Origin of the sequence: Pseudomonas sp. SLFW, from assembly GCF_009905615.1 — a bacterium.
Taxonomy (GTDB): domain Bacteria; phylum Pseudomonadota; class Gammaproteobacteria; order Pseudomonadales; family Pseudomonadaceae; genus Aquipseudomonas; species Aquipseudomonas bambusae.
The window spans coordinates 1-227,198 of record NZ_JAAAKW010000008.1; the positions used below are offsets into that span (position 1 = coordinate 1).

Annotated in this window: 212 protein-coding genes, 4 tRNA genes, 7 pseudogenes and 1 riboswitch (1 of these 224 running past the window's edge); of the genes and pseudogenes, 104 read left to right on the forward strand and 119 right to left on the reverse strand. The window is 57.7% G+C overall.

Annotated features, from left to right (window positions below; all coding sequences use genetic code 11):
* The first annotated feature begins 229 nt into the window (after positions 1-229).
* Positions 230-466 carry a DUF2188 domain-containing protein gene (locus tag GVN17_RS15485; protein WP_166596151.1) on the forward strand — a complete coding sequence of 79 codons (237 nt, stop codon included), beginning with the start codon at positions 230-232 and terminating at the stop codon, positions 464-466.
* Positions 467-519: 53 nt separating this feature from the next.
* Here the strand turns inward: GVN17_RS15485 and GVN17_RS29690 are convergent.
* Positions 520-639, reverse strand: a pseudogene (locus tag GVN17_RS29690) (transcriptional regulator); the annotation flags it as partial.
* On the opposite strand from GVN17_RS29690, the gene GVN17_RS15490 reads away from it, so the two are divergent.
* Together GVN17_RS15490 and GVN17_RS15495 are read left to right on the forward strand one after the other, a co-directional pair.
* Positions 605-1,732 (forward strand): TonB-dependent siderophore receptor, encoded by a 1,128-nt coding sequence (locus GVN17_RS15490; RefSeq protein ID WP_166596152.1) that lies wholly within the window; start codon positions 605-607, stop codon positions 1,730-1,732. The pseudogene GVN17_RS29690 and the gene GVN17_RS15490 overlap by 35 nt on opposite strands.
* 151 nt (positions 1,733-1,883) lie before the next feature.
* Positions 1,884-2,783, forward strand: coding sequence for a LysR family transcriptional regulator (locus tag GVN17_RS15495; protein ID WP_166596153.1), 900 nt, complete (start codon positions 1,884-1,886; stop codon positions 2,781-2,783).
* Between the two features lie 3 nt (positions 2,784-2,786).
* On the opposite strand, the gene GVN17_RS15500 is transcribed toward GVN17_RS15495, so the two are convergent.
* The 4 genes from GVN17_RS15500 to GVN17_RS15515 form a co-directional block, all read right to left on the reverse strand.
* Positions 2,787-4,004, reverse strand: a complete 1,218-nt coding sequence (locus GVN17_RS15500; protein ID WP_166596154.1) for a YbfB/YjiJ family MFS transporter — start codon at positions 4,002-4,004, stop codon at positions 2,787-2,789.
* A 126-nt stretch (positions 4,005-4,130) separates the two neighbouring features.
* Positions 4,131-5,309, reverse strand: coding sequence for an MFS transporter (locus GVN17_RS15505; RefSeq protein ID WP_166596155.1), 1,179 nt, complete (start codon positions 5,307-5,309; stop codon positions 4,131-4,133).
* A gap of 823 nt (positions 5,310-6,132) precedes the next feature.
* A complete protein-coding gene (locus GVN17_RS15510) occupies positions 6,133-6,981 on the reverse strand; it encodes a DUF2971 domain-containing protein (protein ID WP_166596156.1) in 849 nt (282 codons plus the stop codon).
* A gap of 1,147 nt (positions 6,982-8,128) precedes the next feature.
* Positions 8,129-9,163 (reverse strand): hypothetical protein, encoded by a 1,035-nt coding sequence (locus GVN17_RS15515; protein ID WP_166596157.1) that lies wholly within the window; start codon positions 9,161-9,163, stop codon positions 8,129-8,131.
* 649 nt (positions 9,164-9,812) lie between these two features.
* On the opposite strand from GVN17_RS15515, the pseudogene GVN17_RS15520 reads away from it, so the two are divergent.
* Positions 9,813-10,159: pseudogene (locus GVN17_RS15520) on the forward strand (AAA family ATPase); the annotation flags it as partial.
* 161 nt (positions 10,160-10,320) lie between these two features.
* On the opposite strand, the gene GVN17_RS15525 reads toward GVN17_RS15520, so the two are convergent.
* The gene (locus GVN17_RS15525; RefSeq protein WP_256665240.1) at positions 10,321-10,785 is read right to left on the reverse strand and encodes a hypothetical protein; all 465 of its coding nucleotides are present in this window, start codon (positions 10,783-10,785) and stop codon (positions 10,321-10,323) included.
* A gap of 169 nt (positions 10,786-10,954) precedes the next feature.
* Between GVN17_RS15525 and GVN17_RS15530 the strand changes: the two genes are divergently transcribed.
* A complete protein-coding gene (locus GVN17_RS15530) occupies positions 10,955-11,410 on the forward strand; it encodes a response regulator (RefSeq protein ID WP_166596158.1) in 456 nt (151 codons plus the stop codon).
* A 381-nt stretch (positions 11,411-11,791) separates the two neighbouring features.
* On the opposite strand, the gene arsH is transcribed toward GVN17_RS15530, so the two are convergent.
* From arsH to GVN17_RS15585, 11 genes and pseudogenes are all read right to left on the reverse strand, one after another.
* Positions 11,792-12,526: an arsenical resistance protein ArsH gene (gene arsH / locus GVN17_RS15535; protein WP_166596159.1), complete on the reverse strand. Its 735-nt coding sequence runs from the start codon at positions 12,524-12,526 to the stop codon at positions 11,792-11,794.
* Positions 12,526-12,996 carry an arsenate reductase ArsC gene (locus GVN17_RS15540; protein ID WP_166596160.1) on the reverse strand — a complete coding sequence of 157 codons (471 nt, stop codon included), beginning with the start codon at positions 12,994-12,996 and terminating at the stop codon, positions 12,526-12,528. The genes arsH and GVN17_RS15540 overlap by 1 nt, the downstream gene beginning before the upstream one ends.
* Before the next feature lie 10 nt (positions 12,997-13,006).
* A complete protein-coding gene (locus GVN17_RS15545) occupies positions 13,007-14,296 on the reverse strand; it encodes an arsenic transporter (protein WP_166596161.1) in 1,290 nt (429 codons plus the stop codon).
* A 19-nt stretch (positions 14,297-14,315) separates the two neighbouring features.
* Positions 14,316-14,666 carry a metalloregulator ArsR/SmtB family transcription factor gene (locus GVN17_RS15550; RefSeq protein WP_166596162.1) on the reverse strand — a complete coding sequence of 117 codons (351 nt, stop codon included), beginning with the start codon at positions 14,664-14,666 and terminating at the stop codon, positions 14,316-14,318.
* A gap of 76 nt (positions 14,667-14,742) precedes the next feature.
* Positions 14,743-15,392 (reverse strand): annotated as a pseudogene (locus GVN17_RS15555) (IS66 family transposase); the annotation flags it as partial.
* Positions 15,393-15,516: 124 nt separating this feature from the next.
* Positions 15,517-16,581: a toll/interleukin-1 receptor domain-containing protein gene (locus GVN17_RS15560; protein WP_166596163.1), complete on the reverse strand. Its 1,065-nt coding sequence runs from the start codon at positions 16,579-16,581 to the stop codon at positions 15,517-15,519.
* A gap of 422 nt (positions 16,582-17,003) precedes the next feature.
* The gene (locus GVN17_RS15565; protein ID WP_166596164.1) at positions 17,004-18,947 is read right to left on the reverse strand and encodes a hypothetical protein; all 1,944 of its coding nucleotides are present in this window, start codon (positions 18,945-18,947) and stop codon (positions 17,004-17,006) included.
* Between the two features lie 97 nt (positions 18,948-19,044).
* Complete coding sequence (locus GVN17_RS15570; protein ID WP_166596366.1) at positions 19,045-19,416, reverse strand: hypothetical protein; 372 nt, start codon at positions 19,414-19,416, stop codon at positions 19,045-19,047.
* A 109-nt stretch (positions 19,417-19,525) separates the two neighbouring features.
* Positions 19,526-20,125, reverse strand: coding sequence for a hypothetical protein (locus GVN17_RS15575; protein ID WP_218576247.1), 600 nt, complete (start codon positions 20,123-20,125; stop codon positions 19,526-19,528).
* Between the two features lie 39 nt (positions 20,126-20,164).
* Positions 20,165-23,545 (reverse strand): site-specific integrase, encoded by a 3,381-nt coding sequence (locus tag GVN17_RS15580; protein ID WP_166596165.1) that lies wholly within the window; start codon positions 23,543-23,545, stop codon positions 20,165-20,167.
* Positions 23,542-24,996 carry a site-specific integrase gene (locus tag GVN17_RS15585; protein WP_166596166.1) on the reverse strand — a complete coding sequence of 485 codons (1,455 nt, stop codon included), beginning with the start codon at positions 24,994-24,996 and terminating at the stop codon, positions 23,542-23,544. The genes GVN17_RS15580 and GVN17_RS15585 overlap by 4 nt, the downstream gene beginning before the upstream one ends.
* Positions 24,997-25,498: 502 nt before the next feature.
* Between GVN17_RS15585 and GVN17_RS15590 the strand changes: the two genes are divergently transcribed.
* Genes GVN17_RS15590 through GVN17_RS15600 form a run of 3 tightly spaced genes read left to right on the forward strand, consistent with a single transcriptional unit; the run spans position 25,499 to position 28,396 of the window.
* Entirely contained in the window at positions 25,499-26,542 is a 1,044-nt protein-coding gene (locus GVN17_RS15590) for a hypothetical protein (protein ID WP_166596167.1), read from the forward strand.
* Between the two features lies 1 nt (position 26,543).
* Positions 26,544-27,713: a hypothetical protein gene (locus GVN17_RS15595; protein WP_256665241.1), complete on the forward strand. Its 1,170-nt coding sequence runs from the start codon at positions 26,544-26,546 to the stop codon at positions 27,711-27,713.
* Entirely contained in the window at positions 27,710-28,396 is a 687-nt protein-coding gene (locus tag GVN17_RS15600) for a hypothetical protein (protein WP_166596168.1), read from the forward strand. Before GVN17_RS15595 ends, GVN17_RS15600 begins: the two co-directional genes overlap by 4 nt.
* A 92-nt stretch (positions 28,397-28,488) precedes the next feature.
* Here the strand turns inward: GVN17_RS15600 and GVN17_RS15605 are convergent, their stop codons facing one another.
* Positions 28,489-28,971 (reverse strand): helix-turn-helix domain-containing protein, encoded by a 483-nt coding sequence (locus GVN17_RS15605; RefSeq protein WP_166596169.1) that lies wholly within the window; start codon positions 28,969-28,971, stop codon positions 28,489-28,491.
* Between the two features lie 203 nt (positions 28,972-29,174).
* On the opposite strand from GVN17_RS15605, the gene GVN17_RS15610 reads away from it, so the two are divergent.
* The 7 genes from GVN17_RS15610 (at position 29,175) to GVN17_RS15640 (ending at position 37,617) form a co-directional block, all read left to right on the forward strand.
* Positions 29,175-29,903 carry a metallophosphoesterase gene (locus tag GVN17_RS15610; protein ID WP_166596170.1) on the forward strand — a complete coding sequence of 243 codons (729 nt, stop codon included), beginning with the start codon at positions 29,175-29,177 and terminating at the stop codon, positions 29,901-29,903.
* Between the two features lies 1 nt (position 29,904).
* Positions 29,905-30,222, forward strand: a complete 318-nt coding sequence (locus GVN17_RS15615) for a hypothetical protein (RefSeq protein ID WP_371928559.1) — start codon at positions 29,905-29,907, stop codon at positions 30,220-30,222.
* Positions 30,223-30,709: 487 nt separating this feature from the next.
* Positions 30,710-31,123: a hypothetical protein gene (locus tag GVN17_RS15620; protein WP_166596171.1), complete on the forward strand. Its 414-nt coding sequence runs from the start codon at positions 30,710-30,712 to the stop codon at positions 31,121-31,123.
* Positions 31,124-31,157: 34 nt separating this feature from the next.
* A complete protein-coding gene (locus GVN17_RS15625; protein WP_166596172.1) occupies positions 31,158-31,811 on the forward strand; it encodes an HAD family hydrolase in 654 nt (217 codons plus the stop codon).
* Positions 31,812-32,676: 865 nt separating this feature from the next.
* On the forward strand, positions 32,677-33,471 hold the full coding sequence (locus GVN17_RS15630; RefSeq protein ID WP_122754751.1) for a Hachiman antiphage defense system protein HamA: 795 nt from the start codon (positions 32,677-32,679) through the stop codon (positions 33,469-33,471).
* A 40-nt stretch (positions 33,472-33,511) separates the two neighbouring features.
* On the forward strand, positions 33,512-36,457 hold the full coding sequence (locus GVN17_RS15635) for a DEAD/DEAH box helicase (RefSeq protein ID WP_256665242.1): 2,946 nt from the start codon (positions 33,512-33,514) through the stop codon (positions 36,455-36,457).
* 191 nt (positions 36,458-36,648) lie between these two features.
* Positions 36,649-37,617 carry a toll/interleukin-1 receptor domain-containing protein gene (locus GVN17_RS15640; protein ID WP_166596370.1) on the forward strand — a complete coding sequence of 323 codons (969 nt, stop codon included), beginning with the start codon at positions 36,649-36,651 and terminating at the stop codon, positions 37,615-37,617.
* Between the two features lie 58 nt (positions 37,618-37,675).
* Here the strand turns inward: GVN17_RS15640 and GVN17_RS15645 are convergent, their stop codons facing one another.
* The 6 genes from GVN17_RS15645 to GVN17_RS15670 all read right to left on the reverse strand — a co-directional run bounded on the left by GVN17_RS15645 (position 37,676) and on the right by GVN17_RS15670 (position 43,296).
* Positions 37,676-38,791 carry a reverse transcriptase family protein gene (locus GVN17_RS15645; protein WP_241150535.1) on the reverse strand — a complete coding sequence of 372 codons (1,116 nt, stop codon included), beginning with the start codon at positions 38,789-38,791 and terminating at the stop codon, positions 37,676-37,678.
* A gap of 212 nt (positions 38,792-39,003) precedes the next feature.
* Entirely contained in the window at positions 39,004-40,266 is a 1,263-nt protein-coding gene (locus GVN17_RS15650; protein ID WP_256665244.1) for a hypothetical protein, read from the reverse strand.
* Positions 40,267-40,373: 107 nt separating this feature from the next.
* Entirely contained in the window at positions 40,374-40,835 is a 462-nt protein-coding gene (locus GVN17_RS15655; protein ID WP_166596174.1) for a hypothetical protein, read from the reverse strand.
* Positions 40,836-41,009: 174 nt separating this feature from the next.
* On the reverse strand, positions 41,010-41,645 hold the full coding sequence (locus GVN17_RS15660) for an HAD family hydrolase (protein ID WP_166596175.1): 636 nt from the start codon (positions 41,643-41,645) through the stop codon (positions 41,010-41,012).
* Between the two features lie 190 nt (positions 41,646-41,835).
* A complete protein-coding gene (locus tag GVN17_RS15665; protein WP_020312916.1) occupies positions 41,836-42,048 on the reverse strand; it encodes a hypothetical protein in 213 nt (70 codons plus the stop codon).
* 186 nt (positions 42,049-42,234) lie between these two features.
* Complete coding sequence (locus GVN17_RS15670; RefSeq protein ID WP_166596176.1) at positions 42,235-43,296, reverse strand: tyrosine-type recombinase/integrase; 1,062 nt, start codon at positions 43,294-43,296, stop codon at positions 42,235-42,237.
* A gap of 317 nt (positions 43,297-43,613) precedes the next feature.
* Between GVN17_RS15670 and GVN17_RS15675 the strand changes: the two genes are divergently transcribed.
* Positions 43,614-45,761, forward strand: a complete 2,148-nt coding sequence (locus tag GVN17_RS15675; protein ID WP_166596177.1) for an AAA family ATPase — start codon at positions 43,614-43,616, stop codon at positions 45,759-45,761.
* A gap of 350 nt (positions 45,762-46,111) precedes the next feature.
* Here the strand turns inward: GVN17_RS15675 and GVN17_RS15680 are convergent, their stop codons facing one another.
* The 10 genes and pseudogenes from GVN17_RS15680 to GVN17_RS15720 all read right to left on the reverse strand — a co-directional run.
* Positions 46,112-46,384 (reverse strand): EamA family transporter, encoded by a 273-nt coding sequence (locus GVN17_RS15680; RefSeq protein ID WP_371928560.1) that lies wholly within the window; start codon positions 46,382-46,384, stop codon positions 46,112-46,114.
* 251 nt (positions 46,385-46,635) lie between these two features.
* Complete coding sequence (gene ppa, locus GVN17_RS15685; protein ID WP_166596178.1) at positions 46,636-47,166, reverse strand: inorganic diphosphatase; 531 nt, start codon at positions 47,164-47,166, stop codon at positions 46,636-46,638.
* Between the two features lie 356 nt (positions 47,167-47,522).
* Positions 47,523-48,806, reverse strand: coding sequence for a phosphopyruvate hydratase (eno, locus tag GVN17_RS15690; RefSeq protein ID WP_166596179.1), 1,284 nt, complete (start codon positions 48,804-48,806; stop codon positions 47,523-47,525).
* A gap of 72 nt (positions 48,807-48,878) precedes the next feature.
* Positions 48,879-49,220, reverse strand: a complete 342-nt coding sequence (locus tag GVN17_RS15695) for a hypothetical protein (RefSeq protein ID WP_120126852.1) — start codon at positions 49,218-49,220, stop codon at positions 48,879-48,881.
* 104 nt (positions 49,221-49,324) lie between these two features.
* Positions 49,325-49,591 (reverse strand): hypothetical protein, encoded by a 267-nt coding sequence (locus GVN17_RS29820; RefSeq protein ID WP_120126763.1) that lies wholly within the window; start codon positions 49,589-49,591, stop codon positions 49,325-49,327.
* 38 nt (positions 49,592-49,629) lie between these two features.
* Positions 49,630-49,953 carry a DUF190 domain-containing protein gene (locus GVN17_RS15700; protein WP_120126764.1) on the reverse strand — a complete coding sequence of 108 codons (324 nt, stop codon included), beginning with the start codon at positions 49,951-49,953 and terminating at the stop codon, positions 49,630-49,632.
* Positions 49,954-50,038: 85 nt separating this feature from the next.
* Complete coding sequence (locus GVN17_RS15705; RefSeq protein WP_166596180.1) at positions 50,039-50,404, reverse strand: hypothetical protein; 366 nt, start codon at positions 50,402-50,404, stop codon at positions 50,039-50,041.
* The gene (locus tag GVN17_RS15710) at positions 50,401-51,747 is read right to left on the reverse strand and encodes a voltage-gated chloride channel family protein (RefSeq protein WP_166596181.1); all 1,347 of its coding nucleotides are present in this window, start codon (positions 51,745-51,747) and stop codon (positions 50,401-50,403) included. The genes GVN17_RS15705 and GVN17_RS15710 overlap by 4 nt, the downstream gene beginning before the upstream one ends.
* Positions 51,748-51,828: 81 nt before the next feature.
* A riboswitch (Fluoride riboswitch) is annotated at positions 51,829-51,901 on the reverse strand.
* Positions 51,902-51,998: 97 nt separating this feature from the next.
* Positions 51,999-52,352 (reverse strand): DUF190 domain-containing protein, encoded by a 354-nt coding sequence (locus GVN17_RS15715; RefSeq protein ID WP_166596182.1) that lies wholly within the window; start codon positions 52,350-52,352, stop codon positions 51,999-52,001.
* Between the two features lie 10 nt (positions 52,353-52,362).
* Positions 52,363-52,581, reverse strand: a pseudogene (locus GVN17_RS15720) (CrcB family protein); the annotation flags it as partial.
* A 105-nt stretch (positions 52,582-52,686) separates the two neighbouring features.
* On the opposite strand from GVN17_RS15720, the gene GVN17_RS15725 reads away from it, so the two are divergent.
* From GVN17_RS15725 to GVN17_RS15740, 4 genes are all read left to right on the forward strand, one after another.
* Positions 52,687-53,007: a transposase gene (locus GVN17_RS15725; protein ID WP_166596184.1), complete on the forward strand. Its 321-nt coding sequence runs from the start codon at positions 52,687-52,689 to the stop codon at positions 53,005-53,007.
* Positions 53,004-53,339 carry an IS66 family insertion sequence element accessory protein TnpB gene (tnpB, locus tag GVN17_RS29695; RefSeq protein WP_166596185.1) on the forward strand — a complete coding sequence of 112 codons (336 nt, stop codon included), beginning with the start codon at positions 53,004-53,006 and terminating at the stop codon, positions 53,337-53,339. Before GVN17_RS15725 ends, tnpB begins: the two co-directional genes overlap by 4 nt.
* Positions 53,340-53,402: 63 nt before the next feature.
* Positions 53,403-54,944 carry an IS66 family transposase gene (locus GVN17_RS15735; protein WP_166596186.1) on the forward strand — a complete coding sequence of 514 codons (1,542 nt, stop codon included), beginning with the start codon at positions 53,403-53,405 and terminating at the stop codon, positions 54,942-54,944.
* Between the two features lie 108 nt (positions 54,945-55,052).
* Positions 55,053-55,625, forward strand: coding sequence for a uracil-DNA glycosylase (locus tag GVN17_RS15740; RefSeq protein WP_166596187.1), 573 nt, complete (start codon positions 55,053-55,055; stop codon positions 55,623-55,625).
* A gap of 3 nt (positions 55,626-55,628) precedes the next feature.
* On the opposite strand, the gene GVN17_RS15745 is transcribed toward GVN17_RS15740, so the two are convergent.
* Positions 55,629-56,774, reverse strand: a complete 1,146-nt coding sequence (locus tag GVN17_RS15745; protein WP_371928565.1) for a TDT family transporter — start codon at positions 56,772-56,774, stop codon at positions 55,629-55,631.
* Between the two features lie 135 nt (positions 56,775-56,909).
* Between GVN17_RS15745 and GVN17_RS15750 the strand changes: the two genes are divergently transcribed.
* Entirely contained in the window at positions 56,910-57,803 is an 894-nt protein-coding gene (locus GVN17_RS15750) for a LysR family transcriptional regulator (protein ID WP_120126783.1), read from the forward strand.
* A 247-nt stretch (positions 57,804-58,050) separates the two neighbouring features.
* On the opposite strand, the gene GVN17_RS15755 is transcribed toward GVN17_RS15750, so the two are convergent.
* Entirely contained in the window at positions 58,051-58,944 is an 894-nt protein-coding gene (locus GVN17_RS15755; RefSeq protein ID WP_166596189.1) for a viroplasmin family protein, read from the reverse strand.
* Between the two features lie 396 nt (positions 58,945-59,340).
* On the opposite strand from GVN17_RS15755, the gene GVN17_RS15760 reads away from it, so the two are divergent.
* Both GVN17_RS15760 and GVN17_RS15765 read left to right on the forward strand, forming a co-directional pair.
* Positions 59,341-60,606, forward strand: coding sequence for an RES family NAD+ phosphorylase (locus tag GVN17_RS15760; RefSeq protein WP_166596190.1), 1,266 nt, complete (start codon positions 59,341-59,343; stop codon positions 60,604-60,606).
* A gap of 162 nt (positions 60,607-60,768) precedes the next feature.
* The gene (locus tag GVN17_RS15765) at positions 60,769-60,999 is read left to right on the forward strand and encodes a DUF2188 domain-containing protein (protein WP_020312921.1); all 231 of its coding nucleotides are present in this window, start codon (positions 60,769-60,771) and stop codon (positions 60,997-60,999) included.
* Between the two features lie 225 nt (positions 61,000-61,224).
* Here GVN17_RS15765 and GVN17_RS15770 read toward each other — a convergent pair whose 3' ends face one another.
* Positions 61,225-61,872: a TetR/AcrR family transcriptional regulator gene (locus GVN17_RS15770; protein WP_020312922.1), complete on the reverse strand. Its 648-nt coding sequence runs from the start codon at positions 61,870-61,872 to the stop codon at positions 61,225-61,227.
* Positions 61,873-62,179: 307 nt separating this feature from the next.
* Between GVN17_RS15770 and GVN17_RS15775 the strand changes: the two genes are divergently transcribed.
* Positions 62,180-63,007 carry a hypothetical protein gene (locus tag GVN17_RS15775; RefSeq protein ID WP_017710334.1) on the forward strand — a complete coding sequence of 276 codons (828 nt, stop codon included), beginning with the start codon at positions 62,180-62,182 and terminating at the stop codon, positions 63,005-63,007.
* A gap of 378 nt (positions 63,008-63,385) precedes the next feature.
* Here the strand turns inward: GVN17_RS15775 and GVN17_RS15780 are convergent.
* The 5 genes from GVN17_RS15780 to GVN17_RS15800 all read right to left on the reverse strand — a co-directional run bounded on the left by GVN17_RS15780 (position 63,386) and on the right by GVN17_RS15800 (position 67,501).
* Positions 63,386-63,459, reverse strand: a tRNA-Gly gene (locus GVN17_RS15780).
* 357 nt (positions 63,460-63,816) lie between these two features.
* Positions 63,817-64,701 carry an alpha/beta fold hydrolase gene (locus tag GVN17_RS15785; protein ID WP_166596191.1) on the reverse strand — a complete coding sequence of 295 codons (885 nt, stop codon included), beginning with the start codon at positions 64,699-64,701 and terminating at the stop codon, positions 63,817-63,819.
* A gap of 309 nt (positions 64,702-65,010) precedes the next feature.
* Complete coding sequence (locus GVN17_RS15790; RefSeq protein WP_166596192.1) at positions 65,011-65,703, reverse strand: pseudouridine synthase; 693 nt, start codon at positions 65,701-65,703, stop codon at positions 65,011-65,013.
* A 104-nt stretch (positions 65,704-65,807) separates the two neighbouring features.
* On the reverse strand, positions 65,808-66,023 hold the full coding sequence (locus tag GVN17_RS15795) for a cysteine-rich CWC family protein (protein WP_166596193.1): 216 nt from the start codon (positions 66,021-66,023) through the stop codon (positions 65,808-65,810).
* Complete coding sequence (locus tag GVN17_RS15800; protein WP_166596194.1) at positions 66,020-67,501, reverse strand: sensor domain-containing diguanylate cyclase; 1,482 nt, start codon at positions 67,499-67,501, stop codon at positions 66,020-66,022. The genes GVN17_RS15795 and GVN17_RS15800 overlap by 4 nt, the downstream gene beginning before the upstream one ends.
* A gap of 288 nt (positions 67,502-67,789) precedes the next feature.
* On the opposite strand from GVN17_RS15800, the gene GVN17_RS15805 reads away from it, so the two are divergent.
* Positions 67,790-68,308, forward strand: a complete 519-nt coding sequence (locus GVN17_RS15805; protein WP_166596195.1) for a hypothetical protein — start codon at positions 67,790-67,792, stop codon at positions 68,306-68,308.
* 89 nt (positions 68,309-68,397) lie between these two features.
* Here GVN17_RS15805 and GVN17_RS15810 read toward each other — a convergent pair whose 3' ends face one another.
* Positions 68,398-69,510, reverse strand: coding sequence for an enoyl-CoA hydratase/isomerase family protein (locus GVN17_RS15810; protein WP_166596196.1), 1,113 nt, complete (start codon positions 69,508-69,510; stop codon positions 68,398-68,400).
* Positions 69,511-69,679: 169 nt separating this feature from the next.
* On the opposite strand from GVN17_RS15810, the gene ung reads away from it, so the two are divergent.
* Positions 69,680-70,375 (forward strand): uracil-DNA glycosylase, encoded by a 696-nt coding sequence (gene ung, locus GVN17_RS15815; protein WP_166596197.1) that lies wholly within the window; start codon positions 69,680-69,682, stop codon positions 70,373-70,375.
* Between the two features lie 8 nt (positions 70,376-70,383).
* Here ung and GVN17_RS15820 read toward each other — a convergent pair whose 3' ends face one another.
* From GVN17_RS15820 to GVN17_RS15845, 6 genes are all read right to left on the reverse strand, one after another.
* The gene (locus GVN17_RS15820) at positions 70,384-71,250 is read right to left on the reverse strand and encodes a hypothetical protein (RefSeq protein WP_166596198.1); all 867 of its coding nucleotides are present in this window, start codon (positions 71,248-71,250) and stop codon (positions 70,384-70,386) included.
* A complete protein-coding gene (locus GVN17_RS15825; RefSeq protein WP_166596199.1) occupies positions 71,247-72,608 on the reverse strand; it encodes an AAA family ATPase in 1,362 nt (453 codons plus the stop codon). The genes GVN17_RS15820 and GVN17_RS15825 overlap by 4 nt, the downstream gene beginning before the upstream one ends.
* A gap of 59 nt (positions 72,609-72,667) precedes the next feature.
* Positions 72,668-73,702 carry an AbrB family transcriptional regulator gene (locus GVN17_RS15830; protein ID WP_166596200.1) on the reverse strand — a complete coding sequence of 345 codons (1,035 nt, stop codon included), beginning with the start codon at positions 73,700-73,702 and terminating at the stop codon, positions 72,668-72,670.
* A complete protein-coding gene (locus GVN17_RS15835) occupies positions 73,695-75,209 on the reverse strand; it encodes a tripartite tricarboxylate transporter permease (RefSeq protein WP_166596201.1) in 1,515 nt (504 codons plus the stop codon). Before GVN17_RS15835 ends, GVN17_RS15830 begins: the two co-directional genes overlap by 8 nt.
* Before the next feature lies 1 nt (position 75,210).
* The gene (locus GVN17_RS15840) at positions 75,211-75,669 is read right to left on the reverse strand and encodes a tripartite tricarboxylate transporter TctB family protein (RefSeq protein WP_166596202.1); all 459 of its coding nucleotides are present in this window, start codon (positions 75,667-75,669) and stop codon (positions 75,211-75,213) included.
* Between the two features lie 78 nt (positions 75,670-75,747).
* The gene (locus tag GVN17_RS15845; RefSeq protein WP_166596371.1) at positions 75,748-76,734 is read right to left on the reverse strand and encodes a tripartite tricarboxylate transporter substrate binding protein; all 987 of its coding nucleotides are present in this window, start codon (positions 76,732-76,734) and stop codon (positions 75,748-75,750) included.
* A gap of 454 nt (positions 76,735-77,188) precedes the next feature.
* Here GVN17_RS15845 and GVN17_RS15850 point away from each other — a divergent pair, with 454 nt between their 5' ends.
* Positions 77,189-77,860, forward strand: coding sequence for a response regulator (locus GVN17_RS15850; protein WP_166596203.1), 672 nt, complete (start codon positions 77,189-77,191; stop codon positions 77,858-77,860).
* Positions 77,853-79,268 (forward strand): sensor histidine kinase, encoded by a 1,416-nt coding sequence (locus tag GVN17_RS15855; RefSeq protein ID WP_166596204.1) that lies wholly within the window; start codon positions 77,853-77,855, stop codon positions 79,266-79,268. The genes GVN17_RS15850 and GVN17_RS15855 overlap by 8 nt, the downstream gene beginning before the upstream one ends.
* 77 nt (positions 79,269-79,345) lie before the next feature.
* Here the strand turns inward: GVN17_RS15855 and GVN17_RS15860 are convergent, their stop codons facing one another.
* Together GVN17_RS15860 and GVN17_RS15865 are read right to left on the reverse strand one after the other, a co-directional pair.
* Positions 79,346-80,167, reverse strand: a complete 822-nt coding sequence (locus tag GVN17_RS15860; RefSeq protein WP_166596205.1) for an HDOD domain-containing protein — start codon at positions 80,165-80,167, stop codon at positions 79,346-79,348.
* 71 nt (positions 80,168-80,238) lie between these two features.
* A complete protein-coding gene (locus GVN17_RS15865; RefSeq protein WP_166596206.1) occupies positions 80,239-81,180 on the reverse strand; it encodes a folate-binding protein YgfZ in 942 nt (313 codons plus the stop codon).
* A gap of 143 nt (positions 81,181-81,323) precedes the next feature.
* On the opposite strand from GVN17_RS15865, the gene GVN17_RS15870 reads away from it, so the two are divergent.
* On the forward strand, positions 81,324-81,578 hold the full coding sequence (locus GVN17_RS15870; RefSeq protein ID WP_110950141.1) for a succinate dehydrogenase assembly factor 2: 255 nt from the start codon (positions 81,324-81,326) through the stop codon (positions 81,576-81,578).
* Positions 81,562-82,029, forward strand: coding sequence for a protein YgfX (locus GVN17_RS29700; RefSeq protein WP_166596207.1), 468 nt, complete (start codon positions 81,562-81,564; stop codon positions 82,027-82,029). The genes GVN17_RS15870 and GVN17_RS29700 overlap by 17 nt, the downstream gene beginning before the upstream one ends.
* Here the strand turns inward: GVN17_RS29700 and nadB are convergent.
* Complete coding sequence (gene nadB, locus GVN17_RS15880; protein WP_166596208.1) at positions 81,998-83,614, reverse strand: L-aspartate oxidase; 1,617 nt, start codon at positions 83,612-83,614, stop codon at positions 81,998-82,000. The two genes, GVN17_RS29700 and nadB, sit on opposite strands and share 32 nt — an antisense overlap.
* Before the next feature lie 499 nt (positions 83,615-84,113).
* Between nadB and rpoE the strand changes: the two genes are divergently transcribed.
* From rpoE to pdxJ, 11 genes are all read left to right on the forward strand, one after another.
* Positions 84,114-84,695 carry an RNA polymerase sigma factor RpoE gene (gene rpoE / locus GVN17_RS15885; RefSeq protein WP_037014368.1) on the forward strand — a complete coding sequence of 194 codons (582 nt, stop codon included), beginning with the start codon at positions 84,114-84,116 and terminating at the stop codon, positions 84,693-84,695.
* Between the two features lie 33 nt (positions 84,696-84,728).
* On the forward strand, positions 84,729-85,319 hold the full coding sequence (locus GVN17_RS15890; protein WP_166596209.1) for an anti sigma-E factor RseA C-terminal domain-containing protein: 591 nt from the start codon (positions 84,729-84,731) through the stop codon (positions 85,317-85,319).
* 8 nt (positions 85,320-85,327) lie between these two features.
* Entirely contained in the window at positions 85,328-86,320 is a 993-nt protein-coding gene (locus GVN17_RS15895) for a MucB/RseB C-terminal domain-containing protein (RefSeq protein WP_166596210.1), read from the forward strand.
* A gap of 315 nt (positions 86,321-86,635) precedes the next feature.
* Positions 86,636-88,072 carry a DegQ family serine endoprotease gene (locus GVN17_RS15900; RefSeq protein WP_178115734.1) on the forward strand — a complete coding sequence of 479 codons (1,437 nt, stop codon included), beginning with the start codon at positions 86,636-86,638 and terminating at the stop codon, positions 88,070-88,072.
* A 169-nt stretch (positions 88,073-88,241) separates the two neighbouring features.
* Entirely contained in the window at positions 88,242-90,038 is a 1,797-nt protein-coding gene (gene lepA / locus GVN17_RS15905) for a translation elongation factor 4 (protein WP_166596212.1), read from the forward strand.
* Positions 90,039-90,047: 9 nt separating this feature from the next.
* Positions 90,048-90,902: a signal peptidase I gene (gene lepB / locus GVN17_RS15910; protein WP_166596213.1), complete on the forward strand. Its 855-nt coding sequence runs from the start codon at positions 90,048-90,050 to the stop codon at positions 90,900-90,902.
* 105 nt (positions 90,903-91,007) lie between these two features.
* Positions 91,008-91,385: a DUF4845 domain-containing protein gene (locus GVN17_RS15915; protein ID WP_166596214.1), complete on the forward strand. Its 378-nt coding sequence runs from the start codon at positions 91,008-91,010 to the stop codon at positions 91,383-91,385.
* Positions 91,382-92,071: a ribonuclease III gene (rnc, locus tag GVN17_RS15920; RefSeq protein WP_166596215.1), complete on the forward strand. Its 690-nt coding sequence runs from the start codon at positions 91,382-91,384 to the stop codon at positions 92,069-92,071. Before GVN17_RS15915 ends, rnc begins: the two co-directional genes overlap by 4 nt.
* The gene (gene era, locus GVN17_RS15925; RefSeq protein WP_166596216.1) at positions 92,064-92,966 is read left to right on the forward strand and encodes a GTPase Era; all 903 of its coding nucleotides are present in this window, start codon (positions 92,064-92,066) and stop codon (positions 92,964-92,966) included. Before rnc ends, era begins: the two co-directional genes overlap by 8 nt.
* 183 nt (positions 92,967-93,149) lie before the next feature.
* Positions 93,150-93,839: a DNA repair protein RecO gene (gene recO, locus GVN17_RS15930; protein WP_166596217.1), complete on the forward strand. Its 690-nt coding sequence runs from the start codon at positions 93,150-93,152 to the stop codon at positions 93,837-93,839.
* A 64-nt stretch (positions 93,840-93,903) separates the two neighbouring features.
* A complete protein-coding gene (gene pdxJ / locus GVN17_RS15935; RefSeq protein ID WP_166596218.1) occupies positions 93,904-94,653 on the forward strand; it encodes a pyridoxine 5'-phosphate synthase in 750 nt (249 codons plus the stop codon).
* A 132-nt stretch (positions 94,654-94,785) separates the two neighbouring features.
* Here the strand turns inward: pdxJ and cmoB are convergent, their stop codons facing one another.
* The 4 genes from cmoB to lon form a co-directional block, all read right to left on the reverse strand.
* Positions 94,786-95,745 carry a tRNA 5-methoxyuridine(34)/uridine 5-oxyacetic acid(34) synthase CmoB gene (gene cmoB, locus GVN17_RS15940; RefSeq protein WP_166596219.1) on the reverse strand — a complete coding sequence of 320 codons (960 nt, stop codon included), beginning with the start codon at positions 95,743-95,745 and terminating at the stop codon, positions 94,786-94,788.
* Entirely contained in the window at positions 95,742-96,485 is a 744-nt protein-coding gene (gene cmoA / locus GVN17_RS15945; protein ID WP_166596220.1) for a carboxy-S-adenosyl-L-methionine synthase CmoA, read from the reverse strand. The genes cmoB and cmoA overlap by 4 nt, the downstream gene beginning before the upstream one ends.
* 88 nt (positions 96,486-96,573) lie before the next feature.
* Positions 96,574-96,966, reverse strand: coding sequence for a protease inhibitor I42 family protein (locus GVN17_RS15950; RefSeq protein WP_166596221.1), 393 nt, complete (start codon positions 96,964-96,966; stop codon positions 96,574-96,576).
* 276 nt (positions 96,967-97,242) lie between these two features.
* Complete coding sequence (lon, locus tag GVN17_RS15955) at positions 97,243-99,657, reverse strand: endopeptidase La (protein ID WP_166596222.1); 2,415 nt, start codon at positions 99,655-99,657, stop codon at positions 97,243-97,245.
* 266 nt (positions 99,658-99,923) lie between these two features.
* Between lon and GVN17_RS15960 the strand changes: the two genes are divergently transcribed.
* The 4 genes from GVN17_RS15960 (at position 99,924) to GVN17_RS15975 (ending at position 104,282) form a co-directional block, all read left to right on the forward strand.
* The gene (locus GVN17_RS15960; RefSeq protein ID WP_166596223.1) at positions 99,924-100,595 is read left to right on the forward strand and encodes a methylamine utilization protein; all 672 of its coding nucleotides are present in this window, start codon (positions 99,924-99,926) and stop codon (positions 100,593-100,595) included.
* Positions 100,592-102,946, forward strand: a complete 2,355-nt coding sequence (locus GVN17_RS15965; protein ID WP_166596224.1) for a bifunctional diguanylate cyclase/phosphodiesterase — start codon at positions 100,592-100,594, stop codon at positions 102,944-102,946. Before GVN17_RS15960 ends, GVN17_RS15965 begins: the two co-directional genes overlap by 4 nt.
* An 83-nt stretch (positions 102,947-103,029) precedes the next feature.
* Positions 103,030-103,851 (forward strand): DUF3034 family protein, encoded by an 822-nt coding sequence (locus tag GVN17_RS15970; protein ID WP_371928566.1) that lies wholly within the window; start codon positions 103,030-103,032, stop codon positions 103,849-103,851.
* Positions 103,851-104,282, forward strand: coding sequence for a group 1 truncated hemoglobin (locus tag GVN17_RS15975; RefSeq protein WP_166596226.1), 432 nt, complete (start codon positions 103,851-103,853; stop codon positions 104,280-104,282). The genes GVN17_RS15970 and GVN17_RS15975 overlap by 1 nt, the downstream gene beginning before the upstream one ends.
* A 402-nt stretch (positions 104,283-104,684) precedes the next feature.
* Here GVN17_RS15975 and GVN17_RS15980 read toward each other — a convergent pair whose 3' ends face one another.
* The 3 genes from GVN17_RS15980 to GVN17_RS15990 all read right to left on the reverse strand — a co-directional run bounded on the left by GVN17_RS15980 (position 104,685) and on the right by GVN17_RS15990 (position 111,133).
* On the reverse strand, positions 104,685-107,105 hold the full coding sequence (locus GVN17_RS15980; RefSeq protein WP_166596227.1) for a glucose/quinate/shikimate family membrane-bound PQQ-dependent dehydrogenase: 2,421 nt from the start codon (positions 107,103-107,105) through the stop codon (positions 104,685-104,687).
* 128 nt (positions 107,106-107,233) lie between these two features.
* Positions 107,234-108,598, reverse strand: a complete 1,365-nt coding sequence (locus tag GVN17_RS15985) for a carbohydrate porin (protein ID WP_166596228.1) — start codon at positions 108,596-108,598, stop codon at positions 107,234-107,236.
* A gap of 504 nt (positions 108,599-109,102) precedes the next feature.
* Positions 109,103-111,133 carry a TonB-dependent receptor gene (locus GVN17_RS15990; RefSeq protein ID WP_166596229.1) on the reverse strand — a complete coding sequence of 677 codons (2,031 nt, stop codon included), beginning with the start codon at positions 111,131-111,133 and terminating at the stop codon, positions 109,103-109,105.
* 321 nt (positions 111,134-111,454) lie between these two features.
* Here GVN17_RS15990 and GVN17_RS15995 point away from each other — a divergent pair, with 321 nt between their 5' ends.
* On the forward strand, positions 111,455-111,682 hold the full coding sequence (locus GVN17_RS15995) for a VF530 family DNA-binding protein (RefSeq protein WP_166596230.1): 228 nt from the start codon (positions 111,455-111,457) through the stop codon (positions 111,680-111,682).
* A gap of 34 nt (positions 111,683-111,716) precedes the next feature.
* The gene (locus tag GVN17_RS16000; RefSeq protein ID WP_166596231.1) at positions 111,717-112,367 is read left to right on the forward strand and encodes a Pr6Pr family membrane protein; all 651 of its coding nucleotides are present in this window, start codon (positions 111,717-111,719) and stop codon (positions 112,365-112,367) included.
* Between the two features lie 47 nt (positions 112,368-112,414).
* On the opposite strand, the gene GVN17_RS16005 is transcribed toward GVN17_RS16000, so the two are convergent.
* From GVN17_RS16005 to GVN17_RS16020, 4 genes are all read right to left on the reverse strand, one after another.
* Complete coding sequence (locus GVN17_RS16005) at positions 112,415-113,188, reverse strand: siderophore-interacting protein (RefSeq protein ID WP_166596232.1); 774 nt, start codon at positions 113,186-113,188, stop codon at positions 112,415-112,417.
* Positions 113,185-113,778, reverse strand: a complete 594-nt coding sequence (locus tag GVN17_RS16010) for a PadR family transcriptional regulator (RefSeq protein ID WP_166596233.1) — start codon at positions 113,776-113,778, stop codon at positions 113,185-113,187. The genes GVN17_RS16005 and GVN17_RS16010 overlap by 4 nt, the downstream gene beginning before the upstream one ends.
* Positions 113,779-114,036: 258 nt before the next feature.
* Positions 114,037-117,159, reverse strand: a complete 3,123-nt coding sequence (locus GVN17_RS16015) for a transglycosylase domain-containing protein (protein WP_166596234.1) — start codon at positions 117,157-117,159, stop codon at positions 114,037-114,039.
* Positions 117,160-117,297: 138 nt separating this feature from the next.
* Positions 117,298-118,440: an OpgC domain-containing protein gene (locus GVN17_RS16020; RefSeq protein ID WP_166596235.1), complete on the reverse strand. Its 1,143-nt coding sequence runs from the start codon at positions 118,438-118,440 to the stop codon at positions 117,298-117,300.
* A gap of 313 nt (positions 118,441-118,753) precedes the next feature.
* Here GVN17_RS16020 and GVN17_RS16025 point away from each other — a divergent pair, with 313 nt between their 5' ends.
* The 3 genes from GVN17_RS16025 to GVN17_RS16035 all read left to right on the forward strand — a co-directional run bounded on the left by GVN17_RS16025 (position 118,754) and on the right by GVN17_RS16035 (position 121,114).
* The gene (locus GVN17_RS16025; protein WP_166596236.1) at positions 118,754-119,125 is read left to right on the forward strand and encodes a GtrA family protein; all 372 of its coding nucleotides are present in this window, start codon (positions 118,754-118,756) and stop codon (positions 119,123-119,125) included.
* A gap of 103 nt (positions 119,126-119,228) precedes the next feature.
* A complete protein-coding gene (locus tag GVN17_RS16030; protein WP_371928561.1) occupies positions 119,229-119,534 on the forward strand; it encodes a glycosyltransferase in 306 nt (101 codons plus the stop codon).
* A 125-nt stretch (positions 119,535-119,659) separates the two neighbouring features.
* A complete protein-coding gene (locus tag GVN17_RS16035) occupies positions 119,660-121,114 on the forward strand; it encodes a glucosyltransferase domain-containing protein (protein WP_166596237.1) in 1,455 nt (484 codons plus the stop codon).
* Between the two features lie 26 nt (positions 121,115-121,140).
* Here GVN17_RS16035 and GVN17_RS16040 read toward each other — a convergent pair whose 3' ends face one another.
* Positions 121,141-122,751, reverse strand: a complete 1,611-nt coding sequence (locus tag GVN17_RS16040; protein WP_166596238.1) for an FMN-binding glutamate synthase family protein — start codon at positions 122,749-122,751, stop codon at positions 121,141-121,143.
* A gap of 78 nt (positions 122,752-122,829) precedes the next feature.
* Complete coding sequence (locus GVN17_RS16045) at positions 122,830-123,642, reverse strand: helix-turn-helix transcriptional regulator (RefSeq protein WP_166596239.1); 813 nt, start codon at positions 123,640-123,642, stop codon at positions 122,830-122,832.
* Positions 123,643-123,776: 134 nt separating this feature from the next.
* Here GVN17_RS16045 and GVN17_RS16050 point away from each other — a divergent pair, with 134 nt between their 5' ends.
* A complete protein-coding gene (locus GVN17_RS16050) occupies positions 123,777-124,592 on the forward strand; it encodes a carbon-nitrogen hydrolase family protein (RefSeq protein WP_166596240.1) in 816 nt (271 codons plus the stop codon).
* Between the two features lie 129 nt (positions 124,593-124,721).
* Positions 124,722-126,047: an APC family permease gene (locus GVN17_RS16055; RefSeq protein ID WP_166596241.1), complete on the forward strand. Its 1,326-nt coding sequence runs from the start codon at positions 124,722-124,724 to the stop codon at positions 126,045-126,047.
* A 95-nt stretch (positions 126,048-126,142) separates the two neighbouring features.
* On the opposite strand, the gene GVN17_RS16060 is transcribed toward GVN17_RS16055, so the two are convergent.
* Positions 126,143-126,508 (reverse strand): hypothetical protein, encoded by a 366-nt coding sequence (locus tag GVN17_RS16060; protein WP_166596242.1) that lies wholly within the window; start codon positions 126,506-126,508, stop codon positions 126,143-126,145.
* 200 nt (positions 126,509-126,708) lie between these two features.
* On the opposite strand from GVN17_RS16060, the gene GVN17_RS16065 reads away from it, so the two are divergent.
* A complete protein-coding gene (locus GVN17_RS16065; protein ID WP_166596243.1) occupies positions 126,709-126,975 on the forward strand; it encodes a type B 50S ribosomal protein L31 in 267 nt (88 codons plus the stop codon).
* Between the two features lie 35 nt (positions 126,976-127,010).
* Here the strand turns inward: GVN17_RS16065 and GVN17_RS16070 are convergent, their stop codons facing one another.
* Together GVN17_RS16070 and rimO are read right to left on the reverse strand one after the other, a co-directional pair.
* Positions 127,011-127,484: a GNAT family N-acetyltransferase gene (locus GVN17_RS16070; RefSeq protein WP_166596244.1), complete on the reverse strand. Its 474-nt coding sequence runs from the start codon at positions 127,482-127,484 to the stop codon at positions 127,011-127,013.
* A gap of 114 nt (positions 127,485-127,598) precedes the next feature.
* Complete coding sequence (gene rimO, locus GVN17_RS16075) at positions 127,599-128,936, reverse strand: 30S ribosomal protein S12 methylthiotransferase RimO (protein ID WP_166596245.1); 1,338 nt, start codon at positions 128,934-128,936, stop codon at positions 127,599-127,601.
* A gap of 272 nt (positions 128,937-129,208) precedes the next feature.
* Here rimO and GVN17_RS16080 point away from each other — a divergent pair, with 272 nt between their 5' ends.
* A complete protein-coding gene (locus GVN17_RS16080) occupies positions 129,209-131,107 on the forward strand; it encodes a potassium transporter Kup (RefSeq protein WP_166596246.1) in 1,899 nt (632 codons plus the stop codon).
* Positions 131,108-131,356: 249 nt separating this feature from the next.
* Here GVN17_RS16080 and GVN17_RS16085 read toward each other — a convergent pair whose 3' ends face one another.
* From GVN17_RS16085 to GVN17_RS16100, 4 genes are all read right to left on the reverse strand, one after another.
* A complete protein-coding gene (locus GVN17_RS16085; protein ID WP_166596247.1) occupies positions 131,357-132,658 on the reverse strand; it encodes a virulence factor family protein in 1,302 nt (433 codons plus the stop codon).
* A complete protein-coding gene (gene mprF / locus GVN17_RS16090; protein ID WP_166596248.1) occupies positions 132,658-135,300 on the reverse strand; it encodes a bifunctional lysylphosphatidylglycerol flippase/synthetase MprF in 2,643 nt (880 codons plus the stop codon). The genes GVN17_RS16085 and mprF overlap by 1 nt, the downstream gene beginning before the upstream one ends.
* 331 nt (positions 135,301-135,631) lie before the next feature.
* A tRNA-Met gene (locus tag GVN17_RS16095) sits at positions 135,632-135,708 on the reverse strand.
* A 238-nt stretch (positions 135,709-135,946) separates the two neighbouring features.
* Positions 135,947-136,023, reverse strand: a tRNA-Met gene (locus GVN17_RS16100).
* 248 nt (positions 136,024-136,271) lie between these two features.
* Between GVN17_RS16100 and dinB the strand changes: the two genes are divergently transcribed.
* Positions 136,272-137,330 carry a DNA polymerase IV gene (gene dinB / locus GVN17_RS16105; protein ID WP_166596249.1) on the forward strand — a complete coding sequence of 353 codons (1,059 nt, stop codon included), beginning with the start codon at positions 136,272-136,274 and terminating at the stop codon, positions 137,328-137,330.
* Positions 137,331-137,338: 8 nt separating this feature from the next.
* Here the strand turns inward: dinB and GVN17_RS16110 are convergent, their stop codons facing one another.
* The 3 genes from GVN17_RS16110 to GVN17_RS16120 form a co-directional block, all read right to left on the reverse strand.
* Entirely contained in the window at positions 137,339-138,295 is a 957-nt protein-coding gene (locus GVN17_RS16110; RefSeq protein WP_166596250.1) for a hypothetical protein, read from the reverse strand.
* Positions 138,296-138,368: 73 nt separating this feature from the next.
* Entirely contained in the window at positions 138,369-140,084 is a 1,716-nt protein-coding gene (locus GVN17_RS16115) for a proline--tRNA ligase (RefSeq protein ID WP_166596251.1), read from the reverse strand.
* A 200-nt stretch (positions 140,085-140,284) separates the two neighbouring features.
* Positions 140,285-141,610, reverse strand: coding sequence for an OprD family porin (locus GVN17_RS16120; protein WP_166596252.1), 1,326 nt, complete (start codon positions 141,608-141,610; stop codon positions 140,285-140,287).
* Positions 141,611-142,608: 998 nt separating this feature from the next.
* Here GVN17_RS16120 and GVN17_RS16125 point away from each other — a divergent pair.
* Positions 142,609-143,046, forward strand: a complete 438-nt coding sequence (locus GVN17_RS16125; RefSeq protein ID WP_166596253.1) for an HIT domain-containing protein — start codon at positions 142,609-142,611, stop codon at positions 143,044-143,046.
* Positions 143,036-143,242: a SlyX family protein gene (locus GVN17_RS16130; protein ID WP_166596254.1), complete on the forward strand. Its 207-nt coding sequence runs from the start codon at positions 143,036-143,038 to the stop codon at positions 143,240-143,242. The genes GVN17_RS16125 and GVN17_RS16130 overlap by 11 nt, the downstream gene beginning before the upstream one ends.
* 48 nt (positions 143,243-143,290) lie before the next feature.
* Here GVN17_RS16130 and GVN17_RS29460 read toward each other — a convergent pair whose 3' ends face one another.
* Both GVN17_RS29460 and GVN17_RS29825 read right to left on the reverse strand, forming a co-directional pair.
* Complete coding sequence (locus GVN17_RS29460) at positions 143,291-143,488, reverse strand: cold shock domain-containing protein (protein ID WP_238591726.1); 198 nt, start codon at positions 143,486-143,488, stop codon at positions 143,291-143,293.
* Between the two features lie 132 nt (positions 143,489-143,620).
* Positions 143,621-143,896, reverse strand: a pseudogene (locus GVN17_RS29825) (cold shock domain-containing protein membrane protein); the annotation flags it as partial.
* 387 nt (positions 143,897-144,283) lie between these two features.
* Between GVN17_RS29825 and GVN17_RS16140 the strand changes: the two are divergent.
* The 17 genes from GVN17_RS16140 to GVN17_RS16220 all read left to right on the forward strand — a co-directional run bounded on the left by GVN17_RS16140 (position 144,284) and on the right by GVN17_RS16220 (position 158,058).
* On the forward strand, positions 144,284-144,757 hold the full coding sequence (locus tag GVN17_RS16140; RefSeq protein ID WP_166596256.1) for a Dps family protein: 474 nt from the start codon (positions 144,284-144,286) through the stop codon (positions 144,755-144,757).
* A 405-nt stretch (positions 144,758-145,162) separates the two neighbouring features.
* Positions 145,163-145,504, forward strand: coding sequence for a ribbon-helix-helix domain-containing protein (locus GVN17_RS16145; protein ID WP_166596257.1), 342 nt, complete (start codon positions 145,163-145,165; stop codon positions 145,502-145,504).
* A 280-nt stretch (positions 145,505-145,784) separates the two neighbouring features.
* Positions 145,785-147,560, forward strand: coding sequence for an aspartate--tRNA ligase (gene aspS, locus GVN17_RS16150; RefSeq protein WP_166596258.1), 1,776 nt, complete (start codon positions 145,785-145,787; stop codon positions 147,558-147,560).
* Between the two features lie 135 nt (positions 147,561-147,695).
* Complete coding sequence (locus tag GVN17_RS16155; protein ID WP_166596259.1) at positions 147,696-148,442, forward strand: YebC/PmpR family DNA-binding transcriptional regulator; 747 nt, start codon at positions 147,696-147,698, stop codon at positions 148,440-148,442.
* A 126-nt stretch (positions 148,443-148,568) separates the two neighbouring features.
* The gene (gene ruvC, locus GVN17_RS16160) at positions 148,569-149,093 is read left to right on the forward strand and encodes a crossover junction endodeoxyribonuclease RuvC (protein ID WP_166596260.1); all 525 of its coding nucleotides are present in this window, start codon (positions 148,569-148,571) and stop codon (positions 149,091-149,093) included.
* A 114-nt stretch (positions 149,094-149,207) separates the two neighbouring features.
* A complete protein-coding gene (ruvA, locus tag GVN17_RS16165) occupies positions 149,208-149,816 on the forward strand; it encodes a Holliday junction branch migration protein RuvA (RefSeq protein WP_166596261.1) in 609 nt (202 codons plus the stop codon).
* Positions 149,817-150,872, forward strand: coding sequence for a Holliday junction branch migration DNA helicase RuvB (gene ruvB, locus GVN17_RS16170; protein ID WP_166596262.1), 1,056 nt, complete (start codon positions 149,817-149,819; stop codon positions 150,870-150,872). It abuts the gene before it with no gap.
* A gap of 138 nt (positions 150,873-151,010) precedes the next feature.
* Positions 151,011-151,481, forward strand: coding sequence for a tol-pal system-associated acyl-CoA thioesterase (gene ybgC, locus GVN17_RS16175; protein WP_166596263.1), 471 nt, complete (start codon positions 151,011-151,013; stop codon positions 151,479-151,481).
* Positions 151,471-152,166, forward strand: coding sequence for a protein TolQ (gene tolQ, locus GVN17_RS16180; RefSeq protein WP_110947339.1), 696 nt, complete (start codon positions 151,471-151,473; stop codon positions 152,164-152,166). The genes ybgC and tolQ overlap by 11 nt, the downstream gene beginning before the upstream one ends.
* Positions 152,167-152,180: 14 nt before the next feature.
* A complete protein-coding gene (gene tolR, locus GVN17_RS16185) occupies positions 152,181-152,645 on the forward strand; it encodes a protein TolR (RefSeq protein ID WP_166596264.1) in 465 nt (154 codons plus the stop codon).
* Positions 152,645-153,715, forward strand: a complete 1,071-nt coding sequence (tolA, locus tag GVN17_RS16190; protein ID WP_166596265.1) for a cell envelope integrity protein TolA — start codon at positions 152,645-152,647, stop codon at positions 153,713-153,715. The genes tolR and tolA overlap by 1 nt, the downstream gene beginning before the upstream one ends.
* A complete protein-coding gene (tolB, locus tag GVN17_RS16195; RefSeq protein ID WP_166596266.1) occupies positions 153,712-155,013 on the forward strand; it encodes a Tol-Pal system beta propeller repeat protein TolB in 1,302 nt (433 codons plus the stop codon). Before tolA ends, tolB begins: the two co-directional genes overlap by 4 nt.
* A 52-nt stretch (positions 155,014-155,065) precedes the next feature.
* Positions 155,066-155,566, forward strand: a complete 501-nt coding sequence (pal, locus tag GVN17_RS16200) for a peptidoglycan-associated lipoprotein Pal (RefSeq protein ID WP_074752666.1) — start codon at positions 155,066-155,068, stop codon at positions 155,564-155,566.
* Positions 155,567-155,572: 6 nt separating this feature from the next.
* Entirely contained in the window at positions 155,573-156,403 is an 831-nt protein-coding gene (ybgF, locus tag GVN17_RS16205) for a tol-pal system protein YbgF (RefSeq protein WP_166596267.1), read from the forward strand.
* A 177-nt stretch (positions 156,404-156,580) separates the two neighbouring features.
* Positions 156,581-157,228 carry a 7-carboxy-7-deazaguanine synthase QueE gene (queE, locus tag GVN17_RS16210; protein WP_108120958.1) on the forward strand — a complete coding sequence of 216 codons (648 nt, stop codon included), beginning with the start codon at positions 156,581-156,583 and terminating at the stop codon, positions 157,226-157,228.
* 16 nt (positions 157,229-157,244) lie between these two features.
* Positions 157,245-157,919, forward strand: a complete 675-nt coding sequence (queC, locus tag GVN17_RS16215; RefSeq protein WP_166596268.1) for a 7-cyano-7-deazaguanine synthase QueC — start codon at positions 157,245-157,247, stop codon at positions 157,917-157,919.
* Between the two features lie 63 nt (positions 157,920-157,982).
* Positions 157,983-158,058, forward strand: a tRNA-Lys gene (locus tag GVN17_RS16220).
* A 628-nt stretch (positions 158,059-158,686) separates the two neighbouring features.
* Here the strand turns inward: GVN17_RS16220 and GVN17_RS16225 are convergent.
* Complete coding sequence (locus GVN17_RS16225) at positions 158,687-159,232, reverse strand: hypothetical protein (RefSeq protein ID WP_166596269.1); 546 nt, start codon at positions 159,230-159,232, stop codon at positions 158,687-158,689.
* 398 nt (positions 159,233-159,630) lie between these two features.
* On the opposite strand from GVN17_RS16225, the gene GVN17_RS16230 reads away from it, so the two are divergent.
* The 3 genes from GVN17_RS16230 (at position 159,631) to GVN17_RS16240 (ending at position 162,092) form a co-directional block, all read left to right on the forward strand.
* Positions 159,631-160,569 (forward strand): alpha/beta fold hydrolase, encoded by a 939-nt coding sequence (locus GVN17_RS16230; RefSeq protein WP_166596270.1) that lies wholly within the window; start codon positions 159,631-159,633, stop codon positions 160,567-160,569.
* Positions 160,570-161,044: 475 nt separating this feature from the next.
* A complete protein-coding gene (locus GVN17_RS16235; RefSeq protein ID WP_166596372.1) occupies positions 161,045-161,179 on the forward strand; it encodes a DUF2256 domain-containing protein in 135 nt (44 codons plus the stop codon).
* A 592-nt stretch (positions 161,180-161,771) separates the two neighbouring features.
* Complete coding sequence (locus tag GVN17_RS16240) at positions 161,772-162,092, forward strand: hypothetical protein (RefSeq protein WP_166596271.1); 321 nt, start codon at positions 161,772-161,774, stop codon at positions 162,090-162,092.
* A 238-nt stretch (positions 162,093-162,330) separates the two neighbouring features.
* Here the strand turns inward: GVN17_RS16240 and GVN17_RS16245 are convergent, their stop codons facing one another.
* Positions 162,331-163,245, reverse strand: a complete 915-nt coding sequence (locus GVN17_RS16245; RefSeq protein WP_166596272.1) for a LysR substrate-binding domain-containing protein — start codon at positions 163,243-163,245, stop codon at positions 162,331-162,333.
* Positions 163,246-163,356: 111 nt separating this feature from the next.
* Here GVN17_RS16245 and GVN17_RS16250 point away from each other — a divergent pair, with 111 nt between their 5' ends.
* The 7 genes from GVN17_RS16250 to GVN17_RS16280 all read left to right on the forward strand — a co-directional run bounded on the left by GVN17_RS16250 (position 163,357) and on the right by GVN17_RS16280 (position 169,185).
* Positions 163,357-164,508 carry a PLP-dependent aspartate aminotransferase family protein gene (locus GVN17_RS16250; protein ID WP_166596273.1) on the forward strand — a complete coding sequence of 384 codons (1,152 nt, stop codon included), beginning with the start codon at positions 163,357-163,359 and terminating at the stop codon, positions 164,506-164,508.
* Between the two features lie 103 nt (positions 164,509-164,611).
* Positions 164,612-165,436, forward strand: coding sequence for a transporter substrate-binding domain-containing protein (locus tag GVN17_RS16255; protein ID WP_166596274.1), 825 nt, complete (start codon positions 164,612-164,614; stop codon positions 165,434-165,436).
* 3 nt (positions 165,437-165,439) lie between these two features.
* Entirely contained in the window at positions 165,440-166,090 is a 651-nt protein-coding gene (locus GVN17_RS16260) for an amino acid ABC transporter permease (RefSeq protein ID WP_166596275.1), read from the forward strand.
* Positions 166,087-166,845, forward strand: coding sequence for an amino acid ABC transporter ATP-binding protein (locus GVN17_RS16265; RefSeq protein ID WP_166596276.1), 759 nt, complete (start codon positions 166,087-166,089; stop codon positions 166,843-166,845). The genes GVN17_RS16260 and GVN17_RS16265 overlap by 4 nt, the downstream gene beginning before the upstream one ends.
* A 214-nt stretch (positions 166,846-167,059) precedes the next feature.
* A complete protein-coding gene (locus tag GVN17_RS16270) occupies positions 167,060-167,752 on the forward strand; it encodes a type 1 glutamine amidotransferase domain-containing protein (RefSeq protein ID WP_166596277.1) in 693 nt (230 codons plus the stop codon).
* Positions 167,753-167,925: 173 nt separating this feature from the next.
* Positions 167,926-168,294 carry a histone-like nucleoid-structuring protein, MvaT/MvaU family gene (locus GVN17_RS16275; RefSeq protein WP_166596278.1) on the forward strand — a complete coding sequence of 123 codons (369 nt, stop codon included), beginning with the start codon at positions 167,926-167,928 and terminating at the stop codon, positions 168,292-168,294.
* A gap of 216 nt (positions 168,295-168,510) precedes the next feature.
* Positions 168,511-169,185, forward strand: coding sequence for an HAD family phosphatase (locus tag GVN17_RS16280; RefSeq protein ID WP_166596279.1), 675 nt, complete (start codon positions 168,511-168,513; stop codon positions 169,183-169,185).
* A 251-nt stretch (positions 169,186-169,436) separates the two neighbouring features.
* Here the strand turns inward: GVN17_RS16280 and GVN17_RS16285 are convergent, their stop codons facing one another.
* The 3 genes from GVN17_RS16285 to GVN17_RS29705 form a co-directional block, all read right to left on the reverse strand.
* Entirely contained in the window at positions 169,437-170,576 is a 1,140-nt protein-coding gene (locus GVN17_RS16285; protein WP_166596280.1) for a HAMP domain-containing sensor histidine kinase, read from the reverse strand.
* Between the two features lie 76 nt (positions 170,577-170,652).
* The gene (locus tag GVN17_RS16290; RefSeq protein ID WP_166596281.1) at positions 170,653-171,201 is read right to left on the reverse strand and encodes a carboxymuconolactone decarboxylase family protein; all 549 of its coding nucleotides are present in this window, start codon (positions 171,199-171,201) and stop codon (positions 170,653-170,655) included.
* Positions 171,202-171,549: 348 nt separating this feature from the next.
* Complete coding sequence (locus tag GVN17_RS29705) at positions 171,550-171,864, reverse strand: DUF6021 family protein (protein WP_256665248.1); 315 nt, start codon at positions 171,862-171,864, stop codon at positions 171,550-171,552.
* Positions 171,865-171,965: 101 nt separating this feature from the next.
* On the opposite strand from GVN17_RS29705, the pseudogene GVN17_RS29710 reads away from it, so the two are divergent.
* Positions 171,966-172,082, forward strand: a pseudogene (locus tag GVN17_RS29710) (termination factor Rho); the annotation flags it as partial.
* A gap of 244 nt (positions 172,083-172,326) precedes the next feature.
* Here GVN17_RS29710 and GVN17_RS16295 read toward each other — a convergent pair.
* On the reverse strand, positions 172,327-172,548 hold the full coding sequence (locus tag GVN17_RS16295; RefSeq protein WP_166596282.1) for a PLD nuclease N-terminal domain-containing protein: 222 nt from the start codon (positions 172,546-172,548) through the stop codon (positions 172,327-172,329).
* Between the two features lie 19 nt (positions 172,549-172,567).
* Complete coding sequence (locus GVN17_RS16300) at positions 172,568-173,800, reverse strand: zinc-dependent alcohol dehydrogenase (protein WP_166596283.1); 1,233 nt, start codon at positions 173,798-173,800, stop codon at positions 172,568-172,570.
* Between the two features lie 419 nt (positions 173,801-174,219).
* Between GVN17_RS16300 and GVN17_RS16305 the strand changes: the two genes are divergently transcribed.
* Entirely contained in the window at positions 174,220-174,873 is a 654-nt protein-coding gene (locus tag GVN17_RS16305) for a DUF72 domain-containing protein (RefSeq protein WP_306167758.1), read from the forward strand.
* Between the two features lie 181 nt (positions 174,874-175,054).
* Here the strand turns inward: GVN17_RS16305 and GVN17_RS16310 are convergent, their stop codons facing one another.
* Positions 175,055-175,570: a DUF4142 domain-containing protein gene (locus GVN17_RS16310; protein WP_166596374.1), complete on the reverse strand. Its 516-nt coding sequence runs from the start codon at positions 175,568-175,570 to the stop codon at positions 175,055-175,057.
* A gap of 756 nt (positions 175,571-176,326) precedes the next feature.
* Between GVN17_RS16310 and GVN17_RS16320 the strand changes: the two genes are divergently transcribed.
* Positions 176,327-177,229, forward strand: coding sequence for a manganese catalase family protein (locus GVN17_RS16320; protein ID WP_166596284.1), 903 nt, complete (start codon positions 176,327-176,329; stop codon positions 177,227-177,229).
* A gap of 66 nt (positions 177,230-177,295) precedes the next feature.
* The gene (locus GVN17_RS16325) at positions 177,296-177,472 is read left to right on the forward strand and encodes a hypothetical protein (RefSeq protein WP_166596285.1); all 177 of its coding nucleotides are present in this window, start codon (positions 177,296-177,298) and stop codon (positions 177,470-177,472) included.
* A 141-nt stretch (positions 177,473-177,613) separates the two neighbouring features.
* Here GVN17_RS16325 and GVN17_RS16330 read toward each other — a convergent pair whose 3' ends face one another.
* Complete coding sequence (locus GVN17_RS16330) at positions 177,614-177,913, reverse strand: RcnB family protein (protein ID WP_166596286.1); 300 nt, start codon at positions 177,911-177,913, stop codon at positions 177,614-177,616.
* 105 nt (positions 177,914-178,018) lie between these two features.
* Positions 178,019-178,159, reverse strand: coding sequence for a hypothetical protein (locus GVN17_RS16335; RefSeq protein ID WP_166596287.1), 141 nt, complete (start codon positions 178,157-178,159; stop codon positions 178,019-178,021).
* Between the two features lie 222 nt (positions 178,160-178,381).
* Here GVN17_RS16335 and GVN17_RS16340 point away from each other — a divergent pair, with 222 nt between their 5' ends.
* From GVN17_RS16340 to GVN17_RS16350, 3 genes are all read left to right on the forward strand, one after another.
* Positions 178,382-178,912, forward strand: a complete 531-nt coding sequence (locus tag GVN17_RS16340; protein WP_166596288.1) for a cytochrome b — start codon at positions 178,382-178,384, stop codon at positions 178,910-178,912.
* 120 nt (positions 178,913-179,032) lie between these two features.
* Complete coding sequence (locus GVN17_RS16345) at positions 179,033-180,130, forward strand: glycosyltransferase family 4 protein (protein WP_256665249.1); 1,098 nt, start codon at positions 179,033-179,035, stop codon at positions 180,128-180,130.
* Positions 180,123-181,163 carry a hypothetical protein gene (locus GVN17_RS16350; RefSeq protein WP_166596289.1) on the forward strand — a complete coding sequence of 347 codons (1,041 nt, stop codon included), beginning with the start codon at positions 180,123-180,125 and terminating at the stop codon, positions 181,161-181,163. The genes GVN17_RS16345 and GVN17_RS16350 overlap by 8 nt, the downstream gene beginning before the upstream one ends.
* Here GVN17_RS16350 and GVN17_RS16355 read toward each other — a convergent pair.
* From GVN17_RS16355 to GVN17_RS16375, 5 genes are all read right to left on the reverse strand, one after another.
* Positions 181,144-181,986 (reverse strand): glycosyltransferase family 2 protein, encoded by an 843-nt coding sequence (locus GVN17_RS16355; RefSeq protein ID WP_166596290.1) that lies wholly within the window; start codon positions 181,984-181,986, stop codon positions 181,144-181,146. The two genes, GVN17_RS16350 and GVN17_RS16355, sit on opposite strands and share 20 nt — an antisense overlap.
* A gap of 60 nt (positions 181,987-182,046) precedes the next feature.
* Positions 182,047-183,279: an MFS transporter gene (locus tag GVN17_RS16360; protein WP_166596291.1), complete on the reverse strand. Its 1,233-nt coding sequence runs from the start codon at positions 183,277-183,279 to the stop codon at positions 182,047-182,049.
* Positions 183,280-183,405: 126 nt separating this feature from the next.
* Positions 183,406-185,877, reverse strand: a complete 2,472-nt coding sequence (locus GVN17_RS16365) for a PAS domain-containing protein (RefSeq protein WP_166596292.1) — start codon at positions 185,875-185,877, stop codon at positions 183,406-183,408.
* Between the two features lie 100 nt (positions 185,878-185,977).
* A complete protein-coding gene (locus tag GVN17_RS16370) occupies positions 185,978-186,901 on the reverse strand; it encodes a DNA-3-methyladenine glycosylase (RefSeq protein ID WP_166596293.1) in 924 nt (307 codons plus the stop codon).
* A gap of 39 nt (positions 186,902-186,940) precedes the next feature.
* Positions 186,941-187,576 (reverse strand): LysE family translocator, encoded by a 636-nt coding sequence (locus GVN17_RS16375; RefSeq protein ID WP_166596294.1) that lies wholly within the window; start codon positions 187,574-187,576, stop codon positions 186,941-186,943.
* A 359-nt stretch (positions 187,577-187,935) separates the two neighbouring features.
* Between GVN17_RS16375 and GVN17_RS16380 the strand changes: the two genes are divergently transcribed.
* Positions 187,936-188,763: a hypothetical protein gene (locus tag GVN17_RS16380; RefSeq protein WP_166596295.1), complete on the forward strand. Its 828-nt coding sequence runs from the start codon at positions 187,936-187,938 to the stop codon at positions 188,761-188,763.
* A 141-nt stretch (positions 188,764-188,904) separates the two neighbouring features.
* Positions 188,905-189,060: a hypothetical protein gene (locus GVN17_RS16385; protein WP_166596296.1), complete on the forward strand. Its 156-nt coding sequence runs from the start codon at positions 188,905-188,907 to the stop codon at positions 189,058-189,060.
* Between the two features lie 128 nt (positions 189,061-189,188).
* Here GVN17_RS16385 and GVN17_RS16390 read toward each other — a convergent pair whose 3' ends face one another.
* Complete coding sequence (locus GVN17_RS16390; RefSeq protein WP_166596297.1) at positions 189,189-189,842, reverse strand: hydrolase; 654 nt, start codon at positions 189,840-189,842, stop codon at positions 189,189-189,191.
* Positions 189,843-189,994: 152 nt separating this feature from the next.
* Here GVN17_RS16390 and GVN17_RS16395 point away from each other — a divergent pair, with 152 nt between their 5' ends.
* Positions 189,995-190,891, forward strand: coding sequence for a LysR family transcriptional regulator (locus GVN17_RS16395; protein ID WP_166596298.1), 897 nt, complete (start codon positions 189,995-189,997; stop codon positions 190,889-190,891).
* Between the two features lie 118 nt (positions 190,892-191,009).
* Here GVN17_RS16395 and GVN17_RS16400 read toward each other — a convergent pair whose 3' ends face one another.
* On the reverse strand, positions 191,010-191,906 hold the full coding sequence (locus GVN17_RS16400; protein ID WP_166596376.1) for a LysR family transcriptional regulator: 897 nt from the start codon (positions 191,904-191,906) through the stop codon (positions 191,010-191,012).
* A 282-nt stretch (positions 191,907-192,188) separates the two neighbouring features.
* Here GVN17_RS16400 and GVN17_RS16405 point away from each other — a divergent pair, with 282 nt between their 5' ends.
* On the forward strand, positions 192,189-193,181 hold the full coding sequence (locus GVN17_RS16405) for a LysR family transcriptional regulator (RefSeq protein ID WP_306167757.1): 993 nt from the start codon (positions 192,189-192,191) through the stop codon (positions 193,179-193,181).
* Here GVN17_RS16405 and GVN17_RS16410 read toward each other — a convergent pair.
* The 7 genes from GVN17_RS16410 to GVN17_RS16440 form a co-directional block, all read right to left on the reverse strand.
* Positions 193,138-194,340 carry an amino acid ABC transporter substrate-binding protein gene (locus GVN17_RS16410; RefSeq protein ID WP_166596299.1) on the reverse strand — a complete coding sequence of 401 codons (1,203 nt, stop codon included), beginning with the start codon at positions 194,338-194,340 and terminating at the stop codon, positions 193,138-193,140. The genes GVN17_RS16405 and GVN17_RS16410 overlap by 44 nt on opposite strands.
* A 129-nt stretch (positions 194,341-194,469) precedes the next feature.
* Positions 194,470-195,198, reverse strand: a complete 729-nt coding sequence (locus GVN17_RS16415) for a nuclear transport factor 2 family protein (protein WP_166596300.1) — start codon at positions 195,196-195,198, stop codon at positions 194,470-194,472.
* A 253-nt stretch (positions 195,199-195,451) separates the two neighbouring features.
* The gene (locus tag GVN17_RS16420) at positions 195,452-196,636 is read right to left on the reverse strand and encodes a PAS domain-containing sensor histidine kinase (RefSeq protein ID WP_166596301.1); all 1,185 of its coding nucleotides are present in this window, start codon (positions 196,634-196,636) and stop codon (positions 195,452-195,454) included.
* A complete protein-coding gene (locus GVN17_RS16425; RefSeq protein WP_166596302.1) occupies positions 196,626-197,441 on the reverse strand; it encodes an alpha/beta fold hydrolase in 816 nt (271 codons plus the stop codon). The genes GVN17_RS16420 and GVN17_RS16425 overlap by 11 nt, the downstream gene beginning before the upstream one ends.
* 306 nt (positions 197,442-197,747) lie before the next feature.
* Positions 197,748-198,179, reverse strand: coding sequence for a nuclear transport factor 2 family protein (locus tag GVN17_RS16430; protein ID WP_166596303.1), 432 nt, complete (start codon positions 198,177-198,179; stop codon positions 197,748-197,750).
* 85 nt (positions 198,180-198,264) lie between these two features.
* Positions 198,265-199,680 carry an MFS transporter gene (locus GVN17_RS16435; RefSeq protein WP_166596304.1) on the reverse strand — a complete coding sequence of 472 codons (1,416 nt, stop codon included), beginning with the start codon at positions 199,678-199,680 and terminating at the stop codon, positions 198,265-198,267.
* A 500-nt stretch (positions 199,681-200,180) separates the two neighbouring features.
* Positions 200,181-200,777 carry a flavodoxin family protein gene (locus tag GVN17_RS16440; protein ID WP_166596305.1) on the reverse strand — a complete coding sequence of 199 codons (597 nt, stop codon included), beginning with the start codon at positions 200,775-200,777 and terminating at the stop codon, positions 200,181-200,183.
* 116 nt (positions 200,778-200,893) lie between these two features.
* On the opposite strand from GVN17_RS16440, the gene GVN17_RS16445 reads away from it, so the two are divergent.
* Positions 200,894-201,808, forward strand: a complete 915-nt coding sequence (locus GVN17_RS16445) for a LysR family transcriptional regulator (protein WP_166596306.1) — start codon at positions 200,894-200,896, stop codon at positions 201,806-201,808.
* 132 nt (positions 201,809-201,940) lie between these two features.
* Positions 201,941-202,501, forward strand: a complete 561-nt coding sequence (locus GVN17_RS16450; protein WP_166596307.1) for a carboxymuconolactone decarboxylase family protein — start codon at positions 201,941-201,943, stop codon at positions 202,499-202,501.
* A 74-nt stretch (positions 202,502-202,575) separates the two neighbouring features.
* Here GVN17_RS16450 and GVN17_RS16455 read toward each other — a convergent pair whose 3' ends face one another.
* Complete coding sequence (locus tag GVN17_RS16455; RefSeq protein WP_166596308.1) at positions 202,576-202,974, reverse strand: 4-oxalocrotonate tautomerase; 399 nt, start codon at positions 202,972-202,974, stop codon at positions 202,576-202,578.
* 106 nt (positions 202,975-203,080) lie between these two features.
* On the opposite strand from GVN17_RS16455, the gene GVN17_RS16460 reads away from it, so the two are divergent.
* Complete coding sequence (locus tag GVN17_RS16460) at positions 203,081-203,959, forward strand: LysR family transcriptional regulator (protein ID WP_166596309.1); 879 nt, start codon at positions 203,081-203,083, stop codon at positions 203,957-203,959.
* 84 nt (positions 203,960-204,043) lie between these two features.
* Here GVN17_RS16460 and GVN17_RS16465 read toward each other — a convergent pair whose 3' ends face one another.
* Entirely contained in the window at positions 204,044-204,850 is an 807-nt protein-coding gene (locus GVN17_RS16465; RefSeq protein ID WP_166596310.1) for an SDR family oxidoreductase, read from the reverse strand.
* Between GVN17_RS16465 and GVN17_RS16470 the strand changes: the two genes are divergently transcribed.
* The gene (locus GVN17_RS16470) at positions 204,819-205,493 is read left to right on the forward strand and encodes a MarR family winged helix-turn-helix transcriptional regulator (protein ID WP_218576254.1); all 675 of its coding nucleotides are present in this window, start codon (positions 204,819-204,821) and stop codon (positions 205,491-205,493) included. The genes GVN17_RS16465 and GVN17_RS16470 overlap by 32 nt on opposite strands.
* Positions 205,494-205,509: 16 nt before the next feature.
* On the opposite strand, the gene GVN17_RS16475 is transcribed toward GVN17_RS16470, so the two are convergent.
* Positions 205,510-206,451 carry a LysR family transcriptional regulator gene (locus tag GVN17_RS16475; RefSeq protein WP_166596311.1) on the reverse strand — a complete coding sequence of 314 codons (942 nt, stop codon included), beginning with the start codon at positions 206,449-206,451 and terminating at the stop codon, positions 205,510-205,512.
* 118 nt (positions 206,452-206,569) lie between these two features.
* Here GVN17_RS16475 and GVN17_RS16480 point away from each other — a divergent pair, with 118 nt between their 5' ends.
* Positions 206,570-207,019 (forward strand): DUF6196 family protein, encoded by a 450-nt coding sequence (locus GVN17_RS16480; protein WP_256665250.1) that lies wholly within the window; start codon positions 206,570-206,572, stop codon positions 207,017-207,019.
* Positions 207,020-207,231: 212 nt separating this feature from the next.
* On the opposite strand, the gene dctA is transcribed toward GVN17_RS16480, so the two are convergent.
* Positions 207,232-208,545 carry a C4-dicarboxylate transporter DctA gene (gene dctA / locus GVN17_RS16485; RefSeq protein ID WP_166596380.1) on the reverse strand — a complete coding sequence of 438 codons (1,314 nt, stop codon included), beginning with the start codon at positions 208,543-208,545 and terminating at the stop codon, positions 207,232-207,234.
* Positions 208,546-209,122: 577 nt separating this feature from the next.
* Positions 209,123-209,485, reverse strand: coding sequence for a helix-turn-helix domain-containing protein (locus GVN17_RS16490; protein ID WP_166596312.1), 363 nt, complete (start codon positions 209,483-209,485; stop codon positions 209,123-209,125).
* Between the two features lie 115 nt (positions 209,486-209,600).
* Between GVN17_RS16490 and GVN17_RS16495 the strand changes: the two genes are divergently transcribed.
* Positions 209,601-210,335 (forward strand): SDR family NAD(P)-dependent oxidoreductase, encoded by a 735-nt coding sequence (locus tag GVN17_RS16495; protein ID WP_166596313.1) that lies wholly within the window; start codon positions 209,601-209,603, stop codon positions 210,333-210,335.
* Between the two features lie 101 nt (positions 210,336-210,436).
* On the opposite strand, the gene GVN17_RS16500 is transcribed toward GVN17_RS16495, so the two are convergent.
* On the reverse strand, positions 210,437-211,354 hold the full coding sequence (locus tag GVN17_RS16500; protein WP_166596314.1) for a LysR family transcriptional regulator: 918 nt from the start codon (positions 211,352-211,354) through the stop codon (positions 210,437-210,439).
* Positions 211,355-211,442: 88 nt separating this feature from the next.
* Between GVN17_RS16500 and GVN17_RS16505 the strand changes: the two genes are divergently transcribed.
* Positions 211,443-212,453: an NAD(P)-dependent alcohol dehydrogenase gene (locus GVN17_RS16505; protein ID WP_166596315.1), complete on the forward strand. Its 1,011-nt coding sequence runs from the start codon at positions 211,443-211,445 to the stop codon at positions 212,451-212,453.
* Between the two features lie 163 nt (positions 212,454-212,616).
* On the opposite strand, the gene glsB is transcribed toward GVN17_RS16505, so the two are convergent.
* The 5 genes and pseudogenes from glsB to GVN17_RS16525 all read right to left on the reverse strand — a co-directional run bounded on the left by glsB (position 212,617) and on the right by GVN17_RS16525 (position 218,114).
* A complete protein-coding gene (glsB, locus tag GVN17_RS16510; protein WP_166596316.1) occupies positions 212,617-213,525 on the reverse strand; it encodes a glutaminase B in 909 nt (302 codons plus the stop codon).
* Positions 213,526-214,255: 730 nt separating this feature from the next.
* Positions 214,256-215,023 (reverse strand): methyl-accepting chemotaxis protein, encoded by a 768-nt coding sequence (locus GVN17_RS29980; RefSeq protein ID WP_371928567.1) that lies wholly within the window; start codon positions 215,021-215,023, stop codon positions 214,256-214,258.
* Between the two features lie 90 nt (positions 215,024-215,113).
* A pseudogene (locus tag GVN17_RS29985) lies at positions 215,114-216,235 on the reverse strand (cache domain-containing protein); the annotation flags it as partial.
* Positions 216,236-216,505: 270 nt separating this feature from the next.
* A complete protein-coding gene (locus tag GVN17_RS16520; RefSeq protein ID WP_166596318.1) occupies positions 216,506-217,543 on the reverse strand; it encodes an LLM class flavin-dependent oxidoreductase in 1,038 nt (345 codons plus the stop codon).
* Between the two features lie 85 nt (positions 217,544-217,628).
* Entirely contained in the window at positions 217,629-218,114 is a 486-nt protein-coding gene (locus GVN17_RS16525) for a flavin reductase family protein (protein WP_166596319.1), read from the reverse strand.
* Positions 218,115-218,489: 375 nt separating this feature from the next.
* Between GVN17_RS16525 and GVN17_RS16530 the strand changes: the two genes are divergently transcribed.
* Positions 218,490-219,908: a cytosine permease gene (locus GVN17_RS16530; protein WP_166596320.1), complete on the forward strand. Its 1,419-nt coding sequence runs from the start codon at positions 218,490-218,492 to the stop codon at positions 219,906-219,908.
* A 136-nt stretch (positions 219,909-220,044) separates the two neighbouring features.
* On the opposite strand, the gene GVN17_RS16535 is transcribed toward GVN17_RS16530, so the two are convergent.
* From GVN17_RS16535 to ribBA, 5 genes are all read right to left on the reverse strand, one after another.
* Complete coding sequence (locus GVN17_RS16535) at positions 220,045-221,196, reverse strand: ABC transporter ATP-binding protein (protein ID WP_166596321.1); 1,152 nt, start codon at positions 221,194-221,196, stop codon at positions 220,045-220,047.
* On the reverse strand, positions 221,193-222,008 hold the full coding sequence (locus GVN17_RS16540) for an ABC transporter permease (protein WP_166596322.1): 816 nt from the start codon (positions 222,006-222,008) through the stop codon (positions 221,193-221,195). Before GVN17_RS16540 ends, GVN17_RS16535 begins: the two co-directional genes overlap by 4 nt.
* A gap of 6 nt (positions 222,009-222,014) precedes the next feature.
* Positions 222,015-222,968 (reverse strand): ABC transporter permease, encoded by a 954-nt coding sequence (locus tag GVN17_RS16545; protein WP_178115733.1) that lies wholly within the window; start codon positions 222,966-222,968, stop codon positions 222,015-222,017.
* The gene (locus tag GVN17_RS16550) at positions 222,953-223,978 is read right to left on the reverse strand and encodes an ABC transporter substrate-binding protein (RefSeq protein ID WP_166596323.1); all 1,026 of its coding nucleotides are present in this window, start codon (positions 223,976-223,978) and stop codon (positions 222,953-222,955) included. The genes GVN17_RS16545 and GVN17_RS16550 overlap by 16 nt, the downstream gene beginning before the upstream one ends.
* Positions 223,979-224,294: 316 nt before the next feature.
* Positions 224,295-225,407, reverse strand: a complete 1,113-nt coding sequence (gene ribBA, locus GVN17_RS16555) for a bifunctional 3,4-dihydroxy-2-butanone-4-phosphate synthase/GTP cyclohydrolase II (RefSeq protein WP_166596324.1) — start codon at positions 225,405-225,407, stop codon at positions 224,295-224,297.
* Between the two features lie 109 nt (positions 225,408-225,516).
* Between ribBA and GVN17_RS16560 the strand changes: the two genes are divergently transcribed.
* On the forward strand, positions 225,517-225,810 hold the full coding sequence (locus GVN17_RS16560) for a DUF1330 domain-containing protein (protein ID WP_166596325.1): 294 nt from the start codon (positions 225,517-225,519) through the stop codon (positions 225,808-225,810).
* Positions 225,811-225,977: 167 nt separating this feature from the next.
* Here GVN17_RS16560 and GVN17_RS16565 read toward each other — a convergent pair whose 3' ends face one another.
* Positions 225,978-226,541 carry an NUDIX hydrolase gene (locus GVN17_RS16565; RefSeq protein ID WP_166596326.1) on the reverse strand — a complete coding sequence of 188 codons (564 nt, stop codon included), beginning with the start codon at positions 226,539-226,541 and terminating at the stop codon, positions 225,978-225,980.
* A gap of 1 nt (position 226,542) precedes the next feature.
* Positions 226,543-227,198 carry the 3' portion of a GntR family transcriptional regulator gene (locus GVN17_RS16570; RefSeq protein WP_166596327.1) on the reverse strand. The gene runs 97 nt beyond the window's last position, so only the last 656 of its 753 coding nucleotides appear in the window; its start codon lies off the right edge, out of view — the gene reads right to left on this strand; its stop codon occupies positions 226,543-226,545.

A 227,198-nucleotide genomic window follows, 5' to 3' on the forward strand; every position in this document is an offset into this window, starting at 1 on the left:
ACCCCAATCCTATGGAAAAGGCCCGTGGCAGCGAGACCGAACGACAGGCGCACGAGTTCGAGCGGGTTGAAAACACAGACGATAAAAAGCGCGATACCCCTCCACCCCAAACCTGGAAACATCCGGACGACGGGAAAAGCCTGTCTGAAAAAGACGAAGAAATCCCGTTGAAACCCTGAATCGCTGGTTGATCACTCAACAACACTCTCTGAACGAGAGGGAGGTTCCCATGCAAAGCACGGTACTCAAAACGCATCTCAACGGTTACGACGTCATCAACGTCAACAACGGGCCGTGGCGGGTTTGCACCCATCACGATCGGCTTGGCTCATTCGATACGCGCGAGGAGGCCATGGCCTACGCGGCCTCGTTGCCTGTGTACAAAGAAAGGTCTGCGCCGAGTGCCGACGCGGATGACATGACCGAGAAGAAAGGGGCGGGAGCGGAGGGAGAGACGAAGCACTAAGTCGGCCTGCACATCGGGAGCCCCTCGACAGTCGGGCTCCACCTTTGAGGCTTTCACGCAAAGCCTGCAAACAGGCTTTCATAAGGGATGTGCAGCCCGTCGTGAAGCCGTTTGATCATCCCCAAACTGAGGCTCCGCTTGCGATTCAACACTTCAGACACCCGCCCGCTCGACACGTTTGGCATCGGCCACGCGCTGGTCGGCGGGTTCGACCTGAGCAAGCAGACGCTGGATTCGAAAACCGGCGCTCTGACGGCGGCCGACCGCGCCCGTATGGGCAGTCTGCCGGTGGCCAGCAACGACTGGTCGCGTTATCCGTTCAGCGCCAATACCTACACCTCGGCCAAGCAGTCAGTGGAGCAAACGGACAAGGCGTTCTATGTCCTCGACACGCTCAAGTTCAACGACAACTGGCAACTGCATCTGGCGGCACGTCAGGATCACTTCTACACCCGCGTGACGGACAACGAAAGCCGCGCCAGCCAGACCGCAGCATTCACCGACCTGGGCCATTCCGATCAGTCGGAAAAACTCACCAGCGTGCACACGGCGCTGGTCTACAAACCGGTGCACAACGGCAGCTTCTACATCAGCTACGCCAACGCCAAACAACCCTCCGGCGTGCTGGCCGTGGCGCAGACTGGCAGCATCGCGTCGACCAAGGGTGATCGCGGCAAGACCTACGAACTCGGCACCAAGTGGGAGCTGTACGACGGCGCGCTGGAGCTGACGGGCGATGTGTTTGAGACCAAGCGTCAACTGACGTTCATCGATGACGACGAAGGCACTGCGTTCACTGGCGGCGAAGAGCGCGTGCGCGGTCTGGAGCTGTCCGGCACGGGCAACATCACCCGCAACTGGTCGGTGTACGGCGGCTACATTCACGAGAACAGCAAGCTGGTCAAAGGCTACAACGGTTCGGAAGAGGGGCTGGAACTGGCCAATACCCCGCAAATCGCGCTCAACCTCTGGACGACGTACAAACTGCCGCTGGACCTGTCGGTCAGCTACGGCGTGCGCTATGTCGATGAGGTAAAAATCTATCGTGGCCAAGGCGCTGTGCTGACCCGCAACGGCGAGACGACTGTGCCGGACTACGTCGTGCACGACGCGATGGTCAGTTGGCAGGCCACCCGCGATCTCGATGTGCGGATGAACGTCAACAACCTGTTCGACAAACACTACTGGTCCACCTACAACGGCCGCGGCTACGGCGTGCCGGGCGCGGGACGCGGGCTGATGGTGAGCGCCGATTACTCGTTCTGATCACGGCAAGGCGACGGCGCGGGCGTTTGGCCGGTACTCCCCGATGGGTCAAACGTCCGCGTTTTCTTGTCAGCGAGGTTCATCCCGCATAATCTCGAAAACAAATGGCCCAGCGGCCAAGTTCGTACTTATCGAGATAGCAGGTGAGCATGTGGACGTGATTGATCTGAAGGTCGTCGACGCCGTCGCCCGGCATGGCAGCATGAACAAGGCGGCGGTGGAGTTGAACACGGTGCAATCGAATGTCTCGTCGAGAATTCGCTCGCTGGAAGACGAACTCGGCGTTTCGCTGTTTCAGCGCAGCGCCAAGGGCGTTCAGATCACCCCGGCAGGGCGCCGTGTTTTGCCCTATGCCGCCAGGCTTGCCAAGTTGCTGTCCGACGCGTCGGCCGCCGCCCGGGACGACGGAAAGCCCACCGGCGTGTTGGAAATCGGCACGCTGGAAACCACCCTTGCACTTCGTCTGCCATTGCTCATCGCGCGCTTCGCCAAGGCCTGGCCTGACGTTCGCCCTGTGGTGCGCACCGGAACGACCAGCAGCCTGATTCAGGACGTTGTCGACTGCAAGCTCGAAGGCGCGTTCGTGGCCGGGCCGGTCAGCCACCCCGAATTGCAGGCCGACACCGTGTTCAATGAGGAACTGGTACTGGTGACCTCCCGCGCGGTTCGCACGCTTGAGGGCGTCGCCGCTATCTCGCATTTGAAAACGGTGGTGTTCCGCGTGGGGTGCTCTTATCGCCAACGGTTGGATGGGCTGTTGGCGAGCCTGGGCATGGTCGCGCCGGAGCCGCTGGAGTTCGGATCGATCGATGCGATCATCGCCTGCGTGTCAGCGGGGGTAGGGATCACGCTGCTTCCAAGAGGGGTGGTCGCCCACGCATGGCAGGAAGGTCTGGTCGCGGTTCACGAAATCCCGCCCGCCTTTGCGCAGGTCGAGACTGTGTTTGTGCGACGTCTCGATGGCCACTTTTCCAGCGCGCTGGCGACCTTTCTCGACAGCGTGCACACAGAAGGGCAGGCGCGAGGGTCGAATATTCGGCAGCTCGCGTGATGCTTAGCGAGCGGTTTCAACCGGGCTGCGCGCTGCCACGATGTCGATCAGGAACGCCAGTGCTATGGCCCCTGTACCGATCACGAACAGCAACGCGTAGTTGCTGCCGCTGTAGGTGAACAGGTACGAAAAACCGTACGCCGCGACAGCCTGAAACAGGGCAAACCCCACCGTTGCAGTGCGCCACGCTGCAGCTTGCTGAGCCGGATGGTGTGCGAGCAATTCGTGCACGCGGCCCAATACCAATGGCACCGTCCCGGTGACGAAAGCGCCGACCACGACACTCGACGCCATCAGCCAGGGTGTGCCGAGCCCCAGCGCGGGAATGCACACGCACACGCCTTCCAGAATGAACGACAGGCGCAGCGCCAGACCGAAGCCTACCCGGTCCGCCAACACGCCGGCGAGCAAAGGCCCGAGGGTCGCGCCAATGCCGAACAGCACCCAATATTGCGCGCCCACTTCGAGCCCTTTGTTCAGGCCATGGGCAATGAATGCCACCAGAAAAATCATGTGCGGCACCCAGCCTGCCGCGTTCAGCGCGTATTCGGCGTACAAGGCTTTGAGTGTGGTGTTCTTCGATTGGCCAGGGTGATGAGTGGCGTTGGCGGGCGTCGCTTCGTGCGTCGGCCAACCTTTCCAGGCGAGCGCCGTGAACACCAGACAAATCAGGCCCAGCCCCAGCCACGTCTGCTTCAAGCCTTGCTGCAGCAAGAGCGGCACGAGTGTGCCCGACGCTGCAATACCGACACCGACGCCCATGAAGATGATCCCACCCGCCAGCCCTCTCTTGGCGGGTGAAACTTGGGCCAAGACGGCGGGCGCGGCCAACACCATCAACGCCCCGCCGGAAATCCCCGACAGCAGACGCCAAACAAAGAACCACACGTAGGAAACCGGAAAAGCACAGGCCAGAAACGCAACACTGGCGAGTAGCATCATGGCCCTGAGCGTGAAGGCTGTGGACGATTTGTCTGCCATTACCCGACCCGTCAGCGCGCCGATCAAATAACCCGCAAGATTGGCAGCGCCCAGATAGGCGGCCTTGGACGCATCGAACCAGCCCGCATCAATGATGGCGGGCAACAGAGGTGTATAGGCGAAGCGCGCCAGACCGATCCCGACCAGCGTCGCGAGAAACCCCGCCGCGATCCCCCATCTGGTGTTATGGGAACGATCTTGAGCCGTTGCAGCGTGGGAGGGTGCGTGAGCCTTTTCCATCTTCGTCGCCTGTTGAGTTCAGATGAGCCCACCCTACGCGCGACGTCGATATCTGAAGAAGCGAAAATAATGGATCGCGGCTATCTCTCTAAGAGATATCAGCAAGTGCCGGGTACGGCCGTGTGCTCACACGCAACGTGGCTCCGCTCGTGTGGTCACAAGTGGCCGAACCAGGCTGATGAGTCCCAAACTGGCCATGGCTGCGCCGACCCAGAGGGGGGCCCGCAATCCAAACCCGGCATCAATGGCTGCGCCGCCCGCCCAACTGCCAAATGCCAGTCCAGCGGTGATCACCGAGGTGTGAAGGATGTTCACCAGCGCAGCGGGCTCTGCGGCATTCATCACGCGCGCCACCATGGCGGGGTTCAGCGCGACACCGGTCAGCCCGAGCGCAACGAAGCAGATCAGGTTCAGCCACTGGTGATCACCTGCGAGCGCGAAGCCCGTCAGGGTCAAGACCATCAGCCCAAGCCCCCAACCCGTGACCGGCAAAGTGTGCCGGTCCGCAAGACGGCCCACGATCATGTTGCCGATCAGGTTGGCGACGCCATACAACGCCAGCAGAGGCGCCACGAAGCGCGGCGCGACCCCGACTTCCTGGATCAGGATGGGCGTGCAATAGCTGAACGCAGCGAACGTTGCACCGATGATCAGGCCGCTGGTGAGATAGGCCGCCCACAGATGGCTGTTCTTCAATTCAGCCCACTGCTGGCTTAGTGTGGGTTCACTGCCTTTGACACTGGAAGGCAAGCGATTGGCGGCGAGGGCCGTGCAGAGCAGCGCAAGGGCGACCACCAGCCATGAGCTCGCCTGCCAGCCGACATGCTGCTCGACCCACGTGGTCATCGGCACGCCAACGACGGGGGATAACATCAGCCCCGCCAGTACGACCGAGACCGCTTTGCCCCGTCGCTCGGGTGCCACCAGACCCGCGCAGACCGTCATGCACAGCCCGATGCAAGCGGCGCTCGACACCCCCATCACCACTCGCGCGACGGCCAGCACGAAGTAGCTCGGTGCGGCGGCCGCGAGCGCGCCCGCTGCCACATAACAGGCCAGCAACGTGACCAACGCCCGTTTGTTGCCGACGTTTCGCGAGAGCAGAAAAACGGTCACCGGCGGGCCACCCAACGCCATCCCCAAGGCGTAGAACGCGATGAGGTTGCCGACTTGCGCGAGGCTCACCGAGAAGGCATCAGCGAGGGAGGGCATCATGCCCGCTACCATGAATTCCGCAGTGACCAGGGAAAAGATCGTGAGCCCTAACAGGTAGACGGTTGGAGGCAGTTTGGAGGGGCGGGACATTAGACTTCCATCGGGAGAATATGGCCGTTCACCCTAGGGAATAGAGCCTTCGCGGTCAAATACCCCTTGGGCATACGGTCATGCCAGACAGGGTCATTAGCGAGTAGTGGAGGCGTCGTTTCAGCCACCCGGACATTGAGTCAGGCAGGGCGTAGAGGGCTGGGAACGTGTGAACGTCGGAAGAAGAGGCGCAAAAAAAATGGAGCGGGTAGAGGGAATCGAACCCTTATTGGACAGAAACGCCTGAAAGCGTGTATCCGTGTAGTCTTCAAGTCGTCCGAACCTCGGTATATGCTGAGTATTTTCTGATATCACCATGGTGCACCGTGGTGCATGAAGCATTCGTAAGCTTCTAGCGATACTCGATGCGGTCTACCCTCGAACCTTGTGCCGCTCAACCATCGGCTAGCGGGGGGGCATACCCCTCTGCCGATTGGGTACGCTCGCCATCAAATAGCCTTCTCCAAAGGCTGGATCTCACATTCGTTGACATGGCTAGGGAGATCCTGCCAAACGCTTGGTAGGTCGGCGCTATCGAGCAGGTAGCGCCCTTATCAGCACGTACTAAATTAGCCTACGGAAGCGCCATACGTTTACCTTGGAGAGTTGCTATCGCGATGCTTTTGCATGTCGACGTCATCGAAAGGTTAAGGGATTTTTCCTGGCTGAAGATTTGTTCACACGACCCCGAGACAGGTGGACACCAGAGTTTACGCCCTCACTTACCTTCTTGCTGAAATGAAAAAGTCCAAATGGGCGGCTCGTCCCGATGCAAACGTTCATTCTGGAGTTCACAAAAATCCTGACGCCATGATGGTTTACGCTAAGTGATTTTATCCAGCTTCATGAGCGTGTTGCATGTCTTGGTTAGCTCAAATTCAAAACTACCGATTCTATGCTGAACGAAGTTCACATCGACGTGTGTATAGTCGGCAGTGTTTAGTATTTTTTCAACCCTCCTTATAAAATCTAAGTTTGCCTTGATTCCAAAGGTTATCGATTTCAATGCTTCAGCAGGGAATTCATGTCCTCCAGTTCGACTACTAACTAGTCGGTACTCCTCTTCGTACTTCCATTTTTCCGATTTAACAAAAAGATTGGCGTGCATTAACTCTGATAGTTGTTTAGTATAAAAACTATCACCTAAATTGTTCTCGTACCGGTTGTCGCTCTCCCAAGGCTTTACAAATTCACCAAGCCTATTTGCTAAATCCAAAAACAAATCCTGATAGGGTGGAAGTTTTGAGTATTTCATATCGTCACGGATAAATATATTTTTGTCTAGTAGTAAGCTTGTGTCAAATTCAATAGCTATGCCTGTGTGAGATCCTCCATAATGTGACCATAATAGTGCATCTGTTGGGGTTTTAGATAGTGAGTAAATTCCCAATGTAGACATGTACCACTGCAAAGCCCCATTAAGCCCAATTTCTTTTCCGTGCTTATCCATAAATGAGTGCTGGTTCAAAATATGGATCAAAAAAGATTTTCTTAAATATTCTTCACTATGATGTGGTGGATACATATCTACAACTTTTTGATATTCGGCATCAATGTTTATTTGTGAATCCAAAGGGTCGTTAAGTTGGGCTGCAAGCGGGAAGTATATTGTGCGATTTGAAAGTATCTCCAAGGTTCTGCTAGATGGATCTCTATATTTGTATGCTTTCAAGGCTGTGTCTCGCTCTTACTTAAGTGTTGTAAATTTATTTATATATGCGTTTGCTTGCTTGATCAGTATTATAATTAATTATCTTGGCCGTTGTCATGGGCGGATCTGCGAGCCCGGCGGCGGTGGATGATTTGCACCAGGCAACCGGGCGAGATTTCGGCTTTTGACGTTATGAGCGTGACCAGGCATTACTGATGTAGGGCCTGCTTAGAGAAGCGGTCTGCTCTCAAAGGTGCCCGAGTTCCTGACGTTGAGTCACCTTAGGTCATCGGTTGTGCACGAGGCTGAAAATCACCTTTCACATCTTGCCTATTGAAAGACAGCCAGCGAGAACTGCATTCCCTGGCACCGCTCGCCATGGGATCCCCGGCGGGCTCGGAATTCGCAAAAGGGCAGAGGAAATGTGACTGGCGTCACATCCCAGCGTATTTAAATTCCCCGGCCCCCTTAAAAAATTTCAAACGCGTCGTAGTTTATATATTTGAGGACAAAGCAAAAGCAGGGAGATCCCAGTTGCCCCACAAGCCTAGGTCTGACGCCATTTTAGTGAGGGCTTTTGGCGTTTTCTGATTCTGCTTTTTCGATCTGTTTGGCCAACCTGAAGAAACACAATGGTCGGAGTATCCGCCTGGTGCAGGGGGGAATCGCCAAGCTTAGCCGCCAGAGGCGGCAACTTTAGCTTTGAATACAAATGCAGCACAGGCCACGGGCCGATTACGCTCGCCCAAAATTGTACCCGTGTCGGACAACACGGTCTGGGGCTCTTGACACGGGGACATCAATGCCTCAGCCACGACCTCCAGCGCGTCTGCTAACCTGCGATCCTCTCGTGCATCTCCTGAGTCAGGTTGGAAAGACTGGCAGTGGCGAAGCAGGGCATCGAGATCGTTTTGATTGAGATCAAATTGGATGAGCATGCGGAAGTCTCTGGCATGGGCGTTGGTGGTCGAGTTTGACCGGCTCCGGGATTGCCTGGCAACGAGGGTGATGGCGTTTGAGTGAGGATATGGAGCGGGCGATCTGGCTGCTCGCTGAGCATGCGTATAGGGATAAACTGAGCGACGGACTGATGGCCCTAGTTGTATGCTTTTGCGCACTATCTTTCAACTTCCGGTGCCGTCCCAGGCTAATGTGGCCACCTGAGTAATCAGTATTCACCCAACTCATCCTGCATCCATTGCTGCATGTGTATTTGGCGACGCTGCTGCATCGGCCCGAAATCATCCGGGGACATATGGAATTTTTTCATGACGTCAGGATCTCCCGCCATCCCATCAAGCTCGGAACATTCCTCGTACATGTTATCCCAGTGAGATAAAACACTAGCCTTGATCCGTGATAGGGGACGGATTTTTGCATGATCGTCCAAGACTATATCTGGCAACATCAGCTTGCGAAAAGCCCTGCTAGTAGCGAGTTGGGATTTACGTACCCTTCGATTGTGAGCAGCCGCTTTCAAGGCCCCCGGCAATATGAATTTCCCTGGCTCTTTTCTAAGGGTGTTGTAATAGACTCGGAACTCAAAGTCGCTCATGTTACGGCTGAGCGGGTGCTCCAGTCCGACGGCCTCTAGCATGTCATCTATCAATTCATCTAGCGGGCCTTCGAAATATTTGGCTACTTCATCAACTGTCAGTTTAGCGTGCTGAATGTAACCATGCAGCCAGAGTACGAGATAAAACGTGATTATTTGACGTGACATGCCTCTGCAAAGATCATTGCAAAGCGCATCTCCGAAATATTTATTCTTTATCGCGTCATTGATTAAATTCGCCAGCATGGATAGATCTAGGGCATACATATCCAAGGCGAGTTGACAGAGGACGGAGACGAGTCGCAAGCGATGACGAAGCGTATGGGCAGGAAAATGAATAGCAACAAGGATGTGAATAATGTTGTATTCAAGCCTTGAGCTGTCTTGAAGTAGTTGAGTGTACTTTGCCTCGATTCTGCCATCCTGATGCGGCGTTACTTCGCCCAACGTGCAGCCAACCCAGTGGTACTCACCCTCAAACTCGTTGGCGACAGCATTCGCCTCTAGAATTGACAGCATGCTAACAGAGGTTTCTGCGATCAAAGTTCCATCGCGATAGAGGTATACGACTATAACAGCTCCGTATTTCTTGGAATAAGTAATCGCGTGCTCAGTTACGACTCGTTCAAGCTTGAGCTTCTGATGCACTTTTTCGAGTCTTTATGCATCAAAATTTCAGCTGTGTTGAGCATTGTGACTGATAAGGCCTCTTTGCCTTGCTCAAGGATCCTTGAAAGCGCTTTGCACCTGCGACTTACAAACTCCATTCCCCAAACTGTACAGTGAAGGTCGAGATAGTGGGTGTATTCATGTATGCAAAGATTGTAGGCATCAATCTCTCTAGGAAGTAGTTTATTTTTTCTAATGCTTGGCCTAAGTGCAGACCGGAGAAGGCCCCTGTCGTAAGATGAGTAGGCGTTTAGAAGAATCACACTGGTGGTGTAATCAAGACTTCCTAGGTCATCCGGAGAACAAAGGGTGAATTTCGTGCCTGGCTTTATTTTCACTGTATTCCCTGCGTTTTTTTTGCATGCTCGGACATTATATCCGCGCGTCGCAAACTACTAAACAGTTGAAACGCTTTGTGCACCATGATGCCGCCCAAGCGGTAAGGCGAGGCTCTTCAGAAGGGTAGGTACAGGCGCTCCTAGGCCCGTTGGGAGAGTGAAGCCCAGAATTGCCAGAGGAGCTCAAGGAGTGATGTTCATGATTGCCTGGCTGTTGCAGACGGGAGGGAATCAGCTCGCTGGCCTCGCAAGCTTCTGTCTCGACCTCAAGGCCTATGACGCCCAGATGAATGGCTGAGGAGATCCGTAGCAAGGCTCAGGTTCACCAGGATGCGATCGCGCTGAGCAAAGCCAAGATCACGAATATCGACCAGTCCATCGACAGCATCAACACGTCGTTGGGGGTGCTTGGGCTCAAGGGGTTTCTGGTGGTCAGGGAAGAGGGTGAGCTTCCTCGTTACAAGCTGCAAAGACCTGCCCAGCAGGCTGGCGTGTTCAAGACGCTCAGTGAGGGAGAGAAGACCCTCATCTCCTTTCTGTACTTCCTAGAGTCTGTAACGGCGAGCTCGATGAAAAAGGTGGCAAGCTGAAGAGCGAGCGAATCATCGTGATCGACGACCCGATCTCAAGCCTATCAGGGGTAGCGCCATGAGGCCGAACGCTTTCCATCACAGGGCTATGTGGGGCTTTGAAGTCGCGACAGTGTTTTGGACTGCAGGCATCCCTCGGGAAAGCTGCACCGCTCATTCGGCGGGCGAGTTGAGTCTGGAACAGCATATTAGACGCTGCTATCCTAACCTAGACTGGCTCTTTGCTGGACGGGGCGGGGTAAAGCATACTGGCACCATTGGTGGGGATTTCTTGCCGCAAAGGGCCCTGCTCTATGCGCTGCGCTAGCATACGACTGATGGTAGCTCCACCGTACAGGGTGGAAGCACGCAAAAGCTCATAATCAGACGTTCCGGAGGGAAGCCCTTCCATCACCAGGATTCTGCATGAGTCGCCTGGTAAATCGATCCCATCGTAACGGTTGGCAAATACGACTGGCCCACTGGTTCTGCGCGATTGCAATGCCCCAATTGCATTTTCGACTTGGTCTGAGCCTTCGGCGAATTGCGCAGTGTCATTCCACGCCTGTGCGGCATAATTGGCATGCACCAACACCACGGCCCCAAGGTTCACCCCTGCGACTTGCTTGAGAGTTGACTTAGCGACGTTTTGTGCATCGAAATCGAACTGCATCAGGCTTGGGATCAGGATCATCCGCTCGCTGATGCCCGCGAGAGATCTGGAGGCCAGCGCATCACCTGGAGACAGGGTTGAGCCTGGCCGGAGTGCACAGAAATGCCTGAACGTCCGATCTGCGCGTAGAAGACTTGGCAGTCCCCCATACACCTGCCTGAAAAGGCATGGATGTCTAAGCGAAGGCCCAATGCTGAAGCCCATCTTACTCGTCGAAGATAACGCCCACGATCTTGAGCTGACATTGATTGCTCTTGAAAAAGCCAAGCTTGCCAACGAGGTTGTCGTTGTGCGGGACGGAGACGAGGCACTTGACTATCTTCTTCGACGTAATCACTTTGCCGGGCGCGCTGAGGGCAATCCAGCTGTCGTTCGGCTTGACCTCAAACTACCAAAGCTCAACGGGCTGGAAGTGCTAGAGACATTGAGGAACGATAGCTTGCTTAGCAGCGTGCCGGTGGTGATGCTGACCACTTCTCGGGAGCCACAGGATCTGAGTCGAGCGTATGAGCTGGGCGTCAATGCGTACGTTGTAAAACCCGTAGATTTCAAAGAGTTTGTCTCTGCCGTTTCGGAGATTGGAGGGTTCTGGGCAATCATCAATGAACCCCCACCCGGCTCTACGAGGCTTGTGCCGAAGCTCTAGCAATCCATAGATATTAGGACACATAGGAACGGTGTTAACGTCGCAAGGTCGAACTTTTAATACGATTGCTGGTTGTCCCAATGAATGCGAATGATTTTGCCCTTACCGCGATAGACTCCATTGCATCAGCGGTACTCCCATGTTCAGCCAATGCGTTCTACCGAAAAACTCTGACGATCATTGAGGATCTGACTTGTTGCGGGTTGATCACAACAGCTCAGGCGCATTTTTCAGGCTCAGGCCGAGCAGGGTTTGAGCGAATGGCGGCCCAGGCTGGAAGTCTTCTGATTACGTATCCCCTCAGGTATCTGTAAGCGTCCAGCCATTAACGTTGCAATCGAAAAGGCCTAATGGCGGACTTCCCACCCGAGCGCAGCTAGCCTAGATAGAACGTTGATTCATCCTGGCGGACAAAGCTTCCGCGCTTTCTTTTCGCTCCGAGTAGCGATCAACCAAATAGTCCTCACGGCCACGTACCAGCAGAGTGAATTTCACCAACTCCTCCATCACGTCGACCACACGGTCGTAGTACGGCGAAGGCTTCATCCGATCTGCGTCATCAAACTCCAGATACGCTTTGGGTACCGACGACTGATTCGGGATGGTCAGCATGCGCATCCACCGGCCCAGAACACGCATCTGGTTCACAGCGTTGAAGGACTGGGAGCCGCCACACACCTGCATCACCGCGAGAGTCTTACCCTGCGTAGGGCGTACGGCACCCATGGTCAGAGGAATCCAGTCAATCTGCGCTTTGAACACCGCAGACATCGCACCGTGACGTTCCGGGGAGCACCACACTTGACCGTCTGACCACAGCACCAGATCGCGTAGCTCCTTCACTTTAGGGTGATCGACTGGCGAGTCATCTGGCAAGGGTAGCCCTGAAGGATCGAAGATAACCGTGTCGGCACCCATGTGTTGGAGCAGACGTGCAGCTTCATGCGTCAGCAGACGGCTGAACGACCGCTCTCTGGTCGACCCATAGAGTAGGAGAATGCGTGGCGTGATGTTCGAGCCATCTGGAAGCCCCAATTTTTCAGCGCTTGGCAGATCCATCAGCGACAGATCAAGGGCTGGAAAAGTATCGACAGAGTCCGTATCAAATTCGCTCATCACAGGGCTCCAATCCGATCCAGGGCCTGCTTCAGATCCGCACCTTGAAGCGTTTTCAGATCCAGGGTGAAGAACGCGGCAAACCGCCTTTTGATGTGTTCAACAGTCGCATCAAATGCGGCCTGAACATCCTGAGCAGTGCCGTCTACCTCAGACGGGTCGGACAACCCCCAGTGGCTTTTGATGGCCGGGCCGAAATACACCGGGCAAGGTTCGCCGCCTGCCTTGTCGCACACGGTGATGACGATATCGGGTGGTGTGTCTGCAAAGGCTTCCGAGCCTTTGCTGTACAGGCTGGACGTGTCGACTCCCAATCCTTGCAGAGTGCTCACTGCACGTGGGTTGAGTTTGCCACTGGGGAAGCTGCCCGAACTGATGGCTGTGAACCCGTCCGGAGCTACATGATTGAACAGTCCCTCTGACAGGACGCTGCGGCAGCTATTGGCCGTACACATGAACAGGATCTTCATAAGCTAACTCCTACGCGCTAATGCTCAAGCGCACGGCAAGTGCTGCCAGTGTCGCAAGCAGAATGGGAAAGGTGATTACGCAGCCGACCTTGAAGTAGTACCCCCAAGTGATGCGGATGTTTTTCTGAGCCAGGACATGCAGCCATAGCAGCGTCGCCAGACTGCCGATGGGCGTGATCTTCGGGCCGAGATCACAGCCAATGACGTTGGCGTACACCATGGCTTCGTGTACGAGCCCAGATGCGCCCGTTCCCTGAATCGACAAGGCACCGATCAGTACGCTGGGCATGTTGTTCATCACGGATGACAGCAACGCGGCGGTGAAACCAGTACCCAACGTGGCAGCCCATAGGCCATGGTCGGCGAAGGTGCCAAACAGTGAGCTGAGCCCCTCAGTCAGACCGGCATTCTTCAGCCCGTAGATCACCAGATACATGCCGAGCGAAAACAGCACGACTTGCCAAGGGGCGTTGAACATCACTTTGCGTGTCGAGATCACATGCCCCTTCGCAGCAATGATCAGCAGCACCAGAGCGCATGCGGCGGCGACGGCACTGACGGGGATGCCAAGTGGTTCAAGGGCGAACAAACCGACCAGCAGAAGCAGTAACACCCACCAGCCCGCAATGAACGTATGACGATCTTTGATGGCCTCTTCTGGTCGCCGTAATTGCTCGGGCGAGTACGCCAGCGGCACCTCCTTTCGATAGAACAACCAGAGCATGCCCAAGGTCGCAACGATGCTCACCAGATTCACTGGCCACATGATCGAGGCGTACCGCGCGAATCCAATATCGAAAAAGTCCGCAGAGACGATGTTCACCAGGTTCGAGACAACCAGCGGCAGGCTGGCCGTGTCGGCAATGAACCCGGCAGCCATCACGAAAGCCAGGGTAGCCGCAGGGCTGAAGCGCAGCGCAGTCAGCAGTGCGATCACGATGGGGGTCAGAATCAATGCTGCACCATCATTGGCAAACAGGGCCGAGACCGCTGCCCCCAACAGCACCATCAGTGCAAACAGGCGAGCACCGCTGCCTCCACCCCAGCGAGCCACATGAAGCGCTGCCCACTCGAAAAAGCCCGCCTCATCCAGCAGAAGGCTGATGATGATCACCGCGATGAACGTCGCCGTGGCGTTCCACACAATGTGCCAGACCACCGGGATATCGCTGAGCGTGATGACACCGGTCAGCAATGCGAGTACTGCCCCGGTAGACGCGCTCCAGCCAACGCCAAGTCCACGGGGTTGCCAGATCATCAGTACCAGCGTGATCAGAAATATTGAAACTGCCAACAGCATGTCAGTTCTCCAGAAGCACTTAGCAGCAGGAAACCTGGCGTACCGGGCGACCTTCCATCGAAGCAAGGCGACCTTGGTCATCGCCTAGCCAGGAACGGTTAGCCTCAAGGGTCGTTTGGAGTACCTCCACTGCCCATTGAGGCAGTTCTGGATGAAGGCGGTAATAGATCCACTGCCCCTGACGGCGATCTTCCAGCAGCCCGCAGGTACGCAACTGCGCAAGGTGTCGGGAGACCTTTGGTTGGTGATCGTCGAGCGCCCAGATCAGTTCGCAGACACATAGCTCGCCTTCGGCAGCGAGCATCAGCATGATCCGGGCGCGGGTTTCATCACCCAGGCATTTGAAGAAGGGGTGGGGCTGAAAGGGCATGGTCAACCTGTATATTCGGTTTTTCGTATATACGAATTTACAGATATGATTTCCCCAGTGGAAGCAGCTTTGTTACTTAAGCCGACCAAACGTGCGGAAGCAGGTCGTGCAGCTTGCTTGCTCTGTGAGTTGGCAACCGCGTCAGTACGTCCTTCAGGTAGGTGTACGGATCATGCCCGTTCATGCGCACCGACTGGATCAGACTCATGATCGCCGCCGCTCGTTTACCACCGCGCAGCGAAAGGCGAACAACCAGTTGGAGCGACCGAGCGCCCATGGCCTGATCGTGTTTTCGACAGAATTGTTGTCGATGGGCACAGCACCATCATCCAGATAGCGCGTCAGCGCTACCCAGCGTTTTAAGCTGTAATCCATTGCCTTGGCCGTGGCTGAGCCCTCGGGCACCAGTTCTCGCTGAGCCAGCATCCATTCGTGCAGTTTCTCTGCGACGGGCACCGCTATTTCCTGACGTAATCGTCAGCGTTCTTCGTTGCTCATGTCTTTGGCCTGCCGTTCAACCTCGCACAAGCCGCCGATTGAGTGCAGTGCCTGCTCTGCCAGTTGGCTCTTGTTCGCCACATGCAGGTCGAAGAACTTACGACGCGCGTGGGTCATGCAGCCGATTTCGGTGATGTCCAGCTCGAAACCGGGCTTGTAGCCCGCGAAGTCATCGCACACCAGCTTGCCGTTCCACACACCAAGGAAGTTACGCGCATGCTCGCCTGATCATTTCCTAAATCTTCAAGCTCGAAGTCACCCAGCTCCGTACTCAGAGCTGGGGTAGCACACGAACTCCAAGCTGCGCGCTCATGTGGCGTAGCGCCACGAACACGGGCGCCTGCGGGATGGTTTAGAAGGACATTCTTTGCAATCGGCTGTCGAGGCGGTTTGCCCAGTATTCGCTGTTGTCGAGTGCCAACAATGTCTCGTGCTCTGCTTCGAAATCATTATGGAGCTCGATCGACGCGGATTCGATAAAGCTTTTCAGCGCGCGAAGGGGCTTGGTCATCTTTTTGACTAGCGGATGCGAGTCGTTCAACGTACAGAAGCCTCTGTCATCAATCTCGATGAGTTTCTGCCCTGCTGCTCTCTCCAGGCCATCAGCCAAATCCGCATCCTTGAAACCGTCGATTTTAACCCTCTGATGAAGTCCGAGTTCTTTGCAGGCCACGTAAGACACGTGTCTAGGCAGGCTCTCCAGCTGGGTGCCAAACTCAGTTTCCAGTTGATCAAGCTGATCCGCTTCACCCGAATATGCACGCTTGATCGCGGCCACTTCGTTCTTGTCTTTGGCTTTCTCAAGTTTGGCGATCAGATCGTTTTTCTCGGCCAGCTCCTCCTCCTGATCGGCCAGGGACTGCCTGGCGTCATCCAGCTCACTCACGACTTTCGCGTGAGCGGCGGTGGACACCTGTTCAAGGCTGGGCAGCTTCTTGAGAATCTTCGGGAGGCCTTTGAGGAATACATTGCGTTTGGACTCCCAGCGGGCAGTATTCTTTCCAGTGAGTCCAAGCGTCGAGTTGAGCTGGTCTCGGAACTCGGAGAGTCGCGTCGCACTATTGATTTCTGTGAGCTGCACGCCTGTGAGCACACCTCTGACATCCTCGAAGGTCAGCGGCTCCACCAGCAGTGGGAACAGGTTATGGGACATGGCCCAAGTCGCGCCCAGCTCGCAGAGGCAAAACTGGGACGCGAGGTAGTTGGGAGTAATCAGGGCGAGCACAGCTTTCGGCTTCTGGATGGCCGCTTTGATATGGTCGACGAAGTTGGCACCAGTCGGGATGCTCATGCCTTCCAGCGAAGAGCAAAAGATATTTTCTGCGCTAATGCCCATCGCCGTTACCATCAAATCCACGAAAGCATCCGCGAGGTCTTTGTCCTTAACGGCGTGACTGATGAAAATGTCCTTCGACAATTGCTACTCCTTACACATCCATGGTGATGGCTCGATGTGAGCGCTGGGATGGCGAATCTAGCAAAATCAAATCCACCGATGTAGCCCTCTTCGCGGGAAGTCAGCCATTGGCTGTCTACCCAGATCAGACTGTCGCGTGACAAGTTGAGGTTGAGCAGGATGTGCCTGCCGACGCTTCATTTGGCGCTTCAGGTGGAGTTTGGCTGCTCGCGACTCAGTCATGACCTGCGCCTGCAGTCTACAAATCAGCGGGTCATACCTGAAATTTTGATCCAGATACGCGAGGGCTGAGTTGCCTGGGTTTTTTCCCAGACGACTTCCTCTACGGCTAAAAGATGTGGCTGATTAACTGAAACCTCGGCCCACTCCGGCTTTGTATCCACGTGTGGCAAGGGGCATTGTGCTTTTCGCTATCCGACGGGTCACTCCACCAACGGCACAATCCGCTGCAACGTCCCAGCGCCCGTAACCATCGGAAACCCCTCAATCTCATACACGCAGTGTTCAATCACGCGAACCCCTTGTGCCTGCAAGTTTCTGACGAAGGCAGCCCCCTTCATCTCTCCATCAGAACCACGCCGAGCAGAGCTGAACACCAGCACCGGAGGCAGCGCTACTCCGATTGCTTCAATGGGGCTCAGAGCGAACCCCGCAGCCCACGAATACCCCGCAAGCTCATCGGCTTTGATCAACCGGTAACTCTGCGATTGCAGCACAAAAAGCTCGCGCGGCTTAACGCTCACCACGCGAATTAGCGCGTTATCCTGGCGCCGAAGGCCACGTGGTGAAAGCAGGATCAGATCCCCCGTTTTGGGTACTTTCGTATCTGCGGGAACGGAGCTGTACCGTCGGTTAAGCACCAGCGAGATCTCTGGGCAATCACACACCACAGCGATACGCTGAACATCCTCCGCATCGATCCGCGCCTTAATCTCGGAGAGCTCCGTAAAGCACTGCTGGATCGGCAGAGCACCTTGCCGGCGCACTCGGACATCGACTGTCGGGAAGTAGCGGGACATCTGTTCAACTGCTGCATTACCCGGCAGTGTGGTATCGACCAGAACAACCAGATTTACTACATTTCCCAGCTCTGCCAGCAGCTGAAAAATCTCGAACAAGGGCAACTGATTGAACTGTTGCACCACGACCGTACGCCCGTGCGCGCCGTCGGTGATCTCGTAAAACGGAACATGGGCAACACCCAGTTCATCCTCATAGGCCACACACCTGGATCTGGCAACTGTCATTGATGTCGGAGCGGTGTTCGTCAGGAGCTCAGAGACAGCAGAGTACTGCTGGGTGAACTCAATGGCCGCCTTGATATCGTCATATCGCACAAGCACCACTCGCGAGTTAATGGCCAGTGATACTTCGTCAAGCATGTCGTGAGCGAAGAGATCTGGATTGAATGCATCCAGGCGGCTGAAAGCATGTTCAATCTCACGCTGGCTGTAGGTAGGGTGAAATGGGCCGCAGATCCTGGTCAGGTGGTCACGGATCGCGTTCTGCAGTCGATAGTTACTTTGGAGCTGAATCAGCCCCTCCGTCGCGACGATCCATCCCTGGCGCTCACATTCGCGAACTGCTTCAAGCACGTCGTCCAACTCTCCAACAGCCTCACTACGCCCAACACCCCCCCACCCGTCAACATCATCCCCCCTATGAATGGAAGCGACTTCAATAACGGTATTGCCTGCCAGGGACTGCGCTTCCAGATACCGCAGCAGCCTTAGGGCATGCTCCAAGCCCGGATTCAGCTCTAAGCCGCAAAGCACAGCCGGAACGTCATCGGGTTCCATAAACGGCAGTGCTATGAGGGGGTTGGTCAGGAGGACGTCGGCGTCTACTGGCAGACTTGTCACCATCCGCTCTGCAGTGGTCTGACGAAACCCTTGGCGCATGATTTCGAGCACCGATTCCTGGAAGGCCATGTAGTCCTCCCACGCGAACTGCAGTTGGGCCGTCTGGGCATCGCCTAGATACTTCCCCAGGATGAACCGACTCTCATGCTCAAGCAGTTGCCGCACGCGGCGCCGTTCGGCCACGGCAGCGTCTATCAGCAAATTCCCAAGACCGTAAGGGGGGGTAAAAAGGGGCAGCACACCTTGAGTGCTAACGAAGCCCGCCAGCGCCTTGCACTCGTCAAATCCCTCGCCGACAACGGAGGCAACCGAGGCGATGACCAATCCTCTCCCGCGCTTAGCAATGGACGCGCGATAGGTCATTCCAGGGAATAGTGGTTTGGACATCAGCGTCTGGTCGAGCCGCGCTTTGAATGGGTTCCCAGTGGCCAGAGATAGGAAATGAAATTGTCGCTCTCCGCTCAGTGTGTGCGTGAGTTTCCGGACGAAGTAATAATTTCCCATTGGCTGTACACCATTTTTTAGAAAAGACTACAAGGGGATAAAAAGGGCTATAAAGGAGCGAATAGATCGGCGTCTAACCGGCGCAACAAGAGCGCGGTCAGAACGTGAGGATTTTCCCTGATCTAATGATTTCCTCTCGGAAGGCAGCGCACTGGAGGGCCCGCTGAGCGTCCCGCAGTTGGGTTCGGAGCAACTGAATCTCGGTTCGCAAACTGGCCAGCGATTTGTCGTACTGCGTATGTGGCTTGGTGGACGACTGGGATCGTACGTGCTCCAGCAAGAGATCAGCAATCTGGGAAAGCTCCTCCCCACCGCGCCCTGGATAGAACACTTGCCTGGTAAGTCCAACCGTCCCGGCAAGCCATGCGAGGTTTATTTTGCCAGCTCGCATAGGCACGCCTTTACCTGATTCGATGACCTCCAAGACCACCATGCGCAGCTTCCTGGCTGACTCCAATTGCGGCGTCATGGCGCGCAGTACCTCAAGCGGCGTGCCTCCCTGGACATCAAACCCCGTGCCAGCAGCAACCCCAGCACCGTCCTCAGCATCAGCGCCACCGATACAACCATCATTCAACTTAAGCACGGGTATTTTTCCATTTGAGGTAGGGGGCGATGAGCTTGGAATCCGCAACTGGCTTCGGAATCCCGCTGACATTCGAGAAGTCGGTCAGGGTGTTGTCGACGATCTGAATGGCTGGCTTGTGATCGAGGATTCTGTCTACGAGCTGGCAGGTCACTTCGTATTCGCGTTGGTATTCAGATACGCTGGCCTTGGCGGCAACCCCGTGAGACTGTGCAGCCCTGACAGTCCGTTTCGATAGGTCGTCTACGATGTTGCGAAGCTTGGCGTTCTCCTCCTCTAGCTGCGCAGTCCGAATCATGACCGGATGCATTGGATCGATATCGATCTTGTACGGGGTAGGAGCGCTGCTCCCATCGCCCAGCAATGCCGGATAGCGCTCCAAACACTGCCTGTACGTCTTCCCACGCTTTAACAGCAAGCTGCGATCTATGCCGCAAACGCGGGCTACTTCCTTTGCTAACTGGCTGATATTTTTGAAGGGGTCACCACTCTCCTGAAGCACCTCCAAGGCAGCATTGATTCGAGCAATCGTCGCATTGAGTTGCGCGGCGCCGCGGCGCGCCTTCACTGTTTTGGTGGGTTTCTTTGTCATGGTCGGTTCGGCCCAGTCTCACGAGCTCGCTTGGCCATCTCAGTGCACCATCGCCATCGAAGCTTGGTCTTTGGGTGAGAAGGCGGAAGGGTGGCTCAGGGCGTACGCAGCAATATCCCCGAATGAAAGATCCGCACCATTCATAATTGAAAGAATTTGACCAATGTAGCGCTCTCTTTCGTCTACTGGTTGGTTGACAACTATCAATAACTCGGGGTTACGTGCCATCTCTTCAAGGATTAGCGGGTAATGCTCTGACGCCAAGGCAGGAAACTGGGACATGTCTAACAGCATGGAGAGAACGCGCTGTTTCGGGTCGTCCATATCAACGCTGTGACGTACAGCATTAGCAAGGTCGCGATGACGAGTGATGTACCCTTTCGGAAACTTCTCTTCCCGCCAGTTTTTCTCAAGAATCTGTACGACTTGACGGTATCCGGCCAGTTCCAACGCGCTCAGAGAAAGCTCGTCGTAGACTATCTCGGTATTGGACGAGTGTGGTTGATGTTTGTGTAATTGCTGAAGCCTTGGTTTGAGATGATCAACGCGGTTGGCCAGGTCGCGAACTTTCGCGTTCAGTCCGGGTAGGTGATCGATGCCGAATATTGCATAAGGGCAGATACCACACGTGCGAGCTTTTCTTGTGAAATTCATCAATTTTTTAGGGCAATCACCGTCTAGCGCACATATGCAATTGTCCAGAAATTTTACGCGCTGAGTTTTGGTGCTAGCAATCAAGTCCAGACCCGTCTCCTCAATGTCCAGAATACCTGGAAGTACGGAAATCAGGTGCTGTTCGCGCACTGTATCTTTGCGGTGCTTTTGCCAGCCTTTGACCAGCGCTGATTCTGGCGATGACGGGCTGGGAGGTCTGCCGGTCAGAGCAGCAAATGCATGCGCAGACACTGCTTTGTTGGCAGATTCAACTAGGGTGAGCGTTTCTTGTCGCGTCGGCACTACGTAATGCGCAGATGTGTACCGATGGGCATGGCCTACTTGCCCTCCGATGATGGCGTAATCGAGAAATGCATAAATACGGCGGTGGGTAATCCAAGTTGCGCGCAGCGCATGGGGTGTATGTACTGCCGACCAATCTCCACTGGCCGTCTGCTCCACGAATTGATGGCGACTTTCAGGTGGCACGAAACTGTTGTACATTTCTTGAAAGCCACGAAGAATCAACGTCCACTTAGCTGCGTAAGAGGGATCAGAAAACGGCAAGCCGCTATCGAGCCATGGGCTCCGGAAGAGAGGTTGGATTTTTCCGTACTTCTTCGCATTGCTGATATCGTTTTCGTAATAGACACCTTTGTATTTTTTGCCGTACTGCTTAGTCTGAAAGTGGCGCTCTTGGAGCAGTACGTCCATAACCTTGTAAGGGAGCGATACGGGGCGGCTATTGCCGCTTTTATCGGTGTTGACGTAGAGAATGCAGCTGCTAAGGCTACCCCGCAGAGAGGCATCATAATATTTGTCAAAGCTGCGAACATCCAGCCATTGGCAGTTTTGAAGGCGTAGCCCAGAAAACATGGCTGTGGTGAGCATTCTCAACTGTGATAGCCATGGGACGTAAATTTCACGGCCAGCGTATTTATAATTCTCACTTTTCCACGAATAGGCGTTGATGATTTTTTTGAGAGGCACCTCCAAGGTTTCAGAGATGTCGTCGGGGTTCCACAGCTTGAGGGAGTATGAAATTCCGTATTTTTCGAGATCAATCCAAACGCTGTTTTTCAGATCCAGAGAGTCCTGGAAGCTCAGTAAGCCTGTCAGGCACTTGTTTTGAAGTTCAACCCCGATCGCATCGAGTGCCAGCATGTAGGCCTCGACCATAATCATGGAGCCGATGGGCAAGGGGATTTTGTCACTTTTCCCCGCTGGGCCACTTCCAGGTGAGTCCAGTTTTGGATGAACCGGATTTGTGTAGGGGCCACTGACCAGTGCTCTACCATCTGGCAGCAATTCTTTACTTTTCGCTATCGCGACCTCAAAGAACCGCCATACCGAAAAAATGAAATGCGACTTTGTTTTGATACTGCGTTTAAGATCGTAGAACTGCATCAGTGTGAGGGGCAAGTCGAGGTGCGAGCTACCCTTGAGATTTTTGATCTTGGTGTTTTTTTTGGTGCGATGCCAAAATATGGATCGGTGGAATTCCTCGATGTTAGTCGGAAATTCAACGCCGCTGTCCGGGTGTTTCCTTAGCCAAGCGGGCAAATACCTGCCCAAGTAGTCCATCAGGATGTGAATGTAGCCAACTTCCTGCGCCCTGCTTTTGGGTTGGTGCTCTTCGATATGCTCAAGATGCAGTTTCCCAGCTCTTACCCAAGAGGCTAAGTTGTCCTCAGTATGAGGACTCTCTGGGGTATTGTAGTAACTCTCGACCCATTCATAGTCGCCCTTTGTAGGCCGCCTGCGGCCAGGCAGAGCTGCATACTCCTCAGGGGAAAGTACGCTCTGTGCTTCCCAGTTTTGGGCGTCTTCTCGGGCGATTTTATCCTCAATTTTTTGTTTGTTCTTCCTCTTGCGGCCATCAAGGCCGGCGGCATAACGGGATCTTCTCCATTTTAGGTTTTCGCTTTTTGACTGGCTGGGGTCGATCGAACCCCAGTGCATTGCGAACTCCGCATAGGACTTTTTGATTTCGGTACTCGATTTCTCGATCCTGGTCGTGCTTAGATGCACGTGATACCCCTCAAGTAGACGCGCCTGATCAGGGCTTACAATCGATGGATATTGTGTGGCGAACAGGTGAAGCCAAGCTAGGTAGGAAAAATCCAGGCCTTTACTGCCCTTCGTTGCCTTGCTCTTTATTTCACGCTGTTTGTCTACAACTGCAGGCGCGGCCTCCCACAGCTCTTCAAATACTATATCTTCAGGCTTTTTCCAGTTCACACGGTACTGGAAAGTGCGAGCGCAGCGCTGCTGATGCGATGCCTTGAGTCCAGCGATCTGGTGAATGAAGCCCTCAGATATGTCTATCATTTCTGGGTACTTGGCCCATATGCCACTCAGGTTGAAGCTGTGGGGGAGGGTGACGTGTCCCTTCGCCCACAAGAGTACAAACATTGCCCGGATAGGGATGCGAAGTCCGCTCACATCTTTCAGCTTTGGTGTGTACTCGCCCGTGAGCTCCTCATAGAGGGGTATTGCGACATCAAGCTGTTTGTCGGGTACGAGGCATAGACTGTAAAGAGTAGTGAGCTCTGGGTAGGTCAGGGCCCGACCTTTCCGATGCCGCAGGAAGATGGATAAGGCCAGACGGTGTCTGGCCTGCATATCCCTCAGAAGCTCGGGATTGGCTTTCCCCGCGACAGTCTCGGCATCCACAGCTTTCTGAGCCAACTCTTGCAAGATGGCTTGAGCGCTTTGCAGGACATCGTCGCCGTGCACGGTAAGGTTGTCGGTGGTGTTGATCACGCTTCTGGGCCCTGCTGCAGCAGTTGCTCGCTTAGGCGCGCATAGGCTTGGCCACGGTAGTAATCAATGCTTTCCCCGGCGCCTCGGTGGTAGATGAGTTCATTTGCAGCATCTACCTCCACAAGGGTGTGAATACCCAAGTCGGCGGCATAGATCTCAGTGCTTTTGAGGTCGGCATGGCCCATCAACAACTGGATCTCAGGCAGGTCGAGGCCAGGTTTAGGTCGGCCTGGCACCACCACATAGTTACGTGCCCACACGCCGTACAGGTGGCGGAATTGGTGGGACGAGTAGTTTCCTTGAGGCGCTACGAACTTCAGTTTCTTCTGCGTGGCTTGGATGCTGCGATTGACCGCCCTGTTGACGCTGTTGGCATTGAGTTCGCAGAGAGGTACACCGTAGGTATCTTCATCCAACGACAGCAGCAGCCAAGAGCTGTCAGAAGAAGGGCGCACAGCCATGTACTCAGCCAGCTTTTCCCAAAAAATCGACTGGAACGGCTCGAACATAGTCACAGCAGCCGTCTTGCGGCCCTTGAAGCCGAAGCTTTCCTTGTTCGTCGTATCACGCAAGCCCTGAGGGTCTTCAACGCGGATGATTTGCGCGTCAACGTCAATGTCCTCCAGGCGAATCCCCATCGCTTCCGATAGCCTCAAGCTCCCGAGCCCAAAGCTCCAGATCAGGCCGTCCAGTGGGGTCGGGGCGTTTTCAAGCATGGGTAGGATGTGCGGGAGTCCGATGTGTTTGGCCTTTCGCTGTTTCTTGTTCTTGGGTGCACGCAGGCCTCCTTGGGCTTTCTTTGCGCCTTCACCCAGAGAGGGTTTGACCTGCAGCGTGTTGGCGTGGATCTGAGCCAATTCCTGAGGGCTGCGCACACGGGGACTGAGTTCCGGCAACTCATTCACTTGCTCCAGAGGCAGTTGACCCGCAAGTACAGCGGCCATTTCTGCCTGTTCAAACGTGATTGCGCTGCAGACCCTCAGCATCAGATTGGCGCCTGCGATGTATGGGCCCGCAGACTTGGCGGAGAGTGTTTTTCGGCCTGTTCGAATGAATGCCTGACGGACAATCGGGTCTTTAGCGTCCGCCCCATCGATGAGATAGGACGGAAAAAGCTGCATGGTTTTCGACGCAGTAGCAGGGTCAAGTCGGCCAGAAAGGGCACCGGTCTCATAGAGAAATTCGGCGAGCGCGCGCCCACCCCTCTCCAAGGTGATGACCGAGTTACGCGCGTAGCTGATGCCGATCTCGTCCCAGAGGTGCTCGGTGAACTCATTGTAGAAATCCAACGGTATGCCTGTAGCTGTCTCGTAAAGCCTGGGAGGCTCGCCCTTGACCAGCGTGAGGCTATTCATCGCCTGCATGCTGCCGCCGGGGCCTGGCTGTTTTTGACCCTTCTGCCGACGAGGGTCTGAGAGGCTTGGATCTTTTGCAATCGTCGGTTTACGCATATATTGACAAGTCTCCGGGATGGTGGTTTAATCTCGCGAACCGGATGGTATTGACTGTAAAGTAAAATTTGAAATAAAAAAAAGTGCTATGCGTGGCATTTTTTATTCCATTTCGTGTGCGTTTTCTTTGCAGCCCCTTTATTTCTGGCGTTTCTACGGTCGTTTTCGCCGTATCTTCATTCCTCTGGGTAGTCTTGTTGCCTCGCGAGGCATGCGTGCCCCCCCCCCGTACCGATAAGTATTTTTAACGGCTCGTCTGCCTTTTCCTATTGTGCTGATGGGTTCCGCTGCGTCATGCCTATTGGCATGCGTCCATGGCTGAATCTGATTGTTTTCGACTGAAAGCGTCCGCGAAGCCTGCCCGTCCAATGGCGACGTCAGCGGTTTTGCGGTACTTTGTACTGGCATGAAGCCATATCTCTAGCAGGACGCACCCCGACGGCCCAGGCTCCGATCCTGGCTGACCTTGTTCCTGCGCATTCATTTTGTGACAGGAACGACCATGTCAGGCGGCGAAACTGAAAAAATTGCGAGGCTCGCGGAGCTCGTTTCCAATGACATCTTCAGCTTCTTCCGCTGGAAAAAAGAGGGGCCTACGAACCTCAATTTCGGCTGCGTGAAGAAGGAAACACACGCGCCCTTGAAGAAGTCTGAGCACACGCATCCGACTGACGTGGTGTTCAAATATGCAGATCCCTACCTGAACAAAGCCGTTTACCTTCACACCGATTTGAAGAGCTACGCGGTGGGCTCCATCACGATGGACTCGATCAAGAAGGCCTTGAAGTCTTTGGGCAAGACGATTGACTGTGCCCGTGCTTCTCCGGAATGGCAGACGCGCTATCACCTAGCCAAACGTGAGAAATATGAAGTTCGTGGGATGCTGTTTGTATTCAATCACGATGACGAGTACGACAAGAATTTCTACGATCACTTCAAGGACTACAAGGGTGAGAATCTGCACATCAAGGATTCTCAGCAGATTCATATCGTTGAGCCGTCGCTGATCAACTACCTGAATACATTGCAGGTCGATGTGAACAACCTCAGGGCGAAGGGGACATTCCCGAAGGATAACTACACCTTCTATTACCCTGACCTCGTGTTGCACAAAGCGAGTGGCGAATACTGGGAGCGTGCTGCCACGGCAGAACTGATCGCCTCGCCTTACATGATCATTCACCACAAAGAGGTGATCTCGTACTGCGAGAAAGCCAAGGCGCTGGCCGAAACCTATAGCGAAGGCTTCCTGATCTACTACCGCCGCGACGGCAGCTCCGAGATCGAATTTCGGTACCTCTTTGACGCCTTGTCCAGGTTCCAGATTCTCAACGCCAACAAGGACTTGAAAATCCGAATCAGGGTTGCCAACCGCAATCCTCACAGCAGCATCCTCAGCAACTTCAACGCTGCCATCAACAGCTACGTGACCGAGTGGGGCGAAGACGAGAATCGCAAGCTCAAACTACAGGCGATCGAACTGGATATCGTGAATCACGCGATACCGAACTATAAGCCCGAAGCGATCGGATGGGAGCGAGACTGATATGAGAATGGGTAGCTTGTATTTCGCATCCGACAAAGCGATCTTTGACGCACTCACGCAGCGAAGCCTGACGAGTGCCGAGCTCAGGAAAGTCTTTCTTTCCAGAGGGATCGTGATCTCCAATGAGTCCGACAAGAAATTCCTGGCCAGTCGATTCAGTGCCCTGTTCCATGACTACTACGACTACCGGAGCCTCTCGCTCCTGGTGGGTGGTCGCGACAGTCGCGAGAAAACCACCAACGTCGTCGTCACGACAGCGGTCTCCAAAGACCAGCTGACCGATGCTCTGACCTCCGTCAAGGAATGGCTGGTGGATAACGAGCACGAGCAGGCTGAGGTAGCTGTCCATGGTGACCAGCTCAAGCTCACCGTCAAATACCAGAAGCTTGATCTGAGCCAAGCCGAGTTCCGCCAGGTCGTTGAGAAAACGGCGGAAGTGACCCTTGAGAAACAGGGCAATGGCTGGAAGATCACCGGCCCGATGAACGACAAGTTCAAGGACATCACCGATCAGTTGTATTCCCAGATCGAGATCGTCACTGACCAGGATGTGGCGACTCGAACCATTTCGCTGGAGGCGATCCCTGATGCTGGCATCAGGACGAATTTCCTTCGCGACTTGATCCGCAATCTCAAGGACATGGAGGTGGTCGATGTGGTCGACGTCTCCACGTTCAACCCTAAAGATCGCGAAGATGACGACCTAGATCTCAGTGACGAGGCGCTGGTGATTGAGGATTCGATCGAGATTGAATCGGAAGATGATGGCGAGGAGGACGACCCTGAGGCGCAGCTTGCAAAGCCGCAGCCTGAAGCCCGTGTCCATAAGATTATCCGCATCGACAAGGCCTCCCTGAAGGGTAAGGGTGTCTTGGAATCCAAGCAGCTTCTGGAGCTTGAAGGTCACGGTTTTTACCTGTGGAAGATTCGATGGACGGCCCGCGAGAAGCTCGTAGGGTCAGAGTTCGTTCAGTTCGAAGCCCAATTCGGCAACCAGGCCAAGTGCTGCGAGTTCTCTTACATCGTCAAAGGTGTCTACAACTACAACAACGGGAAATACGCCAAGAGTCTGGTGCGTGCCGAACCGGTATTCGAGCAGAAGCTTAAGATCCGGTTGGAGGAAGCGGCGCAGAAGACGCTGGATTGTATCGAAGGGAGTCTGATGAAATGAAGCCGAAGCGGCTAAAGCTCTGGGTTCTGACCGCTCACGTAGACTTTCTCAGTCTCGTGCGCGGGCTGCAGCAGTTGCCGTTCAATGACGAAAACCAGATTGGACTCGAACCCATTGAAATCCGGGATGGCCAGGCGACCATTCGATACCATGAGCAGCGGAACATTACCCAGTCATTCACGAATCCTCTGGGTGAAATGATCGAATCCAGCTACTCAACCTACATCAGCTTCGACATGGTGTTTGAGGAGCTCGGATCTAATCGGTACTCGATCTGCATGGGCTCGCCGCCGAAGGATTTGAAGCCCTTTGTGGAGCTTATGCGTGCCGCTACTGGAACGCGATTCGCATTGGAAATCGTAAAGCCGGACATCTCCGTGGTCTATGAGCAGCTAAAGAACGACAAGCGCTTTACAAGGGTGATGGCGAAGAGAATCGTTTCAGGCGCGGTCACTTTTGATATCGAAAGCAGCTACCGGGTCGACATTGCTTCCACCGGTAACGCCATGACGAAATTGTTGGAAATCACGGGTGGCCGCGCCGCGCCAATCGACAAGATCAAAATTGCCTACCACTACGATTCCAAGCCTGTCCAAGTTGAGCTGTCTCGGTCTGGATCCATTGCGGTGTCGCTGGATGACGATGACCACCTGCACCTGCTGACTGCGCTTCTGATCAGGTGATCGAGCAAGGCTGGGCGTGAGGGGGCTATACGCTCGCGATCCAGCCTGGCTTAGCCCGTCGCGCCTGACCTCTCGCGACCATCGCGAATGTGCTATTCGCCGCTGGCTGCTTGCTGCCAGTATCGGTTCACAGTTGTACGAGACAGGCCCAAAATTTTGACAGCCTCTGCGGGTGTCTTGCCCTGAGCTTTGAGCCCAAGGACGGCATCACGATTGTGGGATTTGAGCGGCTTGCCTGCAACGCGTTGGATCAGTTTCCCATCTTCAAACTGGCTTTGAATGAGCTCGGCCCCGCCTGCAGCTAGAAAGCTCTGCAGTTCGAGTGTCGCGTCTTGGAGAATGGTTTCCGCCTGCAGTCTCTCCTGGCTGGCGACGCAAAGTGCGATCAGCGTGACCAAATTGAAATCCAAGGCGCGCGCAATGTCCGCCAGCTTATCGAGAGTAACGCCGGCTTCTGCTCGCTCAAGATAGCCAATCGTCGTGCGCATGGAGCCACCAGCTAGATTCTCATAGCTGACCTGCTTCTGCTGGCGAACGGCTCGGAGCGTTGCCGCTATCTCGTTCTTGAGTGACATAGGCGTCCAAAAGCGAGAATAGAGCCACAGCCGTATTGACCAATAAACGGGGCATGCTGACACTAGTGTTCAGAATAGGCTAAGATGCGTCCGCTGGAGGTTCATCCCTCGATCTCATTGCAGCCGAGTGACCGGGCCAAGCCTCGCATTTACAGGCGTGGGAGTTTCAATTTACCGCTAAATCGAGCAAGTGAGGTTGGTTTATGAAGGTGTGTGTCTTGTCCGATCTGCATCTCGAATTTGAGAGTTTCGAGCCGATCGCACTGGATGCTGATCTTGTTGTACTGGCAGGCGACATCCATACCAAAGAGCGCGGCGTGAAATGGGCGAATGAAGCCTTCGCGGCCAATGTCTTGTACGTCTTAGGCAATCACGAATTCTATAGTGGCCATTTTGACCGGGCTCTGGAAAAGTCCAGGCAGTTGGCAGCGAGTCATGTCCATGTGATGGAACAGGATGTATTCATCCAAGATGGCGTTCGTTTCCTTGGCTGCACAGGATGGACAGACTTCGCTGCCACGGGTGACGCGACAGCTGCTAGTGCGCTCGCAAGGGACTCAATGAATGATTTCAAAGTCATCCGAGCAGGAACGAATTACCGCCGACTGCGCACAGATGATGTCGCTGCCCGCAGTCGCCTGGCCAAGGACTGGCTTGCCACTGAGTTGGCAAAGCCGTTTACCGGTCGCACGGTCGTGATCACTCACCATTCGCCGCTGGTTGAGGTGGGCGGCCATGAGCACGCAGGGCACCTCACAGCTGCATACTGCAACAATTGGCCGTCGCTAGTGATGCAGGCTGATGTTTGGATTTTTGGGCACACGCATCATGCCATTGACGTCGAGATAGGTGGCTGCCGGATGATCTCAAACCCAAAGGGATACCCCTCGGAGCAGACCGGATTTGATGCTCGCATGATTTTGGAGATCTAACGTGTCAACAGTAGAAAGGCGTCCTGCGTTCGAAGCAGTGGCAATCCCTTCAGAGGTTTTGGAGGCTCAGCAGATCGAATGGAACGTGCTTGTCGATGCCTACCTTACTCAGGCTGCGCGAGTCGGTACTCGGTATGCTGCCAGCGTGTTCCTGGATCGTGCGGGGCTAATTGCCGATGGGACGACAGTTGCCACTCCTGAGGTCAAATTGGTGGAGGAGAGACAGGGCTTCGTATTGCTTCAGTCGTTGTGCGGCAATGACTATTACGTGATCGCAAATTGGCTCACCAACAGTGAGCACCTGCATGCCTGCTCATGACAAGCCGCCGTTTGTGGTAGTGCAGGTGGCATCTGTTGAGTTCGATCTGCCGACAACTGGGATTCTGTACCTTCCAGAATTGGAGGGTTTTTCTCTCATTGGGCGGGTGTATGGCGATCTGCGGAAGAGATTCGCCGACGGTCGAAGAATCAGGACGTCAACTGTGATTGAGTTCTACGAGGATCAGGGCTATCAGATAGCACAGACGTTATCAGGCAGTTGCTACGTTTTGGTTTCCGCTACGGGCTCCGATGTCACTGGGCTTTTAGAAAAGCAGTGTGGGTTTTCGAGTCGTAATTGACGGCCAGAAAGACCTGATTCAGGAGCGCGGTTGGGAGAAATCAACCCCGTTTTGGGCGTGTAGAGCACCTTGGTCTACAGGTCAGATTTTTGGTTTAAATCGTTGGCTTGAGATGCACTGCGACGAAAAGGATGCGCCCACGATTAGTGGTTCATTTCGGATTCAGTACAGGTGGCAAGGACACACATGCAGGAACATCAGGTAAGTCGCATATTGGGCCCGGGCGAGGTCATGTTCGGATCGAGCTTAGCGCTGAAGGAGCTCATAGCACTGACTAGCAATCAGTTTCCTGAGCAAAGTGTTTGCATCGTCGGCAATTGGTTCTGGATTGATTTGGAGGCTCCGGCGCAGGTCATTGAGCAGATGGCCGCGCAAGGCCAACAGCCCGTGATGCTGCTCGCACTTGATGTCCTGTTTAGCAGTTCGGGCGCTAGCCGCCCCGGCGAGTGGCTACGTAGTACTCCGCTGGTGGCATTTACTGATGACATGTTTTTTCGAACGCAACACACCCTCTATGTGCTGATGGGGTCAGGTCGAAAAAACACGATCCCGCTCTCCACCGTTCTGAGACTGTTTTCCAGTGAGCGCGATGGCTACTGACGTTTTTCAGTGATCAAAATGGGGAGGGTGTGGGATGATTTCGGCGGTCTTGTTCGACGCTTTCGGTACGATTGTCCGTATCCGGCGACGCACCAATCCCTACCTTCAGTTGATGAGGGAGGGGCGCCGGCAGGGCTTGTCGATTACATCTGAGAGTACGCATTTCGCGATGACCGCAAACCTTCCATTTGTCGGGATCGCAGATCACTTGGGGATTACTTTCTCCGCTTCCAAGCGCATCGAGCTAAGCGAGGCATTGGAGAAGGAGCTTTCCTCGATTGAGCCATATCCCGACGCTGTCCGAGCGGTCGCTGAGCTCCAAGATGCAGGCATCCTGGTAGGGGTTTGTTCGAACCTAGCTAAGCCATATGGCCCTGTGATCAAAGGGCTATTCCCGAATATCGAACACCACGGGTTCAGTTTTGAGCTTGGTGTGACCAAGCCAGATCCTCACATCTATCGTTTCATTTGCGGGCAAATGGGTGTCGACCCTGGCTACTGCTTTGATCCAGAGAAAGGCCAGGTATTGATGATTGGCGATTCGCCCAAGTGTGACCGCGATGGGCCGAGGGCTGTTGGAATCATGGGGCATCTTTTGCAACGCGTAGGCCAAGGGCGAATTACTGATCTCAACCAGTTCGTGCAGCTGGTACTTGATCGTAATCGAGCTGAGCGTCTGGGCAACTGATGAAGAATGACCTTGAGGTCTGTCCGGGAAATGAGAGCCGGGCACCGGGGGCTGAAAGTCAGCGAGTAGCGCGGTTGATTCCTCCCGACCCTACGCAAACCGAAATCCCGCGTTCACTCACGACAGCTGAGTTTGAAGAAATGATGCGCCAGAGCGACGAGGCGGGTGATTGGATGCTCAGTCAGTTGAAGTTGAGACCTCGCAAAACTTGAAGGGCGAGGGCCATGCTGAGGTCTCTGCAGCATCGCTTTATTCACGGTGGCCGGCCTGATGGGTAGTCAGATTTCGCCAACGAAGCTCATGGCCTGATGTCCTGATGACATAGGCAATGTGCCAATTTTGCACATTTCCGCGAAGCACAGCACCTCCAGCGCTGACCTTGTTTCGACTCGAAAATCGACCAGCTAAGTTTGTTGCATGCTTACCTTGTCTCGGCTTATGCGGACGATTCGGCACTTTGCGCGTCGGCGGTAGCTAAACGGGAGGATGCGTCAGTGGCACGAGAGTATGGGAGCAATGTCCAGGCATGGTGCCGAAGCGTTTCTTACCGAATACTTACTGGGATGTGTTGGCGACCGACGGTAAGGACGAGTGTCTGCATCGCTGAAGCCGCCAGCGAACACACTTTCACCGTTCAGGCGAGCATCCACTGATATGGCAATAGTTGCTCGATTTCGCCGACCCTCTGCGCCGGCATGCAATAGCGCTTTCATGCCGTTGGCCAGGCTGTGGACAAAGAGATAAGCACAGTGCGGCTTCGCCGCACCGAACTCTGTACCGTAGTGGCCATCCACTACTAGACGTATCTCAGCGCTCGGGCGACTATGGGGCCGACTCCCGAGCTTTTTAAGGATGACCATCACTCATGGATGATCTCGGTTTCGACTTTGGTGACGCTGTACCATGGTTCCCGCACGAGCAGGAGCAGCCGTACGTGCTGGTCAGGATGACTGCCCAGCAGGTGGCGCTTTTGGAGGCGGCTATGGCCGAGCCATTGCGTCGCTGCTACATTACCGATGATGTGCTCCACGCTGCGGCGGATCAGCATGGGCTGGCGCTTTCAGACGTCTTGGCGACTAAGCTTCCAGATGCCGGTGCAACCATGGCCGGAGACTTCGGCGAGGTGCTCGGTTACTTCTACCAGTCCGCCATGGAGTATCCAGGCACCGCCATTGGCCCTAAGAAATGGCGACTCAAGCAGGATAGAACCAAACCGGCCCCCAAGTCCGATGTCATTCACTTCATCATGCCCCAGCGGCCACTCGCCAGTGTTAATGATCAGGTGCTTTGCGCTGAGGTTAAGGTCAAATCAACTGCTGCTCCTTCAGACCCGATCGGCTCTGCGATAACAGACTGCGCAAAAGATCGCACCAGTCGACTCGCGAGCACATTGGTGTGGCTTCGTGAGCGCGCCATCACAGAGGATCTCGGTGACGTAGACATTGCGCTTCTAAACCGGTTTATCAACGCAGTTGATCATCCGCCCGCTGCTCTGCGATATAGAGCCGTCGCCGTCATCTGCGAGAACTTTGTCGCTGCTGAACTCGGCAACGTACCCGCCACGGCCAGTGACGAGTACACGCTCGTGGTGATCTCAGTGCCGAATTTGCACACTACCTACAACGCAGCTTTTGCAGCTGCACGGGAGTCGGTGCTTTGATATGAGAGCCTCCCTCCAAGCTTGGATCAACGACGCAGACATGGCCCGGCACTTAGGGCAGTTTTCCGTAGCCGCGTTGCCCATTGAACTTGCCCAGATCGGGAATCGCGTTGCCGACTACTACATCTCGCTCGTGGGAGAGCTGTTCGACGGAATCCACTCCCCAAATATCCCTAGTGACGATTGGGCACAGCTAGGGAACGCCTTTCTCCAGTTTTCGAAGGAGACCCCAGCGGAGCAGATTGAGGCGCTGGGTATCTCGAAAGATGAAGCAGCACTATTTGCGGCTGCGGCGTTTTACTTCGGGGACTTTCCTGCGTCGGCCTGTCTGGCCATGCGGCAGTCGATTCGGCCCGCTGATGCACTAAGCCCATGGGCGGCGTGCTATGACTTCCTGGCCCGCCCGAGCAACTTGGGATCGCAGATTGCCATCGAGGTGCGGGAGCATCTGCGCAGCGGTGACCTGATAGGTCTTAACAACAACGTAGAGGCGAGCGCTATCGAGGCGCGAAGCTCGTTAGCGGATGGGCCGCAGAAGTGGGTAGCAGCGGCTTTGCTCAGCCGACTACTGGCTCGCTTCGAGGAGTCGAATATTCGGGCTGTGCTGCCCGAAGGGGCGAACGCTTTTTGGACACCTTTGATCAACTCGTTTATCGATCGCAAGCCATCGACTTGGGAGTTCTTCCCCTCACAGATTCAGGCTATTGAAAGGGGACTACTGGGCAACGCCGAAAGCTATTCCTTGCAAATGCCCACAGGGGCCGGCAAAACCACGCTATGCGAGACGTTACTGTACTGGCATCTGAAGCACAATCCGACCCACGTCGCGATCATGATCGTGCCGTACCGGTCGCTGGCTTCTGAGCTTCGCCATTCTCTTGTGCGTCAGCTAAACAGTCTGGGGATCGCGGCGCGCTGCGCGTATGGCGGAACAATACCGTCCGGAGACGAGGTGCATGGGCTCGATCACATTAACGCGTTGATCGCGACCCCTGAGTCGCTGTCAGGAGTCCTGAGCGCTGACCCAGGGTTCGCCCAGCGGATATCGCTGGTCATTTGCGATGAGGGGCACCTGCTCGACAGCTCCGGTAGAGGGATTGGCCTGGAGCTGCTATTGGCGCGAATGAAGGCCCGCCAAGTCAACCCGATTCGCTTCGTTTTTATGTCTGCCATCATCCCGAACATCGAGGAAATCAATGCTTGGCTCGGTGGTGGGGAGCACACAGTCATAAGGAGCACGTATCGACCGGCGATCGCTGAGTTTTCCGTTCTCCGATCCGCTGGTAGTGGGGTGAACAAGTCCGTCCGTCTTGATATGCACCCCCACGCTCAGCAACGGCAATACTCGATCCATGGCTTTCTGGTTCGGGACACCTTTCAATACGTGAACGCCCGAACGCGGCGCACAAATACCTATAGCTTCTCAACAACCAAGACCCTGGCTGTGGCCGCTGCTCGCAAGGTCTTGTCGATGGGCACTACAGCAATATTCGCCGCAAATAAGCGAGGCGATCAGGGTGCGATCGGTTTGGCTGAAGAACTCATCAAGCAGTTGGAGTATCCATTACAGTTACCCAACACGATTGACTATGCGGATCTCGACTCGCTGCGCACGCGTGTTGATTACCTCGAAACTGAATTTGGTGCAGGTTGGATAGGTGCGAAGTCGCTGAGCAACGGGGCAGTGCTCCACCACGGTGATATCCCCCAGGAGACACGGGAAGTTTTGGAGGAACTTTTGCGGGATCGGCGAGTGCAACTGGTGATCTGTACCAGCACGCTCGCTGAAGGGGTAAACCTGCCGATCCGCTCGCTTGTTCTGTATTCGGTACAGCGTCGGGTTGGCAGCGGACGGCCCGAGAACATGCTCGCCCGTGACATCAAGAATCTCGTTGGTCGTGCCGGTCGCGCCGGCGCCAATACCAAGGGCTTGGTGATCTGCGCGAACCCTGATCAGTGGGGGTTAGTGCTTCCCGTCGCCACTGCAGGGGCAGGAGAGCCTGTCAGAGGCTCGCTGCGTACCTTAATTGAAAGCCTTGACACCTTCCTGCGAACCAATGCTATCGCGCTCGACAATCAGTTCTTGGAGATCCAGCCTGCCAGTCACCCGCTCATTGATGGAGTAGACGCAACGCTTATCGAGTTGATTGCGGAAGAAATCGGAGATGCCGAGTTCCTAAGATTAGCTGCTGACCTGTCCGATCATACGTTTGCTGCCCATCAGCTTCCTGCCGGTTCCGCTGTCACATTGCGTAGGGTTTTTGAGCTGCGAGCCCAGCGTCTGATTGCTCTCAGGACAGAGGGTAAGATCGCCTGGCTTCAAGATACTGGAGCTAAGGTGCGCCTTCTGGAGTTCGTCGAGCAGGTTCTTCTACCGAGCAGGGCAGATTGGGCGAGCCCTGTCGATCCTGCTTCGGATGATCTCCTTTCGGCAATTCTGGAGTGGGCTTGGCAGGATACAGAACTCAAGTCAGATGTGCGGGTGGCGTTCCGGCTGGATGATGGGCAGGATCCTGAACAGGTAAAGACAAGGCTCATCGAGATCATTCGACAATGGGTTCAAGGTGCAACCTTCGCAGAGATCGCCCAATCAATGCAGATGGATGTCGATGACATTCTGGGGATCCATACTCGCGTGGTCGCCTACTCACTGCAGACGCTGGTCGAGCAGGGCATTTCGCTTTTAGCCCGGCTGTTGCTCGAACGTGGGATTGAAGTGAGCGAAGGGGTACTGGCGTTCGTCGAGCATCTCAAGTTTGGCGCGCCGTCGCGTTATGGGGTCTTGTTGGCTAATGGTGGGGTACGGCATCGCAAAGCGTATGTCGCGCTGGGTAATGCGATACTGGCTCTGTCCCCTCCCGTCCAACCTGTGAATGCTAAGGCAGTAGCGCTGCGGTCAATTGAAAATTATCCAGATGGATGGCGTAACGCGCTTGGCGAGTTCGTCTACTCCAACACCCTGAAAGATGTCGGCAGCGTGGGATAGGGGGATAGGTCTAGGGTTTGTGTACTTGTAGAGGCTGAGACCGTGAACGGTGACTGCGGCTCCTGAGCAATGAGGGCATAGGCGGCGCCTGATAACGTTGGTGCGGTGTTTGAATGGTGCTGCGGTTGGTTTGAGCCCGATCGCATTTACGGCGTAAGATCAAGGTGCCCAATTTGCATGGAGTGACCATTTTGCCGAACGTATTTTTCTCCTACTGCCATGCTGACGAGGCGTTGCGAGACCAGCTCGAAAAACAGCTTTCCATGCTCAAGCGGCAAGGGGTCATTGAGACTTGGCATGATCGACGAATCAACGCTGGTCAGGAGATCAATCCTGCCATTGATGAGCACATCAACACCGATGAAATCATTCTGCTTTTGGTAAGTCCCGATTTTATTGCATCCGACTATTGCTACGACATCGAAATGAAGCGCGCAATGGAGCGCCATGAGGCGAAGCTGGCGACTGTCATCCCGGTCATTCTACGGGCCTGTGATTGGCACCATGCTCCCTTCGGCAAGCTGATGGGCACCCCTCAAGACGGCAAGCCGGTAACCCTCTGGCCCGATCGTGATGAGGCCTTTCTACAGGTAGCCAAAGAAGTGCGCAAAGCCGCTGAAAAATGGCGAAACGACAAGCCTGTGTCACCTCCGAGTATGCACCCCGCGACCGCTACGCCAGTTGCTACAGCCACTCATACCATCACTGGGCCCCGTTCTAGCAATTTACGCCTGGCCAAGTCCTTTACCCAGCTGGACAAGGATCAGTTCCAATTCGAGACATTCGAATACATTGCCCGCTACTTCGCAAACTCTCTGGCTGAGCTCCAGTCTCGAAACGCAGGTTATCAAGGCGCTTTTCGCCGGGTCGACGCGAACCGATTTTCCGCAACTATCTACAAGGATGGTCGAGATGTGGCCAAGGCTTCGGTTTTTGTCGGAGGCCAGATGGGGGCCGGCATCTACTACAGCCAAGGTGACGGATTTGGTGGCGGATCCTTCAACGAGGCTCTTCATGTTGAATCAGACGACCAGGCCCTATATTGGCGTACTTTGGGGATGGCATCGCTCCGCAACCAGCGAGACCAGAAGCTGTCTCAAGAAGGCGCCGCTGAGGCGCTCTGGGACATAGTCATCGCGCCTCTTCAGCGTGGGCATTGATGCCCATAGAAAAACGCTGCGTAGCATCGGTATGTATCCGCTTTCAGCCTAGCCCCAGCTAGGGGAAAATGACATGGTCTACCTCATGAGCTGCGCAGATAACTTTGAGACGATTGCCTTGCTCCCTGGCCCAATCCGGCTCGATGCTATAGCCATAGGCAATTTTGCCACTGATGTGGTTGATAAGACCTTGGAGCGATTTGAACCCTCGATGCTCTGCATGGGTGATGGCGTCGATGTCAGGATGAGCTAGGAAATACAAATGGTCGCTGACGTATTTTTTGTAGGCTTTCGTGAGCCGGGGCTTCTTCCCATTGATCAGCAAACCTAAGACAACCTTTCGCGCTCCCGGGGTGATGACCTTCGTTTTAGCCTTATTCAGCCAGAACCCTTCTTCAACGAGGCATTGGTTGATCGACTTGACGTGCTGGAGCGCCTGCGACCTGTCGAATGGTTTTCTGGAGGAAAAAACCAGATCATCGGCATACCGCGAATACACCAGCTCATTGTCCTCCGCGTAAGCCTGCAAAGTCTCGTCCAGCGATTGCATCACCAGATTCGAGATCTTGGGAGAGGTGGCGGCGCCTTGAGGAAGGTGACCAATACGACTGTCCCTTGAGTAGGGAAGTCCTGGCGGCAGCGATTTGTTGCCGTGCCGCTGATCCGGATTGCGCCTGGCTCGGATTCGTGTGCACAGCCTGGCTAGTTCGAATGCTACCAACGGCTGATAGCCGAACGACCTGAACAGTTCGTAGACGCGTGGCTCCAAAATCGACTCGAAGAAGTTGGTGAGATCGAGTTTGATCAGCCACTGCGCCTCGCAATGCAGCTCTGCAGCTTCCCGTACTCCATGGCGGCTGTCATAGGCATAGCTGGCTTCATGGGGCTCGACTTTCGACAGGATGTTGGTGTTTATCCAGCGCTGTAATCGAAGCAGATCTTCACTGGGGGCACATATCCACCTGACCCGATCCGGACTATGTCCCGAGTTCGGCTTCCTCAGCGTAAAGACGTTGTAGGCTTCTTTCCTGTAGGTTCGGCTGATTGTGCGGTGTAGAAAAGGGTAGGGGACGCCGGTCAAGTGGGCGAGGTGGTTCAGGGTGAGAATAGGAGGGCAGCCGTGCTTCATCTGCTTTGCCGTCTTCACGGCATTTTGCAGGACATCTTCGGGCACGCCTAATCCACGGCCTGCCTTTGAATAGGACTGAGGGCTCCAGCGAGTCATCTACCTTTAGATTCCGCCCTGGCGGATATAAGCCTTCTTTGCCGCAAGACTTCGATAGCGAGCCTGAGAAGGCTTATACCTCCTGGAAGCGTGAGATCGTTCGACGGCAAGCATAGTTTGCTCCCTTAACGCCCGCACAACGTGCGGGATGCTAGATTCCGCTACTGCGGAGCCCTCAGTTGCTGCGGATAATACGAAGTGCCTGGCTCGGGGGCTACAAGAAATTTCCGCCCTTCCCGGCGCAACAGCCGGATTACCTTATGTCCTGCTAGCGTCAATGCCCCCGTTTCAGTGATCCAGCCTCGGGTTACTGCACGCTGTCTTGCACCGAGGATTGAGTCCAGAGAAACTGGAAGGACTTGACGCAGCTCAGCAAGCCGTCGCTTGCCCAGTGAGTGAGCAAGCAAAAGGATGATTGCGGATTTGTTTTGATCAGTGGCGCGTTTGAATCGGGGTGAGCCCGATATTTCAGAGAGATTGAGCCGACCCAATGCACTGATCGTTGTGCTGGTCATGTTGACTTCAGTGGACTGCCAGAGAATGTCTGTCACGCGCTTAGGGAAGAGCGGAGCCCACTTTCTTGAGCCTCTATTCTTTTCCGACACGAAAATTGCCGGCATGTTGTTAGGTGCACCATGCTCGAAGGCCAGCAGAGCTCCCGTTTCTTTCCAACCCAACGGGTGCTTGCTGTGAGCTCCATATTCCTCACATAGTTCGACCATCTCATCCAGGTCTTCATCGAAGCTATTGAAGAGGGTAGGGCACTCGGTCACGACCCGAACGAGGGGCTCGAATCTGTGACTCCGGACACGTTGGATGCCATCGGAGGTTCCGCTGTAGGCAATCACCCAAAACTTGATGAAGTTTCCTGAGTACCAGCTTCTAATCGATGCCACACGCCACATGGAATCAAGCATCCGATAAGCCCGGTCACCACTGCCAATGAAATCAGTCAAAATGACGAAATTACAGACGTTTGAGTTTCTGACCTTGTCCGCCGCAGGTTGAAGCAGAAAGCGAGCAGGGTTTGAACGGCAAAGCGTGTTCGCCAAGAGGGTTACGAGACCCTCGCTGCCTACGTCCTGAGTCGAGTAGGTCAGCGACTGGACGGCTTGCATCGCCGCGCCATACGCCCTCATATGTCTCTTCTTTGATTTGGGGTTGTAGGTTCGGCGCTCTTTGTAGATGGCGGGTGGAAGCTTGGCTTTCGTTTTTTGCAATGCGCGCTCGATGAATAGACCTGAGGTTTCCGTCGCAGGAAGCACCCGCTCGATCAGCGTCGTCAGGCTGGTTTTGAATTCGTCAAGAGGGCAATAGTTGATTGAGTTGAGCAGCTTCTCGGCCACCTGGCGGTCGCCGGGCCGGTGATCAAACTGACTGAGCCAAAGCTTGGTCTTTGCCTGCTCCTTTAGCGGTCGCATCATCGTGATCCTTGTACGGAAATTCGAATTCATCAAATTCGATGGTTGCCTGTGCCACCGGTCGTACGTAGAGGAGCGCATCGCGCACGCCCCTCTCGGCCTGCTCAAGCTTACTTGAGCTTATTGCGCAGCCATTGGAATACTTGGATCAGACTTCGCAGCTTACGATAGAAATTATCAGCGTCTGCCAAGAATCCTAACCGCTTGCATAACTGAACCTTTTCGTTAGTCACCGCTGTGTAGGCAGGCGTGTCAGTCAGACCAGCCTCCACCATACCCCGTTCAACGCTGACTAATCGGCGATGTCGATCGATGTGGACTTGGTTCCGCTTGAAGTGGCGACGATTGAGCGCTCGATGATTCGCTAACAGGATGGCATAGGCACCAAGGCCTGCTTGGAACACCTGAAGCATGCTTACCTCAAGCCCGTACGAGCTCAAGAATTCAGCAATTTGAGGGGTCTGCCAGCAGGCAATTGCGAACAGCACCGGCCATGTGGCGATGGCAAACAGTGCCTTGTTGGTTGGAGGATAGGCGAACAGCCAAGTTAGGACACGGCGGAAACGGGGCATGGATACTCCTGATCGGTGGTGCTATGAGCACAACGCTCGGGCCCATTCAGTTTTCATCCTTCAGCCGATTCCGTGCAACTGAACCCGATGTAGTTGGTAACCCCCCCAATCGCACAGCCTTTTGGTGGATGTTGACTTGGAAGACAGGTCAGAGTGGAGGAGCTCAAGCCGCTTTCACAAATGATTACGGCTCAAAACTCTATTGCTGAATTCGGTGAGGTCGCTGAAGTCATTTCCCCCCTGCCGATTCAAAAGGAACCCCTGTATCCCTAACGCATTAGGGCCATCTCGGTCACATTTCTCAGAGTCACCGATCATGATCACATTCTCGCTTTCAACGTAACAGCTGGTATCTGCTCCCAAGAGCTCACACGTGCCCCTGTAAAAGAAAGGCTCAGGCTTCATTGCCCCTAGTGCGAAGCTAAAGCCGTAAGCATCTACCCTGGGGTAAAGGCATCGAACAGGTTCCGCGTAGGACGCGGCCAAGTTAGACGCGACCGCTACCTTGGTGCCCTCAGCCTGCAGCCTTTCTACGGCACGAAGGCCATCATCGAATGCTTCGATAACACTGAGGTCTGCTTCAAGGTCGCCCTGGATATCAGCCATGTGGGCAGGATGGATTTTGATTCCAAAAAGCTCTGCCGCATCAGTGAGGCTCAAATTGCGGGTGAGGATGTGACGTAAGTCATCCGGTTTGGGCCTGCGGCCTTGGCGGATGCCTTCCTTGAGGATTTGGCGATAGGGGTGCCGGCCTTTCGGGATCTGGAGCAGGGTGCCGAAGGCGTCGAAGAGAATGAATTTGATGGGCATCGGGACGCTTGTGTCGAAGGCAGGGCCAACCACCCCGCGATGCTGGCAGGATACCTTGGATCAGGCATAGCTGGTGGGCGCCGCGCTGGATTAGGTGCTTTCTGCGAGGCGCCCAGCGGGGTCAACGGCTATCTTGGCACAACGGCTGGGGCCTATGCGGGGGGGGTGGTGTTGTTGTTTTAGCTTTCGATTACTTCTTGAAGAGATTAACCCATTCGATGATCTCATCCAGTTGGCGATTATCCAACTGGCCGCACATTGCGTAGATCGCTGCAGCGACGTGACCTTGCTGTCGCTCTGTTGAGGAACCGATACCCTGCTCGCCACGCATCCCTTGCTGGCCGTCATCGGTCAGCACGCGGTCATTAGTAGTTGTTACAAACTGACTTGCCTGAACTTTCATGGTTTGTTCTCCTGCGCGCTGTGAGGGCCCCAAAGGTCTTTTCTACCTCTTGGGCTTTGGCATGTGACTTGGGTACCGCCGCATTGGAAAAAGGGCGTTATGTGAGACGCCCTGCGGGGTCATTAGCCATCTGGGCACCGGGGCTGGGCCCATGTGATCAGATGCAGTCGTGGCCTAAGAATTTCGTTATTTTTTTTGCGTTTTCTCGCTGCGGGCGCTCGCAGGATCAGTGTCACTCAGAACCGTATAATGCTCTGTCGTGTACTGGTAACGGTGCCCCATCCGCGTTGCGATCTGCTCAGGTGAAGAGGGCGCAGAGCCTTCGGTCACTGACTTGAGGATGGCCGCGTTTCTCAGACTTCGTGGGCTGCGCTGCGGGGGCGCGAGTTGAGCATCCTTTTGCCACGAGCGAAAAATCTGCAAGAGCTCATGGGCAGACATTGGTGTCGCGGGATCCTCTTTAGACGGAAACAGGTAATCCCCCGGAGCTAGTCCCGCTGAGTCGATGTATTTCCCAATCGCGTCTGCTCTCGCTACGACTGGTCGACTTTTGCTATTCAAAATCTTGAACTGGTACGAGCTGGGTTCAAAATTGCGGACAGGGGGTACCTGACTGCTGAGGATGTCATTTGCTCGCAGCCCTGACTCCAACAGAAGAAAAATACTCTGGTCGCGCAGACTACTTGTGCGTTTGACAACCTGCCTGAGTGCCTCAATCTCCTTCTGGCTAATCGAGTTCTCCGGGCGCCCGAAAGGGGTAGGGATTTCCGTTCTTATCATTGGAGCGGTGTACATCGGAGTTGTCTTTGCTGGGCAGGTAAGATTCACTGGGCAGACTTGACCTGGTGTCGGGTCGAGCGTTAACGGCTTGGTGGTTAGCGATGATGTGGCGCTTGAAGCCGCCATTTTGAAGGCGGTCAAGGCTGTCAACGGAAGCGTTTCTACGAAAGCTTCCAGGCCGCTAAGAGTGACGGATTTCTCATTGGCGGATTGGAGAGCAGAAGCAAGTGCAGCCACTATCCCGGCGCGCGCGTCGCTTTCAGAGGGTGTCGGCGTTTCAGGAGGGCAGTTTAAAGACGAACTTCTGAGCTCATAATAGTCCAGATACCCCAAGCCTTTAGACAGGATTTCGTTGGCTAGCGTTTGCTGGATCGAGGACTGGACTGGCCACCTGTTTTTGAGGCTTTTGGCGAGCTTCTTGAAGGCTGCATTGGGCAGCAAATCTTGGGCATAGATCGGAACACGCATGGCAATTCTCCAATACGTCAGGGTGTCGGCTTTCCGCTGACTATCGTCGAAGTGCGTGCGAAAAGAAGGGAGAAACACCTGATGCGCAAAGGCTTTGCTGACCGACCGCTCGATTCAGATAAATCGAAGCTCGACGGTATCACGCTGCTAAAGCTCCATCAACCTCCCGATCTGACACTGCGCTGATGCTGTGGCAACGGGGAGGCATTTACTTGCAGTAGTGGCTTTGGCGTGAGGCCAGGAAAGCGGTCTTTCCTCTGGGGCGTGTCAGTAATAGGATACGGACGTGTTAGTTTCTGGTAGCTAAGGACAGCGACGTGATCAAGAATCTCATACTGCGCGGCGTATCGAGCTACTCGCCTGAGCTCAACTCCCAGGTCGGCCCACTCACGAAAGTGAACATGTTCTATGGGCACAATGGCACGGGCAAAACCACCATTGGGAACTACCTCCAAGACCCTGCTGATTTGCTGTATCACCAATGCCAGACTCAGCCTGCTTCAGCGGAACGTGAGGTGTTGGTGTACAACCATACCTTTATGGAGGCCAACTTCCAGGCCAGTTCGCAGGCCGGCATCTTCACGCTCAATGAAGGCAATATCGAGGCAGAGAAAGAGCTGGAGGCTGCCGAGCTGGCCCTCAAACAGGTGTTGACTGAACATCAGGCCGAGGTGGCGGCAGGGAACGCTTTTGGCGACTCTCAGAAAGCCAACAAAGCGGACATGCTGGATCAGCTATGGGCCCTCAAAAAACCTTTCGAAACCGGCCCTCTCCGGTATTGCCTCGTTGGGCCCAATACCAAAGAGCGCCTCGGCGACAAGCTACGTGATATTGCGCTTGTGACATCGGGTGAGGATTTCACTGCTTTGGCAACTGAGGCGGAGCAGTTGCAGTCTGCGGGAGATACCGAGCTCCCTGCGATACCTACTCTCCGATTTGCAGAAAGCGAGGTGGAAGCCAGCCCCCTGCTCTCCGAAGTCATTTCCGGATCCGGCGACTCGTACCTTTCCGCGTTGATTACTGATCTGGGTAACTCGGACTGGGTCAAGCATGCCCTTGAGTTTCACGAACGGGAGCAGTGTCCGTTTTGCCAGCAAGCCCTGCCAGCTGGTTTCTACGATGAAATCCGGAAGGTGTTCGACAAAACCTACGAGCAGCGGGTCTCTCAGCTGAAAGCTCTGAAAAACCGATACGACGGCGGTGTCGCTCGATTGAGAGGCCAGTCCCAGCGTGCGGAGTATCGGGCTCCTGAGTACCAGGCACTTCTGGCAAGGTTGGACGCATTATTCACCCAAAACATTCAAGAGCTGGCTGCCAAATTGGCGAGTCCATCCATGGTTATCACACTGGAGTCGACCGAGGCTCTGCTCAGCGAAATCAACGCCTTGATCGCGGAAGATCAGCAGAAGATTGATGCCTTCAACCTCAAGGTAAAAGACAAGAAAACCCACCTGGAGAACATCAAAACGCGTTTCTGGAACTGCTTTCGGGCGAGCTGCGACACGGTCATCACGTCCGCGAGAAAGGTACACAGCGAGCTTGGTGTTAAAAAGGAGGAGAAGCGAAAGCTGGCTGACGAGATCCGCATAAAGGCTCAGGTTCACCGGGATGCCATTGCTCTGAGCAGAGCCAAGATCACGAACATCGACCAGTCCATCGACAGCATCAACACGTCGTTGGCTGTGCTGGGGCTCAAGGGCTTTCTGGTTGTCAGAGAGGAGGGTGAGCTTCCTCGTTACAAGCTGCAAAGGCCTGAACAGCAGGCCGGCGTGTTCAAGACGCTCAGCGAGGGTGAGAAGACGTTGATCTCCTTCCTCTATTTTCTTGAGGTCTGTAACGGCGAGCTCGATGAAAACGGTTCCAAGCTGAAAAGCGAGCGAATCATCGTCATCGACGATCCCATATCAAGCCTTTCTCATAACTACATTTACGACATCGCCTCCATGATTCACCGGCGAGTTCTCAGCCCGAAAGAGCGCTTCAAGCAGGTCTTCATCCTGACGCACAACCTGTTCTTCTTTCACGAGATGCTCAAGCACCTCAAAAAATCGGACGAGTTCTCGTTGTTCCGGATCACCAAGGCTGCACACAGCGTCATCACGCCCATGAAGGCCACTGACGTACAGAATGACTACCAATCATTCTGGCAGGCCATCAAGGATGCCCAGGCAGGGCGTACCTCTGCGACCGTCATTCCAAACATGATGCGGAATATCCTGGAGTACTACTTCACATTTGTGCACCGCCAGGACGTGCTTCAGGAGGCGCTCGTGGCGTTGGCCGATGAGGATGCAGATTTTAAGGCCCTGTATCGATACGTTAATCGTGAGTCTCACGCCGATGCGGTCAACCTCACGGATTTTGGTGAGATTGAGCCGGCTCACTACGTGGAGCGGTTCAGGCAGGTGTTCGTGAGGACAGGGTTTGAGGAGCACTATGACAAGATGATGGGAGCGGTCGGATAAGCAACTGACTCCCATTCGTGAGTACACAGGCTCTGAGGAGTCCATGTAATTAAACATTCAGTTCCTGACCTCGGGAATCTGGATGTGCTATGTGTCCTGCGAGCTTGTTTTTCTGGATGCAGTTGGTCATCCGAGATATTGGCGCGAACTGGCATAACGAGTGGAGGGTAAAACGGCATATTCCTATGAGCCAAGGTAGATCCGCCCATGGAGGAGCGATCCGTGCCTCTCAGTGCCCGGAATTTTAGTTCTTACCCTTCGTAGTAGATTTGATTTGCGCTACCGTTTGAAATCGTGCGCAGGATGAGCACGCAGGTAGCGAGCTTGCTAAACGGGCAACGCTTGAGCGCTTAGGGCTTTTTGGCGATGACAAGCAGTCCAGCGACGATGAGGCCTGCACCTGTGATCATGCGCAACGTGATGATCTCTCGAAGCACCAGACCGGCAAGCAACATAGCAACGATGACGCTACCCTTATCAATCAGTGCAACGGTGGCGACATCCCCTGCTTTTAGGGCTTTGTAGTAGAAAATCCATGACAACGCCGTGGTGACGCCCGACAGTCCTAGCCAAGTCAAATTCCTGCTCGTGATGTTGGCCACATCTGTGTAGGAACGACCCACACCGCGAACGCCAGCACGAAGGCACATACAAACGACGTACGAACGGTCAGGCCGAGTTCCCCCGAAATACCTGCAAGGCCCATCTTGGCGATGACAGATGTGAACCCAGCAAAAAACATTGAGACGAAGGCATACGCCATCCATTTTTCCATCCGTGTACTGACCTTTATTTCGGACGCTTGCAGCGCTGAGAGACCAGCCAAAATCACGCGGCTCTCAGTGCTACTCTCGGCATCAAAGCTGGCGAAAATCTATCCGGGGGAATACGCGGCGACCGACTTGCGAATCTCCTCCCGCGCCTCATCAGCGCTCCCCCAACGGCCCATCTTTACCCACTTCCCCGGCTCCAGTGTTTTGTAGTTCTCGAAGAAATGCTGTATCTGAGCGAGTAGTAGCGCGGGGAGGTCTGAGCACTCTTTCACGTCGCTGTACATAGCGCTCAGCTTGTCATGAGGCACTGCAATCACCTTGGCATCCGCTCCAGCTTCGTCCGTCATGTACATCACACCCACTGGCCTACTTCGAATGACGACGCCCGGTGACACCGGGTAAGGGCAAATCACCAGAACGTCCAGAGGATCGCCGTCATCGCTCAATGTATTGGGAATGAATCCATAGTTGGCCGGATAGAACATCGGCGTGCTGAGGAAGCGATCAACAAAGATCTGTCCGCTTGGCTTGTCCACCTCGTACTTGATCGGCGAGTGATTTGCAGGAATCTCGATGACGGTGAAGAAGTCATCGGGGATGGCGTTGCCAGCGGGGATGTCCGTGTAGCTCATGCTCATACCTCTAGGTTTTCTGGAAGGGCCAAGACCGCTGACGTTTTGCCAACGGACACACGTGAGTCGATGTTTTACGCTGACCAATCTGTCAGGCTCGACGGTTAAGGGCCGAGCAATTTTATGATCGCATTCAGGTCAGACCACGGCTGCGAGAGTCGCGAACTGACGTAATCACAGCCAGGCCTGTGCGCGAATGGTTGATCGCACGATGTCTCATGCTGCTGCGCCGCACAGCTTTTACAGATGACAATGCCACCTTGAAATCTCCATCTTCTGCTCCAGGCTAATAACATTTCTGGCGGGGTCATTACGTCGCTCTCGTTACGCAAAGGTTGGTATCAGAAAGGAGGGTGTCACCGCACAAACGCGTCATGGCCGGCATAAATGGCACGGCCTCCTAGCTGCTCTTCAATTCGTAGGAACTGATTGTATTTCTCGACCCGCTCCCCCCGGCATGGAGCGCCTGTCTTGAGATGGCCAGTACCCATGGCCACCGTCAGATCAGCGATGAAGCTGTCCACGGTCTCCCCGCTGCGATGAGAAACCATTGCCCCCCAATTTGCCCCGTAGGCCATTTCAATGGCGGCTTTGGTCTCTGTCAGGGTTCCGATTTGATTGGGTTTGATCAGTACGGCATTGGCTACGTTTTCTGTGATGCCTTGCTGAATCCGTTCGACGTTGGTGACAAACAGGTCGTCTCCAACCAACTCGATCCGGTTACCGAGCGAATCATTCAATAGCTTCCAGCCCGACCAATCGTCTTCCGCGAGTCCATCTTCCAGTACCGCAATCGGGTACTTGTCGATCCATGAGGAATAGAGGCTAATCAGCTCTTGGGCATCGACCTCGCGACTTTCCGAACGCAGATGGTAAAGACCGTGTTCATAGAAACCGCTGGATGCCGGATCGATAGCGATTTCGATCTGAGATCCCGGCTTGTAACCGGCCCTTTCGATGGCTTGAATGATCAGTTCGACGGCATCTGAGTTTTTCTTGAGAGCCGGTGCGAAACCACCCTCATCTCCGACCGCCGTTGAGTAACCGGCATCCTTAAGCACCGCTTTCAGTTCGTGATAAACCTCAGCGCCCCATTGCAAGGCTTCCCTGAAGCTGGCTGCGCCTGTAGGTGCAATCATGAATTCCTGAAAGTCAGGCCCTTGCCAATTGGCATGCACTCCGCCATTGAGGATATTGAACATCGGCACGGGCATTCTCGCGGCCTGGTCGCCTCCTAGATACTGGAACAACGGCAGGTTCATGGCAGAAGCGGCTGCCCTGGCAACGGCCAGGCTGACGCCCAGGATGGCGTTTCCTCCGAGTCTGGATTTATCAGCGGTTCCGTCCAGCTTAATCATCAAATGATCAATCTGTTCTTGATCAGCTGAATCAAAGCCTCTGAGAGCGGCGAGGATTTCGGTATTTACGTTATGAACGGCCTTGAGCACTCCTTTCCCTGAGTATCGATGGGAATCGTTATCGCGCAGTTCTACAGCTTCGTGAGCGCCTGTAGACGCACCGGATGGCACTGATGCCCGGCCCAGCGCTCCGCTCTCAAGGGTGACATCGACCTCAACGGTAGGATTACCGCGTGAATCGAGGATTTCGCGTGCATGAATATCTTGGATACGGGTGTTCATAGTTCATCTCCAAGGAACGATTCAGGATCGTAATTGGCGGCATTAGTAAGTTGGAGGCCTCTGAGGCGGACATCAGCTCTCCATCAGTATTCTGAGCAACTGGATCGCTATCACCGCGATTGCCGGAACCAAGAAACCTCCGATAATCAGCTCGGGAATCTCGCCCAAGAGGGGCATGAACTGACCTGCCTTACCCATCTGGAAAAGCTCAAGCATTTGATCTGACGCGACCATTACGGAGCAGCAGTAGCCAGCCTGCGCCTTGAACCTGATCCGCCTTTGCTTTAACTGATTAAAGGTGAACAGAGACACTCCGAGGCTCACGATGAAAAGCGTGGCAAATTCAAAAACTGATCCTGTGAGCAACTTGCCCATGACAAGACCGAATACGATGCAAAGCATCACTGCACCCATGGGGTCTCCCAATTCTTTCAAGTGATTTGGATGAGCGGAAATCTGTGAGCCTTCCATTGAAGTTTCATCTGTTGGACTGCCCACCGACCCCCTACTCATCACGCTCACTGCCGCTGTGCTCGGAGCGCGTAGCCCGGCACACAGGTGTGAGACAGGTCGGCCTTGCAAGCTCTCTCACTCGGCATACGCAGCGTGACCATGGCGCCTTCGAGCGAAGTCACGATGTACCAGCCCTCGCTGGATACCCGTTGGCTGCCCGCCATCCCTGCCAGAAAAAGTGACCCAAAAATCAGCCCCAAGAGGAGCGATCTATTGTCGCGAGCCCAGCCAGCAGCTTGAGGTTGTGGACGCAAGTTATAAACTCGGTACATGGGGTTTATCCTTTGTATTAGCTGCCCAACGCGGTGTTTTAGTTTTCCGTCTGACCTACTCGACCGTATTCAATGGGCAATTTGAGATAGCCGAGAGAAATCGACTCCCTGGCCAATGCCTCCAGCAACCTGTCGCATCCGGGCTCATCAGTGGATATCGTCACCATGACGGGATGATCGGCACCGCTAAGAAAATGAGCGGTATGCAAATGTCCCAGATGATCCAATCCCTCTGTACCGCTTACCAGCGTTGCACCGAGAACACCCTGCCGCTTGGCGAAGTCGACCAGCCATTCTCCAAGTGGAAGGTGCTGGTATTGGGTGCTTTGTTCAGTGAAAAACGTCAGTTGAAAGCCGGTCATGGCAGCATCCTCATAAGGTGGTGAAAGCGACCGAGATTTGGGTCGGCCATACAGCCTCATCTACGAGCTGGATCTTCAAGATGAGTCACGACGCGTCACTGAGCGGTAACTCGCACAAGAGGAGAACGGCCCGTACCTTGCGTAATTCGTCAGCGTGATCGCGCAAAAAGGCGCGCAGCTTGTCCTCTGTATCCAGTAGCTCCAGGCACTGGGGATGGCGCATATCGCCAAGCTCCGGGTGATGATGTGAGAGGCGCTGGCCTGGCAGATACCCTGCCGAAATCGGCTTGAGCATGACTTGCTCGATCCTGGCTTTTTGGGCGACTTTAAGAAGGTGTTGGGCAAGCGCGGGCGCACTCAGGTGATGCCAGAACTGTGTAACCCGAGCCCGACTGGCGCCGGGAAAATAGACTTGCAAAGCTATCAGTCGATCTTGACGATGTTCGATCATTTCTCTTCCCTCACGAGAGTTTCTTTGCGCTCGCTGGCGGACTCACGTTGATCATGAAATTGCTTGATATCGGAGAGGCGGATTTCTTCCGGCAGAGCGCGGTGATGCTTGCTGTGCCCCACCCGCTGGGCGTGATAGATCCCGGTATGTCCGGACACGAGGTAGCTGGCGATACAGGCGATGGCCGCGAGCGGCGCAATCTCAGGCCCGAACAGCTCCATGGCCATGACAATGGTTGCCAGCGGCGTATTCGCCGCACCCGCAAACACGGCGACAAAACCGATACCCGCCAACATCGCGAAGGGAAGATGCAACAGGGGCGCTAACGCATTCCCTAACGTGGCGCCGATGTAGAACAGCGGTGTGACTTCGCCGCCTTTGAAACCACTGCCCAGCGACACAACGGTGAACACCATCTTCCCAAACCAGTCCCAGGGTGCCACCGGCATTTGAAAGGATTGAACAATGCTCGGAATGCCCAGCCCGATGTACTTGTCGACGTCGATGTAAGGGTTACTGCCGAGCGCCCACACTGCGACTGCGATCAGCAGGCCGCCAGCGAAGGGTCTTAACGGTGAGTAAATAATAAGCCGTTTAACGAACGCACCGAGCTTATGGGTGGCCGTGGCGAACAGCAGGCCCGTGAGGCCAAAGATAATCCCTGCTGCCACCACCGCCATGACGCTCCACAGCTGCACCGGAACCACTTCGCCGATGACGTAATGCGTATGAACAACGCCCCAGGCTTGCCCCACCTGATCGGCGACGATTGCCGCGACCACACAAGGGAACAGCGCGTCATAACGCATGCGACCGATGGCCAACACTTCAAGCCCGAACAACGCCCCGGCGAGTGGGGTGCCGAAGACAGACGCAAAGCCCGCGCTGATGCCGGCCATGAGAATCACTCGGCGGTCTTCCCGACGCAGCCGTAGGACATGCGTCAATTGATCGGCAAGCGCGCCGCCCATCTGCACCGCTGTACCTTCACGTCCCACCGATGCGCCGAACAGGTGGGAAACCACGGTGCCGATGAGCACCATCGGCACCATGCGCAGCGGGACAATTTTCTTGGGGTCGTGGATCTCGTCGATGATCAGGTTATTGCCGGCATCGACCGGTTTACCCATCAGGTGATACGCCAGGCCTACCGCAAAGCCTGCAACGGGCAGTAGCCAGATTACCCAAGGATGGGTTTCACGCCACTGAGTGGCATGATCCAGAGAAAACAGGAAGAACGCTGAGGCGGAGCCTGCCAACAGAGCAACCAGACCTGCAAGCGCAAGCCATTTAGCGATGTAGGGCAGTAAATCGAGTTGTTCAGGTCGTCGGAGTTTAGACATTTGGCCAGCCACAAAAAAGTAAGTGGGCCTGACCAAAGAAGGGATTCTGAGCGCGAGCGCCTACAGACCTGGTTTGATCAGGTTTCTGTAGGCATCATCAGCTGCTACGGGCGCAGCGGTTGGTTAATGGAGGAATGCCATCTCCAATGCGGCGATCTTAGCTAGCTGTCGCCCAAATGTAAAATTGTGTTGCAGGGGGAGCACGTACTAGAAAAGCCGGTAGTCCCACACGACGGCATCGACTCCCCTCATTACACATCTACAGCAGGCGTAGGTTGATCTGAATCATCACCTCGACCGACAAAGCCTATCTCAATCGGTGTTTTGATATAGAACAGGCTGATCGGTTCATGCTCCAGCCTTTGAAAGAGGCGATCAGACTCTTCTTCTGTTATGGCAAGCTGGATCTCTACAGGCTCATCGGCCATCTCGAAAAAATGCGCAGAATGTAGCTTTCCCGTGTGGCCGAACCCCTCGATACCCGTGGAAAGCGTCGCGCCTCGCAAGCCCAGATCCTTCGCTAGATCTACCACCCAATCCCCCAGCATTTTTCCTTGGTAGCGACGATTCTGTTGAGTGAAAAAAACGACGAGAAAGCCTTTCATGATCAGCACCTCAGTTTGAGCTTAGAATTTGATAAGTCAGCAGTCCGAGCGCAGTCATGACCAAAGAGCCTATGACATGGACGCTGATCGCTCCCAGCGCCCAGACCATTCGACCCTCCTGAATCAGCGTCAGAGTTTCTGCGGAAAACGTGGAGAACGTGGTAAGGCCACCGCAAAAGCCAGTCATGATCAGCAGAAGCCACTCCTGGCTGATTGATGGATTTGAGGCGAAGAACGTAAGCGTCCGGCGAACTCACCTTCCGAACTCCAGCTTTAAGGGTGATGGTGTCCGCGTATTTTAGCGGACGCGATCACCCTTATCGCCAGGATTTCCATGCGCCAACGAAGCTCTTATCCGAAACCGTTCAAAGCCCAAGTCGTTCAGGAATGCCTGCAACCTGGGGCAACCGTGTCGAGTGTCGCCATCAGCCACGGCATCAATGCCAATGTCATCCGAAAATGGATGCCGCTCTACCAGGGCCAGCCCGCAACAACCTCGCTGCCAGCATTAGTCCCGCTGAAGGCCGCCCCTAAACGGCCAGCCGAAGCGTCAGTGATCATTGAGTTGCCCGTGGCCGGGCAATTGATCACCGTTAAATGGCCAGCCTCAGATCCTGAGGGCTGCGCGCAATTTATTCGGGCTGTCGCTCAATGATCCGCATCGATCCGATCTGGCTGGCCACCGAGCCCATGGACATGCGCGCCGGAACCGAAACCGCATTAGCCCGGGTGATCGCGGTCTTCGGTGCGGCAAAGCCGCACTGCGCTTATCTGTTCGCCAATCGTCGGGCTAACCGGATGAAAGTACTGGTGCACGATGGCGTGGGCGTCTGGCTTGCCGCGCGGCGCCTGAATCAAGGCAAGTTTCACTGGCCCGGCATTCGCCATGGCTGTGAAGTCGAACTCGAAAGCGAACAACTTCAGGCGTTGGTATTGGGCCTGCCTTGGCAGCGGGTCGGCTCTGGCGGTGTGATCAGGGTGCTCTAACCGCCGGCCATTTGGCCGGTCTGCTTGTCGTCGTTTCGTGCCTGCTCTGGCATAATCGGCGGAATGACTTTCTCGCCCGACCTCGACCAGATGACCACGGAACAGCTTCGTGCCTTGGCGGCACAGGCGTTGCAATTACAGCCCCAAGTCGAGGCGAAGAGCAGAAAGATCCAGAACGATGAAACCATCATCGAGCAGCTGACCTACGAAATCGCCCTTCTTAAACGCCACAAGTTTGCCAAGCGCAGCGAGCAAATCCCGGCGCAGGGCAGCTTGCTGGATGACCTGCTCGATACAGACCTTGAAGCTATCGAGGCAGAGCTGAAACAGCTCCTTCCAACTGCGCCACAGACCGAGCCACGGCAATCCCCGAAACGTGCGCCATTGCCACCGCAGTTTCCACGCACCGTGATTCGTCACGCACCAGAAAACACCCAGTGCGCCTGTGGCTGCCAACTTCAACGCATCGGCGAAGACGTTAGCGAGAAGCTGGATTACACGCCGGGCATTTTTACCGTCGAGCAACATGTGCGTGGCAAGTGGGCCTGCCGTCAGTGCGAAACACTGATCCAGGCGCCGGTGCCGGCGCAGATTATCGACAAAGGTATCCCGACCGCAGGCTTGCTGGCCCACGTCATGGTGGCCAAATTTGCCGATCACTTGCCGCTGTACCGGCAGGAGAAAATCTTTGGCCGCGCCGGATTGGAAATTGCTCGCTCGACCTTGGCCCAGTGGGTAGGACAAACCGGCGTGCGGCTCCAGCCGCTGGTCGACGCGCTGCGTGAAGCCGTGCTGTCCCAGCGAGTCGTCCATGCCGATGAAACACCGGTGCAGATGTTGGCACCGGGCGAAAAGAAGACGCACCGAGCGTACGTCTGGGCCTACTGCACCACGCCGTTCTCTGCACTAAAGGCTGTGGTCTACGACTTCAGCCCCAGCCGTGCTGGCGAACATGCGCGCAATTTCCTGGGCACTTGGAACGGCAAACTGGTGTGCGATGACTTCGCAGGCTACAAAGCCGGCTTCGAACAAGGCATTACCGAAATCGGTTGCATGACACACGCCCGGCGCAAGTTTTTCGACCTGCATGTGGCGAACAAAAGCCAGTTGGCCGAACAGGCGCTGCACTCCATCGGCGGCTTGTATGAAGTCGAACGACAGGCCAAGGACATGAGCGACGAAGATCGTAGGCAATTGCGGCAGGAAATGGCGGTTCCCATCGCAGTGAAACTGCACGAATGGATGTTGGCTCAGCGTGGTCTTGTGCCCGAGGGTTCGGCTACAGCCAAGGCGCTGGATTACAGCCTGAGACGCTGGGTAGCGCTGACGCGCTACCTGGATAACGGAGCCGTGCCCATCGACAACAACGCCGTGGAGAACCAGATCAGGCCATGGGCGCTCGGGAGGTCAAACTGGCTCTTCGCCGGATCGCTGCGCAGTGGAAAACGGGCGGCGGCGATCATGAGCCTGATCCAATCGGCACGCATGAACGGGCATGATCCGTATGCGTATCTCAAAGATGTACTTACTCGGTTGCCGACACAGAAGGCCAGTGAAGTTAATAAGTTGCTGCCGTTCCACTGGCAGCAGCCCAAGGCAGTTTGACCTTCTAGATAAAGAGGGGAGGTATCATTGGCCGCGACTCACCACATGCCTCTATAGCGTTTAGGAAGGCTTGGATGGTCTGCAACGAGCCTTGAAAAGGACTATGTCGTGAACATCTCTGAGATACGCCAAAAACTTCTATATTCCCCGCACGTGCGTGCACTGAACACATGGGTGGAAAGGCGCTGCTTCGGTAGAAAACTGCCTTACTTCGACCCACTGGATGGTGGAGTCGATGCGTCTGTTCTGATATTGCTGGAGTCTCCCGCCAGAGACTGCTCATGGCCACGCTTCGTTTCCCGCGACAACACAGGGCCCTCCCAGCGAAACCTGAAGCGCTTCCTCGAACAGACGTGTCTCGCGCGTGAGCAGAGCATTTTGTGGAATCTCTATCCATGGCTGCCGGATCTGGACAGCCCTGCCGAAGCGATCACACGCTCGAAAATCACAGAGGGCGTCACACTGCTGAAAGAGGTAATGGATTTGCTCCCGTGTTTACGCGTCGTGGTCTTGGCTGGGCGTGTGGCGCAGAGAGCGGCACCCGAAATCGAGCTTCATCGCCCTGCGGTAAGGCTGCTCGCTATGCCCCACCCGAGCCCACTTTCGGTGTGTCAGCATCCCGATGTCGCTAAAGACATTGTCGCCACGCTGACCCGAGCGGCGCAGGTGGCAACTGTCTGATCGTTAGCGACCGGCGCGCTTAGCGTTCAGTGACGCGATACAGGGCGATACAAACAGATTGCCACGGTATGCACCGGCGGCGGTTTTGGTCGCAACCACCAGCCACATGATGGCCAACATCATCACTAGGATAACGCCCAGCACATCGAAAAAGGCCAAATTCAGCGTCGCGCCGAGCTTCAGCGTGGTCACCGCATATACCCCCAGCGGGAAGGTGAAGCCCCACCAGCCAAGATTGAAGGGTATGCCGCCCTTGGTATAACGCGCGGTGATCAATAGCGCCAACAGCATCCACCACAAGCCTAGCCCCCAGAACAGGACGCCCGATACCACCCCTATACCCCCGGCCACCAAGCCGATGCCTGGCATGCCGTGGGCGGCGAAGATTGCTGGTGCATCGCTGCCAATGACCAACATGCCCAGCGCACCCGTGCCAATCGGCCCCAGCGATAACCAAGACGACGCCGCCATGCTCTCATGGGGCAACTTATGAAGTACCAGACGCAGTACCAGAATAACCAAAATGCTTAAGGCCACCGGAACCGAGTAGGCCCACAAGACGTAGCTGGTGATCAGCATCGTGAACTGAGCGCTGGTATCGGCCAGATGCGTTGCAATTGTACCGCCGCTGGCGGCTGCCACTTCCGCTGCTACCACCGGAAGTAGCCATACGGCGGTCATCTGGTCGATGCTGTGCTCCTGCCGGGTAAACATCATAAAAGGGATCAGCACCCCACACGCCATTGCCATGGCGACGTCGCACCACCAGAGCGCATGAGCCAGGGGTATCACACCGTCTCCCCAGTTTGGGAGGCCGTACTGAACCAGGCCGTTGATGATCGTTGCCAGCCCCATCGGTATCGTGCCGAAAAACATCGAAACCGTGGAATGCCCGAAGATCTGTTTAGCTTCATCGAAGAAGAACACCCAGCGGGCGGCGTACATCAAGGTGAAGACGGTGAACAGCAGGATATTGAACAGCCAAAGGGCCTCCCCAACACTTGCAAGCAGCGTACTGTGACCCGGCAACTGCCCCAGGGCCAAGGCCAGAATGCCGGTGCCCATCGTGGCGGCAAACCAATTAGGCGTGAACTGCCGAATCGCCTCTTTGGGATTGGAAAGCGCCGCGAGCGGCTGGCCGCCCTGCATGATCTTGGTAAGGCTGATCTCGCGCATAAAGCCTCCGAATGATTACGATGCGGTGATAGGTTCAGAATAGCGGCATGCACTTATCTGGAAAAACGGATATTTTGGATATGGCATACCCATTTTTAAGGTAAGAAAGTGAAGCTCACACTTCGGCAACTCGACATCTTCCGCGCTATCGCCCAACTAGGTTCAACCACACAAGCCAGTGCAGCCCTTGCCCTGTCGCAGTCAGCGACCAGCGCGGCACTCCATGAACTTGAAGGTGCTTTGGATATTCAACTCTTCGACCGCGTCGGCAAACGCTTGGTGCTGAACGAAAATGGCCAGACACTTCTGCCCAAGGCTATCCGCCTGATCGAAGCAGCGCTGGAGATCGAGGGTGGTTTTCGGACAGACGTGGTCGCGCGGCTGCGAGTAGGTTGCAGCACGACGATTGGCAACTACATTATGCCGCTGCTTATGCAACACATGGCCGAGCGTGCCGGCGGGACACAGATCGATGTCATCCTGGGCAACAGTGCAGAGATCACCCGGCAGGCGGCACAACTGTCAATTGACGTTGGCCTGGTCGAAGGGCCCAGCCACCAGCCCACTCTGGCCGTGCAGCCCTGGTGTGAAGACGAGTTGATCATTGTCGCAGCGGCAGATGACCCTTTGGCACATAAAGGGCAGCTTTCTGCCAGTGAGCTACGTGAAGCACGCTGGCTTGTGCGCGAAGAGGGATCGGGCACGGCTGAAGAGGTACAGCAGTGGCTCTTACCGCATCTTGGTTCTTTGAGCAATGCTCGGCAGATTGGCAGTTCTGAAGCCATAAAGCGGATGGTAGCGGCGGGTATCGGAATTAGCTGCCTTTCCTATTGGGTGGTCGGAGACCTCATCGCAGAAGGCAGACTGATCTCGTTGAATCACGTGATTCCTGAGCACAAACGGCAGTTACACGCGGTCTATCACCGAGACAAATTCATCTCACTCTCCCTTGAAGCCTTTTTCAGGGTGATCAAGGACTTTGCCTCGGCCAACGCGAGATAACGGCTAGGCCACGTGACGCCCTCAACAGACGGGAAGTTGTATTCGCCATCCGCTTACGAGCCAAGTGCAGAGGAAAAAGCTCGGATGGCTGATTTCTTGGGCCTGAATAATCCGTTCTTCGCTGAAAATAACGGCGATCAATCAGATATGCACCGGGCGGGTACGCCGTCGCTCCTGCACTTGAGCCGTCAGCGCTAACGAATGGCTTTGGTTGGACTCGCCTGCAGCCTCGCGTGTGCCAAGGTACTCAAGGGAGGCGGTCTATCACGGAGCCGTAGTCAAAGTCGACGGTACTCCCTGACACCAGTACTGCTTCGAGCTGATGCCTGACTGCTCCGCTGACGATGCGAAACTCGCTCACGTCCCCCGAATGCCTGGTCGTTAACCAGATCAGCTTGAGCTTTTCTATGGCTATGGGATGCTCGATCACACCCGATGAGGCCTTGATTAAGAAGGCGCTGAGCCTCTCTTTTAGCTCGAATCGAGACTTATACGGATAGGGGCCAAGAAAGAAAGGGCCGTCACCAACGATCCGATCCATTTCCAGCTTCGGCTTTAATCGAACAGCCTGGATATCCTGATGTTCCTTCCACCGATTCCAGACGATGTGACCTCTTGCCGTACATTCCTCGACCCATCGCGTTTCTGCGTCCAACGCGTCCTGTTCCGAGCCACAGGATTCTACAACTTTGAAAATGGGTGTCATGCCGGCGCCGAGGATCTCGGCAATTTTGGTTGCGGCCCGCTTCGTATTGAGTTTGGCACGTCCCAGATGCGCGCGCTGTCGCCTTTCAAGGTCGGTCGTCAGCCCAACGTAGAAGGGCTCTTCAGTCACGGGATCGAGGATCAGGTAGATGACGTATCGCCTAGCAACGATCCCGTCCAAGGCCGCTTGTTGGGGAGCAGTGGCCGACCGGTTCTCCATGCCTTCAGTGCTGAAGTGGAGGACAGGGGAGTGGTTTGAACCGGGCGTAGGGCTTTGTTGGCGGTACCATTCTTCCGCCAGTTCGAGTGTGGCGAAAGACTGGTGCTTAGCCTCCGGAAATCGCTCAATGGACAAGCGAGCACCACCTTCCCAAGCATTGAAAATACCGAGCTTCCGTCCTTGGACGACTGCGTAGAATTTGGGTTTCTTTGCCATCCTGTGCAACCTTCTGAGTAACCTAATCGACCTGTTTAAGCGAACAGTCGAGTAAGCGTCACAGCGTACCATCATTCCTGGAGTGCGAGCTTTCAGGGAACTGTGGGGGGGCGCATCGACGTGGCAGAGGTGATTAGGCGCTCTGGTTTTGCTGGGTAAGGATCAGTCAAAAGAAAGCCCGCTCTGGGCGGGCAAGGGAGCGTCAAACACATGAGGAGGATTGAACACTGCATCACTTGAAGTGAAAAACAAGTGAAAGTGGGTACGACGGGCCCAATCACGTTCCAAACGATAGCCGTGATGGTCGAGGGAGCAGCTTGGCGCCGGTGGTATTCGAATCGCAGCGCTTCAGCCATCATGCGCACCTTATGAACAGGCTCAGGTATTGCCAGCACCATGCGAAAGGACAATGTGAAGGACGGCGAGGGTGCGAAGGTGGTTTGTTATCGTTGCGTGCACGACCCCTACCTGGGGCGGCAGATTCAGCGCGAGGGGGCATCTTCCACGTGCAGCCTGTGTAGCTCTATCCGCAAGTGCATACCTCTTTCTAAGCTTGTATCCAAGGTCACTGAAATCCTTGGTACGCACATCTGTGAAGGTGAGCACGGACGGCGCTGGAGCGATGGGCTCGTTGACTACCAGGAAGGGGAGAGCATTGAATACTGGGTCAGCGAGATCTTTGGCTGCGACAACATTGAACCCGTTGTGGGTGCTGTGTGCAGAGGACTAACGTCGTACAGCGACGACATTCAGTATTCCAGGCAACCGTTCAGGTTGGATGACATCGGCCACCAATGGTGTGAGTTTCAAGAGGGCATGAAGCATGGTGTCCGCTTCTTTAATGAAAGCGCCAAGACGTTTCTGGACTGGCTTTTCAAAGACCTGGACAAGTACTCAGCTTCATCGGATGAACACGCCGTTGTACGCTTGCTCACACCTGAAGACGATCCTGCTATCTACCGGGCGCGGACTTGCATGGCCTCGGGCAGTGTCTCCGAGATCGCCGCCGACCCAGCACGCAACCTCGGGGCTCCGCCTAAGGAACGTGCCGGGGAGGGCCGGATGAACCCTGTCGGTGTCCCTGCATTCTATGGAGCATTTGAGCGCAAGACCTGTGTCGCAGAGCTCCGGCCTCCGGTGGGTAGCAAGGTTGTGAGCGGTAGGTTCAGGTTGACCAGGACGGTCAAGGTATTGGATTTCGGGCGTTTCGAGAGCGCAGATCTTGGGCCTGCGCCAAGTTTCTTTGACTCCAAATACAACTCTAAGGCGGGGCGGCGGGATTTCCTGAAGTTCCTGCACGATGTGATCACTGTGCCCGTGCTGCCTGGATCAGAACGGGATTACCTGACTACGCAGGTTATCGCCGAGTACCTTGCTACTCACTGCACGCCCCGTATTGATGGTGTGATTTTCAAGTCGGTACAGGAAAGCGCAGGTAGCAATATCGTGCTGTTCTCCCACGTAGCGTGCGCGGCGACATCCACCGTGGGACGTATCCGGAACGGCTACATGATTTTGGGCCCGAAGCGGTCTGATGGGCCTTGCATCGAATATGTGAGCGACAGCCTCGTCTCTCACTCAATCAGCAAGGTGAAGTACGAAACAGATGATGAGCGCTTGTCTGAAGCTTCGCGTGAGCAATTCGAAAATGCTGACTTCTGATCTTCCGACGGGTCTCCGCCTTCGCCAAGCTGGCTGGTTCAATTGGGTGCGCTGACTCTGAATTCACTACATAGCGTGTTGGTTGTGTTTTTTTGTCCCTACATATTGTGTTTTGGCGCGGTGCTGCTAGCTTTTAAGTAACCTTATTCAGCGAGGTGTCACATGGCAGGTAAAGGCAAAAACCAGCACGTGGTGAAGCGTGATGATGGGTGGGCAGTTCGAGGGGAAGGCAATTCCAAGGACACATCTCATCATCGAACTCAGCAAGAGGCTGCTGATGTGGCTCGGGGGATAGCGCAGAACCAGAAAAGCGAAGTGCTGATACACGGCAAGGATGGCAAGATTCGGGATCGTGATTCATACGGCAACGATCCGTACCCGCCGAAGGGGTGAGTCTGCTTGAAATTCGGCCCTAGAGGCCTCTTGGGCCGTCGCCGAATGTGCTACTAGCCTGCCTCGACGTGCTTGTTGGGGCTCATGGCTTGGCCTCTGGCTTTCAACGTTCTAACTGTCTGCGCAGTTAGGCGTGAGGGCTGAGCGGGTATCAAGGGGCTTTAGGGATTTTGGTACTACTAAGGCACGGGGTTCTACCTTGCGCAAGAGGTTTGGACGCGCCTCTCAGTGCCTTAGCGAACGTAAAAAAATGTCCACTGTACGGTCTACTATCTGTTCGATTTCATCGCGAACGAGGGGTTCGCTGTTGCCTCTGACCTGAGTCCACAGGACTCGACCGTCAATCATGCCCATGAAGTCGCGAGCAGCGATCTCAGGCTCTTGAACTGCCAGGATACCCCGCAGCGCCAGTTCACCGAGATAGTCGCTTACAACGGTCATGGCGGGCTCCTGTATGACTTCATCGAATCGGCTGGCCAGCAGTGGGAAGCGCCGACCTTCCCGGATCACCATGCGTAGGAAATCAGCGGCCATTGGCCCAGACCAAAAGCCCGCAAACTCAATGGCGATCTGTCGGAGTCCGTTTCTGGGGTCAGCCAATGCCGACTCATCGCTGGCGACGTTCATGATTGGAAACGCCTTCCACATGCGTTCCGCCACCGCGACGAATAGCGATTCTTTGCCTTCGGGGTAGCGGTTATAGAGGGTCTGGCGGGTGACCGCTGCCGCTTTGGCGATCTCTTCCATGCTCGCGCCCTCGTAGCCATGCTCGATAAACATCCTGCCTGCTGCTGCGAGAATCCTGACCGGGCGTGACGCGGTCTCGCTAGGATTGAGCAGGTCGTCGACGGGAGAGGGGGTGGCCACGTTCATTTTGTTTACCTGTAGCAGAGTAGGCTAAGTGTTACTGAAAGGGAGGGGATTCGCTACTCATGTTTTTTCGGATTAACTTTACTTTACTGTAAAGAATGACTGCGCCTCGCTGAGTGGGTAGGCGCTAAGTTGTCGCGGGATTATTTGGACACAAGTCTATCTGTGCCTGCAGAGTGTTGATGTGGGAGCAGTCTGTGACGAGGGCGCTGAGTGGTACCTGTAACCTGCAAATTTATTCTCGGATAGGTACCGACGCTTAGTGGTTGAGACCTTATCATCTGCTCATCCCATACATCAGGTAAGCAAAATGACAGTCACTAACCGCGCTGTTGCAATCGAATCGTGTGAGAACGTTCTTCGCGAGGACTACCGGTACAACGTAGAGAACCAGATTTGGCCTAGCATCAATGCGCGCATCCTACGGCTTCTCACTCGCACTCATGAGCTTTCGGACGCTTACGTCGAGCTATACGGGACATTGGCAGATCAACCCAACGCGCTTACGTCATTCTTCGACGTACTCAATACCACGGTATATTCTTGGAATCCCAAAAGAGTCAAAGAGGCTCGTGAAGCGAGGGATGAGTTGACTGACTTGAATGTAAGGATTGCGGAAGTATCAAAGTTGTTGAGTGACCTGATTTCTCGGCGCACTGAAGTTCAAGGGAAATCGAGTTTTAGCAGCGAAACTCACTATCATATTATTGACGTCGCACGTGATGCAGGTAAAGGCAATGGTCTCTTCGAGTCTTATATTGAGAAGCAGTTAGATAAACTGACCTATCAATTTGATCTGAAGTACTGGCCATCGATTAGTGAGTTCGTGACTGCTATTGGTGCCGATGCCGGGAAGGCGGTCACAGTTGCTAACGGCCCAACTGCAATTGCAGCTACAGAAGGGCGGCGTTCGGGACTTGCGGACTTTTTGAAAGCCTTTGAGGCCAGTCTTGATTCAAATCGAGCTAGGCGCCATGGATGGATCCCGAATAGCTTCTCACTGTCCGATAACTCAATGTCATCTTTGGTCAACTGCGCACTTGAGCTGGAAGTAGATGAGTTAATCGATAGCAGCTTCGTTAAGCGATTCCGCCAGCGCGAGCGCGAAAAGGCGGCGAGCCGAGTGAAGGACGACTGAGGTTCAGTTTCGACTGCTGCGGTACGTCGAGATGGTGTGATCGCGTTTCCAAGTTATGGATTCCGCGTTTCGATTTCGTCAGTTTGGTTGTCTGGGGGAGCATGGCCAGTCCGTGCACTCCCTCTGGCTGGTTTCAAGATGGTTGGGGGTGCACCATTCAAGCTCTGCTGGCATGTCTGCAGATTGAGTCTTTATGGAGTTATTGAGTGAGCGAAAGGGGGAAAGCGGTATGGACAAGGCGCCGTGTAGAGGGCGTCGACGGTGCACCAGATTTTCGGGACTTATGGGGGGCGGTTTTCGAGGGGCTGCGAGAGAGTTTTACGGGCTTGGGCCCTAGGTTCGGATTGCCTGGGATGCCCGGAATCATTGGCTGAAAGGTGGAGCGGGTAGAGGGAATCGAACCCTCAACTAAAGCTTGGGAAGCTTTCATTTTACCACTAAACTATACCCGCATTACGCGTTTTTACCATGCACCAAGGAGGGGTGTCCAATAAGAACCCTCAACTAAAGCTTGGGAAGCTTTCGTTTTGCCACTAAACTATACCCGCTTTTTTAGTACGTCTTTTCGCTCACGGGAGGAGGCCACTGTGTCGAACCTTCATGTGAGCTTTCACGGGAGTCATGCCGTTTGACGACACCCGCTACCGACGCTTTCAGCGGCTGACTTTGTACCAGAAGCGGGCATTGAATTGAAGCGTTAAATGCCTTGTAGCGGAAATAGACGGGCATTGCGCAAAGGTTCGGGATTCATTCGCCAGTCGTGCAGAACGGTGAATGGCGAATGAATCCGATCCCGGAGACCTTCACGGTCAGATGGCAAATGCATGGTTCGATTGCACCTGTCGGTAACGTAGGCGGGCAGGTTCTTGGGCCGGGGTGAGGAAGCTCATCAGCGCGTTCTGGGATTCCAGGCATGCCGCTTTGTTTTCCATGTCCAGAAAATGCCCCGCGTTGTTGATCGTGGTGAAGTGGCAGTCGCGGATGTGGTTCGCGAACAGCCGGGCGTCAGGCGCTGCGGTGTATTCGTCCCACTCGCCGTTCATGAACAGCACCGGCACATTGATGCGCTTGGCGGCTTTGATCTGGCCGTGGGTGGTGGTGTCCAACACATGATTGATGTGGTGGTGCATCTGCGCATACTCATGCAGGTCCAGCGAGCTGACGTGCCGATAGTTGAAGCGCTTGAACAGCGACGGCAGGTGCTTGCCGATGGTGCTGTTGATCAGCGTCCCGACTTCGTATCGGTCGAACGCGCCCAAATGCTGCTGACCCCGCGTGAGATAGTCGTGCATGTGCTCGTTGATGACCGGCGAGAACGAGCTGATGACGGCCTTCTCGATACGCTTGGGCCGGTGCGCCAATGCCACCAAGGCCGCTGCGCCACCCCAAGAAAACGACATGACGTGTTCGGCATTGAAGTGGTCGATCAGCTCCAGCAGGATCTGGCCTTCGACTTCCTTGGTCAGCGGTTTTTCGTGCACGTTGTGAGGCTTGGATTTTCCCGCATAGGGCTGGTCGTAGAGCACGACGTTGAATTGCGGATGCAGGTTGCGGACGGTTTGAGCGAAAGATGCTGTCGTGGCCAGTGAGCCGTTGACCATGACAATGGTCTTTTCGGCGGCATCTGCGCGATAGAACTCCGTGTAAACCCGAAACTGGCCCTGTATATCAAGCACAGCGATTTCTGGCCTCATATCCATGTCTCCTGACGTTAAAACAGGTGTGCGCGCAACCACGTTGCACGAGTTTCGTGACAGGTAGGCAATGCCTTGAAAGGGGGCCCATGTCAGTCCGGAACGGTCTGGCCGACAGGTGTTGTTATTGGCGGGCGGCTTGCCGACCCGGTGCCTGAGGCGCCTGGAGCCGACAAAAGGTTTCTTGGAATACGTGCGTGACTCTCCGGTCACATGCGGACCGACGGTTGGATTCAAGCAGCCGATCCCTCAACCCGCAAGTGCCGTTCGGGAATTGTCCTACACGATCTGCCGGGCGGTCGAAAGACGTCAGATGAGCTGAATCTCTTCAGCTGTCAGGGGGCGGTATTCGCCGGGTAGTAACAGGGGATCGAGCACGAGCGGCCCCATGCTCTCGCGATGCAAGCCCACGACCTTGTTGTCGAAAAAGCCGAACATGCGCTTCACCTGATGGTAGCGGCCTTCCATGATGCTCAGTCGTGCGTGATGAGCGTCGAGGATGACCAGATCCGCTGGAAGGGTCGTCAGGTCTTCGAACGCGAAATAAAAGCCCTCGGTGAATTTCTCGACGTAATGCGCGCCGATCGCCTGTTCGGTTTCCACGTAATAGACCTTGGGCAGTTTGGTGGTGGGCTGGGTCAGGCGGCGTGACCATTGCCCGTCGTTGGTGATCAGCATGAGGCCCGAGGTATTGAAGTCCAGACGCCCGGCAATGTGCAGGTCATGCTTGTCGGGTTCATGCAGAAGGTCCAGAACGGTGGGGTGCTGCGGGTCGGTCGTGGCACTGACGCAACCGGGCGGCTTGTGCAGCATGAAGTAGCGGGCGGGCTTGCCGATTTGCAGGGTGTCGTCGTCGACCATCACGTGACTGAATTCACGCAGCTCGTGCAACGGGTCTTTGGTGATCACCCCGTCGACCCTGACCCGACCCGCGAGCAGGGCCAGCCGCACGTCCTTGCGGCTAAAGCGGGGGAGGTTGCTGAGGAAGCGGTCGAGGCGCATGGCGAGTCAGTGTGCAGGAGAGGAGGGCATGTTATGTCAGTCGGGCCTGACGCTGAACCTGAGGCAACAAATTCATTCGCGAAGGAGTTATCAGGCGATCAGCGTTACGTGGTCATGACCTCTTCCACCAGCCCGGCGCAGCGCGGGCACAGGCAGGCCTTGTTCCTGATGTCGTCAGGCAACGCCGCCAGCACCGTAGGATCGATCGTTTCGGTGAAACACCAGCAGGCCAAACCCGCCGTCCGGGGATCGGCCAGGGTGCAGCGATTGCTCTGGCCGCACACTGGGCAGATGTCAGCGCCGTTCAACACAGGGTTCATGCCGGTTCGGCCTCTTCGGTACAGACCCGATTGCGTCCGCTCTGCTTGGCGCTGTAAAGCGCCTGGTCGGCACGGGCAATCAGACTCTGCAGGGTGTCGTCGGGGTGCAGCTCGGTCAGGCCCAAACTCACCGTGACTTGCAGGGCGGAACCTGTGAACACGTAGGTATGCTGCTCCGCCAGCAAACGAATTTTCTCGGCGACGCGCTGGGCACCGCTGCTGCTGGTGTCCTTGAGCAGGATGATGAACTCCTCGCCACCCCATCGGCAAATGATGTCACTGTCTCGCAAGCAGCGCCTGACATCGTCGGCAAAGCCAGACAACACTTCGTCGCCTGCGAGATGGCCGTGGGTGTCGTTCAGCCGCTTGAAATGATCCAGGTCCAGCAGCATCGCTGACAGCGCCTTCTGATCGCGGCGGCATTCGGCAATGGCATTCATCGCGATCCGATCGAAGCCCCGGCGATTGGGCAGCCCTGTGAGGCTATCAACCATGGCCTGTGTCTCGATGCGCATTTGAAAGCGTTGAACCACCCGGTTGAGCAGGACCAAGACCAGCAGCATCACGGCCAGACAGATCAGCAGATTGAGATAAAGGGATTGGCGGATGTCGGTCAAAGCGCCGTCTTCACGCTTGTCGACGAACAGGTACCAGTTCAGCTCCGGGATGTAACGCACGTTGAGAAAATGTGCGTCGCCCAGCGAGTCATATTGATAGCTGCCGCTCACCGGTTTGGGCATCTGATTCAGGAGGTCCTTGAGGTCTGGAAGCTCGCGCAGCACCTGACCAATCTTCGCACCCTGCGGCCCGCCCCCTGCCCCTGTCAGCACCAGTCGCCCGAACGCATCGACGAAATACACGCTGCGCTGGTAACGCTCCTGATAGCGATCCATCAGCTTGATCACGGCGTCCACCGTCAGACCGACCCCTGTGGCCCCGATGAAGTTATCGCTGTAATCGGACACCTTGTAATTGATGAAAAAGGTCAGGTTGTCCTTGTTCGCAAGGTCTGGATCGACGTTGATTTCGTACGGATCAGCCATGTCGCGCACCCGGTAATACCACGCATCGCGGGGCTCATCCGGGCGGATTTTTTTCAACACGCCTTTGGCCTGGTAATAAGTCAGGCTGTGATTTGAGACGAAAAACGAGGTGTAGGCGCCGTAGTGGTCCATCACCTCTTTCAGATAGCGGGTCATTTGCTGCGGGTCTTTTTCCCCAGCCACCACCCAGTCGCGCACAAACGTGTCGCGCGCCATCATCGACGAGATCAACACCGGGCGGACGAGGTCTTTCTGAATCTCGGAATAAACCGTGTCGGACGTCAGCGGCAGCTCGGTATTGACGATGCTGTCGCGGATGGCATTGCGCGAGGCGATGTAGCTGAGCAGCGACGTCGCCAGAAAACCGCTCCCCAAGAGAATCACCAACGTCAACAGCAGGGAGCGTTGTGAATGGAGCGTGGAACGAAGGGGCATGACCAATCCGATTGAATAAGGAATCCATTAAGCGAGACATGCTAGCCTGATGCCATGCCGTTGCGCCATGGGGCGTCGGCGGTTTGCGATTGGCGATTCACGGAACGCACTCGAAGGCCGTTTTTTCATTGGCTTCGTCACGCACCGTTGCAGGGCACCGTCTGGCAGTTGAAAAGAGGAACAGGGCACTCGATGGGGATATTGCAGTCTGATATTGCGTTCTCGGCAGTTTCGGGAACGCCGACCAGCGCCGCTGGTTTGAGCTCTATCGCGGTCCAGGAGGCCGCTATGTATCGACGAAGCTTGCTTACCGTGTTGATGACGTTGTCTCTCGCAGGTTGTTACGGAGGAGGCTATTACGAACAGGAAACCTACACGCAGCCCGTTTACAGCAGCGGATACGTGTATGACGGCTATCGGGCGGTAGGCCCGAGTGGCTACTCGGGAGGCTACGGCCCCTCTATCTATTACTCCCCGCGTTATTACTCGGCGCCTCGCTATTACGCGCCGCCACCGCGTTACTACGGCCCAGGTCCTGGTTATGGCGGGCGTCCCGGTTACGGCGGACGCCCCGGTTATGGCGGCGGGCACTGGAATGGTGGCGGCGGAGGCTACCATGGCGGTGGTTCAGGTTATCGCCCACCACCCCCACCTCCAGGTCCAAGACCTGGCGGGGGAGGCTGGCATGGCAACCCCGGCGGCGGCCCCGGCCCCGGCCCTGGCAGACCGGGCGGCGGTGGCAACTTCCATCGCGACGGCGGGTTTGGTCGGGGTGGACACGACAGCCAGAGCGGTGGCAGCCGGTAGAAGCAGCCACGAGCCTTAAGCTTCAAGCACGGTCGAGGTGGCCGTGCTTTTTTCTTGTGGCTCGAAACTCCCGGCTCGTTGCTGTTTCTTCAGTATTCGGAGAGATCCGCCAGCGGATGCCGTCCTTCCCACGCCTTTTCGAAATGTGCCTCCACCACCGCCAGCGGAATGCTGGCGATGTCCTGCCAGTGCCAGTGAGGCGTGTGATCCTTGTCGATCAACCGCGCGCGCACGCCTTCGGCAAACTCGGGATGACGACAGCAATTGAGGCTCATGCTGTATTCCATCTGAAAGACTTCAGCCAGCGACATGTGCCGCGCACGCTGGATCTGTTCCCACACCAACAACGCCGTCATCGGACAGCCTTCGGTCAGCGTCTTCGCAGCCTTCGCCAGCAGCGCGTCCTGCGAATGCAATTGATGCTTGAGCGCATTCCACGCACAGATCGCGTCGCCTACATCCAGCCATTCGTCGATTTGCTGCCGACGGGGTAGCCATTGCGCGGGAGGCAATTGCTCTGTCGCCTCCTGCTGGAGCGCCTTGAGCAAGCTGTTCAGCTGAACGGCGGTCTGCTCCTGCCAGTTCAGTTGCAACAGGCGGTCGATCATTTCTTCCTGCTGATCGTCCAGCAGAAAACGGTCCGCGAGGTCCAGGTCCAGCGCGTCGCGGCCATTGATGTGCGACCCCGTCAGCCCCAGAAACAGCCCCAGTTTTCCGGGCAGCCGCGACAGAAACCAACTGGCGCCGACATCCGGGTACAGACCAATGTTGATCTCCGGCATGGCGAGTCGACTGCTCGGCGTGACCACCCGGATGCTGGCGCCTTGCAGCAACCCCATGCCTCCGCCCAATACGTAACCGTGGCCCCAGCAGATCACCGGCTTCGGATACGTGTGCAGCGCGTAGTCCAGTCGGTATTCAGCGGCAAAGAATTGCGCTGCCAAGGGTGGGACTTTTCCCGGTTTGCCGTGAGCCGCTTCAACCAACGCCCGGACGTCACCGCCCGCACAAAAGGCTTTCGCGCCGTTGCCGCGCAGCAATACACAGACGACTTGCGGGTCGCTGGCCCAGACGTCGAGCCGATCTTGCAGTGCCAGAATCATCGGCAGCGACAGCGCATTCAGTGATTTTTCAGCGTCCAGCGTGGCAATGCCCAAACGGGCGCCGTCGGTTCCGGTCAGCTCTTCGAATTGCAGATTCATCGTGACCTCATGTTCGTGGGACAGGTGTCTATCCAGGCTGTGAGTCTCCCGGTTGACGGGAAGTTGCACAGGGTCGATGCAGTGGAGTGTAGGAAACCCCCGATGCGCTGCGCTGGAAATAATTGGTCATAGCCCCTAAAGTCCGCGCATTGTTTTTCCGGATATGAACATGACTGACGACGATCGCATCAAGCTGGAGCCCAGTTGGAAACAGGCTCTGCGCGAAGAATTCGAAAAGCCCTACATGGGCGAACTGCGCGAGTTTCTGCGCCAGGAGCACGCGGCAGGTAAAGAGATTTATCCGCCAGGCCCGCTGATCTTCAATGCGCTGAATTCGACGCCGCTTGACGCCGTGAAAGTGGTCATCCTCGGCCAAGACCCTTACCACGGGCCGAATCAGGCCCACGGTTTGTGCTTCTCGGTGCAACCGGGCGTGCCTGCGCCGCCGTCGCTGGTCAACATCTATAAAGAGCTGAAACGCGACCTGAACATCGACATCCCCAACCACGGCTACTTGCAGTCGTGGGCGGATCAAGGCGTGCTGATGCTCAACACCACCTTGACTGTCGAACGGGCCAACGCAGCATCACACGCGGGTAAAGGCTGGCAGCACTTCACTGACAAGATCATCGAAACCGTCAGCGCCCATCAGCCACATTTAGTGTTTCTGCTGTGGGGGTCTCACGCCCAGAGCAAGAAGAAGCTGATCGACGCGTCGAAGCACCTGATTCTGACCTCCGTCCACCCGTCGCCGCTGTCGGCCTACAAAGGCTTCCTCGGTTGCGGGCATTTCGGCATGGCCAACAAGTATCTGCAGCAGAATGGCCTCACACCCATTGAATGGCGATTACCCGCGGTTGTGTAAGGCCTTTGTCAGTCGTCGAGGTCTTCGAATAAGAGTTCTGCGATCCTTTGGGCCCTTGCAGGATCCGCCGACCACAGTGTACGGAAGGCTCTGGAACAGGCACTAAATGCGCTTTTCGGGCTGCACAGGGCCTCCGCGACTTTCATTTTTTTGCGTTGATAGGCGTCAGAACCGCTGGGGTCAAGTGCAAGACAGAGCCCGCGCAGGCAATCAGCGCGTCTGGACGTCAAATCCTGGCTGTTGAGCTGAAAGAACTCAATGTTGGTTATCGCGCGCTCATAGGCGGGGCCTTGTGGGTGCGCCGGTATGGCGAGTACCCCGTCGAAGGTGATGATGTCCTCGGGATCATCGGGGTCTACCGACGATATCGGGTAAAGCAGCAGCGCAGCCTCACCCTGCATGGTTTGGGGTGACTGGCTGTTGAAGTCACGGGGGCCACGAACCGGAAAGTAGTTGGCCTTCAGCGTCGAATTGCAGCGGGTACAGGCGATCGCGTAATTCAGGTGATGGTAGGCGAGGCGGAAATACCCTATGGCACTGGCCGCTCCGGTTGGCCAGTCATGTGTAAAGTCTTTCCAGCGGGCAATCCCTCGGTTTGGCCATGCCTTGACGCTCGACTTGGGGCGATAATGCTCGACTTCATGCACCTTGCTCGCCAGTGCAGAGCCTTGAAGCCTGGTTTCGCAGTACGCACATTTTTCATGTTGCAACTCGATGTAGACCTGCTTGATCGTGCCCCAGAAGTCATTGCCGTCCAGGTACTGACCCGCGTCGACAAATGCTTGAGTCCGTTCCGCCGCCGCGCCCATCCATTTGGGGGAGAGCAGGTTGATGCGTGCTATCAGTTCCTGTTCGGAAATGGGGTAGCGGATCACTCTTTGGATTCCGTCGCTTTTTTGAGCGCGCGGTTGATGGCCGCAGCAGGCAACCCACTGGTTTTTGAGGCTGAACGGGTATCTCCTCGTTGCGCGGCGATCCCGCGGGACATCACTTTCAGATAATTGAGCGCCGCGTCCGGGTCTCCTGCCTCCGCGCGTCTGGCCAACTCACTGAGGGTTTCGGCGGCCATGGCTGAGCGCGTGGTGTCCAGCCCGAAATAAGGGGAAAGCAAGATCTGATCAGAGTTTTTGCCCTGAACGATTTCCGGCAGGCGTTTGATCACGCTCGCCGCTTCCTCTTGATCGTATTCCAGTACATAAAGATTGTTCGACGACAGCGACCCCACGACCAGCGGGCTGTGGGTCGTCAGAATGAACTGGATGTTGGGCAGCGCTGCGGCAAGCGTAGGCACCACCGTGCGTTGCCACTCGGGGTGCAAATGCAGGTCGATTTCATCGACCATTACCACCCCTCGTGTCTGATTCAACCGCTCACCGGACCTGACGCCCTGGCAGATGTGAAACAGCATGTCGCCGATCCAGCCTATGTACCCACGGAATCCGTCCGACAGCGCACGGAACGGCAGGGCGATGCCGTTCATTTCAAACAAATGCTCAAGCCCGTCTCGGGTCCGCGATGCCGCAGGCTGAATCTGGCAATGGTCGGGCAACAGCTTGTTGATCAGGGTGATCACTTGCTTGTAACGCCCTTTGTTCTGCTCGGCAAAAGCAGGCAGCCAATAGGAAAGCGGCATCAGCGACATGTGCTCTTCGAACAAGCCCGCGACCCGTTCATAACGCCGCAGCCTAGACTTCATCCGCGCACTGCCATCGACTTGAGACGAGGCTTCAACCCGGCGCGTGGCGCCATAGCCCACGACGAAAAATGCTGGGCTAGCCTCATCAAATTGAAGGTTCTCGGCTGATTCCGCCGTGGAATTGGGAGAGACCGACCAGTCGAGCTTTTCGGTAGAGCTCAGCGTGCGAATGTGTGTCGTCATCGAAAAATGGCTGGGCATTGGCCAGTCGCCCGCGTTCGACAGTTCGCTTTCGGTCGAACGGACGGTTGCCGTTAGCTCTGCCGGTTCCGGACGGTCCAGATTGACCTTGCCAGCCTTACTGGCAGGTGGACGCCGTACGAGGCCTTCAGAAACGAAACCAGAGGAGCCGCTGAGCAAAGGCCCCAGCGTTGCCAGTGCTACCGCTCGCAAGACGCTGGTCTTGCCCAGTCCGTTGTCGCCCAGCAACACGTTCACATTTGGAAACTGCACGCCCTTCGTCTCAGGCAGATTGAATTCGATCTCGGCTGCTTTGAACGAGCGAAGGTTCTCTATCTGGAGTTTTTGAATGTGCATGGGTCACCTCTGGCGAAGGTCCGGATGTTAACAAACTCTGTCCCAGTGGGCATGTGAGGCTACGGGGCAGCCTGCCGATTCCAATATCGATACAACGGCTCCGCCAGAAACAACACAAACAACAATCGCATCACCTGCATCGCCGTCACCAGCGGCACCGACAGTTGCAGCACTTCGGCTGTCAGGCTCATTTCTGCAATCCCGCCGGGCATCATGCCCAAGGTCAGCGAGCGCAGATCAAGGTGCGTCGCGGCACTCAGTATCCATGCGCATAACGCGGCGATGCTCATGGTCAGCGCCGTTCCAATCAGTGTGCGTCCCATGAAGGAGGGCGCACGACGGAAGAAGGCCCGGTTGAAATGGCAACCCAGGCCGCTGCCGATCAGCCATTGGCCGACCTGACTGCCACCATTGGGCAACCCGATGTGCAAGTCGAAACTGACGCTGATAATCGCACTCACCAGCAACGGGCCGAATAGCCACGGGTTGGGCTGCTTCAAGCGTTGCCAGCCCCACGCGACCAATGCGCCGAGCGCAAACAGCAGCGCCAGCCAGGTCCAGTCCACCACCGTTGCGTGCGAGGGCGGTCCGCCGTTACCCATCAGGTATTTGAAGATCGCCGGTACGCATAGCACGACCGCCAGGACCCGCAGGCTCTGCCCCGCCGCGACGTTGCTGAGGGTTGCGCCATTGCGCGCGCCGAGGTTGACCATCTCGCCCGAACCCCCAGGCATGCTGGAAAAGAACGCCGTGGCGCGGTCTTCCCCGGTGCGTAGCATCAGCCACACGCCGACCACGCTGGAAACGCTGGTCACCAGTGCGCCGATGAAAATCAGGCCGAAATGCGAGAGGACTTGTTCGATGACGACAGGAGTGAAGTGCAGGCCGATGCCGATGCCGACCACCCATTGGCCGCATTTGCGGCCGCCGGGGATTTCAGCCAGCTGCCACGGGGTGAGGCAGCGGACCAGGATGATCGCCAACAATGAGCCGACCATCCAGGGCAACGGCCAGCCGACCTGACTGGCGAGGTAGCCCCCCAGCAGGCCGACCAGCGGCGTACCCCACCACGTTTTGAACGGCCGGTCAGACATCGGCCAGTGCGCGACGCTGAACGCTGCGCTTGCGCCAGATGCGGATCAGCGGCAGCACCAGCATGAAGGCGGTCACGACCCACACGCCGAGGGTGATCGGGCTGGACCACAGAATCTCCAGCGAGCCGTTGGAGATCGACAGCGCACGACGCAGGTTCTGCTCCATCAAACCGCCGAGAATGAAGCCCAGCAGAATCGGCGACAGCGGGAAGTCCAGCTTGCGCAGGATGTAACCGAAGATGCCGATGCCGACCATCAGGAACAGGTCGAACGTGGTGGCGTGAACGGCGTAGACACCGATCCCGGTGATGATCGCGATGACCGGCACCAGCGCCCAGTTCGGCACGGCCAGGATGCGGGTGAAGATGCGGATCATCGGGATGTTAAGGATCACCAGCATGATGTTGGCGATGAACAACGACGCGATCAGGCCCCAGACGATGTCCGGTTGCTGTTGGAACAGCAGCGGGCCCGGCGTGATGTTGTACAGCGACAGCGCGCCGATCATCACGGCGGTGGTGCCCGAACCTGGAACGCCCAAGGTCAGCATCGGCACCAACGCGCCGCAGGCAGTTGCGCCGATGGCAGTTTCAGGGGCTGCCAGACCGCGCATGTCGCCCTGCCCGAATTTTCCGCTTGCGCCTGCGATGCGTTTCTCGGTCATGTAGGTCACGGCGCTGGCGAGCGTCGCACCCGCACCTGGCAACACGCCCATGATGAAGCCCATCAGGCCGCAACGGATGTTGACGGTGAACACCGACGCCGCTTCCTTGAAGTTGAACATCATGCGCCCGGTGGCTTTTACCGCTTCCTGGCCGCGATGGGTTTTCTCCAGCAACAGCAGGATTTCGCTGATCGAGAACAGGCCCAGCACCAGCACGACGAACTGAATACCGTCAGCCAGGTGGATGTTGTCGCCGGTAAAACGGTACACACCGCTGTTGGCGTCGATGCCGATGCTCGACAGAAACAGGCCGATCAGCGCGGCGACGAAGGTCTTCAGCGGTCGATCACCGGCCATGCCGCCGAGGCAGACGATGGCGAAGACCATCAGCACGAAATATTCCGCAGGCCCAAAGGCAATCGCCCATTTCGCCAGCAGCGGGGCGAACATCACCATGCCGCAGGTGGCAATGAAGGCGCCAATGAACGAGCTCCACGCCGACAGCGACAACGCCACGCCGGCCAGGCCCTGACGCGCCATCGGGTAGCCGTCCAGCGCGGTCATCACGGTAGACGCTTCACCAGGGATGTTCAGCAAAATCGAGCTGATCCGCCCGCCGTATTCGCAGCCCAGATAAACCGCTGCTAGCAGGATCAATGCCGACTCAGGCGGCAGGCCGAGGGCGAACGCGATGGGAATCAACAGCGCCACGCCGTTGATCGGGCCAAGGCCCGGCAGCAGGCCGACGATGGTGCCGATCAATGTGCCGGAAAGGGCAGTGACCAGGTTGTACGGGGTCAATGCGACGCCGAAGCCCTGGCCGAGGTAACCGAGAGTGTCCATATCAGTTCTCCAGAACGTCGAGCAGGCCAAGGGGCAGAGGCACATCCATCACTTTGTCGAAGAGCACGTACAGCAAGATGCTCATCAGCGTGGTGATGAGGATGCTCGGCAGCCAGCGACCGCCGTACAGCCGGGCCATCGGGATGCCGATCAGGATGCTGCTGAGTACGAAACCCAGTGGCTCGAACAGACCGGCGAACACCAGCAACAGCACGGTGCAGATCGAAATCTTGATCAGGGTCGGGCGATCCAGCGGTGGCTCATCTTCTGAGTGCTTGATCGGGGTTGGGCGAATCAACATGTACAGCAGCGAGAGGCCCATCAGCCCTAACATGAGCAGCGGAAACGCTCGCGGGCCAACGGGCTCGTAGGAAAACGGGGCCTGATAAGGCCAGGCCATCAGCGCCAGGCCAATACAGGCCAACAGCAGCACGAAGGCAAACAGTCGTTGCAAGACCATAGGAAGCTCCTGGTCGCGCCACCGCGCAGGCGGCGCGACACGTAGTCAGTCAATGGAGAACCAGTCGTGGGGGTTCAATCACTGAATCAGGCCGAATTCCTTGGCCAGCATTTTGTAGTCGGCGACCTGCTTCTTCACGTAGGTGTCCAGCTCGGGGCCGGTCATGGCGAAGGGGAACAGTTCACGCTGATCGCGCAGCTTGGCGAAATCTTCGGAAGCCAGCAGCTTGTCGAAGGAAGCTTTCCACCAGTTGTATTCCTCGTCGGTCACTTTCGGCCCGAGGTAGAAGCCGCGCACCACGGGCCAGACGATGTCGTAGCCTTGCTCTTTGGCGGTCGGGATGTTCTTCATCTCCGGCTCGTCCAGGCGCTGCTCGGAGAACACCGCCAGCAGGCGCATGTCGCCGCTGAGGATGTGCGGCATGGAGTCGGAAATGTCGGTGGAGCCGACCTGGATGTGGCCGCCGAGCAGGGCCGTGGCGATTTCACCGCCGCCTTCCAGGGCCACGTAGCGCAGGTCTCGCGGGTTGATACCTGCGGCCTTGGCGATCAGCGCAGTCTGCATCCAGTCCTGGCTGCCGACGGTGCCGCCAGAGCCGATCACCACTTTGCTCGGGTCGGCTTTCAGCGCTTTGACCAGATCGTCGAGGTTCTTGTAAGGCGAATCGGCTTTCACGGCGATGGCGCCGTAGCTGGTGCCGACGGCCGCGAGCCAGCGCACGGCGTTTTCATCGAAACGACCAAACTTGCCTTGCGCCAGGTTCAGCAATGAGCCGCTGGACCACGCCACCAGCGTGCCCGCGTCGGCGGGGCGCTGAGCGACTACCGCGTTATACGCCACTGCGCCCACGCCGCCCGGCATGTAGGTCACGCGCATCGGTTTGCTCAGCAGCTTCTCGTTGACCAGCGCGCTTTGCGCCAGTTTACAGGTCAGGTCAAAGCCGCCGCCGGGCGAAGCCGGGGCGATGCATTCAGGGCGGTTAGGCTCGGCAGCCCACAATTGAGTGGCCACCAGCATGCAGCTGGCGGCGACGCTGATACGGCGCAGTGATAGGTTCATGGTCAGTCTCCGGCGGAGTTGTTGTTTTTGGGTATGAGTCGATCAGGCAATCATTTCGCAGCGTGACGGGCCTGCGAACAGCAAAAACGGGGACGTGACGATGCACTGCGCCAAGCGGCGTAGTGTACTCAAAACAGGACGGGGTTCAGGCGGCGCAATGGCCGGGATGTGCAGTGATGGCATCACCGATGACTCCGATATTGTTTTTATTGTTGAAAACGCATCGAGGCGTTTTTCGTCACGACCCAGCGTTACGAAGGCAGCGCGAGGTGCAATCGTAACGAGGCGTGACCGAATCCTAATCAGCGAAGCTTTCAGCAACCTTTCAACTACCTTTCATGAAACTTTCGATGATTGTGTTTCCATTTTCATCGGTGAATTTTCAGACATTTCGCATCTCCACACCGGGTGCTGCGCCTGTAAACTCCGCCACCATTCAACGCCCCAAGGGAAGACATCCATGCGTGTCCTGCTTGTCGAAGACCATTTGCAACTGGCTGAAAGCGTCGCGCTGGCGCTCAAGGGCAGCGGGCTCACCGTGGACGTATTGCATGACGGCGTGGCCGCTGACCTGGCGCTGAGCAGCGAGGAATACGCCGTGGCGATTCTCGACGTCGGCCTGCCGCGCATGGACGGTTTCGAGGTGTTGGCCAAACTTCGCGCGCGGGGCAAAAATACCCCGGTGCTGATGCTCACCGCCCGCAGCGACGTCAAGGATCGCGTGCACGGTCTGAACCTGGGGGCCGACGATTACCTCGCTAAACCTTTCGAATTGTCTGAGCTCGAAGCGCGGGTAAAAGCCCTGCTGCGGCGCAGCGTCCTGGGCGGCGAACGTCAGCAGCGTTGCGGGGTGTTGGTCTACGATCTCGACACGCGGCGTTTCACTCTGGGTAACGACGCCATGACCCTGACTTCCCGCGAGCAATCAGTGCTCGAAGCGCTGATCGCCCGACCCGGCCGGGTCATGAGCAAAGAGCAACTCGCCGCGCAGGTTTTCGGACTGGACGAAGAAGCGAGCGCCGACGCCATCGAGATTTACGTTCACCGCCTGCGCAAGAAGCTCGACGGACACCCCATCGCCATCGTGACGTTCCGTGGCTTGGGCTACCTGCTGGAAAGCCGCGATGCTTAACCCGTTTCCTTCAGCGGAAAACAGCCTGCGCTGGCGCCTGCTGTGGAACCTGGGTTTGCTGCTGGTGGTGCTAATGATCGCCAGTGGCATGAGCGCTTACTGGAACGGGCGCGAAGCGGCTGACACGGCCTACGACCGGACGTTGCTGGCCTCGGCGCGGACCATCGCGGCAGGGTTGTCCGAGCGCGACGGCTCCCTCAGTGCCGACGTGCCGTACGTTGCCCTCGACACCTTCGCCTATGACAGTGCGGGACGCATTTACTATCAGGTCAACGACATCAACCAAAAGCTGATTTCCGGCTACGAAAACCTGCCTGCACCGCCCCCCGGCACGCCGCGTACCGACGATTATCCCGCTCTCGCCAAGTTCTACAGCGCACGTTATCAGGGGCAAGATGTGCGCGTGGTGAGCCTCCTCAAGGCGGTCAGTGAGCCGAACATGAACGGCATTGCCGAAATCCGCGTAGCCGAAACCGAAGAGCAGCGGGTCAACATGGCCCGAGGCTTGATGGCCGACACCTTGCTGCGTCTCGGCATGCTTGGTAGCGGCGCGCTGCTGCTGGTGTGGTTTACCGTCAGCGCGGCGTTACGCCCGCTGGACCGGCTGCGCACGGCCGTGGAAGAGCGTCAGCCCGACGACTTGCGTTCCTTGCCAATGGTGCAGGTGCAGCATGAACTGCGTCCGCTGGTGAGTTCGCTCAATCACTTCACCGAGCGGCTGCGCATGCAATTCGAGCGTCAGGCGCAGTTCATCGCCGATGCCGCCCATGAGTTGCGAACCCCGCTGGCCGCGCTCAAGGCCAGAGTTGAATTGGGGCTACGAGATCAGGAACCTGCTGTCTGGCGCAGCACGCTGGAAAGCGCCGCGTCCGGGACTGACAAGCTGACCCATCTGGCGAATCAATTGTTATCGCTGGCGCGGATCGAAAACGGTGCCCGGGCCATTGCAGAAGGTGGAGCGCAGTTGCTCGACCTCAGCCAATTGGCTCGGGAACTGGGCATGGCGATGGCACCGCTGGCACACAAGCGAGGTGTTGCGCTGGCGCTGGAAGCCGACGAGCCGGTGTGGATGAAAGGTGAGCCCACGTTGCTCAACGAGCTGTTGAGCAACCTTGTCGACAACGCGCTCGCGCACACGCCGCCGGGAGGCAATGTGGTGCTTCGCGTGCATTCGCGGTGCGTGCTGGAGGTCGAAGACGATGGCCCCGGCATACCGCTGCACGAGCGTGACCGGGTATTCGAGCGCTTTTATCGGCGCAATCAGCAAAGCGCGGGATCAGGCTTGGGGTTGGCGATTGTCGGCGAGATCTGTCGAGCGCACCTGGCGCAGATCACGTTGCATGACGGGGCAGAGCGGGGCTTGAAAGTGCGAGTGACGTTCGCGACGTCAGAGCTTGAAACACGCTGAAGGTCTGAATCGATACGGCTCTGTGGGGGCGAATAAATTCGCTCCCACAAGTCTTTATCCCGCAGGTCGATCAGCGGCTAGTAAAGCAGCGTCATGGCGTCGTTCATTTGCCCGATCAACCCGCCATCGGCCATGTTCAGCCCCAGCTGTTTGACGGCTGGCATGTTTTGCACATCCAGATTGGGGTAGGGACGGCTGGTGGCTTCATGCACGTGCACGGTCGCGACCTGGACCAAATCCACGTAATCGGCCTGTTCTGATATCCGGCCGAAATTCTGGAACTGTCGCGGCACGATGGCCAACGCCTCTGGAAAGTCCCATGACCGCAGCAGTCGCTCGCCAATGATCGGGTGAATGCGTTCAATCACATGATTGAGGCTCACGGCGTCGGCCAGCAGTTCGAAGTTGTCTTCGGCATAAGTCAGGATCGGCAATACACCAATGAGGTGAATCAAGCCGGCAAGGGTGGCCTTGTCAGCCTTCAAATGACCTCGCTGATGACTCAAAAGGTTGCTGACCCCGGCAACTTGCAGGCTCAGTTTCCAGATGTCACGCATTTTGGTTTCAACCACTTCGGACTTGGCGTGAAACATCTGCTCCACCACAAGGCCGATCGCCAGGTTGCAACTGTAGTTGACCCCCAGCCGGCGAACCGCGGTCAGCACGTCGCTGACCTCGAAGCTCGGGCGCAGCAATGGACTGTTGACGACCTTGATCAGGCGAGCGGAAAGGGCGGTATCGCTACCGATGACCTTGCTCAAGGCAATGATGCTGATTTCCGAATCTTCGGCAGCCAGACGAATCTTCAGCGCAACTTCAGGAAGCGTCGGCAGAAACAGGGCGTCCTTGTCGATCGCCCGGATCAGGTCCCTCTGCACCTCGTCAGCCATACTACTCATATTGGATCTCTGGATAAGGCATTCCGGTCAGCACCCCGTAAACGCGACGGCAAGGGGCAGACAACGACGGCTCAACGCTGTGTCTCCAGTTTGGCATCCAAAGTGTACGGGAGTTCGCCGAGTTGCAACGCAATACCGTCCGCTGTGCCAAGACGGATATTGCCGTCTTCCACGGCGTCCGCCTGCAAGACGGCCAGCAGCTCGATGCCCGAGGCTGATCGGGCCGCCATGACCACGTTACCGACTGCGCTGGCGTGAACCGGAGAAAACAGCGCAACGCCTGGCTCAGGCACTTCGCTGCCCTCAAGCGACAGGTGATATTGGCGTCGCTTGAGTTTGCCCAGGTACTGCATCCGCGCCACGATTTCCTGGCCGGTGTAGCAACCTTTCTTGAAGCTGACGCCACCCACAGCCTGCAGGTTGATCATCTGCGGGATGAATTCTTCCCGAGTCTGCGCGAACACTTGCCCGATACCGGCACGAATCTGACCCAGCAGCCAGTCATTGAGCGAACCTTCGGACAGTTGTTCCGCCAGACGACCGCGTACCTCCGACGCCTGATCAGCACGAACCCAGAGTTCGGCGCGGGCGGGGGAGACGCGAATAGCGATCAGGTCATTGGCGCGCGCCACCGAATCGGTCGTCTCAGGCAAATCCAGGCCCAGGCTGACCAGCGCGTTGTCGGCATGGCTCAGGCCGAAACGAACCCAGGCGGCGCTTTCGTCATTTAACTTGGATTTGGAGAAAACGGCGTATTTTCTCAGGTCGAGCAGCTGCGGCTCAATCAGCTCGCTGGCCATGGCCAGCAGCACGCCATCACCCTCCAACAGAATGCGGAAGCTGGACTGCATACGCCCTTTTTGCGTGCAGCGGGCACCCAGCGTGGCAGTCGCCTCGCTCTGATAGTCCATGTTGCAGGTCAATTGGCCCTGCAGGAATTTGCTGGCGTCCACGCCGCGAACGGCCAGTACACCTTCGTGGGAGAGTGGGCAGAAAAAAGCTGAATCGGCCATGGTTCATCGCAGGGGTAAAAGTCTGGGGCACCATCATAGTGCCCTGTCTCGTTTATGGGTATATGCAATGCATTGCGACTAAACGCGGGTTCGCCGCTCGCGGGCTCCCCTGTATACTCGCCGCCAAATTCGAGGAGCGCCCCATGGTCGAAGAAATTGAACTCAACCGCCTCTTTTGGCACAGCCGCCGCGGCATGCTCGAACTGGATGTGCTGCTGGTGCCGTTTGTCAGAGAAGTCTATCCATCGCTCAACGACGTTGACCGTGCTCTTTATGTCCGGTTGCTGACGTGCGAGGACCAGGACATGTTCGTCTGGTTCATGCAGCGCGGGGAATCGGAAGATCCGGAGTTGCAGCGCATGGTTCGCATGATCCTGGACCGTGTCCAGCCGAAGTGATTGTTTCGAATGCCGTTGGCAACGCTCTCGGGCCTTGCTGACGGCATACCTCGGCGCTCAGGCGCTCGCGTTGATCTGCCTCTTTTTCCTGAGTCTTCCCGTTTGGGCCATTTCGCTCGGCGCATTGCTGTGCGTGCTTCATGGCTTTCATTGCGTGCCGACGTCGATTCTGTTGAGCGGTGCCCGAGCGTTCACCGGGCTGCGTCGGGACGATACCGGGTGGCATTTATGGAACGAACGGGCAGGGTGGCAGCCAGTTCAGTTGCGTCCGGACAGTCTCGCGTTACCTCACATAATCGTGCTGAGGTTTCGCCTGCCGGGTGGTGGTTGGCTGAGTCGTTTGTGGGTCAAGAGCCTGTGCATTCCCAGCGACAGTCTGGCGCCGGACACCCATCGACGCCTTCGTTTACGCTTGAAATTCAGTCGGCGAAGGTGGGCGGCACCAGAATAGTGTCCACGGCCTCGGGCAGCATGTCCGGGTAATCCAGCGTGTAATGCAGCCCGCGGCTTTCCTTGCGCGCCATGGCCGAGGCAATCATCAGTTCGGCGACTTGAGCCAGGTTGCGAAGCTCGATCAGGTCTCGACTGACTTTGTAATTGCTGTAGAACTCGTCGATTTCGTCCAACAGCAACCGCACCCGGTGCTGGGCGCGCTGTAAGCGCTTGTTGGTGCGCACGATACCGACGTAGTCCCACATGAAGCGGCGCAGCTCATCCCAGTTGTGGGCGATGATCACGTCCTCGTCCGAGTCCGTCACCTGACTCGCGTCCCAGAACGGCAAGTCCGCTGGCTGCTTGATAGCCCCGAGCTGCGTGATGATGTCGTTCGCCGCCGAGCGGGCGTAGACGAAGCATTCCAGCAGCGAATTGCTGGCCATTCGGTTGGCGCCGTGCAGACCGGTGAAGCTGGTTTCGCCGATGGCATATAAACCCGGCACGTCGGTGCGGCCGTGCTGGTCAACCACGACGCCGCCGCAGGTGTAATGCGCGGCCGGCACCACCGGAATGGGTTCGCGGGTGATGTCGATACCGAATTCCAGACACCGTTCATAAACAGTCGGGAAGTGAGATTTAATGAAATCTTCGGGCTTGTGGCTGATGTCGAGATAAACGCAGTCTACCCCCAGACGTTTCATTTCATGGTCAATCGCCCGTGCGACGATGTCCCGTGGGGCCAGCTCGGCGCGCTCGTCGAACCGCTGCATGAAGCGTTCGCCATTCGGCAACTTTAAAAACGCCCCTTCGCCACGCAGGGCCTCGGTTACCAGAAAACTCTTGGCCTGCGGGTGATAAAGGCAGGTCGGGTGAAACTGATTGAATTCCAGATTGCCAACCCGGCAACCCGAACGCCACGCCATGGCGATGCCGTCACCGCAGGCGCCGTCAGGGTTGCTGGTGTAGAGATAAACCTTAGCCGCACCGCCTGATGCCAGAATCGTGAAGCGCGCGCTGTGCGTATCGACTTCGCCAGTGGCGCGATCCAGCACGTAGGCGCCCAGGCAGCGCTCGCCATCCAGCCCCAATCGACGCTCGGTGATCAGATCGACGGCGACCCGCTGTTCCAGCAATTCAATGTTCGGGCGCGCCTGTGCTTGTGCCAGGAGGGTACGAAAAATAGCGGCGCCGGTCGCGTCAGCGGCGTGAATGATCCGGCGATGGCTGTGGCCGCCTTCCCGGGTCAGGTGAAATTCGAAACCGCCATCCACGACGGCCGACTGATCGTCGCGGGTGAAGGGTACGCCCATGTCGATCAGCCATTGAATGGCCTCACGGCTGTGTTCAACGGTGAATCGCACCGCTTCCTCATTGCACAGGCCGCCCCCGGCATTAAGAGTGTCTTCAACGTGGGATTGAACGGTGTCTGTGTTGTCCAGCACCGCCGCCACGCCGCCTTGCGCCCAGAAAGTCGAGCCATTGGCCAGATTGCCTTTGCTCAAGACCGCGATGCGCAAATGATCGGGCAGGGTCAGCGCCAGGCTCAATCCGGCGGCACCGCTGCCGATCACCAAAACGTCGTGCTGAAAGTGTCGGCTCATTTCTTCTTATCTCGGCTTCTATATGGCCACTAGTATGTAAGGAGTGGTAACGGCACAATGGCTGGGATTTTATGGCAATTGTGAATCACAGCGGGGGCGGATTGTGCGCTACTCCGCAGCATCGTGCATACCGTTTGGAGGGCGAATTCGATGTCAGCGTTGCGTTCGAATTGGATCCTACAAACCCGCGGTGCGTGTCTTACAGCCCTCAACGAAATATGGGAACTTTTCATGAAGCCCCACGTTCAATAGAGGGTTGCCGATAAAGGGACAGCGTCGGCGTAGCGCAAAGAGGGTTCATCCCTCCGCGCAAGCGCTTTCGACGACAAGATTATTCACGCAGCCGACCTGGTTCGAGCTGCGTTTTTCGTGCGGGCTACCGACGCTCGCCGGAAACTTGCTTGAAGGGGGGAGAACTTTTGCGAAAAGCCCGAGTCTATGTTTGCAAGCCTGTGAAGCAGCCTCTGCGACACTCCTTTGAGCTCTATGAGGAGTGTTCATGCTAACCCAGGAAGAGGATCAGCAACTGGTCGAACGCGTACAGCGCGGCGACAAGCGAGCCTTTGATCTGCTAGTGGTGAAATATCAGCACAAGATTCTTGGGTTGATCGTGAGGTTCGTTCACGACACCCACGAAGCCCAGGATGTCGCGCAAGAGGCTTTTATCAAGGCTTACCGTGCGCTTGGGAACTTCCGCGGCGACAGTGCGTTTTATACGTGGCTGTACCGCATCGCCATTAACACGGCGAAGAATTATCTGGTGTCGCGAGGTCGGCGACCTCCGGACAGCGATGTCAGATCTGAAGACGCGGAGTTCTACGACGGCGATCATGGCCTCAAGGACATCGAGTCGCCGGAACGTGCATTGTTAAGGGATGAGATCGAAGGCACCGTCCATCGGACCATCCAGCTACTGCCAGAAGATTTGCGTACAGCTCTAACTTTGCGTGAGTTTGACGGTCTGAGTTACGAAGACATTGCGAGCGTGATGCAATGTCCGGTTGGTACCGTGCGCTCTCGCATTTTCCGCGCTCGGGAAGCCATTGATAAAGCCCTGCAGCCTTTGTTGCAGGAAACCTGAGACAGCGGCGATAGCCATATGAGAGGAACCGCCATGAGTCGTGAAGCCCTGCAGGAATCGCTGTCCGCGGTGATGGATAACGAAGCGGACGAATTGGAATTACGTCGGGTGCTCAACGCAATCGACGATGCGGATACACGTGCCACATGGTCGCGTTATCAAATTGCTCGTGCAGCAATGCATAAAGAACTGCTGATGCCTCATCTTGACATCTCGGCTGCTGTTTCCGCCGCGATTGCCGACGAAGTCAGCCCGCTGAAGGCCGGACGTGGTCCTTGGCGTACGCTTGGACGCTTGGCGGTAGCCGCTTCGGTCACTGTCGCCGTGCTGGCTGGCGTGCGTCTTTACAACCAGGACGAAATCGCTGGTGCACAACTGGCGCAGCAATCGGCACAGCCGACCAACATCGCAATGCCTCAAGTGAAGGGCCCTGCGGTACTGGCGGGCTACACCGAAAGCGAGCAAGCCCCGGGCCCGATGGCCAGCGGAGTGCTGCAGAATCAGGCGGGCTGGCACGATCAGCGTCTGCCTGGGTATCTGCGTCAACATGCTCAGCAAGCCGCGTTGAAAGGCACTGAAAGCGCACTGCCGTACGCACGCGCCGCCAGCCTGGAAAACCGTTAAGGAGGATCATGCGCGCCATCCCTCTAGTGCCGCTTCTGCTTGGTGGATGGCTGGTCCTTCCCGTTCATGCCGATGATGCGCAAGACCAGCTCAAGCGTCTTGCGCAGGCAGAACAGCAGCAAAGCTTTCAAGGCACCTTCGTTTACGAACGCAATGGAAGTTTCTCCACTCACCGGATTTGGCATCGCGTTGCCGATGGCAAGGTCAGTGAGCATTTGCTTCAGCTCGATGGTTCCGCTCAAGAGGTGCTGCGCGTTGATGGGGTAACCCAATGCGTCAGCGGTACCCTTGAAGCGGGTGTGTCGAACCTCCCGGATTCTCCTGCTCACGCCTTCGATGCTGCGAAGCTGTCGGCGTGGTATGACATGAAAGTGGCTGGAAGCTCCCGTGTCGCGGGACGTCCAGCTACAGTCGTCACGTTGACGCCCCGCGATCAGCATCGCTATGGCATCGAGCTTCATCTGGATAACCAGACCGGATTGCCTCTCAAATCGCTGTTGTTGAGCGACAAAGGGCAGCTGCTGGAGCGTTTCCAGTTTACCGAGCTCAATTCGGCAGACCCGTTGACCGACCAGATGCTGCAGCCCAGCGCTGATTGCAAAGCCGTTACGGTGGCGAAGACCAAACCGGAGCCGCAAAAGCAGCAAGTCGCATGGCATTCCGACTGGCTGCCGCCCGGCTTTGAGCTCAGCAACGCCGCTGCGCGTAAAGATCCGGACTCCAAGACGCTGGTCACCAGTCTCATGTATGACGACGGGCTGGCCCGCTTCTCTGTATTCATCGAGCCCGTGAGTGGCGCGGCGGTGACTGACATTCGCACCCAATTAGGCCCGACTGTCGCTGTCTCCCGTCGCTTGACCACCCCCAAGGGTGACGCAATGGTGACTGTAGTGGGCGAAATCCCGATCGGTACGGCCGAGCGTATTGCCCTGTCGATGCGCAATGATGCTGCCACCTCCTCTGCTGGCAGCAAGGCGTCCGGGGCGACCAGCAAGAACTGACCCCAACCGGTGTATGCCCTGCATGAAAAAGGTTTCATGCAGGGCGTTATCATCCGCCAGCCACGCAAACGCGGGCTTTGATCGAGACGCTGAAATGTTTGGTCAGCTTTGCAGGTTGCAATCCCACTCTTTTTTTTCTATAGGTCACAGCCTCTTGGCTCTGGCCTTTTGTTGTTTCAGCTTTCTGAAAGCTGAAAGAGCGTAAAACTGGCTGAGAGTGATGCTCTGAGCAACACTGCCAGATGCAGATGCTCCTCGAACCTGTTGGGTTCGTACCGCTTAACCATGCTCGTTGTGAACGGGAGCCGTATGTCGATACCACGCTTGAAAACTTATCTGTCCTGGATGGCCGCCGTGCTGATGCTCGGTCAGGTCCTCACTGCGCAGGCCGAAGCCCTGCCGGACTTTACATCTTTGGTGGAGCAGGCTTCGCCTGCCGTCGTCAACATCAGTACCCGCCAGAAACTGCCGGACCGCTCCGTGGCCAAGGGTCAGATGCCTGATCTGGAAGGCCTGCCGCCGATGCTCCGTGAATTCCTGGAGCGCAGCATGCCGCCGGGATCGCGTCCGCCAGGATCAGGCTCGGGCAAAGGCGATCGTCAACGTGAAGCGCAGTCCCTGGGTTCGGGCTTCATCATCTCCGCTGACGGCTTCATCCTGACCAACAACCACGTGATCGACGGTGCCGACGAAATTCTGGTGCGCCTCTCTGATCGCAGCGAAATGAAGGCCAAGCTGATCGGCACTGACCCACGTACCGACGTGGCCGTCCTGAAAATCGACGGCAAAGACTTGCCGACCGTCAAGCTCGGTAACTCGGACAAGCTGAAAGTGGGCGAGTGGGTGCTGGCCATTGGCTCACCGTTCGGTTTCGACCACTCGGTCACCAAAGGCATTGTCAGCGCCAAGGGCCGCAGCCTGCCGAACGACACCTATGTGCCGTTCATTCAGACGGACGTAGCGATCAACCCCGGCAACTCGGGTGGCCCGCTGTTCAACATGGCCGGTGAGGTCGTGGGGATCAACTCGCAGATTTTCACCCGTTCCGGCGGCTTCATGGGCCTGTCCTTCGCGATCCCGATCGACGTGGCCATGGACGTTGCCAACCAGCTCAAGGCTAACGGCAAGGTCAATCGCGGCTGGCTGGGCGTTGTGATTCAGGAGGTGAACAAGGACCTGGCCGAGTCGTTCGGTCTGGACAAGCCGGCCGGTGCCCTGGTCGCGCAGGTGCTGGATGACGGTCCTGCCGCCAAGGCCGGTCTGCAGGTCGGTGACGTGATTCTCAGCGCCAACGGTACGCCGATCGTCATGTCCGCAGACTTGCCACACCTGATCGGCAACCTGAAAGACGGCAGCAAGGCCGAACTGGAAGTGATCCGCGACGGCAAGCGTCAGAAACTGACCGTGACCGTTGGCGCGCTGCCAGCAGAAGGCGAGGAGATGGGCGCTTCCGAGTCAGGTGTCGAGCGCAACAGCAACCGTCTGGGCGTTTCGGTCATTGACCTGACCGCCGAGCAGCTGAAGTCAATGGACCTGAAAGGCGGCGTTGCCATTAAGGATGTTCAGGATGGTCCTGCTTCGCTCATCGGCCTGCAGACGGGCGACGTGATCACTCACCTGAATAATCAGGCCATCACCTCGGCCAAGCAGTTCACCGAGGTGGCCAAGGACCTGCCGAAGAATCGTTCGGTGTCGATGCGGGTGCTGCGTCAGGGCCGTGCGACGTTCATCACATTCAAACTGGCGGAATAATCAGCCAGACAGGGAAAAGGAGCGGCCCGGCCGCTCCTTTTTTGTATCCCGCTGTCGGCAGGCTGTCTGTCCTCGTGTGCAAACGTGACGCCCCAGCCTTCCTTCAGGTACAATTCCCGGCTATTTTTCGGCGGGCAGTCTGCCTGCAACCTTTTTCGAGTGTTGATCCGTGAGTGATTTGAGTCATATCCGCAATTTCTCCATCATCGCCCACATTGACCATGGCAAGTCGACGCTGGCTGATCGTTTCATTCAAATGTGCGGTGGCCTCACCGAACGTGAGATGGAAGCCCAGGTGCTTGACTCCATGGATCTGGAGCGTGAGCGCGGCATCACGATCAAGGCCCACAGCGTCACCCTTTATTACAAGGCGCAGGACGGCATCACCTACCAACTGAACTTCATTGACACCCCCGGCCACGTCGACTTCACCTATGAAGTCAGCCGTTCGCTGGCCGCCTGTGAGGGCGCGCTGCTGGTGGTCGATGCCGGTCAGGGCGTGGAAGCGCAGTCCGTCGCCAACTGCTACACCGCCATCGAACAGGGCCTGGAAGTCATGCCGGTCCTGAACAAAATGGACTTGCCGCAGGCCGATCCGGACCGCGTCAAGGACGAAATCGAAAAGATCATCGGCATCGATGCCACGGACGCCGTGGCCTGTAGCGCCAAGAGCGGCATGGGCGTCGACGAAGTGCTGGAGCGTCTGGTCAAGACCATTCCTGCGCCGACCGGTAACATCGAAGACCCGCTGCAAGCGCTGATCATCGACTCCTGGTTCGACAACTATCTGGGCGTTGTCTCCCTGGTGCGCGTACGTCATGGCCGCGTCAAGAAGGGCGACAAGATCCTCGTCAAGTCCACCGGCAAGATGCACCTGGTCGACAGCGTGGGCGTGTTCAACCCGAAACATACCGCGACCGCTGACCTGAAGGCCGGTGAAGTGGGCTTCATCATTGCCGGTATCAAGGACATTCACGGTGCGCCGGTGGGTGACACGCTGACCCTGAGCTCGACGCCGGACGTGGAAGTGCTGCCCGGCTTCAAGCGCATTCAGCCACAGGTTTACGCCGGTCTGTTCCCGGTCAGCTCCGACGACTTCGAGGATTTCCGTGAAGCGTTGCAGAAGCTGACGCTGAACGACTCGTCGCTGCAATACACCCCGGAAAGCTCCGACGCACTGGGCTTCGGCTTCCGCTGCGGCTTCCTCGGCATGCTGCACATGGAGATCATTCAGGAGCGCCTTGAGCGCGAATACGACCTGGACCTGATCACCACTGCGCCGACCGTAATCTTCGAGCTGCTGCTCAAGACCGGTGAAACCATTTACGTCGATAACCCGTCGAAGTTGCCGGATCTTTCCGCGATCGAAGACATGCGTGAGCCTATCGTGCGGGCGAACATCCTTGTGCCTCAAGAGCACCTGGGGAACGTCATTACGCTGTGCATCGAGAAGCGTGGCGTTCAGCACGACATGCTGTTCCTCGGCACACAGGTGCAAGTGACATACGATCTGCCAATGAACGAAGTGGTACTGGACTTCTTCGACCGTTTGAAGTCCACCAGTCGCGGTTATGCCTCGCTGGACTATCATTTCGACCGTTATCAGTCGGCGAGCCTCGTGAAGCTGGATGTTCTGATCAACGGTGACAAGGTCGACGCGCTGGCGCTGATCGTGCACCGGGACAACGCCGCTTATAAAGGCCGGGCGTTGACTGAAAAGATGAAAGAACTGATTCCTCGTCAGATGTTCGACGTGGCAATCCAGGCCGCCATCGGTGGCCAGATTATCGCGCGTACAACCGTCAAGGCGCTCAGAAAGAACGTACTGGCCAAGTGTTACGGTGGTGACGTAAGCCGTAAGAAAAAGCTGCTCGAAAAGCAGAAGGCCGGTAAGAAACGCATGAAGCAGGTCGGTAACGTGGAGATTCCACAGGAAGCCTTCCTTGCAGTGCTCAGGTTGGAATAGTCAGGCCCTATGTCACTAAATTTCCCGCTGTTGTTGGTCATTGCCGTATTCGTTTGCGGTCTGTTGGCCTTGTTCGATCTGATCATACTGGCGCCGCGTCGGCGGACTGCGATAGCGAATTATCAGGGCAGCGTGAGCCAGCCGGATGTCGCTGTCGTCGAGCAGTTGAACAAGGAGCCGTTGCTCGTCGAGTACGGTAAATCGTTCTTTCCAGTGCTGTTCATCGTGCTGGTGCTTCGATCGTTTCTGGTCGAGCCGTTCCAGATCCCGTCGGGTTCGATGAAGCCGACGCTCGATGTGGGCGATTTCATCCTGGTCAACAAGTTCTCCTACGGCATTCGCCTGCCGGTGATCGACCTCAAGGTGATCCCGGTGAGTGACCCGCAGCGGGGCGATGTGATGGTGTTTCGCTACCCCAGTGACCCGAACGTCAACTACATCAAGCGTGTCATCGGCTTGCCGGGCGACGTGATTCGCTACACCAACGACAAGCAGTTGTTCATCAATGGACAGTTGGTCGCCAAGCAACTCATCGGCTCAGAGCCAGGAACGCTGGGCAGCGCCGAGTTGTATGACGAAAAACTGGGCGCGGTGGAGCACCAGATCCGTCAGGAGATGAGCCGCTACCGCGCACCGCCTGACCATGAGTGGACGGTGCCGGCGGGTCACTACTTCATGATGGGTGACAACCGCGACAACTCCAACGACAGCCGTTACTGGGATGACCCCAATATTCCCAAGGACGAGCTGGGCATGGTGCCCGACAAGAACATCGTCGGTAAGGCCTTTGCCGTCTGGATGAGCTGGCCGGAGCCGAAACTGAGCCACTTCCCGAATTTCTCACGGGTTGGCTTGATCAAATGACACTTATGCGGCGCTGTCTGACACAGCGCCGTATGTCATTTCAGCGAGCTATGCTGCAGGGCTCACCTTGCGGACAGCAGGGACGGACTATTCTTGAGGGCAAACATGACTTCTGCCGGTTCGCAAAAAGGCTTGTCGTTCATTGGGTGGCTGGTGTTGCTGGCCCTCGTTGCATTTGCCGCGAGTACTGCAGCCAAGCTGGTGCCGCATTACCTCGATTACATGTCGCTGAAAAAGATCATCGAGGCCGCGGGGACGGACAAGACAGCGGATATCAACAACAGCAGCGAGTTTTATGACTATGTGGCCAAAGGCATGCAGGTCAACAACATTCGGGATTTGGATTTGAACAAGGCGTTAAGCGTGACGACGGAGAACAACAGGTTCCTCGCCCATTTGAAATACGAACAGCGTGAGCCACTGATCCAGAACATCGATCTGGTGGTCAAGTTCGACCGCGAATTCAGCGTGGGTAAACCGTGAGCGTGTCATTGAGTCGCCTGGAGCGTCAGCTCGGCTATACCTTCAAGGACCAGGAATTGATGGTCCTGGCATTGACCCACCGCAGTTTTGCCGGGCGCAACAACGAGCGTCTGGAATTCCTCGGTGATGCCATCCTCAACTTCGTGGCCGGTGAGGCGCTGTTCGAGCGTTTTCCGCAGGCCCGCGAAGGTCAGTTGTCCCGTTTGCGCGCACGTCTGGTGAAGGGCGAGACCCTCGCCTTGCTGGCCCGCGGTTTCGATCTGGGTGAATACCTGCGACTGGGCTCCGGGGAGTTGAAAAGTGGCGGTTTCCGCCGCGAATCGATTCTGGCCGACGCCCTCGAAGCGTTGATCGGCGCGATCTATCTGGATTCCGGCATGGACATGGCGCGCGAACGCGTGCTGTCCTGGCTGGCCAGCGAGTTCGACAGCCTGACGCTGGTGGACACCAACAAAGACCCGAAAACCCGACTGCAGGAATTCCTCCAGTCTCGCGCCTGTGAATTGCCGCGCTACGAAGTGGTGGATATTCAGGGCGAGCCGCATTGCCGGACGTTTTTCGTGGAATGCGAGATCACCTTACTGAACGAAAAAAGCCGGGGACAAGGGGTCAGCCGTCGCATTGCCGAACAGGTAGCGGCGGCCGCAGCCCTTATTGCCCTGGGTGTGGAGAATGGCAATGACTGATTCAATTGCAACACGCTGTGGCTATGTCGCCATCGTTGGCCGGCCAAACGTGGGCAAGTCGACGCTGCTGAACCACATCCTTGGCCAGAAACTGGCGATCACCTCGCGCAAGCCCCAGACCACTCGTCACAACATGCTGGGCATCAAGACCGAAGGCGCCGTGCAGGCGATCTACGTCGATACCCCCGGCATGCACAAGAACAGTGACAAGGCGCTCAACCGCTACATGAACAAGACCGCTTCGGCGGCGTTGAAAGACGTCGACGTGGTGATCTTCGTGGTGGACCGCACCAAGTGGACCGACGAGGACCAAATGGTGCTGGAGCGCGTGCAATACGTGACGGGCCCGCTGATCGTCGCGTTGAACAAGACCGACCGCATCGAGGACAAGGCTGATCTGATGCCGCACCTGTCCTGGTTGCAGGAGCAACTGCCGAACGCGCAGATCATCCCGATTTCCGCGCAGCAGGGGCATAACCTCGACGCGCTGGAAAAAGTCATCGCCGAGCAGTTGCCGGAAAACGATCATTTTTTCCCGGAAGACCAGATCACCGACCGCAGCAGCCGCTTCCTGGCCGCCGAACTGGTGCGTGAGAAAATCATGCGTCAGCTGGGTGCCGAGCTGCCGTATCAGATCACGGTCGAGATCGAAGAATTCAAGCAGCAGGGCAAGACCTTGCACATCCACGCGTTGATTCTCGTCGAGCGTGATGGCCAGAAGAAAATCATCATTGGCGACAAGGGCGAGCGCATCAAGCGCATCGGTTCCGATGCCCGTCGCGATATGGAAGTGCTGTTCGATTCCAAAGTGATGCTCAACCTGTGGGTCAAGGTCAAAGGCGGCTGGTCCGATGACGAGCGCGCGCTGCGTTCGTTGGGTTACGGCGACCTGTAATAGGGTGACGCTTCTGCGCGGCATCAGGGCTCGCACCGATGCCCGTTCTGTGGGAGCGAATTTATTCGCGAAAAATGGTACAGGCGATGCAGATATGTCGTCCGTACCGGCCTCTCGCGAATGAATTCGCTCCCACAGTGTTATTCGGCGATCTGACATCCGCGCTCGTTGATTGAGAAACCCATGTCCCAAACCCCACCCGTCGGCCAACGCGCCTATGTGCTGCACAGCCGGGCCTATCGCGAAAACAGCGCACTGGTGGACTTCATCACGCCGCAAGGGCGTTTGCGTGCAGTGTTGCGCAGCGCCAAGGGCAAGGCGGGCTCGCTGGCCCGGCCGTTCGTGCCGCTGGAAGTCGAGTTTCGCGGGCGTGGCGAGCTGAAGAATGTCGGGCGCATGGAAGGCGCGGGTATTGCGGCCTGGCTGGAAGGCGACGCGCTGTTTAGCGGCCTTTATCTCAATGAACTGCTGATTCGCCTGTTGCCTGCGGAAGACCCCCATCCCGGCGTATTCGAGCATTACGCCGCGACACTGGTGGCACTGGCGGAGGGTCGGACGCTCGAACCCTTATTACGATCTTTCGAGTGGCGCCTGTTGGACGACTTGGGTTACGGTTTTGCCCTCGACGCGGACCTCAATGGCGACCCATTGGCCGCCGACGGCATGTACCGCCTGCAAGTGGACGCAGGGCTTGAGCGGGTGTATCTGTTTCAGCCCGGTCTGTTTCAGGGCGCCGAGCTGTTGGCGATGTCCGAAGCAGACTGGACCGCGCCGGGTGCGTTGTCCGCTGCCAAACGGCTGATGCGTCAGGCGCTTGCCGTGCACCTGGGCGGTCGCCCGCTGGTGAGTCGAGAGCTGTTCCGCAAACCCTAGCAACACGACTTTTTATTCAGCGACAGGCCTGTTGCCTGTCCGGATCACGTTTCAGGAGACCAAAGTGACCCACAGCACCCGCATTCTGCTCGGCGTGAACATTGACCACGTGGCAACCCTGCGTCAGGCCCGTGGTACCCGCTATCCCGACCCGGTGAAGGCCGCGCTGGATGCCGAAGAGGCGGGGGCGGATGGCATCACCGTTCACCTGCGTGAAGACCGTCGCCACATTCAGGAGCGCGACGTGCTGCTGCTCAAGGATGTGTTGCAGACCCGCATGAATTTCGAGATGGGCGTCACCGAAGAGATGATGGCGTTCGCTGAGCGCATTCGCCCGGCGCACATTTGCCTGGTCCCGGAAACCCGTCAGGAACTGACCACCGAAGGCGGTCTCGATGTTGCGGGTCAGGAAGCGCGGATCAAGGCGGCGGTGGAACGTTTGTCGGCCATCGGCAGTGAAGTGTCGTTGTTCATCGACGCCGACGAGCGCCAGATTGAAGCGTCCGCCCGCGTGGGCGCGCCCGCCATCGAGCTGCACACCGGTCGTTACGCCGATGCCGAAACGCCGACTGAGGTGGCGGAAGAGTTGCAGCGTATTGCGGACGGCGTGGCGTTTGGCATCCAGCAGGGCCTGATCGTCAATGCGGGCCATGGCCTGCATTACCACAACGTGGAAGCGGTGGCGGCGATCAAGGGCATCAACGAGCTGAACATCGGCCACGCGCTGGTGGCTCACGCGTTATTCGTGGGGTTCAAGTCGGCGGTGTCGGAGATGAAGGCGTTGATTCTGGCGGCGGCTGCCAGCAAGGATTGACCCACCGCAAGACCTGTAGGAGTGAGCTTGCTCGCGATCAGCGGTGTGTCAACCATGGAGACATCGTCTGACACACGGCTGATCGCGAGCAAGCTCACTCCTACAGAAGAGCGGTATTGCGCAGGCTTCTGTTCAGGCCTTGCGCCCTACGATCACCGCCCGACGTGGCGCAGGCAAACCTTCCACGGTTTTGCTGGGGTCATTGGGGTCGAGGAAGTCGCTGAGGGACTGATATTTCATCCATTCGGTACCGCGCTGTTCTTCAACGGTGGTGGTGCTCACGTCCACACAGCGCACATCGACAAACCCGGCGCGGCGCAGCCACAGTTCCAGCGCAGGCACCGAGGGCAGGAACCACACGTTGCGCATCTGCGAGTAGCGGTCTTCCGGGACCAGCACCTGGTGCACATCGCCTTCGACGACCATGGTTTCCAGCACCAGCTCGCCACCCTTCACCAGGCAGTCCTTCAGCGCCAGCAGATGATCGATGGGCGATTTGCGGTGATACAGCACGCCCATGGAAAACACCGTGTCGAACCCCTCCAGCCGCGCAGGCAAGTCTTCCAGCGCGAACGGCAGGTGCCACGCAGGCAGATCAGGCAAATAGCGCTGCATCGCCTGGAACTGGCAAAAAAACAGCCAGTTCGGGTCAACGCCGATCACGCTGTCCGCCCCGGCGCCGAGCATGCGCCATTGGTAATAGCCGTTGCCGCAGCCGACATCCAGCACGCGCTTGCCGACCAGATCCAGATGCGGCGAGACCCGCGACCATTTCCAGTCCGAGCGCCATTCGGTGTCGATGTGCACGCCGAACACGTCGAACGGCCCTTTGCGCCACGGCGACAGGCCCATCAAGGCCGCGCGGGTCTGCTCGCGGGTGGCGTCGTCGCAATCGGCTTCCAGGGTGAAATCATTCTTGAGCTCGACGCGGTTCGGGATCAGGTCGGGCAGCGCGTTCAGGGCGCCTTGCCAGCGTTCCAGATCGCCGTGGCCTTTCTCCATTTTCGCGTCAAGTTGCGCCTGCAGGCCTTGGGCCCAGCCGTACAAAGGCGTGCCCGCCAGACGGCGAACGAGCGGTGCGAGATCAATCATGGGAGGGCAATCAACGAGGCGAAGTTAAGGCACTGGAACCACGGCACGACTTTGGAGAAACCGGCGGCCAACAGGCGTTCGCGATGCTGGTTGAGGCTGTCGGGTTTCATCACGTGTTCGATGGCGCTACGTTTTTGGGCGATTTCCAGCTCGCTGTAGCCGTTGGCGCGTTTGAACGCCACGTGCAGGTCGGTCAGGAGATCGTGTTCTTCGCCGTCGTCGAAACGCAGTTTTTCGGAGAGGATCAGCGCGCCGCCTGGCACCAGCGCCTGGCGAATGCGACCCAGCAGTTCCAGACGTTGCTCGGGGGCGATGAATTGCAGGGTGAAATTCAGCGCCACGACCGAGGCGGGCTGGAACTCAAGGGCGAGGATGTCGCCTTCGATCACGTCGACCGGCAGCAGCTCCTGGAACATGGAGTCCTGGGCGTTGAGGTATTCGCGGCAGCGTTCGACCATCGCCGTAGAGTTGTCGATGGCGATGACGCGGCAGTCTTCGGTGCGCACGTGGCGGCGCAGGGACTGCGTGACCGCACCGAGGGAACTGCCGAGGTCGTACAGCACGCTGTGAGGTTGCGCGAACTGCGCCGCGAGCACACCGATGTTCTCGACGATGGTCGGGTAGCCGGGCACTGAACGCTTGATCATGTCCGGGAACACCCGCACCACGTCTTCGTTGAACGCGAAATCGGGCACTTGGGCCAGCGGCTGGGCGAATAGGCGGTCGGGTTCTTGGCTCACGGCGGTTCCGAAGGGAAAACGAAAAGTGCGGCATTTTAGCGATTGTGTCGCGATGCCGAAACCTCAACTCATCGTTCGGTTTGAAGCGTCATTTCACCGTGATCGCGCAATCGAACGTGCGCTCCGGCCGTACTTCCGGCGCCCAGGGCTGTTGATACACCATCATCAAATGGCCCGTCCCCGCATTGGCGGCCTTGTAACGCCAGACCGACTGCCCCGAGGTGCCGACCATGTTGACCGCTTCCGGGGTGTTGAAGACTTCCGGGCCGAGCGCGTTGAGGATCGAGGGGGCTGGGTTCTGCATCAACCAGCGATGGCCGGTGGTGGGATTGCTGGGGAGCATGAGCATGAGGGTCTGGCCGGTCGTGAGGGTGATCGGGCAGTCTTTCTGGTCTTCAAGGGAGACGATCTGTTTGGGTTGCTGGGCGCAGGCGGCCAGCAGGGCCAGGCTGAGTGGGACAAGCAGGCGGGCAGGGGTCATGGGGGCTCCGATCGTTGGCGACGTGGGGCTGAGCATAACTGAAGAGGATGGATTTTGAGCGGTCCGGATGGTTTGATTCTGCCCGAAGGGCGTGGGAGCGTGGCTTGTCCCGCGATCGGCGACGAAGTCGTCGTAAATCCTGGCACTGCGTTTGTTTAGGCACACCGGAGAGACCGAACGGCTGCCGCTTCGCAGCAGATCGCGGGACAAGCCACGCTCCTACGCCTTCGGCAGAAGCAGACAGAGGGCTGCATCAACCCTCTGCAAAAATTCACCTTAGAACAACACCTTCGCCACGTCCGAGAAGCGTTTGGCGAAGTGCGCGGTGATGCCTTCCTTGAGGTAATCGGGGAGTTCTTCGAAGTTGCCGCGGTTGGCTTCGGGCAGGATCAGTTCGAAGATCTTCTGCCGACGCGCCGCGATCACTTTTTCCCGAACCCCGCCAATCGGCAACACGTGCCCAGTGAGGGTCAGCTCGCCGGTCATGGCCACGCCTTTTTTCGGTGCCTGGTTGCGAGCCAGCGAGAGCAGGGCACTGGCCATGGTCACGCCCGCGCTAGGGCCGTCTTTCGGCGTGGCGCCTTCCGGCACGTGCAGGTGAACGAACGCTTCATCGAAGAAGCCTTTGTCACCACCAAATTTCGCCAGATTGGAACTGACATAGCTGTAGGCGATTTCCGCAGATTCCTTCATCACATCGCCCAGTTGCCCGGTCAACTTGAAGCCGCGATTGAGGGTGTGGATGCGGGTCGCTTCGATCGGCAGGGTCGCGCCGCCCATGCTGGTCCAGGCCAGCCCGGTAATGACGCCGGTGCCCGACAGCACTTGCTCGTTGCGGAACACCGCCATGCCAAGCGAGGCTTCCAGGTCTTTCGGGCCGATCTTGACCACGGTGTCCGGGTTGTCCAGCAGCTTGACCACGGCCTTGCGCACCAGTTTGCCCAGCTGTTTTTCCAACTGCCGCACACCGGCTTCGCGGGCGTAGCCATCAATCACGGCGCGCAGGGCGCTGTCGCTGATGGTCAGGCTGTTTTTCGAGACACCGGCCTTATCCAACTGTTTCGGCCACAAGTGGCGCTTGGCGATGGCGAGTTTTTCTTCGGTGATATAACCCGACAGGCGAATCACTTCCATCCGGTCGAGCAGCGGGCCGGGGATCGAGTCGAGGGTGTTGGCGGTGCAGACGAACAGCACTTTCGACAGATCCAGACGCAGGTCCAGATAGTGGTCAAGGAATTCAACGTTCTGTTCCGGGTCGAGGGTTTCCAGCAGCGCTGACGCCGGGTCGCCCTGATAGCTCTGACCCATCTTGTCGATTTCGTCGAGCATGATGACCGGGTTCATCACTTCCATGTCTTTCAGCGCCTGCACCAGCTTGCCCGGCTGGGCGCCGATGTAGGTACGGCGGTGGCCCTTGATTTCGGCCTCGTCGCGCATGCCGCCGACGCTGAAACGGTAGAACGGACGCCCCAGGGATTCGGCGATCGACTTGCCGACGCTGGTTTTACCCACGCCCGGCGGGCCGACCAACAGCACGATGGAGCCTGCGATCTCACCCTTGTAGGCACCGACCGCGAGGAATTCGAGGATGCGGCTTTTAATGTCATCAAGCCCGGCATGGTGCTGATCCAGCACTTTGCGCGCGTGTTTCAGGTCCAGCTTGTCTTCGCCAAAAACACCCCATGGCACCGAGCTGGCCCAATCAAGGTAGTTGCGGGTGACAGCGTATTCCGGCGAGCCGGTTTCCAGCACCGAGAGTTTGTTCAGCTCTTCGTCAATGCGTTTGCGGGCTTGAGGCGGCAATGTCTTGCCTTCCAGACGCTGCTCGAACTGTTCGATGTCGGCGCTGCGGTCGTCTTTGGTCAGGCCCAGCTCTTGCTGAATGACTTTGAGCTGTTCTTTCAGGAAAAACTCGCGCTGGTGCTCCCCGATCTTGCGGTTCACTTCGGCAGAGATCTCTTTCTGCAGGCGCGCGACTTCGACTTCCTTGCGCAGCATCGGCAGGACTTTTTCCATGCGCTTGAGCACAGGCACGCAATCCAGCACTTCCTGCAGCTCGTTGCCTTTGGCAGACGTCAGAGCAGCGGCGAAGTCGGTCAGCGGCGACGGGTCGTTGGGGCTGAAGCGGTTGAGGTAATTCTTCAGTTCTTCGCTGTACAACGGGTTGAGCGGCAGCAGTTCTTTGATCGCGTTGATCAGCGCCATGCCGTAAGCCTTGACCTCGTCGGTCGGCTCGTTGGGCTGATGCGGGTATTCGACTTCCACCAGAAACGGCGGGCGGTGGTGCTTGAGCCAGGTCTTGATGCGCACACGGCTCAGGCCCTGGGCGACGAATTGCAGCTTGCCGTTTTCGCGGCTGGCGTGGTGCACCTTCACCAGCGTGCCGTATTCGGGCAGGGCCTTGGTGTCGAAATGGCGCGGGTCGTCGGGGGGCGTGTCCATGAAGAACAGGGCGAGCGAATGGTGATCGGATTTGCTCACCAGCTCCAGGGTTTCAGCCCACGGCTCTTCGTTGACGATGACAGGCAGGACTTGTGCCGGGAAGAACGGGCGGTTGTGAATCGGGATGATATAGACCTGGTCCGGAAGGTTCTGGCCGGGCAGGGCGAGGCTTTTGCGATCTGAGCCGATGACTTCGTGTTCGTGGTCGTCATCGGACGAATGAGTGCTGTCTGCTTGCTGGTCGCTCATGGGGCACCTGCATGAATGGAGATGAGGCTTAGATGGGGCGGTCGGGCTCAGGTTTCAATAGTTATGGTCGATAGCATTGAATATGGAGGTCGATTGGAAGATCTGTGCGATTTATGCCTTTCATCGGTTAGCCATGTATGATGGCGTTGTGCCTGTTTTTATCGCGTGATCTTCCGGTAAGCGCCGGTTAATCTCGTGGGGACGTAGCAATGTATTGCCAGGGCCGGCGCTTTTCTTTCACCGACCAAGCGTTCTGGATTCTGCGTATGAAGCCTGTTGTCTCATCGTTGCTGGTGGCTGCCTCTGTTTTTTTTGGCTCGGCCGCCTACGCCGCCACCCTGACTGCCGAGTTCGTCGACGCGCAGGGTAAATCGCTGAGCGATGTGGTGCTGACCCTTCAGGGCCCGGCGGGCAAACCCGATCCTGCGCCCAAGGCCGACATGGACCAACGCGACCAGCGTTTCGCGCCGCATGTCTTGGCCGTGCGCACCGGCACGCAGATCAAATTCCCCAACAGCGACGACATTCGTCACCAGGTGTACTCCTTTTCTCCTGCCAAACGTTTCGAATTGCGTCTGTATGGCGGCACACCGTCTGAGCCTGTGCTGTTCGACAAGCCTGGCGTGGTCGTACTGGGCTGCAACATCCACGACTGGATGCTCGGCTATGTTTACGTGACTGACGATCCCTGGTTCGGCGTGAGCAATGACAAAGGCACGCTGACTCTCGACCAAATGCCTGCAGGCCACTATGTGGCGACGCTGTGGCATCCACAGGCGCCTGACATGCAGCCTGTGCCAGGAGGCGAAATCGACATTCCGGCCGCGGGTCTGCACAAGCGTTTCAGCGTTACCGTGCAGCCCAAGGGTGATGACATGCCTGCAACGCCACCGCCCAGCGCGTTCGGCGATGCCTTTCATAAAGCCGCCCATGAATGAAACGACGAATTAGCTTTCAGGCACGCATTGCTGGCGTGCTGATCCTGCTGTTGTTGATCGTGGTCAGCGCCGTGTTCGTGGCCGTCCGGGCCGCGACGCAGGACGCTGTGCGCAAACAGGCCCAGGCTCAACTGGACGTGGGTACGCGGGTGTTCGAGGGTTTGTTGGAGATGCGCGGCAAACGGTTGCGCGACGCCGTGCAACTGCTGTCCAGCGACTTCGGTTTCCGCGATGCGGTGGCGTCAGCGGACTCGGCGACCATTCGCTCGGTCCTGCAGAACCACGGCGCACGCATCAACGCTAATGACATGTTCCTGCTGGGCATGGACGGCAAGGTGCTCTCCAGCACGGTCGAGCAGATTCCCGAAGGCTCACCGTTTCCGTACACCCAGGCGTTGCGCGACCTGAAGTCCCATAACCAGTCGATGCTGATCGTGCCGCTGCAGGGCAAACCGCACTTGCTGGTCGAAAGCACCGTCATGGCGCCGCTGCCCATTGCTCGCGTGGTCATGGGTTTCAGCATGGATGATGACCTCGCCCAGGAACTGCGCTCCCTCAGCGGTCTGCAAGTGTCGTTTCTGTCGGTGGTGCATCAGTTGCCGGGGCAAATCATCAGCACCCAGCCGCAGCCTTTGTACGATAGCCTTCGCGGGGTGATGCTCAGCACCGATCGCGGCCAGATGGTGATGACCGAACACGGCAACCAAAGCTTTCTCAGCAAACGTCTGGAATTGGGCAACACGGGCGACAGTAATGGCGATCAGGTCGTGGCGCTGCTGCAAAGCCCGCTCGATCAGGCCATGCAAGCCTTCGCGCCGCTGGATGAAAAGCTGTTCTGGATCACCCTCGTGGCGTTGGCCGGCTCGCTGATTGGCGCGTTGTTGCTGGCGCGCAGCGTGTCGCACCCGGTTCGTGCCCTGGCCCTGGCCGCCGAGCGCATTGGCGAAGGCGACTACGGCACGCCGGTGACTCTTGAACGCAGTGATGAACTGGGTTTGCTGGCGGGCGCGATCAATTCGATGCAAAGCGGCATCGCCGAACGCGAGCAGCAACTGGCGCACAACGCGCTGCACGATGGCTTGACCGGCCTGCCCAACCGGGCGCTGGTGATGGAGCGTCTGGGCAGTGCGATTGCGGCCGAGCGGGCCGTGGCTCTGCTCTACCTGGGGATCGAGAATTTCCGTGCGATCAACGACAGCATCGGCCCGGAAGGCATTGAGCAGTTGCTGCAAGTGATGGGCGAGCAATTGCAACTGCCGCTGCGCCCCGGCGATACCGTGGCGCGTTTGTCGGGCAATGAATTTCTGTTGCTGGTCCACAATGCCGAAGTGGACAGCGCTGTTGCCGTGGCCGACCGCTTGCAACGTCTGTTGCTGAGACCACAACGCATCCACGATCACGATATTTCGCTGGACGCCTGCATCGGTATTGCGGCGTATCCCGCCAACGGTGACTCGCCCTCCGAACTGGTCAGGCGCGCCTCGATTGCCCGCCAGGACGCCACCCAGATGCCGGGTCGTCTGCAAGTCTACGAAGACGGCCGCGACCTGGCGCATCAGCGTCAGATCAGCCTGATTCGCGACCTGCGCCATGCCCCGCGCAACGGCGAGCTGATGCTGCATTACCAGCCGAAACTGGACATCCGCAACGGTCGCACGCGTCAGGCCGAGGCCTTGCTGCGCTGGCAGCATCCGCAGTTTGGAAACGTTTCGCCGGCGGAGTTCATCGTTCTGGCCGAACGCACTGGCAGCATTCAGCTGTTGACCAACTGGGTGATCGAGGAAGCGATGCGTCAGTTGGCAGAGTGGGGGCGCCGTGGCCTGCACGTGCAGCTGTCGGTGAACATTTCCGCGGACGACCTGCTCAGTGGTGATCTGGCGGACCGTGTGTCGGATCTGCTCAAGCTGTACCGTGTACCCGCCGAACAACTGATATTCGAGATCACCGAAAGCGCCGTGATGCGCGAGCCAGAGCATGCCTTGAAGGTGCTCAATCGCCTGCGCGAATGCGGCATCAGTCTGTCGGTGGATGACTTCGGCACCGGCTACTCTTCACTGGCGCACCTCAAGCGGCTGCCGGTGCAGGAACTGAAGATCGACCAGTCCTTCGTGCGCAATCTCGATGAGACGAGCGAGGACGCGGTGATCGTCCGTTCCACCATCGAAATGAGCCACAACCTGGGGCTGAAGGTGGTCGCCGAAGGTGTCGAGTACGAACACAGCCTGCGGCTGTTGGAGCGGTGGCACTGCGATACGGCACAGGGTTATTTGATCAGCCGCCCGCTCACGGCGGTCGCATTCGAGGCCTGGATTGCCAAGGCTCACAGTTCACCCAGCATGATGATTCACTGATCGGGTTCAAGGTTATGACACGTCGTCTCTCGGCTGTTTTCAGCCCTGTGGTGTTAGCAAGTGTGGTGGGCGGTGCCGGTGGCATGATTGCGCCGGTGGTCGAGGCCGAGCAGGGGCGCCTGATTGCGACCGGGGGTGCGAGCAGCATCGAAGGCGCGGCGGGCGGCGGGATCATCCCGTGGGCGGTGATTGGCAATTACGACGAGAAAGGCGAATGGGGGGCGAACCTGTTCGGCACCCATATCAACCTTCCGGACTACACGCTGGACGTCGCGGGTATGGCAGCGTCCTACGGCAATCGCGTGGAAGTGTCCTACGCCCATCAGCGATTTGACTTGGGCTCGCTGGTCCACAAACTCAGCCTGCCGGAAGACAACCTCACCCAAGACATTTTCGGGGTCAAGGTGCGCCTGTTCGGCGATCTGATCTACGACCAACTGCCGCAAGTCTCGTTGGGCCTCGAATACAAGCATCAGAACGATTTCGTGATCCCCAGCCTGGTCGGGGCGAAACGCGATTCCGACGTGGAAGGCTATTTGACCGCCAGCCGTTTGTTCATGGGCGCGGCGTTTGGCTACAACGTGGTGGTCAACGGTGGCGTGCGTTACAGCCGGGCCAATGAAACCGGTCTGCTGGGGTTCGGCGGCGACCGGCGCGACGACCGCAGTGTCTTGAAGGAAGGCTCGGTGGTCATGCTCTTCAACCCGCGCTGGGCAGTGGGCGTGGAGTACCGCGAGAAGCCGGACAACCTGTCGTTTGCCGGTGAAAGCGATTGGGCCGACGCCTTTGTCGGCTGGTTCCCGAACAAGCACGTGTCGGTGGTGTTGGCCTACGCGCGTCTGGGCGAAATCGCCACGCTGGATAACCAGAACGGCACATATCTGTCTGTGCAGGGGAGCTTCTGATGAGGCGGCCTTTGCAGTGGATGGGGATGTGGGGACTGGCCCTGCTGGTTGGGTGCGCTCAACAGCCGCCCAAGGATGACAGCCTCTATCACGCGTTGGGTGAGCGTGCCGGGATTCAAAGGATCGTCGAGGGGATGCTGTTGCATGTCGCCCAGGATGATCGGATCTACAAGTATTTCGCGAAGGTCGACATCGTTCGCGCGCGGGACAAACTGGTGGAGAAGTTCTGTGTGGAGGCCGGTGGGCCGTGTATCTATTCGGGGGATGCACTGCCTGAAGTCCATAAAGGCATGAACATCAGTCGGAGCGATTTCAATGCACTGGTGGAGAATTTGATCGATGCAATGGATGAGCAGCATATCCCGGTGCCGACACAGAATCGGCTGATCGCCCGATTGGCGTCGCAGCGTGGCGAAGTGATCGAGAAGTAGCGCGGCGCCGGCTGCGAACGTGGTGGATCAGCCATACCTGAGTTGCCTGACATGCCGTCTTCGCTGCCGTCGTTCCTCCGGCGTCTCCCACGTGATGTATGGCGTGCGCACGAGCGGGGCTTGACTGACGACCAGAGCGCGTCGGTTCGGCGTGTACCGCAGATTTTGGACCCGACGGTGTACCTGTGGGAGACGCCGGAGGAACGACGGCAGCGAAAGCGGCGGATCAGCCATACCTCAGTTGCCTGACACTCCGCGTTCGTCTGATCACGTTCCGGGCAGTCGCACAGCTCCGGCTGCCCCCGCAGGTACAGCGCGAGCGTGAGTGGGGGACCCGAATGAAAAAGGCGGTCACCTCTCGATGACCGCCTTTTTCATTCGCATCATGGCTGCGCTAACCGATTACTCCGGCAGCTTGTAGGCAATGATGTAGTCGCCCATTCGGGTGCCAAGCGAACCGTGGCCGCCTGCAACGATCAGCACGTATTGCTTGCCATCCTTGCCGGTGTAGGTCATCGGGGTCGCTTGGCCGCCCGCTGGCAGACGCCCGGCGAACAGCTCTTTGCCGGTTTTGACGTCATACGCGCGCAGGTATTGGTCCAGCGTACCGGCCAGGAAGCCGACGCCGCCCGCCGTGACCATCGAACCGCCCATGCTTGGCACACCCACTGGCAGGCCAATCGGCACTGGGGTGTTGTCGCGGCTGGTGCCGTTTTTGTGTTTCCAGACGACTTGGTTGGTGGTCAGGTCCACCGCAGCGACGTTACCCCACGATGGCGCCTGGCACGGCATGCCGATCTGCGACATCAACGGGTGCATGATCACGGCGTATGGCGCACCGGTGTTCGGCTGCACGCCGCTGGTTTCGCTTTCGCGCTTGCTGCCCGCTTCCACCTTGGCACGTGGCACCAGCTTGGAGACGAAAGCCATGTAGTTCGGGCTGGTGAACATCAGCTGGCGCACCGGGTCGACCGACACAGCGCCCCAGTTGAACACGCCCACGTTGCCCGGGTAGATGATGCTGCCCTGTTCGGACGGCGGCGTGTACTGACCTTCGTAACGCAGCTCTTTGAACTGAATGCGGCAAAGCATCTGGTCGAACGCGGTGGCGCCCCACATGGATTTCTCGGTCAGCTCAGGCGGCAGCATGTTCAGTTGCGAACGGGCCTGGGTCGGCGAGGTATGGTCGCCTTGCGCAGCACCGGTCGGCGCCGGGACTTCGTCGATCGGCACGATCGGGGTGCCGTCACGGCGGTCCAGCACATACAGGCTGCCTTGCTTGGTCGGCTGAATCACGGCTGGCTTCACGCCGTCCTTGGTTTTCAGGTTGATCAGCGTTGGCTGGCTCGGTACGTCCATGTCCCACAGGTCGTGGTGGGTGAACTGGTAATTCCAGCGCACTTTGCCGGTGTTGACGTCCAGCGCGACCAGACCGGCGCTGAATTTCTCGGCGCCAGGGGTGCGGTCACCCCCGTATTGGTCAGGCATCTGGTTGCCCAGCGGCAGGAAGACCAGGCCCGATTTCTCGTCGACACTCGCCAGCGACCACATGTTCGGGGCGTTGCGCGAGTAGAACTGATCGGCCGCGATAGGTGCCGTGGCGTCCGGGTTGTTCGGGTCCCAGTTCCACACCAGCTTGCCGTCGTGCACGTCGTAGGCGCGAATCACGCCCGATGGCTCGTTGGTCGACTCGTTGTCAGTCACGTGGCCGCCGATGATGATCAGGTTGCGCGTGATCGCCGCAGGCGAGGTGGAGTAGTAACCCCCGGCGGTGAACGGGCCGATGTTGGCGCGCAGGTCGATAGCACCTTTGTTGGCGAAGTCTTCGCACACTTTACCGGTGTCGGCGTTCAGCGCGATCAGGCGGGCGTCGGCAGTCGGCAGGTACAGACGACGCGGGCAGGACGCAGCAATCGCGGTGCCAGCAGATGACAGCGCTGCGGCTGGGGCGCCGACGTCGGATTTGGCGTAGGCCGCTTCGTCATAGTACGAAACGCCCCGGCAGGTCATGTGCGCCCAACCGGTGAAGTTCTTCGCGCCTTCCTTGGAAATCTGCGGATCGTACGACCAGATGGTCTTGCCGGTGTCCGGGTCCAGCGCCAGCACTTTGCTGTGCGGAGTGCAGGCGTAGACCATGCCGTTGACCTTCAGCGGCGTGTTCTCGTTAGTCAGCTCGACCGGGTCTTCGGCGCTGGGCAGATCACCCGTGCGAATGCGCCAGGCTTCCTGCAGCTTGCCGACGTTTGCAGGGGTGATCTGCTTCAGCGGCGAGTAACGGTTGCCGTGTTCGGAGCGACCATACGCCTGCCAGTCGCCATCGGGCATCGGCTGCGGGTCGTACGCCACGCCCGCGTCATCGCGGTCCAGCGTACCTTTGATTTCACCGGGGCTGGTGAACTGGCTGGCGATGGCGGTCAGGCCGGCCAGCACGACAGCGATGCTCAGCGCCACGGTCGGTAGACCACCCGGCTGGCCACGCAGGACCGGGCGACGGAACCATGGCAGCAGCATCACGATGCCGAGCACGAACCATAGCGACAGACGTGGCACCAGCTGCCACCAATCCAGGCCAACTTCCCACAAGGCCCAGACCGTGCTCGCGAACAGCACCAGCGCGAACAGACCCAGTGCCGAGCGACGGCCCTGAATCAGCAGAATGCCAGTGATGATGAAGCCGATCCCGGTCAGCAGGTAATACAGCGACCCGCCCAGTGTCAGCAGCTTGATACCCCCGGCCAGCAAGGCCAGGCCCATGATCAGAATCACCAGCCCGAGCAAGCTCGGCAGCAGGCGACCCTTACCGAAAGCACCGTCAGTGCTCATAGTGTCGTACTCCGTAACGATTAAGTGGTTGACGCTTTGTTCTTTTCGATTTGTCGACTCGCACCGTTTGAATCCGCCTCAATGACGCTAGTTCCTGAAAGCGGATTCAGAAAGGTGAAATAAGCCGATCAGAACGAGGATTGGATCTTCAGACCGGCCACCAGCGCGTCGTCCACCTGATTCACGCCGCCCGGATGGCGGATGAATTGCAGGTTGGGCCGCACGGTCAGCCAGTTGGCGACATGCACGCCGTAATACAGCTCGGCGTTGTATTCGGTGTCTTGCACAGGCAAGAAGGCCGGGTCGTTGTAGTCGCTGACATCGTTGGCCTGATTCAGCAGACGGGTGTTCTTGCGGTACGCCGGGTTAACGTGGATGCGGCCGACCGCCAGACCGAGGTCGTCCTTGGGACGCGCGTCGAACGGGCCGGTGTAGGTGGCGCCCAATGCGACGTAGTTGTCGATCATGTTGGTCTTTTTGTCATGGAGAGTGCCGTTGGCGAACAGGCTCAAACCACGGCTGTTGTCGCTGGCCTGGCTGGTCACTTGTTGGCGCAGGGTCAGCCATAGGCCGTGTTTGCTCGACGACGAGGCGTAATTTTCGCCGCTTAGCGCGGCATAGCGACCACGGCTGTCTTTGTAGACGTCGGTGCTGTCGGCGGTGCTGTAGTAGTAACCGAGGCGGTATTCGCCCGGCAAGTCGTTAACCTTCGGCGCCCAGACTAGCTCGACCGGAAGAACGGCGCCCTGAGTGCCGCTGCCACTGAGCTTGAAGGCGTTGTCGTTTTCCAGGTTCGACGGGTTCTGTTCGAACGCGCCGACTTGCACGAAGAGTTCGGGGGTGAGCTGGTATTTGACCCGCATCGCCCATTGGCTGACGGGCCAGTTGTACCAGATGCCGCCGCCCCAGTTACCGACCTGCGAGCCGCACAGCGCCAGGTTCTGGAAGTCGCAGGGGAAGGTGTTGAAATCTTCCCCTTCGTTGAAACGGCCGACTTTGACGCTCAGTTTCTGGTCGAGAAATTTCTGCTGATACCAGAGGTCGGTGAGGCGCGTGATATTGCCTCGGCCCCAGACTTCCTGGGACGACGAGATCGTGCCCACACGCGGGTCGCCGACGCGGTCGTTGCTGATGTTGTCGCCGTTGCGGTTGGTCAGCGTGACCTGGAATTCGGCGTCGTGCCAGCCGAAGATCTTTTGCAGGTCCATGTGCGCGCCGAGGGCGAATTGGTCGGCGTAGCGGGTCGCCTTGTCGTGATCGTAGCCGCCGTGCAGGTTCGAGCCGACTTCTACCACCGTGTCCAGCTTGAAGTCATAACCCTGTTGCGACAGCTCGGTGCGCTTGCCTCCCCAATCCCCCAGCATCCACGGCGACTCGCTGTCGAACGCAGGCGTCGCTTGAGCGCACATCGCCAGGCTCAGGGCCGCAAGCCCCAATGCGTGGTGATGATGAAAGGGGCGAAGACGGGGGCAACGTTTCGAATGAGCAGGCATGGGCGATGAGTTCTTCTTGGTGATGTGGATTCGGCGCAGGCGGTTGCTGCGTCGATACGTCGCGTGGCATTGATTGACAGATCGACGGATTAAACGTTTCAGCTTATGAGTGGCGCAATGATAGGGGGCTAACGAATTTTTAAAAAGACGGTTTTGCGACATGAATAGTTACGATTAACGCAACAGTCCCGAAAAGATGGGGTAGCGCTGTCTCTTATATGGGGTGAGGGTCGCGCGAACTTTGCGGATCAGATGAGCGTGGTCAACCCTTGCAGTGAGCGTACAGATAAGTTTTTTTGAGATTTTTATGCAGCCGTGCCGAATACAGGACCCATAGGGTTTTGCGTATTGCGCCATATTTGGGGCCTGACGCGAGACCAACTGTGGGAGCGAATTCATTCGCGAAAGATCGGACAGGCGATATCTATGTGTCGTCTGAACGGCCCATCCCGAATAAATTCGCTCCCACAGGTTCTATGTCGTTTGAATGTCAGCGCTCGACTATCAGAACGTCGTGCGCAACCCCACTTCAATACTTCGGCCTTGCGCCGGTGCGATGTCGCGCAGAATCGAGCTGGCGTAACGCACGGTCTGGTTGGTCAGGTTTTCGCCGTTGACGAACGCCAGCCACTGACTGCCGCCGACGTTGAACTTATAACCTGCACTTGCGCCGAGGGTGGTGTAGCCGTCGGTGCCAGTTTCGTTGTCCGGCACGCGACCTTGAGACGCCGCGTGTTCGACATCAATGCGCGCCTGCCACTTGTCCAGTTCCCACAGCAGGCCGCTGTTCAGGCGCAGCGGGGCGATACGGGGCAGGGCTTCGCCGGTGTCGAGGTTGGTGGCGCGGGTGTAATCGCCTGACAACTCCAAGGCGAATTTTCCGTAACGGCTTTCGCCCAGTTTCCAGTGGTACTGGGCCTCGAATCCTGCAAAGCGCGCCCGCACGCCGGAATAGGTGTATTCCGGAATCCCGTCGGCATCTTCCTCGCCGTCGTCGTTCAGCGTACGACCTGTTCCCAGCAAGCCGATGTAATTGGAGAAGTGGCTGTAGAACACACCAACACTGCCTTTGTGCGTGCCATTGTCGAAGCGCAGCGCCAAGTCGCTGGAGACCGCTTTCTCTTTCGACAGACCGGCATCGCCCACTTCATAAGTACCGGTCGCGACGTGGGCGCCGTTGGCGTACAGCTCGTAGAACGTCGGGGCGCGCTCGGTGTAGCCCAAGGTCGCGGCCAGGGACCAGATCGGCGTCAGGGTGTAGACCGCGCCAGAAGACAGGCTGCCTGCCGTGAAGCTGCTGGAGCGATCCGCGTTGGCGAAGCGTTCGTTGCCTTTGCCGTCCGGGTCGACAGTGGTGTGTTCCAGACGACCGCCCAGACTCAGCTTCAGACGATCAGTGGCTTGCAGCTCTTCGAGAATGAACAGCGCACCCGCATCGGTATCGGTCTGGGGTACGAAAGCTTCTTCGCCCAGCGCCGAGAATTCAGTGCGCGTTACTTGGGCACCTATCACCCCGTTGAGCGGGCCAATCGGCTGATGGCGCGCTTCGACCCGGGCTTCGTAGCCCTTGTTCTTGAACGTGGTGCCGACTTCGCCGTCCTCGATCTCCATGTGTTTGTATTCGGTATAACCAGCGTCGAGCTTCACCGAGCTGAATGGACCTGACAGGTTGCGAATCTCGGAAGCGAACGCGTAGTGGTCCTGCTTCATGCGGATGCGCACGTCTTGTTCGGCGGGCGATCCGTAGTTGGAGTCGTAATTGCTGTAGGAAAGCCCCGCGTAACCGTCCTCCCATGTGTAGGAACCGCCGACAGCGCCGCCGTCCTGACGCCCGTCGCTGTTGCCGAGTCGGTGCTTCTTGTCGCCGCCATCCGGGTCACGAGCACGTTCATCGGCGGTGCGGGCGTAACCGGGGATTTTCAGGTCGTTGAATTCGCGCGCGTTGGCATCCAGGTGCAAGGCGAACGTGCCGTTGCCCGCTTCCAGCTTGCCCGCGCTACTGCGCGTGGTGTCGGCGCCGCCATAGCGCAATTCGCCCGCGCCCTGAATGCCTTCGATGGCTTCGGTGGGGATGCGATTGTCAAAGGTGTTGACCACGCCGCCGATGGCACTGCCGCCATAGAGCAGGGCAGCCGGGCCGCGCACGATTTCGATACGGTCAACGTTGACCGGGTCCAACGGCACCGCGTGGTCGTAGGACAGCGATGACGCGTCCAGCGCACCGACGCCGTTACGCAGCAGACGAATCCGGTCGCCGTCCTGCCCGCGAATGATCGGCCGACTGGCCCCCGGCCCGAAATACGACGACGACACGCCTGGCTGCTTGTTCAGGGTTTCGCCGAGGCTGCCTTTCTGTTGCAGCGTCAGCTCATCGCCGGTCAATACAGTGCTGGGCGATGCCAACTGGTCGCTGCCTAGCGGATTGGCGGTGATGGTTTGTTGTTCCAGTTCGATGGCGTACACCGGGGAGGCAATGAGCAGCGAAGTGGCCAACGGCGTCAGTCGCCAGAGTGAGGATTTGGAGAAGCGGGACATGCTGCATTTTCCTTGGCAGGGTGAGACTCAAGTGTTCAGCCTGTTAGTGTTATAACATAACAATAAAAATGCAATCATTTTGGAATCGGTTGTGTGGGTTGGCTACGCTCACCAGGCTGATGCGCAATCTCTCTAGGGGTGAATTCATTCGCGAAGGGCAGTTACAACCCCCAGAGAGATGTCGGATGTACCACCGTCTCGCGAGTGAATTCGCTCCTGGGGTCCAGCGACAGGCGCGCTTCTGCTTCACACTGAACAGCACCTCCGCTAAGGTGCGCACCTCGCGAACATGACTCCCCACCGATGACACATAGGCCCGCCATGACCACACCCAACGACAATCCGCTGCATGGCGTGACGCTGGAGCAAATCCTCAACCGGCTGGTCGAGCATTACGAATGGTCGGGACTGGCGGAGCGGATCGACATTCGTTGCTTCAAGAGCGATCCGAGCATCAAGTCGAGCCTGACGTTTTTGCGCAAGACACCTTGGGCGCGGGAGAAGGTCGAATCCCTGTACGTGAAACTGGCGCGCACCAAACGTTGGTGATCGAGCGCTTTCACCTTCCAGGATCGATCAAAAAATGCACAGCTCCACGTTGCACCTCACGCCCGGTCAGCGTCGTTACGCGACCGTCGCCGCGCTCCTCGGCTGGTTCGCGCTGGCGGTGCAGCTGTACCTGATTCTTTGGGGGCGATGGACCGATCAGGCGAGTCTGATCGGCGGTTTGGTGAAGTTCTTCAGTTTTTTCACCGTGCTGACAAACACGCTGGTGGCGACCGCATTGACCTGCGCCATCACGGACCGGCATTCAAGCGGGCACCGGTTTTTCAGATCGCCTGTCGTGTGCGCGGGCATCACCACCAGCATTCTCCTGGTGAGCATCGCCTACAACGTGTTGCTGCGGCATTTGTGGAGCCCGGAAGGCTGGCAGAAGCTTGCCGACGAATTGTTGCACGACGTCATGCCCCTCGCGTTTCTCGGCTATTGGTGGCTGTACGTTAGCAGGGGCGAGTTACGCCTGAAGCATGTGCTGATGTGGATGCTGTACCCGACGCTGTACTTTGGTTACCTGCTGTTTCGCGGAAACATGTTCGGTGATTACCTCTACCCATTTCTGGACATCGGCACGTTGGGGACCGAGCGCGCGTTGATCAATGCGTTCGGTGTCTTGGCGGGGTTTGTGGGGATCGGGTTAGTGATTTGGTTGATCGATCGCGCAAGGTCAGACTGACTGACATTGTGGGGGCCGGCGAGTCGGCTCCCACAAATGTGTGGTATTTACTCTTCCTCTGAACCGGCAATACGCCAGTAACCCGCAGCTTTCACCGCCGCTTCATCGAGCTTGAACTCGTCGAGCAACACCCGGCGAACCTTGCGTGACAGCGTCGATTCCGTTGCGACCCAGGCGTATAGATCACCCTCGGGCAGGGTCAGTTGACGCGTGACCTCAAGCAGGTCTTGCTCGCCCCGTACCACCCAAATCACCTCGACCTGCGCCTTGCTCACCAACGCCTGCCGCTCAGCCTCGTCTTCGATCTCGACCACCACCAGCGCCCGACGATTGCTCGCCAGTTCTTCAAGACGGCGGGCGATGGCCGGCAGGGCGGTTTCGTCGCCGATCAGCAGATAGCTGTCGAACATGTCCGGCACAATCATCGAACCCCGTGGACCCGCGATGTACAGAAACTGTCCCGCCTCAGCCTGCGCGGCCCAGGTCGCGGCAGGGCCATCGCCGTGCAGCACGAAATCGATGTCCAGCTCGCCCGTTTCGGCGTCGTAACGACGAGGCGTGTAATCGCGCATCGCAGGTCGTGGGCCGTCTGATGCATTTGGTCCGGGAACGAAGTTGTCCAGCGCCGCCTGTTCTTCCGGCGTCGTCGCGAACAGCAATTTCACATGATCGTCCGTGCCGAGGCTGATGAAACCGGTCAGTTCCGGGCCATGCAGCGTGACACGGCGCATGCGGGGGGTGATGTCGGTGATGCGCAGCACTTGGAGTTTGCGGCGCTTGATTTCGTGGCTGACGCGATGGATCGATTGCGGAGCATTCATACGGATTTCTCCGAAGCAGTGTGGGGGCCATCGGCGACGGCTTTTGCGGTTTCGTTCAACAGGTCGCGCACGCGGATGATTTCTTCCGGCGTCCAGCGACCATGGTGCATTTGCAGGGCGTGACGCAGGTTGTGAACAGCCTCGTGAATTTCTGGGGGACGGTCATGCCCACGCAGCGAACGTTTGCTGACCTGGATGCGCATCTTCACGCCGTCGAGGGCAACCGCCTGCTCGACCAGAAACTGCTGGCCGGCTTCGGTGATCCGGTAGCGCTTCTTGCCGCCTTCGGCGTCGCCGATGACCCATTCGCTTTCTTCGAGAAAGGTCAGCGTCGGATAAATCACGCCCGGACTCGGGCTGTAGGCGCCGTCAAACAGGCCTTCGATCTGGCGAATCAGGTCGTAACCGTGGCAGGGCTGATCGGCAACCAACGCCAACAGCAGTAATTTCAGATCGCCTGGGGCAAAGACCCGAGGGCCGCGTCCGCCGCGTTCCCGGCCTGTGCGTTGTTCGAATCCATCGCGACCGTCGCCGTGTTCACCGAAGTGAGGGCGATGATGATGGGGGTGGTGGTGTGAGTGGTCTCTCATCGTTTGTCATCTCTCGTTACGTGTTAGATATACCTTAAGATATATCTTAAATTGTCTGCAAGAGGTGTTAAGACGAACGGTTCTCATCTGGGAGGCATGCGAGGAATGCGACCCATGGAAATGTGTCGCTGCAAGCGGGTTGTCTCTGTGGGAGCGAATTCATTCGCGAATCGATTGTGCAGCCGCTGCATCTCCATCGGATGTACCGGCCAATCGCGAATAAATTCGCTCCTACAGGGGCCATCCGTGGCCGGGGGCTTAATGGGTGCTCGCCACTTGCGCCGCAGGCGGTGCCTTGCACTGGGTATACGTTCCCGGTTCAAGGTAGCGGTTGAGAATCGGCGCCATCCCCTTGAGCACCTGCACTGGCAGGGCGGAGGTGAATTTGAAGGCTTCGGCGGCGCGTCCCGGCACGTAGGCCGTCAAGGTGCCGAAGTGGTTGTCGCCGATGTAGAACACGAACGTGGCCGTGCGGTTGATCGCCTTCGACGCCAGAATTCGGCCGCCCGAACCGAAGCTTTCGATGCGGTTGTCACCCGTCCCGGTCTTGCCGCCCATGGCCAGTGCCGTGCCATTCTCAGTCTTGAAGCTGCCCGACACGCGCCGTGCAGTCCCGGCATCCACCACCTGCGACAACGCCTCGCGCATGGCCGTCGCCACCTCTGACGGCAACACGCGTTTGCCCAGTTCCGGGTTGTTGTTGAGCAGGGTTTCATAAGGCGTGTCGGCGGCGAAATGCAGGCTGTCGATGCGCAACACCGGCAGGCGAATGCCGTCGTTCTGAATGATGCCGATCAGCTCCGCCAGCGCGGCCGGACGATCCCCCGAGCTGCCAATCGCGGTGGCCAGCGACGGCACCAAATGGTCGAAGGGGTAGCCCAGCTTTTGCCAGCGCTGATGAATGTCGAGGAACGCTTCGATCTCCAGCATCGTCCGGATACGGCTGTCGCGGGCACTTTTGTGGCGGCTTTTGAATAGCCAGCTGTACACCTCCTGGCGCTCGAACCGGCTGGCGGCGACCGCATCCTTGAACTTCGCGTCGGGGTTTTGCAGCAGGTAGCCCACAAGCCACAGATCCAGCGGGTGAACGCGGGCGATATAGCCCTGATCCGGCAGGTCGAACTTGCCCGGTCCGTAGGCGAAGTACAGGTCGTCCAGCCGTTTCTCGGTGACGGGTGGCTGAGATTTATCTGCGACGGTGTGAGCACGAACGAAGGCGTTGAACGCGCTCTGGCTGGCGTTCGGCAGCAGGTAGCGGTGTACGGCGGCCATGCGACTGGCCGAGGGATGCACGCCGTCGAGGAAAGTGTCGAGGCGGTCTTGCGTGGTTTTGTTTTTGTAGCGTTTCCAGAACCGCAGCAAAAAAGACGTGCCTTCGCGGTCGGCGAAGTCTGCCAGGTATTCCTGACGCCGAGGGTCGCTGTCGTCCTTCATCAATACCGCGCTGTTGTTCGGCCCTTGATAAGTGACGTAGCGCACCACGTCCCGCATCAGCCGAATGAACGGCAAGTTGATCGACTCCCGCAGCGCGTCGCGCAGGGTGGGGTTGCGCTCGTTGTCTTCGCGCCGAAAATTATTGAAGTGATGCATGCCGCCGCCCGTGAAGAAATTCTCGCCGGGGCTGGCCGAGTATTTGCGGTCAAGCGCGGCGGCGAGCATTTTCGACAGGTCGCGATCCGGGTTCTGCATCAGATAATCCAAGGCCCAGCGGCTTAGTCGATCAGGTTCTTCGACCGGCACTTTCTTAAGCTCGGCGTTGCTCATGCCCGCGTACTTGTCGTGCAGTTCGGTGATGATTTGCAGATAGGTCGTCAGCACGCGCATCTTCGCTGTAGAGCCTAGCTCCAGCTTGCTGCCTTCGTTGATGTCGAACGGCTGATCGGTGCTGTCGGTCTGCACTCGCACCCGCGAGCCATCAAGGTCGCGCTCGAACAGCGTGAAGCTGTAGCGCACGGCTTGAGTGCTGGCCGGGGTCAGCAGATGCTCACCGAGTAACCCCAATTTTGCGGCGTATTCCGGGTTGGCAAGGTCACGCAAATATTGGCCGACGCTGGCTTGCAGGTCGTTTTGCAGGGTGCTCGTCGCTGACAGATCGAGGCGATCCAGATCGTACAGCGGACGATTGAGCATGTTGGAAAGACGCGTGCGCGCCACGGTAATGCCCTTGTTGGTTTCGATGGGCTGCACGGTCGGCTGCTGCACCCAATCGCGATAGGTCACGGTGGCATTCAGCGCAGCGTCAGCGAGGGCCTGGTCGATCACTTTGTTCTGCGCCAGCAGACGGATATGGCTGTCGGTCAGGTCGGCCAATTCCTTGCGACCCTTGGCCAGATAATGCGAAGGCCTGCGTTGCGCGATCACCAAAGACAGCACTTCACGCAGGGCCAGGCCCTGCGCCGCCAGGGCCTTCGCGTCTTTGGCGGGAGACGCCAGCAGTGTGTTGGTGCGGTCAAAATCGGCGTCGTACCAGACGCGCAGCCCTTCGGCCATGCCGTGCACTTCGCCATGCCCCGGAACAGCCGACAGCGGCACGCTGTTGAGGTAGTCACGGACCACACGCTGGCGGGCTTCCAGCGTTTCCGAACCTGGCTGATAGGCGCGCACGCTGGCGGAGACCATCTGACGAATCTTTTCGCCGCCCGACTGGGTCAGACCATCCGGCGAGTGGCGGTATTTTTCCAGTTGCGTGGCCAGCGTACTCCCCCCCGCCGACTGGCCTGGCAATCCGACCATCTTCGCCACTTGCGACACGGCGGCCTTGAGGAAGCGCGGCCAGTCCACGGCAGGGTTGGCGAGGGGCTGCCGAGGGTCGAGCAGGTCGCGGTTTTCGATGAACAGCAGGCTATTGACCACCACAGGTGGGATCGACGCGAAAGTCGGGTACAGCTGTTGGGGGTAGGTGAACTGATAAAGCGCGTCGCCTCGGCAGTCGGCGATAGTCAGGCCGGATTGGCTTTTTTCTTCGTAAGGCACGAAAAAGCCGCGTTTGACGTAGGCGAGCAGATCAGGGGAAAATTGCGATTGTTCCGTGATGCGGTAATCGCGCTTGAGCAGTTTGGGCAGGAATTCGCCCAGCGATGAATAGCCTAGGCGTTTGTCGAACGGGCCGTCGCCGGGATAGAGAATCGCATCGCTGGCGCCAGGCTCGACTGTGTATTTGAGGTCGTGGGCCAACCGGGTGAACTCTCGCGCCTGAAGCCTCGAACTGCGCACTTCCGAAGCGACGGCAAATCCCAGGATCACCAATCCCGCCAGCAACAGAAGCAACAGCACTCGCCACACATGACGCCAGTGGCTCGGGCGTGTTGGTTCTGGAACGTTCCCCTGACTGTCAGCCGTGACTGCAGCCTTCTTCGCATCGGAATGCCACAAAGCGCCCATATCGCTGGCCCGGTTAAACCTGTTAATCGCACCTGACTACAAGCTTAGACGCTGGGCGGGGAGGGGGAAAAATTTGTGAGCAGAATGAATCCGCTCCCACAGAAATCGTCACCCTTGGCAAGCCGTGCGGCTACAAGGTCAAACCCCCGCGACTTGGGGCACTTTCGGGGTGCCGAGTCGCTTGTTCAGTTCGAGCCAATTGGACAATAGCAACATCAGGCCCAGACCGACCCATGCCGTGATCACGCGCATCTGCCAGACGTCACCCGCCAGGGCGTTGATGCCGTCAGCCAACGGCGCGAGGAGTACGCCCAGGCAGAAGATTTCCAGTGAGTAGCGGCCCAGGCGGCAGGTTTGTTGGGCGGGCCAGTTGTTGAGCCAGGCCTGTGAGGACGGCAGCGCTTTTGCCACGACGTACACCAGCGCGACGAAGTGCAGCAAACGCAGGGGCGACAGGTCGGTTTTGCTGATCGGGTAGATCAGGTCGGTAAAGGCCTTGGGCAGCAGGGCGTCGTGAATCGCGGGAAATTTCCACAGAAAGGTGATGGTGCCAGCGATCAGCAGGTAAATCCCTGCGATCAGAAACAGCGGCTGACGCCAGAGTGGGCGCGGTTGAAGGGCAGGGGTTGAAGGCCGTTGCGTGTACATCGCGAACGCGCCGCCGAGAACGAAGATCAACTGCCAGGCCACCGGGTTGAAATACCAGTAACCACCGCCTTCATACGCCCGAAGGTTCCACCCGGACAGCGGCACCATCATGTACAGGGCAATCGACAGGCCGACCGCGACAGCTGCATTACGCAGCATGATCGGCAGCACCAGCGGCAACGTGCCCATTAGCAGGATATACAGCGGCAGCGGATCGGTGAGGTTGGGCTTGAAACGCAGCAGCAATTCGTCCGCCAATGCCTGCTGAGGGTTGCTGACGAAATACTCAAGACCCATTTCGCGCACCATGTCACGGGTGTCGACATGGTTGTTGGCGACGAAGACGATCCCCATCAGCAGCGTCAGCAGAAAGATATGCGCCACGTACAACACCCACGTTCGGCGCAAGATGCGGATGCATGCGACCACGTAACCGTCACGCTGAGCGACTTTTCCGTAGGCCAGCACAGCGGCGTAACCCGCCAGAAAAACGAAGACCTCCGCCGCATCGCTGAAGCCGAAGTTGCGCAGGGTCAATTGCGCGAAGGGGTTTTCCGGTACGTGATCCCAAAAAATGAAGATCAGCGCCAGACCTCGAAAGAAGTCGATTCGATGGTCGCGTCCGTTCGTCATGACGGTGAGCTCTTTGAAAGTCTGTTTAAAGAAGAGGGCCATGCCTGGCCTTGGTTCCGCACCGCCAGTGGGGGCTGATCGGCGGCGCGCAGGGTGGCGCTTTCGGGCATGAAATGCAAAGGACGGGTATTACAGAATGTTTACAGTAACAGGAGAGATCGCTGGACCAGAGCGGCCGATCAAGACCTCGCGTCCGACCATCGGTCATGCAGTGGGTTACGAGAGAAGCTTCACTTGAAAAAACGGAGGTTCATGACTCGCAGCCGGTGCGGGTCTGCAGTGGCCAGGACGGTATGGACACGGATTGTCGCCCATGACGACACTGCATCGAATCACCCGCTATTGCCTGGTAGGGTTAGTTAACAGTGCTGTTCACGCTCTGATCTTTTTGGCGTGCAACCTGCTGTGGGGGATGAACCAGACCAGCAGCAATCTGATCGGATTTCTTGCAGCGGTGTCGCTCTCCTTCTTCCTCAATGCCCAGTTTACTTTCGACAGTCATCGCTCTTGGCGACGTTACTGGCTGTATGGCGCGTTCATGGGGATGGTCAGTCTGAGTGTTGGCGCCCTGGGTGATGGGTTGGCGTGGTCGTCGCTGGTGACGCTCGTCGTGTTCTGCGCCGTGAGCCTGGTGCTGGGGTACACGTTCGCCCGGCATGTCGTGTTTCAGGACCGCATTCTGTGAACGTCTCGCTGGTGGTGCCGCTCTACAACGAAAAACGTTCCATCGGCCGTTTTACCGGGCTGTCCGCGAGGATGTGCAACTGCGGCGTTGGACGGTCGAGATCGTGTTCATCGACGACGGCAGCCAGGATCAGACAAGCCGGATCGCGAAGCGCATTGTTCAGCGCGACCCTCTCGTCGTGCTGCTGACGTTGTCGCGCAACTTCGGCAAAGAGGCGGCGCTGTTCGCAGGCATCGAATACGCCACGGGCGACGCAGTGATTCCGGTAGACGTCGATCTTCAGGATCCGATCAGCGTCATCGCTCAACTGATCGAAGCGTGGGGTGACGGCGCGGAAGTGGTGCTCGAGAATTTACCTGGAGAGCAAGCATCGACCGCGCTACGTGATCAAAAACGTCTTGAAGCATGAGTCGGCCTCGGACGAACACATCGAAGACACATCGGGAGAATCAGGTGCGGCTGTCTGACAGGTGCCTCAGAACCCTCCGACCTTGGGAGCAGGTCACCGTATTCGGGGTCTCGGTGGCGCTCTTCGTGTTCCCGATCGTTCAAGCGGATTACAGCTACTACGACGATGCTGCACGGACACTGTTTCTGGGGGAAAACCTCTGGCGGTCACAGGGTCGCCTTTTCATGGAGCTCGCCCAAACCGGCGCGAGCTTCAACACGTTGTCGGTCGATGTGTTCCCGCTGCCGTTGTTGCTCGTGCTGCCCTTACTGGTGGCCGCGTTGGTATCTTTGTGCCGACATTACTTCCCGCAACCTTGCCTGCTGGATACGCAGGTGGTCATGCCGCTGCTCTACGCCCCGTTTATTTTGGGCATCCTCAATTACCAATATGACGGCCCCATGGTGCTGCTCGGGGTATGTTGTGTGGTGTTTGCGATCACCTTTGCAGACAAGCGCGGATGGGTGAGGGTGTGTGTGGCGGGCCTCTTGATCGCCGTGGCGACTGGCTTGTATCAAATCACCGTGCAGATATTCGTTTGCCTGTGTTGTATCGACTGTTTGCGTGCAGTTCGCGACGGCGCCACCCTCCGTGCGACGGTAAGTGCAATAGCTGAACGGATGATCCAACTAACGATCGGCCTGCTGCTGTACGGCGTCACGGCATTTCAGTTTTACACCAGCCTTCGCGGTGAGGTTGCTCACATGGATGAGGGGTGGGGCGCCTTGCTGCAATGGCGGGCAGAGAAGATTGGCGGTGTCTTCGGCATGTTCGTGAACGACAGCAATCGGTGGCTGTTCATCGTGATGGGCGTCCTGGTGCTGGCGGGGCTTGGTCAACTGCTTTGGTCGATACGCTCGGGAAAGCGCCCGCCTTGGGAGCGATGGGCTTTGGGGCTGCTGTGTTTCGTGGCCCTGTTCACGATGGCGGTCGTTGTGCCCGGACCTTTGCTGTTCATCGCAGACTTCGCGTTGGGACCACGAACCTTGATCGCTTTTGCGTGCGGGGTCGTGCTGGCGTTTTACCTTGCTCGAAACGTGCTTCGGCTCGCCCACCCCCTGTTGAGCGGGCTGTTGATGATCCCGCTCTTGGGCATGCTGTCTTTCTCGTATGCCTATGGCCGGGTGTTGGTCGCCCAGAAGGCGTTCGAAACGTCGGTGGTTTACAGTCTCAGCCACGACCTCGCTTCGGACCCACGACTGCGCACGGTGGAGGATTTTTACCTGCTGCCGTCCAGACCTTATGAGCTGTGGGTGCCGGGTTCGACGGCGGCCGTCATGGAGGCGATGCCCGGGATCAAGTTCATGCTGACGGTGCCACAAATCACCACCGCCGAGCGGCTTGCCATGACCGGCATTACCAACGTGGCCAGTGCGTCATGGCACGAATTTCCGGCATTGACTCACGGTGTCGCGCCAGAGCAGGTGATCAGTAACCGCTTCTACGACATCGTCCGGGTTGGTAATGCCGGGTTTATCGAGCTGAAAGCCCCCGAAGGCAGCGCGCGTTATAAATACCGGGCGTTCCGCGTGATCGACTAAATGACGGCCGATCACACGGGGGTGACTCAGATCTCGTTCGCCTCAAAGCTGTCCGGCCTTGCCATGCGCCACATGCGGGAATAGAAGCTGTCGTCGACGATGCCGTTAAGCAGCTGGCCCGGTTTCAGGAATACGTGGGATTCCGAAAACAGTTTCACTTCCGTGGCGGACTGGCGGCGAACCAGGTGCCTGGCCTCCAGTTGCGATGGCGAATCCAGGCCTGCGGCCGCAATCATCTCTGCGAGAGCGTGCAGGGTGCTGCGGTGGAAGTTGTAAACGCGCTGGGCCTTGTCGGGCACGACGAGGGCACGCTGGCGCAGCGGGTCTTGGGTCGCGACCCCGGTTGGGCACTTGTTGGTGTGGCAGCTTTGGGACTGAATACAGCCGATGGCGAACATGAAGCCCCGCGCCGAGTTGGCCCAGTCAGCACCGATGGACAACACGCTGGCGATGTCGAACGCGCTGACGATCTTGCCGCTGGCGCCGAGCTTGATCTTGTCCCGCAGGTTCAGGCCCACCAGCGTGTTATGCACGAACAGCAGTCCTTCGCGCATCGGCACGCCCATGTGGTCGGTGAATTCCACCGGTGCCGCGCCTGTCCCGCCTTCCGTACCGTCGACGACGATGAAGTCAGGGAGGATGCCGGTTTCCAGCATCGCTTTGGCAATGCCCATGAACTCCCACGGATGGCCCAGGCAGAACTTGAATCCCACCGGTTTGCCGCCTGACAGCTCACGCAATTGACCGATGAATTGCATCATCTCGAACGGGGTGGAAAACGCGCTGTGGCGCGACGGGGAGATGCAGTCTTCGCCCATGGGAATGCCGCGTGTGTCGGCGATTTCTCGGGTGACCTTGTGTTTCGGCAAGATGCCGCCGTGGCCCGGTTTCGCGCCCTGGCTCATCTTGATTTCGATCATCCGTACCTGCGGGTCCTGTGCCTGTTTCGCGAACTTCTTGGGGTCGAAGCGACCATCCTCCGTGCGGCAGCCGAAATAGCCGCTGCCCAGCTCCCACGTCAGGTCGCCACCGTTTTCACGGTGATACGGGCTGATGCTGCCCTCGCCTGTGTCGTGGGCGAAGTTGCCCAGCTTGGCGCCTTTGTTCAGCGCGCGAATGGCGTTGGCGCTGAGCGAACCGAAGCTCATCGCGGAGATGTTGAAAATCGACGCCGAGTACGGCTGCGTGCACTGCGGGCCGCCCACCGTGACACGGAACAGATTGGGGTCGGACAAAGGCGCGGGGCGCATGGAGTGGCTGATGAACTCGAAACCCGGCTGGTACACGTCGATCAGCGTGCCGAACGGCTTGTCGGCCGATTCGTTCTTGGCGCGGGCGTAAACCAGTGAGCGTTGTGCGCGGGAAAAAGGCAGGGCGTCGCTGTCGGACTCCAGCAGATACTGGCGAATTTCCGGGCGAATGGTTTCAACGGCATAGCGGATATTGCCCAGAATCGGGTAGTTGCGACGGACCGAGTGCGGCACCTGAATCAGGTCAAAAATACCGACCAGGCTGAGCAAGGCGGTGACGAGGGTGAAGGGCCACAGCCATTCGTGATGCAGGAACGGGAGACTCAAAAGTGTAAACAGCACGCAGCCGACAAAAAAAGCGTAACGGCTTAGAAGGGACAGGCTCATAGGCGATCCTTTAGGTCTTTCCACGGTGATTGGGGTAGCGCTGTGCCGCGCCTTCGTTCGGCAAGACTTTGCTTTGCTTCAAGCGCTTTGGGCCTGAAGGAAAATCGAAAACAGCTCGGATTGCGATTTGATCCCCAGTTTGCTGTAGATATGTTTCTTGTGTACGCGCACGGTCTCGGCGGATATATCCAATTTGCGCGCAATTTCCTTGCTGGAGCAGCCGCTGAGCATCAGGCGGCCCACATCCAGTTCCCGGGCCGTCAACTGAGCGCCCCGGCTCTGTTGCACCGACGCTTCCAATTGCGTACGCCAGTCAGTGACTGGCAGTTGCGCAGCAGGCGGTTCGTGATCCGACACTGGCTCTGCCAACTCCAAGGGCAGCCGCTGACGCAGCAGCGCAATGACCCACGGTTGAATCATCGACAGCAGGGCGATCTGTTCGGCGCTGAAGCGTTGCTTCGAACCGAGAGACAGGCAGAGGGTGCGGTCGCCATCGAGCTGGCAATTGAACTGGATCTCGTCGGCCACGACGTTCAAACGAAAATAGCGCTGGTAATACTCGGTCAACTCGAAGTGTTCAGGCGCCACCTCGGCCAGGCGAAACAGGCCACTTTGCGAGCGCTCGCGACTGGCGATGTAGAAGGGGTCGAGCAGGTACAAACCTTTGAGGTAGTCCTGAAACAACTGGTCGGGGCTGCCGTCCTCGCCGGGGGATTCCGCAAAGACCAGAGGGCGTTGGCCAGCGCTGAATTGCAGCACGACCCAACTATCGAAGCTGACGTATTGATCGAGCAGGCGCACCAGTTGCGCCCAGAAGTTCGGCCGGTCCAGCGCTTCGATCAACTGCGCGACCGAGCGATGCCAGGCGATGTCCTGAAGTGCGATGGTCATTGAACTACCCCTATTGGGTTACTACAGCTGCGTAATACCCCGTAACACATGCTGATGCGCATACTGCCCGCAGAGCCAATGATCAGGCCAGCATTTTTCGCAGGATCCGCAGCGTGACTCGATAAGGAGAACCCATGAAGGTCGAATTTGCCCAATTGTCGGGCCGGGACAGTGACACAGCCCACAACTTGCAACGTGCCCTTGCGGCGATCGACGCTTGCGATCCAGACACCCAACTGGTGGTGTTTCCAGAAACTTACCTGATGGGCTTTCCCACGGCGGATACGGTGGCTGCGGTGGCCGAACCTGTGGACGGCCCCACCGTGCAAGCGGTGCAGAATGCCGCCCGCGCCCGAAATATCGCGGTTGCCATTGGCTTTGCCGAAAACGATGAAGGCCGGTTCTACAACACCACCTTGCTGATCACGCCCGAGGGAATCGCGCTTCGCTACCGCAAGACCCACCTGTGGCCGTCGGAGCGAAACGTGTTTCTGCCGGGCGACCGTTACGCCACCTGTGAATGGAACGGTGTGCGCGTAGGGCTGCTGATTTGCTACGACATCGAGTTCCCGGAAACAGCACGAGCTTTGGCCCAATTGGGCGTCGATCTTCTGATCGTCACCAACGGCAACATGGACCCTTACGGTCCTGTCCACCGCACCGCAATCATGGCGCGGGCGCAGGAGAATCAGACGCTGGCGATCATGGTCAACCGCGTAGAAGCGGGTACGGGCAGTCTGGTGTTCGCGGGTGGAAGTGCGTTGGTCAACCCCTTCGGCACGCTTCTGCATGAAGCCGGGCGTGAAGAATCCCAATTCAGTCTTGAACTCGACTTCAGCCAACTACAGGCGGCGCGTCAGGACTATCGGTACCTGGATGATCAGCGCATACGCCTCCCTGGCGAAGTGATCGAGCATGCCAACGGTCTACGGGAGCTCTTGATCCCCTGAGGCCCGGCTTCAATCGTTAATCGCTCTCACTCTGAGGTGAGAGCGATGAGTATTCACCGATAAAAATAACGTTTTTGTTCCGCCGAAGTTTTCTCTGCCATAAAACCAATAATCCCGGAGTAACAGCTCATGGCTCGTCTGCAACGCACTCTCTCATTGGGGGCGGTGGTGCTTTTTGGCATCGCCTACATGACCCCTACCGTCGTTCTGGCAACATTCGGCATTCTCGCCACATCAACCAACGGCATGGTGCCGGCCGCTTATCTGGCCGCATTGATTCCGATGTTTTTTACCGCCTTGAGCTATGGCCACATGGCCGCTGCGTATCCAGTGGCAGGATCAGCCTATAGCTACGTGCGAAAGGCCATCAGTCCCAAACTGGGCTTCCTCGCTGGCTGGGCCGTTCTGCTCGATTATCTATTCCTTCCGATGGCGATTTGGCTCATCGGCGCCGCTTACCTGGGGTCTGCGTTTCCGTCAGTGCCTCAGGCGGTTTGGGTACTCGCCTTCATTATCATCACCAGCGTCATCAACATCGTTGGCTTGAAGTTGGCCAATAAAGTCAGCGCGTTGCTGATGCTCATCCAGATGCTGGTGTTGGTAGCGTTTGTGGTGCTGTGCATTCATTACATCGCCGGAGACGCGAGTACGCCTCTTTGGACATTGTCCCCATTTATCTCGGGCGAAATGAAGTTGCCCCTGATCATGGGCGGATCGGCCATTGCCTGTTACTCCTTCCTGGGCTTTGACGCCGTGAGTACGCTCACCGAAGAAACCAAAGACCCGGTTCGCACCATTCCCCGAGCCATCATGCTGATCACGCTGATCGGTGGCTTGATCTTCATCGTCGTTTCCTACTTCGTACAACTGGCGCATCCCTCCGTCGCGTTCGAAAACTCGGACTCAGCGGCCTACGAGATCGCGAAGAACATCGGCGGTGACCTCTTCGTCAGCTTCTTCATGATTGGCATGGTGGTTGGACAGTTCGCGTCGGGCCTGGCTGCTCAGGCGAGCGGATCGCGGTTGCTGTACGCGATGGGACGGGACGGCGTGCTCTCGACTTCTTTCTTTGGCCGCGTCAGTGAGCGCTTCGGCACACCGGTCAACAGCATCGTGTTGTGTGGCGTAGTGGCGCTAATGGCGCTGAAGCTGGACGTAACGACATCCACTTCCTTCATCAACTTTGGCGCTTTTCTCGCTTTCACACTCGTCAACGTATCGGTGATCTTCCACTACTGGATCGGCGCCAAGAACCGTGGTTTACGTGAGTTCGTGCTGTTTTTGATTTTTCCACTCATCGGTGCGGTGGCGTGTCTGTGGCTGATGGTCAGCCTGGATAAGATGGCGCTTATCCTGGGCCTGAGCTGGCTGGCGCTGGGTTGCATCTACCTGGCGTGGCTCACAGGCGGTTTCCGCCGTCAGCCGCCCGAGATGGACTTTCAGGAAGCGGCATGATTTAGGCAAGGCGCGCTGCAATGGCGCGCCTCGTTGGTTTCAATGTCTCCTCTGCGGGTTATAGGGGTGACGAGTGGGATAAGCTCGTACAGCGATTACTGTGGATCAGGCTGTGCCATACGATCCTGAATTTCGCTGATCATCGCGTAGATTTCTTCTCTCCCTTCTTCGGTGCAGCTGCGTATCTCTTGCAAGACTTCCTGCTCCTGGAGGGACAGCATGATGTAGTTCAGCCTGCAGACTTCTCTAGCGAACGCATCCCTTCCGTCCACCGGACGTGTTTCATCAGACGCGTCGTGAAGCGCTTCGACCAGGGGCTCCAGCTTGTCAGCCAGCACCTTGCTGTCGATCGGGCCATCGGCATCATGAATAAAGCGCTCCAGATAATTCAGCGCGCTTCGTGCATCGATCAGCCGCATGTGGCCGGGAAGGGACAGTTCATAGCGATCAATCATGGGCATTACACAACCTCCTGGTAACTCATCGATTCCATTCCCGAGGCAGTATCGGGGCGGTGCTTTTGACAGCGGCGCGAACCTTAGCGGCACTGGCGGCCTCAGCAAAGACGAAAGTTGTAACCGTTACAAAAAAGTTGCGATTGAACTTTTGTTAATTGTTACTGTATAACGTATTACATGATTAATTACATTTGGAGAGCACCATGAAGCCGAACATTCACCCCGAGTACCGTCAGGTCCTGTTTCACGACACCGCTGCCGACGTGTTTTTCCTGATCGGTTCCACGGTCGACACTGACCGCACGCAGAAGCACAGCGACGGCAACACTTACCCATATGTCGCTCTGGACGTGTCCAGCGCTTCGCACCCGATGTACACCGGGCAGACCCGTAAAACCACGACGGAAGGCCGTATCGCAGGCTTTAACAAGCGTTTCGGCACCATCAGTTCCGGCGCGAAAAAAGATTGATGACCGTAGTACCTCTCGTGCGTTGGGCGTCAGAATTATCTGACGCCTGACACGCGGGATTGCTTTGGCTTGCGCATCCGCAACATCGGATACGGGCGTCCCAGCCCATCCACTTCCGAGCGTCCCACGACCTCGAATCCCTGCTTCTCATAAAACCCCAACGCTTGCGGATTCTGTTCGTTCACGTCGAGTTCAGTGACCTGAAAATGCTCGATGGCGTAATCCAGCAGCTTTTTGCCCAGCCCCATCCCTCGATACTCCGGCGCAATGAACAGCATCTCCAGCTTCCCGGGGGTGGTGCCGCCAAAGCCAGTGATGTGCAATTGGGAGTCGCGGGTGCAGAACAGGTTCACGGCGTCCAGGTACTGGGTCTCCAGAAGATTCCTGAGCAGCGTGATGTAATTTTCCGGCAGAAAATCATGGGTGGCGCGAACCGAAGCTTCCCAGACGCGGGTCAATTCGGCGTAGTCGTGCTTTTTCGGCAGGTAAATGACCGAGTGGTGGGTCATGTTGCCTCTTCTCCTCTTCTTGTCGTTTTCCTGATGTGGTGACGATAGCCAGAAAAAACAAACCCCGCCGTTTGAAGGGCGGGGTTGTGTATGAGGCAGGGAGCGCGGAGGGGCTTAGACAGGCTCGGCCCAGAGGTCGTATTCGTCGGCATCGACCACGCGGCACAGGACCTTGTCGCCCGGCTTGAGGTCGCGGTCGCTTTCCACGAACACGTTCCCGTCGATTTCAGGCGCATCGAAGAACGAGCGGCCCACGAAGCCCTGTTCGTCCACTTCGTCGATCAGCACTTCGATTTCCTTGCCGATCTTCATTTGCAGCCGTGCAGCGCTGATGGCTTGCTGGTGTGCCATGAAGCGGTCCCAGCGATCCTGTTTGACGTCGTCCGGCACGATCGGCGCATCCAACAGGTTGGCAGGCGCGCCTTCGACTGGCGAATACTGGAAGCACCCTACGCGGTCCAGCTGCGCTTCGGTCAGCCAGTCCAGCAGGTATTGGAAGTCTTCTTCAGTCTCGCCCGGGAAGCCGACGATGAACGTCGAACGGATGATCAGGTCCGGGCATTGCTCGCGCCATTTCTTGATGCGCGCCAGGGTCTTGTCTTCGAAGGCCGGGCGCTTCATCAGCTTGAGGATTTTCGGGCTGGCGTGCTGGAACGGGATGTCCAGGTACGGCAGGATTTTGCCCTCGGCCATCAACGGGATGATTTCATCGACGTGCGGGTACGGGTAGACGTAATGCAGACGCACCCAGACGCCCAGCGAACTCAGGGCCTGGCAGAGTTCGGTCATGCGGGTCTTGACCGGCTGGCCCTGCCAGAAGCCGGTGCGGTATTTGACGTCGACGCCGTAGGCGCTGGTGTCCTGAGAGATCACCAGCAGTTCTTTCACGCCTGCCTTGACCAGACGCTGCGCTTCATCGAGCACATCACCCACCGGGCGGCTGACCAGCTTGCCGCGCATCGACGGGATGATGCAGAAGCTGCAACTGTGGTTACAGCCCTCGGAAATCTTGAGGTATGCGTAGTGGCGCGGCGTCAACTTGATGCCTTGCGGCGGCACCAGGTCAATGAGCGGATTGTGGTCGAGCTTCGGCGGCGCAGCGTCGTGCACCGCGTTGACCACTTGCTCATACTGCTGCGGACCGGTCACGGCCAGTACGCTTGGGTGCACGTTGCGGATGACGCTTTCGTCCACGCCCATGCAACCGGTGACGATCACCTTGCCGTTTTCCGCGAGGGCCTCACCAATGGTGTCCAGGGATTCGGCCTTGGCGCTGTCGATGAAACCGCAGGTGTTGACCACCACCACGTCGGCGTCTTCGTAGGTCGGCACGACCTGATAGCCTTCCATGCGCAGCTGGGTAAGGATGCGTTCGGAATCGACCAGAGCCTTCGGGCAACCAAGGCTGACAAAGCCGACCTTGGGGGCGGCAGACGTGGGGACGGTGGACATTGACTAACCTCGGCGTAGGTACGCCCCGGCGTGTGGCCTGGGCATTGACTGGGCGCTTGGTGCGCCTCTGATCAAAAAGTGCGCAATTCTAGCGATGACTCCGGCGATTGACCAGCGTTATACCGAGAATTACGACGAGTGCTGCGCTATGCTTCGCGGCGTCGAACCCGGTGGCCCTTGTCGGCCGGGTGAATCGGAATTTACAGGTGCGCTGTGGGTCAATCTGACAGCAGCGCGCCGCGGTGCTCGGGTCATGGTTTCAGGAGTGGTAAATGGGTCACGCAACGAGTCAGGCAGAGGCCGGGCATTCGTCGGTCAAACCGTTGAGTCTGCTGGTGGGAGCGGTGGGGGTGGCGTACGGCGATATCGGTACGAGCCCGTTGTACACGATCAAAGAAGTCTTCGTCGGCGGATATGGCGTGCAAGCTGGCCACGATTCGGTGTTGGGGATTCTCTCGCTGATTTTCTGGGCGCTGGTGTGGGTCGTTTCGTTCAAGTACATGGCCTTGGTGCTGCGCGCTGATAACGACGGCGAGGGCGGCATCATGGCGCTGACGGCGCTGGCCCGGCGCGCCTCCGCCAAATTCCCGAAGCTGCAAGCGACGATGATCGTGTTTGGTCTGTTTGGCGCTGCTTTGTTCTACGGCGACAGCATGATCACTCCGGCCATCTCGGTGCTGTCAGCGGTCGAGGGGATGGAGCTGGCGTTCGACGGGCTGGATCATTGGGTCGTGCCCATTGCATTGATCGTGCTAGTGGCTCTCTTTCTCATTCAACGTCACGGCACGGCGCGGATCGGCGTGATGTTCGGCCCGATCATGGTCCTGTGGTTCGTCACCCTTGGCGTGCTCGGTATTCACGGCATCGTTCAGCAGCCCGAAGTGCTGCACGCGGTGAACCCGGCTTGGGCCGTGCGGTTCTTTATCGATCATCCCGGCATTGGTGTGGCCGTTCTCGGCGCTGTGGTGTTGGCGCTGACCGGTGCTGAAGCTTTGTACGCGGACATGGGCCACTTCGGTCGCAAGCCGATTTCCCGCGCCTGGTTCGGTCTGGTGCTGCCAGCGCTGGTTCTCAACTATTTCGGCCAGGGTGCCCTCGTGATCGAGGACCCCGAGGCCGTGCGTAACCCGTTCTATCTGTTGGCGCCGAGTTGGGCGCTGTTGCCATTGATCGGTCTGTCGACGCTGGCGACCATCATCGCCTCGCAGGCGGTGATTTCCGGCGCGTTCTCCATGACGCTCCAGGCCATTCAACTGGGTTACATCCCGCGCATGTATATCCAGCACACGTCCAGCGATGCCCAAGGCCAGATTTACATCGGCGCGGTGAACTGGTCGCTGATGGTGGGTGTGATCCTGCTGGTGCTGGGCTTCGAATCGTCCGGCGCGCTGGCATCGGCCTACGGCGTGGCTGTGACCGGCACCATGCTGTGCACGACCATTCTGGTGTCGTCGGTGATGCTGCTGGCGTGGAAATGGTCGCCGCTGGTGGCGATCCCGATTCTGTTGGGCTGCTTGTTCGTCGATGGCCTGTTCTTCGCCGCCAACGTGCCGAAAGTGGTGCAGGGTGGGGCGTTCCCGTTCCTGGCGGGTATCGCGCTGTTCATCCTGATGACCACCTGGAAGCGCGGCAAACAGCTGCTGGTGGACCGTATCGACGAAGGCGGGCTGCCACTGCCGATCTTCATCAGCAGTATTCGTGTGCAGCCGCCACATCGCGTGCAGGGTACCGCCGTGTTCCTGACCGCACGTCCGGACGCTGTGCCCCATGCATTGCTGCACAACCTGCTGCATAACCAGGTGCTGCATGAGCAGGTTGTCCTGCTGACTGTCGTCTACGAAGACACCCCGAGGGTTCCGGCCGCGCAACGCTTTGAAGTCGAGGCGTACGGTGAAGGCTTCTTCCGGGTCATTCTGCACTTCGGCTTCATTGACGAACCCGATGTGCCTGCCGCGCTGAAGTTGTGCCACTTGCCTGATCTGGACTTCAGCCCGATGCGCACCACCTACTTCCTCAGCCGTGAAACCGTGGTCTCGACCAAACTGGCCGGGATGGCGCGCTGGCGCGAAGGCTTGTTCGCGTTCATGTTGAAGAACGCCAACGGCAACCTGCGCTTCTTCAAGCTGCCGTACAACCGTGTGATCGAACTGGGTACGCAGGTGGAGATGTAAGCCATCAAGCGTGAGTGCAGCGGTGCGGTGCAAAAAAACCGACGCTGTACGCCTGTGGGAGCGAATTCATTCGCGAAAAATGGGGCAGGCAATAGAGGTGTATCGGCTGCGCTGGCCAATCGCGAATGAATTCGCTCCCACAGATGATTGGCACCACTCATGGGGCCCGTCGCTGAATCATGAGGGCCTCCGTCGGCCATAAAAAATCCCCGCAGTCTTTCGAGTGCGGGGATTTTTTTGCGCCCTGGATTACTCGTTGGCAGCCGTTGGTGGGGCTTCCTTGCCTTTCCACTTGTCAATGACTGCGATCAGACGTTTAGCCAGGGAAGGGTAGTTCTCGTCGAAGTGGTGACCGCCTGGCAGCTGGATCTTCTCGCCGGGGGCAGTGGCTTCGGTACAGCCGCTCTCGTCCTTCTCTTCCACGCCGTACACGCACAGCACCTTGTCGCCTGGCAGCTTCGCCATTTCCGGACCGGTCGCCGCTTCTTTGCCAGAGGCACCGAGCCAGCCTTCGACGGCGATTTCGAAGCTGCCGCTGCGGGCGAAGGCGAGCAGGATGATGCCGTCCACACGCCCTTTGTCGTCTTCCGGCAAGCGGTTGTAGATCGCTGGCAATACGTCAGCGCCGAACGAATACCCCGCGAGTACGAAATGCTTGGCACCCCATTTTTGTCGGTAGTGGGCCATCAGTTCGCTCAGGTCGGTCGCGGTTTGTTCTGGCGACTTGTGTTCCCAGTAATAGCGCAGTGTGTCGATGCCGACCACCGGATAGCCGCCGGACTTGGCCATGTCGCCAGCGACATCCTTGTCCAGGTCGCGCCAGCCACCATCGCCCGAGAGGAACAGGGTGACCGTGTCCGATGGCTGGCTCGAAGGCACTTCCACCACTGGAATGTTCAGACCGCCGTTGGCGTCGTCGGCAATCAGCAGGTGGCGGACTTCGGTATTCAAAATCTGCGGGTACTTGATGTCGTAATCGCTGATTTTGGTTTCGGCGTTGGGCGTATCGCGAACGAATACAGCGGTCTCGTCATCCGGGCCGTCATTCCACGCCACGGTCCATTTGCCATGGGCGGCGGCTTTCGGCGGCGGAACCTTGCAGTCCGGCTGATTGAGCACGAAGTTCACCGAGATGGCCTGGGCCTTGTCGTTGTTCTGACCAGCCAACCAGTTCCAGGCGACCGAACCGCCTGCGCTGATCCCTGCGACCACGTCCGGTGTGCCACCGAGGTTTTGCAGCGCGCTGGTGAAAGTCTTCTCCTGCAGCTGGCAATCGTCTTTCGGCAGGATGACTTGAATGACTTGCGCCGAGGCGTCGTAGCTTAAGGCGAGGACTTGCTTATCGGTCAGCGAATCCTCGGTCGTTGCAGCCAAGGCGACGCGCGTCTTGATCTTCGTGGACGGGGTTGCACGGATCAGGGCCGAACCATCTCCAAGCGTGATGCGTTCCAGAGTGGGCTGAGCGGGCGGGCGGTTCCACAGCCAGAATCCTAATGCCACCACCAGAATTACCAGGGCTGCGAGCAAAAAGCGCCAGTAGCGTTGAATCATTAGCGTTTCACCAATCCAGTCAGGCCGCCCGCGATAAGGGCGGCAGTGTCTGCCAGTGCCACCAGCGGATCGAGTCCTGCGGGCACGGCCATATAACGAGGTTCCCAGTCAGGCTGGAATTTGTCTTTGAAACGACGCAGGCCCTGGAAGTTGTAGAGTTGCTCGCCGCGACTGAACACCATCGAACCCAAACGCTGGGTCAAGGGCGCCCCACGCCGAGGTTGCAGACCTGACAACGGCACCATACCCAGGCTGAAGCGGGCGTAGCCTTCCTTTTTATAATGAAGAATCAGGCCGACCATCATGAATTCCATGGTCAGCTTCGGTGCGTCGGGATGCGAGCGCATCAAGTCCAGACTGGCGAGATCCTGTCGGGATGTTTCCAGCAGGTTCGAAAACGCCACGGGCTTGCCTTGGAAGTGAACGATGGCGATGCGGAAATGCTTGAGGTAATCCAGGCTGAAGCGGCCCAGCGAGAACCCTTTTTCCCGCACGTTCTTGCCCGTGAGCCAGGCATCGGAAATCACTTTCAGCTCGTCCATTGGCGCTTGGCCGACTTCATAGATTTCCAGTGACAGACCGTCGCGACCACCCCGATTCCAGGTGTAGCGCAGGTCCTTCATCTCTTTGCCTTTGGCTTCGATGTCGAACGCGTGCAGGTTGACCCGGGCCTCTTCGCCTAACTTGATCGCCGTCAGACCGATGTCCATGTAGAACGGCAGGTTCTCGGCACGCACCTGGTAAAACACAGGCCGGGCGTGGTGCACGTCGCAGAGGTCACGGAATTGCCAGATCAGCTCGGCGCGTTGTTGTGTCGGGCCGATGGGGTCATACAGCGCCACCAGGCTGCGTCCGCGGTGGGCGTACATCAAGAACGCGTTGCCATCCGGGTGCAGCAAGACAGCCTTGTCACCTGTCAGCACCAACCCGCCGTCAGGCTGATTGGACGCTTTGATGATTTCGGCGGCCTTGGCCAGCTGCGCTTCATCCGGCAGATCGATCTGCGGGCGGGCAGTGCGCAGCAGCCACGTCAACGAAACGATCACCAGCAGCACCGCACTGCCGAGTGCCGAGCGCAGACCTCGCGGGGCATCGGCGTCGAGGGTGAATTGCCACCACAGCTGATGGCTGTAGGGCACGTCTTGATAGGCGAACAGCAGCAGCCAGAACGAAGCCCCCAACACGCAGATGCTCGCCACCAGATACAGGGGCGAGAACGGCAGTTCGAACAAGCGGCTCGGTCGGTAGAACGAGCGACGGAATATAGCGAGCAGACATGCCGTCAGCAGCAGAAGGCTGGCTTCCGCCCAGTCGAAGCCTTTAAGGATCGACAGGATCGAACCCACGAACAGCAGAATAGTGGTCAACATCCAGGCCGCTGACAGTCGCCGACGCAGGCCTTGCGCGAGCAACAGGCAGAGCACGCCGATCAGGCTGGCACCGAAGTGGGAAGCGTCGATAAGGCGGTGCGGGATCAGAAAGCCAAGGCTCTCCAGACGTGTGTCGATTTCAGGGGTCGCACCGGAAAACAGCAGCACGACGCCCGAGAGAAACACCAACAAGGCCAGGATCGGTGCGCCAAGGCCCGAAGCGACGCGCATGGCCTGACGCGCGAACAGGAAGCGCTTGGCCTCGCTGAACAGCAGCACCAGACACGCGATCAACAGCGGCAGGACCACGTAGATCAGGCGATACAGGAGCAGAGCTGCCGCGAGGGGAGCCGCGCCCAATTCATCAGCAAAAGCGGCGAGCAGAATCGCTTCGAACACGCCCACGCCACCGGGAACATGGCTGAGCACGCCTGCGGCCAGTGCCAGCAGGTACACCAATAGAAATGCACCAAAAGGCGGCGCGGACGGTAGCAGCAGATACAAAACGGCAGCCGCAGCGGCGACGTCCAGCGCCGTAATCACCAGTTGCATCAGTGTCAGGCGCAGACCCGGCAGACGCAGAGTGCGACGGCCCGCGCGCACCAGCAGGTTGTGTGGGATGGTCTGTTCCGGGAGACGGCGACGATAGACCGCCACCCCGATGATCAGGCTCAGCCCGAGGACAGCGACGGCGATCGTCGCCAGTACCGGGACTGACAAATGCAACGCAAGGGAGGCGGCAGGCAGGTCGCTTAACATTGCCAATGCCGCCAATGGCGGAAGCGCGCACCCGAGCGAGAGGCTGGCAAATAGCGTCATGTGCGCCACTTCGCCTGCGCCGAGTCCCAAGCGAGAATACAGGCGATACCTCACAGAGCCGCCGGAAAGCATCGACAGACCGACCGCATTGCCGATGGCGAAGGCACAAAACCCGCCCATCACCAAGGACTTGGGTGGCAGTTCCACATTGGCGTATTTACTGGCGGACCATTCGTAACCCAGCAGGATGGTGAAACCGATGACCGTCGCCAGAACAGCGCCTGCCAGAGAAGGCATTGGCACGCTAAGGAGCGAATCTTGCAGCGCATAAATGTCGAGTTCAGTCAGCATGTGCCGACAGGCGATCAATGCTAGGGCGAACAGGATAATGGTGACAGCCAGCCCGATAGGTTGACGATATTTGCTCACCAGTTCGCGAACACGCAGTCGGGCAGGAGGAGCCGGAGGGGTTTCCGGGACTGCTTCATTTGAGTCGGACGGGTTGGCGCGCATCAATCACTCCTTGGATCGTGCGCGACAGAATGGGGGTATACAGCCAAGTTACCAATCCCTACGCAAAAAATAATTCAGGATGTTAGCGCTTCAACGTCTAACGGGCGAATACGGCAGCGACGTCTCGTGACCCTTGAGTCTAGTTTCGGTTGTTCCTAAACGTATCGGCAAAAGGCACAAATTCTGTCGCGACCGGCAACATACGGTAACAAACCGATAAAGACCAATCGGCTATGACAATGTGATGTGACAGCCAAATACCTATGCTGTTCGGCCCTTTTCGTCAGGGCAAAAAAAAGGCCACTCTTTCGAGTAGCCTTCTTTATAACGTTGGTTGCGGGAGCCGGATTTGAACCGACGACCTTCGGGTTATGAGCCCGACGAGCTACCAGACTGCTCCATCCCGCGTCTGTGAGGCGGCATTCTACAGCCGATCGACGAGGTGTCAACCTTTAAACTCCAGGATCGACAAAATAACCACAATTTCACCGCGGCATGCGTAACTCGCGGTCAGACAAGGCTTTTATCTCGACGGCGCCGCAGGGCAGGGCGCCATCATTGATGAAAGATATTTCACTAAGATGAACGCAGATAATTTTCTCACGCGCACAAAAAAGCCACTCTGTTGAGTGGCTTTTTTGATGTTTGGTTGCGGGAGCCGGATTTGAACCGACGACCTTCGGGTTATGAGCCCGACGAGCTACCAGACTGCTCCATCCCGCGTCTGTGAGGCGGCATTCTACAGAGGAACGGCATGGTGTCAAGCTCATGACGGAAAAAAGTGCTTTTTCTTCAAAAGCTTAGCGCCGGGCATGCAACGGCTTTGTACCTCTGGGGCAGGCTGGGCGGGCGTGTCAGCCCGATTGCGGTCGTACCTCAACCGGTTGAATCTCAGGTGCTTGCGCTGCAAGAAGTGTCAGAAGGATGCGTGAGTGAGATACTGGCGGACCGTTTTCCTACGACCGCATGTCATGCCGCAGCGCAAAATCATCCATATCGACTGTGACTGCTTCTATGCCGCCATTGAGATGCGCGACGACCCCAACCTGGCGGGCACGCCGTTGGCCGTTGGCGGTTCTGCGGATCGGCGCGGCGTCATTGCGACGTGTAATTACGAAGCCCGGGCTTACGGTGTACGGTCTGCGATGTCTTCGCGGCATGCGCTGTCGCTATGCCCCGACCTGACCATCGTCAAGCCGCGAATGGACGCCTATAAAGAAGCATCAAAGGAAATTCACACGATCTTTCGCGATTACACGGACCTGATCGAACCGCTGTCGTTGGACGAGGCCTATCTGGATGTTTCCGAGTGCAGTCATTTCGGTGGCAGCGCGACCCGAATCGCCCAGGATATTCGTCGGCGAGTTTCCAACCAACTGCACATCACAGTGTCTGCTGGCGTGGCGCCCAATAAATTCCTTGCCAAAATTGCCAGTGATTGGCGGAAACCCAACGGCTTGTTCGTCATCACGCCGGATCAGGTAGAGGATTTTGTCGCGGAGTTGCCGGTGTCCAAGCTGCACGGGGTGGGGAAGGTGACCGCTGACAAGCTCGGGCGGTCGGGGATCATCAGTTGTTCAGACCTGCGTGGCTGGAGCAAGCTGGCGCTGGTGCGCGAGTTTGGCTCGTTCGGTGAACGGTTGTGGAATCTGGCCCACGGCATAGATGAGCGTCCGGTGCAGAACGACAGCCGTCGCCAATCGGTGAGTGTGGAAAACACCTACGATACCGATCTTCCCGATCTGGCCAGTTGTCTGGAAAAGCTTCCGGCGTTATTGGAAAACCTCAATGGGCGCATCGCCCGGATTGATACGCTGTATCGACCAGGCAAGCCGTTTGTAAAAGTGAAATTCCATGATTTCACGCAGACCACTCTCGAACAGGCAGGAGCGGGGAGGGATCTGGAAAGCTATGAGCAGTTGCTAACCCAAGCGTTCGCACGCGGCGATAAACCGGTGCGATTGCTGGGAATCGGGGTGCGCCTGCACGACTTGCGAAGCGCCCATGAACAGTTGCAGCTGTTCGACTGAGCTCAGGGTTATTCGCGGCCCGCCGGCACGGCGACCAGTCGGCCAGCATCCTTGGCCAACGAACGCAAAAACTCATGCTGCAACTGCGGATCGTTGCGGGTCATTTCGATCAGCGACTGTTCCAGATCGCTGGCTTCTTCTTCCAGCCCCAGTTCAGACAGACGCTTGACTCGGTGAACCCATTGGCTCACTTCGTCATCTTCCAGGTCGTCGTAGATCAAACCGTGCGCTTCGATCAACTTGCCGCGCAAGGATTTACTCAGCGGCAGGCTTGCAACGCCTTGCACGCTGGATGCGTCGTCCTGAACCTTCAGGCCCAGTTGCGTCACGTGGCTCAGGTCTTGTTCGGCGAACGGGCTGTCTAACAGGTTGATCCGCAGCACACCGTTACGGTCGGTGTTCAGCTCGTTGGTGTCCCTTCCAGACTTGATTTCAACCGGGCTTTCGCTCCAGGGCAGGCTGGTATGCTCGACCCGGTGATCCCGCTGAACCTCATCGATGCCGGCCAGGTTTTGCTGGGCTCGACCGTGGGAAGGGGCGTTCATGAACGGGTTGATGCCCGCGATACCGTAACTCAACCAGTCTTTAGTGACGCTGTCCGGCAGGCTGCCGAACGTTAGCACGTTCACGACGTTCGCCCCGACGCCAGCGACGATCGCCACGGCACCCAAGGGGATTTCGTAAATTTCGCGCCAAGGTTGATACGGCGTGTACCGGTCGTAATGACGGGTCACGTCGTATTCAGTGATGTCGAAAGTTTTAAGTTCGTGAATCCGGATTCGACGTTGCGGCAACTCAAGGGTCTTGGGTTCACCCACGTCGATTTGAAAACTGTGATCGAGCAGTTTGCGGTCAATGCGCTCTTCGTGTTCGCTGCGTTGAGACAAATGATTGGCGCAACCGCTGACGAGCAGGCTGCCGCACAACGCGGCGCCCGCGAGGCTTGTGGAACTTCGCTTGAACATGAGATCTCTTGGTGCAGGTGAGGCAGAACAGGCCGCTGAAAGCGCGCCCCAATAAAGCGGGCGCGCCGTCGGCTCAGCGATTGATACGGCCTTTGATGAAGGACAGCACGTCAGCAACTGGCAGGGCCTGAGCTTCAGGCTCGGTGCGGCTTTTATATTCCAGATTGCCTTCGGCCAGACCGCGGTCACTGACCACGATGCGATGGGGAATACCGATCAGCTCCATGTCCGCGAATTTGATGCCCGGGCTGGTTTTCTTGTCACGGTCGTCCAGTAGCACTTCGAAGCCAGCGGCGGTCAGTTCGGCGTACAGCTTGTCGGTGGCTTCACGCACCGCTTCGGTTTCGTAACGCAGCGGAACCAGTGCAATCTGGAAAGGCGCCAGTGCGTCGCTCCAGATAATGCCGTTTTCGTCATTGTTCTGCTCAATGGCAGCCGCCACCACGCGAGAGACGCCGATGCCGTAGCAGCCCATCGCCAGCGTGACCGGTTTGCCGTTTTCGCCCAGCACCTGGCACTTCATCGCGTCGCTGTATTTGGTCCCCAGCTGGAAGATGTGACCCACTTCGATACCGCGCTTGATGATCACCTTCCCCTGGCCATCCGGGCTTGGGTCGCCTTCAACGACATTGCGCAGGTCCGCGACTTCCGGAACAGGCAGATCCCGCTCCCAGTTCACGCCGAAATAGTGCTTGTCGTCGATGTTCGCGCCGATGCCGAAGTCGCTCATCAATTCAACCGAGCGGTCGATGATGATAGGCAGTGGCAGGTTCAACGGGCCGAGCGAGCCCGCGCCTGCACCGATGGCATCACGCAGCTCAGCTTCGCTGGCCATGACCAGAGGACTGGCCACCAACGGGTGGTTCGACGCCTTGATTTCATTGAGCTCGTGGTCGCCACGGACGATCAGTGCAATCAACTTGCCTTCTTCGGCGGCGTGAACCACCAGTGTCTTCACGGTTTTTTCGATGGCCAGGTCGAACTGCTCGACCAGCGCAGCGATGGTCTTGGCGTTCGGTGTGTCCACCAGGCGCAGCTCTTCAGTGGCTGCGGCACGGGATTTCTCCCGTGGAACCGCTTCCGCCTTCTCGATATTGGCTGCGTAATCGGAGCTGTCGCTGAACACGATGTCGTCTTCGCCGGATTCGGCGAGCACGTGGAATTCATGGGAACCGGCACCGCCGATCGAGCCGTTGTCAGCCACCACTGGGCGGAAGTCCAGACCCAGGCGAGAGAACACGTTGCTGTACGCCTGGTGCATGCGGTCGTAGGTTTCCTGCAGGGAGTCCTGGGTCGCATGGAACGAGTAGGCGTCTTTCATGATGAATTCACGGCCGCGCATCAAACCGAAGCGTGGGCGGATTTCGTCACGGAATTTGGTCTGGATCTGGTACATGTTGATCGGCAGCTGTTTATAGCTGCTCAACTCGTTGCGAGCCAGGTCGGTGATGACTTCTTCGTGGGTCGGGCCGGCGCAGAAATCACGATCGTGTCGGTCTTTAAGGCGCAGCAGCTCAGGGCCGTACTGCTCCCAGCGACCGGATTCCTGCCACAACTCGGCGGGCTGGATACCGGGCATCAGAACTTCCAGTGCACCGGCCGCGTTCATTTCTTCACGAACGACCGCCTCAACCTTGCGCAATACACGCAGACCCATGGGCAGCCAGGTGTAAAGACCCGAGGCGAGCTTGCGAATCATGCCGGCACGAAGCATCAGCTGGTGGCTGATCACGACCGCATCGTTTGGCGTTTCTTTTTGTGTGGCGAGCAAATATTGACTGGTACGCATGGTCGGCCGTTGTCGGTTGCTGTGACTGGGAAATGACCTGGCATTGTACGGGGGTGATACGGTCGAGTACAGGGCGAGAGGGCGGCAGTGAGGCTCGGATGGATGCTTTCGTACAAATGAAAAAGCCCGGCGCTGGGCCGGGCTTTTCGGATTTTCGGTAATGACTTGCTTCGCGATTCGGTAAGGAATCGCTTCGCGAATTACAGAACCGAAATCGGGTAGTCGACGATCAGACGGAACTCGTCCACGTTGCCTTCGGCCTGGTCGCCGTTTGCACGGTGCCATGCTTGACGGATACGGAACGACAGGTCTTTCGCAGGACCGGTCTGAACAACGTACTTGGCCTCGAAGTTGGTCTCGTGGTGTTTGCCATCTGGACCGTAACCGTAAGCCTGGTATGGGCTGCCAGCGTCGATCTTGGTGCCGTCGATGTCTTTACCGTTGATGTAACGAGTCATGAAGCTCAGACCAGGTACGCCGTACGGAGCCATGTTCAGGTCGTAGCGAGCTTGCCAGGATTTCTCACCAGGACCGTTAAAGTCGGAGTACTGGATGGAGTTGGCCAGGAAGATCGAGTCGCCACCGCGGTTGTTGTCGCCGATACCGATGTAGTCGAACGGCGTGTTGCCGTTAACTTTCTGGAAGGCCACGGTCACAGTGTGAGCTGCCAGGAAAGAGTAGGCGGCGGACAGCGAGAACGTGTTGTTCGTGATATCGCCAGCTTTTTTGCTGCCGGTATCCGAGGTGTTGTAGTAGTTGAAGTCGAAGGCCAGGGACTGGTCAGCAGTCAGCGGCAGTGCGTAGTTCACGTTGCCGTAGTACTGGTTCCATACGTCTTCCAGTTTGTTGTAGTAGAACGCAACACCCAGGTTGTCGGTAACCGCGTATTTACCGCCGCCGAAAGTAGCGGACTTGGAGGTCACGCCAGCGTAGGTTGCCCAGATTTCGCCGTCACGGTTGGTTTCGTCCTGGCTGGTGCCGGAGTAGAAACGACCAGCTTCAACGTCGAGACCCTTGATTTCGCTGCTCTGCAAGGTCAGACCGCTGGCAGTTTGTGGCAACAGACGGGAACCGCCTACTGCGAACACTGGGTTCTGAGGTTGCATGTCACCGACTTTCAGTTCGGTTTTGGAAACGCGGAACTTAACAGCGCCACCGGCTTTGCCGAAGCTGTCATGGTTGTGGCCATCTGCGTCAGTCGACAGGTTGCCCGAACCGGAGTATTTGTCGGAGCCGTCCAGCTTGAAGCCAGCGTAACCGAATGCGTCGATACCAACACCGATCAGACCTTGGGTGTAACCGGAGCTGAAGTTGCCCCAGAAACCTTGGGTCCAGTCTTTGTCGTCTACGGCGCCGCCTGTTTTGTTGCGGTTGTAGTAGTAGTTGCGGGCTTTGACGTCCAGCTTGCTACCTTCAACAAAACCAGTGGCTTCGGACTGGTCGCTTACGAATGCCGCAGCCGATGCCAATTGGGTGCTGGCCGCAGTAACTGCCAGTGCGATTGCGCTCCACTTCATCACTCTCATCGTGACTTTGCTCCTTTGGTTTTAAGAAGAGTACCGCCGTTCACCTGTTTTTTTATCTGAACGGCTCTTTCTTTTTGGTGTCGGCGAAACTTATATCACGCTGACATTATTGGCGATAGTTACAAACCTATCCTTTCAAATTCTTTACGGCCATGTCGCAAAACAGCTCTGTCCATGTCGCTACTGAACAGCTCCTTGTCTGTAAAACGTACAACTACCGCAGTACTTTTCGACTGTCGGAATGCCCCCTCTGCAGTCAGAGCCATTCCGTCCCGTCGAGCGCCCCCAGAAGCATGCTCGCCATTTTCATCTCGACCGACGCTTCAGGTCTTGACCGCCTGACTTTCCGATCCTGTGTGTGACAAAGCAACAACCATGCTCAAAGTTCCCTTTTCTGTGAAAAAAATGTCCATGGGCACGCAAATACTTACGATTGACTCTGTAACCTCTTGTTTTTAAAGGCTTAAAAAATTCCAAAAAATGCGCTTGTGGGCGATGTTCACATGAGGTTACCGCCTGAAAATGTCACTGACGTTACCTGTTACCGTCATGAAGTGGGTAAAACGCGGATAAGTCTTACAAGAACTGTCCGCAGAGTGAGTCGTTTTGGTGCATTGGCGCGAGCCCTCGCCTGAATTTAGTACGTTCGTCCTCGATGCTTTGACAGCTCGTCCAGAAAGTCAGCGTAGCGGGTGAGCTCATTTGGTCAAGCGCTTGAATTGGAAGGCATAGCCCATGGTTTTATTGGGTTGGGCGGCACCTTCGCATGATGAGCAGGGTGCCTCTTATCAGTGCGCGGGGAGCGAAAGCGACCAATGCAGGTGCGGGGCTTTCGGGTGGCAACGGTGATTCAAAACCAACACCAATCCCGCAAAGTGGGCGGGAAGAGCATGCTGGCGTGATTTGCACAGTATTCCCGAGTATCCTGCTCGGTATCGAAAGGTGGGTTGGGTAAGTCCTGCGCACTAAAAGCTAACCCGGCGATCAGGAGTTCATGCGTGTTTGTTCTGGATCAACGTTTATTGCAGGACACCTTACCGGTAGGGGACTTTCCACTGTGTCGGTTGCTGCTGTCGAATGACGCGCAATATCCCTGGTTCATCCTGGTCCCGCGCAGAGCGGATATAAGTGAAGTGTTTCAGTTGTCGGATGACGAACAATTACAGCTGTGGAAAGAGACGACGGCGTTGTCCAGAATGCTTCAACAGCTATTCCATGCTGACAAGATGAACATCGCTGCGCTGGGAAATGTTGTCAGTCAGTTGCACATGCACGTAATCGTACGCCGTAAGAGTGATGTTGCCTGGCCAGCCCCTGTTTGGGGCAAGCACCCCGGCGTACCTTATACCCATGAGCAGGCAACTGGCGTGATCGCCCAGTTGAAAGCGGCGCTCGCACATGATCTTTCCTTCGTGGAGGTGCCCCGTGACGCTTGAAGACCGGGTGATGGATCTGGAAAGCCGCCTGGCGTTTCAGGATGACACGATTCAGGCGCTGAACGATGTGCTGGTGACTCAGCAGCGCAGTCTTGAGCGCATGCAGCTGCAGATGGCGGCCTTGATCAAGCGTCAGGAAGAAATGAGTGGGCAATTCGGCGCATTCGAGGAAGAGGCGCCTCCCCCTCATTATTAAGAGCAAAAAAAAACCGCGCCCTGGAGCGCGGTTTTTTTATGCCAGTGGTTAGCGGCGGGGCAGTGCGGCAATGACGTCTTCCGCCTGTAGGCCTTTGTCCCGGTTCATCACCGAAAACTCAACCCGCTGACCTTCGACCAATACGCGATGGCCTTCGCCGCGGATGGCGCGAAAATGCACAAAAATATCGTCGCCGGAATCGCGGGAAATGAAGCCGAAGCCTTTGGAGGTGTTAAACCACTTCACAGTGCCGGTATCGCGCTGGCCGGGTTCGTGTGGCTGTTGCGCAGCGGACGGGGATGACTTGTAGAAGCTGACCCCCAGATGAATGGCCACCGCGACTACCAGGGCCAGCAGGCTGACCAGAACGGCAGGTTGGCCTGCGATGGTTTCAAGTGGAACGAGCAGTGTCAGGATTTGGAGCACGACCGCCAGCACCAGCAACGCGCTGACCAGATTTTGCAGTTGATGACGCAGGCCTCGGTTCCAGTAAGGGATCAGCGGAGCAATGACGAGGTTGATCAGGCCAAAAAGGGCTAGATACAGTGCGTCGGGTTGAGACAGGTAAGAAGACAACGCTTCACTACGCAGGCTGGGTATGAATGAAAGCAGCAGGGCAGCTGCGCCCGTTAGCAGGTGGACTATTTTCAACATTTTGATGACTCACATTAAGAAGGATCACGATATGAGGCTGGCGGCTTCCGGTACGCTTCTGAAAAAAAGGAGACGTGATGCACAAATGCCGATTCAGCCTGTGCGCTACCACCCGATGGTGGAGCGGTAGCGGCACGTCTGTATTTAACAGCAAAGCGCAGAGCTACTCAAATCAAGCGCTTAGCGCCATTGATCGCAGAAGATGATGGCGATTTGTCTTCGAATCGTCGCCGTTGGTCAAAGGCTTGATTCAGAGCTGTCTGGGTCGTGGACACGAATTCCGTTTCTACAGAGTTGCCGTGCGCCAAGGTGGCTGCACGGCTGCGTGTGTCTTGCTAGAGTGGCGAACAGACTTTTAAAACGACCATCATATAAAGAGGACGTAGCATGGCAATTGACATCGGAATCAGCGAAGAAGACCGCAAGTCCATCGTAGACGGCCTTTCCCGCCTGTTGGCAGACACTTATGTACTGTATTTGAAAACCCACAATTTTCACTGGAACGTCACCGGGCCGATGTTCCGTACGCTCCATCTGATGTTCGAAGAGCAGTACAACGAGCTTGCACTGGCGGTGGATTTGATCGCCGAACGTATTCGTGCTCTGGGTTTCCCGGCGCCAGGCACCTACACGACTTATGCACGTCTTTCCTCAATCAAGGAAGAAGAAGGCGTTCCGTCCGCAGAGGACATGATTCGCTCATTGGTCAGTGGCCAAGAGGCCGTTACGCGTACAGCTCGTGGGATTTTTCCTCTTCTCGATAAAGTGAGCGATGAGCCTACCGCCGATCTGTTGACCCAGCGTATGCAAGTTCACGAAAAAACCGCGTGGATGTTGCGCGCGATGCTTGACGTCAAGTAAGCCGCGTCCGCGAGTGGTTTAAATCACCACTCGCTTCCCTCTTGGCTCGCTTTTATTCCGCCAGTTTTTTAGATCGGTGCGCGAACTTATTAACCAGTTCGGCGCGAATAACGGGCGCTGAATCGATTAAGTTTTGCTGTCTGGAATTTCAGCCGCCGGTTTTTTGCGATGCTGGGTAAGTTTTTAAAAGTGCAAAAATATATATATCTAATACCTGCTGTTGTCGGCGCTCACCCTTGAATTAAAGCTCCTCAAATTTCGCTCCAAATTTGTGGTGATGTCCTACACCTCATAAGTGCTGCTTCCGCTGGCGAACCCCCTATGAATAGGGCTTGATAGGCATGTCAATTATTTGATTTCAAATGTTTCTATCGTTGCGTTCGAAATAGCATCAAGGGGTATTTCATGAGTCAAAACACCGCAAGGGAGGTACAGGATGTGCATCGATGTTTCAGAGTTCCGAATGATCCGTTCGTTGAGGGCTTCAATATGGATCTGGCGCAACCGCAATCGAGGTCGGTGAGGCTCAATGGGCTTGCAACTTGTTTGCGGCTGGAGGGTGTGTACTGGAATGTCCTTTCCGAGATAGCCAGTTGCAATAGTTGTTCGATCAACGCGGTACTGTCCTACGTTGATCGGGAAGTTCACCTACGTTATGGCGGGGTGAAGAACTTCAGTGGTTTGATTCGCGTGGTGTGTGTGACGCATCTGTTGAAGGCCGAAGGCTTCCAGTTATCGTCTGCCTGATCTCCAGGGCGCTCATTCTCTGTGGGTGCGTCCTTCGCGGGCGCACTCCTTGCGACAGTCGTCCGGCAGCCAAAAAACCGCGCTCCGGACGACATCTTGATCTCTATCCGCCTGCGCGGCTGCACAGCCTTGATTAACCCTATATAATCCCCCGCCTTACTAAGGAAGGCAGGGACAGACCGTCGGGTTGAACTGCATGCCAAGGCTCCTGCACCATTGCCCACTGGCGACGGGCGAGAGCTCCACCGAATTCCGAATTACGAGAAGTGAATACACGATCATGATGCGCAGCCATTATTGCGGCCAACTGAACGAAAGCCTGGAAGGCCAGGAAATTACCCTTTGCGGATGGGTCCACCGTCGTCGTGACCACGGAGGGGTGATTTTCCTCGACATCCGCGATCGTGAAGGTCTGGCCCAGGTGGTCTTCGATCCTGATCGCGCCGACACCTTCGCCATTGCCGACCGTGTCCGCAGCGAATACGTCGTCAAGCTGACCGGTAAGGTCCGCGCCCGTCCAGCGGGTGCCGTCAACCCGAACATGGCCTCCGGTGCCATCGAAGTGCTGGGTTACGAGCTGGAAGTGCTGAACGAGTCGGAAACCCCGCCGTTCCCGTTGAACGAATATTCCGACGTCGGCGAAGAAACCCGCCTGCGCTATCGTTTCATCGATCTGCGTCGCCCTGAGATGGCCGAGAAGCTGCGTCTGCGTTCGCGCATCACGTCCAGCATCCGCGGCTTCCTGGACGGCAACGGCTTCCTCGACGTTGAAACCCCGATCCTGACACGTGCCACCCCTGAGGGTGCGCGTGATTATCTGGTGCCTAGCCGTACCCACGCAGGCAGCTTCTTTGCCCTGCCGCAGTCGCCTCAGCTGTTCAAGCAACTGCTGATGGTCGCTGGCTTCGACCGTTACTACCAGATCGCAAAATGCTTCCGTGACGAAGACCTGCGTGCCGACCGTCAGCCTGAGTTCACTCAGATCGACATCGAGACCAGCTTCCTCAACGAGGAAGACATCATTGGTCTCACCGAAAGCATGATTCGCAAGCTGTTCAAGGAAGTGCTGGACCTGGAGTTTGGTGACTTCCCGCACATGACCTTCGAAGAAGCCATGCGCCGCTACGGTTCCGACAAGCCAGACCTGCGCAACCCGCTGGAACTGGTGGACGTGGCCGATCAGCTCAAGGACGTCGAATTCAAGGTCTTCAGCGGTCCTGCCAACGATCCGAAATGCCGCGTGACCGCGTTGCGCGTTCCGAGTGGCGCGAGCATGCCGCGCAGCAAGATCGATGACTACACCAAGTTCGTCGGCATCTACGGCGCGAAAGGCCTGGCGTACATCAAGGTCAACGAGCGTGCGAAAGGTGTTGAAGGGCTGCAGTCGCCTATCGTGAAGAACATTCCGGAAGCCAACCTGAACGTGATCCTGGATCGCGTCGGCGCGGTCGATGGCGACATCGTGTTCTTCGGCGCCGACAAGTTCAAAGTCGTCAGCGAAGCGCTGGGTGCCCTGCGTATCAAGCTGGGTCACGACCTGAACCTGCTGACCTGTGAGTGGGCCCCGATGTGGGTCGTCGATTTCCCGATGTTCGAAGAGAACGACGACGGAAGCTTCACGGCGTTGCACCACCCGTTCACCGCGCCGAAATGCTCGCCTGAAGAGCTGGAGGCCAATCCGGCCACCGCCCTGTCGCGTGCTTACGACATGGTATTGAACGGCACGGAGCTGGGCGGCGGCTCGATCCGTATCCACCGCAAAGAAATGCAGCAAGCGGTCTTCCGTCTGTTGGGCATTTCCGAAGACGAGCAGCAAGAGAAGTTCGGCTTCCTGCTCGATGCTCTGAAATACGGTGCACCGCCGCACGGTGGCCTCGCATTCGGTCTTGATCGTCTGGTCATGCTGATGACAGGTGCGCAGTCGATTCGTGAAGTCATTGCCTTCCCGAAAACCCAGAGTGCAGCGGACGTCATGACTCAGGCACCAGGCGTTGTCGATGCCAAGGCACTGCGCGAGCTGCATATTCGCCTGCGCGAAACGCCGAAGGCCGAGTAAGCCGTCAAGGGAGGAGGCGAGTCACCCCGGTGAGTCGCCTCGGTCCCCCGCCCATCTCGGGCACAGATTCGAGTGAAGCGCTGCCGTTCGTGTGATCGAGCGGGAGCGTGCGTGTTTCAAGGTTTGGAGCGTGTTATGGCTGGTCATTCCAAGTGGGCGAACATCAAGCACCGCAAAGAGCGTCAGGACGCCAAGAAAGGCAAGATTTTCACCAAGTGGATTCGTGAGCTGACCGTCGCTGCCCGCCAGGGTGGTGGTGATCCGGCATCGAATCCTCGCTTGCGTCTGGCTCAGGACAAGGCGCTGGGTGCGAACATGAGCCGCGACATCATTGATCGGGCGATCGCTCGCGGTGCGGGCGCTGCCGATGCCGACGACATGGTCGAGCTGGGTTATGAAGGCTACGGCCCCGGCGGTGTGGCGGTTATGGTCGAAACCATGACAGACAACCGCAATCGCACGGCAGCAGCGGTGCGTCATGCATTCAGTAAGTGTGGCGGCAACTTGGGCACCGACGGTTCGGTGTCGTACCTGTTTGAACGCAAGGGACAGATTTCCTTCGCGTCGGGTATCGACGAAGATGCGCTGATGGAAGCCGCGATGGAAGCCGACGCCGATGACGTCGTGACCCATGAAGACGGCTCCATTGATGTATTCACGTCATTTGCCGGCTTTTATGCCGTGCGAAACGCCCTTGAAGCGGCGGGGTTCAAGGCAGTAGACGCGGAGATCGTGATGCAGCCGACCACCAGCGCCGTGCTGGATCTTGAAATGGCGGAGAAGGTGCTCAAGCTGATCGATATGCTCGAAGACCTGGATGACGTTCAGAACGTCTATTCCAACGCAGAAATTCCGGACGACGTGATGGAGCAGCTTGGCTGATCTTCACATTGGCCGGGTCATGAGGCCGGAGGCACGAAGCGCTGACTCGATCATCGCTATCGGCCTCCGGCTTCTGCCTTTATGCTGCGTTCAAACGTACGCGTCACTTCTCAAGCTGCAGGCGTTATGACTCTTATTCTAGGTATCGACCCCGGTTCGCGAATCACCGGCTTCGGTGTGGTGCGCGACACTGGACGGGGATGCGAATACGTGGCCTCGGGCTGTATCCGTACGGGCAGCGGCTTGCTGCATGAACGGCTTCAGATCGTCTATCGTGGGGTGCGCGAGGTGATCCAGACTTATGGTCCCGTCACCATGGGTATCGAAAAGGTTTTTATGGCTCGCAATGCCGACTCCGCGCTCAAGCTCGGTCAGGCCCGAGGGGCCGCCATCGTTGCCGCCGCCGAAGAAACTCTGGAAATCGCCGAATATTCAGCCACGCAGGTCAAGCAGGCCGTTGCCGGTACGGGTGGGGCGAACAAGGATCAGGTGATGATGATGGTCATGCACTTGTTGAAATTGACCAAAAAGCCACAGGTAGACGCTTCGGATGCCCTGGCGATCGCCTTGTGCCACGCTCACACTCGTTCCAGTCTGATCCCTCATGGCTTGAATACGGCACGGAGCCGAGGTGGGCGTCTGCGGCTCTGATGGCATCATTCACTTATAAATGTTCACTTGCAGCTCTTCTGAGTCCTGCAAAGATGGCGATCAGGGTTTGGCCCTGTTCCTCGCAGTGACCGGCTACTGGAAAGGATCTGATACGTGATTGGACGTTTGCGCGGTGCGTTGGTCGAGAAACAACCGCCGCATCTGGTACTCGATGTTGGGGGCGTGGGCTACGAGATCGAAGTCCCCATGACAACCCTTTATCGTCTGCCTCATGTGGGCGAAACGGTGACGCTGCACACTCACCTGGTCGTTCGTGAAGACGCCCACCTGCTGTTCGGCTTCTACGAGAAGCGTGATCGCGAGATGTTTCGGGAGTTGATCCGACTGAACGGGGTAGGTCCCAAGCTGGCGCTGGCGTTGATGTCGACACTGGAAGTCGATGAGCTGGTGCGATGTGTTCAGGCTCAGGACACGTCGGCGTTGACCCGTGTGCCGGGTGTCGGCAAAAAAACAGCGGAACGTCTGCTTGTCGAGCTCAAGGACCGTTTCAAGGCCTGGGATGCGTTGCCGGGCACGTTCGCGCTGGTGTCTGAAGGGCCGGGCGCGCCGTTGCAAGTCGCTACAGCAGAGTCGGACGCTATTAGCGCCTTGGTTTCGTTGGGCTATAAGCCTCAAGAAGCCAGCAAGGCAATTACCGCCATCAAAGACAAGAATTTGAGCAGTGAAGATCTGATTCGCCGCGCACTCAAGGGGATGTTGTAAGTGATCGAAGCCGACCGCCTGATCGCCGCCACCGGCCGCGACCGTGACGAGCAACTGGATCGCGCCATCCGGCCGCTGAGCCTGGCCGATTATATTGGTCAGCCCACCGTGCGCGAGCAGATGGAACTGTTCATCCAGGCCGCCCGTGGACGGAGCGAAGCGCTCGATCACACGCTGATCTTCGGTCCGCCGGGCCTGGGTAAAACCACGCTGGCCAACATCATCGCTCAGGAAATGGGTGTGTCCATCAAGAGCACGTCGGGGCCTGTGCTCGAACGGCCGGGTGATCTGGCGGCGATCCTCACCAATCTTGAACCCCACGACGTGCTGTTCATCGATGAAATCCACCGTCTGTCGCCCATCGTCGAGGAGGTTTTGTACCCCGCGATGGAAGACTTTCAACTGGACATCATGATTGGCGAAGGCCCGGCGGCGCGCTCGATCAAGCTCGACCTCCCGCCGTTCACCCTCGTGGGAGCCACCACCCGCGCGGGCATGCTGACCAATCCGCTGCGTGACCGCTTCGGCATCGTCCAGCGTCTTGAGTTCTATAGCACCGCAGACCTCGCGACCATCGTCTCCCGTTCGGCGGGCATCCTTGGCTTGCACATCGAAGACGAGGGGGCCTTCGAAATCGCCCGTCGCGCGCGAGGCACGCCTCGAATCGCGAACCGGTTGTTGCGCCGGGTGCGGGATTTTGCCGAGGTGCGCGCAAAAGGGGAGATCACCAAGGCCATCGCCGATCTCGCGCTGAACCTGCTGGACGTCGATGAGCGTGGCTTCGATCATCAGGACCGTCGTCTGTTATTGACCATGATCGAAAAGTTTGATGGTGGCCCGGTGGGCGTCGACAACCTCGCTGCCGCCATCAGCGAAGAAAGACACACCATCGAGGACGTGCTGGAGCCCTATTTGATCCAGCAAGGCTATATGATGCGCACACCTCGCGGTCGCATGGTCACGCGGCATGCGTACCTGCACTTCGGTCTGAACATCCCCTCCAGAATGGGGGAGCGGTCAGTCACGGATGAGTTGGCGGACGATACCGACGAATAAATGTGTGATTCACCGATTTATTCCGGGGTTTGGTGGTCAGACGGGCAGTCACGGCAATGTGCCTAGTGCCTGCCGATGAAAAACGATGAAAAACAGTTGCCTGGCCGGATTGGCAACCAAAGGAGTAAGCACTAGAGTATGCGCGCGCAAAACGGGGGTCAGTCGTTTGCACATCGCTGTCGCGTTTATTACGAAGACACCGATGCGGGCGGCATCGTCTACTACGTCAACTACCTGAAATTCATGGAGCGGGCTCGGACCGAGCGGCTGCGGGCATTGGGCTTTGCTCAATCCGCAATGGCCGGTGACGAGAACCTGTTGTTTGTCGTGCACTCCAGTGAGGCGCGTTATCACCAACCGGCTCGACTGGACGACGAACTCCTGGTCAGCGCCGAAGTGATCGAATTGAACCGAGCCAGCCTGCGCTTTCATCAGCATGTCAGGCGGGCCACGGATGATGTGCTGCTCTGCGAAGGGCAGTTTTTAGTGGCGTGCGTACGCGCCGATAGTTTTAAACCCCGGGCCATTCCCGAAACTCTGCGCGCGGCCTTCGCCGGTCAGAGTGGCGCGGGAACACTTTCAGAGCAGGAGATACAGCGTGGAAGCTAACGTCGTCGACCATACCTCCATGTGGAGTTTGGTCAGCAATGCCAGCGTGGTCGTACAGTTGGTAATGCTGATCCTGGTGGCCGCATCGGTCACTTCGTGGATCATGATTTTTCAGCGCAGCTCGATGCTGCGCGCTGGGCGCCGTGCGCTGGACAGCTTCGAGGAGCGTTTCTGGTCGGGTATCGACCTGTCCAAGCTGTACCGTCAAGCGGGCAGCAACCCTGACCCGGATTCGGGCGTCGAGCAGATCTTCCGTGCCGGTTTTAAAGAATTCTCGCGCCTGCGTCAGCAGCCAGGTGTCGATCCCGATGCCGTCATGGAAGGGGTCGCCCGTGCCATGCGCGTTGCCATCTCCCGTGAAGAAGAAAAGCTTGAGCAGAGCCTGCCTTTCCTGGCGACCGTGGGTTCCACCAGCCCGTACGTCGGTCTGTTCGGGACCGTATGGGGGATCATGAACTCCTTCCGTGGTCTGGCCACTGCTCAACAGGCCACGCTGGCCACCGTTGCACCGGGTATCGCCGAAGCCCTGATCGCTACCGCCATCGGCCTGTTCGCGGCAATCCCTGCAGTAATCGCCTACAACCGTTTCGCCGCTCGTGGCGAGAACCTGATTGGCCGTTACTACACATTCGCCGACGAGTTCCAGGCCATCCTGCACCGTAAAGTGCACACCAGCGAAGACTAAGCAGGTATTTCCCAATGGCTTTAATCGCTCGCGGTCGACGCAGCAAACGCAAGCCGGTCGCCGAAATGAACGTGGTGCCTTACATCGACGTGATGTTGGTGCTGCTGGTCATTTTCATGGTGACGGCTCCAATGATTAACCAGGGCGTGAAAGTCGATCTGCCCAAGGTCTCCAGCGAGGCTTTGCCGCAGGACAACAACAATCAGGTCCTGACCATTTCGATCAAGGCTGACAAATCCTATTACTGGAACCTTGGCAGCGAAGTCGACACCGACAAGCAGATGGACAAGGCCATGACCTTGCCGCAACTGACCAGCGCCGTGACCAAAATCATCGCGGCAGGTCGTGAGGCCGGCAAGCAGACTCAGGTGTTCATTCGCGGTGACAAATCCGTCGACTATGGCTCTGTCATGGGCACGATGGGCGGGTTGCAGAAGGCCGGAGTCGGGAACGTTGGTCTGATTACCGAGGCGCCCTGATGCAGCCGATTCGAGAGCCGTCAGCCTCGGAAAGCTACTTCTGGCCCTCCGTCTGGGCTGTGGCACTGCACGTCCTGATTTTTGGTCTGTTGTTCGTGAGCTTCGCGATGACACCGGAACTGCCTGAGTCGAAACCTATCGTTCAGGCCACGCTGTATCAGCTCAAGTCGAAAAGTCAGGCGACGACCCAGACCAACCAGAAGCTTGCTGGCGAGGCAAAGAAATCCGCTGCGCGACAAACGGAAGTCGAGCAGATGGAGCAGAAAAAAGTTGAGCAAGAGGCGATAAAGGCGGCGGAACAAAAGAAAGCCGATGCCGCTCAAAAGGCCGAAGAGCAAAAGGCTGAAGAAGCGAAGAAAGCGGAAGAAGCCAAAAAGGCCGACGACGCGAAGAAAGCTGAAGCCAAAAAAGCAGACGATGCGAAGAAAGCAGCAGAAGAGAAACAATTGGCTGATATAGCCAAGAAGAAAGCTGAAGACGACGCGAAGAAAAAAGCTGAGGAAGACGCCAAGCGCGCCGCCGCGGAAGAAGCCAAGAAACAGGCTGCCGAGGACGCGAAAAAGCAGGCGGCTGACGATGCGAAGAAAAAGGCTGCTGAAGACGCGAAGAAAAAAGCGGCTGAGGACGCCAAGAAGAAAGCTGCAGACGACGCCAAGAAGAAGGCACAGGACGCTGCCCGTAAATCGGCGGAAGACAAGAAGGCGCAAGCACTGGCCGACCTGCTCTCCGACAAGCCGGAACGCCAACAGGCGCTGGCCGATGAGAAGGGTGATGAAGTCGCTGGCAGCTTCGATGACTTGATTCGCTCGCGAGCTGCGGAAGGCTGGGCACGTCCCCCTTCAGCGCGCAAAGGCATGACAGTCGTGTTGCAGATCGCCATGTTGCCGGACGGTACGATCAGTTCCGTGACCGTGGCCAAGTCCAGCGGCGATGGTCCGTTCGACAGTTCGGCAGTAGCAGCGGTCAAGAACATTGGTCGTTTGACAGAGATGCAGGGGCTGAAACCTTCGGATTTCGCGCCTTACCGTTCATTCAAGATGACATTCACACCTGAGGATCTAGCCTTGTGATTAACCTTCTTCGAGGATTGCTTGTCGTTCTTTGTTGCGCAGCGGGTTTCGCCGCTGCCGACGAAAAGAACATTCTGGTCACAAGCGGCAGCGACCGCGCCACGCCGATTGCAATCGTGCCTTTCGGCCTGCAAGGCGGTAGCGTGCTGCCTGAAGACATGGCTCAGATCATCAGCAACGACATGCTGAATTCGGGCTATTACACGCCGATTCCAAAGGAAAACATGATCAGCCAGCCGAGTCAGGCCAGCGAAGTCATCTTCCGCGACTGGAAAGCGCTGGGTGCCCAGTACGTGATGGTCGGCAGCATTTCGCCTGCGGGCGGTCGTTTGCAGGTCCAGTACGCGTTGTTCAACGTCGCGACCGAGCAGCAAGTGCTGACCGGTAACGTTTCAGGTACGACCGATCAACTGCGCGACATGGCGCACTACATCGCCGACCAGTCGTTTGAAAAGCTGACTGGCATCAAAGGCGCGTTCTCGACTCGCATGCTGTACGTTACCGCTGAGCGTTTCGGTACGAACAACACCCGTTACACGCTGCAACGTTCGGACTACGACGGGGCTCGCGCAGTAACACTGCTGCAATCCCGTGAGCCGATCCTGTCCCCACGTTTCGCGCCGGATGGCAAGCGTATCGCCTACGTGTCGTTCGAGCAGAAGCGTCCGCGCATCTTCGTTCAGCACATCGACACGGGCCGTCGCGAGCAAATCACCAACTTCGAAGGCCTGAACGGCGCACCGGCCTGGTCTCCGGACGGCAGCAAGCTGGCCATGGTCCTGTCGAAAGATGGCAACCCTGAGATTTATGTGATGAACCTGGCGTCGCGTCAGCTTTCGCGCGTCACGAATGATTCGTCCATCGATACCGAACCTTTCTTCGGTAAAGACGGTTCGACTCTTTATTTCACTTCTGATCGTGGCGGCAAACCACAGATCTATAAAACGAGCATTAATGGTGGCGGCGCTGAACGCGTCACTTTCATCGGTAACTACAACGCCAACCCTAAATTGTCGGCCGATGAAAAGACGCTGGTCATGATCCATCGTCAAGATGGCTTCACCAACTTCAAGGTAGCCGCTCAGGATTTGCAGCGCGGTAGCGTAAAAATCCTCACAGACAGCAACCTTGATGAGTCGCCTACTGTTGCGCCCAACGGCACCATGGTAATCTACGCCACCCGCCAGCAGGGCCGGGGAGTCTTGATGCTCGTGTCCATTAATGGACGCGTAAGGCTCCCGCTTCCTACCGCTCAAGGCGAAGTCAGAGAACCTTCCTGGTCCCCTTACCTGAACTGACGCGGCGCTTTACGTTTTACTTAACACACTGGGGTTCATTAGGAGTTTCACGATGGAAATGCTGAAGTTTGGTAAATTTGCTGCGCTGGCTCTGGCCATGGCTGTAGCTGTAGGTTGCTCGTCCAAAGGCGGCGACAATGCCGGTCAAGGCGCTGCTGTAGATCCAAACGCTGGTTACGGCGCTAACACTGGTGCTGTTGACGGCAGCCTGAGCGAAGAAGCTGCTCTGCGCGCAATCACCACTTTCTACTTCGAATACGACAGTTCTGACCTGAAACCAGAGGCCATGCGCGCTCTGGACGTTCACGCCAAGGACCTGAAAGCTAACGGCGCTCGCGTTGTTCTGGAAGGTAACACTGACGAACGCGGTACTCGCGAATACAACCTGGCACTGGGCGAGCGTCGTGCGAAAGCCGTTCAACGCTACCTGGTTCTGCAAGGCGTATCGCCAGCTCAGCTGGAACTGGTTTCCTACGGTGAAGAGCGTCCAGTTGCTACCGGCAACGACGAGCAATCCTGGGCTCAAAACCGTCGCGTCGAACTGCGTAAGTAATTTGACATGCGAACGTGCCGCCGTGCTTTAACCGTTTTGGCTCTCACCCTTCCTCTTGCAGCGCTGGGTGCGGTTCCTGTGGTCGATGACAACTCTGGCTCTGCTGGCAGCAGTTATCCGCCATCGGGTTATGGTACGGCGGGCGCCTACGCCGGAGGTGGGGCTACGGCCCAGCCTTCGGCGCAAGGTCAGCTGTTCATGCAGCTGCAACAAATGCAGGATGAAATTTCGCGCTTGCGCGGAATCGTTGAAGTCCAGCAAAACGATATCCAGCAGATGAAGCAAGAAGCGCTGGATCGTTACAAGGACCTCGACTCTCGCATTGGAGCGGGTGGCGCACCTGCCGCACCTGCGAATAATTCAGCTTCCGACGGTGGCGTCAACGCCGGCGGAGCCCCTGTAGCACCTGCTGGCGGAGCATCTGCCGCACAGGCGCCTCAGACCAGTACAGAACCGGGTGACCCGGCGAAAGAAAAGCTCTACTACGACGCTGCTTTCGACCTGATCAAGGCCAAGGATTTCGACAAGGCCAGCCAAGCGTTCTCTGCTTTTTTGCGTAAGTACCCAAATAGCCAATACGCGGGCAATGCCCAGTACTGGCTGGGTGAAGTAAACCTGGCCAAAGGCGATCTGCAAGGTGCCGGTCAGGCTTTCGCCAAGGTGAGTCAGTTGTACCCAAAGCATGCAAAGGTGCCTGATTCGTTGTACAAACTCGCTGATGTGGAGCGCCGCCTGGGTCATACCGACAAGGTCAAAGGCATTCTGCAGCAGGTCGTTGCCCAGTACCCTGGGACGTCGGCAGCACAACTGGCTCAGCGCGATCTTCAACGCCTCTGACACCAGGTGATTGACCCTCGATTCAAGAAAGCCGCGCGTTGCGCGGCTTTTTTCGTTAGAATCTCGCACCCGAAATTCCGGTATTGATTACGCTTCTTTGGATTCTGCGAGCGCAGGGTGCACAGAAGTGCCTGACGGAGGCGGATGGCCTGTTTAGCCGTTACGCCCGTGGCCCCTATGCAAGACACATTACGCATCACCGAAGTTTTTTACTCGTTACAGGGTGAAACGCGCACAGCAGGCTTGCCTACCGTATTTGTGCGCCTCACCGGTTGTCCCCTGCGTTGCGGCTATTGCGACAGCGAATACGCGTTCACAGGCGGCACGATTCAGACCCTCGATTCGCTCATGGAGCAAGTCGCCAGCTACCGCCCGCGTTACGTCTGCGTGACCGGCGGCGAGCCTCTTGCCCAACCCAACGCCATTCCGCTGCTTCAGCGGTTGTGCGATGCCGGCTACGAAGTGTCGCTGGAGACCAGTGGCGCACTGGACATTTCCAAGGTTGACCCTCGCGTCAGCCGTGTGGTCGATCTGAAAACGCCAGGCTCGAAAGAAGTGGCGCGCAATCGCTATGAGAATATCGAACTCCTGACCCCGAACGACCAGATCAAGTTCGTCATCTGCTCGCGGGAAGACTACGACTGGGCGGTTTCAAAGATCATCCAGTACGGTCTGGACCGTCGAGCAGGGGAAGTGCTGTTTTCTCCTGTGCATCGCGATCTGAACGTTCGAGACCTCGCCGACTGGATCGTTGCCGACAACCTGCCGGTGCGCCTCCAGCTGCAGCTCCATAAAATCCTCTGGAACGATGAGCCGGGGCGCTGAGATGAGTGAGTACACAATGACTGAGAAACGCGCGGTAATCCTGCTGTCTGGCGGCCTGGACTCGGCCACCGTGGTCGCAATGGCGAAAGCCGACGGCTACACCTGCTACACCATGAGCTTCGATTATGGCCAGCGTCATCGTGCCGAGCTGCAAGCGGCTGAGCGTGTGGCGAAGGACCTGGGTGTGATCGAGCACAAAGTGATCGGCCTGAACCTCAACGGCATCGGCGGCTCGGCCCTCACCGACAGCAGCATCGCCGTGCCGGAAACGCCTGGCGAAGGCATCCCCGTCACCTACGTTCCCGCGCGCAACACGGTCTTTCTGTCGTTGGCATTGGGCTGGGCCGAAGTCCTTGGCGCACGTGACATCTTCATTGGCGTCAATGCTGTCGATTACTCTGGCTATCCGGATTGCCGCCCTGAATTCGTCGAGTCCTTCGAGCGCATGGCCAACCTCGCGACCAAGGCGGGCGTAGAAGGGCAAGGTTTTACCATTCAAGCCCCGTTGCAGATGCTGAGCAAAGCCGACATCGTCAAGGCAGGCACGCGTCTGGGCGTCGATTACGGGCTAACGGTTTCCTGCTATCAGGCGGACGATCAAGGCCGCGCCTGCGGGAAATGCGACAGCTGCCGCCTGCGCGCAGAAGGCTTCGCAGCGGCCGGAATCACCGACCCGACGCGTTATTTTTAAATTTTTTAAAAAAGGGTGTTGAATTACTGAGAAAAATCAGTAATATACGCGCCACCACGAAGCGGGTCGTTAGCTCAGTTGGTAGAGCAGTTGGCTTTTAACCAATTGGTCGTAGGTTCGAATCCCACACGACCCACCATCTTCGAAACCCGAGAGGTCCACGAAAGTGTGAATTCTCGGGTTTTTTTTCGTCTGAACGAAAGTGGGGCACCAGCTCCCTGGACCATCCCACGTCAACTCATGACTCAACCCCGTTCCGGCCGGTTGCAGCGCCTGTTCAAGGCTGTAGCGCTCCGAGTTAAGACTTTCTACGTGCGTCAGTCATTTTGATTCTGAACCAACAACCCCAGTAGCCGCGATCGCTGCTGGGCCGTGTTGAATCGGCGTTTGGTCCACTACTGCAGGGCCTGTTCAAGGCTCAAGCAACGCAATCATTGAAGCTGCCGGGGGGAGCGACGGCTTGAGCTGAGAGGGGGATCACGTCATGCCTTTATCCAGGGAAGCAGCTTTGGCCGGTCTTCTAGGCCTTGGCGTTGGACGACGGGTGCGTTTTTTTCTGTTCGATACCCACCTGATATTGCGCTGGGTACAAACACTTTTTACTCGTCGCTGCCTGCAGCTTCGTAGTGTTTCAACTGCTCAGTTGGATCGCGGGTGTGGTTTTTAGACGACTACGATAAAGAACAGCTGCGCGAAGTTAACGCCATGCCAAGGGGCATTCTCTGGTCTGGACGGATTGGAAAACGGAGCGTTTGCTGACGCATAGGCTACACATGAATGCTGATGCCTTGAGACTGCGCACTTGGGGTACCGCTGTCAGTGCGTGCATCTTTGGCAAAGTCGTTGAGGTTTTGTAGGACATACACTGTATTTATATAATCAGGTACGACTTGAAATCCATATTCATTATTGTCGACGCTCGCGCTACGGAGATTGTCTATGCGCGCTGCAAAGTAGTCGAGAGCGTTCATTTTTACATCAGGTGTCATCGGGTTGCCGACCGAATCGAGGTTTGTGCCTGCAGAGATCATGAGATTGGCGGTAGTCTTGTCGATCAACCCCAGTGCATACAGGTTTTTGCTGACCAGCCCTAACTCAGCCGGTGTGATGGAGGTCATGTCGAAATCAGCAAAACTAGATCCCAAGCCTGCCTTTTTCATGGCATCTGTATCGAGTACGCCTTGCTTCGTTCCAATTTCCTGCAATAGCTGATTCGTCAAATAAGAGTTGCGAGGTGTTGAGCCTGAACTTGAACCGGACCCAGGCGACTTGATAGTTACCGAAGTTAATGACTGCCCAACTGAAATACTCATATTATCTCCACATGTTGACGCAGCGTAAATATCGCCCAAAGTCGGGTTAACGTACTCGACCCGTTTCTTAAATCCATAAGGAACAGACTCAGGATCAGCAAGAGCTTATTAGCGTCTAGTTGATGGGGGCATCTGTAATAAAGAACAGCTCAAGCTTCGACGTCAGCCCATTTGCCGTTGCCAGGCGTGGCACATGCCCTCAGCGCTATCCCGCTTCCGCACCTATCTATGGGTTATCGTCGTTGACAGCCATTAGTAGTAGTATTTTCCCTATCTATCAGTAGGTATGTGCTTTCAACGTAACATGATACTCTTAATCCTGCAAGGCGCCGTTAGCGCGTGGCTGACACAGCCTGAGGCCAGACGGTGCGGTCCGGGCAAACCTGAAGGAGCAAAAGATGCGGAGCGAATTTTTTACGTGGGCAACCTATCTGACGTTGCTGCTGACGCTGTCAGTCTCTCCTGACGCTGCCTTTGCCCAGACTGAATACCGGTACATCACCTTAGACGGCGGAAAAATGTTCTACCGGGAGGCTGGTGACCTACGCAATCCCACCATTCTGCTGCTTCACGGATTCCCATCGTCATCCCATATGTTCCGTGACCTGATTCCGGAGCTGGCCGCGCACTTTCACGTGCTGGCGCCTGACTATCCTGGGATGGGCAATAGCGATGCTCCCGCATCAGGAGATCCGCTGACGTTCGATGTGCTCGCCGAAACAGTGGATACATTCGTCCGGCGAATGGGTATAGGAAGCGCCGTGATCTACATGCAAGATTTCGGTGGCCCCGTCGGGATGCGCATCGCGACGCTTCATCCCGATTGGGTACGCGGATTGGTCATTCAGAACACGCCCATGACGTTGGACGGCTGGCAGCCTGCACGGCTTCAAGCCATTCAGGCCGCCAGTATTCTGAAACCAGTGGAAAAGCGGGACGCCGCACAGGCTAGGGTGAGCGTTGCAACGGATCTGTTCCTCTACCGTCATGGCGCTCGCGATCCTGGCACCCTCAACCCTGACGCTTGGGTCAACGACGCGCTCGCTTTGAGTGACCCCGATAAGCGACGTGCCATGACAGACTTGCAGCTGGATATCCTCTCCAATCTCGCCCTATATCCAAAGTGGCAGGCTTACCTGCGCGCGTCGCATCCACCGACGCTGGTAGTTTGGGGGGACGGTGACCCGATCTTTGCCCCACGCGGCGCCGACGCCGTCAAGGACATCCTGCCGAGCGCAGAAGTAGTTCACTACAACACTGGGCATTTTGCTTTGGAGGAAGATCATCTCGACATTGCCAAACGAATCAACAACAAGTTTGGACATTCTTCTCAATAAGTCAGGACCTCGGATGATCATTTCAGCTCCTTTTTGTCCCAGTTGGCCATGACTGAACTACGCGCATTGCGGCTGCCAAAGCCGTTCGATTACCACGCCGCGACCTAGCTGGTACAGATCGCTCAAGCGAGAGCGACTACGAGTTCGGTTACTTTGAAGTTCAAGGACTTGGCTTTGCCAAGGGCGTGCATCTGGCAAACGTTATTACAGAAGAAGAGTGCAGCCAATTGCGTCTCGTGTTCAAAGGCGCAGCTGATCGTCGGCGATAGTCAGCCGATGGAAAAGCCGGTCAGCGATCATTTGATCACGTGCATCACGAATGTCCATGAAAGCAGCCAGCCAACAACCATGCCGGCGAAGCAGAACGCTACAAGGAGATTGCTCATGTGCAGGGAACGTCTCATGGTTTCATAAGTGGCATCCCATCTACGTCTTGAAACCTGAAATAGATGCACACAATCAGGACGGATCGCAGTTGAAAAAGAGCGAGCTTCCGGTCAAAACCTGCGTCTGCTGCCAACTTCCTTTCGTTTGGCGAAAAAAATGGGCGCGGTATTGGGATGAGGTCCGGTATTGTTCGGAGCGTTGCCGACGTGCCGGGAAGAAATAGATAGGTGCATGGATGAAAGCAGATTTCGGTGATGCTCCGGAGCGGATGCTCAGAACTCAACAGAAGCGTGGCATTCAGAGGTTCGCCACCTATGCAGTAGCAGGATGCATCGCCGCCGTAAGCGGGTTTATCCTCTTGAGTCGAACGGAGCCTGATCGCGGAAGCGCGCTACACGTGGCTGAAAATCTTCGCTCAGGGCGAGAGTCAGGTGAGATGAACAGCGGTTCGGTCATACGGTCCGGCCCATCGTTAGACCTCCAATCGCCAAACAGCAGCGCATTCGTTAATCAGGCTCGGCAAACGGTCTTCAATGATCAAAACTTTATCCCGACAGGTGCGCATAACGTCGTAACCTTCCACGACACTGTTCGAGAGGTGCCTCGAGAGGAACCTTCAAAGAAGGCCAAGCTGACGATTGTCCGGCAAACACCCAGCATGAAGGATCGGGCGTGTTGGCCATACAGGCAGGGGAGCATTGAGTCGCGAAACTGTCGTGCTGCGATAGGTCTCCACCATCGTGACTGAGACAAAATGACCAAGTGGGCTGCCCGGTGCGGGAGTACCTAAAAACACATCGACAGGACATAGATTCGTGAATACAGAGTTGACTGAAGAAGAGATGCGAAGGGCCTTGTTTGGGGCCTCAGAAGCTCCGGTCCACGTAGCTGCACCGGAAGAGCCGTCTCCGATCGTTATTGCCCCACCCGTAGCGGTGAAAAAACGTAAACCACCTCAGACATTCGTACCCAAGCTCAAGGTGACCCTGCGAGTCGGAAATGAATTTGAAGGCGAGACCCAGATGTTCGTCTTCGAAGCCGACACGCTCAGTAAGCTGCAGGCGGAGCTCGATGCGATTAAAGCGGCCCGCAAGAAATTCAAGTACATCGAGGTCGTTTCGATTACGTCCGCCTAGCCATGTCCGCATGGTCTTCAGTGATCGCCTGGGCCCAGCGTTATCTGGTCTGACCTATCTCACTCACCCGGAAAAAAGCCTCGCTCCAGCGGTGCACCGGCCACAGCGAAGCGTTTTCAGGCTGCATCCAGATTCGACTTCCTGGGCCATTTGAAAGCGTTAGCGGCTCGGATAGCCATCCCAACGGGTGTCGTCAAGTCCATGCAATCACTCACGCTTAAACCTTGACTCCGAAGCCTCACTTTTTCATATGGTTTTCCACAAGCTTCAAATCCTTTGCCAGTTGGATGCGTAGCGCGGATATCAACTTTCGCGCGTTGTCCGCCAAGGGTTTTCCGGGTCGGAAAAGCAAGAGGCTCGTGAAGTTCACCTTCAGGGAAAACGGCCGGATGACCAAGCCACGGTCGATGTAGTCGACGACGGCGACAGGATTGGCGAAACCGAACCCGATACCGCGCAACGCCATCTCGCAGACGGTATGGGCATAGGGCGTTTCAATCCTGATATTCGGCGTCACGCCATAGGGGGCCAGCGCCGCTTCCATTCGCCGACGGCTGCTGTCTTCTGGATTGAGTGCGATGAAGTCGTGGTTGCCGATATCGTTCGGAGTGATCACCGGCAGCTTTGCAAGCGGGTGATCAGGTGGCATGGCCATGACACCCGGCGATTCCAGAAAAGGCGAATGCTCCAACCCCATGACCGGCATCTCGTCGGCCATCAGGCCAAAATCGCATTGACCGGATGAGACGTCCTGATGCACCTCCCGCGAGCTAAGCACCCGTAACGACACCCTCATATCTCGTCCTGCCAGATCGAACGATGATAGAGCCCTCGGCATGAATGCATTACCCAGTGCCGGATGCACGGCAATGGCCAGCCGGTCCGTGCCGAACTGCTTCAAGGTCTTGATCCGATGTTCGATCGCATCCATCCCGATGAAGAGTTTGTCCACGTCCACCATTAACGCGTGCGCCTCCTGCGTGGGCACCAGACGGCCACGAATCCGGTGGAAGAAAGCGAGACCGGCAGATGTTTCGAGTTTGCGAATCGCCTGGCTGACGGCAGGTTGGGAGATACCGAGCATGTTGGCAGCCTTGCTGGTGCTTCCTGCGTTCATGACCACTCGAAAGACTTCAATTTCTCGGACACCCATGCAGTAACCTATAACCTTTACTTATTGAGTTAATAATTCTAGGTGTAGTCACTCAGTTAGGTCTATTGAACAATAGGATTCATTGTCCCTGACCCAACAAGGCGTACCTAGATGAAACTTGTAGATCCTGCCGGCAGCCCTTATGCCAGCCTCTCTCCAGGTGTATGGCGCGGTTCGACCGTAGTGTTCGATTCGTTCGAAGACTTCGTCAGCCGTAAGAGCCGACAGCCAGACGGCTACAGCTATGGAATTACCGGCACGCCAACCACTCGTGCGCTCGAGCGTCAAGTCGCTGATCTGGAAAACGCCCGCCACTGCGTGATCATGCCGACGGGTGCGTCTGCACTGATTACCACTGTCATGGGCTTCGTTCGTGCAGGCGACCATCTGCTTATTTCGGACTCCTGCTATGGCTCGCTCAAGACTTTCGGTCGCCAGTGGCTGGCTCATCTTGGTGTTGAGGTGGAGTTCTATCCACCGACTATCGACGCCGGAATTGAAGCATTGATCCGCACTAACACCCGCATGATCTGCATGGAAGCTCCGGGCACCGTCACCATGGAAATGCAGGACATTGGTGCAATCACCGCCATCGCCAAAAAGCACGGCGTGCTGACCATGATGGACAACACTTGGGCAAGCCCTCTTTATTTCAAAGCCATCGAGCATGGCGTGGATTTCGTGGTTCAAGCAGCGACCAAGTACTTCGGCGGTCATTCCGATCTGCTGATGGGAACTGTCAGTCTCAACGATCCGGAACGCTACGCGGTGCTGCGGGAAACCCAAAGCATCTTTGGTCAGGCTACCAGCCCTGAGGATTGTTTCCTGGTCCAGCGCGGGCTTCAGACGTTCGAGCTGCGGCTGCGTGAGCAAAGCCGAAAGGCATTGGCAGTGGCGCGTTGGCTGGAGGCTCAGCCTCTAGTACGACAAGTACTTTTCCCCGCGCTGGAAAGCGATCCGGGTCACACCCTGTGGAAGAACCAGTTCGAAGGCAGCGGCTGCTTGCTCTCGATCATCCTGGAACCAGCTGCCGACGAAAGTGCCTTCGGCGCATTTTTCAATGCCCTGCAACGGTTCCCCATCGGCGCGAGTTGGGGCGGTACCCACAGCCTGATTGCCTACTACCCGGCGTCCCAGCAACAGGCACGGCAATTTTCACCAACAGATCAACCCATCGTGCGCATCTCGATCGGTCTTGAAGACGAGTCGATGTTGATCGCCGACCTGGCCGAAGCCTTGGAGGCATACGCCCGGGTACGTTGACGTACGGGCACGCTGCGCTTCAGACGCGGCGGCCAGACCAGAACTTTCTGCCGTTACTCCCGCGAGCCCCTGCGGCCGCACACTCAAATGAGGATGGATAACAATGAAACAGAACGGCATTCGTTTCGCATTGGCAATGATCATGTCTTTCGGCATTGGCTCGGTTGCCATGGCTGACGACTCCCTGCAAACCCTGCAAGAGCGAGGCGTTATTCGTATCGCTAACACCCAAGCCAGTCCACCCTGGAGTTATCTGGGGCAGGACAACAAGCCAGCAGGCTACGACGTTGCCATCGCCAAAGAGGTTGCCAAGCGCATTGGCGTGGCGAAAGTGGAGTTCATCGCTGACAGCTTCAAAAGCTTCGTCGAAGGCTTGAAGGCCGACAAATACGATCTCGTCATGAACGACCTGACGCCCACAGATGAACGCAGAAAACAGGTCGACTTCGCGAGCCCGTATGGCGTGGAAGAGTTCTACATCTTCGTGCGCGACGACAATCAGGACATCCATAGCATCAAAGACATGCCAGCGCACTCGATCGGTGTGACGTCGGGGACCAGCAATGAATCCTGGGCCCGCAAGCACATGACCACGTCCGACATCCGGGCCTATGAGAACGGCGGTCTGGTGTTCAACGATCTGGCAATTGGACGGGTTGATGCAGTGCTGTCTTCATTGTTCGGCGGAGAGAAGTACAAAAAGGTCAATAACCTGCCCATCAAGGCAGTGGGTGAGCCTCTGACGTACCAGCTGTCTGCTCCTGCCATGGCCAAGGGTCGAGACAGTCTGCGCGACGCGGTCAGCAAAGCCATCGAGTCGATGGTTGCAGATGGCACGGTGGACGCTGTCGCCAAGGAGTGGATCGGGCCGGATTATCACATGACCAGTGGAATCAAGGCCGCTCTCGCTGAGCTGGCAGAGGAATAAATAATGTGGGATCTCTTTCTACGGGCGCTGCCCCTACTGCAAAAGGCGATCGTGACGACCCTTGGGTTAGGCCTGGGTGCCTTTGTCCTAGGTACTGCTTTGGGTTTGATGATTGCCCTGATGCGGATTTCTCCGGTGCGGCTGTTTCGGATGATCGCCTTCAGTTATGTCTCGATCTTCCGCGGCACGCCTCTGTTGGTGCAGATACTGTTGATCTATTTCGGTTTGCCGCATTACGGGATCGTGATGACTCCGATCCCTTCGGCCCTGCTCGCACTGACGCTGTTCTCGGCGGCCTATCTGAGCGAAACCTTTCGAGCCGGCATCATCGCGGTCGACAGTGGGCAGTGGGAGGCCGCCAGTTCGATGAGCATGGGCTACTGGACCTGTCTTCGCCGGATCATCATTCCGCAGGCGTTTCGAATCGCCTTACCCACCATGGGCAGTCGGCTCATCGCGTTGATCAAGGACACCTCGCTTGCTTCCACGATCACGGTCATGGAAATGACCAGAGTGGCTGAGCAGATCGGTGCTTCCACCTTCCGGTACATGGAAATGTTCCTGATGGTGGGCGCGATGTACTGGCTCATCAATCAGGTGTTGACCATCCTGCAAACCTGGCTGGAAGGCCGTTGGACGAGGCACATGCGATGAACACAAGCACTGTACGCGTTACTGGCCTGAGCAAGTCATTTGGGGATCTGGCCGTACTCAAAAACGTTGACCTTGAGGTTCAGGCCGGCCAAGTCGTGGTCATCCTCGGTCCGTCGGGATCAGGCAAAACAACCTTGCTGCGCTCTCTCAACCTTCTGGAAAAACCGGACGCCGGGACGCTGGAGGTCTGCGGGTATCGTGTGGAGATTCCGCGCAGCGGTCGATTCGACCGGGCAACGCGCAAGCAAGTGGCGCTACTTAGGCAAAAGACCGCCATGGTCTTCCAGTCCTTCAACCTTTTTCCGCACATGACGGCCCTTGAGAACGTCATGGAGGGGCTCCTCAGCGTGAAAAAGGTTTCAAAGGCACAGGCGCTTGAACGAGGGCGGCATTTGTTGGATCAAGTCGGTCTCGCGGACAAAGCGGACAGTTATCCCGCCAAACTTTCAGGTGGCCAGAAGCAGCGTGTCGCCATCGCAAGAGGGTTATCCATGGACCCTGAAGTGATCTTCTTTGACGAGCCAACTTCTGCCCTGGACCCTGAGCTGCGTGACGAAGTGCTAGGCGTCATGCGCGAGCTGGCGAACAGCGGCATGACTATGCTGGTGGTCACCCACGAGCTGCGTTTCGCTCGAGAGGCAGCGGACCGTGTGGTGTTCATGGAAAACGGTGTGGTGGTCAAGGATTGCTCCACTGAAGCGTTCTTCGGTGAGGAAAGCGGCGAGCGCATTCAGCAGTTCTTGCGCCGGTATTGATCGCCAACTTTATCTGGACCAAGGCTTGGGACGTACCTGGAGCTGTGGCTGGCGCAGCATGACCGAACCTGTCGCCTCCTTGCATATCCTCGAGCCATAGCAGACGCGGCCGAACGAGCTCCGGTCATTCGACGTGAACGTCTGCGTGGTGAACGTCTCTGACAATTATGCGGTGCGATTCAGTACTGCCCATATCGCAAGGAGACAGGCGCGTATGAACATTCTCATGATCCTCACTTCTCACGACCAGCTGGGTGATACCGGCAAGAAGACGGGCTTCTGGTTGGAGGAATTCGCAGCCCCGTATTACACATTTGCGGATGCCGGGGCCGAAATTACCCTGGCTTCTCCCAAGGGTGGACAGCCGCCGCTGGACCCTAAAAGTGATGAACCGGACGCCCAGACCGAGCACACCCGACGTTTCCGTGCCGATAGCGAGGCACAGGGGTTGTTAGCCAATACCGTGCCCTTGGGCGAAGTTGACCCCTATGATTTCGATGCAGTGTTTTACCCTGGTGGCCATGGCCCGCTGTGGGATTTGGCCGAAGACACCGACTCCATTACCCTGATCGAAGCGTTTTATGCGGCCAACAAACCGATCGCCGCCGTGTGCCACGCGCCGGGTGTATTGAAGAGCGTCAATGCTCCTGATGGTCACCCTGTGGTGCAGGGCAAAAACGTCACCGGCTTTACTAATTCGGAAGAGGAGGCCGTAGGGCTCACGAAGATCGTGCCCTTCCTCGTCGAGGACATGCTGAAGGCCAAAGGTGGGCAATACTCGAAGGCTGCTGATTGGGCAAGTTACGTGGTCGAAGACGGACACCTCATCACTGGACAGAATCCCGCTTCATCACAAGCAGCGGCTCAAGCGCTATTGAAGCGGCTAGCCAGCGAAGTCTCTGCGTGATTTTTGCCGCCCGGCCTGCGCCCCGGGGGCGGGCGGTAGTCACTACTCGTCTTCTCATCCGCGACTATCTTGATCCCTTTTAGCGACTGTCAGGATGGCGTGATTGCGGGAACGATGTTCCTGTAAAAGACTCAACCTCCATGAACTGCCCATTAGGCCATCAGGAGAACACCATGTCACGACTTGCGGAATTCCGAAGACTCGAACAGCAATTGGCGACTCGACTTGCCGAGTTGGAGACGTTGAAAAATGATAACGGCTTGAAACAGGAAATCGAGTTCGAGACGAAGCTCAAGGCTCTTTTACAAGAATATGGCTACAGTCTACGTGAAATCGTCACCATTCTTGAACCGCGCACTTCCGCGAAAAAGAACGCTGCTGTTGCCACGCCTGAAAAATCCTCGCGCAAACCGCGTTCTGTGAAGACCTACAAAAATCCTCACAATGGCGAGACCCTTGAAACCAAGGGGGGAAATCACAAAACGCTGAAACAGTGGAAGAGTGAGTATGGTGGTGCAGAAGTAGAGTCCTGGTTGGCTTGAAAATCATACGGCGAGTGGTACAGCCGCCAGTATGATCCCGTCTGTTTTTTCTTTCATCGCGGCTCATTTGAATGGACCCTACGAGCGTCGTTTAGGGCAGCCTGAAAACTCCGGGTTGGATCCGTGCTGGACGACTCCCATTGCCAAAGAAACGCGGAACGCCGGGATGCATGGGATCTCGAATACGTACGCACGCCACCGCATCGGAGCATGACCATGAGCCCTACCACCTCCTTCATTTTTGACCTGGATGGCACGTTGACAGACAGCGTTTACCAGAACGTGGCAGCCTGGAAACAAGCGCTGGACGCCGAGGGAATCCCATTGGCAATGTGGCGAATCCATCGAAAAATTGGCATGAGCGGAGGGCTGATGCTCAAGTCGTTGGCTCGGGAAACGGGCCTGGACATACCCGCCGAGCAGGCCAAACGACTCAGCGATCTTCACGCCAAAGCGTACCGCGAGCTGCAGGACCAGATCACAGCGCTGCCGGGCGCCATTGAGTTACTCCAATCACTTGACCAGAGCGGATCGAAGTGGTGCATCGCAACCAGCGGCGGCAGCGAGACGGCAGCGATCAACCTCAAGGCGCTGGGTTTGAAGCTGGACGATGTTTCACTGATCACTCGCGATGACGTGAAATACGGCAAGCCTGACCCCGACCTGTTCATCGCTGGCGCTCTACGCCTGGAAGTCCCCATTGAAGAGTGCCTGGTCATCGGCGACGCCATCTGGGATATGCTCGCCGCCAGACGTTGTAAGGCCACTGGCATCGGTCTGTTGTCGGGTGGCTATGACATCAGTGAGCTGGAGCGGGCAGGGGCATTGAGGGTGTACGACGACCCGCTGGATTTGCTCCATCATATGGACGAGGTTGCATCACGTCCGTAGGTTTGGGGTATCCGTGACAAGCACCTGGCTTATTGATCATCAGAGCGCGGAAGGCTAAATGCGTCGCCCCGGTTTCAGCCGACACTGGCGGTCTTACCTTGGCAGGTAGGACCGGCATTCTCAGGCTTCTACAAAGGGTTGATCAGCGTGCGTTTTGGTGAGTAGCTTGCCGATCATTTATAGGACGGCTTCAAAGGCAAGTCGTTGCTCATGAATGACTGCTCACAGCCCATAGCGGACGCTCGCGGACTTTAAGCCATGCGACCGATCGAGAGATGCACTGAAAAACAGGTCCCATTCTCTGCGCAAGACGTCACAGCAACGGTCCCCTGATGTCCTTGCGCGATTGCGCGAACGATGTAGAGGCCTAGCCCGACACCATGCTGCTCATTTTGATTTTGATGCCCTCGAATCATGGGTTCGAACATGTCTGCGAGCATTGCTGGCGGAATCGGGTCACCTTCATTGCTGACAGAGAAAACGAGTTCGCCTTCGTTGATTTCGCATTTGAGATGGACAGGCTTTCTCGGCGTTCCGTACAGGGTGGCGTTGGCCACCAGGTTGCCAAGCAGTTGATGAATACGGTCCGCGTCGAGACAGGCTGATCCCAACGGATGATCAGGGAGATGATGCTCCAGGTTCGGGAAGCTCAGCCGAAGCTCATCGACAATCGACGCCATAAGCTCGTCCAGGTCTACGTTAGCCATTTGGACGGCCAGTCCTTTGCCAACGCGGGCCTGAGTAAAGTCGAGTAGGTTTTCAACCAGCCGCTGTGCCCGCCGCGTGGCGTTCTGTACGCTTTGCAGCACCCGTTGTTTTTTGGCGGGAATTGCCTCGCCCATTTCCATCAAGCTGGTTCCCATGAGGATGGCCGACAGCGGGTTACGCAAGTCATGACTCACAATGCCAACCATCTGTTCAGCCAAGAGCACCCGGTCCTCGGCAGCTGCACGGAGCTCAGATTCCACCAGTTTGATCGCGTGTTCGGCAGTGCGCTCAGCTGCCAGCGCCGCGATACGCGCCAAGGCCCCGCCGACTGAGCTGCACGCATGTTGAAGATGGCGAACATCCTCTTGGGAAAATCCTTTTCCGACCCTGCCTACGCACAAGGCGCCGTGTACAGCAGTCCTTGATCCCAAAGGCAGGGCTAACACAAACCTGTCGCTGTCATTGCAGTACGCGACCGTTGGTGAGCCTTTGGCCATGGCGTCTCTCAGCGCAGTCCCGTGGCTCGACAGACAAGACTCATCTTCAATCTTCGCGGCGGTGCAGACTTTCCGATCCTGGGACCACAGCGACAAACCGTCTGGCTCGGGGAGTAACGTCGTGCAGGTGTCGTAATCGCAAATCCAGTGCAGCCGCGCCGCGACCAGCTTGGTCAGTTCTGGCACGGTCTGTAAGCTCACGCACTCGGATATGAATTCCAGCAGCAAGCTTTGACGTGTGAGGGCTTCCCTGATCTCCATATCAGATTTGGAAAAACATGTCGTCGGGTGCCACACCGGTGGCGTCCGCAACGATGTTCAAATACACGGCCAAGCCGATGACTGAAATCAATTCCATGATGTCTTCGTCGTTCAGGCCATGACTGTGCAGGGATGAATAATCCTCCTGTGTCATGCCTTGTGGGTTGCGTGCACACTTCACCGCAAAAAGGATGATGTCCCGCACCTTTTCCGGCGTAAGGTCCTCGATATTTTCGACCAAGGCCTGAAGGGTGGCGGTGTCGATTCCAAGGCTTCTGCAACACGCCAGATGCGCAGCTTCGCAGTACATGCACTTGCGGTCATGTGAGACCGCCGCGACAAGCATCTCTTTGAGCGCACGTGGCAGGTTTCCGCTTAGCATCGCGCCTTGCAGTAAGCCCCATGTTCCCTTCGCCGCCGCCAGCGAGTGCCCGTGCATCTTCATGAAGTTGGGCGTCATTGGAAAGCCCATGCCACGCTGGAACTCCCCGAAAACTTTCTCGGATTCCGCTGAAAACTCGTGCGGTATTTTTAATGTCGAGAATGGCATGAATAACCTTGCTGCTATTGGAGGCTTAGCTCCTGCCACCACGGCATTGCTGCACCAGGCTTGAGCGATGCGTCACAGGCTATCCCAGTGGTTATTAAATGGCGAGTGGATACGTAATGGCGGTCGTATCGGACGAGCGCATTGCTTCTGCGCATAAGGGGCCTTTGCCCGGGTCCGGCAGCAGAGAAACAGGGCATCACAAACGTGGAATGGCGCAAAGCCTGACCTGATTAGATGGACCCGGTTTCAGACCACCAGAAAATTTGCCCTGATGGAAAAGCTGGCTCGAACTGAAGGGCTGATGGTCGATTGAGAAATGGCCCATCAGCCTTGAGGGCATTCACAGGGTCATGGAGCAGGGTCGTTACTCGTAAGCGCGGGGTGTGGCGGATCAATCTGGGGGTCGGACACGTCAGGTGAGTCGGGGTCGAAGCCCAGATCCTGTGCGTCCGTCGCACCACCGTTCCCACGATGAGTCTGGGCATCCTGATCTGAGCCGGGATTTCCCGGTGGGGGATTCCAGTCCGCTGGCCGTTCCTGCGAACCCTGCTTCGGCTCTGAAGTGGTTTTTTCCAGGCCTGAGTCATGACCTTCCCCGGTATCAGGCGCTTTTTCATCTGGGCCGGGATACGCAGCGGCTGGCCCGTTGTTATCAACTGACATGGCAATTCTCCGTTCTAAACGCAGTTCATCCGCGTATAGCGTTCAGAGGGGGAGTGCGTGGCAGAAGTGCTCTGGTAGCGACGAGCGGGGCTCGATGGGTGTCATCGCTGGAAAGTCATAGTAAAGCGAGCCTCATGACAGAGGCGCGATCTCGCAATGTGTCTGGGCGCTCGAAAATGACCAAAGCCGAGTTAATCCAGGCGCTCCGGAAAAAATGACGCTCTGGTCGGCGCAAGCGTTCTAACGAGGTGGCCACAGGCCCGCCTCGCTATGGGGCCAGACATTGTTGGATGAGACGGGTAATAGCCCTCACCAGGTTCTGTATCCACACGAACAGCATCGGTGACAAAAATTGGGTCCCGTGCATTTCCAAGGAAGACAAGGCTTGATATCCATGCTGAACCTGATTCAAGTCAGTAGGGCTGTCCGCTGAGATTGATCCTCAGCGGACGCCATAGCGAATCACCCCTTGCTGTGTTCTTTGGAGGTCGGAGGCTGCGCGACGCCTCGTGGACCCGCAATGCCCCATATCGCCAACCCAATCACCGGTAGTGCGACGATCACGACCGCCCAGCCCAGTTTTGTGCTCGACGATTTGGTCGTACGCCAGACGCTTGCGATTGCCCAGAGGTCAACCAGTAACACGATCACGCCCATGGCGACCCACAGTAATGTTGGTTCCATATCACACCTCCGATGCCGATCAGACGGCGGGAACAGTTGTTGATGGAGTAGCGGTTTCAAGTTCCGGTACCACGATGTCGTTTCCGCCAGGCGTCAGAATGACCTTGCGGCAATCTTCCTGCTTCTTGTCGAAAATCTTGTAGCCTTCAGCGGCCTGCTCCAATGACATTCGGTGAGTGATGATCGCCTCAGGCGCGATATGTCCCAGTTCGATATGCTCAAGCAGCTCTGGCAGAAAGCGCTGAACATGGGTCTGCCCCATTTTGAATGTCAGCCCCTTATCGAACGCATCCCCAAACAGGAACCCGTGAATGAAGCCGGAGTAGACGCCCGGCACGCTGACGGTGCCCCCACGCCGTACTGCCGCGATACATTGGCGTAGCGCTTTACCGCTGCTGCCTTCGAGTTTGAGGGTGGCGAGGATGGTTTCAGTGGTGCTGCCCTTGGCTTCAAAGCCGACGGCGTCGACCACGCCATCGACTCCGCGCATGCCTGGGGTTTGCCGGATGATCGTGTCAGCCGGGTCGTCGTCTTCATCGAAATTGACCGGGATGACGTTGTAAGTCTGCTGCGCGTAAGCGAGCCGGTAGGGGTGGTGGTCGACCATGAAGATGCGCTCGGCGCCGAGCATGCGGGCAACCGCTGCGCAAAGGAGCCCGACCGGGCCAGCGCCATAGATGGCGATGCTGGAGCCTTGGCCGATGCCGGTGTTGGTGACCGCCTGATACGCAGTGGGCAGGATGTCCGAGAGGAACAGAACCTTCTCATCCGCCAATGTGCCCGGAACCTTGAACGGCCCGGTGTTGGCTTTCGGCACGCGTACGTACTCCGCCTGGCCACCGGGAATCCCTCCATACATATGGCTGAAACCAAACAGCGCCGCGCCCGGTGGGATCGCTTTCTTGTTCATGATCGCACCACGACCGGTATTAGTCGTTTCACAGGCCGCGAACAGATCCAGCTGGCAGAAGAAGCAGTCTCCGCAGGCAATAACAAACGGGATTACAACGCGATCCCCCGGTTGGACGGCAGTCACGCCTGAGCCTGTCTCTTCGACGATGCCCATGAATTCATGGCCGAAGATATCGCCGTGCTCCACGGTCGGTATCTTGCCGCGATACAGGTGCAGGTCGGAACCGCAGATCGCCGTGGCGGTGACCCGCAAGATGATGTCATCTGGCGCCTCGATGATCGGGTCGGGGACAGTGTCTACCTTGACGTCATGGGCACCGTGATAGGTGAGAGCTCGCATTGTGTTTTCTCCGCTGTTTAGTGTGGCCTCTAAAGAGCGGAGCTATAAAGCGTCGGTTAAGTTCGTACTTTCGGATAACCGAGACCTTGCGAGAAAAAATGAGCTGGCTATGAAACCCTTCGTTCAAGACTGTTCGTCGGTTCAAATGAATATAACGAGAACAGCTCAGCCGAAGGTCGGTCAAGGATTTGGTGGGCCTCAAAGGACGAGCACGCAAGGTTCTTGAGGCCGGCAAAGACCGATCTGAGTTTTGAGTCCAGGCTCAACGAATTCGCGGTCATTGGCCCCACCGCCGTTGAGATATCTATGCGTGACACGCGACAGGTACTGTTCTGAAAACCGCAGACATTTACGTAGGGTGCGCTGGCTGGAAGCTGGCACGGGAATTCGCCCCTGAGTTTGAAGGCGAAGGTACGCATCTGGAGCGTTATGCATTACGGCTGGGCGCTGCAGAAATCAACAGCTCCTTCTACCGCCCACACAGGCCTGCAACCTACGCGAAGTGGGCAGCATCCGTAGGCAGCGATTTCCGCTTCTCAGTGAAAATCCCTAAGTCGATCAGCCATGAGAACCGGCTCGTGGACTGCTCGGAGCTGCTTGATAAATTCTTGTTGGAGATCGCTGCACTGGGTAGCGCGCTCGGCTGCCTGCTGATCCAGCTCCCACCTTCGCTCTCATTCGACGCCCGAGTCGCAGGCCGCTTCTTCGAATCGCTGAGAGCTCGCTTTTCCGGGTATGTCGTGATCGAGCCGCGTCATGAGTCCTGGGTGAACGCCCATCAGTTACTGGTCGAGCAACACATAGGACAGGTGGCGGCTGATCCTGCCAGGTTGAGTAATGGTGCGCAGCCTGGTGGCTGGCCGGGAGTTCGCTATTGGCGCCTGCACGGGGCACCTAGAATTTACTACAGCGCTTATGAGACGGCTTGGCTTGAACATCTTGCGAAGAGGATTGAGGCAATGGCGGAGGACGTGCCGACCTGGTGTATTTTCGACAATACTGCTCGCGATGCCGCACTTGGCAACGCGCTGCTCATGCAGCGGTTGCTGAAGATCGGTGGTCGCAATGAGTAAGAACCGCAAAGGTTGTCGCGAGCATTCACCATGATGGTTGAGCCTCAGGTGCCGAGGTAGCGCATCGACGCTCCTCCCTTGGTGACCTGACTAACCAAGTCGATCCAAGACGGGAGCATGGCAAAATCACTTTTCTACGTTGAGTAAATGCGCCGTGCTTGAGAGGGCGGCGCATCGGGTCTCAGTTCGCGGTATCACCACCATGAGCTTTTGCCAAGGCCTTGGCATGCTCCAGATGGGCTTTCAACTTTGGTAGGGTTTCAGTAGCGAAGGCTTTCAGATCTGCATCCTTGCCGTTGGAAGATTCTTCTTCGAACAGGGCAATCGTCGCTTCGTGGGCCTTGACCTGGTTATTGGCATAAGCCTGATCGAACGACTTGGCGCTACGCAGTTCCAGGATCATCGCCTTTGCTTTGTCGACCAGCTCGGCACTGTCAGAGACCTCAAGGTTTTTCTTGTCAGCAATGGACTTGAGCTTGGCGTTCGCGGCGGTATGGTCTTTGACCATCATGTCCGCAAAGCTTTTTACATCCGCAGCGCTTCCTTTCTCCTGTGCCAGCTTGCCAGCCTCCACCTCGGCCACGCCTTTGGCGGAAGCATCTTCCACAAAATCATCGTTGTCCTGCGCCGCGAAGGCGCCTTGCGTGCCTAATCCGATCAGCAGAGTCAGTGCGCAAGTATTCAGTATGTTCGCCATTTTTATTTTCCTCACCATTCCATGATGGGCATGAGCGCCCACGCGCTTGTGAGTGATGGCCATCACGAACGTTCACCCTATTTCCTCAATGGTGAGTTTATAGGGCACTTTTAACCACTGGTCGGTAACACCTTTAGTTTCCAGAACGTCCGTCGTTTGTGCTGGGTCGATTAATTAACAGGGCGCAGGATTCATCGCGGCTCCTTTTCACAACGACATTCAGTAAGAGGACTTAGTCATGGCTGGAACCATTGTGGATGATCTGTTTATTCATGAACTTTCCGACGTCTTTGGCGCGGAAATGCAGATCACCAGGCTACGGCGATCGACATGGCAGAGCACTCCTGAATGACTGAGGCGGCGAGCCTTTTAGCCGAGACGCTGGCGGAACAAAAGCAGCCGAAGAAGAGCTTTCGGCCATGGCTGAGAGGGGCCGGAATCAAGCCGCCACCCTGACAAAAAATGATCTTAATTACCGTCCCACCCACAACTGAGCACTTTGCAACTTACTGAACTATCCAATCAGATTGACAGTGATTAAGTGAATAGCGGTCCGTTTGGATGGATATTAATAGTGAGGTGCAGAGTCTACCGCCGCTGGTCGATAGATACTGTTATTTCGATGGATTGCTAATTGGGATGCGAGTCCTCGTTATGCGTTGTAAGCGTTGCCCGATGTAGATGTACAAAAAAACCGTGAGCGATTTTGAATCGAGAGATCTTTTTCGCTAAAAAGCTATGGATGGGAGAAATACCATGTTCTTACATAACAAACGACTTCAATATACGGTACGTGTTGCTGAACCTAACCCTGGTTTGGCCAACCTGCTGCTGGAGCAATTTGGCGGCGCTCAGGGCGAATTGGCCGCTGCGGCGCGATATTTCACACAAGCGTTGGCGGAAGAAGATCCAGGCCGTAAGGATCTGTTGCTGGACATCGCCACTGAAGAGCTCAGTCACCTGGAAATCATCGGCTCCATTATCGTGATGCTGAACAAGGGCGGCAAAGGCAAGCTGGCCGAGGGTGTCCAGGCTGAGGGTGAGCTCTACCGAGACATCAATGGTGCTGGCAACGACTCGCACATCACCAGCCTGCTGTACGGTGGAGGCGCGCCGCTGGTGAACTCCGCAGGGGTGCCCTGGACAGCGGCGTACATCGATACCATCGGTGAACCCACCGCAGACTTTCGCTCCAACATCGCAGCCGAGGCGCGGGCGAAGATCGTCTATGAACGATTGATCAACGTCACCACCGATCCGGGCATCAAAGAAGCGCTGGGCTTTTTGATGACGCGGGAAATCGCCCACCAGCTGTCGTTTGAAAAAGCGCTGCATTCGATTCAGCCGAACTTTCCGCAGGGCAAGCTCCCCGGCATGCCTGAATTCAGCCGCACCTACTTCAGCATGTCCAACGGCGAGCCGAATGTGCGCGGGCCCTGGAACAGCGATGCGGAATTCGAGTATGTCGAGAACCCCCATCCAGCGGTCGATGGTGGGGATGGCACGGCGACGGTTGAGCTCAGTGAAGATGATTCGGTGACCCTGACCATGCTCAAGGAGCGTACCAAGTCCAATCTCGCGTCTGACCCTGTAACAGGTGCAGATCTGGGTTCTGGCTTGGGTCAGGGATCTGAGAAAGATATCGATCCAGCGCTATAAGCGCTGAAAAGACGGCAGCAGCAGTGGTTGCTGCCGGCCTCTTGACTGCTTCGATCGGGAAAAATCATGGCCATTGAATCTGGAAGTTCATCCATCAAAGCTCAAGGTGTCGAAGCGCTCATATCCAGCGAGTTGGGTCGCTGCGCCCGCAGTTTTGAATCTCAGGCCAACGCCAGTGTGCGTGGCTTGCACACCGCTTTATTTGTTCACCGCTTCAAACGAGGATTGCTTGGCCGGTCGTAGCCTGAGCCAAGCGTTTTTGCCCGTGTCATGCACGGGCTTTTTTTGCTGAGCGAGCCTCGTTGTAAAACGCTGCAAGTCCGCCCACTCAGCTCAGTCGCCACACTAAGACGCGTTGGAAACGCGTGCTTGCGTGCCATCTCGTCATTTGTCCACCATCTCCTTGATGGTGCCCGTAGGGACACTGATCAACGCATATTTGCCTTTGATCTGCACCCATTGCTCGTGTTCGGATGGCGCTTTCAGGTGCCGGCTTTTCCAGTCTTTGACCTCCATACTTTCACGCTGGTACTCATCGGGCACGGGATCGCCAACTTTGTATTCCCTGTCCCCGGTTCCAGGACGATTCAGCGTAACGCTAGGATCATCATCCGCGTAAGAAACGCTCGAAACTGCGCAAAACAGGGTGAGAGCCAAAGCAGCGATGGGTCGTTTGGACGGCATAAGTGATTCCTTTGGTGGGTGTATCTTAGATGGGTACATTCTGAAGAGGTAAGCGCTGAGTGTTCTGCCCCCACATTGAAAGTGAGCGACAGGACACAGCAGGGGTTAGCGGTACAGAGTTGAGGCGGCCTCGACCATCAACAGGGTCACGCCGACGCAGAAAATCACCATTCCCAACATCAGTCTCGGGCGGGAAATAAAGCTGGCCGCAGCTCTGGAATTTTTAAAGTCATCCATGGTTTGCATGAGGTGTGCTCCACCTGATCGGATGCAGGAATGCTCGAACGTAGTCAGGAAGTCCTGGTGTTCAGTCAGTCAATAAAGTTGATCGACCCAGCGCGGTATCGTTCCGAGCAAAAGATCACCGGATCGCCACGAAAGTGTGAATTCTCGGGTTGTTTTTGTCGGGTAAAAAGTGGCAGTGAGCTAACCTAGGCGCTTCTACCACTCCGCATGACGAGACCTCTCATGGACCGATACACCGGTGTCGCTCAGGCCCTGCACTGGCTGACTGTTGCGGCCTTATGTTTCCTGCTGCCATTTGTCTGGGTCGCGGAGAATTTTCCGCCGGGGCCGGTGCGGGTGTTCTGGTACATGGCCCATGAGTCGATGGGCATCAGCGTGTTTCTCATGGTGTTGATTCGCCTGACCTGGCGTTGGCGACATCGCGCGCCCGCTTATCCAGATGACATCCAACGCGTCACCCGGATGCTCGCGGGGCTCACCCACGGTTTGCTGTACGTCGTGTTATTGGTCATGCCGGTCACGGGTTATCTGATGGCGGGCAACGGGCAGGATGTGCCGTTTTTCCGAATCCTTTCGCTGCCCGGTTTTGCCCATAACGAGCCGCTGGGCAAGTTCGGCGACACGGTGCATGTGTGGTGTCAGTTCGCGGTCTATGGGCTGATTATCCTGCACGTGGCAGGGACGGTCTGGCATGTCGCGGTGCGCCGGGATGGTCTTCTGGACCGGATGCTGCCACCTCAGCGTCGCCCCTGATGCTCAACGTTTTAGCCGGGGCTGCGGGGGGTGCGGCTCTTGCACTGATCCCGGGCAGCATTCCCGTGGAACCAATCCGGTTCTGCGTCGCCTGAATCAATAATCATCAGGAGGCGTGGCATGTGGCGCAGTGATCAGGCAAAGATTCCCCTTGTACCCTCCGCAGGCGGGCATCGGCCTCTGCGCATCGGCATTCTCACCCACATCAAATTTCCCATACGCCAGCCTTTTGCGGGCGGGCTGGAGGCGTTCACCCACGACGTGACCCTCGGTTTGCGTGCACGGGGCCACGCCGTAACCCTGTTCGCCAAAGGCGGCAGTGCGCCTGAGCTGGAGGCAGTGGCCGTTACGGATGAGGAGCAGTGCCGCCATCCCAGCCTGAGCAGCGCCTACGTCGCCGAGCATCATGCCTACCTGAAGGTGATGCAAAAGATCGACGATTACGGCTTCGACGTGATCTTCAACAACAGCCTGCATTACGTGCCGGTGACCATGGCGTCGGTGATTCGCACGCCGATGCTGACGGTCCTTCACACGCCGCCGTTTTTCGAAATGATCAATGCATTGAGTGGTGATCGTCAGACCGGTCGTTTCAGCACGATGTCGGCCGCGAATGCGCGCAGCTGGCGTGATGTGGTCTCGCAGTGCGCGCTGATCCCCAACGGCATCGATTTGCAACACTGGCGGCCTGCGGGCGTGGTGGGCGAGCACGCGCTGTGGTCGGGTCGATTGGTGCCTGACAAAGGCGCGCATTTGGCCATTGATGCGGCGCGTAAAGCCGGCATCCCTTTGCGACTGGCGGGGCAGCGAGTGGACGAGCGTTATTTCAAGGAGCAGATCGAGCCCCGCTTGGGGCCGGGCGTCGAGTACCTGGGCCACTTGCAGCGCACTGAACTGGCGCTCGAACTGGCGAGCGCTGCGGTGGCGCTGGTGACACCGTGCTGGGACGAGCCGTTCGGGCTGGTGGTCGCTGAGGCGCTGGCTTGCGGGACGCCGGTCGCTGCGTTCAATCGTGGCGCGATGGCTGATTTGATCAGCGACGAAGTGGGCTGTCTGGTGCCGCCCAATGACGTGGCCGCGCTGGCCGACGCCATGGTGGTCGCTCGCGGCAAATCGCGATCAGCCTGCCGGACACGGGCTGAGGCCTTGTGGAATCACGACCTGATGCTGGACCGCTACGAAGCCTTACTCACGGAAATGGCCGCGCACCATGCCTGAATCCCAAATCGGCTATTACGTCCACCATCATGGCGCGGGTCATGGCGTGCGGGCGGCGCGCATCGCAGAGGCGCTGAACGTGCCGGTGACGTTGATCGGCTCACAATTGCCTGTCGAGTTGCCCGCTGGCGTGCAGCGGTTGGACCTGCCAGGCGACACGGCGGAAGGCATGACGGTCGAGCGTTTCGATGTCCTGCATTACGCGCCGCTGGTGGTGGACGGTGTGCGTGAGCGCATGGCGATGCTCGCCCAGTGGTTCGCGGCGCATTGGCCCTGCGTGCTGGTTGTCGATGTATCGGTGGAAATCGCTGTGTTCGCACGACTGTGTGCGGTTCCGGTCGTTTATGTGCGACAGCACGGCGCTCGCGAAGACGCCGCCCACCGCTTGGCCTATGAAAGCGCGAGCGCATTGTTGGCACCTTATCCCGCAGAGATGGAAGCGCTCGATACGCCACATTGGGTGCGCGAGAAAACCACCTACAGCGGCTGGCTTTCGCGATTTGCGGGCGAGCTTCCCACCGCTATAAAACGCGGCCAGGTGCTGATCATCACCGGACACGGCGGCACCGGTTTGTCGGCGCCGCTGATCGAGGCCGTGGCGCGGCAATGTCCCGAGCGAGCGTTTCGGGTCGCGGGCGGTCTGAAGCCTGGCATGCCGCTCCCGAACCTGCATTGGCTCGGACCCGTGCCTGATCCGCTGGAGGAAATGCGCAGCGCTGAAATCGTGATCGGCAGCGCCAGCGATAGTCTGGTGGGCGAAGCGGCGTCCCTCGGCTGCCGTTACATCGCAGTGGCCGAAGACCGTCCGTTTGACGAGCAACGGCATCAGGCCCGGCGCCTCAATGAATTGAATGTGGCAATTGGGCTGGAACAGGGATGGCCGCCCGCAACGGATTGGCCCGACATGTTGAATGAAGCGCTCAAGCTTGATCCAGAACGCTGGCGCGATTGGGCCGATGCAGACGCTGCGGCACGTGCCGCCCGTTTCATTGAGGGCACACTGGAACGGGTGATCAGAAGCCGAGGCGTTTAGGGTTCAGGGCCTGAGCCACCTGCTCAGCGGAGGGCATCTGAATGATCTCAACGCGTTCATCGTCCCAGCGCAGCAGGCCTTGATCCTGAAATGCGCGCAACCAGCCCTCCATGGGCCAGACACCCCAGCGGCTGTAGAAGCGCCGCGCATTGGCGACGATATCCTTGAAGTGATTCAACGGCGGGTCGTACGTGGGGTGGTATTGATGGAACGCCATCGCCCCATTGTCGAGCAAGCTAACCCCCTCCTGGCGCGCCCGGAACGCGAAGTCGGTATCTTCGCCGCCGTATCCCGTGTAGCCCTCATCGAAGCCGCCAATGCGCCCGAACGTGCTGCCGTGGCAGGCGAAATTCAGCGACCAGAACAAGTGATAGGGAAGGTCGCTGCCTGGCCCCTCACGAAACTGCGCCAGCGGGTGTTCGACGCCTCGCTCGTAAAGCGCCGCTTCATCCCAACCGGAGCGATTGGCGCCCTCGGGCAGGTAGCGCACCTGGCCCATGTGCAGCGCCTCGGGGGCGCGCTCCAGCCCATCCTGGTACTGAGCTAGCAGGTCGTGTGCGGGAATGCAGTCCACGTCGAGAAAGACCCATGACGCTGCCGGGTCAATGGCCATCACGCTGTTGCGCGCCTTGGCCAATGGTAGGCCGCCGGGTTCATTCACCTGCAACGTGTGGATCGGAAACCGGTGACTGATGAATGCACCGAGCGGCTCGTTCATGTGCACGATCCACAGGCCATCCGGGACGAGGCTGGACGATTCCAGACCCTCGATCAGATTGGCCAGATGGGTGCTTCGGCCGTGCACCAGCGTGATTACGTTCATGCGCACCTCTCAGGATCGACACGATACTGATCGCCGCTCACCCGCGCAGTTCAGTCATCCTCACGCGTTGCGTGTCGACAAATCCCGCTGCACCCGCCAGACAAGGTACGCGGCCACGATCGTGGTCGTTGAAAGGATGTAGCCGACCCAGTCGAAATGCTGCAATTTGCCGTCGCTGTCAATCAGAACGATGTGTCCGGCGAGCATCGAGGCAAAGCCTCCCGACAGTTGTTGAATAGCAGCGCTCACGGCGTTGAACGCGCCGCGATGAGAGGGATCGGGCACGCCAGCGACCATGGCCTGGAAGGGAATCAGCCTCGAAAAAATACCCACGAACAGCACGGTGTTGACCACGATCACCCCCGGCAATGGCACGTTGGAGAGGTGCGTGTAGATCGTCACCATGATGATGGTCAGTGCGCTGCCGACGTAGAACACGCGTAACTTGCCGAAGCCATCGGCGGCGCGACCGATCAAGGGACCGGTGACGATGGTGCTCAAGCCCGTGAACAGATACACGAAGGGTAAGCTGGCGATGTCGATGCCCAGATTGTTGACCGTGAAGGCGCTGCTGAATGGCATCAACATGTAGCCGCCGGTGGTCAGCAGGGCGGTGGCCGCGAAGGCTGCCCAATGCTTGGGCGCGGCCAAGGTGTTGAACAGGTGACGAAAGGCGGTGTGTTCCTGGCGGATCGCGAGGTGGTCGGTCACGGGGCGCATCGCCAGTTGAATCACCACGCCACCGGCCGCGCCCATCGCGGCCAACAGCAGGAAGGGTGCGTGCCAGCCCCAGTGGTTGGCGAGGTACAGGCCAACCGGCAGACCGAGGACCTGGCTGGCGGCGAACGCGGTTTGCAGCACTCCCATCACCCGGCCACGGGATTCGGGGGGAAACAGATCGGCAGCAATCGCCAACACGGTCGAGCCGATCACCCCGGCGAAGATGCCCGTGACGATGCGTGCCAGCAGCAGGGTTTCGAAGCTGGCGGCCAAGCCGCACCAGAGCGTGCCGATGACGAATCCGGCGTAGAAGAACAGCAGGAGTTTCTTGCGATCGAAGCGGTCAGCGAAGCCTGCGGTGACCAGACCGGCCAGCCCGGCGCTGAACGCGTAGGCGCTGACCACCATGCCGAACTGGCGAGCGGACATGCTCAGTGCGGGCAAAATCATCGCCCCCAGCGGAGCCATGAGCATGAAGTCGATGATGACGGCGAACTGCAGAGTCGCCAGCAGGCCAACCACGAATTTTTGATAACGGCTGAACGGGGTCAAGACGGGAGTTGTGGAGGTCATCGATGGGCCTGGCACGGGAATGGGGGAGAGCAACGTGCCCCATCATGGTAGAAAAGCGCCCAACAAAACACCCTTGCTGGCGCGCTTGGCGACGTCGAGCCCAACGTTCTTCAGTCTGCGCGCTGCTCAGCTTCTGGCCGACACCTTCAAGAGCACGCGGGACAGCTGATCGATGGAGTACGGTTTGTGCAGCAGTTCAAAACCCGCCGACCCGTTCTGCGCCAGGACGTGGCTATAGCCGGAAGTCAGTACAACGGGAACATCCGGGAATTGCTCCCGCAGTTGATGGGCCAGTTCCATGCCGGTCATCCCCGGCATCACGACATCAGAAAACACGACATCGAACGCATCGGGAGCCGCCTGCAATGCCGTCAGCGCCTCATGAGCACTGCGAGCCAGCGTCGGGACGTAGCCCAGCTCCGACAAGGCCTGGACCGCAAAGGTGCCGACATCGACGTTGTCCTCCACCACGAGAACGCGAGTGCCGTGCCCGTCTTCGAGTGCCGCATGGGGCAGCTCTTGCTCGGCGTTTCGATCCTGCGCGTCGACGCGGGGCAGGTAGAGGGTGAACGTCGTGCCTTTGCCCAGTTCGCTGACGACTGCGATTTCGCCGCCGGACTGTTTGGCGAACCCGAACACCTGACTGAGTCCCAACCCCGTGCCTTCACCCACGCCTTTGGTGGTGTAGAACGGCTCGAAGATCTGTTCCAGCTGAGTCGCGGGGATGCCGGAGCCGTTGTCGGTGATGGACACGGCGACGAAAGGCTGGTTGGACGCGGGGTGGAGCCGGATGGCAGGCATGGATTCAACGGCGCGCACGGCGATGGAGAGCTTGCCTTCACCCTGCATGGCATCCCGTGCGTTGGCGACCATGTTGACCAGCGCGGTGTCGAATTGGCTGGGGTCGGCATCCACGAAACAAGGCGCATCGGTGAGTTCGATGAGCGTCTCGATGCGAGAGCCCGTGAGCGTGTCCATCATGGCCGAGATCGCCCGGACGTTGTCACACGCACTGAACACTTCGGGCTGGAGCGCCTGCCGACGTGCGAACGCGAGGAGTTGCCCAGTCAGTTTCGCTGCACGGTCGACGGTTTCCGAAATGGCCGTCACGTAGCGCACTCTTCGTTCATCGGTAAGCGACGGTCGCATGAGCAGGTCAGTGGACGAGCGGATGACCGTCAGCAGGTTATTGAAGTCATGGGCCACGCCGCCTGTCAGCTGCCCAACGGCTTCCATTTTCTGCGACTGGCGCAGCGCTTCTGCCTGTTCTTTTTCGGTGGTCACATGTCGGCCAGCCGCGTAAACGCGACCGTCCTGAAAGGTCCCTGTCCAACTGAACCACTTGTAGGTGCCGTCCTTGTGTCGCAATCGGAATTCGTACGGCGTGATCAGCGGCTTGTCGAAAATCCCGGTGAACGCCGCAAACGCCGCCAGGAGATCTTCGGGGTGGGTGTAGTCGGAGAACGTGGTGCCGACCAGCTCCCGCTCTGACCAGCCGAGTTGTTCGGTCCAGCGTGCGTTGACCTCGTCGAGCGTGCCGTTGGGCGACGCGATGACCAGCAATTCTTGTGACAATCCCCACGCCCGGTCGCGTTCCCGAGTCCGCATCGCGAGGTTGGCGGCCTGGTCCTTTTCTGTCGTGATGTCGCGCCCGCTGCAATAGATTTTCCCGTCTTCCAGCACGGCGACCCACGCCACCCAACGGTAACTGCCGTCGCGGTGCCGATAGCGGTTTTGAAAGCGTGAGACAGGACGGCCTTTGATCGCTTGCGTAAAAACCGCTTGGCTGGCGCCGAGATCGTCCGGGTGCACGAAGGACAGAAAAGCCGTCTTCAGCTCTTCAGGCGACCACCCCAGCGCAATGGTCCACGCGGGGTTCGACGCCTCGATCATGCCCTGTGCGTTGATCACGGACAGCAGGTCAGGGCTGAGCAGCCAGGTGCGGCTGCGTTCGGTAACGCGCTCGTTGACCTTGGTTTCCAACTGGGAATTAAGGTCACGCAGTTCGTCCTGGCTGAGCCGCAGTCGTTGATCCGCGCGATGCCGCTCGATGGCCAGCGCCGCCGTTTGGGCGATGACCGAAATGGCCGCGATGTCGCTAGGGGTCGGTGAGCGCGGCTCGGCGTAATAGACCGCAAACGTACCCAACACGACGCCGTCTGCCGCTTTGATGGGCATTGACCAGCAGGCCCGCAAACCGTGGGAGACCGCGATGTCGGCGTAGCCTTCCCACAGGGGGCTGGTGGCGATGTCATCGACATACACCGGCGTGCCCCGTGCTGCGGCAGTCCCGCAGGAACCGATCCCTTCGCCGATGGCAATGCCGTGAATCGCTTCGTTGTACGTGGTCGGCAGGCTTGGCGCCGCGCCGTGCAGCATGTACTGGCCATCTTCACTGAGAAACAGCACTGATGCCATCATGCCGGTGCTCTGTGACTCAACCGCCAGCAGGAGGTTGCTCAGCACGTCGGCGAGCGGGATACCTGACGCGATCTGGCCCAAGACCTTGCGCTCACGCTCGATCAGCGCAAAAGGCGAGTAAGTGCCTCCCTGAAGGCTCAGGTCGATGGAGGGCTTTGGGTCAGGTTGGTCAGACACGGTCTAGCGCTCGCGGCGTGGGGTTAACGTCTTGGATATCAGATGTCCGGGAAGATTCTACGTCACTGAGGGCTGCAGTGCTGTCCTTCCTAAGGGTTGCTTAGCCACCCTTGGCCATGCCTGCCTGATCGGCGATTTCATTCCACACGTGCATGGCCACGTAAGCCCGCCAGGGACGCCAACCGTGGGAGTGTTTCAGTTGATCGGATTTACGGATCAACTCCGGCAGTCGGCGAGTGATGGCTTGCATCAATACCAGGTCAGTCGCTGGCCATGCGTCTGCATCCCGCCAGGCGCGCATGGCAACGTACTCGACCGTCCAGGGCCCAATGCCCGGCAAGTCGAGCAGGCGTTTGCGCAGCGTCTCGACATCCGGTTCGTCGTTGTCGATGTCGAGTTCGCCGTCGGCCACCACCCGGGCGAAGTTCTGCAGCGTTGCCACTCGCTTGGTGGGCATGCCGATCTTGTCCATATTCACCTCGGCCAGCGCACGCGGAGTGGGGAAATGCCAAGGCGTATGAGGGTGAACGGGCGCGCTTGCGGTGGTTCCGGCTCGCTCGACCAGTCGTCCGACAATGGTTGTCGCGGCCTTCACGCTCACCTGCTGGCCGACGATGGTGCGCACTACCAATTCGAATCCGGACCAGGCGCCCGGCACTCGCAAGCCCGGCGCAGCGTCAAGCAGCGTGGCGAGCCACGGGTCCTGGCTCAAGCCCCCGCGGATGGCGTCCGGCTCTGCGTGCAAGTCGAACAGACGGGAGAGGCGTGGCGTCAGCGTGCCCAAGTGGCGGCTGGCTTCGCCGTCGATGCGTACGATCAGCACGTTGCGGCGCGGGTCGCGACGCACGCTCAGCAGGCCGGTATCCCCGGCAATGTCGAGGGTCCGGTAATAAATGTCGTCCTGAACGGTTTCCACGCCGCCTGTGGCTCGACCGGAAAAAAAGCGAAGCATCCGCGTCCAGTCGAAGGGCGGTATGAAGGCGAGCTCAAGCTCATCAGTAGGGGTGCCAACGACGATCTTCATCACATGCTCTTGTGGGGGAACAGGTCGGAGTGCACGACCTCAAACGCGAGAACACAGCAGTTTCATCCCCGCCGCGCCATACACAAAGGCGAGTGTACCTTCGATCCATCGGCGAGCCTTGCGATAGCCGCGCACCATGGGGCCGGTGGAAAACGCGATGGCATAGCCGCAGAAAATGGTGACGCTCAGCACCGCGCAACCGGCGAGGATAATGGCGACTGTTGTCGACGATGCGTCTGGACCCAACCCCAGTGTCATCGTCGCCACCCAGCCCAGCAGCGCTTTCGGGTTGGTGATGTGCATGAGCAGTCCGCGCTGGTAAAGCTTCGACGCGGAAAGGGAAGGGGTCGCTGTTGCTACCCGGGCGATACGCTCATCGGAGGTCAGCGCGGATCGAGCCGCCTTGATCGCCAGAAACAGCAGGTAAGCCCCACCTGCCACCTTGAGGAGCACGAGCGCTTGAGCGTATTGGGTCAGCAAGGCGGAAATCCCGGTGGCCGCCATCGTTCCCCAGAAAAACGACCCGCTGATCACGCCAGCCGCGAGCGCCAGTGCTGATCGCCTGCCTTGGTGCATGGCGACACCCATGATGCGCATGTTGCTCGGTCCGGGGCTGGCGGCGCCGACGATGTAGGCGGTGAACACCAGCAGGAAGTGATGAACGTCGGGTGACATGCGTACTCCTTCACGTAAGGGGCGGCTCGGGCTGTGAGTATCGGGCAAACAAAAGCGACGGCTTCTAGAGTGCCCGAGGCGGGTGGGTGCGAACAGATACAGATGTGAGGAGGCCATGCGTCGGTCTGTATTCCGAGGCCGGTGCGTGCCGTGCTTGAAGGAGAGGCCGCCATTGGTCTAAATCGGCGAGCTATCGACCGCCCATTCGGGCACTGGTAAGAAAATTGTCACCTGCGCCGATTACGGTGGACGCTCCCATCGTGCTGAGACAAAAACGTGGATAAATCAGCCATCCCTCCTGCCGTTTGCCGTATTTCTCGCACTGCGTTTTCTGCGCCTCAACAGATGACCACCCAACCATGACCGCCATTCAGTCTGCCGACTTCACTTTCGACGACAGGCGTGAGCACTCATCGCATGATCAGTTTCAGCCTCTGTTCAAGGGACAGCTCCCTGAGCGCGGCCCTCGGATGATCAAGCATGGAACCGTGGTTGTGGACCTGCCAGGCCCGATGTTGCGAACCGGCGCGATTGATCCGCCGCCCGCTGTTCTGCGCATTCGGCCGACGCGGGATGTGTTTGGCCGTGTGGTCATGCCCGCTCGGGTGTGGCTGCACGCCGGTGAACACGCGGTCATTGCCGGGATCAAGGCGATCCAGCTGCCCCGCAAATGGCTGTCGAAACTGGTGGCGGGCGACGTCATTGGGTTCAGCGATGCGCGGGAGTCAAAGCGGCGGATGCGCATTACCGAAGTGACCGAGACCGGCTGCTGGGCGGCGCTGGAAAAAACCGCCTACGTGGTGCCCGGCGTGACGCTGAACCTGAAGAAACGTGACGGCCGCAAGAAATCGGTGCGCGTTACGGATGTCACTCGCAAGTCCAGACAGCGCATCAAACTGAGGGAAGGCGACCTGCTAACGCTGACCCGGGACCTTCACAGTGGACGGCCTGCGGTGGTGGACCGATCAGGGAGCATCAAGACGCCCGCCACAATTGGTTGCACGTCGTCCTCGGTTTTCGAGACGGTGAAAGCTGGCGATCCGATCGGGTTCGGCGAGGGCATCCTGGGCGGTGTCATAGAAACGGTCGAACCCGACGCGCTTCATGTGCGGATCACCCATGCCCCCGGAAGCGCCAGACTGGAGCGCGACATGCGCATCGACCTGACAACCCGCCGGTCTCGTTAAGCCCGGTCATCTGTCGAATTTACCCAACCTTCACTGGCGCAACGAAACAGAGCATCCATACTCAGCTGCCCCCTTACTGACCTTCGTTGCGTTGTCCGGTTTTCTTCGAGGGCTGATGAACGACCTAGAGGAGATCTGTGCATGGTTATTGCGATCAAAAAGGCTGTGTGTGGTCCGGACTGGCTGGTGATGCTCAACGATTACGCCGTGAAGTTCCGCAGCATGGAGGAGGCGCAATCGTTCGTTGACCGGCTCAAGGCCAGAATCGAAGCGCCTCACGTCATACCGGTTTACTGATCAAGGCATCAGATCGCTTCGTCGCGATGACAGCCTGCCGATCAGACGTCTCAGAGAAGGGATGAAGGTTTGGTCACGAAAACCCGTTGGCCAGGCTTTCGTCCCCTCGCCCTTCATCCCGGATCGATTTAGCCGGCGGAAGTCGGGACGGGGGTGTTGAGCAATTGCTGCTCCCACAAGTACGCGATGCCGCTGCCCGCCGCGTGTTGCTGCAGCACACCCGTCAGGGCTGCGGCGGTTTCAAGCCGGGCCCAATCCCTTTGCCACTCCGCTGCCACCGCCAGCCACGTCATCATGTTCGCGCCCGCCGCGATCATGCGTTGAATGGCAACCTGATGCGCCTCGACGGAAACAGCGCCTGACGCGTCCGTGACCACCGTCACGTCCCAGCCTTCGCCGAGCGCCTGAATCACCGGCATGGCCACGCAGATTTCAGTCCACAGCCCCGCGATGATCAATTGCTTGCGGCCAGTGGCTTTGACCGCGTCCACCACTTTCGGGTCTTCCCACGTGTTGATGAAGGTCCGGTCGATGACTTCCTGGCCGGGGAACACGTCGGTGATTTGCGGGAAGATGTAGCCGCCACGCTCAGCGATGACGCTGGTCAGAATGGTCGGCACATCGAAGGCTTTGGCGGCTTTCGCGAGTGCTGTCGCGTTATTGACCACCATTTGCGGCTCGTGGCTGTTGAGATTGGTAAGTTGGTACGGCTGATGGTCGATCAGCACCAGTACCGAATCTTCCGGACGGAGAAGTGAAGCGAGACCGTTACGAAAAGTCATTGCAGCATCCTTTGTCTTTATAAGCGGGATCAATCCCCCGTCAACGCGTGCTTGTGGCGACGCTGTTCAGGGGACTGTACTGTGCTGTTCCAATACCTGAACCGGTAGTCGCGTCTGGTGATTTGCTGTGTCGCAGAAAGAGGAACGCGGAAGTGGACATCGAAGAGCTTCAAACCTTTGTGGAAATCGCTGATGCCGGAGGCGTTTCACCGGCCGCGAGTCGTCTGGGCGTCTCCAAGTCCATCGTCAGTCGTCGGCTGATGCGGCTTGAAACGGAGCTGGGCGTGCAATTGCTGACGCGCTCCACCCGAGGCGCCGTGCTCACCGAAGCGGGGGCCACCTTTCGTGAACACGCTGCGCGGGTGTGCGCTGAAATGGATGTGGCCCGAGAGGCGATCCTGCCCGCGGGCAGCCTGCGCGGCCGGTTGCGCGTGGCGGCGCCGTTGTCGTTCGGTCCTACTCACTTCGCGCCGGTGCTGGCGGAAATGGCGCGGCGCCACCCGCAGCTGCATATCCAGACCTGCTACAGCGACCGGTTCGTCGACCTCATCGCCGAGGGCTACGACTGCGCGATCCGCGTCGGCTACCTGCCGGATTCCAGCTTGATCGCCCGGGGCATCGGCCCGATCAACGCCAAGCTGCTGGCGAGTCCGGGTTACGTCCAGGCCCACGGCGCTCCCGAAACGCCAGACCAACTCATCAATCACCAGGCCCTGATGACCGGCACTGAAACCTGGCACTTCATGGACGGCGATAAAGTCGTCACGGTTCGCCCGCAAGGACGGTTCAAGGCGGACAACGGTGTGGCGCTGGTGGCGGCGGCGGTCGCAGGCGTGGGGATCGCCTACCTGCCCGATTGCCTGACCTATGACAGCGTGATGTCCGGCGCATTGGTGCCGATCATGACCCGTTTCCCGCCTCCGCCAGCGGGCGCGTACATGGTCCGTCCACCGGGTCAGCACCCTGCGCAGAAAATCCGCATTCTTACCGAGTTGCTGATCGAATACTTCGGCACGTCGCCGCACTTCGCGGGCACTGTGGTGCCCTGATGTTTTGGCGTGAGCCGCACGCGACGGGGTGCAGGTGCGGCCCTTCTGTCATGACATGGCCCCAAGAGGCCATGCCAGACACAAGGCGCCTTTAAAACTCAACCTGGCTTGCCACATTTCAGGTCGGCCTTGGGTTTCCGATTTTCCTCCGTTCACTGAAGCATTCGATCAGCATTTCGGTGAGCACCCGCATCTTTCGCGTGGGGGGCTGGCCGGGTGGCCGGACCACGAAGATGCCTGCTTCGCGGACGGGGTAGCGCTGCATGATGGGCACCAACGCTCCTGCGGCGACATGCTCTTCGATCAAACCCTCAGGCACCATCGCAATGCCCAGCCCCGCCAACGCGGCAGCCACCAGCGCCATGCCGTTGTCTGCCTTGAATTTCCCTTGGGGGCGGACCGTCACGATTCTCTCGGCATCCATGAATTGCCAGGACTCGGTCCCCTGCAAAAGGGCCTCATGCGCCTGGATGTCCGCAGGGTCTTCAGGCGCTCCATGGGCTTCGACGTACTCAGGGCTGGCGACCAACTTCCCTTGGATCGGGCCTACCCGCCTTGCAATCAGGCTGGAATCCTGAAGGTATCCGAGCCGGATGGCACAGTCATATCCCCCCGAAATAATGTCGACCAACCGGTCGCTGTAACAGCTTTGAATGTGCAGGCGTGGATGGCGCCTTCCCAGTTCGGCGAACACCGGTGCGAGGTGTGTGGGCCCGAAGGAAAGCGGCGCGGCAATGCGAAGACGGCCACGCAGCTCTCCTGTGGGCAAGATCATGTCTTTGGCCGTCTCGATCTCGGCGCAGGCTCTGGCTGCGTAGTCCCGGAAGGTCGTTCCCGCTTCCGTAAGCGACGCTCCCCGGGTTGAGCGAGAAAGGAGTTGGATACCCAGTTCAGTTTCCAGTCGAATCAACCGACGGCTGACGATTGATTTAGACAGTCCCAGGCGGAGTGCTGCGGGTGAGACGCCGCCTGCATCAGCCACTTCCACAAATGTCACTAGTGCTTCAATGTCCACTTCATCGTTCCCGGTTTTGCGACACAGAAATCCTCGAAACGGTGCTACCGCTTCAAGATGAAGAACAGCAGAATGCTGTTCTTTCGCATCCTCACTGCCCATGAAGTATGCCGCAAAGACCAAGGGGTTCAGCCAACTTAACTAACGGCCCGATGGCAAGGATCATGAGGGACAATACAGTTAAGGTCTAGCCTCATTAATGTCCAGATACGCCAATAAGTGTTCTTACTGTCAGAAATAAGCGCTTCAGACAGTTTCCCGTTTACTGTTCGAGAGAGTGTAATGCTGAGTCGAAATGACCTGCGCCGGGCTGATATGAACCTTCTGGTGATCTTTGAAGCCATGATGCTTGAACGTAGCGTCAGCCGTGTCGGGCAGAAACTATTTCTCGGCCAGCCTGCCGTGAGTAATGCATTGGGGCGTCTGCGCGCGATGTTTGCAGACCCTTTGTTTATCCGGAATGGACGCCACATGGAGCCCACTGCGCGGGCGCTGGATCTGTTTGAGCGGTTCACGCCGATGCTCGACACGATTGCCCTCACACTCAGTCAAGTGTCCGATTTCAATCCTGCAGAGAGTACGAGGACGTTTCATATTGGAATGTCTGACGATGTCGAATATGGGCTCTTCCCGGCGTTCCTGCGAACATTAAGGAGGGAGGCGCCGACTGTAAAACTGGTCATTCATCATACGGACTGCACTCGGATTTCGAGCTTGCTGGTGAGCGGTGCAATATCAGTCGGTATCAGCCATACCTGTGATTTACCCGCGACGTCTAAACGTAAGTTTTTACGTTCGATCACGCGCATGGTATTAAGAGCGGACTCAAAAACAAAGTGTCTGGAACTCGATGAGTTCTGCTATCGACCCCATGCGACAGTTGCCTCCATGGACATGTTGATCAGCGATGTTGAGCACGCGTTGAAACAACTATCTCGCGCCCGATCAGTTGTACTTTGTGTACCGCAGTTCAGCGCGCTGGCCGTGTTGTTGGCAGGCAGCGATCTGATCGCAGTGGTGCCGGACTATGTGGCTAAAGCCATGTCTGCCTGTTGTGGGGTGCGGGCAGAGCCTGTGCCATTGGAACTGGACGCCTACGATCTGTCGCTGGTGTGGCGCGCCGTAGCTGACAATGATCCAGCGGAGCGTTGGCTGCGGTCGCGCTTCAGTGAGTTTTTGGGCGACAGCAGTGTGTTCCGTCCTCCCGCTCCCCACCCCGTCGATCGGTACCCTAAAGACTCTCTACATACGGGAAACACAGCGGCCCGGACGTAAGGCGGTGGGGGGACACAACCACTTGTCTCGAACCATTCTGGAATTGATGAACCCCATGACCCGTTATGCCCTGGAATTGGATTTGCAACACCCGAGGCTGCACCCACTCCCCACTTTTCCCAAATCTGACCGGCCCCATGACGGTCTGGAACGTTGCGTTGCGTGAGTACTCCGAGAGTCGTGCATCGTCCAGTCCGCCGGTCGCCTCGATCGCCTGGGCCACGACCTGCAACTGGGCATAGGCCAGCGGCGCCATGTAGTGCCCCAAAGGATCGGTGTCTGCCTTGGCTGCACGTGCCTGGTAACGATCAAGAAATTGCGAGACACCCGGGTACATCATCCCGGGGACAGGCTGCCAATATTCGTAATTGATGAAGCCATTGAGCAGGGGGCCTAGCGTGGTCTTCACCGACGTATTCTGAGGGCCGATCATGGCGCCTCCGACCATCTTCGGCCGAAAGGCGTGTGCGTGGATGGCGCGCACCAACCCGATCGAGTCATCGAGGTAGGAGCAGAGGAACAACACGTCGCAGCGACTTTCTGCCGCGGCATCAATAACAGTCTTGAAGTCTTTGGTCGCCAGCGAATAAGTCGCTTCGTGGACGACCTTAAACCCGTATTTCTCGGCGTTCGCTTTGGCGCCGACGACAGGGTTCCGGGAGAACTCCGCGTCGGCGGAAACGAGCGCCACACTCAAGGGGCGTGGTGTCTGGGCTGCTGCCAATTCAAAAAAACCTTCGGTGAGCGCCGCGCCCGGATCGGGTCCTGTGGGAATCACCGCGAAGTAATTCGGATAGGCAAGCGTGTCATTGACGCCCAAGCCCATTAACCCCACGAAAAAGCGCTGCTGTTCCATGATGAATGGCATGGCCGCTAATAGGGTATTGGTGCCGTAGCCGCCGAGGAGCAGATCAACCTTATCTTCATGGACCAGCCGCTGATAGATATCAGGAACGTTCGACGCAATCCCCTCGTCGTCATGGCAAACGAGCTCGACGAGACGCCCAAGCAACCCTCCGCGCTGATTGATTTCCTCTTGCCAAATCTCATGAGCGAGTCGAGCCGACTTGCTATTGCCCGCGAGTGGTCCTGTCAGCGACAGGCTGTAGCCGATTCGTATTAGTGCTGGAGGGATAACTGCTGAGGTGTTGAGTGGCATGTTCTGTCCCTTGATTCAGGTACTGCATCGGGAAATGAAGAGGATCGTAAGTGTGGCGCGGACAGCGCTACGGCCGCTCGCCACACCGCCTCTCACTTTTTATGGGGCGAGCGCGATGCCCGACTGTGCTCAAACCAGATGGGTGGCTTCGTGGGGGTCGAACATCGAGATATCGCTGAGCCTTGCCGTTGCCGGTGCGTCGTTTTGCAAGACGTCCCAATGTTCGGCCAGCTTTCCGTCCTCAATTCTGAACAGATCGACCACCACTTGTGGAACATCTGCCCAACCACGGATACGCCCGTGAATGGCCACCATATTGTCTTCCGCCACCATCAGCCCCGGCTCGTAATAAACCGCGTCCGACAGGTTGCTCACGAGACCTTCCAACGCATCGCGACCTTGAGGGATGGTGGGGTTGTGCTGGATGTAATGGGACGAGTAGAACCGACGGACCGCCGACGCGTCACGATGCTGGAACAATGAGGTCATGGCTTCGAGCACCAACGCTTTATTGCGTGTGGGCCGGTTATCGAGGGACCGGTCGGCGGGGCGCGTGACAGTCATTTTGCCGGTCATCCGCAGAAACGTGCCGGTTGCCAGCGTGGCATGAGAGTGAACCTGGCCGCGATCGTAGTCCTGAACGTTCGTGACGGTAGCGCCGTCCTTTTCTTGCCAGCTCACGGCGAACATACTGTTGCCCAGTGGTACGACATGAATGGAGACGCGCTCTATCTTTGCGAAAGGCCCTTCCTTGATTTCGAAGCTCAGCTGGGTGTTTGAAAGCAAAGTCAGGCTGACTTGGAAATCTGGATAGGAGACATCCATCTGCAGCCCGATCGGAAAATTGTCCATCGACATGTGTGCGGTTCCTCGTTTTTATTGGGGGCGCGGGTGAGTCGAGCGGGTTCGGCTGCTGTTGCTGTTGAAATGGCACGCTCACCGCCCGCCGTACTGTGCGATTGCGGGACCCGGCGCGGTAGTCGCATCAGTTGAAGATCTGTGTCGCAGAAAGAGGAACGGCGAAGCCGCATCGTGCGCTGGCTGAGATGCTGCGGATCCGCAAGCTGGCGATCTTCAGATAGGGTTCAGCGTCGGGTGCGATTGCGCCACATCACCCGCTGTGCGCGATTCCGTCAAGGAAGCACGCAGTAAACGTCGTACCGCTCTCAGCGTTTGAGCTGACGGTTACGTCACCGCCGTGGGCCTGGGCGATTTCCCGGACGATGAACAGGCCCAGACCCACGCTTCTGACGTCATCGTCCTTGGCGCTGTGACGCGTCATGGGTTCAAACAGGCTGGCCAGTGCGCCCTCGGAAATGACAGAGCCCCAATTCTGAACCGAGACAGCGGCCATGCCGTTTGCCAGAGTCGATACGACAGTGATGGGCTGTTGGGGATCGCCGTAAGCCACGCTGTTGGCGACCAGATTGCCAACAAGTTGTTGAAGGCGGTCGGCATCCAGTTCAACGTTTCCGTCGCCAGAGGGATGATGCCGCAATGTCGCGGCCGGAAAGGCCAGTTGGAGTTCGTTCAGACACTGGCTGACGACCCTGTGCAGCGCGACCGAAGAGCGATTGATGCCAATGCCGTTGCCAGCTCGGACCAACGCCAGGTCCAGCAGGTCCGCGATCATGCGCTGGGCGCGGTCAGACGATTTCCCGATGTGCTCCAACAGCTTTGCTTCCTTGGCGGTACGCTCGCCGCGGATCAGCATGTCGGTGGCCATGCGAATAGCCGTCAACGGGTTTTTCAGATCGTGACTGGCAATCGCGACCATCTGTTCTGCAAACAAGGCGCGACGCTGAGCTTTTTCGTAGGCGACGCTCAGGTCCACTTTCGCTTGTCGGAGCGCCGATTCTGCGGCTGTTTTTTCTTTCAACAACTCTTCGGCGTGTCGGCGAGCGTTCAGCAGCTCTCGCTCATACCGGTCGCGATCGGTGGTGCCAAACAGCGCCAATTCGTAAAAGGCCCCGTCGGGGTGGTCTCGCCGAACACCATTGAGCAGCATGGTCAAGGCATGCCCGTCGCGGTGCAGCACCTCCAGTTTCACCTCCGCCACGGAGCCTTGCATCTGCATCAGCGGCGCCCAGTGGGTCTGGTGAAAAATCCGCCCGCCCATGGTGAGCAAACTCTGGAAGCGACGCCCTTGCAGCGCAGCTGAATCAAAGCCTGTCCACTCGCAGAAAATTCTGTTCGTACGCAGGATCGAGCCGTCTTCCGTGGTGAGGATCAGGCCACAGGGGGCACCTTCGAACAAGGCCTCGAAGTCGGGTGGCATTGGCCGATCAGCTGGCATGCGCGCCAATCCACGGCGCCAGGAATATATCCATGGCCTCAGAGCAGGCACTCGGCGCGCTCATGTGCGGGCAGTGCCCGACGTTGGGCACGATGCACAACGTACTCTCGGGCAGGACCGCGTGCAGGTACTCGCCCACGGCAACCGGTGCAATGAGGTCTTCGGTCGATTGCAGAATCAGCGTGGGGGTCGCGAGCCCTGCGATATCGGTACGGTTGTCCGACATGAACGTGACCCTGGCGAATTGCTTGGCGATCTCGGGCTCGGTCCGGCAGAAGCTGTTGGTGAGTTCTTCGCTGAGCGCGGGTTGTCCGGGCGCGCCCATGATGACAGGGGCCATGGTGCTGGACCAGCCAAGGTAGTTGCTATCGAGGGTTTCGAGCAGGGAGTGGATGTCATTCAGGGTGAAGCCGCCGACATAATCGTCGGTGTCGATGTAGCACGGGGAGGGACCCACCATCACATGGGCGGCGATGCGGCCCGGGTGCAGCCGGTCTGCCAGCGCACTGATCATGGAACTCACGGAATGGCTCACGAGAATGACAGGACCGACACCGTACTCATCGATGATCTCGTTCAGATCCTGGGCATACCCGATCAGCGACGCGTATTTTTCGGAATCATAGTCGCCCAGGTCAGACTGGCCAGCGCCGACGAGATCATACATCACCACTCGAAAGTGATCAGTGAAGTGGCGGTAGAGGTAACGCCACATGGTCTGGTCGCAGCCAAAACCGTGGGAAAAAATCAGCGTCGCAGGGCCGCTGCCTTCCACTCTGATGTTGTTGCGTTGGCGAAGACCCATTTCGAGATTCCGTTAAGCCAAAGCCACATTGGCTACGGTAGCGCGAATAGTGCTCGTCATACGGAACGGGAGCAAGCGTCTGCGGGCGATGCAGGCTCGTTTTATGCTCTGATGAAGAATCAGCGATTCACGAGAGCCCGATTCAGAGGCGGCACGGCCAGATCGGCTTCGTCATCAAAGAGGCGGGAAAACCGAGTTCGCGTGCAGGTCGCTGGTCGGACGAAAACGCTGCTAAGGAGGGCACCCATGATGGCGGGCACATCGGCGTAGGGATCAATCATCACCACGCCGACGTGCGGGACCGGATTAGAACTTGTACGCCTGACGACCGATCAACAGCCACTGGCCTTTCTGCTTCTGCCAGATCTGGAAGTTTTCGATTTCGGTCGGGACTTCCACGCCGCTGTTCACGGCTTGGGCGGAGAAGTGGTTGCGGACCAGTGCGACGTCGCCGTCCATGGTGATTTTCTGGTTCAGCATCTGCAGGGTCTTGAAGCCACTGCGGCCGGTTTCGATGTCGGCGATGAATTCATCCTTGTTCTGAACCTTGCCGCTGGAGTGGCCATAGGTGACTTTGTCGGAGGTCAGGGCCGCCAGGGTTTTGGTGTCCTTGTGCAGCATCGCCTGCGTCATTTTGTCGACTGCTTTGGCCACGTTCTGCTCGTCGGCCGATGGGGCGGCAGCAACGTAACCCGAAAACAGACACACAAAACCCACCAGCACTTTGAACTTGGTCATCGATATTTCCTTGTTGTTGTCGTGGGATGCGAAACGCATCCCTGTGTAGGCACGGAGGCAACCGTGAGGTTTGTTGGCTAAGGGATCAGAGATCGGTGATTTCCTTGTGGCGCGGCACCAGCGCTTTCATCACGCTCCACGCCACGAGATAGGCCAGGGCGCAGATGGCAAACATGATCATGTAGCCGGTGTGGATGTCGTTGATCGACTTGTAATAGTCAAAGACCCAACCGCCGATCTTGGTCATGACCACGCCACCCAGACCGCCGGCCATGCCGCCAATGCCCACGACCGATGCCACGGTTTTCTGGGGGAACATGTCGGACACCGTGGTGAAAATGTTGCACGACCACGCCTGATGCGCCGACGCGCCGATGCCGATCAACAGCACGGGCACCCAGAAACTGATGTACCCGAACGGTTGCGCCAGCAACACCAGCAACGGGAACAGCGCGATGATCAGCATGGCTTTCATGCGGCCGTCGTACGGCTTGTCGCCCCGTGCCATGAAGTAACTCGGGAACCAGCCGCCGCCGATGCTACCGACCATGGTCATGCTGTACAGCACGAACAGCGGCATCACGATGGCCGCGCCTTTCATGTTGTATTGCGCGGACAGGTACGTCGGGAGCCAGAACAGGAAGAACCACCACACGCCGTCAGTCATGAATTTGCCGAACGCGAAGGCCCACGTCTGGCGATAGGTCAGAAGTTTGAACCACGAGACCTTCTTCGCAGGCGCACCCGGCACCGGGGCAGCCTGGACAGCTTCGGCTTCGTCGCCGCGAATGTAGGCCAGCTCTTCGGCGGTCAGGCGTTTTTGCTGATCCGGTTTTTCATACAGGGCCACCCACATGCCCAGCCAGACGAAACCGAGCAGGCCGATCACGATGAACGCCGATTCCCAGCCCCACGCCGCAGCGATCAGCGGCACGCAGATCGGCGCGGCGATCGCACCGACGTTGGCGCCGGAGTTGAAAATCCCGGTGGCGAACGAGCGCTCGGTCTTCGGAAAATATTCGGCCGTGGCTTTGATCGCGATCGGGAAGTTACCCGCTTCGCCGATGGCCAGCACGGCCCGCGACAGCATGAACCCGGCGATGGACACGGGAATCGCGGCAAACCCCAGTGCCGTGGTGATCGCGCCAATGCCTTGCCCCAGCGGTACCGCGAACGCGTGCATCACGGCGCCGGTGGACCAGACGCCAATCGCCACGACGTAGGCGGTTTTGGTGCCGATCTTGTCGACGACACGACCGGCGAAGATCATCGCGATGGCGTAGACGAACTGAAAGACCGAGGCAATGTTGGCGTAGTCAGTGTTGCTCCAGCCAAATTCAGTCGACAGGTCCGGGGCCAGCAGGCTGAGCACCTGGCGATCCAGGTAGTTGACCGTGGTGGCGAAAAACAGCAGCGCGCAGATCGTCCAGCGGTATTTGCCGACAGACCGTGTGGCCGCCCGTGTGACGCTTTGCGGATGGGTGGACTCGTTCAGATTCATGGCATCACTATTATTTTTGGAGGGGTGATGATCTCGCGACCGGTTCAGCGAGCGCGCGGTGACCGGCGTCTCGGAATCGCAATAGGGAGGTCAGAGGTCTAACCACTTCGCAGTCGAGCGCGTGAATCTTTTTTGAGCGAGTGGCGTTTTCCAGGGCAGCAAACGGCCGGGGGAGAACCCGCAGACGGGGTTTGGGCTGAGATAAGCAAGCAGGTCGAATTCATTGTGGTGACCGACATTTTTATTTTTTGAGGTGACTCGACGATTATTCGTCTGTCGTCGTACAACGGTGTAGTTATAGCGAGCGTTTCGTCAGGCTGTCAATCGCTCAAGCAACGGCGATGACTGCGATATCCGGCGCTCCGGGTCATTGGCCCTCTGCAAAGGCCGAAATGCCGTGTCGCGGAAGGTTCGCGGCATGGCATTCCGATTCAAGCGAATCCACAGGGTCGCGTCTCACGTCCGGAAGAAATGGAAGAGCTGAGCCACGATGAGCTGATTCAGGCGAGACGGGATTTCCCAAGCTGAAATTGCCCGGCAATCAGCGCAACCCGGGCGCCGTACAGGCGTGCCGTTTCAAGGTCTCCTGAGGACATCTCTTCAGGGGACGCATCGGCAGGCGTCTGCGCCATGGGCGCGATGTACGAGCCCATGCGATTCGGGTCGTCGCGCTTCGAGGCCTTGAGGTTCGCCGGTTTGATGTCCAGCCCGACCCAGATCCCGCCGTGCTGCCCTGAGAGCAAGACGAAGTATTCAAGGGTATTGAGCTTGTCGCCGTTGAGGCTCGCGCTGTTGGTGAAGCCGCCAAAAATCTTGTTCTGCCAGGCGCCTTCGAACCAAGGTTTGGAGGAAGCATCCGCGAATTTTTTGAACTGCCAGCTTGGGCCGCCCATGTACGTCGGCGAGCCAAAAACGATGGCATCCGCGCTGGCCAGGGTCTGCCATGCGTCGTCGGAAAGGTTGCCCTCGGAGTCGATGGCCAACAACACAGCGCCAGTGCCTGCGCCTTCGGCCACCGCGCTGGCCATGCGCGCGGTGTGGCCATAGCCGGAGTGATAGACGACAGCGGTTCTAACAGGTGTGGAAGGGGAATTCATGGGGACGCTCTCTAACGTTGAGTGGAAGGATGGGCAACGTGAGCGCTACTCTACTGAGTCAGAAATACGCTATAAATAATGTCTTCGTGAACGCTCTGTTCTCATTTCGGTGAACAATGCCTCATCTCCAGACACTTCTGATTTTTGCCCGCGTCGCGGAACTGATGAGCTTTACCCGAGCCGCTGAAAGCCTGGGCATTCAGAAGGGGCGAGTCTCGACCGTCATTCGCGAGCTGGAGCGTGAGGTGGGCGCCACGCTTTTGCACCGGACGACGCGCAGCGTGCAACTGACCGAGGACGGGCGCGCTTTCTATTCGCGTGCTCGGGACCTTCTGGCCGATGCGCAGGACATGCAATCGATGTTCGCCAGCAACGGCGCTCCTTTGAGGGGGCGATTGCGTGTCGACATGCCGACCGAGTTGGCGAGGACCGTGGTCATCCCCGCGCTGCCGCAGTTCCTCAAGGCGAATCCCGAGTTGGAGCTGGAGTTGTCCAGCACTGATCGGCGGGTTGATCTCGTACAGGAAGGGTTCGACTGCGTGATCCGGCTCGGGCCGATCCTCGACGACACGCTGATCGCCCGATCACTGGGCCGTTTGCGCATGATGAACGCGGCGAGCCCTCACTATTTGGCGATGTACGGCACACCGCAGACGCTCGACGATCTGCTGAGGCAGGGGCACCAAATGATTCACTACACCCCCACTTTCGGCGCCCGATTGATGGGGTGGGAGTATCCGGAGGGTGAGGGGTATGGATCGCTGGCGCTGCCCGGCGTGATGCAGGTCAACAGCGTGCAGACCTACCATGCAGCGGGGCTGGCGGGCATCGGACTGATTCAAGGCGGTTACCTGGCGCTGGCGCAGCACATCCAGCGCGGCGATCTGGTGGAAGTGCTCCCCGAGCTTAGGCCCGAGCCGCTTGCCGCTTCGCTCGTTGTCGCCCATCGGCGCAATCTTTCCCAGCGGGTGCGAGCCTTCATGAGCTGGATTGAAGGGGTATTGAAACCCTATCTCGATGAGCCGGTTTGACGAGCGTCTTGCCATCCGGCGGGTGTTTCTTCTCGCCAGCGTGGGGGATGTTTTTCGTCGCCGCGACCCCTTGATAAATTGTTTCCCACGCTTGCACAGCGTGCTGTCGCCTAAAGGAGCGAACCTGCAGTCATGAGCATTCAATCGCGTCTTACACCCTTGCAACCCGATCAGATGAGTGAAGATCAGCAGCGCGTGCTCGCTGACATTCTGAAGGGCCCTCGCGGCAACCTGGATGGCCCGTTTCTGGCCTGGATTCACAGCCCGGCGCTGGCGGACCACGCCCAACGTCTCGGGGCGTTCTGCCGATATGGTACGGCCCTGGAACTGCGGCTCACCGAACTCGCCATTCTGACGACGGCCGCCTGGTGGCGCTCTCAGGCCGAGTGGCAGATTCACGCGCCCATCGCCAGAAGTGCAGGTGTTTCCGACAGCGTGATCGACGCGCTCAGGGAGCAACGCTCCCCAACGTTTACGCGCGCCGATGAGCAATGTGTCTACGACATCGGCCATTCGCTTTACCACACCCGAAGGGTCGATAAAGCGCTCTACGACCAGGGCGTCGCGCTGTTTGGCGAGTCTGCAATGGTCGAGCTGATCGGGGTGTATGGGTATTACGCGTTGGTGGCGATGACGCTCAATGTGTTTGATGTGCGACGTGATTCAGGGGCGCCGCTGCCGTTCGATGAATAGCTTTCGGTGGGTGCTTTCTTCTTAACGTTCTCGTTCATGGCGCAGGTGTCGATCTGCGCCATGAACGAACTCAATCAAACGCCGGCTTGCTGATGGCGCCATTCCTGGGTGCGCCCGCCATAGCCGTACGCGGCCGCGCGTGCGTCGACGAGATGCACGTAGGACACGTCGTGCAGGTCTGGCATCAACCGCTTCAGCCCGGCATGAACCTCCGCGAGAAACAGCGCTTTCTCCTGTTTTGTATTGGTCTCGTCGGTGATGCTGATGAGGAGGTGAAACGCACTTCCCCCCGTCACTGACAAGGGTTGTCCTGCGATGAACCAGTCTTCATCGGCAACGTATTGGACGGTCGTTGCCATGAGTTGGGGTTGTTTGCCCAATACTTCGGCAGTGAGCTGATTAATCAGCACCATCGCTTTTTGACCGAGATCGGGATTGCGTGGGCCGGACAGCTGGAGCGTGATAGAAGGCATGACGGTGTCCTTTCTGTGGGTGGATGCCGATCATTCTGTGTGCACCCGTTCCATTGGAAAAGCCGTATGATGCGATGGTTGCCATCGGTTTATCGGGTGGATGAATATGCGCGGTTTTGATTTCGAGCAGTTAAGAACGCTGGTGGCGGTCGTTGATGCGGGCAGTATTTCAGCGGCTGTCTCCACCCGGTTTCTCTCGCAGTCCTCGCTGAGCGAGCAATTACGAAAGCTTGAAGAGGCCGCCGGTGGGCAACTCCTCGTTCGCAGCAAAATGGGCGTGCAGACGACCGCTGTGGGCGAGCGCATGGTGGATCACGCGCGCAAAATCCTGGCGTTGGCCGATGCGGCATGGCGTGACATGCACGGCATTCCGCTGGAAGGCGAACTTAACCTCGGCATCTCGGATTACTTCAGACCGAGTCATCTCATGGGATTGCTGAACCGGATCGCCCAGCAGCATCCGGGCTTACGGATTCGCACGCAGGTGGGCAAAAGCGATGAAGTCATGGCCGCCCACCGCAACGGTGCGCTTGACCTGGCGATCGTGATGCGGATTGTCGGGTCTGCGCCCGGAACACCCAGCGACGTAAGGGTGCTTCGCACAGAGCGTTTGATTTGGGTCATGGCCAACGGACAAAAGATGGCCTGCGAGCAAAAGCCCATCGAACTCGCCTTGCTGCCCGAGACCTGTTCGCTGCATCGGCTGGTACGTCAGCAACTCGACACGCACCGTCGGCCGCATGTCATCGCCCATATCGCCTCAGGCGTCGCGGGCCTTCAGGCTGCTGTGGGAGCAGGGCTGGGCATTGGCTGCCTCAATGCATCGGCCTTGATCGAACCGGGCATGGTGGAAGTGCCCAAAGGCTTTTTGCCTGCGCTGCCTGATGCTGAATTCGTGCTGCTGGAAACGAAGCAAAGCGACTCGAAGGCCAGCCTAAGATTGCAATCCATTGCCGAGGTTATCGCTGCGACGTTGGCGGTGTAACCCGGATGACGTCGCGCGAGTGCGCCAGCCCGCATTCCGCGCATGGATCTGATGGCGACGTCCATCAGATCCATGCTCTGGCTATCAAGAAAGGCGGTAGCGGGACGCGGGCTTGCCAGTTTGTGTCGCGGCGAAGAGTGCACCGCGAGCGCTGTCGTATTCACGCCATAAGTTCTCGTCGTCGACAGAGGGGAAGGTAATGTTTTCGCCGTGATCCAGACCTGCGAGCGCGGCGTCCACGCAGTTTTCAGTACTCATGATGGTGTCTTGACTCAGTGCTGACAGCGGAATACCCGACACGCTTTCAGACCAGATCTCGGTTGCGGTTGAGGCGGGCAGCACGACTTGCAGTTTCACGTTTGAGTGGGCTTTTGCCAACTCGTCCTGTATCCCTCGGCTGAACGCCAGCACGTAGGATTTTGTCCCGCTATAAACCGAACTGATCTCCCACGAATGCACCGCCAGCACCGACGCGATGTTGATGATGGTGCCGTGGTTGCGTGCAACGAAGGCGGGCAAAACCGCGTGGGTCAAACGCGTCAACGAGACGATATTCAACGCGATTTGCGACAGAGACACATCGACGGATGTGTCCGCCAACGCGCTTAGCCGGGCGACGCCCGCGTTGTTCACGAGCATCTGCACGCTGTCGTCACGGGTGAGCACCTCTTCCACTCTGGCTACATCTGCTTCTTTTTCCAGATCAGCAACCAGAGTGCGCACGTTGATACCGTGCTTCTCTGCCAAGTCATTGGCGAGTGCATTCAGGCGGTCTTCCCGACGAGCCACGAGAACCAGATCGAATCCGCGCGCCGCGAGGCGGTCAGCGTAGACGGCTCCAATACCCGATGAAGCGCCAGTGACGACGGCGGTCTTTTTTGACGAATCCATAGTGCTCTCCAAGGTTGAGTACTCAAGCAACAAGTTGAGGGCTCAAGCATCTGCTCGAAAGGCAGGGGTTGTCAATGGTGTTGTGCTCAACCATTATTCAGACATGACGAAAATTTCTAGCAAGCTACCGGCGATTTCCCGGTCCTCCAGAATCGCGACGGGCGAAGAAGATCTTTATCAATCGCTCGTCTGTACGAACACAGCGCTGCGGCTTGCTGCTCGGCGTCTGGGAAATTTGTATGACGAGGCTTTAGCGCCTCTAGGCCTGAAATCCACCCAAGTCTCTCTGTTGACCGAGATCGTGAGGATGGAGGCAGATAACGATGGGCAAGCTCCGACATTGCAGGATCTGGCAGTCAAACTCGCCATTCAGATCTCTGCACTCACGCACGCTTTGAAGCCCCTGATCAGGGACGGTTGGGTGGTGCTAAAGGTTGACGAACATGACAAGCGGACCAAGCGTGCTCTTCTGACGCCGGACGGCGTTGAACTGTGGCAGCGCGCACTGGTTTATTGGGCCACTGCCAACGAACGCGTCGAAGCGGTCATGGGCAGCGATTCGGCTGCCGCGTTACGAGCTGCGGCAGACTTCGTGGCATCCGACGAGTTTCTTGTTGCCTACCGCGAAGATGATCAATCGTAGCTATTCCGGCAGGCATTCATGAGGAGCGAATTTCACAGCCCTCGCTGCGCTTGCCCTGCGGCACGCCGAGAGCATCGACGACTTCGTCGATGAAGCGTCTGACCTTTGCTGAGGGACGACGGTCGGCGGGGTAGATCAGATTGACGGGGTAGGTAGGTCCTTCGAAGTCCTTGAAAAGTACAACCAGCTCTCCACGTTGCACATAGGGCATGAGCACGTCTTCTACACAGAGCGTGATGCCGAAATCCGACAATGCTGCATTGACCTTGGCCAGGGTGTTATTGACCTTCAGTCGGCTGGTAATGGGGATTGTGAACGCCTGCATGTTTTTGGTGAAGCGCCAGACTTTGTCCGTCATTCGATCGGAAAATAGATAGCCCAGACAGTCATGGTCCACGAGTTGCTCGGGGTGGAGCGGGGTCCCTTTGCGCGATAGATAAGCAGGCGATGCGCAGGCGAACATCCTGAAAGGTCTCAAACAGCGCTGCACTAACGCAGCGCTGTCGGCTAATTGCGGTTTACCCAGCCGGAAAACGACTTCGTATCCTTCTTCCACGATATTCACGAACCTGTCTGTCAGTTCAAGTTCGATTTCCGTTTCGGGATAGCGCGTCAGGTATTGGGTGAGGAACGGGATCAACCGATGTGAGCCGTAATTGTACGGTGCGCTGATTCTGATCTTCCCACGCGGCGTGGAGTTTGCCGCCAGTGCCAGCGCTTCAGCATCTTCAACGTCCTTCAGGATTGCCTTGCAGCGCGAATAATATTCTTCACCCAAGGCGGTCAAGCTTTGACGGCGAGTGGTCCGGGTGATGAGTTTGAGACCTAGTTGTGATTCCAGGTTTCCTACCTGTTTGGCAATCAGCTGCGGAGTGACGCCTAGCAGTGCTGCTGCTGCGGAGAAAGAGCTTGCCTCTGCTGCTGCGACGAAGGCGGCCATGCTTTTCAGCTTATCCATATTTACAACCTTTGGTTGCCAATGTTGTTCTATGTCGGGCATTTATCTTGAAAATCTTCCTGCTTAACATCGCTCGGGTCAATCAATGCAAGCGCCTTGCGCTTCACAGAGCGGAGATATGGAAATGGTGAACATATCGCATGAAACGACTGAGGATGCGGAGCGTCGGCTATTACGCGTCATGACCCAGGCGCGCGTCCGATTCTTTACCGGCACGTATGCGTTTTTGGAGTTTCCTTTGTCATCTTTCCCGGGAGCCGTACATCCCGACGCACTGGCACTCGTTCGAGATGACAAGGTGTGGAGTCAGTTGGTCCCCTGCGAAGCCTCCGAGCAGGAGCTTTTTGGCGTCTTCCGTTTCCATTTTCCTCACGGTATCGACAACAGCGGGTTCGTGGGCTGGTTGGCCAGTCGACTGAAACAGCGCTTTGGGACTGGCGTTTTCGTGACTTGCGGCCAGCACCAGGATGAGGGGGGAATCTTTGATTATTGGGGCGTTCCGGCGAGTCTGGCTTCGGATGTCTTTACAGAGATCCAGGCATTGGTTGACGGCTGCATGGCCGAGTAGATGCAGGAGAGCAATACGGTAACCGTATTCGCTTGCCCATGTGGCTGCTGGCCGATATCCGTCGGTTTTCAAGAATCGGCTTTAGAGCAGGATGCTTGCGCCACCTAGCGGAATTCGGGAAGCGGTCTACGTGCTACGAAACCCGCTACGCGGAATTCGCCCAGATGCGGAGCCGTTTAGGGCCCAGCAAGAGCCCCAAAAAACGCCATATCCTAAACGTGGTCGGCGCGGACACAAGTTTTAGCATCTAGCGCAGCCGCACGGCGGCTGCTCTTGAGAGCAATGGGTGCCATCTGGCTGCGGTCCAGTTCTTTTTCCCAGCCCGCGATTACCAGTGCTGCCACAGCGTTGCCAATAATATTGGTGAGCGAACGGCACTCGGCCATGAAACGATCAATCCCCAGAATCAATACCATGGCAGCCACGGGCACGGTTGGCACCACAGCCAGGCTGGCGGCCAATGCCACGAAACCTGCGCCCACTACCGCACCGGCGCCCTTGGACGTGAGCATTGCCACGGCGAGCAGGGTGAGTTGCTGTTCCATCGTCAGCTCGATGTTGGTTGCTTGGGCAAGAAACAGCACCGCCAGCGTCATGTAGATGTTGGTGCCGTCCAGGTTGAAGGTGTAGCCCGTGGGCACGACGATACCTACGACACCGCGAGAGGCCCCCAGACTTTCCAACTTCTGGATCAGCTGTGGTAGCGCCGATTCCGATGAGCTGGTGCCCAGCACGATCAACAGTTCGGACTTGAGATACGCCAGCAGTTTGAAGATGCTGAAACCGCTGTGACGGGCAATGCTGCCCAGCACCACGAAGATGAAGAACAGCGCCGTGACATAGAACGTGCCGACCAACTTCAACAGGGGTAGCAACGAGCCCAGGCCGTACTTGCCGATAGTGAAAGCCATGGCTCCAAATGCACCGACAGGGGCTACCCGACTGATGATGCCGACAATGCGAAAGAACACTTCGCTGGTCTGATTTATCAGGCCTGTCAGCGGTCTGGCTTTTTCACCCACCATCACCAGTGCCACGCCGAACAGCACCGAGACGAACAGTACTGGCAAAATCTCGCCTTGGGTGAACGCCTCGAAAAAGGTCGCCGGAATCACGTGCAACAAAAAGCCGACAATGCCCTCGCCATGTTGCGACTGGCCCACATAACCGGCGATCGTCGAGCGATCCAGCGTCGCCACATCTACATTGAATCCGCTTCCTGGTTGCAGCAAATGCGCAGCGATCAGGCCGATCACCAGCGCAATGCTCGATACCACTTCAAAATACAACAGCGCTTTGCCTCCGACTCGTCCAACCTGTTTCACGTCATGCATGCTGGCAATACCGGAGACAACAGTACAAAAGATGATCGGCCCGATGATCATCTTGATCAGCTTGATAAAACCGTCCCCCAAAGGCTTCAGGTCCACCCCGACCTGAGGCCAGAGTTTTCCCAATAACACGCCTAGCACCAGAGCTAGCACGACTTGTACATACAGGGTTCCCAGCAGTTTTCTAATTATCATTGTTGTTATCTCGCGACGTTTTTTGGGCAACACGGTGCCGCCGCGGGCACGAGAGCGCCTGCGAGGTTAATGCCGTGATCGGTGGTGTATGAAGTTCAGGTGAGGGAGGGCGGGACTTTATCAAGCAGCCACTGCGCTACTCCCCCGGCGATTGAACATTCGAAAGACTCCGTTGAGTAAGTCGACTCATCCTGAAATCGGTCGGCGTTGCGGGCAAGAGTCAAAACGTGGAGGAGGCGTTCATGAAGTGTGTGGCAAGCTCAAAAACTACGGCCGATGCACTCTGCCTGTACACCGGGGGGGGGGGGGCAGAATCAGGTGTCTGATCTGATCGGATACGTTTTAAGTTTGCTGGTCGCGCAGGAGGTTCGCCTCGGATTTGACATTAAATAATGGGTGCATTCAGTCAATAATTTTCCATCGCGTGCACTTGTTATATCTAGCTTCCTTCGTTCCGGCCGATAGTAAGAAGATGCATCGGTAAGGTGCTTAGTACGTTCAATCCAGCCCGTCGAGAAACTTATTCTTTGAGCGTCCGCATATTTCCTTATCCGAAGTGCGCACACCCAGCACTTAGCTACGACACGGCATCCTGTTCCGCAAAAATCCGCGCCATCTCTACCGCATACTCAGTCCCCCATATACACAGCGGAATGATCGCCTGCGCCAGACTCCGGCCGAGTGGCGTCAAGGTGTAATCCACACGTGGAGGCACCTCCTGATAGTCCGTTCGCGCCAGCACGCGATCGGCTTCCAGGTCTTTTAGCGACTGGATCAGCACTTTGTCGCTCACGCCCGGTATCAGCCGTTTCAACTCGCCATAGCGCTTCGCGCCGTCCCTCAGGAAAAAAAGGACCAACGGTTTCCATTTGCCGGAGATGACGCGCAGCGTGGCGTTGAGCCCACATCCGGTGTCGCAGATTTCAGGTGATGTCGTCATTTTTTAGGTACTTACCAAAATGTGCATACTTGTCGTTAGGTTATCAGCGCCGCATCCTGATTTCCAAGCGAGCCGTTCCTCGGCTTGAGCAGAAACTCATTGAAGGATGCACGACATGACCCGATTGAATGGCAAAACCGCAGTGATCACTGGTGGCGCAACCGGCATTGGCCGCGCCGCCGCAAAACGCTTTATCGAGGAGGGCGCTTTCGTGTTCATCTTCGGTCGTCGGCAAGACGCGCTCGACGCGGCGGTGGCCGAGCTTGGCCCAAACGCCCGCGCGGTGAAAGGCTCGGTGTCTGATCCTGCCGACCTTGACCGGCTTTACGCCGCCGTGAAAGCCGAGCGCGGCACCCTCGATATCGTCTTCGCCAATGCGGGTGCAGGTAGCCCGCTGCCGCTCGGCAGTATCACCGCCGAGCACATTGACGACACCTTCGACACCAATGTGAAAGGGACGATTTTCACGGTCCAGCAAGCGCTGCCGCTGATGGGCGAAGGCGGTTCGATTATCCTGACCGGGTCGAGCGCGGGCACCACCGGCGCCCCGGCCATGAGCGCCTACAGCGCCAGCAAAGCGGCCGTGCGCAACCTCGCGCGGTCCTGGGCCGAAGACCTCAAAGGCACCGGCATCCGGGTCAATGTCTTGTCACCCGGTGCGACGGCCACTGAACTCGCCAAGGCTGCGCTGGGGGAAGAGGGCCAGAAGGTCTACGCGTCGATGACCCCGCTCCAGCGCATGGCTGATCCCGCAGAGATCGGAGCGGCCGCAGCGTTTCTTGCCTCGTCGGACAGCAGTTTCATGACTGCCAGCGAAGTGGCCGTCGACGGCGGCCTCGCCCAACTCTGATCCACTGCGCCCGACGGGATTTCTCATCCGATCGTCGAAGCCGTCGGGCCTTGGAGAATTGGGATATCACGCTGTTCACGCCATGGCAGCCACAACTGCCCTCATCCCAGCTCGCTCGCCAAGTGTTGCGCTACCCAGTCCGAAAACGCCCGCGTTTTGTTGGGGGTGCCTGAGGTGGCTGGCGTGATCACATAGACGGCCCCCCGGTCATCCAGTTGCCAGTCCGGAATGACCTCCACGAGGCTGCCTTCCCTGAGGTGGGCATCGACGTACCAGCGTGTCGAGTGCAGAACACCCAGTCCCTCCAGTGCAGCTTCTATCAGCAGTTCAGGTTCCTCGGAAGCCAGAAGGCCGCGAACGGATACGACTTCGCGACGCTGTGCTGGCTGAGTGAACGCCCAACGGTAGGGATTGCTGTTGCGGGTGTTGCACAGGCAGGGAACCCCGGCGAGGTCTTGAGGCGCCTGAAGGTGGGGATGTCGCATCAGAAAGGCCGGTGATGCGCAAATGACCCGGCGACGCTCCGCCACCTTGCGTGCAACCAGTCGAGAGTCAGCTAATACGCCCAGTCGGATGGCAAGGTCGTAATGCTCGCCGATCAGGTCAACGAAGCGGTTACTCGTATCGGCTTCGATCGTGACCAATGGATGTGCACGCAGGAACCCCACGATCAGCGGCGTCATCCAGCGCCTGGCAAAACTGCCAGGCAACGAGATCCGCAGATGCCCGCGTACTTGGCCGTCGACCTGCTCTGCCGCTTCCCGGCCCGCAGACTGGAGCCCGTCGAGCAATGGCCTGATCCGCGCAAGATAGCGTTGACCGGCTTCAGTGAGCGCCACTTTGCGGGTGCTGCGGTCGGCGAGACGCACGCCCAGGCGGGCTTCCATCGCACTCAACCTGCGGGACACCGCAGTGGCATCCCGACCTATTTGTCGACCCGCCGCTGAAAACGATCCGGTGTCGGCCAAGGCAACAAACGCCGAAAGCTCATTCAAATCGGAGAAAAAGGATTCCTGCATTTTTCACATCTATGAACGGTAGGATCTTCGTATTCTGTCTCAAAACGCAGCATTTCATAATGGCCTCCTGTCATTTCTGGAGAGCCTTATGAAAGCCATACAGTTAACTGCCCCGTCACTTGATGCGTTCTTGCCCGTCGAACTGGCTGACCCTGCTCAACCGGGGCGCGGAAGGGTGCTGGTCCGCATCAAAGCCGCGAGCTTGAATTTCGCCGACATCGCGGTCGTTCATGGTCAGTACCCGGGTGCGGTGTATCCCAATATTCCCTTGGCTGATGGCGCCGGTGAGGTGGTGGCGGTAGGCGAGGATGTCTGGCAGGTCAAGGCGGGGGATCGTGTGGTCATCCACATCAAGCCTCACTGGATTGCAGGCCGCGCCACGGCTGAACTGGCCGGTCCGATGAGGGGCGCCACCGTCCGTGGCTCGCTGGTGGAGGTCGCGGAGCTGGATGCCGCAACCGTGGTGAAAATTCCGGATCATTTGAGTTGGGAAGAAGCGGCTTCGCTGCCCATTGCCGCCATGACAGCCTGGCGCGCGCTCGACACCGCCCACATAGGTCCGGGTTCGACGGTGGCCTTGCTGGGCACCGGGGGCGTGTCCATCTTTGCCCTGCAACTGGCCAAGGCTCGTGGCGCCCGGGTCATCATCACTTCGTCGTCCAACGAGAAGCTGGAACGCGCCCGAATGCTCAAGGCTGATGAAACATTCAATTATCGAGACAGCCCGGACTGGGACCGTTTTGTCTTGGATCGAACGGGAGGGCAGGGCGTGGATCTGGTGATCGACCCGGTGGGAGGCCAAGGCTTCGAGCGGTCGTTAGCCGCTGTTCGCCATGGGGGGACTGTGGCGGCCATTGGTTTTCTGGACGGCGCTGCGCAGCCCGCCAACCTGATGCCTGTGATTTTCAAGGAAATTCGCGTGCAGGGCAGTAATGGTGGCTCTGTCGCCGACCTGGCGTCGGCGATTGGGGCTATCTCTGTCCACCGCATCAGGCCTGTGGTCGATCAAATCTTCGAACTGGACCAGTTGAAGGCGGCCTATGAGCGGATGGGGGCGGGTGCACACTTTGGCAAAATCGCCGTTCGCACCGGCTGGTAGACGGGGTGGACAATTCGGCGGATGCCATACACACCCACCGACCGGCTTACCTTTCAGCGTGCCCACACCTGCAATCCTTGGCTGGACGACAGTCTGAGAAAATGAGGGAGGACTGCCACGAGATACCGGCCTGATCCCTTTCCGGAGAAAGGCCAGCCGTCACTCAGAACACTGACCACCCGATCCGCGCACTCAGCAACTCCAGCGCCGCCATGCCGGCGAGGGAGTTGCCCGCGGCGTTGAGTTCCGGCGACCACACGCAGACCGTAAATTGCCCCGGCACGATGGCCACAATCCCACCACCCACGCCACTCTTGCCGGGCAGTCCCACGCGGTAGGCGAAATTTCCGGCTTCGTCATACAGCCCGCTCGTGGCCATGATCGAGTTCACTTGTTGAGTCTGGCGCCGGGTCAAAATCCGCTCGCCGCTGTGCTTGCAAAACCCGTCGTTGGCCAGGAAGCAGAACGCTCGGGCCAGATCGAGGCAATTCATTCGCAGCGCGCAGTAGCTGAAATAACTGCGCAGCACGGCCTCGACTTCGTTGTGGAAGTTGCCGAATGACTGCATCAGATACGCCATCGCCGCGTTGCGTGCGCGGAACTGGTATTCGGAGTCGGCCACACGGGCATCCATCAGCACGTGTGGATTGCCCGACAGCCGTCGTACGAAATCGCGCATCGACAACGTCGGCGCGGCGAAGCGCGACTGGTTGATGTCGCAAATCACCAACGCTCCCGCATTGATGAACGGATTGCGCGGGCGCCCGCGCTCGAACTCCAGCTGGACCAGCGAATTGAACGGCTGACCCGAGGGCTCATGACCCAGCCGCTCCCAAATGGCTTCACCCGAGTGGCCGATGGCCTGAACCAGGCTGAACACCTTGGAAATGCTCTGCACCGAAAACGGCACCAGCGCGTCGCCCGCACGGTGATAGCTGCCATCGTTGCCATACACGGCAATGCCCAACTGCTGCGCTGGCACATCGGCCAGCGCGGGGATGTAGTCAGCCACTTTGCCCTTGCCGATCAAGGGACGCACTTCGTCGAGAATCTCGTTCAACAGCGTTTGCATGGAAAGCCCTGTTATCAGTCCCCGACGACAGCACGGGGTGGTTTTCTTGACGAAGGTTCAGGGGGAGAGATCACACGTTTTGTGTGAAAGGGTGAGAGGGAGTGTTTCTCGGGTGGGTGGTGAGAGGTGAAGATATTGGGTTGCCGGGAGGTCTCGCCTGGATTTATGCGATTTTGGGGGTGGGGTCGATATTCGGGGATGGCGGCTTTCGACCCGAAGCGGTCGCTCGTTATCGACCGCTAAGGTAGGTGAGCCATGCGATGGCAACTGCAACAGGAGTGAGTAATAACAAGCTCCCGGTGGCGACTGCCATCCTCCACGTGAAACCACTTTCTCCTTTCAGACGGCCGCCGGTCAGTGCTTTTAGCACCAACGCGCCAATACGATGAGGTGGCTTCAGACGAGTCGAGCTTGGAGACGTAGCGGCTATTGCAAACCTCAAGCGATGTTGTTCTTCGTATGCGGGAGGTCGTTTCGGTAAAGCTATCGCAAAATCACGATGCGTAGCCAATGAGTAAATGGGGGGGAGCTATAGGTAAAACCGTCGTGGCGTGTGGACGGCCTCTGACTGTCCGCTTAGGGGTGTGGATTCAAGCGGTCGACGCAACACATCTGAAATCTGTGCCAACAGAAGGGGTATTGCAGATGAAGCAGAGGCTCCGGGATCGACTGCACCGAAAGCCTGAAGCCACCGCCTGTGAGGCGGCAGCTAGGCAATGACGATGCGGTGTCAGGTCCTGAAGCGACGTACCAGGCTGTCCAGCTCATTGGACAGGGCCGCCAGGTGCTCTGAATCGCCCCGGGCCGAGTCTGCCAGGTCCGCGACCAGTTGAGCGTCGCCGTGGATCTGGCTGATGTGACGGTTGATGTCTTCGGCGACCTGATGCTGCTCTTCGGCGGCCGTTGCGATTTGAGTGTTCATGTCGCGGATCACATCCACCGATTCGCGAATCTGCCCGAAGCTGTTACGCGCTTGGCCGATCTTTGCCACGGACTGTTGTGAAACATCGAGGCTGGCATGCATCTGTTGGGCCACCGAAGCGGTGCGTCTTGCCAGATTGCCAAGCAGTGAGTCGATCTCCGCCGTGGAATCTGCAGTGCGTTTCGCCAAGGCACGCACTTCGTCGGCTACCACTGCAAAGCCACGGCCCTGTTCGCCCGCGCGCGCGGCTTCGATGGCGGCGTTGAGTGCCAGCAGGTTGGTCTGTTCGGCGATGGAACGGATGGTGTCGAGGATCGACTGGATGTCATTGCTGTCCTTTTCCAGCTGGGTCATGTCGTGAGCCGACCGGGAGATCTCGGCGCTCAACTGATCGACACTGGTGACCGCATCATCGATCTGGCGCTGACCTTCGCGTGCCTGCTGCTGGCCATTGTCCGCCGATGCAGCCGCCTGGCTGCACGAGCGCGCCACTTCGTTGGCGGTGGCGACCATCTCGTGAAACGCCGTCGAGACCATGTCCACCGCTTCACGTTGGCGCCCTGCCGCTTGCGCCATGTCATTGGAGACGCGTGTGGAGCTGGCCGAGCTGTCGAGAATGCGCGTGGCGGCGTGGCCGATGTGCTGGATCAAGCCGCGAATGGCCGCGAGGAATTGATTGAACCAGTTCGCCAGTTGCGCGGTTTCATCCTTGCCCCGTATGGTCAGGCTCTGCGTCAGGTCGCCTTCACCCTGAGCAATGCCCTCCAGGCCGCTGGCGACGCTGCGAATCGGGCGCACGATCAAGGTGGCGAAGCTGGCGCCGAGGATGGCGAAGATCACCGCAAGCACTGCGGCAATGATCCCGATCAGCCAGGTTAAGCGTGTGGCTGAACTCATGACCTCGTCTTGCTTGATCAAGCCGATGAAGCTCCACCCCAACTGTTCGGACGGGAACACGTTGGCCATGAAATGTTCGCCGTTGATGTCGACTTTGATCAGCCCTGGGCCGGCCTTCGCCAACTGGCTGAAGCCTTCACCCAGTTCGCCGAGCTTCTTGAAGTTGTGCTCGGGCTGTTTCGGATCGACCAGTACGGTGCCGTCGTTTTCGGTCAGGAGCAGGTAGCCGCTGTCACCCAACTTGATTTGCTTGATGAGGGTGGTCAATTGCTTGAGCGAGACGTCAATGTTGACCACGCCACCTGAGTTCCCCAAAGCGTTGTTGACGGCGCGAACGGTGCTGACGAGAACCGCATCATCGCCGGCCCAGTAATAGGCCGAGGTGCGCAGTGTCTTGCCAGGGTTGGCTTGAGCGGTTTTGTACCAGGGACGCTGACGTGGGTCGTAGCTGGCCATCTTCGGGTCGCCCGGCCAGAACGCGTAGGTGCCGTTCGCCAGGCCGTAGGACACATAGGAGTAGGCCGGATGGCTGTTGGCAATGCTGGCGAAGAAGTCGAACAATTGCTTATCCGCCGCTGACTGCGGAATGTCTGCGGCCTGGGCGCTGATGTAGCTTTTCAGCCCCTCACCGGCGCCGGTGATCAGTGGCTGACCCGCCAGATAATCAACGTTCTGGCTGATGCCCTCGAAGAACAGCTGCATGGCGTTGGCGACTTGGCGGATTTCCCGGCCGCTGCTGTCCACGAACTCGTGTTCAGCGTCGTTTCTCAGATTGATAATGACCAGCGTCGCCACAAGAATGATCGGCAAGCTCGCGATCACTGCAAAGGCCCAGGTGAGTTTTTGTTTGATGTTCATCGGCGCTCCTGATTGTTCTTGTGGGTCACGCATAAAACGACTGCGAAAGGGCAGTGAGGTCGATCAGGACAGTGCGGTGGAAAAGGCAAATCCGTCTGATGGTATGCCACTATCGGCTGCGGACTCTTTTTCTTGAAAGTCCGCCTTACATCCCGCGTTTGCGCAAGTGACGAGGGGAAGGGGTTGACGGCAGGCACGCGTGCCGTGCGCCGGGCGCGGATTAAGGGCGGGTTTGAGCGAGGGATAGACCATTGCACGGCGCCCGAGACCCTCCGAAGCCCCGGACGCATCGCGTGCAGCGCGTTACCGGAAGGCAGGCACGACGTGTTTGATGAACAGCTCCAATGATTTTTTCTTCTCCGCATGGGGCAGGCTGTTGTCGCACCAGAAGCTGAATTCGTCGACGCCCAGCTCCTGGTAATACTTGATGCGGGGAATGATTTCTTCGGGAGTGCCGATCATTGCGGTCTTGTGAAGGCTCTCCAGCGCGAATTCCGGACGCTCGGCGAATTTCTCCTCAGGACTCGGGTCGAGGAAGCCATTGACTGGCGTGGTCTTGTTACCGAACCAGGCATCGAAGGTACGGTAGAACTTCGAAATGGCCTTGGCGCCCACTTTCCAGCCCTCGGGGTCATTGTCGGCGTGGACGTGGGTGTGACGCAGCACCATCAGTTGCGGCCGTGGTACGTCGGGGTTGTTGGCCAATGCGGTTTCGAATTTGTTCTTCAGATCGACGACTTCTTCGTCGCCTTTCATCAAAGGCGTAACCATCACGTTGCAGCCGTTTTTCACGGCGAAGTTGTGGGAGTCAGGGTCTCGGGCAGCGATCCACATGGGCGGCGTCTTGACCGGCTTCGGCACGCTGGTGGACGTGGGAAATTTCCAGATTTCACCGTCGTGAGCGTAGTCGCCCGCCCACAGCGCTTTGACCACAGGAACCATTTCGCGCATTGCCTGGCCGCCTGCAGAGGCCGGCATGCCACCGGCCATGCGATCGAACTCGACTTGATAGGCGCCACGCGCCAGCCCGACTTCCATGCGACCGTTGCTGATGACGTCCAGCAGAGCGCATTCGCCAGCGACCCGCAGTGGGTGCCAGAACGGCGCGATGATCGTGCCAGCCCCCAGATGAATGGTGGTGGTTTTGGCAGCAAGGTAAGCCAGCAGCGGCATCGGGCTGGGGGAAATGGTGTATTCCATGGCGTGGTGTTCGCCAATCCACACGGTGCTGAAACCGCCTTGCTCGGCCATCAGCGTCAGCTCTGTCAGGTCCTCGAACAATTGCCGGTGGCTGACCGACTCGTCCCAGCGCTCCATGTGCACGAACAACGAAAATTTCATGACGCTTACCTCTGTTTTTCACACCGCTCACGGCGGAGCGGTTGGGCGTTTATCGGTATACCGTAGTACCAGATTTCAGTGGGGTTCAAGCGAAGGCAGGCAGCTCGCCCATTTTTCCGCGGCAGTAGATCAGCGGGCGCGCGGGCTGCTCGGGCAGAATCAGGTTTTTGACGGCGCCGACCATGATCGCGTGATCGCCCCCTTCGTACTCACGCCACAGCTCGCATTCGATGATGGCAGTGGCATTGGCGAGCAGCGGGTTGCCCAGCGCGCTGAGACTCCATTCGATACCGGCGGCTTTGTCCTTGCCCTTGCGCGCGAACGCGTAAGCTTCGTTTTGCTGCATGCCGGACAAAAGGTGAATGGCGAATCGCTTGTTCTTGATCAGCGTCGGGTAGGAGTCCGAGCTGTAGTTGGGGCAGAACAGTACCAATGGCGGATCCATCGACAGCGAACTGAATGCGCTGGCCGTCAAACCGACCACTTCGCCGTCATCGTTGAGGGTGGTGATGACCGTGACCCCTGAAGGGAAAGAACCCATGACGGTCTTGTAGGCAGTTGCGTCGATCATTGTTGTTACCTTTGCGGTTCGCTGCCGGAGATGATGAATTTGTTGTGTCTGATGGTATACCGTAATACTAAATGTGCAAATAATTTTTCCCGCTTCCGACCGGTTGAGCACTTTGTCTATTACGCCTCAGGCCTAACGAAGCATTGCCTGGCGGTCTGCTGAACCGATTTTTCCAGCGTCGTCTGCCCCTTGTATTTGATCCGAAACTGCGGCGAATCGGTTGTAAAATGTTGGCATACCATAATATCGTTATGCAATTCGTGAGTGCAGGGAAGTGTTCGCGGGATGAAGCGCGCGACATGGCTCAGGGCAATGGCTGCGCTTCATGGTTTGGCTTCGACACACAAAAACAACGACAAGCATTCAGGCGAGACAATGACGACTTCCAGTTCTCACGACGGCAGTACTGCTCCATTGATTGAAAACCACACGGTCGACTACGTGCCGCTGGCCGAGCGACATGGCAAGGCGCGAGACCTGTTCACGCTGTGGTTCAGCACCAACATCGCGCCGCTGCCCATCGTCACCGGGGCGATGGTGGTTCAGGTGTTTCATCTGAACCTGCTGTGGGGGTTCATCGCGATTGCGCTGGGCCATCTGATTGGCGGGGTAGTGATCGCGCTGGCCTCCGCCCAAGGGCCGCGCATGGGCATTCCGCAGATGGTTCAGAGCCGGGGCCAGTTCGGCCGATACGGCGCGCTGCTGATCGTGTTCTTCGCCGCGCTCATCTACGTTGGTTTCTTTATCTCCAACATCGTGCTGGCGGGTCAGTCGATTCACGGCATGGTGCCTGCCGTGCCACTGCCGGCCGGTATCGTGATCGGCGCCTTGAGTGCCACGGCCATCGGCGTGATCGGCTACCGCTTCATTCACACCCTCAATCGCATCGGCACTTGGGTGATGGGGGCCGCGTTGTTGGCCGGTTTCATCATGATGTTCTGCCAGGACCTGCCCGCCGATTTTTTCAGTCGAGGCAGCTTCAACCTGTCGGGTTGGCTGGCCACGATTTGCCTCGGCATCATCTGGCAGATCAGTTTCTCGCCCTATGTCTCCGACTATTCCCGTTATTTGCCCAACGACATTGGCATCGCCAAACCCTTTTGGGCGACGTATTTCGGCGCGACCCTGGGGACGATTCTGTCGTTCAGTTTCGGCGCCGTGGCGGTGTTGGCAACGCCTGAAGGCACTGAGGCCATGGTCGCGGTCAAGCAGGCGACCGGCGTTCTGGGTCCGGTGCTGATGGTGCTGTTTCTGTTGAATATCATCATTCACAACGCACTGAATCTCTACGGCGCAGTGCTTTCCATCGTCACTTCGATCCAGACCTTCGCTGGCAACTGGACGCCGAGCATCAAAGTTCGCGTGGTGTTGGCCTCGGTGATTCTGGCGGGGTGCTGCGTTACGGCAGTGGGCGCTTCCAGCGATTTCATCTCGCAGTTCATCGGTCTGATCCTGACGCTGCTGATCGTGCTGGTGCCATGGGCCTCGATCAACTTGATCGACTTCTACCTGATCAAGCGTGGCAGCTACGACATTGCCTCGATTTTCAGCGCCGACGGCGGTATCTATGGGCGTTTCAACCCCCATGCCATCGTGGCGTACTTCATCGGCATCATCGTGCAACTGCCCTTCGCCAACACCTCGCTGTATGTCGGTCCGTACGCGAATTATCTGGAAGGCGCCGACCTGTCGTGGCTGGTGGGATTGCTGGTGACTTGCCCGTTGTATTACTGCCTGGCGACCCGGGGCCGTACAGCACAGAGCAAGGCTGCACGGTTGGGGTTCGCTGACTGATCGAGCGGGGAGGCGACTCAATTGCCTCCCTCTCCACAGCCTGATCGGATCAAGCACTGAACAGCAAAACGCCGCTGCCTCTTGAGGAGAACAGCGGCGTTTTTATTGGCCTGCAGGTCGGGCGCAAGCGCCAGTATCAGTGGACGCCTGCGGCCTTGTTCAGGTCGCTTTCTACCCACTGGGTGTAGACGCAAGCATCGGCCGTGGCCCAGCGAACCCGCACTTGATCCCCGGCCTTGAGTGGCATGCCCGCAGCGGACAGCGCTTTGACCGTCATGCTCACGCCGCTTTGCGTGGACACTGTGCAGGTCTGGCTTTCCCCCAGGAACAACACTTCGCTCACACGTGCGCTGACTTCGTTCCAGCCCGCCTGGACAGGTTGCGATGCAGCCTGTTCAACACTCAACGCCTGAGCCTTTTCAGGGCGGATCATCAACAGCACGTCCTGATCGGTCTGCAGGCCTACGGTCAGCCGGATCGACAATGGTTGGCCCTCGAATGTCGCCACGCCGTTGCCTTGGGACTTGAGCTTCAGGAAATTCGAGTTGCCGAGGAATGACGCCACGAAGGCATTCGGCGGGTTTTGATAGAGGTCATAGCCAGTGCCCAGGCCGACAATCTTGCCGTGGCTGAAAATCGCGATGCGCTGGGACAGGCGCATGGCTTCTTCTTGATCATGGGTCACGTAAACGATGGTGATGCCCAGCCGGCGATGCAACTGACGCAACTCGTCTTGGAGGTCTTCACGCAGTTTCTTGTCGAGCGCGCCCAACGGCTCGTCCATCAGCAGAATGCGTGGCTCGTAGACCAGCGCGCGGGCGATGGCCACGCGTTGCTGCTGTCCGCCGGACAGCTGTGAAGGACGCCGGTGGGCAAAAGCGTCGAGTTGAACGAGTTTGAGCATGGCATCGACCCGTTTCTCGCGCTCGGCTGGCGCCAGTTTGCGGATTGCCAGCGGAAAAGCGATGTTGTCGCGTACCGAAAGATGAGGGAACAAGGAGTAGCGCTGGAACACCATGCCGATGTCGCGTTTATGCGGCGGCACGTTGACCAGGGATTTCCCGGCGACGAGGATCTCGCCCGAGCTGGGGGTTTCGAAACCGGCCAGCATCGACAGCGTGGTGCTCTTGCCCGAACCGCTGGAGCCAAGGAAGGTGAGGAATTCGCCGTCCTGAATGTCCAGCGAGATGTTGTCGACGGCGGCGAAGTCGCCGTAGTGTTTGTTCAGGTTGCGCAGGCTGACCAGGGTCTGGGCAGGGTGCGCGGCGTCTTTGATCACGGCACTCATGAAGGCATCCTCGCTTCGTTGCGGCGACGCAGGGTCGCGGCGATAAACATGACCAGCACCGACAGGGCGATCAGCAGCGTCGAGGCGACGGCGATCACAGGCGTCAGGTCCTGGCGCAAAGTGGTCCACATCTTGACCGGCAGGGTTTGCAGCGTTGGACTGGCCATCATCACGCTCAGCACGACCTCATCCCACGACACCAGAAACGCGAACAGCGCGCCGGCGACCATGCCTGGCCGTATGCCCGGAAACGTCACTTTGAACACCGCCTGAATCCGCGATGCCCCGCAGATCACAGCAGCGTCCTCGATGGATTGGTCGAAGAGTTTCAGCGAGTTGATGATCGAGATGATGGTGAAGGGCAGAGCGACGATCACGTGGCTGACCACAAAAGAAAACAGCGTGCCGGTGTAGCCCAGTTTCAGAAACAGCGCATACACCGCCACGGCGATGATGACCAGCGGGACAATCATCGGCAGGGTGAAAATGCCGTAGAGCATGTCGCGCCCCGGAAAGCGCCCGCGTACCAGCGCGAACGCCGTTGGCAGGCCCAGCGCCACGGCGCAGATCGTGGTCAGCACCGCGACTTTCAGGCTGGCGAATGCGGCGGCCATCCACTCGGGGTTGTTGAAGAATTGCTGATACCACTTCAGCGTCCAGCCGGGCGGCGGGAACACCAGCCACTGTGAGGAGCCAAACGACAGCAGGACGATGAACACGATCGGCAGCAGCAGGAACAACGCGATCAGGCCAGTGACCGAATACAGACCCCAGCGCAGACGAGCGCTGATGGCATTGGGGGTGAGGAGCATGATGATTTACCTCGCGGAGTTCGAGCCGACCGGCGATTCCGGCTGCAGCTTGAGGTAGAAATAGAACAGCACCAGCGTGATCACGATCAGCAACGCCGCCGCCGCGCTCGCCATCCCCCAATTGAGGAATGACTGTACCTGCTGGACGATGAATTCCGGCAGCATCATGTCCTGCGCGCCGCCCAGCAGCGCTGGCGTGACGTAGTACCCGAGTGACATGACGAAGACCATCAGGCCACCGGAAAACAGCCCCGAGCGGCACAGCGGCAGGAATACCCTGAAGAAATTGGTCCACGGGCTGGCGCCACAGATCGAACCCGCCTGCAGGACCATGGGGTCGATGGCGGCCATGGTGGCCTGCAACGGCAGGACGATGAACGGGATCATGATGTAGCTCATGCCGATGACCACGCCTGTCAGGTTATGCACCATCTCCAGCGGCTGATCGATCACGCCCAGCGCCATCAGCATTTTGTTGATGACCCCGGACGCTTGCAGCAGTACCAGCCACGAATAGGTCCTTGCCAGCAGGCTGGTCCACATCGACAGCAGCACAATGCTCAGCACCCAACGTCCCCAGCCGCGGGGTACCAGCGTGATGGCCCACGCCAGCGGAAAGCCCAGCAAAAGACTGAACAGCGTGACCAGTCCCGCAACGGAGAAGGTGTTGAACAGCACGCGGGCATACGCCGAGTTGGCGAACAGTTGCTCGTAGTTGCCCAAGCCCGGCGTGGGCTCCAGAACGCCTCGCAACAGCAGCCCGATCAGCGGCGCGAAGAAAAACACGCCCAGGAACAGCAGGGCAGGCAGCAGGTTGCGGCTGCCTTTCCAACGCTGCGAAAAGGGAGCCGCCTGATGCGCGCTCACGGCCTGAACGGGCGCTGCGACGGCGCTGGAAGCACCGCCGACAGGGCTTGATGGACGGGGCGCAGTGGCCGTCATTTTCACTTGACCAGCCATTCGTTCCACCGTGTCGCGATGGCTGGGCCGTTCTTGGCCCAATACGCGAAGTCGAGAGTGATTTGATCATCCGGGTAGGCAGTCGGCAGCTTCTTCGCGAGCGTCGAGTCCAGACGTTGCACGCTGTCCAGGTTGACCGGCGCGTAGGCTGTCAGGTTGGAGAAGTCAGCCTGACCTCTGGCGCTCGATGCCTCGGCGATCAGCTTCATGGCCGCGTCCTTGTTCTTTGCGCCTTTGGGGACGACGAGGAAGTCGGCCATGACCAGGTTCTGTTTCCAGCTCACGCCCACGGGGGCGCCGTCCTGCTCAAGGGCGTAGGTGCGACCGTTCCAGAATTGACCCAGCGACGCCTCCCCGGAGGCCAGCAGTTGTTGGGACTGTGCGCCACCGCCCCACCAGACGATGTCTTTCTTGATGGTGTCGAGCTTCTTGAAGGCGCGGTCGAGGTCCAGCGGATAGAGCTTGTCCTTTGAGACGCCGTCGGCCAACAGAGCCAATTCGAGCACGCCGGGGCTTGGCCATTTGTAGAGCGCACGCTTGCCTGGGAAGGTCTTGGTGTCGAACAGGGCGGACCAGTCTTCAGGCTTGGCTTTGCCCAGCTTGCTCTCGTTGTAACCGAGCACAAAAGAGAAGAAGAACGAACCGACGCCCTGGTCGGAAACGAAGCGCGGGTCGATGCGGTCTTTCTTGATCACGCTGAAATCCAGCGGCTCAAGCAGGCCTTCGCTGGCGGCACGCAAGGCGAAGTCGGCTTCAACATCGACCACATCCCACGACACGTTGCCGCTCTCGACCATTGCCTTGAGCTTGCCGTAGTCGGTTGGACCATCCTGCACCACGGCGGTGCCGGTGGTCTTGCTGAATGCGTTGGCCCACGCCTGCTTTTGCGCGTCTTGGGTGGAGCCGCCCCAACTGACGAAGTTGACGCTGTCTGCAGCGATGGCTGCGTGACAAGAGAGCGCCAACACACCTGCTGTCAGGACCGCTGTTGCACGTTGAATCAACACCATTTTCACGCCCTCATTGTTGTGTTTGTGAGCGGGCTGTCTGTTGCCCGCCTGTCGGGAGCAGTGGGTCTTCGGAGACGGTCGTCGGACCTTTCAATCAGGCCTGTTCAGGGTCGTTTTCGGCGGATTCCTCCAGTGAAAACGACTGGCAAAAAATGATCAGGCCTACGGAATGTCATATTATGGTATTCCAAACTTTCTGCAAGCGATTTGCACCTCTCTCTCAGCCGTGCGCCGGTTTTATCTGTGAGTGAAGCCCCGCATTTGCAGGGCCAAACACCGGCCAGCCGTCCCAATCCTGGGCGGTGGCGGCGCGGTGTCAGGGGGCAGAAAACGGCACGCTTTCCACCACTTCGAGGTCGTAGCCGGTCAGGCCCGCGTATTTCAGCGGGGGACCGAGATGGCGCAGTTTGCCAATGCCGATGTCTTGCAGAATCTGCGCCCCGGTGCCGACTTCCGAATAGATGCGTGACTGTGAGCGTGTGTACTGCCGTGGCGGTTTCGTCAGTTGCGGAATGCGCTCCAGCAGCGCTTGAGAGGATTCGTGGTTGGCGAGCACCACCACGACGCCCCGGCCTTCTTCGGCCACCTTTTGCAACGCAGCCCAGAGCGTCCAGTTGGCCGGACCGTTGTACTCAGCGCCCACCAGATCGCGCAACGGATCGACCACGTGGACGCGCACCAGCGTCTGTTCCTCGCGACGAATGTCACCCATGACCATGGCCATGTGCACGCCACCCTCGATGCGGTCCTCGTAGCTGATCAGTCGGAATGTGCCGTGTACGGTTGGCAATTCGCGCTCGCCGATCCGGACAATGGTGTGCTCGGTGCTGAGTCGGTAATGGATGAGGTCGGCGATGGTCCCGATCCGAATGCCGTGCTTCGCGGCAAAACGTTCCAGATCAGGGCGTCGGGCCATGCTGCCGTCATCGTTCATGACCTCGACGATGACGGACGCGGGTGTGAACCCCGCCAGACGTGCCAGATCACAGCCAGCTTCGGTATGACCAGCGCGGGTGAGCACCCCACCTTCACGGGCGCGCAGGGGGAAGATGTGGCCGGGTTGCACCAGGTCGTCTGGCTGCGCGTTGGCGGCGACGGCGGCTTGAACCGTACGGGCGCGATCAGCTGCCGAAATGCCCGTGGTCACGCCGGTGGCAGCTTCTATGGACACGGTGAAGGCCGTGGAAAAAACGCTGCCATTGCTCGGGACCATTTGTTCAAGGCCGAGCCGCTGGCAGTGTTCGTCGGTCAATGTCAGGCAGATCAGGCCGCGTGCTTCATTGGCCATGAAGCTGATGGCCTGGGGCGTGCAACAATCGGCGGCGAGGAGCAGGTCGCCTTCGTTTTCCCGGTCTTCATCGTCGACCAGCAAGACCATCTTGCCTTGGCGATAGTCTTCGAGGATGTCTTCAATGCGGTCGAACGCCATGGGCTTGTCTCTGTGTTTATCATGGAGAATTATTGGTATACCATAAGACAGAATATTTCACAGTTCTACTGTATTTGAAACCACATCACTGAAAAATAGAGAGCGTGCGATGACGGCGTACTGGATTGCCCACGTAGACATCACTGACCCCGCGCAGTACACCGAGTACACGAAGCGCGGCCCGGCGGCGTTCGCCAGATACGGCGGAAAAATTCTGGCCCGTGGCGGTCGGGCCGAGGCACTGGAAGGGCGGAAGACGCCGCAACGCACGGTCATCATCGCGTTCGAATCCTACGAGCAGGCACTCATGTGTTATCACTCGGCGGAGTATCAGGAAGCGATGAGTCACCGACAGGGCGTGGCCCATGCGGAAATCGTGATTGTCGAAGGGTTTGAGGGGTAAAGCCTGCAGACGTATCTCGCGGTACGGATGGGAAACCCGTGGGAGCGAATTCATTCGCGAGAGGGTTTAACCGGCGATAGAGTGGGTTTGCCTGCACCGGCCTCTCGCGACTGAATTCGCTCTTACAGGTCCGGCGTCACGCCATTGCGTCGGCTCTGCCTGGGTGATCATCGAATGAAATGAATCTTTCCGGTGTCGTCATTGCCCACGTAGATTCCGTACACCCCCGCCTGGCGTTCGGCGATGTAGCGTTCCAGGATCTGGCGGATGGCGGGGTAGTAGATGCTGTCCCACGGGATATCTTCCGGGGAGAAAAAGCGACAGGCCAGGGTCTCCGGCCCGAACTGGTCGGTGACTTCCAGTGCGATGGCGCGAAAGACGATGTACACCTCGCTGATCTGCGGCACGCTGAAGATCGAGTACGGCGAGATGATTTCAGCGCGTACGCCACTTTCTTCCCACACTTCGCGCAAGGCCGCCTGCTCGGTGGTTTCGCCGGCTTCCATGAAGCCGGCGGGCAGGGTCCAGGTGCCCGGACGCGGTGGAATCGCCCGCTGGCACAGCAGGTATTGGCCCTCGCGCTCGATGATGCAGCCCGCGATGACCTTGGGATTGACGTAGTGAATGTACTGACAGCTGCCACACATCAGCCGCTCATGGGTGTCTCCGTCAGGCGCTCGTTGAGCCAGGTCGGGGCTGCCACATTGCGGACAAAAGCGCGGCGCGGGCATGTCAGCGTCCTATGCGCGGTTCCTTCAGAACCACGGGTTCGACGATTTCGCGCACCTGCGTGCCATCGTCCTGTTTGGATTTAAGGTAGTCGAGCGCCACTTTAGCCGCACTGCGCACATGATCGACCGACGCCTGATGGGCGGCCAACGGGTCGCCGCTCTTGATTGCCGCGACCATGCGTTCCATTTCCTGGTTGCTGGCGCCGCGACGGTTTTTCTGTGACACCGATGTCGCCCGCAGGTAGCTGATACGGGCCTGCAATTGGCGCAGTTGTGTGGCCGCGACGTGGTTGCCCGAGCCTTCGAGCAACACGTCATAGAAGCTTTGAACCGAGTCCAGCACTTGCTGCAGCTCGCCTTCTTCCAGCGCCTTGGTGTTTTCGTTGAGGGCTTTTTCCAGGGCACGAATGTCCTTGGCTTTGGCTCGCAACGTGAAGAGCTGGACGATCAGGCCTTCCAGCACGCAGCGCAATTCGTAGATGTCGCAGGCATCTTCCAGGGTGATGATGGCAACGCGCGGGCCCTTGGCGTCGGCGAATTCCACCAGACCTTCGGACTCCAGGTGACGCAGCGCTTCACGCACCGAGGTGCGGCTGACGCCGAGGCGGTCACACAGATCACGCTCCACCAACCGATCGCCTGGCAACAGTTGGAAAT

Excerpts from the sequence above, each read along its gene's own strand:
- GVN17_RS15485 (WP_166596151.1), top strand. The coding sequence starts at position 230 with ATGCAAAGCACGGTACTCAAAACGCATCTCAACGGTTACGACGTCATC.
- GVN17_RS15500 (WP_166596154.1), bottom strand. The coding sequence starts at position 4,004 with ATGGAAAAGGCTCACGCACCCTCCCACGCTGCAACGGCTCAAGATCGT.
- GVN17_RS15505 (WP_166596155.1), bottom strand. The coding sequence starts at position 5,309 with ATGTCCCGCCCCTCCAAACTGCCTCCAACCGTCTACCTGTTAGGGCTC.
- GVN17_RS15525 (WP_256665240.1), bottom strand. The coding sequence starts at position 10,785 with ATGATCCTGATCCCAAGCCTGATGCAGTTCGATTTCGATGCACAAAAC.
- GVN17_RS15530 (WP_166596158.1), top strand. The coding sequence starts at position 10,955 with ATGCTGAAGCCCATCTTACTCGTCGAAGATAACGCCCACGATCTTGAG.
- arsH (WP_166596159.1), bottom strand. The coding sequence starts at position 12,526 with ATGAGCGAATTTGATACGGACTCTGTCGATACTTTTCCAGCCCTTGAT.
- GVN17_RS15540 (WP_166596160.1), bottom strand. The coding sequence starts at position 12,996 with ATGAAGATCCTGTTCATGTGTACGGCCAATAGCTGCCGCAGCGTCCTG.
- GVN17_RS15545 (WP_166596161.1), bottom strand. The coding sequence starts at position 14,296 with ATGCTGTTGGCAGTTTCAATATTTCTGATCACGCTGGTACTGATGATC.
- GVN17_RS15550 (WP_166596162.1), bottom strand. The coding sequence starts at position 14,666 with ATGCCCTTTCAGCCCCACCCCTTCTTCAAATGCCTGGGTGATGAAACC.
- GVN17_RS15565 (WP_166596164.1), bottom strand. The coding sequence starts at position 18,947 with ATGGGAAATTATTACTTCGTCCGGAAACTCACGCACACACTGAGCGGA.
- GVN17_RS15570 (WP_166596366.1), bottom strand. The coding sequence starts at position 19,416 with ATGACGCCGCAATTGGAGTCAGCCAGGAAGCTGCGCATGGTGGTCTTG.
- GVN17_RS15575 (WP_218576247.1), bottom strand. The coding sequence starts at position 20,125 with ATGACAAAGAAACCCACCAAAACAGTGAAGGCGCGCCGCGGCGCCGCG.
- GVN17_RS15585 (WP_166596166.1), bottom strand. The coding sequence starts at position 24,996 with ATGCGTAAACCGACGATTGCAAAAGATCCAAGCCTCTCAGACCCTCGT.
- GVN17_RS15590 (WP_166596167.1), top strand. The coding sequence starts at position 25,499 with ATGTCAGGCGGCGAAACTGAAAAAATTGCGAGGCTCGCGGAGCTCGTT.
- GVN17_RS15595 (WP_256665241.1), top strand. The coding sequence starts at position 26,544 with ATGAGAATGGGTAGCTTGTATTTCGCATCCGACAAAGCGATCTTTGAC.
- GVN17_RS15600 (WP_166596168.1), top strand. The coding sequence starts at position 27,710 with ATGAAGCCGAAGCGGCTAAAGCTCTGGGTTCTGACCGCTCACGTAGAC.
- GVN17_RS15605 (WP_166596169.1), bottom strand. The coding sequence starts at position 28,971 with ATGTCACTCAAGAACGAGATAGCGGCAACGCTCCGAGCCGTTCGCCAG.
- GVN17_RS15610 (WP_166596170.1), top strand. The coding sequence starts at position 29,175 with ATGAAGGTGTGTGTCTTGTCCGATCTGCATCTCGAATTTGAGAGTTTC.
- GVN17_RS15620 (WP_166596171.1), top strand. The coding sequence starts at position 30,710 with ATGCAGGAACATCAGGTAAGTCGCATATTGGGCCCGGGCGAGGTCATG.
- GVN17_RS15625 (WP_166596172.1), top strand. The coding sequence starts at position 31,158 with ATGATTTCGGCGGTCTTGTTCGACGCTTTCGGTACGATTGTCCGTATC.
- GVN17_RS15630 (WP_122754751.1), top strand. The coding sequence starts at position 32,677 with ATGGATGATCTCGGTTTCGACTTTGGTGACGCTGTACCATGGTTCCCG.
- GVN17_RS15635 (WP_256665242.1), top strand. The coding sequence starts at position 33,512 with ATGGCCCGGCACTTAGGGCAGTTTTCCGTAGCCGCGTTGCCCATTGAA.
- GVN17_RS15650 (WP_256665244.1), bottom strand. The coding sequence starts at position 40,266 with ATGATGCGACCGCTAAAGGAGCAGGCAAAGACCAAGCTTTGGCTCAGT.
- GVN17_RS15655 (WP_166596174.1), bottom strand. The coding sequence starts at position 40,835 with ATGCCCCGTTTCCGCCGTGTCCTAACTTGGCTGTTCGCCTATCCTCCA.
- GVN17_RS15660 (WP_166596175.1), bottom strand. The coding sequence starts at position 41,645 with ATGCCCATCAAATTCATTCTCTTCGACGCCTTCGGCACCCTGCTCCAG.
- GVN17_RS15665 (WP_020312916.1), bottom strand. The coding sequence starts at position 42,048 with ATGAAAGTTCAGGCAAGTCAGTTTGTAACAACTACTAATGACCGCGTG.
- GVN17_RS15670 (WP_166596176.1), bottom strand. The coding sequence starts at position 43,296 with ATGCGTGTTCCGATCTATGCCCAAGATTTGCTGCCCAATGCAGCCTTC.
- ppa (WP_166596178.1), bottom strand. The coding sequence starts at position 47,166 with ATGAGCTACACGGACATCCCCGCTGGCAACGCCATCCCCGATGACTTC.
- eno (WP_166596179.1), bottom strand. The coding sequence starts at position 48,806 with ATGAACACCCGTATCCAAGATATTCATGCACGCGAAATCCTCGATTCA.
- GVN17_RS15695 (WP_120126852.1), bottom strand. The coding sequence starts at position 49,220 with ATGGGTGCAGTGATGCTTTGCATCGTATTCGGTCTTGTCATGGGCAAG.
- GVN17_RS29820 (WP_120126763.1), bottom strand. The coding sequence starts at position 49,591 with ATGTACCGAGTTTATAACTTGCGTCCACAACCTCAAGCTGCTGGCTGG.
- GVN17_RS15700 (WP_120126764.1), bottom strand. The coding sequence starts at position 49,953 with ATGACCGGCTTTCAACTGACGTTTTTCACTGAACAAAGCACCCAATAC.
- GVN17_RS15705 (WP_166596180.1), bottom strand. The coding sequence starts at position 50,404 with ATGATCGAACATCGTCAAGATCGACTGATAGCTTTGCAAGTCTATTTT.
- GVN17_RS15710 (WP_166596181.1), bottom strand. The coding sequence starts at position 51,747 with ATGTCTAAACTCCGACGACCTGAACAACTCGATTTACTGCCCTACATC.
- GVN17_RS15715 (WP_166596182.1), bottom strand. The coding sequence starts at position 52,352 with ATGAAAGGCTTTCTCGTCGTTTTTTTCACTCAACAGAATCGTCGCTAC.
- GVN17_RS15725 (WP_166596184.1), top strand. The coding sequence starts at position 52,687 with ATGCGCCAACGAAGCTCTTATCCGAAACCGTTCAAAGCCCAAGTCGTT.
- tnpB (WP_166596185.1), top strand. The coding sequence starts at position 53,004 with ATGATCCGCATCGATCCGATCTGGCTGGCCACCGAGCCCATGGACATG.
- GVN17_RS15735 (WP_166596186.1), top strand. The coding sequence starts at position 53,403 with ATGACTTTCTCGCCCGACCTCGACCAGATGACCACGGAACAGCTTCGT.
- GVN17_RS15745 (WP_371928565.1), bottom strand. The coding sequence starts at position 56,774 with ATGCAGGGCGGCCAGCCGCTCGCGGCGCTTTCCAATCCCAAAGAGGCG.
- GVN17_RS15755 (WP_166596189.1), bottom strand. The coding sequence starts at position 58,944 with ATGGCAAAGAAACCCAAATTCTACGCAGTCGTCCAAGGACGGAAGCTC.
- GVN17_RS15760 (WP_166596190.1), top strand. The coding sequence starts at position 59,341 with ATGCGAAAGGACAATGTGAAGGACGGCGAGGGTGCGAAGGTGGTTTGT.
- GVN17_RS15765 (WP_020312921.1), top strand. The coding sequence starts at position 60,769 with ATGGCAGGTAAAGGCAAAAACCAGCACGTGGTGAAGCGTGATGATGGG.
- GVN17_RS15770 (WP_020312922.1), bottom strand. The coding sequence starts at position 61,872 with ATGAACGTGGCCACCCCCTCTCCCGTCGACGACCTGCTCAATCCTAGC.
- GVN17_RS15775 (WP_017710334.1), top strand. The coding sequence starts at position 62,180 with ATGACAGTCACTAACCGCGCTGTTGCAATCGAATCGTGTGAGAACGTT.
- GVN17_RS15785 (WP_166596191.1), bottom strand. The coding sequence starts at position 64,701 with ATGAGGCCAGAAATCGCTGTGCTTGATATACAGGGCCAGTTTCGGGTT.
- GVN17_RS15790 (WP_166596192.1), bottom strand. The coding sequence starts at position 65,703 with ATGCGCCTCGACCGCTTCCTCAGCAACCTCCCCCGCTTTAGCCGCAAG.
- GVN17_RS15795 (WP_166596193.1), bottom strand. The coding sequence starts at position 66,023 with ATGAACCCTGTGTTGAACGGCGCTGACATCTGCCCAGTGTGCGGCCAG.
- GVN17_RS15800 (WP_166596194.1), bottom strand. The coding sequence starts at position 67,501 with ATGCCCCTTCGTTCCACGCTCCATTCACAACGCTCCCTGCTGTTGACG.
- GVN17_RS15805 (WP_166596195.1), top strand. The coding sequence starts at position 67,790 with ATGTATCGACGAAGCTTGCTTACCGTGTTGATGACGTTGTCTCTCGCA.
- GVN17_RS15810 (WP_166596196.1), bottom strand. The coding sequence starts at position 69,510 with ATGAATCTGCAATTCGAAGAGCTGACCGGAACCGACGGCGCCCGTTTG.
- ung (WP_166596197.1), top strand. The coding sequence starts at position 69,680 with ATGACTGACGACGATCGCATCAAGCTGGAGCCCAGTTGGAAACAGGCT.
- GVN17_RS15825 (WP_166596199.1), bottom strand. The coding sequence starts at position 72,608 with ATGCACATTCAAAAACTCCAGATAGAGAACCTTCGCTCGTTCAAAGCA.
- GVN17_RS15830 (WP_166596200.1), bottom strand. The coding sequence starts at position 73,702 with ATGTCTGACCGGCCGTTCAAAACGTGGTGGGGTACGCCGCTGGTCGGC.
- GVN17_RS15835 (WP_166596201.1), bottom strand. The coding sequence starts at position 75,209 with ATGGACACTCTCGGTTACCTCGGCCAGGGCTTCGGCGTCGCATTGACC.
- GVN17_RS15840 (WP_166596202.1), bottom strand. The coding sequence starts at position 75,669 with ATGGTCTTGCAACGACTGTTTGCCTTCGTGCTGCTGTTGGCCTGTATT.
- GVN17_RS15850 (WP_166596203.1), top strand. The coding sequence starts at position 77,189 with ATGCGTGTCCTGCTTGTCGAAGACCATTTGCAACTGGCTGAAAGCGTC.
- GVN17_RS15855 (WP_166596204.1), top strand. The coding sequence starts at position 77,853 with ATGCTTAACCCGTTTCCTTCAGCGGAAAACAGCCTGCGCTGGCGCCTG.
- GVN17_RS15860 (WP_166596205.1), bottom strand. The coding sequence starts at position 80,167 with ATGAGTAGTATGGCTGACGAGGTGCAGAGGGACCTGATCCGGGCGATC.
- GVN17_RS15865 (WP_166596206.1), bottom strand. The coding sequence starts at position 81,180 with ATGGCCGATTCAGCTTTTTTCTGCCCACTCTCCCACGAAGGTGTACTG.
- GVN17_RS15870 (WP_110950141.1), top strand. The coding sequence starts at position 81,324 with ATGGTCGAAGAAATTGAACTCAACCGCCTCTTTTGGCACAGCCGCCGC.
- nadB (WP_166596208.1), bottom strand. The coding sequence starts at position 83,614 with ATGAGCCGACACTTTCAGCACGACGTTTTGGTGATCGGCAGCGGTGCC.
- rpoE (WP_037014368.1), top strand. The coding sequence starts at position 84,114 with ATGCTAACCCAGGAAGAGGATCAGCAACTGGTCGAACGCGTACAGCGC.
- GVN17_RS15890 (WP_166596209.1), top strand. The coding sequence starts at position 84,729 with ATGAGTCGTGAAGCCCTGCAGGAATCGCTGTCCGCGGTGATGGATAAC.
- GVN17_RS15895 (WP_166596210.1), top strand. The coding sequence starts at position 85,328 with ATGCGCGCCATCCCTCTAGTGCCGCTTCTGCTTGGTGGATGGCTGGTC.
- lepB (WP_166596213.1), top strand. The coding sequence starts at position 90,048 with ATGTCACTAAATTTCCCGCTGTTGTTGGTCATTGCCGTATTCGTTTGC.
- GVN17_RS15915 (WP_166596214.1), top strand. The coding sequence starts at position 91,008 with ATGACTTCTGCCGGTTCGCAAAAAGGCTTGTCGTTCATTGGGTGGCTG.
- era (WP_166596216.1), top strand. The coding sequence starts at position 92,064 with ATGACTGATTCAATTGCAACACGCTGTGGCTATGTCGCCATCGTTGGC.
- recO (WP_166596217.1), top strand. The coding sequence starts at position 93,150 with ATGTCCCAAACCCCACCCGTCGGCCAACGCGCCTATGTGCTGCACAGC.
- cmoB (WP_166596219.1), bottom strand. The coding sequence starts at position 95,745 with ATGATTGATCTCGCACCGCTCGTTCGCCGTCTGGCGGGCACGCCTTTG.
- GVN17_RS15950 (WP_166596221.1), bottom strand. The coding sequence starts at position 96,966 with ATGACCCCTGCCCGCCTGCTTGTCCCACTCAGCCTGGCCCTGCTGGCC.
- lon (WP_166596222.1), bottom strand. The coding sequence starts at position 99,657 with ATGAGCGACCAGCAAGCAGACAGCACTCATTCGTCCGATGACGACCAC.
- GVN17_RS15960 (WP_166596223.1), top strand. The coding sequence starts at position 99,924 with ATGAAGCCTGTTGTCTCATCGTTGCTGGTGGCTGCCTCTGTTTTTTTT.
- GVN17_RS15965 (WP_166596224.1), top strand. The coding sequence starts at position 100,592 with ATGAAACGACGAATTAGCTTTCAGGCACGCATTGCTGGCGTGCTGATC.
- GVN17_RS15970 (WP_371928566.1), top strand. The coding sequence starts at position 103,030 with ATGATTGCGCCGGTGGTCGAGGCCGAGCAGGGGCGCCTGATTGCGACC.
- GVN17_RS15975 (WP_166596226.1), top strand. The coding sequence starts at position 103,851 with ATGAGGCGGCCTTTGCAGTGGATGGGGATGTGGGGACTGGCCCTGCTG.
- GVN17_RS15980 (WP_166596227.1), bottom strand. The coding sequence starts at position 107,105 with ATGAGCACTGACGGTGCTTTCGGTAAGGGTCGCCTGCTGCCGAGCTTG.
- GVN17_RS15985 (WP_166596228.1), bottom strand. The coding sequence starts at position 108,598 with ATGCCTGCTCATTCGAAACGTTGCCCCCGTCTTCGCCCCTTTCATCAT.
- GVN17_RS15990 (WP_166596229.1), bottom strand. The coding sequence starts at position 111,133 with ATGTCCCGCTTCTCCAAATCCTCACTCTGGCGACTGACGCCGTTGGCC.
- GVN17_RS15995 (WP_166596230.1), top strand. The coding sequence starts at position 111,455 with ATGACCACACCCAACGACAATCCGCTGCATGGCGTGACGCTGGAGCAA.
- GVN17_RS16000 (WP_166596231.1), top strand. The coding sequence starts at position 111,717 with ATGCACAGCTCCACGTTGCACCTCACGCCCGGTCAGCGTCGTTACGCG.
- GVN17_RS16005 (WP_166596232.1), bottom strand. The coding sequence starts at position 113,188 with ATGAATGCTCCGCAATCGATCCATCGCGTCAGCCACGAAATCAAGCGC.
- GVN17_RS16010 (WP_166596233.1), bottom strand. The coding sequence starts at position 113,778 with ATGAGAGACCACTCACACCACCACCCCCATCATCATCGCCCTCACTTC.
- GVN17_RS16015 (WP_166596234.1), bottom strand. The coding sequence starts at position 117,159 with ATGGGCGCTTTGTGGCATTCCGATGCGAAGAAGGCTGCAGTCACGGCT.
- GVN17_RS16020 (WP_166596235.1), bottom strand. The coding sequence starts at position 118,440 with ATGACGAACGGACGCGACCATCGAATCGACTTCTTTCGAGGTCTGGCG.
- GVN17_RS16025 (WP_166596236.1), top strand. The coding sequence starts at position 118,754 with ATGACGACACTGCATCGAATCACCCGCTATTGCCTGGTAGGGTTAGTT.
- GVN17_RS16040 (WP_166596238.1), bottom strand. The coding sequence starts at position 122,751 with ATGAGCCTGTCCCTTCTAAGCCGTTACGCTTTTTTTGTCGGCTGCGTG.
- GVN17_RS16045 (WP_166596239.1), bottom strand. The coding sequence starts at position 123,642 with ATGACCATCGCACTTCAGGACATCGCCTGGCATCGCTCGGTCGCGCAG.
- GVN17_RS16050 (WP_166596240.1), top strand. The coding sequence starts at position 123,777 with ATGAAGGTCGAATTTGCCCAATTGTCGGGCCGGGACAGTGACACAGCC.
- GVN17_RS16055 (WP_166596241.1), top strand. The coding sequence starts at position 124,722 with ATGGCTCGTCTGCAACGCACTCTCTCATTGGGGGCGGTGGTGCTTTTT.
- GVN17_RS16060 (WP_166596242.1), bottom strand. The coding sequence starts at position 126,508 with ATGCCCATGATTGATCGCTATGAACTGTCCCTTCCCGGCCACATGCGG.
- GVN17_RS16065 (WP_166596243.1), top strand. The coding sequence starts at position 126,709 with ATGAAGCCGAACATTCACCCCGAGTACCGTCAGGTCCTGTTTCACGAC.
- GVN17_RS16070 (WP_166596244.1), bottom strand. The coding sequence starts at position 127,484 with ATGACCCACCACTCGGTCATTTACCTGCCGAAAAAGCACGACTACGCC.
- rimO (WP_166596245.1), bottom strand. The coding sequence starts at position 128,936 with ATGTCCACCGTCCCCACGTCTGCCGCCCCCAAGGTCGGCTTTGTCAGC.
- GVN17_RS16080 (WP_166596246.1), top strand. The coding sequence starts at position 129,209 with ATGGGTCACGCAACGAGTCAGGCAGAGGCCGGGCATTCGTCGGTCAAA.
- GVN17_RS16085 (WP_166596247.1), bottom strand. The coding sequence starts at position 132,658 with ATGATTCAACGCTACTGGCGCTTTTTGCTCGCAGCCCTGGTAATTCTG.
- mprF (WP_166596248.1), bottom strand. The coding sequence starts at position 135,300 with ATGCGCGCCAACCCGTCCGACTCAAATGAAGCAGTCCCGGAAACCCCT.
- dinB (WP_166596249.1), top strand. The coding sequence starts at position 136,272 with ATGCCGCAGCGCAAAATCATCCATATCGACTGTGACTGCTTCTATGCC.
- GVN17_RS16110 (WP_166596250.1), bottom strand. The coding sequence starts at position 138,295 with ATGTTCAAGCGAAGTTCCACAAGCCTCGCGGGCGCCGCGTTGTGCGGC.
- GVN17_RS16115 (WP_166596251.1), bottom strand. The coding sequence starts at position 140,084 with ATGCGTACCAGTCAATATTTGCTCGCCACACAAAAAGAAACGCCAAAC.
- GVN17_RS16120 (WP_166596252.1), bottom strand. The coding sequence starts at position 141,610 with ATGAGAGTGATGAAGTGGAGCGCAATCGCACTGGCAGTTACTGCGGCC.
- GVN17_RS16140 (WP_166596256.1), top strand. The coding sequence starts at position 144,284 with ATGGCAATTGACATCGGAATCAGCGAAGAAGACCGCAAGTCCATCGTA.
- GVN17_RS16145 (WP_166596257.1), top strand. The coding sequence starts at position 145,163 with ATGAGTCAAAACACCGCAAGGGAGGTACAGGATGTGCATCGATGTTTC.
- aspS (WP_166596258.1), top strand. The coding sequence starts at position 145,785 with ATGATGCGCAGCCATTATTGCGGCCAACTGAACGAAAGCCTGGAAGGC.
- GVN17_RS16155 (WP_166596259.1), top strand. The coding sequence starts at position 147,696 with ATGGCTGGTCATTCCAAGTGGGCGAACATCAAGCACCGCAAAGAGCGT.
- ruvC (WP_166596260.1), top strand. The coding sequence starts at position 148,569 with ATGACTCTTATTCTAGGTATCGACCCCGGTTCGCGAATCACCGGCTTC.
- ybgC (WP_166596263.1), top strand. The coding sequence starts at position 151,011 with ATGCGCGCGCAAAACGGGGGTCAGTCGTTTGCACATCGCTGTCGCGTT.
- tolR (WP_166596264.1), top strand. The coding sequence starts at position 152,181 with ATGGCTTTAATCGCTCGCGGTCGACGCAGCAAACGCAAGCCGGTCGCC.
- tolA (WP_166596265.1), top strand. The coding sequence starts at position 152,645 with ATGCAGCCGATTCGAGAGCCGTCAGCCTCGGAAAGCTACTTCTGGCCC.
- pal (WP_074752666.1), top strand. The coding sequence starts at position 155,066 with ATGGAAATGCTGAAGTTTGGTAAATTTGCTGCGCTGGCTCTGGCCATG.
- ybgF (WP_166596267.1), top strand. The coding sequence starts at position 155,573 with ATGCGAACGTGCCGCCGTGCTTTAACCGTTTTGGCTCTCACCCTTCCT.
- queE (WP_108120958.1), top strand. The coding sequence starts at position 156,581 with ATGCAAGACACATTACGCATCACCGAAGTTTTTTACTCGTTACAGGGT.
- queC (WP_166596268.1), top strand. The coding sequence starts at position 157,245 with ATGACTGAGAAACGCGCGGTAATCCTGCTGTCTGGCGGCCTGGACTCG.
- GVN17_RS16225 (WP_166596269.1), bottom strand. The coding sequence starts at position 159,232 with ATGAGTATTTCAGTTGGGCAGTCATTAACTTCGGTAACTATCAAGTCG.
- GVN17_RS16230 (WP_166596270.1), top strand. The coding sequence starts at position 159,631 with ATGCGGAGCGAATTTTTTACGTGGGCAACCTATCTGACGTTGCTGCTG.
- GVN17_RS16245 (WP_166596272.1), bottom strand. The coding sequence starts at position 163,245 with ATGGGTGTCCGAGAAATTGAAGTCTTTCGAGTGGTCATGAACGCAGGA.
- GVN17_RS16250 (WP_166596273.1), top strand. The coding sequence starts at position 163,357 with ATGAAACTTGTAGATCCTGCCGGCAGCCCTTATGCCAGCCTCTCTCCA.
- GVN17_RS16255 (WP_166596274.1), top strand. The coding sequence starts at position 164,612 with ATGAAACAGAACGGCATTCGTTTCGCATTGGCAATGATCATGTCTTTC.
- GVN17_RS16260 (WP_166596275.1), top strand. The coding sequence starts at position 165,440 with ATGTGGGATCTCTTTCTACGGGCGCTGCCCCTACTGCAAAAGGCGATC.
- GVN17_RS16265 (WP_166596276.1), top strand. The coding sequence starts at position 166,087 with ATGAACACAAGCACTGTACGCGTTACTGGCCTGAGCAAGTCATTTGGG.
- GVN17_RS16270 (WP_166596277.1), top strand. The coding sequence starts at position 167,060 with ATGAACATTCTCATGATCCTCACTTCTCACGACCAGCTGGGTGATACC.
- GVN17_RS16275 (WP_166596278.1), top strand. The coding sequence starts at position 167,926 with ATGTCACGACTTGCGGAATTCCGAAGACTCGAACAGCAATTGGCGACT.
- GVN17_RS16280 (WP_166596279.1), top strand. The coding sequence starts at position 168,511 with ATGAGCCCTACCACCTCCTTCATTTTTGACCTGGATGGCACGTTGACA.
- GVN17_RS16290 (WP_166596281.1), bottom strand. The coding sequence starts at position 171,201 with ATGCCATTCTCGACATTAAAAATACCGCACGAGTTTTCAGCGGAATCC.
- GVN17_RS29705 (WP_256665248.1), bottom strand. The coding sequence starts at position 171,864 with ATGTCAGTTGATAACAACGGGCCAGCCGCTGCGTATCCCGGCCCAGAT.
- GVN17_RS16295 (WP_166596282.1), bottom strand. The coding sequence starts at position 172,548 with ATGGAACCAACATTACTGTGGGTCGCCATGGGCGTGATCGTGTTACTG.
- GVN17_RS16300 (WP_166596283.1), bottom strand. The coding sequence starts at position 173,800 with ATGCGAGCTCTCACCTATCACGGTGCCCATGACGTCAAGGTAGACACT.
- GVN17_RS16310 (WP_166596374.1), bottom strand. The coding sequence starts at position 175,570 with ATGGCGAACATACTGAATACTTGCGCACTGACTCTGCTGATCGGATTA.
- GVN17_RS16320 (WP_166596284.1), top strand. The coding sequence starts at position 176,327 with ATGTTCTTACATAACAAACGACTTCAATATACGGTACGTGTTGCTGAA.
- GVN17_RS16325 (WP_166596285.1), top strand. The coding sequence starts at position 177,296 with ATGGCCATTGAATCTGGAAGTTCATCCATCAAAGCTCAAGGTGTCGAA.
- GVN17_RS16330 (WP_166596286.1), bottom strand. The coding sequence starts at position 177,913 with ATGCCGTCCAAACGACCCATCGCTGCTTTGGCTCTCACCCTGTTTTGC.
- GVN17_RS16335 (WP_166596287.1), bottom strand. The coding sequence starts at position 178,159 with ATGCAAACCATGGATGACTTTAAAAATTCCAGAGCTGCGGCCAGCTTT.
- GVN17_RS16340 (WP_166596288.1), top strand. The coding sequence starts at position 178,382 with ATGGACCGATACACCGGTGTCGCTCAGGCCCTGCACTGGCTGACTGTT.
- GVN17_RS16345 (WP_256665249.1), top strand. The coding sequence starts at position 179,033 with ATGTGGCGCAGTGATCAGGCAAAGATTCCCCTTGTACCCTCCGCAGGC.
- GVN17_RS16350 (WP_166596289.1), top strand. The coding sequence starts at position 180,123 with ATGCCTGAATCCCAAATCGGCTATTACGTCCACCATCATGGCGCGGGT.
- GVN17_RS16355 (WP_166596290.1), bottom strand. The coding sequence starts at position 181,986 with ATGAACGTAATCACGCTGGTGCACGGCCGAAGCACCCATCTGGCCAAT.
- GVN17_RS16360 (WP_166596291.1), bottom strand. The coding sequence starts at position 183,279 with ATGACCTCCACAACTCCCGTCTTGACCCCGTTCAGCCGTTATCAAAAA.
- GVN17_RS16370 (WP_166596293.1), bottom strand. The coding sequence starts at position 186,901 with ATGAAGATCGTCGTTGGCACCCCTACTGATGAGCTTGAGCTCGCCTTC.
- GVN17_RS16375 (WP_166596294.1), bottom strand. The coding sequence starts at position 187,576 with ATGTCACCCGACGTTCATCACTTCCTGCTGGTGTTCACCGCCTACATC.
- GVN17_RS16380 (WP_166596295.1), top strand. The coding sequence starts at position 187,936 with ATGACCGCCATTCAGTCTGCCGACTTCACTTTCGACGACAGGCGTGAG.
- GVN17_RS16385 (WP_166596296.1), top strand. The coding sequence starts at position 188,905 with ATGGTTATTGCGATCAAAAAGGCTGTGTGTGGTCCGGACTGGCTGGTG.
- GVN17_RS16390 (WP_166596297.1), bottom strand. The coding sequence starts at position 189,842 with ATGACTTTTCGTAACGGTCTCGCTTCACTTCTCCGTCCGGAAGATTCG.
- GVN17_RS16405 (WP_306167757.1), top strand. The coding sequence starts at position 192,189 with ATGCTGAGTCGAAATGACCTGCGCCGGGCTGATATGAACCTTCTGGTG.
- GVN17_RS16410 (WP_166596299.1), bottom strand. The coding sequence starts at position 194,340 with ATGCCACTCAACACCTCAGCAGTTATCCCTCCAGCACTAATACGAATC.
- GVN17_RS16415 (WP_166596300.1), bottom strand. The coding sequence starts at position 195,198 with ATGTCGATGGACAATTTTCCGATCGGGCTGCAGATGGATGTCTCCTAT.
- GVN17_RS16420 (WP_166596301.1), bottom strand. The coding sequence starts at position 196,636 with ATGCCAGCTGATCGGCCAATGCCACCCGACTTCGAGGCCTTGTTCGAA.
- GVN17_RS16425 (WP_166596302.1), bottom strand. The coding sequence starts at position 197,441 with ATGGGTCTTCGCCAACGCAACAACATCAGAGTGGAAGGCAGCGGCCCT.
- GVN17_RS16430 (WP_166596303.1), bottom strand. The coding sequence starts at position 198,179 with ATGACCAAGTTCAAAGTGCTGGTGGGTTTTGTGTGTCTGTTTTCGGGT.
- GVN17_RS16435 (WP_166596304.1), bottom strand. The coding sequence starts at position 199,680 with ATGAATCTGAACGAGTCCACCCATCCGCAAAGCGTCACACGGGCGGCC.
- GVN17_RS16440 (WP_166596305.1), bottom strand. The coding sequence starts at position 200,777 with ATGAATTCCCCTTCCACACCTGTTAGAACCGCTGTCGTCTATCACTCC.
- GVN17_RS16445 (WP_166596306.1), top strand. The coding sequence starts at position 200,894 with ATGCCTCATCTCCAGACACTTCTGATTTTTGCCCGCGTCGCGGAACTG.
- GVN17_RS16450 (WP_166596307.1), top strand. The coding sequence starts at position 201,941 with ATGAGCATTCAATCGCGTCTTACACCCTTGCAACCCGATCAGATGAGT.
- GVN17_RS16455 (WP_166596308.1), bottom strand. The coding sequence starts at position 202,974 with ATGCCTTCTATCACGCTCCAGCTGTCCGGCCCACGCAATCCCGATCTC.
- GVN17_RS16460 (WP_166596309.1), top strand. The coding sequence starts at position 203,081 with ATGCGCGGTTTTGATTTCGAGCAGTTAAGAACGCTGGTGGCGGTCGTT.
- GVN17_RS16465 (WP_166596310.1), bottom strand. The coding sequence starts at position 204,850 with ATGGATTCGTCAAAAAAGACCGCCGTCGTCACTGGCGCTTCATCGGGT.
- GVN17_RS16475 (WP_166596311.1), bottom strand. The coding sequence starts at position 206,451 with ATGGATAAGCTGAAAAGCATGGCCGCCTTCGTCGCAGCAGCAGAGGCA.
- GVN17_RS16480 (WP_256665250.1), top strand. The coding sequence starts at position 206,570 with ATGGAAATGGTGAACATATCGCATGAAACGACTGAGGATGCGGAGCGT.
- dctA (WP_166596380.1), bottom strand. The coding sequence starts at position 208,545 with ATGATAATTAGAAAACTGCTGGGAACCCTGTATGTACAAGTCGTGCTA.
- GVN17_RS16490 (WP_166596312.1), bottom strand. The coding sequence starts at position 209,485 with ATGACGACATCACCTGAAATCTGCGACACCGGATGTGGGCTCAACGCC.
- GVN17_RS16495 (WP_166596313.1), top strand. The coding sequence starts at position 209,601 with ATGACCCGATTGAATGGCAAAACCGCAGTGATCACTGGTGGCGCAACC.
- GVN17_RS16500 (WP_166596314.1), bottom strand. The coding sequence starts at position 211,354 with ATGCAGGAATCCTTTTTCTCCGATTTGAATGAGCTTTCGGCGTTTGTT.
- GVN17_RS16505 (WP_166596315.1), top strand. The coding sequence starts at position 211,443 with ATGAAAGCCATACAGTTAACTGCCCCGTCACTTGATGCGTTCTTGCCC.
- glsB (WP_166596316.1), bottom strand. The coding sequence starts at position 213,525 with ATGCAAACGCTGTTGAACGAGATTCTCGACGAAGTGCGTCCCTTGATC.
- GVN17_RS29980 (WP_371928567.1), bottom strand. The coding sequence starts at position 215,023 with ATGGCGCAAGCGGCAGGGCGCCAACGTGAAGCGGTGGACATGGTCTCG.
- GVN17_RS16520 (WP_166596318.1), bottom strand. The coding sequence starts at position 217,543 with ATGAAATTTTCGTTGTTCGTGCACATGGAGCGCTGGGACGAGTCGGTC.
- GVN17_RS16525 (WP_166596319.1), bottom strand. The coding sequence starts at position 218,114 with ATGATCGACGCAACTGCCTACAAGACCGTCATGGGTTCTTTCCCTTCA.
- GVN17_RS16530 (WP_166596320.1), top strand. The coding sequence starts at position 218,490 with ATGACGACTTCCAGTTCTCACGACGGCAGTACTGCTCCATTGATTGAA.
- GVN17_RS16535 (WP_166596321.1), bottom strand. The coding sequence starts at position 221,196 with ATGAGTGCCGTGATCAAAGACGCCGCGCACCCTGCCCAGACCCTGGTC.
- GVN17_RS16540 (WP_166596322.1), bottom strand. The coding sequence starts at position 222,008 with ATGCTCCTCACCCCCAATGCCATCAGCGCTCGTCTGCGCTGGGGTCTG.
- GVN17_RS16545 (WP_178115733.1), bottom strand. The coding sequence starts at position 222,968 with ATGGCTGGTCAAGTGAAAATGACGGCCACTGCGCCCCGTCCATCAAGC.
- GVN17_RS16550 (WP_166596323.1), bottom strand. The coding sequence starts at position 223,978 with ATGGTGTTGATTCAACGTGCAACAGCGGTCCTGACAGCAGGTGTGTTG.
- ribBA (WP_166596324.1), bottom strand. The coding sequence starts at position 225,407 with ATGGCGTTCGACCGCATTGAAGACATCCTCGAAGACTATCGCCAAGGC.
- GVN17_RS16560 (WP_166596325.1), top strand. The coding sequence starts at position 225,517 with ATGACGGCGTACTGGATTGCCCACGTAGACATCACTGACCCCGCGCAG.
- GVN17_RS16565 (WP_166596326.1), bottom strand. The coding sequence starts at position 226,541 with ATGCCCGCGCCGCGCTTTTGTCCGCAATGTGGCAGCCCCGACCTGGCT.